The organism is Clostridium sp. CTA-17 (assembly GCF_054767895.1).
In genome coordinates, this window is the sequence record NZ_BAAABF010000002.1 from 115343 (window position 1) to 346028 (window position 230686).

The 230686-nt window shown below is 27.9% G+C and carries 215 protein-coding genes, 2 tRNA genes, 2 pseudogenes and 3 riboswitches (2 of these 222 cut by a window edge); of the genes and pseudogenes, 176 read left to right on the top strand and 43 right to left on the bottom strand.

What is annotated here, in order from left to right:
- Positions 1-291: the beginning of a polysaccharide deacetylase family protein gene (locus ACYUCG_RS04840; RefSeq protein ID WP_460268221.1), read on the bottom strand. 1047 nt of this gene lie to the left of the window's left edge; only the first 291 of its 1338 coding nucleotides appear in the window; the start codon lies at positions 289-291; its stop codon lies beyond the left edge, outside the window.
- Positions 292-557: 266 nt separating this feature from the next.
- On the opposite strand from ACYUCG_RS04840, the gene ACYUCG_RS04845 reads away from it, so the two are divergent.
- Positions 558-2051: a glycosyltransferase family 39 protein gene (locus tag ACYUCG_RS04845; protein ID WP_415341880.1), complete on the top strand. Its 1494-nt coding sequence runs from the start codon at positions 558-560 to the stop codon at positions 2049-2051.
- Positions 2052-2124: 73 nt separating this feature from the next.
- Here ACYUCG_RS04845 and ACYUCG_RS04850 read toward each other — a convergent pair whose 3' ends face one another.
- A complete protein-coding gene (locus ACYUCG_RS04850; protein WP_283677797.1) occupies positions 2125-2460 on the bottom strand; it encodes a YnfA family protein in 336 nt (111 codons plus the stop codon).
- A gap of 170 nt (positions 2461-2630) precedes the next feature.
- On the opposite strand from ACYUCG_RS04850, the gene ACYUCG_RS04855 reads away from it, so the two are divergent.
- The 4 genes from ACYUCG_RS04855 (at position 2631) to ACYUCG_RS04870 (ending at position 8135) form a co-directional block, all read left to right on the top strand.
- Complete coding sequence (locus tag ACYUCG_RS04855) at positions 2631-2990, top strand: hypothetical protein (protein ID WP_139933595.1); 360 nt, start codon at positions 2631-2633, stop codon at positions 2988-2990.
- Positions 2991-3216: 226 nt separating this feature from the next.
- Entirely contained in the window at positions 3217-3975 is a 759-nt protein-coding gene (locus tag ACYUCG_RS04860) for a hypothetical protein (RefSeq protein WP_460268222.1), read from the top strand.
- A gap of 634 nt (positions 3976-4609) precedes the next feature.
- A complete protein-coding gene (locus ACYUCG_RS04865; RefSeq protein ID WP_460268223.1) occupies positions 4610-6331 on the top strand; it encodes an ABC transporter ATP-binding protein in 1722 nt (573 codons plus the stop codon).
- 34 nt (positions 6332-6365) lie between these two features.
- Positions 6366-8135, top strand: coding sequence for an ABC transporter ATP-binding protein (locus ACYUCG_RS04870; protein ID WP_164787687.1), 1770 nt, complete (start codon positions 6366-6368; stop codon positions 8133-8135).
- A gap of 120 nt (positions 8136-8255) precedes the next feature.
- Here ACYUCG_RS04870 and ACYUCG_RS04875 read toward each other — a convergent pair whose 3' ends face one another.
- Positions 8256-9182, bottom strand: coding sequence for a fused DSP-PTPase phosphatase/NAD kinase-like protein (locus ACYUCG_RS04875; protein WP_460268224.1), 927 nt, complete (start codon positions 9180-9182; stop codon positions 8256-8258).
- A 360-nt stretch (positions 9183-9542) separates the two neighbouring features.
- On the opposite strand from ACYUCG_RS04875, the gene ACYUCG_RS04880 reads away from it, so the two are divergent.
- The 3 genes from ACYUCG_RS04880 to ACYUCG_RS04890 all read left to right on the top strand — a co-directional run bounded on the left by ACYUCG_RS04880 (position 9543) and on the right by ACYUCG_RS04890 (position 14082).
- A complete protein-coding gene (locus tag ACYUCG_RS04880) occupies positions 9543-12926 on the top strand; it encodes a beta-N-acetylglucosaminidase domain-containing protein (RefSeq protein ID WP_460268225.1) in 3384 nt (1127 codons plus the stop codon).
- Between the two features lie 174 nt (positions 12927-13100).
- Positions 13101-13646, top strand: a complete 546-nt coding sequence (locus tag ACYUCG_RS04885) for a hypothetical protein (RefSeq protein ID WP_415318828.1) — start codon at positions 13101-13103, stop codon at positions 13644-13646.
- Positions 13647-13668: 22 nt separating this feature from the next.
- Positions 13669-14082, top strand: a complete 414-nt coding sequence (locus ACYUCG_RS04890) for a hypothetical protein (RefSeq protein WP_060796024.1) — start codon at positions 13669-13671, stop codon at positions 14080-14082.
- Positions 14083-14126: 44 nt separating this feature from the next.
- Here ACYUCG_RS04890 and ACYUCG_RS04895 read toward each other — a convergent pair whose 3' ends face one another.
- The gene (locus ACYUCG_RS04895; protein ID WP_415318827.1) at positions 14127-15152 is read right to left on the bottom strand and encodes a branched-chain amino acid aminotransferase; all 1026 of its coding nucleotides are present in this window, start codon (positions 15150-15152) and stop codon (positions 14127-14129) included.
- Positions 15153-15385: 233 nt separating this feature from the next.
- On the opposite strand from ACYUCG_RS04895, the gene ACYUCG_RS04900 reads away from it, so the two are divergent.
- The 14 genes from ACYUCG_RS04900 (at position 15386) to ACYUCG_RS04965 (ending at position 38200) form a co-directional block, all read left to right on the top strand.
- Positions 15386-15880 (top strand): hypothetical protein, encoded by a 495-nt coding sequence (locus tag ACYUCG_RS04900; protein WP_139933587.1) that lies wholly within the window; start codon positions 15386-15388, stop codon positions 15878-15880.
- Between the two features lie 266 nt (positions 15881-16146).
- Positions 16147-17493: an NADP-specific glutamate dehydrogenase gene (gene gdhA / locus ACYUCG_RS04905; RefSeq protein WP_460268226.1), complete on the top strand. Its 1347-nt coding sequence runs from the start codon at positions 16147-16149 to the stop codon at positions 17491-17493.
- 309 nt (positions 17494-17802) lie between these two features.
- Positions 17803-18114, top strand: coding sequence for a hypothetical protein (locus ACYUCG_RS04910; protein WP_460268227.1), 312 nt, complete (start codon positions 17803-17805; stop codon positions 18112-18114).
- Between the two features lie 23 nt (positions 18115-18137).
- Positions 18138-19355 carry a DEAD/DEAH box helicase gene (locus ACYUCG_RS04915; protein ID WP_333961411.1) on the top strand — a complete coding sequence of 406 codons (1218 nt, stop codon included), beginning with the start codon at positions 18138-18140 and terminating at the stop codon, positions 19353-19355.
- 250 nt (positions 19356-19605) lie between these two features.
- Positions 19606-20103 (top strand): DUF4358 domain-containing protein, encoded by a 498-nt coding sequence (locus ACYUCG_RS04920; protein ID WP_060796030.1) that lies wholly within the window; start codon positions 19606-19608, stop codon positions 20101-20103.
- A 335-nt stretch (positions 20104-20438) separates the two neighbouring features.
- Positions 20439-21806 carry an MBOAT family O-acyltransferase gene (locus ACYUCG_RS04925; RefSeq protein WP_460268228.1) on the top strand — a complete coding sequence of 456 codons (1368 nt, stop codon included), beginning with the start codon at positions 20439-20441 and terminating at the stop codon, positions 21804-21806.
- A 14-nt stretch (positions 21807-21820) separates the two neighbouring features.
- Complete coding sequence (locus ACYUCG_RS04930; RefSeq protein ID WP_060796032.1) at positions 21821-22921, top strand: DHHW family protein; 1101 nt, start codon at positions 21821-21823, stop codon at positions 22919-22921.
- An 81-nt stretch (positions 22922-23002) separates the two neighbouring features.
- Positions 23003-26284: a ligand-binding sensor domain-containing protein gene (locus ACYUCG_RS04935; protein ID WP_283682960.1), complete on the top strand. Its 3282-nt coding sequence runs from the start codon at positions 23003-23005 to the stop codon at positions 26282-26284.
- A 208-nt stretch (positions 26285-26492) separates the two neighbouring features.
- Positions 26493-26891 carry a hypothetical protein gene (locus ACYUCG_RS04940; RefSeq protein WP_139933580.1) on the top strand — a complete coding sequence of 133 codons (399 nt, stop codon included), beginning with the start codon at positions 26493-26495 and terminating at the stop codon, positions 26889-26891.
- A 143-nt stretch (positions 26892-27034) separates the two neighbouring features.
- Positions 27035-27502 (top strand): PH domain-containing protein, encoded by a 468-nt coding sequence (locus ACYUCG_RS04945; RefSeq protein WP_060796035.1) that lies wholly within the window; start codon positions 27035-27037, stop codon positions 27500-27502.
- Positions 27503-27511: 9 nt separating this feature from the next.
- Positions 27512-28930, top strand: coding sequence for a PH domain-containing protein (locus ACYUCG_RS04950; protein ID WP_240298444.1), 1419 nt, complete (start codon positions 27512-27514; stop codon positions 28928-28930).
- A 94-nt stretch (positions 28931-29024) separates the two neighbouring features.
- Positions 29025-31211: a DNA topoisomerase III gene (locus ACYUCG_RS04955; protein WP_415318821.1), complete on the top strand. Its 2187-nt coding sequence runs from the start codon at positions 29025-29027 to the stop codon at positions 31209-31211.
- A 246-nt stretch (positions 31212-31457) separates the two neighbouring features.
- Positions 31458-36956, top strand: coding sequence for a glycoside hydrolase domain-containing protein (locus ACYUCG_RS04960; RefSeq protein WP_460268229.1), 5499 nt, complete (start codon positions 31458-31460; stop codon positions 36954-36956).
- 281 nt (positions 36957-37237) lie between these two features.
- Complete coding sequence (locus ACYUCG_RS04965) at positions 37238-38200, top strand: polysaccharide deacetylase family protein (protein ID WP_060796038.1); 963 nt, start codon at positions 37238-37240, stop codon at positions 38198-38200.
- A gap of 50 nt (positions 38201-38250) precedes the next feature.
- Here the strand turns inward: ACYUCG_RS04965 and ACYUCG_RS04970 are convergent, their stop codons facing one another.
- Positions 38251-39834 carry an ABC-F family ATP-binding cassette domain-containing protein gene (locus ACYUCG_RS04970; protein ID WP_283704573.1) on the bottom strand — a complete coding sequence of 528 codons (1584 nt, stop codon included), beginning with the start codon at positions 39832-39834 and terminating at the stop codon, positions 38251-38253.
- A 187-nt stretch (positions 39835-40021) separates the two neighbouring features.
- Between ACYUCG_RS04970 and uraA the strand changes: the two genes are divergently transcribed.
- The 8 genes from uraA (at position 40022) to ACYUCG_RS05010 (ending at position 48557) form a co-directional block, all read left to right on the top strand.
- Positions 40022-41320: a uracil permease gene (gene uraA, locus ACYUCG_RS04975; RefSeq protein WP_415318819.1), complete on the top strand. Its 1299-nt coding sequence runs from the start codon at positions 40022-40024 to the stop codon at positions 41318-41320.
- A 425-nt stretch (positions 41321-41745) separates the two neighbouring features.
- The gene (locus ACYUCG_RS04980; RefSeq protein WP_460268230.1) at positions 41746-42759 is read left to right on the top strand and encodes a 3D domain-containing protein; all 1014 of its coding nucleotides are present in this window, start codon (positions 41746-41748) and stop codon (positions 42757-42759) included.
- Between the two features lie 223 nt (positions 42760-42982).
- The gene (locus ACYUCG_RS04985) at positions 42983-43270 is read left to right on the top strand and encodes a thiamine-binding protein (protein ID WP_003455890.1); all 288 of its coding nucleotides are present in this window, start codon (positions 42983-42985) and stop codon (positions 43268-43270) included.
- A gap of 95 nt (positions 43271-43365) precedes the next feature.
- Positions 43366-44382 carry an N-acetylmuramoyl-L-alanine amidase gene (locus tag ACYUCG_RS04990; RefSeq protein WP_460268231.1) on the top strand — a complete coding sequence of 339 codons (1017 nt, stop codon included), beginning with the start codon at positions 43366-43368 and terminating at the stop codon, positions 44380-44382.
- A gap of 273 nt (positions 44383-44655) precedes the next feature.
- Positions 44656-45366 carry a LytR/AlgR family response regulator transcription factor gene (locus tag ACYUCG_RS04995; protein WP_139933574.1) on the top strand — a complete coding sequence of 237 codons (711 nt, stop codon included), beginning with the start codon at positions 44656-44658 and terminating at the stop codon, positions 45364-45366.
- Positions 45360-46685, top strand: a complete 1326-nt coding sequence (locus ACYUCG_RS05000) for an ATP-binding protein (protein WP_139933573.1) — start codon at positions 45360-45362, stop codon at positions 46683-46685. Before ACYUCG_RS04995 ends, ACYUCG_RS05000 begins: the two co-directional genes overlap by 7 nt.
- Before the next feature lie 169 nt (positions 46686-46854).
- The gene (locus ACYUCG_RS05005; protein WP_460268232.1) at positions 46855-47730 is read left to right on the top strand and encodes a ComEC/Rec2 family competence protein; all 876 of its coding nucleotides are present in this window, start codon (positions 46855-46857) and stop codon (positions 47728-47730) included.
- A 323-nt stretch (positions 47731-48053) separates the two neighbouring features.
- Positions 48054-48557: a QueT transporter family protein gene (locus ACYUCG_RS05010; RefSeq protein ID WP_096516234.1), complete on the top strand. Its 504-nt coding sequence runs from the start codon at positions 48054-48056 to the stop codon at positions 48555-48557.
- A 205-nt stretch (positions 48558-48762) separates the two neighbouring features.
- Here the strand turns inward: ACYUCG_RS05010 and ACYUCG_RS05015 are convergent, their stop codons facing one another.
- Both ACYUCG_RS05015 and ACYUCG_RS05020 read right to left on the bottom strand, forming a co-directional pair.
- Positions 48763-50115: a DUF711 family protein gene (locus ACYUCG_RS05015; protein WP_460268233.1), complete on the bottom strand. Its 1353-nt coding sequence runs from the start codon at positions 50113-50115 to the stop codon at positions 48763-48765.
- A 16-nt stretch (positions 50116-50131) separates the two neighbouring features.
- Positions 50132-50401: an ACT domain-containing protein gene (locus tag ACYUCG_RS05020; protein ID WP_003457144.1), complete on the bottom strand. Its 270-nt coding sequence runs from the start codon at positions 50399-50401 to the stop codon at positions 50132-50134.
- Between the two features lie 198 nt (positions 50402-50599).
- Between ACYUCG_RS05020 and ACYUCG_RS05025 the strand changes: the two are divergent.
- From ACYUCG_RS05025 to ACYUCG_RS05035, 3 genes and pseudogenes are all read left to right on the top strand, one after another.
- Positions 50600-51463: pseudogene (locus tag ACYUCG_RS05025) on the top strand (tRNA 2-thiocytidine biosynthesis TtcA family protein); the annotation flags it as partial.
- A 447-nt stretch (positions 51464-51910) separates the two neighbouring features.
- Positions 51911-52408, top strand: coding sequence for a DedA family protein (locus ACYUCG_RS05030; RefSeq protein WP_168971568.1), 498 nt, complete (start codon positions 51911-51913; stop codon positions 52406-52408).
- Positions 52409-52496: 88 nt separating this feature from the next.
- Complete coding sequence (locus ACYUCG_RS05035) at positions 52497-52997, top strand: DedA family protein (protein ID WP_139934314.1); 501 nt, start codon at positions 52497-52499, stop codon at positions 52995-52997.
- Positions 52998-53200: 203 nt separating this feature from the next.
- Here ACYUCG_RS05035 and ACYUCG_RS05040 read toward each other — a convergent pair whose 3' ends face one another.
- On the bottom strand, positions 53201-53623 hold the full coding sequence (locus tag ACYUCG_RS05040; protein ID WP_060796045.1) for a hypothetical protein: 423 nt from the start codon (positions 53621-53623) through the stop codon (positions 53201-53203).
- 234 nt (positions 53624-53857) lie between these two features.
- Here ACYUCG_RS05040 and ACYUCG_RS05045 point away from each other — a divergent pair, with 234 nt between their 5' ends.
- The 10 genes from ACYUCG_RS05045 (at position 53858) to ACYUCG_RS05090 (ending at position 61689) form a co-directional block, all read left to right on the top strand.
- On the top strand, positions 53858-54634 hold the full coding sequence (locus ACYUCG_RS05045; protein WP_240298436.1) for a sulfite exporter TauE/SafE family protein: 777 nt from the start codon (positions 53858-53860) through the stop codon (positions 54632-54634).
- A gap of 103 nt (positions 54635-54737) precedes the next feature.
- Positions 54738-55595: a hypothetical protein gene (locus ACYUCG_RS05050; RefSeq protein WP_333962539.1), complete on the top strand. Its 858-nt coding sequence runs from the start codon at positions 54738-54740 to the stop codon at positions 55593-55595.
- Between the two features lie 204 nt (positions 55596-55799).
- On the top strand, positions 55800-55985 hold the full coding sequence (locus ACYUCG_RS05055) for a hypothetical protein (protein ID WP_116484810.1): 186 nt from the start codon (positions 55800-55802) through the stop codon (positions 55983-55985).
- Between the two features lie 249 nt (positions 55986-56234).
- Positions 56235-57239: an ABC transporter substrate-binding protein gene (locus ACYUCG_RS05060; protein WP_460268234.1), complete on the top strand. Its 1005-nt coding sequence runs from the start codon at positions 56235-56237 to the stop codon at positions 57237-57239.
- Positions 57214-57969: an ABC transporter permease gene (locus ACYUCG_RS05065; protein WP_283677775.1), complete on the top strand. Its 756-nt coding sequence runs from the start codon at positions 57214-57216 to the stop codon at positions 57967-57969. The genes ACYUCG_RS05060 and ACYUCG_RS05065 overlap by 26 nt, the downstream gene beginning before the upstream one ends.
- Before the next feature lies 1 nt (position 57970).
- The gene (locus ACYUCG_RS05070) at positions 57971-58657 is read left to right on the top strand and encodes an ABC transporter ATP-binding protein (protein ID WP_139933563.1); all 687 of its coding nucleotides are present in this window, start codon (positions 57971-57973) and stop codon (positions 58655-58657) included.
- A 20-nt stretch (positions 58658-58677) separates the two neighbouring features.
- Positions 58678-60006, top strand: a complete 1329-nt coding sequence (locus tag ACYUCG_RS05075) for an MATE family efflux transporter (RefSeq protein ID WP_139933562.1) — start codon at positions 58678-58680, stop codon at positions 60004-60006.
- Positions 60007-60260: 254 nt separating this feature from the next.
- Positions 60261-60455: a DUF4250 domain-containing protein gene (locus ACYUCG_RS05080; RefSeq protein WP_060796047.1), complete on the top strand. Its 195-nt coding sequence runs from the start codon at positions 60261-60263 to the stop codon at positions 60453-60455.
- A gap of 39 nt (positions 60456-60494) precedes the next feature.
- Positions 60495-61460 carry a carbohydrate kinase family protein gene (locus ACYUCG_RS05085; protein WP_060796048.1) on the top strand — a complete coding sequence of 322 codons (966 nt, stop codon included), beginning with the start codon at positions 60495-60497 and terminating at the stop codon, positions 61458-61460.
- Between the two features lie 76 nt (positions 61461-61536).
- A complete protein-coding gene (locus ACYUCG_RS05090; RefSeq protein ID WP_283677773.1) occupies positions 61537-61689 on the top strand; it encodes a hypothetical protein in 153 nt (50 codons plus the stop codon).
- A 40-nt stretch (positions 61690-61729) separates the two neighbouring features.
- On the opposite strand, the gene ACYUCG_RS05095 is transcribed toward ACYUCG_RS05090, so the two are convergent.
- Complete coding sequence (locus tag ACYUCG_RS05095) at positions 61730-63385, bottom strand: SulP family inorganic anion transporter (RefSeq protein WP_060796049.1); 1656 nt, start codon at positions 63383-63385, stop codon at positions 61730-61732.
- Positions 63386-63602: 217 nt separating this feature from the next.
- Between ACYUCG_RS05095 and ACYUCG_RS05100 the strand changes: the two genes are divergently transcribed.
- Both ACYUCG_RS05100 and ACYUCG_RS05105 read left to right on the top strand, forming a co-directional pair.
- A complete protein-coding gene (locus tag ACYUCG_RS05100; protein ID WP_460268235.1) occupies positions 63603-64238 on the top strand; it encodes a hypothetical protein in 636 nt (211 codons plus the stop codon).
- A 117-nt stretch (positions 64239-64355) separates the two neighbouring features.
- Positions 64356-64892, top strand: coding sequence for a hypothetical protein (locus ACYUCG_RS05105; RefSeq protein ID WP_060796051.1), 537 nt, complete (start codon positions 64356-64358; stop codon positions 64890-64892).
- Positions 64893-64908: 16 nt separating this feature from the next.
- Here the strand turns inward: ACYUCG_RS05105 and ACYUCG_RS05110 are convergent, their stop codons facing one another.
- The gene (locus ACYUCG_RS05110; protein ID WP_460268236.1) at positions 64909-65628 is read right to left on the bottom strand and encodes a polysaccharide deacetylase family protein; all 720 of its coding nucleotides are present in this window, start codon (positions 65626-65628) and stop codon (positions 64909-64911) included.
- 176 nt (positions 65629-65804) lie between these two features.
- On the opposite strand from ACYUCG_RS05110, the gene ACYUCG_RS05115 reads away from it, so the two are divergent.
- Together ACYUCG_RS05115 and ACYUCG_RS05120 are read left to right on the top strand one after the other, a co-directional pair.
- Positions 65805-66089: a hypothetical protein gene (locus tag ACYUCG_RS05115; protein WP_060796053.1), complete on the top strand. Its 285-nt coding sequence runs from the start codon at positions 65805-65807 to the stop codon at positions 66087-66089.
- A gap of 11 nt (positions 66090-66100) precedes the next feature.
- A complete protein-coding gene (locus ACYUCG_RS05120) occupies positions 66101-66985 on the top strand; it encodes a LysR family transcriptional regulator (protein ID WP_240298429.1) in 885 nt (294 codons plus the stop codon).
- A gap of 55 nt (positions 66986-67040) precedes the next feature.
- Here the strand turns inward: ACYUCG_RS05120 and trhA are convergent, their stop codons facing one another.
- Entirely contained in the window at positions 67041-67688 is a 648-nt protein-coding gene (gene trhA / locus ACYUCG_RS05125) for a PAQR family membrane homeostasis protein TrhA (protein WP_060796452.1), read from the bottom strand.
- 238 nt (positions 67689-67926) lie between these two features.
- Here trhA and ACYUCG_RS05130 point away from each other — a divergent pair, with 238 nt between their 5' ends.
- The 3 genes from ACYUCG_RS05130 to ACYUCG_RS05140 all read left to right on the top strand — a co-directional run bounded on the left by ACYUCG_RS05130 (position 67927) and on the right by ACYUCG_RS05140 (position 69724).
- A complete protein-coding gene (locus tag ACYUCG_RS05130) occupies positions 67927-68481 on the top strand; it encodes a DUF1836 domain-containing protein (protein ID WP_460268237.1) in 555 nt (184 codons plus the stop codon).
- A gap of 85 nt (positions 68482-68566) precedes the next feature.
- A complete protein-coding gene (locus ACYUCG_RS05135; protein ID WP_060796450.1) occupies positions 68567-69130 on the top strand; it encodes a hypothetical protein in 564 nt (187 codons plus the stop codon).
- Positions 69131-69259: 129 nt separating this feature from the next.
- Entirely contained in the window at positions 69260-69724 is a 465-nt protein-coding gene (locus tag ACYUCG_RS05140; RefSeq protein ID WP_060796449.1) for a dUTP diphosphatase, read from the top strand.
- A gap of 148 nt (positions 69725-69872) precedes the next feature.
- Here ACYUCG_RS05140 and ACYUCG_RS05145 read toward each other — a convergent pair whose 3' ends face one another.
- Entirely contained in the window at positions 69873-71804 is a 1932-nt protein-coding gene (locus ACYUCG_RS05145) for an ABC-F family ATP-binding cassette domain-containing protein (protein WP_283677767.1), read from the bottom strand.
- A 169-nt stretch (positions 71805-71973) separates the two neighbouring features.
- Here ACYUCG_RS05145 and ACYUCG_RS05150 point away from each other — a divergent pair, with 169 nt between their 5' ends.
- Positions 71974-73257 (top strand): aminotransferase class V-fold PLP-dependent enzyme, encoded by a 1284-nt coding sequence (locus ACYUCG_RS05150; RefSeq protein ID WP_460268238.1) that lies wholly within the window; start codon positions 71974-71976, stop codon positions 73255-73257.
- A gap of 256 nt (positions 73258-73513) precedes the next feature.
- Complete coding sequence (locus tag ACYUCG_RS05155) at positions 73514-73879, top strand: C-GCAxxG-C-C family protein (protein ID WP_460268240.1); 366 nt, start codon at positions 73514-73516, stop codon at positions 73877-73879.
- Between the two features lie 58 nt (positions 73880-73937).
- Here the strand turns inward: ACYUCG_RS05155 and ACYUCG_RS05160 are convergent, their stop codons facing one another.
- A complete protein-coding gene (locus ACYUCG_RS05160; protein ID WP_139933553.1) occupies positions 73938-75140 on the bottom strand; it encodes a 6-phosphofructokinase in 1203 nt (400 codons plus the stop codon).
- Between the two features lie 408 nt (positions 75141-75548).
- Here ACYUCG_RS05160 and ACYUCG_RS05165 point away from each other — a divergent pair, with 408 nt between their 5' ends.
- The 7 genes from ACYUCG_RS05165 (at position 75549) to ACYUCG_RS05195 (ending at position 83489) form a co-directional block, all read left to right on the top strand.
- Complete coding sequence (locus ACYUCG_RS05165; protein ID WP_139933552.1) at positions 75549-75968, top strand: PTS sugar transporter subunit IIA; 420 nt, start codon at positions 75549-75551, stop codon at positions 75966-75968.
- Positions 75969-76121: 153 nt separating this feature from the next.
- Positions 76122-76619 carry a PTS system mannose/fructose/N-acetylgalactosamine-transporter subunit IIB gene (locus ACYUCG_RS05170; protein ID WP_060796443.1) on the top strand — a complete coding sequence of 166 codons (498 nt, stop codon included), beginning with the start codon at positions 76122-76124 and terminating at the stop codon, positions 76617-76619.
- A 158-nt stretch (positions 76620-76777) separates the two neighbouring features.
- Positions 76778-77584 carry a PTS mannose/fructose/sorbose/N-acetylgalactosamine transporter subunit IIC gene (locus tag ACYUCG_RS05175; RefSeq protein WP_060796442.1) on the top strand — a complete coding sequence of 269 codons (807 nt, stop codon included), beginning with the start codon at positions 76778-76780 and terminating at the stop codon, positions 77582-77584.
- On the top strand, positions 77584-78411 hold the full coding sequence (locus ACYUCG_RS05180; protein WP_003457176.1) for a PTS system mannose/fructose/sorbose family transporter subunit IID: 828 nt from the start codon (positions 77584-77586) through the stop codon (positions 78409-78411). Before ACYUCG_RS05175 ends, ACYUCG_RS05180 begins: the two co-directional genes overlap by 1 nt.
- 293 nt (positions 78412-78704) lie before the next feature.
- Positions 78705-79115 carry a Fur family transcriptional regulator gene (locus ACYUCG_RS05185; protein WP_060796441.1) on the top strand — a complete coding sequence of 137 codons (411 nt, stop codon included), beginning with the start codon at positions 78705-78707 and terminating at the stop codon, positions 79113-79115.
- A gap of 279 nt (positions 79116-79394) precedes the next feature.
- Positions 79395-81818 carry an FN3 associated domain-containing protein gene (locus tag ACYUCG_RS05190; RefSeq protein ID WP_460268241.1) on the top strand — a complete coding sequence of 808 codons (2424 nt, stop codon included), beginning with the start codon at positions 79395-79397 and terminating at the stop codon, positions 81816-81818.
- Positions 81819-82097: 279 nt separating this feature from the next.
- Complete coding sequence (locus ACYUCG_RS05195) at positions 82098-83489, top strand: MATE family efflux transporter (protein WP_283677765.1); 1392 nt, start codon at positions 82098-82100, stop codon at positions 83487-83489.
- 354 nt (positions 83490-83843) lie between these two features.
- Here ACYUCG_RS05195 and ACYUCG_RS05200 read toward each other — a convergent pair whose 3' ends face one another.
- The 3 genes from ACYUCG_RS05200 to ACYUCG_RS05210 form a co-directional block, all read right to left on the bottom strand.
- On the bottom strand, positions 83844-84653 hold the full coding sequence (locus ACYUCG_RS05200) for a metal ABC transporter permease (protein WP_003454588.1): 810 nt from the start codon (positions 84651-84653) through the stop codon (positions 83844-83846).
- An 18-nt stretch (positions 84654-84671) separates the two neighbouring features.
- Complete coding sequence (locus tag ACYUCG_RS05205) at positions 84672-85340, bottom strand: metal ABC transporter ATP-binding protein (protein ID WP_060796438.1); 669 nt, start codon at positions 85338-85340, stop codon at positions 84672-84674.
- A 73-nt stretch (positions 85341-85413) separates the two neighbouring features.
- Entirely contained in the window at positions 85414-85749 is a 336-nt protein-coding gene (locus ACYUCG_RS05210; RefSeq protein WP_283677764.1) for a hypothetical protein, read from the bottom strand.
- A gap of 169 nt (positions 85750-85918) precedes the next feature.
- Here ACYUCG_RS05210 and ACYUCG_RS05215 point away from each other — a divergent pair, with 169 nt between their 5' ends.
- From ACYUCG_RS05215 to ACYUCG_RS05250, 8 genes are all read left to right on the top strand, one after another.
- A complete protein-coding gene (locus ACYUCG_RS05215) occupies positions 85919-86317 on the top strand; it encodes a DUF6762 family protein (RefSeq protein WP_283677763.1) in 399 nt (132 codons plus the stop codon).
- Between the two features lie 20 nt (positions 86318-86337).
- Complete coding sequence (gene pepF, locus ACYUCG_RS05220) at positions 86338-88137, top strand: oligoendopeptidase F (RefSeq protein WP_421752434.1); 1800 nt, start codon at positions 86338-86340, stop codon at positions 88135-88137.
- 17 nt (positions 88138-88154) lie between these two features.
- Entirely contained in the window at positions 88155-89183 is a 1029-nt protein-coding gene (locus tag ACYUCG_RS05225; protein WP_421752436.1) for a rhomboid family intramembrane serine protease, read from the top strand.
- Positions 89184-89367: 184 nt separating this feature from the next.
- Positions 89368-90339, top strand: coding sequence for a YkvA family protein (locus ACYUCG_RS05230; protein WP_060796433.1), 972 nt, complete (start codon positions 89368-89370; stop codon positions 90337-90339).
- 14 nt (positions 90340-90353) lie between these two features.
- Positions 90354-90983 carry a ribonuclease H1 domain-containing protein gene (locus tag ACYUCG_RS05235; protein ID WP_139933546.1) on the top strand — a complete coding sequence of 210 codons (630 nt, stop codon included), beginning with the start codon at positions 90354-90356 and terminating at the stop codon, positions 90981-90983.
- Between the two features lie 78 nt (positions 90984-91061).
- Positions 91062-91223 (top strand): YtxH domain-containing protein, encoded by a 162-nt coding sequence (locus tag ACYUCG_RS05240; RefSeq protein WP_181159615.1) that lies wholly within the window; start codon positions 91062-91064, stop codon positions 91221-91223.
- 296 nt (positions 91224-91519) lie between these two features.
- Positions 91520-92821, top strand: coding sequence for a helix-turn-helix domain-containing protein (locus ACYUCG_RS05245; RefSeq protein ID WP_139933545.1), 1302 nt, complete (start codon positions 91520-91522; stop codon positions 92819-92821).
- A gap of 16 nt (positions 92822-92837) precedes the next feature.
- Positions 92838-94103, top strand: a complete 1266-nt coding sequence (locus ACYUCG_RS05250) for a helix-turn-helix domain-containing protein (RefSeq protein WP_060796592.1) — start codon at positions 92838-92840, stop codon at positions 94101-94103.
- A 662-nt stretch (positions 94104-94765) separates the two neighbouring features.
- Here ACYUCG_RS05250 and ACYUCG_RS05255 read toward each other — a convergent pair.
- Positions 94766-96826, bottom strand: a complete 2061-nt coding sequence (locus tag ACYUCG_RS05255) for a helix-turn-helix domain-containing protein (protein WP_240298421.1) — start codon at positions 96824-96826, stop codon at positions 94766-94768.
- Between the two features lie 262 nt (positions 96827-97088).
- On the opposite strand from ACYUCG_RS05255, the gene ACYUCG_RS05260 reads away from it, so the two are divergent.
- The 14 genes from ACYUCG_RS05260 to ACYUCG_RS05325 all read left to right on the top strand — a co-directional run bounded on the left by ACYUCG_RS05260 (position 97089) and on the right by ACYUCG_RS05325 (position 111688).
- The gene (locus ACYUCG_RS05260) at positions 97089-97370 is read left to right on the top strand and encodes a GIY-YIG nuclease family protein (RefSeq protein WP_131440117.1); all 282 of its coding nucleotides are present in this window, start codon (positions 97089-97091) and stop codon (positions 97368-97370) included.
- Positions 97348-97968 carry a hypothetical protein gene (locus ACYUCG_RS05265; protein WP_265886224.1) on the top strand — a complete coding sequence of 207 codons (621 nt, stop codon included), beginning with the start codon at positions 97348-97350 and terminating at the stop codon, positions 97966-97968. The genes ACYUCG_RS05260 and ACYUCG_RS05265 overlap by 23 nt, the downstream gene beginning before the upstream one ends.
- Before the next feature lie 207 nt (positions 97969-98175).
- On the top strand, positions 98176-98973 hold the full coding sequence (locus tag ACYUCG_RS05270; protein WP_143831592.1) for a formate/nitrite transporter family protein: 798 nt from the start codon (positions 98176-98178) through the stop codon (positions 98971-98973).
- 217 nt (positions 98974-99190) lie between these two features.
- Positions 99191-99883 carry a Crp/Fnr family transcriptional regulator gene (locus ACYUCG_RS05275; RefSeq protein ID WP_139933541.1) on the top strand — a complete coding sequence of 231 codons (693 nt, stop codon included), beginning with the start codon at positions 99191-99193 and terminating at the stop codon, positions 99881-99883.
- Between the two features lie 240 nt (positions 99884-100123).
- On the top strand, positions 100124-101140 hold the full coding sequence (gene asrA, locus ACYUCG_RS05280; RefSeq protein WP_329743686.1) for an anaerobic sulfite reductase subunit AsrA: 1017 nt from the start codon (positions 100124-100126) through the stop codon (positions 101138-101140).
- Positions 101133-101924, top strand: a complete 792-nt coding sequence (asrB, locus tag ACYUCG_RS05285) for an anaerobic sulfite reductase subunit AsrB (protein ID WP_460268243.1) — start codon at positions 101133-101135, stop codon at positions 101922-101924. The genes asrA and asrB overlap by 8 nt, the downstream gene beginning before the upstream one ends.
- 13 nt (positions 101925-101937) lie before the next feature.
- Entirely contained in the window at positions 101938-102918 is a 981-nt protein-coding gene (gene asrC / locus ACYUCG_RS05290; protein ID WP_003454647.1) for a sulfite reductase subunit C, read from the top strand.
- A 181-nt stretch (positions 102919-103099) separates the two neighbouring features.
- Complete coding sequence (gene hemA, locus ACYUCG_RS05295; protein ID WP_283704552.1) at positions 103100-104302, top strand: glutamyl-tRNA reductase; 1203 nt, start codon at positions 103100-103102, stop codon at positions 104300-104302.
- Complete coding sequence (locus ACYUCG_RS05300) at positions 104266-104922, top strand: NAD(P)-dependent oxidoreductase (RefSeq protein ID WP_283704551.1); 657 nt, start codon at positions 104266-104268, stop codon at positions 104920-104922. Before hemA ends, ACYUCG_RS05300 begins: the two co-directional genes overlap by 37 nt.
- A gap of 215 nt (positions 104923-105137) precedes the next feature.
- The gene (gene hemC / locus ACYUCG_RS05305; RefSeq protein ID WP_240298415.1) at positions 105138-106013 is read left to right on the top strand and encodes a hydroxymethylbilane synthase; all 876 of its coding nucleotides are present in this window, start codon (positions 105138-105140) and stop codon (positions 106011-106013) included.
- Between the two features lie 8 nt (positions 106014-106021).
- The gene (cobA, locus tag ACYUCG_RS05310; protein ID WP_283704550.1) at positions 106022-107500 is read left to right on the top strand and encodes a uroporphyrinogen-III C-methyltransferase; all 1479 of its coding nucleotides are present in this window, start codon (positions 106022-106024) and stop codon (positions 107498-107500) included.
- Between the two features lie 56 nt (positions 107501-107556).
- Positions 107557-108522: a porphobilinogen synthase gene (gene hemB, locus ACYUCG_RS05315; RefSeq protein ID WP_003457183.1), complete on the top strand. Its 966-nt coding sequence runs from the start codon at positions 107557-107559 to the stop codon at positions 108520-108522.
- A gap of 62 nt (positions 108523-108584) precedes the next feature.
- Positions 108585-109862 carry a glutamate-1-semialdehyde 2,1-aminomutase gene (hemL, locus tag ACYUCG_RS05320; RefSeq protein ID WP_096516188.1) on the top strand — a complete coding sequence of 426 codons (1278 nt, stop codon included), beginning with the start codon at positions 108585-108587 and terminating at the stop codon, positions 109860-109862.
- 200 nt (positions 109863-110062) lie between these two features.
- On the top strand, positions 110063-111688 hold the full coding sequence (locus ACYUCG_RS05325; protein WP_460268244.1) for an FAD-binding protein: 1626 nt from the start codon (positions 110063-110065) through the stop codon (positions 111686-111688).
- Between the two features lie 161 nt (positions 111689-111849).
- Here ACYUCG_RS05325 and cls read toward each other — a convergent pair whose 3' ends face one another.
- Together cls and ACYUCG_RS05335 are read right to left on the bottom strand one after the other, a co-directional pair.
- Complete coding sequence (gene cls, locus ACYUCG_RS05330; RefSeq protein WP_460268245.1) at positions 111850-113280, bottom strand: cardiolipin synthase; 1431 nt, start codon at positions 113278-113280, stop codon at positions 111850-111852.
- A 79-nt stretch (positions 113281-113359) separates the two neighbouring features.
- Entirely contained in the window at positions 113360-114901 is a 1542-nt protein-coding gene (locus tag ACYUCG_RS05335; protein WP_460268246.1) for a GTP pyrophosphokinase, read from the bottom strand.
- A 315-nt stretch (positions 114902-115216) separates the two neighbouring features.
- Here ACYUCG_RS05335 and clpB point away from each other — a divergent pair, with 315 nt between their 5' ends.
- The 5 genes from clpB (at position 115217) to ACYUCG_RS05360 (ending at position 120800) form a co-directional block, all read left to right on the top strand.
- Positions 115217-117817: an ATP-dependent chaperone ClpB gene (clpB, locus tag ACYUCG_RS05340; protein ID WP_240298412.1), complete on the top strand. Its 2601-nt coding sequence runs from the start codon at positions 115217-115219 to the stop codon at positions 117815-117817.
- A 243-nt stretch (positions 117818-118060) separates the two neighbouring features.
- A complete protein-coding gene (locus ACYUCG_RS05345) occupies positions 118061-118741 on the top strand; it encodes a DUF969 domain-containing protein (RefSeq protein ID WP_333961313.1) in 681 nt (226 codons plus the stop codon).
- Between the two features lie 12 nt (positions 118742-118753).
- Complete coding sequence (locus tag ACYUCG_RS05350) at positions 118754-119683, top strand: DUF979 domain-containing protein (protein WP_060795832.1); 930 nt, start codon at positions 118754-118756, stop codon at positions 119681-119683.
- A gap of 35 nt (positions 119684-119718) precedes the next feature.
- Positions 119719-120360, top strand: coding sequence for a pyroglutamyl-peptidase I (gene pcp, locus ACYUCG_RS05355; protein ID WP_240298411.1), 642 nt, complete (start codon positions 119719-119721; stop codon positions 120358-120360).
- Positions 120360-120800, top strand: a complete 441-nt coding sequence (locus ACYUCG_RS05360; RefSeq protein ID WP_240298410.1) for a gamma-glutamylcyclotransferase family protein — start codon at positions 120360-120362, stop codon at positions 120798-120800. The genes pcp and ACYUCG_RS05360 overlap by 1 nt, the downstream gene beginning before the upstream one ends.
- Before the next feature lie 48 nt (positions 120801-120848).
- Here the strand turns inward: ACYUCG_RS05360 and ACYUCG_RS05365 are convergent, their stop codons facing one another.
- The 3 genes from ACYUCG_RS05365 to ACYUCG_RS05375 all read right to left on the bottom strand — a co-directional run bounded on the left by ACYUCG_RS05365 (position 120849) and on the right by ACYUCG_RS05375 (position 123201).
- The gene (locus ACYUCG_RS05365) at positions 120849-121028 is read right to left on the bottom strand and encodes an alpha/beta-type small acid-soluble spore protein (protein WP_060795835.1); all 180 of its coding nucleotides are present in this window, start codon (positions 121026-121028) and stop codon (positions 120849-120851) included.
- Between the two features lie 238 nt (positions 121029-121266).
- Positions 121267-122244, bottom strand: a complete 978-nt coding sequence (locus tag ACYUCG_RS05370) for a P1 family peptidase (protein ID WP_460268247.1) — start codon at positions 122242-122244, stop codon at positions 121267-121269.
- 204 nt (positions 122245-122448) lie between these two features.
- Positions 122449-123201 (bottom strand): ECF transporter S component, encoded by a 753-nt coding sequence (locus ACYUCG_RS05375; RefSeq protein WP_060795837.1) that lies wholly within the window; start codon positions 123199-123201, stop codon positions 122449-122451.
- Positions 123202-123523: 322 nt separating this feature from the next.
- Between ACYUCG_RS05375 and ACYUCG_RS05380 the strand changes: the two genes are divergently transcribed.
- On the top strand, positions 123524-124180 hold the full coding sequence (locus ACYUCG_RS05380) for an HDIG domain-containing metalloprotein (RefSeq protein WP_460268248.1): 657 nt from the start codon (positions 123524-123526) through the stop codon (positions 124178-124180).
- 65 nt (positions 124181-124245) lie between these two features.
- Positions 124246-124324, top strand: a riboswitch (glycine riboswitch).
- A 2-nt stretch (positions 124325-124326) separates the two neighbouring features.
- Positions 124327-124408: riboswitch (glycine riboswitch) on the top strand.
- Positions 124409-124484: 76 nt separating this feature from the next.
- Positions 124485-125873, top strand: a complete 1389-nt coding sequence (locus ACYUCG_RS05385) for an alanine/glycine:cation symporter family protein (protein WP_003454676.1) — start codon at positions 124485-124487, stop codon at positions 125871-125873.
- A 42-nt stretch (positions 125874-125915) separates the two neighbouring features.
- Here ACYUCG_RS05385 and ACYUCG_RS05390 read toward each other — a convergent pair whose 3' ends face one another.
- Positions 125916-126644 carry a lysophospholipid acyltransferase family protein gene (locus tag ACYUCG_RS05390; RefSeq protein ID WP_060795840.1) on the bottom strand — a complete coding sequence of 243 codons (729 nt, stop codon included), beginning with the start codon at positions 126642-126644 and terminating at the stop codon, positions 125916-125918.
- 243 nt (positions 126645-126887) lie between these two features.
- On the opposite strand from ACYUCG_RS05390, the gene ACYUCG_RS05395 reads away from it, so the two are divergent.
- From ACYUCG_RS05395 to ACYUCG_RS05425, 7 genes are all read left to right on the top strand, one after another.
- Positions 126888-127727 carry a homocysteine S-methyltransferase family protein gene (locus tag ACYUCG_RS05395; protein WP_460268249.1) on the top strand — a complete coding sequence of 280 codons (840 nt, stop codon included), beginning with the start codon at positions 126888-126890 and terminating at the stop codon, positions 127725-127727.
- Positions 127728-127765: 38 nt separating this feature from the next.
- A complete protein-coding gene (locus ACYUCG_RS05400) occupies positions 127766-128347 on the top strand; it encodes a GNAT family N-acetyltransferase (protein WP_240298406.1) in 582 nt (193 codons plus the stop codon).
- A gap of 108 nt (positions 128348-128455) precedes the next feature.
- Positions 128456-131035 (top strand): alpha-mannosidase, encoded by a 2580-nt coding sequence (locus ACYUCG_RS05405; RefSeq protein ID WP_460268250.1) that lies wholly within the window; start codon positions 128456-128458, stop codon positions 131033-131035.
- 380 nt (positions 131036-131415) lie between these two features.
- Positions 131416-131853 carry an ACT domain-containing protein gene (locus ACYUCG_RS05410; protein ID WP_003454663.1) on the top strand — a complete coding sequence of 146 codons (438 nt, stop codon included), beginning with the start codon at positions 131416-131418 and terminating at the stop codon, positions 131851-131853.
- A 172-nt stretch (positions 131854-132025) separates the two neighbouring features.
- The gene (locus ACYUCG_RS05415) at positions 132026-133171 is read left to right on the top strand and encodes a cysteine desulfurase family protein (protein WP_460268251.1); all 1146 of its coding nucleotides are present in this window, start codon (positions 132026-132028) and stop codon (positions 133169-133171) included.
- Positions 133168-134325, top strand: a complete 1158-nt coding sequence (gene thiI / locus ACYUCG_RS05420) for a tRNA uracil 4-sulfurtransferase ThiI (RefSeq protein ID WP_460268252.1) — start codon at positions 133168-133170, stop codon at positions 134323-134325. Before ACYUCG_RS05415 ends, thiI begins: the two co-directional genes overlap by 4 nt.
- A 127-nt stretch (positions 134326-134452) precedes the next feature.
- Entirely contained in the window at positions 134453-134710 is a 258-nt protein-coding gene (locus ACYUCG_RS05425) for a DUF1653 domain-containing protein (RefSeq protein WP_240298403.1), read from the top strand.
- Between the two features lie 313 nt (positions 134711-135023).
- Here the strand turns inward: ACYUCG_RS05425 and ACYUCG_RS05430 are convergent, their stop codons facing one another.
- A complete protein-coding gene (locus tag ACYUCG_RS05430) occupies positions 135024-135995 on the bottom strand; it encodes an RnfABCDGE type electron transport complex subunit D (protein ID WP_283677749.1) in 972 nt (323 codons plus the stop codon).
- Positions 135996-136008: 13 nt separating this feature from the next.
- Entirely contained in the window at positions 136009-137319 is a 1311-nt protein-coding gene (rsxC, locus tag ACYUCG_RS05435; RefSeq protein WP_283677748.1) for an electron transport complex subunit RsxC, read from the bottom strand.
- 262 nt (positions 137320-137581) lie between these two features.
- Here rsxC and ACYUCG_RS05440 point away from each other — a divergent pair, with 262 nt between their 5' ends.
- The gene (locus tag ACYUCG_RS05440; RefSeq protein WP_283677747.1) at positions 137582-139153 is read left to right on the top strand and encodes a ClC family H(+)/Cl(-) exchange transporter; all 1572 of its coding nucleotides are present in this window, start codon (positions 137582-137584) and stop codon (positions 139151-139153) included.
- Positions 139154-139286: 133 nt separating this feature from the next.
- Here the strand turns inward: ACYUCG_RS05440 and ACYUCG_RS05445 are convergent, their stop codons facing one another.
- The gene (locus tag ACYUCG_RS05445) at positions 139287-139865 is read right to left on the bottom strand and encodes a flavin reductase family protein (protein WP_003481535.1); all 579 of its coding nucleotides are present in this window, start codon (positions 139863-139865) and stop codon (positions 139287-139289) included.
- Between the two features lie 157 nt (positions 139866-140022).
- Here ACYUCG_RS05445 and ACYUCG_RS05450 point away from each other — a divergent pair, with 157 nt between their 5' ends.
- Positions 140023-140748 carry an N-acetylmuramoyl-L-alanine amidase gene (locus ACYUCG_RS05450; RefSeq protein WP_460268254.1) on the top strand — a complete coding sequence of 242 codons (726 nt, stop codon included), beginning with the start codon at positions 140023-140025 and terminating at the stop codon, positions 140746-140748.
- 249 nt (positions 140749-140997) lie between these two features.
- On the opposite strand, the gene ACYUCG_RS05455 is transcribed toward ACYUCG_RS05450, so the two are convergent.
- The gene (locus ACYUCG_RS05455; protein ID WP_460268255.1) at positions 140998-142149 is read right to left on the bottom strand and encodes an amidase domain-containing protein; all 1152 of its coding nucleotides are present in this window, start codon (positions 142147-142149) and stop codon (positions 140998-141000) included.
- Positions 142150-142318: 169 nt separating this feature from the next.
- On the opposite strand from ACYUCG_RS05455, the gene ACYUCG_RS05460 reads away from it, so the two are divergent.
- The 5 genes from ACYUCG_RS05460 (at position 142319) to ACYUCG_RS05480 (ending at position 148792) form a co-directional block, all read left to right on the top strand.
- On the top strand, positions 142319-142588 hold the full coding sequence (locus ACYUCG_RS05460) for a hypothetical protein (protein WP_060795851.1): 270 nt from the start codon (positions 142319-142321) through the stop codon (positions 142586-142588).
- 307 nt (positions 142589-142895) lie between these two features.
- On the top strand, positions 142896-145817 hold the full coding sequence (locus tag ACYUCG_RS05465) for an insulinase family protein (protein WP_460268256.1): 2922 nt from the start codon (positions 142896-142898) through the stop codon (positions 145815-145817).
- Positions 145818-146061: 244 nt separating this feature from the next.
- Positions 146062-146970: an exonuclease domain-containing protein gene (locus ACYUCG_RS05470; protein WP_060795853.1), complete on the top strand. Its 909-nt coding sequence runs from the start codon at positions 146062-146064 to the stop codon at positions 146968-146970.
- 183 nt (positions 146971-147153) lie between these two features.
- The gene (locus ACYUCG_RS05475) at positions 147154-147498 is read left to right on the top strand and encodes a hypothetical protein (protein WP_003481530.1); all 345 of its coding nucleotides are present in this window, start codon (positions 147154-147156) and stop codon (positions 147496-147498) included.
- 10 nt (positions 147499-147508) lie between these two features.
- Positions 147509-148792, top strand: a complete 1284-nt coding sequence (locus ACYUCG_RS05480; protein ID WP_139933513.1) for a zinc ribbon domain-containing protein — start codon at positions 147509-147511, stop codon at positions 148790-148792.
- A gap of 41 nt (positions 148793-148833) precedes the next feature.
- Here the strand turns inward: ACYUCG_RS05480 and deoD are convergent, their stop codons facing one another.
- Positions 148834-149541 (bottom strand): purine-nucleoside phosphorylase, encoded by a 708-nt coding sequence (gene deoD / locus ACYUCG_RS05485; protein ID WP_060795855.1) that lies wholly within the window; start codon positions 149539-149541, stop codon positions 148834-148836.
- A gap of 184 nt (positions 149542-149725) precedes the next feature.
- On the opposite strand from deoD, the gene ACYUCG_RS05490 reads away from it, so the two are divergent.
- Positions 149726-149998 (top strand): hypothetical protein, encoded by a 273-nt coding sequence (locus tag ACYUCG_RS05490; RefSeq protein WP_240298393.1) that lies wholly within the window; start codon positions 149726-149728, stop codon positions 149996-149998.
- Between the two features lie 36 nt (positions 149999-150034).
- Here the strand turns inward: ACYUCG_RS05490 and ACYUCG_RS05495 are convergent, their stop codons facing one another.
- On the bottom strand, positions 150035-151621 hold the full coding sequence (locus tag ACYUCG_RS05495) for a DEAD/DEAH box helicase (RefSeq protein WP_003481525.1): 1587 nt from the start codon (positions 151619-151621) through the stop codon (positions 150035-150037).
- Between the two features lie 204 nt (positions 151622-151825).
- Between ACYUCG_RS05495 and ACYUCG_RS05500 the strand changes: the two genes are divergently transcribed.
- The 11 genes from ACYUCG_RS05500 to ACYUCG_RS05550 all read left to right on the top strand — a co-directional run bounded on the left by ACYUCG_RS05500 (position 151826) and on the right by ACYUCG_RS05550 (position 162904).
- On the top strand, positions 151826-152614 hold the full coding sequence (locus ACYUCG_RS05500; RefSeq protein WP_198630623.1) for a sugar phosphate isomerase/epimerase family protein: 789 nt from the start codon (positions 151826-151828) through the stop codon (positions 152612-152614).
- Between the two features lie 126 nt (positions 152615-152740).
- On the top strand, positions 152741-154027 hold the full coding sequence (gene tig, locus ACYUCG_RS05505) for a trigger factor (protein WP_110028937.1): 1287 nt from the start codon (positions 152741-152743) through the stop codon (positions 154025-154027).
- A 190-nt stretch (positions 154028-154217) separates the two neighbouring features.
- Positions 154218-154802 (top strand): ATP-dependent Clp endopeptidase proteolytic subunit ClpP, encoded by a 585-nt coding sequence (gene clpP, locus ACYUCG_RS05510; protein WP_003448628.1) that lies wholly within the window; start codon positions 154218-154220, stop codon positions 154800-154802.
- Between the two features lie 39 nt (positions 154803-154841).
- The gene (clpX, locus tag ACYUCG_RS05515; protein ID WP_060795859.1) at positions 154842-156149 is read left to right on the top strand and encodes an ATP-dependent Clp protease ATP-binding subunit ClpX; all 1308 of its coding nucleotides are present in this window, start codon (positions 154842-154844) and stop codon (positions 156147-156149) included.
- A gap of 110 nt (positions 156150-156259) precedes the next feature.
- Positions 156260-157972, top strand: coding sequence for an ATP-dependent protease LonB (gene lonB, locus ACYUCG_RS05520; RefSeq protein WP_060795860.1), 1713 nt, complete (start codon positions 156260-156262; stop codon positions 157970-157972).
- A 121-nt stretch (positions 157973-158093) separates the two neighbouring features.
- Positions 158094-160424 carry an endopeptidase La gene (lon, locus tag ACYUCG_RS05525; protein WP_460268257.1) on the top strand — a complete coding sequence of 777 codons (2331 nt, stop codon included), beginning with the start codon at positions 158094-158096 and terminating at the stop codon, positions 160422-160424.
- A complete protein-coding gene (yihA, locus tag ACYUCG_RS05530; RefSeq protein WP_011592354.1) occupies positions 160424-161017 on the top strand; it encodes a ribosome biogenesis GTP-binding protein YihA/YsxC in 594 nt (197 codons plus the stop codon). The genes lon and yihA overlap by 1 nt, the downstream gene beginning before the upstream one ends.
- A 218-nt stretch (positions 161018-161235) precedes the next feature.
- Positions 161236-161718, top strand: a complete 483-nt coding sequence (locus ACYUCG_RS05535; protein ID WP_139933508.1) for a hypothetical protein — start codon at positions 161236-161238, stop codon at positions 161716-161718.
- Positions 161719-161753: 35 nt separating this feature from the next.
- Complete coding sequence (locus ACYUCG_RS05540; RefSeq protein WP_081092167.1) at positions 161754-161975, top strand: hypothetical protein; 222 nt, start codon at positions 161754-161756, stop codon at positions 161973-161975.
- Between the two features lie 21 nt (positions 161976-161996).
- Positions 161997-162248 carry a hypothetical protein gene (locus tag ACYUCG_RS05545; protein WP_081092168.1) on the top strand — a complete coding sequence of 84 codons (252 nt, stop codon included), beginning with the start codon at positions 161997-161999 and terminating at the stop codon, positions 162246-162248.
- Positions 162249-162334: 86 nt separating this feature from the next.
- Positions 162335-162904, top strand: a complete 570-nt coding sequence (locus ACYUCG_RS05550) for a hypothetical protein (RefSeq protein WP_139933507.1) — start codon at positions 162335-162337, stop codon at positions 162902-162904.
- A gap of 131 nt (positions 162905-163035) precedes the next feature.
- Here ACYUCG_RS05550 and ACYUCG_RS05555 read toward each other — a convergent pair whose 3' ends face one another.
- Positions 163036-163959, bottom strand: a complete 924-nt coding sequence (locus tag ACYUCG_RS05555; protein ID WP_460268258.1) for a hypothetical protein — start codon at positions 163957-163959, stop codon at positions 163036-163038.
- Positions 163960-164060: 101 nt separating this feature from the next.
- Here ACYUCG_RS05555 and ACYUCG_RS05560 point away from each other — a divergent pair, with 101 nt between their 5' ends.
- A complete protein-coding gene (locus ACYUCG_RS05560; protein ID WP_283704523.1) occupies positions 164061-164657 on the top strand; it encodes a zinc dependent phospholipase C family protein in 597 nt (198 codons plus the stop codon).
- A 348-nt stretch (positions 164658-165005) separates the two neighbouring features.
- The gene (locus ACYUCG_RS05565; protein WP_003466212.1) at positions 165006-165875 is read left to right on the top strand and encodes a methionyl aminopeptidase; all 870 of its coding nucleotides are present in this window, start codon (positions 165006-165008) and stop codon (positions 165873-165875) included.
- Positions 165876-165913: 38 nt separating this feature from the next.
- On the opposite strand, the gene ACYUCG_RS05570 is transcribed toward ACYUCG_RS05565, so the two are convergent.
- On the bottom strand, positions 165914-166855 hold the full coding sequence (locus ACYUCG_RS05570; protein WP_139933503.1) for a DUF6414 family protein: 942 nt from the start codon (positions 166853-166855) through the stop codon (positions 165914-165916).
- A gap of 193 nt (positions 166856-167048) precedes the next feature.
- On the opposite strand from ACYUCG_RS05570, the gene ACYUCG_RS05575 reads away from it, so the two are divergent.
- From ACYUCG_RS05575 to cax, 8 genes are all read left to right on the top strand, one after another.
- Positions 167049-167135: transfer RNA gene (locus ACYUCG_RS05575), tRNA-Leu, on the top strand.
- A gap of 206 nt (positions 167136-167341) precedes the next feature.
- Complete coding sequence (locus ACYUCG_RS05580) at positions 167342-167668, top strand: hypothetical protein (protein ID WP_240298388.1); 327 nt, start codon at positions 167342-167344, stop codon at positions 167666-167668.
- A gap of 268 nt (positions 167669-167936) precedes the next feature.
- Positions 167937-168728 carry a M15 family metallopeptidase gene (locus ACYUCG_RS05585; RefSeq protein ID WP_460268259.1) on the top strand — a complete coding sequence of 264 codons (792 nt, stop codon included), beginning with the start codon at positions 167937-167939 and terminating at the stop codon, positions 168726-168728.
- Between the two features lie 37 nt (positions 168729-168765).
- The gene (locus ACYUCG_RS05590) at positions 168766-169677 is read left to right on the top strand and encodes a DUF368 domain-containing protein (RefSeq protein ID WP_060795870.1); all 912 of its coding nucleotides are present in this window, start codon (positions 168766-168768) and stop codon (positions 169675-169677) included.
- A gap of 198 nt (positions 169678-169875) precedes the next feature.
- Positions 169876-170289 carry a hypothetical protein gene (locus ACYUCG_RS05595; RefSeq protein ID WP_240298386.1) on the top strand — a complete coding sequence of 138 codons (414 nt, stop codon included), beginning with the start codon at positions 169876-169878 and terminating at the stop codon, positions 170287-170289.
- Positions 170290-170623: 334 nt separating this feature from the next.
- On the top strand, positions 170624-170959 hold the full coding sequence (locus tag ACYUCG_RS05600; RefSeq protein WP_460268260.1) for a hypothetical protein: 336 nt from the start codon (positions 170624-170626) through the stop codon (positions 170957-170959).
- A 68-nt stretch (positions 170960-171027) separates the two neighbouring features.
- Positions 171028-172311, top strand: a complete 1284-nt coding sequence (locus ACYUCG_RS05605; protein WP_460268261.1) for an alkaline phosphatase family protein — start codon at positions 171028-171030, stop codon at positions 172309-172311.
- 440 nt (positions 172312-172751) lie between these two features.
- Complete coding sequence (cax, locus tag ACYUCG_RS05610; RefSeq protein ID WP_003472725.1) at positions 172752-173798, top strand: calcium/proton exchanger; 1047 nt, start codon at positions 172752-172754, stop codon at positions 173796-173798.
- 141 nt (positions 173799-173939) lie between these two features.
- Here cax and ACYUCG_RS05615 read toward each other — a convergent pair whose 3' ends face one another.
- The 4 genes from ACYUCG_RS05615 to ACYUCG_RS05630 all read right to left on the bottom strand — a co-directional run bounded on the left by ACYUCG_RS05615 (position 173940) and on the right by ACYUCG_RS05630 (position 178560).
- A complete protein-coding gene (locus tag ACYUCG_RS05615) occupies positions 173940-175016 on the bottom strand; it encodes a pyridoxal phosphate-dependent aminotransferase (RefSeq protein ID WP_060796582.1) in 1077 nt (358 codons plus the stop codon).
- Between the two features lie 108 nt (positions 175017-175124).
- Positions 175125-175820 (bottom strand): energy-coupled thiamine transporter ThiT, encoded by a 696-nt coding sequence (gene thiT / locus ACYUCG_RS05620; protein WP_460268262.1) that lies wholly within the window; start codon positions 175818-175820, stop codon positions 175125-175127.
- Between the two features lie 91 nt (positions 175821-175911).
- Positions 175912-176015, bottom strand: a riboswitch (TPP riboswitch).
- A 94-nt stretch (positions 176016-176109) separates the two neighbouring features.
- Positions 176110-177423, bottom strand: coding sequence for a sodium-dependent transporter (locus ACYUCG_RS05625; RefSeq protein ID WP_460268263.1), 1314 nt, complete (start codon positions 177421-177423; stop codon positions 176110-176112).
- Between the two features lie 348 nt (positions 177424-177771).
- Entirely contained in the window at positions 177772-178560 is a 789-nt protein-coding gene (locus ACYUCG_RS05630; RefSeq protein ID WP_373575946.1) for a histidinol-phosphatase, read from the bottom strand.
- A 298-nt stretch (positions 178561-178858) separates the two neighbouring features.
- Here ACYUCG_RS05630 and ACYUCG_RS05635 point away from each other — a divergent pair, with 298 nt between their 5' ends.
- The 4 genes from ACYUCG_RS05635 (at position 178859) to ACYUCG_RS05650 (ending at position 186809) form a co-directional block, all read left to right on the top strand.
- Positions 178859-179362, top strand: a complete 504-nt coding sequence (locus ACYUCG_RS05635) for a GNAT family N-acetyltransferase (RefSeq protein ID WP_060796579.1) — start codon at positions 178859-178861, stop codon at positions 179360-179362.
- Positions 179363-179600: 238 nt separating this feature from the next.
- On the top strand, positions 179601-184736 hold the full coding sequence (locus tag ACYUCG_RS05640; protein WP_460268264.1) for a CehA/McbA family metallohydrolase: 5136 nt from the start codon (positions 179601-179603) through the stop codon (positions 184734-184736).
- Positions 184737-184816: 80 nt separating this feature from the next.
- Positions 184817-185965 (top strand): YibE/F family protein, encoded by a 1149-nt coding sequence (locus ACYUCG_RS05645; RefSeq protein ID WP_460268265.1) that lies wholly within the window; start codon positions 184817-184819, stop codon positions 185963-185965.
- 91 nt (positions 185966-186056) lie between these two features.
- The gene (locus tag ACYUCG_RS05650; RefSeq protein ID WP_060794332.1) at positions 186057-186809 is read left to right on the top strand and encodes a hypothetical protein; all 753 of its coding nucleotides are present in this window, start codon (positions 186057-186059) and stop codon (positions 186807-186809) included.
- Positions 186810-186866: 57 nt separating this feature from the next.
- Here ACYUCG_RS05650 and ACYUCG_RS05655 read toward each other — a convergent pair whose 3' ends face one another.
- Positions 186867-187493 carry a TrkA C-terminal domain-containing protein gene (locus tag ACYUCG_RS05655; RefSeq protein ID WP_003449118.1) on the bottom strand — a complete coding sequence of 209 codons (627 nt, stop codon included), beginning with the start codon at positions 187491-187493 and terminating at the stop codon, positions 186867-186869.
- A 213-nt stretch (positions 187494-187706) separates the two neighbouring features.
- Between ACYUCG_RS05655 and ACYUCG_RS05660 the strand changes: the two genes are divergently transcribed.
- The 5 genes and pseudogenes from ACYUCG_RS05660 to ACYUCG_RS05680 form a co-directional block, all read left to right on the top strand.
- The gene (locus ACYUCG_RS05660) at positions 187707-192143 is read left to right on the top strand and encodes a discoidin domain-containing protein (protein WP_460268266.1); all 4437 of its coding nucleotides are present in this window, start codon (positions 187707-187709) and stop codon (positions 192141-192143) included.
- A gap of 112 nt (positions 192144-192255) precedes the next feature.
- A complete protein-coding gene (locus tag ACYUCG_RS05665; protein ID WP_460268267.1) occupies positions 192256-193206 on the top strand; it encodes a ribonuclease Z in 951 nt (316 codons plus the stop codon).
- Between the two features lie 83 nt (positions 193207-193289).
- Positions 193290-193850, top strand: a complete 561-nt coding sequence (locus tag ACYUCG_RS05670; RefSeq protein ID WP_003460069.1) for an AAA family ATPase — start codon at positions 193290-193292, stop codon at positions 193848-193850.
- A gap of 1011 nt (positions 193851-194861) precedes the next feature.
- On the top strand, positions 194862-195239 hold the full coding sequence (locus tag ACYUCG_RS05675) for a hypothetical protein (protein ID WP_283677732.1): 378 nt from the start codon (positions 194862-194864) through the stop codon (positions 195237-195239).
- 401 nt (positions 195240-195640) lie between these two features.
- Positions 195641-195967, top strand: a pseudogene (locus tag ACYUCG_RS05680) (aminoacyl-tRNA deacylase); the annotation flags it as partial.
- 23 nt (positions 195968-195990) lie between these two features.
- On the opposite strand, the gene ACYUCG_RS05685 reads toward ACYUCG_RS05680, so the two are convergent.
- The 4 genes from ACYUCG_RS05685 to ACYUCG_RS05700 form a co-directional block, all read right to left on the bottom strand.
- A complete protein-coding gene (locus ACYUCG_RS05685; RefSeq protein WP_265884811.1) occupies positions 195991-197499 on the bottom strand; it encodes a recombinase family protein in 1509 nt (502 codons plus the stop codon).
- Between the two features lie 147 nt (positions 197500-197646).
- Positions 197647-198369 (bottom strand): hypothetical protein, encoded by a 723-nt coding sequence (locus ACYUCG_RS05690; protein ID WP_460268268.1) that lies wholly within the window; start codon positions 198367-198369, stop codon positions 197647-197649.
- A 91-nt stretch (positions 198370-198460) separates the two neighbouring features.
- Positions 198461-198913, bottom strand: coding sequence for an ImmA/IrrE family metallo-endopeptidase (locus ACYUCG_RS05695; protein ID WP_164799969.1), 453 nt, complete (start codon positions 198911-198913; stop codon positions 198461-198463).
- A 19-nt stretch (positions 198914-198932) separates the two neighbouring features.
- A complete protein-coding gene (locus ACYUCG_RS05700; RefSeq protein WP_243158626.1) occupies positions 198933-199433 on the bottom strand; it encodes a helix-turn-helix domain-containing protein in 501 nt (166 codons plus the stop codon).
- A gap of 143 nt (positions 199434-199576) precedes the next feature.
- Here ACYUCG_RS05700 and ACYUCG_RS05705 point away from each other — a divergent pair, with 143 nt between their 5' ends.
- Genes ACYUCG_RS05705 through ACYUCG_RS05715 form a run of 3 tightly spaced genes read left to right on the top strand, consistent with a single transcriptional unit; the run spans position 199577 to position 200914 of the window.
- On the top strand, positions 199577-199813 hold the full coding sequence (locus tag ACYUCG_RS05705) for an XRE family transcriptional regulator (protein ID WP_206527619.1): 237 nt from the start codon (positions 199577-199579) through the stop codon (positions 199811-199813).
- Positions 199814-199824: 11 nt separating this feature from the next.
- On the top strand, positions 199825-200673 hold the full coding sequence (locus ACYUCG_RS05710) for an ORF6N domain-containing protein (RefSeq protein WP_460268269.1): 849 nt from the start codon (positions 199825-199827) through the stop codon (positions 200671-200673).
- Positions 200674-200722: 49 nt separating this feature from the next.
- The gene (locus tag ACYUCG_RS05715) at positions 200723-200914 is read left to right on the top strand and encodes a hypothetical protein (RefSeq protein ID WP_198614748.1); all 192 of its coding nucleotides are present in this window, start codon (positions 200723-200725) and stop codon (positions 200912-200914) included.
- Here ACYUCG_RS05715 and ACYUCG_RS05720 read toward each other — a convergent pair.
- The gene (locus ACYUCG_RS05720; protein WP_460268270.1) at positions 200911-201150 is read right to left on the bottom strand and encodes a hypothetical protein; all 240 of its coding nucleotides are present in this window, start codon (positions 201148-201150) and stop codon (positions 200911-200913) included. The genes ACYUCG_RS05715 and ACYUCG_RS05720 overlap by 4 nt on opposite strands.
- 185 nt (positions 201151-201335) lie before the next feature.
- On the opposite strand from ACYUCG_RS05720, the gene ACYUCG_RS05725 reads away from it, so the two are divergent.
- Genes ACYUCG_RS05725 through ACYUCG_RS05735 form a run of 3 tightly spaced genes read left to right on the top strand, consistent with a single transcriptional unit; the run spans position 201336 to position 202041 of the window.
- On the top strand, positions 201336-201569 hold the full coding sequence (locus ACYUCG_RS05725; protein WP_003460782.1) for a hypothetical protein: 234 nt from the start codon (positions 201336-201338) through the stop codon (positions 201567-201569).
- Positions 201563-201742, top strand: a complete 180-nt coding sequence (locus ACYUCG_RS05730) for a hypothetical protein (RefSeq protein ID WP_003460779.1) — start codon at positions 201563-201565, stop codon at positions 201740-201742. The genes ACYUCG_RS05725 and ACYUCG_RS05730 overlap by 7 nt, the downstream gene beginning before the upstream one ends.
- 14 nt (positions 201743-201756) lie before the next feature.
- A complete protein-coding gene (locus tag ACYUCG_RS05735; protein WP_070956705.1) occupies positions 201757-202041 on the top strand; it encodes a BC1881 family protein in 285 nt (94 codons plus the stop codon).
- Here ACYUCG_RS05735 and ACYUCG_RS05740 read toward each other — a convergent pair.
- Positions 202038-202247, bottom strand: a complete 210-nt coding sequence (locus tag ACYUCG_RS05740; protein WP_164805337.1) for a KTSC domain-containing protein — start codon at positions 202245-202247, stop codon at positions 202038-202040. The genes ACYUCG_RS05735 and ACYUCG_RS05740 overlap by 4 nt on opposite strands.
- 92 nt (positions 202248-202339) lie before the next feature.
- Between ACYUCG_RS05740 and ACYUCG_RS05745 the strand changes: the two genes are divergently transcribed.
- The 19 genes from ACYUCG_RS05745 to ACYUCG_RS05835 all read left to right on the top strand — a co-directional run bounded on the left by ACYUCG_RS05745 (position 202340) and on the right by ACYUCG_RS05835 (position 214910).
- A complete protein-coding gene (locus ACYUCG_RS05745; RefSeq protein WP_164799973.1) occupies positions 202340-202504 on the top strand; it encodes a hypothetical protein in 165 nt (54 codons plus the stop codon).
- Between the two features lie 119 nt (positions 202505-202623).
- Positions 202624-202863 carry a hypothetical protein gene (locus tag ACYUCG_RS05750; RefSeq protein WP_164805338.1) on the top strand — a complete coding sequence of 80 codons (240 nt, stop codon included), beginning with the start codon at positions 202624-202626 and terminating at the stop codon, positions 202861-202863.
- A gap of 3 nt (positions 202864-202866) precedes the next feature.
- Positions 202867-203052 carry a hypothetical protein gene (locus ACYUCG_RS05755; protein WP_221366665.1) on the top strand — a complete coding sequence of 62 codons (186 nt, stop codon included), beginning with the start codon at positions 202867-202869 and terminating at the stop codon, positions 203050-203052.
- Positions 203052-203963 carry a YqaJ viral recombinase family nuclease gene (locus ACYUCG_RS05760; protein ID WP_124046009.1) on the top strand — a complete coding sequence of 304 codons (912 nt, stop codon included), beginning with the start codon at positions 203052-203054 and terminating at the stop codon, positions 203961-203963. The genes ACYUCG_RS05755 and ACYUCG_RS05760 overlap by 1 nt, the downstream gene beginning before the upstream one ends.
- 1 nt (position 203964) lies before the next feature.
- The gene (locus ACYUCG_RS05765) at positions 203965-204834 is read left to right on the top strand and encodes a recombinase RecT (RefSeq protein ID WP_221366664.1); all 870 of its coding nucleotides are present in this window, start codon (positions 203965-203967) and stop codon (positions 204832-204834) included.
- A gap of 17 nt (positions 204835-204851) precedes the next feature.
- Complete coding sequence (locus tag ACYUCG_RS05770; RefSeq protein ID WP_221366663.1) at positions 204852-205565, top strand: GntR family transcriptional regulator; 714 nt, start codon at positions 204852-204854, stop codon at positions 205563-205565.
- Entirely contained in the window at positions 205566-205784 is a 219-nt protein-coding gene (locus ACYUCG_RS05775) for a hypothetical protein (RefSeq protein WP_460268272.1), read from the top strand. It begins immediately after the preceding gene.
- A complete protein-coding gene (locus tag ACYUCG_RS05780; protein ID WP_460268332.1) occupies positions 205781-205954 on the top strand; it encodes a RusA family crossover junction endodeoxyribonuclease in 174 nt (57 codons plus the stop codon). Before ACYUCG_RS05775 ends, ACYUCG_RS05780 begins: the two co-directional genes overlap by 4 nt.
- 43 nt (positions 205955-205997) lie before the next feature.
- Positions 205998-206840: a restriction endonuclease gene (locus ACYUCG_RS05785; RefSeq protein WP_283692673.1), complete on the top strand. Its 843-nt coding sequence runs from the start codon at positions 205998-206000 to the stop codon at positions 206838-206840.
- A gap of 134 nt (positions 206841-206974) precedes the next feature.
- The gene (locus ACYUCG_RS05790) at positions 206975-207448 is read left to right on the top strand and encodes a DUF722 domain-containing protein (protein ID WP_460268273.1); all 474 of its coding nucleotides are present in this window, start codon (positions 206975-206977) and stop codon (positions 207446-207448) included.
- Positions 207449-207509: 61 nt separating this feature from the next.
- Positions 207510-208319, top strand: a complete 810-nt coding sequence (locus tag ACYUCG_RS05795; RefSeq protein ID WP_460268274.1) for a hypothetical protein — start codon at positions 207510-207512, stop codon at positions 208317-208319.
- Positions 208320-208422: 103 nt separating this feature from the next.
- Positions 208423-208614: a hypothetical protein gene (locus ACYUCG_RS05800; protein ID WP_283692668.1), complete on the top strand. Its 192-nt coding sequence runs from the start codon at positions 208423-208425 to the stop codon at positions 208612-208614.
- 390 nt (positions 208615-209004) lie between these two features.
- Positions 209005-209080, top strand: a tRNA-Asn gene (locus tag ACYUCG_RS05805).
- Positions 209081-209210: 130 nt separating this feature from the next.
- Entirely contained in the window at positions 209211-209882 is a 672-nt protein-coding gene (locus tag ACYUCG_RS05810; protein WP_460268276.1) for a hypothetical protein, read from the top strand.
- A 73-nt stretch (positions 209883-209955) separates the two neighbouring features.
- The gene (locus ACYUCG_RS05815) at positions 209956-210477 is read left to right on the top strand and encodes a terminase small subunit (RefSeq protein WP_460268277.1); all 522 of its coding nucleotides are present in this window, start codon (positions 209956-209958) and stop codon (positions 210475-210477) included.
- Positions 210470-211837, top strand: coding sequence for a terminase large subunit domain-containing protein (locus ACYUCG_RS05820; RefSeq protein ID WP_460268278.1), 1368 nt, complete (start codon positions 210470-210472; stop codon positions 211835-211837). Before ACYUCG_RS05815 ends, ACYUCG_RS05820 begins: the two co-directional genes overlap by 8 nt.
- Positions 211838-211839: 2 nt before the next feature.
- Positions 211840-213360 (top strand): capsid protein, encoded by a 1521-nt coding sequence (locus ACYUCG_RS05825; protein ID WP_460268279.1) that lies wholly within the window; start codon positions 211840-211842, stop codon positions 213358-213360.
- Complete coding sequence (locus ACYUCG_RS05830) at positions 213344-214582, top strand: phage minor capsid protein (RefSeq protein ID WP_460268280.1); 1239 nt, start codon at positions 213344-213346, stop codon at positions 214580-214582. The genes ACYUCG_RS05825 and ACYUCG_RS05830 overlap by 17 nt, the downstream gene beginning before the upstream one ends.
- Before the next feature lie 121 nt (positions 214583-214703).
- Positions 214704-214910 carry a Thoeris anti-defense Tad2 family protein gene (locus ACYUCG_RS05835; RefSeq protein WP_124229159.1) on the top strand — a complete coding sequence of 69 codons (207 nt, stop codon included), beginning with the start codon at positions 214704-214706 and terminating at the stop codon, positions 214908-214910.
- A gap of 94 nt (positions 214911-215004) precedes the next feature.
- On the opposite strand, the gene ACYUCG_RS05840 is transcribed toward ACYUCG_RS05835, so the two are convergent.
- Positions 215005-215478: a DUF2321 domain-containing protein gene (locus tag ACYUCG_RS05840; protein ID WP_124229158.1), complete on the bottom strand. Its 474-nt coding sequence runs from the start codon at positions 215476-215478 to the stop codon at positions 215005-215007.
- Positions 215479-215615: 137 nt separating this feature from the next.
- On the opposite strand from ACYUCG_RS05840, the gene ACYUCG_RS05845 reads away from it, so the two are divergent.
- The 18 genes from ACYUCG_RS05845 to ACYUCG_RS05930 all read left to right on the top strand — a co-directional run.
- Complete coding sequence (locus ACYUCG_RS05845; protein ID WP_272452087.1) at positions 215616-216224, top strand: hypothetical protein; 609 nt, start codon at positions 215616-215618, stop codon at positions 216222-216224.
- Between the two features lie 23 nt (positions 216225-216247).
- The gene (locus tag ACYUCG_RS05850; protein ID WP_460268281.1) at positions 216248-217153 is read left to right on the top strand and encodes a capsid protein; all 906 of its coding nucleotides are present in this window, start codon (positions 216248-216250) and stop codon (positions 217151-217153) included.
- A gap of 16 nt (positions 217154-217169) precedes the next feature.
- Positions 217170-217439, top strand: a complete 270-nt coding sequence (locus ACYUCG_RS05855; RefSeq protein ID WP_265917873.1) for a hypothetical protein — start codon at positions 217170-217172, stop codon at positions 217437-217439.
- A gap of 35 nt (positions 217440-217474) precedes the next feature.
- Positions 217475-217837 carry a head-tail connector protein gene (locus tag ACYUCG_RS05860; RefSeq protein WP_460268282.1) on the top strand — a complete coding sequence of 121 codons (363 nt, stop codon included), beginning with the start codon at positions 217475-217477 and terminating at the stop codon, positions 217835-217837.
- Positions 217838-217839: 2 nt separating this feature from the next.
- Positions 217840-218166 (top strand): hypothetical protein, encoded by a 327-nt coding sequence (locus tag ACYUCG_RS05865; protein WP_460268283.1) that lies wholly within the window; start codon positions 217840-217842, stop codon positions 218164-218166.
- The gene (locus ACYUCG_RS05870) at positions 218166-218549 is read left to right on the top strand and encodes a hypothetical protein (protein ID WP_460268284.1); all 384 of its coding nucleotides are present in this window, start codon (positions 218166-218168) and stop codon (positions 218547-218549) included. The genes ACYUCG_RS05865 and ACYUCG_RS05870 overlap by 1 nt, the downstream gene beginning before the upstream one ends.
- A complete protein-coding gene (locus ACYUCG_RS05875; protein ID WP_460268285.1) occupies positions 218549-218935 on the top strand; it encodes a phage tail terminator protein in 387 nt (128 codons plus the stop codon). The genes ACYUCG_RS05870 and ACYUCG_RS05875 overlap by 1 nt, the downstream gene beginning before the upstream one ends.
- Before the next feature lie 9 nt (positions 218936-218944).
- Positions 218945-219394, top strand: coding sequence for a phage tail tube protein (locus tag ACYUCG_RS05880; protein ID WP_460268286.1), 450 nt, complete (start codon positions 218945-218947; stop codon positions 219392-219394).
- Positions 219395-219409: 15 nt separating this feature from the next.
- The gene (locus tag ACYUCG_RS05885; protein WP_078233608.1) at positions 219410-219778 is read left to right on the top strand and encodes a hypothetical protein; all 369 of its coding nucleotides are present in this window, start codon (positions 219410-219412) and stop codon (positions 219776-219778) included.
- Positions 219768-220100, top strand: coding sequence for a Gp15 family bacteriophage protein (locus tag ACYUCG_RS05890; protein WP_061414490.1), 333 nt, complete (start codon positions 219768-219770; stop codon positions 220098-220100). Before ACYUCG_RS05885 ends, ACYUCG_RS05890 begins: the two co-directional genes overlap by 11 nt.
- A gap of 40 nt (positions 220101-220140) precedes the next feature.
- The gene (locus ACYUCG_RS05895; RefSeq protein WP_460268287.1) at positions 220141-223353 is read left to right on the top strand and encodes a hypothetical protein; all 3213 of its coding nucleotides are present in this window, start codon (positions 220141-220143) and stop codon (positions 223351-223353) included.
- Between the two features lie 3 nt (positions 223354-223356).
- Positions 223357-223710, top strand: coding sequence for a DUF6711 family protein (locus tag ACYUCG_RS05900; RefSeq protein ID WP_460268288.1), 354 nt, complete (start codon positions 223357-223359; stop codon positions 223708-223710).
- A gap of 22 nt (positions 223711-223732) precedes the next feature.
- Positions 223733-223999 carry a hypothetical protein gene (locus ACYUCG_RS05905; protein ID WP_003460286.1) on the top strand — a complete coding sequence of 89 codons (267 nt, stop codon included), beginning with the start codon at positions 223733-223735 and terminating at the stop codon, positions 223997-223999.
- Between the two features lie 66 nt (positions 224000-224065).
- A complete protein-coding gene (locus ACYUCG_RS05910; protein ID WP_460268289.1) occupies positions 224066-224446 on the top strand; it encodes a hypothetical protein in 381 nt (126 codons plus the stop codon).
- Between the two features lie 35 nt (positions 224447-224481).
- Complete coding sequence (locus ACYUCG_RS05915) at positions 224482-229593, top strand: carbohydrate binding domain-containing protein (protein WP_460268290.1); 5112 nt, start codon at positions 224482-224484, stop codon at positions 229591-229593.
- Positions 229594-229613: 20 nt separating this feature from the next.
- Complete coding sequence (locus ACYUCG_RS05920; RefSeq protein ID WP_003460274.1) at positions 229614-230030, top strand: phage holin family protein; 417 nt, start codon at positions 229614-229616, stop codon at positions 230028-230030.
- Positions 230031-230070: 40 nt separating this feature from the next.
- Complete coding sequence (locus tag ACYUCG_RS05925; protein ID WP_283701030.1) at positions 230071-230487, top strand: hypothetical protein; 417 nt, start codon at positions 230071-230073, stop codon at positions 230485-230487.
- Positions 230488-230572: 85 nt separating this feature from the next.
- A protein-coding gene (locus tag ACYUCG_RS05930; protein ID WP_460268291.1) for a GH25 family lysozyme crosses the window boundary here: on the top strand, positions 230573-230686 show its start. Its footprint extends 915 nt past the window's final position; only the first 114 of its 1029 coding nucleotides appear in the window; it begins with the start codon at positions 230573-230575; the stop codon falls past the right edge of the window.

Here is a 230686-nt window from a genome sequence, read left to right on the forward strand (position 1 = left end):
AAATTTAATGTTTAAAGAATCATCCTCTATTTTAAACTCCCCATTGTTATTATTAATTATTTCGCTTATAGGAATTAAATATCTATTTTTATCTAAGTATATTGGTAAACTTAAGTCTTGTACTTTACCATTTAGATTTATTTTAATATTATCTTCAGGTTTATCTAATCCAGAAAACTTTTCTAATCCAAATACAGATAGCCCAAAGTTTTTGCTTTCACCTTTAGATCCACATCCTATTAGAAAAATCATTGAAAGAATTAAGAGGGAAGTTGTAAAAAGTTTTTTCATATAGTGCCTCCTTGTATTAATTTAAATTATAATTAAATAGAATTGTAAACTTAATAAATTATAAAAAAGTGTACATTTATAATAATATTTTACAAATTAAGGTTTAAATTTACAAAAAGGTTAAAAAAGTATTAATAAACAAATTATTATATATTTATTTTACAAAAATACCAATACATAGGTATAATTTGTATATACTAATAAAACAAAGAATAATAGGGAGGTGAATTCTATATAAACTTTATTAAGTTAAATATAGATTAAGCATGATAGATTTAAAAAAAGGATTTGATACTTTCTTGGTTTGGGCATTAAGAATATTAATTTTGTTTATAATTGGAGGAACAATTGTAAAATCATATCTTTTTGACGAAGTAACTAAATTTTCATTAGTTTTAATAGTTCTTAGCATTCTATTCATTTTAGGAATATATATATCTATAAAAAAAGATGTAAACAAAGTAATTTTAATGACCTTTATTTTAATAATAGCTTTAGTAGTTAGATTATTATGGTTTTATAATATAGATAGTATTCCAGTAGGAGATTTCAATAGAATGTTTATATGTGCAGGAGATTTCTTAAGTGGAGCAACTTATATGTTCAAGGGAACGGCTTATATGGGAAGATTTCCTCATATGACAATAACAGTATTATATTTTGCATTAATTAGGAATATATTTTCTAACCCTTTAGTAGCCATTAAACTTATTAATATAATTTTTTCTATGATAAATGTAGTATTACTTTATTTTTTAGGAAAAGAAGTATTTAGAAGCAAGGAAATAGGTATAGGGGTTATGGCTTTTGCAGCTATTTTTCCACCTATGATTATTTACAATAATGTATTTTGTTCAGAGAATATGGCTATACCGCTTTTAATTATAAGTATATTACTGATTTTAAAGGGATATAGATCTAATAATTTGTGGAAAACTTCTTTATTAATTTGTGGAGCAGGCATATTTTTAAGTTTGGCTCAGTTATTTAGACCTGTTGGTTATGTTGTTATTGTTGCGTATATTATGTATATTTTTATATATTTTAAAAAAGGAATAAAGTTGAAGATTTTAGGAGTAATAAATGTAATTTTAAGTTTTATATTACCATGGGCATTAGTTAGTTATTTATTAATAGCTTTAAATATAACAGAATATCCACTGTGGCATGGAACTGAGCCATTAAGTATATCAATGTTAAAAGGAACAAATATAGAATCTCAAGGCAGATGGAATGAAGAGGATTCTGCAATATTTAATAAGTATGATGGAGATTATGAAAAAGTTGATGAAGAGGCTAAGAGCATTATAAAGGATAGATTAACAGAAACACCAAAATTAAAGCTATTAACATTCTACATAACAAAGTTTATGAATGAATGGAATACAGGAGATTTTGCTGGGGCTTATTGGGCAGAAAATGGATTAGATGAGGGGTATAACAGAGAAGAATATTTAGATATGCTGGGAAAAACCGAAGGAAAGATGTTAATAAGAATGAGTACAGAAGGAATTGTATACACGAAATTTTTCTGGATTTTTCTAGTCATAATGACTTATATAGGGCTTTACAGAAATAGACTAGAAAGAAATTATTCAATAGATTTATTTTATATAATTTTTGGGGGCGCATCCTTATTTGGTTTAATAACAGAATTCCAAGATAGATATACATATCCTTATTCTTGGATATTTATAATACTTGCATTTACAGTCTTTAATTTTAATAAGAAAGAAAATAGAGAATCTATATTTTATTAGAATAAATAAAAAAATGGTGGCAGAAACTGCCATCATTTTTTTTGTTTTAAGAATTAATTTTATTTTTTTATAATTAACCTCTTGGAGCGTACATTATGATTAAAACTCCAATTAAGGCAATAAATCCACCAATTAAATCAAATTTATCAGGAATAATATTATCAACTTTCCATCCCCATAAGATTGATAAAACTATAAATATTCCACCATAGGTAGCATAAACTCTTCCAAAATTAGAGTTTTCAGGTTGAAGTGTTGGAATAATTCCATATAATATTAGGGCTAAAGTACCTATAATTCCATATATTAAACTTTTTCCTTCACGAAGCCAAAGCCATATAAAGTAACCACCACCTATTTCAAAAACTCCAGCTAATAAAAAATAAAATATTGATTTTATATTTTCCAAATTAAAATCTCCTCTTCTAGTAATTAATTTAAGTATGCAAATTATATCATTCATATAAAGATTCATCAATTCATTTAATTTTGAATATATTTAGTTGGAAATGTAATAATATGATGATATAATAATTAGTGAAACGATTACAAGATGCTGGAGAATTTAGGGGGGCAAATATGGTATTTGGATTTTTTATAGCTTTAATTTTTATAATAGTTGAAATAGGAATAAGTTCTTATCTTGTATATGATCTTCATTGTAAAAGAGATGAAGATATTAAGAATTTGGAAAAACAAGATGTTAAGACAATAGTTACATTGAGAAAAGTTGTTGTATTAGAGAATTTAGTATCTTTATTATTGTATAGTGTTTTAATAAGCAACAAAGAGATGTTAAAGTTTGGAAGAGGTGAAATACTTACTGTAGCAATATTGTTATCTATGGGTGTAATGATGATTTATCTTTATATGTTTGATAATTTTATTGAAAAGTTTAAGAAGTTTAATAATACTGAAAAAGAAAATATTATAGCTTAAAAGCTATTTTGAATTTATAAAATTCTTAAATTTTTATTTTAAGGAGAAATTAAAGGAAATAGAGAAGAAATTCTATATATTTAATTAATAAGAAAGCACGGTTTTATTCCGTGTTTTTTTATTTTATAAGTTTTATTAACAAAAACAAAATTTAAGAATAATTATATAACGTATAATATTCTTCGGAGTGTGAAAATATTAAGAGGGTAAAATCTTAATAGATGTTATGATTAATCAAAGAGTTTTTTTAAATGTTTTAGATGAAGATCAAAGGCCTATTACAAAGTGTATAGTAAGAATTGAAAATCAAAGAGAAAAATATGAAGGGGAGACAGATTTAGCTGGAATAGTAGAATTTTTAGTTCCATTAGGAATTTACGTATTGACTATAGAACACCCTTCTTTCAAGAAGAAAATTTATAGAATGGTTTTAAGGGATGGATTTAGTTTTACTAGGATAATTCTTCAAAGAAATAAACTAAATTATAAGAGGGAAGAAAAAATTCCTATTATAGAACATACTGATAAAGAATTTATAAATAAGAAGGTTCAAAAAAAGGATATAGAAGAAAAATATGATACCAATAAAAATCAAGATATAAATAAAGATTTGAATTCAGAACAAGATTCTATAGGTAATTTTAGTGAAAAAGAAGATAACTTTAAATATTATTTTGATAATTTAGATTTATTCCAAAACCCAAGTATATTGGGTGCAACTGGTATGTTTAATGAATTAAATGAGAATAGTTTCAATGATATAATTAAGGGAGCAAAAACAATGCTTGAAGAAATATTGAATTTAGCTAATTCCTTTGAAGCTGAAGATTTTAAAAAAGATGAAAATAATATACCTTTTACTTTTGATGCAATAAAGGAAGCCAGTAAAAATATTGCAAATAATATTACTGATGAAGATTATGGTAGTGAGACATATGATGTTTGTGATTATGAAGAAGAGCTTTTTGATGAAAATGAAAGGTGAAACTAAGAGTATAAAAAAATTATAATGATAAATATTGTAAAAAATATAATAAAATGGTTGAAAATTGAGTAATATAAAGTATAATAATTATAAGATTAAATTTATGAAAGGAGGCAGTTTGATGAAAAAATTTGATAATAAATATATGAATAATGTGTATTTGTTATTTTTTACAATAAAATTAGTATTTACTCAGTCAATGGCTCCTTTTATGGAATTTTTCTAATACTTTCCATAAAATTTTATAAAATCTTTTCTAGATTTTAAAGCATGGCTGAGAAGCTATGCTTTTTGTTGAAATAAAATAAAGTCTATAATAAAAATTTCATAAGGCTAAGAAGAGTTTTATATAATAATGTCGTATGTTTTAATAGAATCCTTACTTTTTAATATAAAACATTAGTAGTTTGCCAATTAGAAGTTTTAAAGTCTTCCTATTTAACTTAGTCTAGAAATTTTTGTTATATTCTTTATTTTATAGGACATCTATGTCTTTAAGCATAGTTTTGCTTAAGGAACATAGGTGTTTTTTTATTTTAATTATAAGGAGGGGAATCATGTGAATATAGGTAAGGTGATATAAGGATTGCTAAGTGATATTAGATTAAATTATATAAATAAAGGGGGCATATGTATGGGGATATTTAAGGATTATATATCTAAAAGAATGATATTTTTAATAGTTCCGATATTAGCTATGATAATTGTTTTAGGCATAGATAGTTTTTTCCCATATCTTCAAAAAATATTTGTTGATGATATTTTATTAGGAAGTGACAAAAGCAAATTGGGATTATTTTTTGGAGTTTTTTTAGGATTATCACTTTTACGTGGAATATTAGGATATATTAAAGAGTTTTTATTTGATAAGTTTTCTTTAAATGTAAGCAAAGAAATTAGAATGGACTTATTTAAAAAGATTCAAAGCTTTGAATTTTCATTCTTTGATAGCACCAATACAGGAGAACTTATGTCAAGAATTGGTGAAGATGTAGATATAGTTTGGGAAACAATATCTTATGGACTTAGATTACTTATAGAAGGAATAATATTATTTATTATATCTGTAACCATAATGATGAGTATGAGTCCTTCTCTTACAATAATTTGTTTAGTTATCTTACTTCCTGTAGGGGTTTTGGCTATTTTAGTTAATAAAAAGTTTCATAGAAATTACTCAAAAATAAGTGATAAAGTGGCTGATATAAATCTTATGGCACAACAAGATATAGCAGGAATAAGATTAGTAAAGGCTTTTGCTAGAGAAAAATATGAAACTGAAAAGTTTTTAAAGGTCAATAAGGATTATTATGACCTTAATATAACTCAAGCAAGAATTTTAAGCAATTTCTTGCCTGTAATTGATCTTTTAACAAATTTAACTCCTGTAGCAATGATAATTTATGGAGGATACTTGGTTATCAAAGGAAATATTACTATGGGAACACTTTTAGCTTTCAGTAGTTATATTTTAAATTTATCTTTTTGTGTGAAAAATATAGGTGGTCTTGCAAATATGATGTCTCAAAATAGAGCATCTATGGATAAAATATTTAATATTCTTAAAAGAAAGCCTCAAATAACTTCTATGGAGAATTCTTATAATCCAGATAAGGTTAAAGGTGAAATAGAATTTAAGAACGTATCATTTAGATATAATGAGGAAGAAGTGCTAAAGAAAATAAATCTAAAAATACCAGCAGGAAGTACTGTAGCGATTATGGGAGAAACAGGATGTGGTAAAAGTTCGATTCTTTCTCTAATAGGAAGGCATTATGATGTATCTTCTGGAGAGGTTTTGATTGATGGGGTTAACGTGAAAAAGTGGGATTTAGATAAATTAAGAGAAAATATGGCTGTGGTTTTTCAAGATACCTTTTTATTTTCTGATTCTATAAAAGATAATATAGATTTTGGAGGAAATAAAAGTGAAGATGAAATAATAGAGGCAGCAAAGGATAGTTGTGCTTATGATTTCATAAAAGAAATGCCTGAAGGATTTGAAACAGAAGTTGGAGAAAGAGGTTTAGGTCTTTCAGGTGGTCAAAAACAGAGGTTAGCAATAGCCAGAGCTTTAGTTAGAAAAACACCAATATTAATTTTAGATGATGCTACATCAGCACTTGATATGGAGACAGAATTTAATGTGCTTAAAAATTTATCTAAAAAGCAAGATAAAGCAACTACATTTATAATTGCTCATAGAATATCTGGGGTTAAGGACGCCGATATAATACTTTTCATGAAAGATGGAGAAATAGTTGAAATGGGAGATCATGAAAGTTTATTAAAGAAAAAGGGATATTACTATAGTGTATATTGTCATCAATTTCAAGATTTAGAGTTTATACAATAATATTAAAATTTTAATTAAAAAGGGGGAAGAGATAATGGAAGAAATAAATGAGAAAAAAACTCATAAGTGGAAGACTATAAAGAGACTTCTAAAATATGTTGCTCCATACAAGTGGAAAACTATAGGAATAATATTAATGCTTTTACTTATTATGAGTTGTAATACATTAAATCCATACTTAATGAAGGTTTCTATAGATAAATTTGTTTCTGCTAAGGATGTAAATGGATTACTTGGCATAGGAGCAGTTTTAGTTTTATTAAATATAATAGCAATGATACTTTCAAAAATAAGAACTATGTCTATGAGTAAAATAACAAATCAAATATTAGTAAATATAAGACATGAACTTTATACTCATATACAAACTTTAAGTTTTTCCTTTTTTGATAGTAGACCAGTAGGTAAGATTTTATCAAGGGTAGTTGGTGATGTTAATGCATTAAATAACTTGTTAAATCATAGTATTGTTAATTTAATACCAAACCTTTTTACAATTTTACTAGTAATATTTATGATGTTTTTAATGGATCCAAGTCTTACTTTGGTTTGCTTAACAGTTTTACCATTTCTTTTTGCGGGAATGTTTTTTATAGAAATAAAATCAAATAAAAGGTGGAGAGTTTTTAGGGAAAATAGATCAGCTCTTTTAGGTTATACCCATGAAGCATTTTCAGGAATGAAAGTGGTTCAAGGATTTAATAGAGAGGAGTATTCAAGAGAAAAATTTGAAAATCATCTAGAAGGACATTCAGGCGGTTTTTTACATGCAGTTAGACTTCAAGATTATTTTTGGCCTACAGTGGATATATGCAGAGGTTTTGGAATTGCAATAGTATTATTTGCAGGGTATAAATTAACAAGAGGTGGGAATTTATCATTAGGAACCTTAATGGCCTTCATAATGTATATTGAAATGCTTTGGAGACCTATAATGAATTTATCAGCCTTTTATAACGCTTTTGTTACTAATCTTTCAGCAGCAGAAAGAATTTTTGATATTATGGATACTAAGAATGATATGGTAAATAATAAAGCAGAAGAAAGACTTCCAAAGATAAAAGGAGAAATTCATTTTGAAGATGTTACTTTTTCCTATGATAATGATGGGAATCATGCATTAAAAGATGTAACATTCACCTTAAATCCAGGAGAAAAAATAGCCTTAGTTGGAGAAACTGGAGCTGGAAAAACTACAATAACAAACCTTATAAGTAGATTTTATGAGCCGACTAAAGGTAAAATATTTATAGATGGTATTGATATAAGTACTGTAGATGTGGAAAGCCTTAGAAGTCAAATGGGAATAATGCTTCAAGATTCATTTCTTTTTGCTTCTTCTATTAAGGAGAACATACGTTATGGGAAACTAGATGCTACTGATGAGGAAATAATACAAGCTGCAAAGGCTGTAAATGCTCATAATTTTATAGAAAAACTTGAAGAGGGATATAATACAAATGTTAATGAAAGAGGATCAAGACTTTCATTAGGACAAAGACAGTTAATAGCATTTGCTAGGGCATTAATTTCAGATCCAAGAATACTTATATTAGATGAAGCAACAGCTAATATTGATACTGAAACAGAAAGATTAGTTCAAGAAGGAATAAAGAAACTAATGGAAGGAAGAACTTCTATAGTTATAGCACATAGGCTTTCTACCATAAGAGATTGTGATAAAATATTTGTTCTTTCCCATGGAAAAATTGTTGAAGAGGGAACTCATGAAGAGTTATTAAATAGAAAAGGATATTATTATAATCTGTATTGTGCTCAATATAGCTTTTTAAAGGAAGCTTAGAATAATAAAGGATGTATTAAAATAAACTATAAATAAAACTTATAAATATATTTCATGATATTTATAAGTTTTATATTTAAGTTTTAATACATCATTTTTCTTTAAATAATATTTATATATTTAGCGGATAGTGACTAGAGGAAAATTATTTTTATTAAGCCATTGACTCCAACTAGTCTTAAAATCATTATTTTCTTCTTGAACATATTGATAAAATTTAGTAAAAAAATCCAAACGTTCTTTACTTAAAAAAGAGTTAAAATTTTTTTCAGTGAGACCAAAAAGAACCAATTGTCTATATATTATTTCATCAAGAGTAGCATTATTATAGTTTTTCATTATATCATACATAATCATAAAAGTTGTTGTTCTTCCTATCCCTTCCTTACAATGGAAATGTAGCCAGGAGTCTTTTGGCATTGAATTTATATATTGAACAAAAAAATCTACCATTTCGTAAGTAGGAAGCTTACCATCAGTTACTGGAATTCTAATATAATCCATAGAATTAGCTTTTATTAACTGATTTTCAGAAAGAACTTTCTCAGGAATAACAGTTAGCTTAGGATTATTAAAAAATTGTATTGGAGTTCCTAAGGTAATACTGTTTAAAAGATTTATTTCAGTATCAATAACTTCTTCTCTTGTTAAACCTAAGTTGGCAGCATTCTTTGCTCCTTTCCAACTAACAGGATATTCATTGATAAATCCATGAGATTCTTGTCTTAAATCTACAACTGTTATAGGTAAATTGGTTTTAGTTGAAGTCACTAAAAGTGAAAGGTTATTAGGAGCAAATTGTTGACTGCCTGAAATATTGAGAGTATCTAAACCTTTCGTGTTAATATTAGATAGATTTTTTAATCTTTCTAAATCTGATGTTGTTCTGAAATTATTTGGCAGATTATTAATATTTTTAGTATCTAAAACTAAATGTACATTATTATCTTCTGCTAAAACAATTGAAGTATTATTAATAAAAAAGCTAGTAAAAATACTTAACACTAAAAAAATAATAAGTGCGTTTTTCTTAAAATATTTAAACACAGTAAAATCACCTCAACATATTTTGTAACAAATAATAATTTTAGTATTCCATCAAACAATTTGTTATATGTATTAAAATTTATAGATTTATTGGAAATAGATGTTAAATAGTACATTTTATATGCAATTCAAAATCTTTTATAGCTAAAAAATATATTTTTTCTGAAAGATAAAAAGTTTATTTAAAAACTAATTTAATACATATTATGGTTTAAATAGGAATATATTTATATATTAATGAGTAATTTTTATAGAAAAGTCTATAAATAAATTTTAAACGATTACTTATATTTTTAGTTGTAATTAAGATTAAGCTTATTCACAATTTAAAAATTAAAAATTTTTTATAGGGGGATTTAAATGAATAAGAAAAAGATTAAAAAGCTTATTAAAAGTACCTTGGCTACTACTTGTGCAGTAAGTGTAATAACTACAACTTCAGTTACGGCCTTTGCAAGTAATAGTGGAGAAAATAGTAAAGATGGAGAAAGTAATAAAAGAGTAGAAGCTGAAGTTTATCCAGTACCTCAAAGTTTAGAACATTCTTCTGTAGAAGGAATGACTTTAGAGGGAGAGGTTAACATAGTTTATCATGGTGAACAAGAAGAAGCAACATCTAAAAGACTTGAAAGAGATTTAAATGAAAACAATATATCTTTCAAAGTGTCAGAAAATGTTGAAGAGGGAAAAGCTAATATTATAGTTTCTTCAGAGGGGGATCACTGTGATGTATGCTCTGAAGGAAAAGAAGAAAATAGTGATGTTTTAACTCATAAAGAAGGGTATGTACTAAAAACAAGTAATGATGTTAATGAAAAAGGGAATATATCTATAATAGGTTCTGACAAAGATGGTGCTTACTATGGTGTTTTAACTTTAAGTCAAATTCTAGAGCAGTCTAATGAGGAAAATAAGTTTGCGGAAGTTGTAGTAGCAGATTATCCAGAAATAGAATTTAGAGGATTTATAGAAGGCTTTTATGGAGTACCTTGGAGTCATGAAGATAGAATGAATTTAATGAAGGATACTAGTGAGTATAAGATGAATACTTACATTTATGCTCCTAAGGATGATCCTTATCATAGGTTAAACTGGAAAGACTTATACCCAGAAAAAGAGGCAAAGCAAATTGCAGAACTTGCTAAGGCAGGAGCAGAAAATAATTTTAATTTCTGTTGGACAATTCATCCAGGAGCCACTCTTCAATTTACAGATGAAGATTTCGATGCTCTTATTAATAAATTTGAACAACTTTATGATTTAGGAGTTCGTCAATTTGGAGTTCTTTTTGATGATACAGATGACTGGTCAAGAGGACAAATGCAAGCTGAATGGATAAATAAAATAGACACAGAATTTGTAAAAGCTAAGGGAGATGTAGCTCCCATGATAGTTATATCAGCAAGATATAATTCAGCTTGGGGTCCAAATATGGATAGATATTTTAAACCTTTTATGCAAACATTACATGATGATATTCAAGTAATGTGGACAGGACATGCAACAATGTCAAATGTATCTAAGGAAGTTTTTGAATGGCCTAAGGTTCAAACAGGTGTTGATAAGGATGTAGCTGTTTGGTGGAATTATCCAGTAAATGATTATTGTGATAGTAGAATATTAATGGCTCCACTTCATAATTTAAATCAAGATCTTGATAATGTTAGTGGATTTTTCTCAAATCCAATGAATCAAGCTGAAGCTTCAAAGGTAGCTTTATATAGTATAGCTGATTATACTTGGAATACTGATGCATTTGATTATATGAAAAGTTGGGAGACTTCTATAGAAAAGTTTGTGCCAGAAGTGAAAGAAGAGTTTATGAGATTTGCGTCAAATACATGTTATTTAAAAGATGATGGAGGAGCAAGTGGTCCTTTTGAATACGATGAATCTTGGTATTTATCAGAAAAGATAGATGTCTTAAAAGAGGCTATGAAGAATGGACAATCAGCTGTTAAACCAGCCAAGGATTTGTTAGAAGAATTTAAATTAATAGTATCTGATTATGAAAATATTACTTCAAAAGTTACAAATAAAAATCTATTAGATGAGATAGAACAACATTTAAATGCATATAAAGCTTTAGGAGAAGCGGGCACTGCTGCTATGGAAGCTATAATAGCTTCAGAGGAAGGAAATTTGGAATTATGGATGGATAGTAATTCTATAGCACAAGAAAAACTTGATTTAATGGAAACATTTAAAATTGAAAGCTTAGAAAGTGATGGTCCAAAAGAATATGTTGTTTCAGTAGGAACAAAACTTCTTAAGCTATTAGTAAAAGAAAGTATAGATTATGCTAAAGAAAATATAGGAAAAGTAGTTTTACCAAAGTATGAGCCAGAAATAAACACATCCCTTACTAATCTTAAGGATGTGGAAGTTAATTTTGAAGAAGGAATATACTCTTTAAAAGATTTAGGAGAAGTTACTCTTAAGAATGGAGACTATATAGGAATAAGTCTTCCAAAGGCAACAAAGTTAAGAGAAATAAACTTACTTGCTAATAATTATGATAATATAGAAATTCAATATTCAATAAATGGATTGGAATGGGTTACAGCTAAGAAATCAACAAATGAAAATGTTTTAGAGACTTTAGAGGTGGTTGATGCTACTTTTATAAGAATTATTAATGTTGGAGAAAATTCAAAGAATATTAATTTAGAAAAATTGGAAGTTTTACCAGTATATAAAGCTGAACCAACTATTACTGAAAATATAGGAACTCATGAAAATTATACTATAGATAAAGCTTTAGATGGAAATATGGACACGAAATATTGGTCAAATAAGCCATCAGATTCAGGACATAGTATACAAATTGATTTAGGTAATGTAATGCCATTATATGATATAAACACTTATTTTGGAGCAAATGATTTCATGAGAAATTCTGAATATATGATTTCAGAGGATGGAGTAAATTGGACTTCACTTGGAGAGTTAGCATATAATTCACAAGATGGAAAAATGGTTGCATCTGCAAATGCAGAGGGAAAAATGGCAAGATATATTAAGATACAATCCAATGGACACAATTATGGATGCTGGGTTGAAATTTATGAAATTGAATTTAATAAGACAGCACCAGAATTTGATGAAAGTGTTGTAAATTTAGCAAGTGGTACTCCAGAAGGCAATTTTAATGCTCTTCATGATGAAGATTTGTCAACAGCATATGAAGCTAAATCAGTAAAGAATGGAGATTCCTTAATATATAAAATGAGTAGGGTAACTAATATTTCAGAGTTAGAAATATTACAGGATAAAAACAGAATTTCACAGGCTAAGGTAAGCGTAAAAGATTTAGATGGAAATTGGATAGAGATTGGATGCTTAAATGCTCAAATTAATAAACTAAAAGTAGATAATAATATAACTGAGGTTAAATTTGAATTTGAAGGTTCAAAACCAGCTCCGAAAATATATGAAATTATTGCTAGAGAAGGAAAAGAACAAGAAGAAATAGTAGTAAGTCCTGTAAAAGATTTTAAAGCTACTACAATCAATAAGAAAAATGTAACAGTTTCATGGGAAGCACCAGAGAATACCTTTGGATTAGAAGGTTATATTCTTTATAAGGATGGAAAGAAGGTTGGTGAGATCTCAAGTGATGAAACAAGCTATACATTTAAGGGATTAAATAGACATACTATCTATAACTTTAAAATAGCAGCAAAGTATTCTAATGGAGAAATATCAAAGAAAGAATCATTAACAATAAGAACCTCAAGGTAGTTTTTAGATATTACTAATAATTAAATACTTTAAAATGAATTAATTGAGGCTATGTTTTTAGTAGAAACATAGCCTTTAAAATGTAATTTAAGAGATAAATTTTCAATAATATAGCCAAATAAAATAAGCTTTGTGTATAATAAGCATAATAAGTTAAGCAAAGGAGTGTTGTTTTTGAGCCAAATCTTAAAATCTATAAGTGAAGATGAATTTAAAAATAAAATAAAGGTAAGATTTAATAATATATTAGATGGATTTGATAAATATTCAAACGGGCTTTTAGAATATAATGGGGATAATGAGTCTTTTCAAATAAAAGAAGAATGTTTTATTAATTTCTTTAATGAAGCATTAGAGCTTAATAAGGGAAAAGTAATAGTAGATTTATACATAAAAGATTTAGAAAATGAGAGTTTAGCAAGGCTTTCAGAGGGATTAGATGAAAGAGATAAAAATATTTTGATAGACAATATTAATAAACAGGAAATAAAAAGTGTTTATTTTGAGCTTGACAATAAAGATCTTATGTCATTTATAACTAGATTAAATACTAGGGAATTATTCTTTTGTACTATATATTTTATGGAAAAGCCTATGACTATATGGGGAAATTACAATTTGAGTTTTCCTATGTTTTTTGAAGAAAATAATATGCTAGAAATATATAGAGATTTAGCTAAAAAGCATAATTTAGATGTAAGGGGAATAGTATTAAAGTAAGAAATTAATTTTGAGGGAATATATGAAGCTTCTTAATAAATTAGTTATTACTTTTTTTATGATAATATCAATTATTATTTGTTCATATTTCTTTATGCCTATTAAATTAGAGATAGCATTTAATATGCTAAAAGAAAATCCAGAATTTATAGTTGTTACAGAAAAGAAAAATGATTCAGAATTTAATAATTATAAAATAGAAGATGAAAATTATATAGCAAGTCTATATGAGGATATTAAGGAAATAAAAATAGTTAAACCTTTTAAAAATCCAGTAATTTTAAATGAGTATAATGTATACATGGGAGATGATTATATTAACTTATCATTAAGTGAAGAGTTTATTAAGGTTAATTATGAAACTTTTAGGATAATAGATTCTGGTGATAATTATAAAGAATTACTAAGTAAAATAAAAGAAAGTTTTCTTAATTAAGAGAAAAAGAGAGGAGTTTACTACTCACTCTCTTTTTTTATGTATTATTTAACTTCAAATATCCAGCCTTCAGGAGCTTCTACATCTCCAAATTGCATTCCAGATAAAAGATCATAAAGTTTTTTAGTAGTAGGACCAACTTCAGTTTCGCTATAGAAAACATGAAGTTTATTTTTATATTCTATTCCTCCTATTGGAGTTATTACAGCAGCTGTACCACAAGCACCAGCCTCAGCGAATTCATCTAAGTTATCTATTAAAACATCTCTTTCTGATACAGGCATTTTTAAATAATCTTTAGCTATTTGCATTAAAGAGTATTTTGTTATACTTGGTAAAATTGATTCTGAGTATGGAGTAACAAATTCACCTTTCTTTGTTATTCCAAAGAAGTTTGCAGCTCCAACTTCCTCAATTTTAGTGTGAGTTGCTGGATCTAAGTATATACAATCAGCAAACCCTTTTTTAGCAGCGATTTCATGAGCTTTTAAGCTTGCTGCGTAATTTCCACCAACTTTAGCGGCACCAGTTCCTTTAGGAGCGGCTCTATCATAATCTGCAATCATAAAGTTTACAGGCTTCATTCCACCTTTAAAATAGGCACCAACTGGAAGGCAGAATACTGAAAATATAAATTCAGGAGCAGATTTAACACCTATATTATCACCAACACCTATCATGAAAGGTCTTATATAAAGAGTTGCACCAGTACCGTATGGAGGTACAAATCTTTCATTAGCTTTTACAACTTGCATACAGGCATCTATGAATTTTTCCACTGGTATTTCAGGCATTAAAAGTTTATCACATGATTTATTCATTCTCTTAGCATTTTCATCTACTCTAAAAAGTTGGATCTTTCCATCTTTTGTTCTATAAGCTTTTAAACCTTCAAAACATTGTTGGCCATAGTGAAGGGCAGTTGAAGCTTCACTTATGCTTAATTTGTTGTCTGTAACTAATTTTCCTTCATCCCATTTACCATCTTTATAGTGAGATATGTAACGGTAATCTGTTTTAATATAAGAGAAGCCTAGATTATTCCAATCAATAGCTGTCTTTTTATCCATAGTTTAACACTCCTATCAAAATTTAATACTTTTTAATTTTATCATTTTATTTTAAAAAATGAAAGATTAAAATTCTAAAATTGCAAAATAAATTTATTTTAATGTTAAATTTAAATAATATAAATATTAAAATAATACAAAAAATTAATATTTATTACTAGGTTTAGTATATAAAATTAAAAAGAAATTTATGATATAATGTAAGAAAAAGCAAATGGAAAAGGGAGACGGGTATGGAGAAGTTTTATGAATTAAGTATAAGTGGTGAAGAATCAAAGTTACATAAGATGATAGTGCCAGCTATGATTATTTCCTTATTTTTAGCAGCTGGAATATTTATTTTTACAGGATTGATACCGACTTTGATATTTTTAATAGTAATATGTTTGCCGCTTTTTATAGCTAAAAGGTTAACAATGGTTGAATATGACTATGAATTTACTGATGGAGAACTTGAAATAAGTGCTATTTATGAAAGAGTTAGAAGAAAAGTAAAAGGTAACATAAATCTAAGAGAGGTTGAAATTGTTGCGCCTTTAGGAAATAGTGAATTAAATAAATATTCTAATGCAAAAGTAAAGAAATGTTATAACAATATTCAAGAAGGAAAAAAAGTTTATGTAATCGTAGTTAGATGGGAAACTAAAATGGTTGCATATGAAGTTTTAATAGATCAAAAAATGCTTGATTTATTCTTTTTTTCAAATCCACAAAAAGTTATTAGGTAATAAAAATAAAAGGTAGCTTTAATAAATAAAGTTACCTTTTTTCTGTTTATAATGTTAAAAATATTTATTTATAATATAAATTTAGTTAAATTTATCAATTTATTAAATATTAAAGATTATTATTTGATAACTGGTATTTTGTGCTATAATATAAAATAAGATTTAATTGAGAAAATATTTTCCTAAAGTAATAGCTTAAAACTATAGTTTTTAAATAATATAGATAATTTAAAATCTATAGATAACATAAAAAAGGGGGCATTAAAATGGAAGTGAAAAAATATGTAGATAATTTAATGGAAGATTTAAAGAAAAATAACCCTGGAGAAAGTGAGTTCTTAGCTGCTACAGAAGAAGTATTATACTCTTTAGTACCTGTCTTAGAAAAGAATCCTAAGTATATAGAAGAGGGAATATTAGAAAGAATTGTTGAACCAGAGAGAGTTATAATGTTTAGAGTTCCTTGGATTGACGATGCTGGAAATGTAAGAGTTAATAGAGGATATAGAGTACAATTTAATAGTGCTATAGGACCATATAAGGGAGGATTAAGATTCCATCCTTCAGTTAATTTAAGCATAATAAAATTTTTAGGATTTGAGCAAATATTTAAGAACTCTTTAACTACTCTTCCTATTGGAGGAGGAAAAGGAGGATCTAACTTTGATCCTAAGGGAAAATCAGATAGAGAGATAATGAGATTTTGCCAAAGCTTTATGAGTGAACTTTATAGACATATAGGAACTAATACAGATGTTCCTGCAGGAGATATTGGGGTTGGAGGAAGAGAAATAGGCTATATGTTTGGTCAATATAAAAAACTTAAAAATTCAGTAGATGCCGGAGTTTTAACTGGTAAGGGCTTAACATATGGTGGTAGCTTAGCTAGAAAAGAAGCAACAGGATATGGTTTAGTATATTTTGTAGATGAAATGTTAAGAGATAATGGGCAAACAATAGAAGGGAAAACTGTTGTAATCTCAGGTTCAGGAAATGTTGCAATATATGCCACTGAAAAAGTTCAGGAGCTTGGAGGAAAAGTTGTTGCACTTTCAGATTCATCAGGGTATGTATATGATGAAAATGGAATAGATTTAGCAGTTGTAAAAGAAATCAAAGAAGTAAAAAGAGGAAGAATTTCTGAATATGTAAACTATGTTAAAACTGCTAAATTTACTGAGGGATTCTCAGGAATTTGGAATGTTAAATGTGATATAGCACTTCCTTGTGCTACTCAAAATGAAATAGATGTAAACAGTGCAAAAACTTTAATTGATAATGGAGTAATTGCTGTAGGAGAAGGGGCAAATATGCCTTCAACTTTAGAAGCTCAAAAACTTTTTGTTGATAATAAAATTTTATTTGCTCCAGCAAAAGCTGCTAATGCAGGTGGAGTCGCAACATCAGCTTTAGAAATGAGTCAAAATAGTTTAAGAATGTCTTGGACTTTTGAAGAAGTTGATGCAAAACTTAAGGATATAATGAAAAATATATACTATAATTCTAGAAATGCAGCTTCTGAATATGGTCATGATGGAAATCTAATAGTTGGAGCTAATATTGCAGGGTTTAAAAAGGTTGCAGATGCTATGTTAGATCATGGTATTATATAATAAAGACTTTTAAATCAGGTTATATTTTAAGTATTATATGTTTTATAAAGTTTGATATTTAAATTAAAGCTAAACTTTATAGAATAGTAGAATAGAGAATATTATTGTTTTAAGAAGAAACTATACTGAATCTTTAATAATAAAGCTTATATATTTAACTAGTAATTAGTAAAATATATTAATAAGTTTTATTTAAAGTTGATTTTCATATAGTTTCTTCTGTTTTTTTCTTTTTACTTATGATATATTAAAGGATGTTATGTCAATAATTTATGTTAAATCATAATTTATTTAGAAAGGAAAAGAATTATGGCAAAGATAACTAGTAGAAATAATGATTTCTTAAAAATGCATAGAAATTCAACTTCTCCTAAGGTATATTCTTTATTGATAGAACTTATAAACGATGATAGGGAAGACTTAGCTAATGAAGTAATAAAGATAGATTATTTAGTTGATTATTTTAATACATGTATCAAAAAAAGAGATAAAAGAGAAGGTAAGGCAACTTTAGAAAGAATAAATTTAAGACTTTCTAAGTTAAAGAAGGAAGGCGTAGATACTTCTCATTTTGAAACTCTTTGCGAGAATATATTAAAAAACAATAAGATTAAACTTTAGAGTTAAAGAAGGATGGGATGCTAATGGATAAATTTTTAAAGTTAGGATTAAGTGAAGAGGTTGCAAAATCTTTAGTAGGATTAGGAATAGAGGAGCCAACAGATATTCAGGAAAAAGCTATACCTGAAATTTTAAATGGTAAAAATGTAATAGGAAAAGCTGAAACAGGAACAGGAAAAACTTTAGCATATTTACTTCCTATAATAGAAAAGATTGATGATTCAAAAAATGAGATGCAAGCTATTGTGCTTTCACCAACTCATGAATTAGGAGTTCAGATAAATAATGTTTTAAATGATCTTAAAAGAGGTCTTGGAAAGAAGATAACTTCAACAACTTTAGTTGGAAGCGGAAATATAAAGAGACAAATTGAAAAGCTAAAAAATAAGCCTCATATACTTGTTGGAACTACAGGAAGAATTTTAGAGCTTATAAATAAGAAAAAAATAACCACTAATACCATAAAGACAATAGTTATTGATGAAGGTGATAAACTATTAGATTTTATAAATATAAAAGATGTAAAAAGTGTTGTTAAATCTTGTCCAAGGGATACCCAAAAACTTATATTCTCAGCTACAATGAATGAAAAAGCTTTAGAAACTGCAGATGAATTAATAGGAACAAGTGAGCTTATTCAAGCTAAAGCTGCAAACAAGGTTAATGAAAATATAGAACATGGATATTTTCAAGTAGAATTAAGAGATAAAATAGACTTTTTAAGAAAGCTTATACATGCTATAGGTAATGAGAAAAAAATAATAGTTTTTATAAATAATAGCTATAATGTACATAATGTAATTCAAAAGTTAAAGTATAATAAAATAGAAGCAGTTTCTCTTCATGGAAGTGATAATAAAATGGAGAGAAAGAAGGCACTTCAAGATTTTAGAAGTGGAAAAGCCAAGGTTTTAATAACCTCAGATGTATCAGCTAGAGGATTAGATATTAAAGGAGCTACACATATAGTTAACTTAGATATTCCTATGAATTCTCAAAACTATTTACATAGGGTAGGACGTGTAGGAAGAGCTGGAGAAAAAGGCTTTGCATACTCTTTAGCAGATTATAAAGAAGAAAAAATAATAGTAAAATGTGAAAGACAATTAAAAATAAAAATTCCTAGAGTTTATCTATATGAAGGAAAGATACATGAAACAGAGGTAAAAAAGGTTCCTTCAAATAAAAACAATAGTAAAAAGAAAAGTAATTTACCTAAAAAGGTATATAAAAAAAGATAATTAAATATATATTTTAAGGCATCAAAGAATTCAGTTCTTTTGGTGCTTTTTTATTTAAATAGTAGTTTTTATCTATTATTAATTGGATTTTAATTAAGATAATTTTAGAAGAAAGTTATTTAATTATAAAAAATAAGCTTTAAAAGTTACTAAAGGATTAACAATATTCTAAAATTATTGGAGGGGATTAGGTTATAGGATATAATAGCGTTAGCATAATAAATATGTATGTTAGGGAGTGAATATAGGGATGAAAAAGTTTTTAATAAGTGTTTTAGCAGCAGCTATGATAGGGGCTACATTAACTTCTTGTGGAGCTAAAGATAATAATGGAACAAAGGTTGAACAAAGTGATATAAAAATGTCTATGAGTGCTTCAGATATGACAAATAAACTTGTAGATGCTGGTATGGTTGTAATGCCTATGCCTGTAGATGATCAAATGACTAAGGAACTTTATCATTTAAATTTAGATGATGTAGAGGAGTATGGAATTTCTGAGACTGGAAGATCACCAGGAAATGCTTTAATTATTATTGCAAAGGCTAAGGAAGGAAAAGTAGAATCAGTAAAAGAGTCTTTAGATAAGGTTCTAGAAGATAAGATTGGAAAAGCTTTTTATCCAGAAGAAAAAGAGATTGCAGAGTCTTCAGAGGTTAAGGTTAAGGGGAATTATGTTTCACTATTTATATTACCACAAGATCAATTAGAAGAAGCAAATAAGATTTATGAAGAGGCATTTAAATAAAAGTTAATTTATATTTAATTAAAGAATAATAGCCAAGGTTTTTAAACTTGCTATGTTTAAGTGAAAGTCTAAATTTTAAGCTTGGTGTCTTAGAATTAAACATTTAAATGTAGTAAAAAGATGCTTTATTAATTAAAAGCCTTTTAGGGCTATTATTTTTTTATAAACATAATAAAAGAAAAAGTTCACTATTTAATTCGACTTAATATTACTTTTAAGTTAAGTAAGGTCTGAAGGAAGAATTAAAGGTTAAGATTCATATAAAACGGAGTCAATAAAAAAGAGACTACAAAAGTCTCTTGGAAATATAAAATTGAATTTTGAGGATATTTAAAATGGTATTTAGCAGTATTATGTTTATATTTAGATTTTTACCAATAATGTTTATAATATACTACCTAACTCCAAAAAAATTTAAAAATTTATCTCTATTAATATTAAGTTTAGTATTTTATTCATGGGGAGAACCAAAGTATTTTATTATAATGCTTTTATCCATAGGAGTAGATTATTCAATAAGTATTTTTATTGAAAAATATAGAGGGAAAAAAATAATCACTAAGGTACTTTTATTTTGCTCACTTATATTTAATTTAGGTATGCTCATATTATTTAAATATTTGAATTTCTTTATTGAAAATATAAATTTAGTCTTTGGGACTTCTTTATCACTAATATATTTAACTTTACCTCTAGGTATAAGTTTTTATACTTTTCAGACTATGTCATATACCATTGATGTATATAGAGGAAAGATAAAGGCTGAAAGAAATATAATAAACTTTGGAGCTTATGTATGTCTTTTTCCACAGCTTATAGCAGGTCCCATAGTAAAATATTCAGACATAAAAAATGAACTTAAAAATAGGAAAATTAAAGTTAATCAAGTTGAAGAGGGGATTACTGAATTTATAATAGGAATGGGCAAGAAGGTTTTAATAGCTAATAATATAGGTCTTCTATGGAATGAGATTCAAGAACTTGGAATAAATTACGTATCAACTCCTTTATTATGGCTTGGTGTAATAGCATTTTCTTTTCAGATTTATTTTGATTTTAGTGGATATTCTTCTATGGCCATAGGACTTGGAAAGATGCTTGGGTTTGATTTCCCTGAAAATTTTAATTTCCCATATATATCAAGAAGTATTACTGAGTTTTGGAGAAGGTGGCATATTACCCTTGGAGCTTGGTTTAAGGAATATGTTTATATTCCTATGGGAGGAAATAGATTAGGGGAAAATAGGACAATATTAAATCTTTTTGTTGTATGGTTTTTAACTGGCTTTTGGCATGGAGCAAAATATAATTTTATAATATGGGGATTATATTTTTTCTTTCTTATTGTTATAGAAAAAGTTTTTTTAATGAATTATTTAAATAAATATAAGATCTTTTCTCACATATATGCAATAGTTTGTATAGTTTTTGGGTGGGCACTTTTTTCCTTTGAGGATTTACTTAGCATAAAGTATTTATTTCAAATGGAATTTTCTTGGGATTTTATTTATTATTTAAGAAATTATTTTTTAGTTATGATAATAGCTATTTTAGGATCTACAAAGTTAATAAACAATATTTATGAGAGATTTATAAAGAAAAATAAAGCTTTAGAATGCTTAGTATTAATGATTATGTTTACATTATCCGTAGCATATTTAGTAGATTCCACTTATAATCCATTTCTTTATTTTAGATTTTAGAAAGGAAATATTTTATGAAAAAGCATCCAATTGTTTATATGTTTTTTTCTTTTATAATGATTATAACCTTTTCGGATATTGTAAAGAAAAATAATAGTTTTTCAGAATTGGAAAATAGGAGCCTTGCAAGGAAACCTATATTTTCAATAAGTTCTTTTGTAGAGGGAAAATACAGAGATAAATATGAAGAGTATATAAATGATAATTTTATTTTTAGAAATCAGTGGATAAACTTAAAATCTATAAGTGAGTACACTTTAGGAAAGCTAGAAAATAACAATATAATTTATGGAAAAGAAAATTATATGTTTGAAAAGAATATTTCTTATGATAAGGAGAGGTTTAAAAATAACATAGATTCCATAAATAAATTTATTGATATATATGAGGGCAAGGTTACTACTATGATAGTTCCAAACTCATATACTATTTATGAGGAATATATTCCATGGGGAATAAACCTTTTAAATCAAGAGAATCTTATAAATGAAGTTTATAGGGCAAATTCTAAAGATAGAAATATAGATTTAGTGAGCTTATTTAAGAAAAATAAAGAGGAATATATATATTATAAAACTGATCACCATTGGACAAGTTATGGGGCATATTTAGCATATAAAACTTATATTGAAAATTTAGGAGAAAAACCTATTGAATTAAATAGCTTAAAAAAGAATGAAGTTGTGGGATTTTATGGAACCTATTTTTCAAAGGCTAAACTTTTCAATGCAGAAAGTGATATTTTAACTTATTATGATATAGATAATATTACTCTGAATATACAGGGAGAAATTTTTGAAAGTTTATATGATTATGATAAGTTAAATACTAGGGACAAGTACTCAGTATTTATTAGAGGAAATAATGGACTTAGTATTATAGAAAATAAAAATATAAAAGAGGAAAAAAGATTATTGATATTTAAAGATTCCTTTGCTAATTCTATGATTCCATTTTTAAGTCAAAATTTTCAGGAAATTCATGTGGTTGATTTGAGAAGCTTTTCAGAGAAGATAAGTGAGTATGTTAAAAATACGAATTTTGATGAGATATTAATATTATATAATATGGAAAACTTTTTGAGGGATGTGAATATCACTAGGATAAAATATTAAATTTGATGTGACATTGTTTGACAATATTCTTGTTTTTTGAGAAAATTAAATTGTTATTTTAGTTTTAGAGAGGTAATAAAATTGAATATAAAAAAAATAGTTATAAGATATGCTTTTCTCTCCTTAATACTAATATTAATTCAAGGTAAAAATGTTTTTGCTTTAGGAGAATCAGAAGTAAGATTCAACAATTTAACATTAAAGGACGGACTATCCCAATCCTCTGTAAATAGGATAATTCAAGATAATAAGGGGTATATGTGGTTTGGAACATCAGATGGATTAAATAAATACAATGGACATGAGTTTGTTGTTTTTAGAGAATTAGTAAATGATAAAAAGAGCATTAATTCAAGCTTTATATCAGCTCTAATAGAATATGACAATGATAATATTCTTGTTGGAACTAGTAAAGGTATAAGTAAAATAAATGTAGTAACAAATGAAGTAAGTAGAATGTTTGAGGATGAAGAAGGAAAGAGTAAGCTATCGAATAACAATATATGGGATATATTAAAACATAGTAATGGAACAATTTGGATAGCTACTAGAAAAGGGTTAAACATTTATAATCCTAAAACGGGAAATATGCACCAAATTTTTAAAGATACAGAACCAAAGGGGTTAAAAAGCAATGTAGTTACTTCTTTATGTGAGGATAAATATGGGAATGTATGGGTTGGAACAAGTGAAGGGTTAAGTATAATTAATACAAAGACTAGAGAAATTCAATCAATAAATGATTTATTAGATAATGAGAATTCATCAATTTCTAATATTTATAGAGACAGAGATGATAATATATGGGTAGTAACAAATAATCATATTATGTTAGTATCAAGCAATTATAAAGATATTACTTATTTAGATAAAGAATTAGAGTCTTTTAAAATAGCTCCAGATAGTATAAATTCTATCTATGAAGATACCTATAATAATTTATGGATATCAACTCAAAAGGGATTATTAGAATATAATAAAGAAAACAAAAAAATGCATATTTTTGAAAGTAAATATTATGATGATACAAGTTTAGTTAATGATAATGTATTAACTGCATATGAAGATAGAAGTGGGTTACTTTGGTTTGGTACTTATAATGGAATAAGTTTATTAAATCCTAAACAGCCTTTTAAGCATTATAGAAGAGAGCCTGATAAGGAAAATACAATTAGTGATAATAGCATGAGTGGAATTTATGAAGATTCTGATGGAATCTTATGGCTTGGGACTAACTCAGCAGGGTTGAATAAATTAAATACTACCACTGGTGAAGTTACAAATTTTTATAGCAATAGTAATGATGAAAATACCTTAAGTAGTAATGTAGTTTGGCAAATATGTGAAGCTGACAAAGATAATCTGTGGGTTGCAACTCAAGGTGGAGTTAATAAAATAAATAAAAAAACTGGAAATGTTAAAAGATTAAAGTATCCAGATAATATGAAAGAACGAAATAAAATGGATGCTAGAAATGTTTTTGTGGACAAGGATGGATTATTATGGATAGGAGCAAGAGGTGGATTGCAATCCTATGATGATAAAACAGGAACTTTCACTGATTATTCTAATGTTTTTAAGGCTGTAGGTATAGTTGAGAATGCTGTAACAAGTATTTCAGAAGATGAAGAGGGATTTTTATGGATTACTATCGGTATTGATGGTGGTGTAGTAAAGTTTGATAAGAATAAGGGCGTACTAAAAAGTTATTTAAATAATAGTTTTGATAGTAATAGTCTTATAAACAATGGAGTACGTTGCTTAGCAAAGGACTCAAAGGGGAATATTTGGATTGGGACTGAAGCAGGATTAAGTAAACTTGATCCTAAAACTGATAAATTTACTAACTATACTGTTGTAAATGGATTAGCTAATAATTTTATATATGGAATACTTATAGATGAAGAAGATAACCTTTGGATAAGTACAAATGATGGTCTATCTAGATTTGATCAAAAAGCAAATAAATTTATAAATTATACTGCCATGGATGGATTACAAAGTAATGAATTCAATGGTAGGTCTTATTTTAAAAGCAAAGATGGAGAAATGTTTTTTGGTGGGATAAATGGAGTAACTGCATTTTATCCTAAGGACGTTTTGAAATTATCAGACAATAGAAATAAGAGCAAAGTAGTAATAGATAAAATTAAGGTTAATAATAAAACTTATCCATACTATGGGGGAACTCTTAGTTTAAAATATAATGAAAATAACATATCTATTGATTTCTTTTTGCCAGATTATTTAAACACAACAAAGACTACTTATGAATATAAGTTAGAAGGTGTTGACGAAGAATGGACCTTTGCTAATAAAAGAAATAATGCAAATTATGCAACTTTAGATTCTGGAACATATAAGATTTTAATTAGAGCTAGAGATAATCATGGAGACTTAACTCCAGTGACTACCTTAGACTTGAAGATTGCGCCACCACCATGGCGTACACCAACGGCTTATTTAATATATTTTTCAAGTGCAATAATAGTTATTTTCTTAATGTGGAGTTATGTAACTGCCTTGGAGAGGACTGTTAAAAAAAGAGCTGATCAACTTAAAAAAGAGGCTAAGGAAAAAGAAAAACTTTACATAGAAAAAGAAAAGCTTTATAAAGAAGCAGCAGATCTAAAGGATGAGATGATAAAAAGACAAAAATTCAAAAATGATTATTTTGTAAATCTTTCACATGAGCTTAGAACTCCATTAAATGTTATATTAGCTATTGTACAATTAATAAAATTAAAGAATAAAGAGGAATGCTTAGGAAAATATCAAGTAGAAGATTATACTAATACTCTTAAGAATAATGCTGATCATTTACTTAAGATAATAAATGATATAATAGATTCATCAAAAATAGAATCAGGTGCATATAAGTTGAATATAGAAAAGCAGGACATAGTTTCTTTAGTTGAAGATACAGCTTTAAGTTTAAAATCTTATATTGAAGAAAATAATTTAGATATTATAATAGATCCTGAAATAGAAGAATTAGATGTAGAATGTGATAAAAATGAGATTGAAAGATGCGTTATTAATCTTTTATCTAATGCTATAAAATATACTCATGGACATGGTACAATTGAAGTTTTCATAAGAGAGTGTGAAAATGAAACTGTAGAAATTGCTATAAAGGATACTGGAGTTGGAATATCCAAGGAGCAACAAAAGATTATATTTGATAGATTTGTACAAGCTGATAGCATATCCAAAAAACAATATAGAAGTAGTGGTATAGGTTTAACATTGGTAAAAAGCATAATAGAACTTCACCATGGAACAATAAGAGTAGAAAGTGAACTTAATAAAGGAAGTACTTTTATAATTACCCTACCTATAAGACAAGAGAAAAGCAAATAACTAATTTAAAAAAGAGAGAATATCTAGAGGAAATTTAATAAAACTTACAAACGATGAGAAGATTTAATCTTACTAATAAGTTTGTAAGTTTTATTTATAAGTTATCTTGGTAATTTCTTTTTTTATTTTTGTATTATTTTGAGGATGGAATTTTCAATTGGGATTAATCATAAGCTTTAGATAAGAAATATTATTTAGGGAGAAAAGTATGCTTGATTTAAAAAGATGTGCAATAAGAATGGCTTCAAATATAAAGGTAGTAGATAGTAAAAGGGGAAAAGTTACGTTAAAGAATGATTTAATCTTAAGAGGATTAAGAAATAACAGTGAATATGAAGAGATAATTAAAGAAGCAATAATGACAATGAAGGAGATAAATAGGGTTGAATTTTTTTATGAAAAATTAAATTTAATCATTTCTTATGATTGTACAGTTATCTCTGAAAAGAAAGTGGTAAATTGGATAAAGTCAATAATAGAAATAATTCTTGATAATTATGAAGAAGTAAAAAGTCTTGTGGAAAAGAATAACCAAGAAGAGTTGATAAATTTTATTTTACCTGAACTTAAAAAGGAAATTAATTTAAATAAATATAGGGTAAAGTAACTTTGAAAATATGGGAATATATAATGATTTAAATAAGTATTATAATGTGGTAAAATATTTAATACTAGGGAAAGTTTTAGTATGAGGAGGGTAGCCTATAAGAATGTTTTTCTTATAGGTTTTTTTTGTTAAAGGAGGAGTGAATGAAATATAAATTAAGTAAATTATTTATTATTAAATCTATTATTCTTAGATTTTTAATTTTTTCACTTTTATATTTGGTTTTAATGTTTGGGTTTTATAAATTAAAAATCTTTAGTAGCTTTAATCAATTAAATGAAGTTATAAATAATAATTTATGGATTTTACATTCATCAATTATAGTTATATTCATTATATCAGTAATAATATGCCCAATAATTAAATACTTCAAATGGTCTTATTTTATATTTAGCGATTTTATTGAAATTAGATATGGAGTGTTATTTAAAAGATATATATGTATAAAAAGAGATAATATAAAATACATAAATATATGTGAAAATCCAATAGATATGATTTTAAGGATAAAGAGTATAAATATTTATACTGCAGGAGGGAAAGTTGGGATTCCAGCAATTAATAAGGAGCAGGTAGAATTTTTCAATTATATAGTTCAGGAGAGAGTTTAGGGGTGAAAAATGAGTTTTTATAAAAAAAATCATTGGTGTAAAATTTTTATAACCTTTTTTAAGTTGATGAAAAATACTTGGCCAGTAATAATATTTTTAGCTTTGAAGTTCAATGATTATATTGTGGAAACAACGTCTATTTCTGTAGTGTTAATTTTAACTTTCTCTATAGTGAAATGGTTTAATACTAGTATTTTAATTGAAGAAAATTTTTTAATATATAGGGAAGGGGCTATACTTAAGGAGGAAATGGTAATTCCATTAAGGAGTATATCCCTAATAGAGCTTGAAAGAAATATAATTTATAGAATTTTTAAGATTAGAAGGATAAAGATTGATAGTGTATATCCGTCTTCAAAGAAAAATGCAGAAATAATAATGGTATTAAAAAAGAAAGATTTAGAATCACTTTATGGAAACCTAAGTTATAGGATGAGAAATTTAATACATGATGAAAGAGAAATAAATCAAACCTTAGTTTATAACATATCAGCTATTCATTTGATTTTACTTTCAATGCTTAGAAACAATATATTATTAGGAATAGGGGTTTTATATTCAAGCATACACTTTATGAGCAAGATATACAAGGGATTGAATCAAGAGTTAATCAGTTTTTTCAAGAATGTTATTGAGGAAAATGTAATATCTAGAAATACAATATTAGCAATATTTTTATCAGCACTTTTTTTATTTAGTATTTTATTATTAATAATATTGATATTTTCTGTCTTAGCAATATTATCTAAGTATTATAAGTTTACAATATATAGGAATAATAATTATTTAAAAGTTGAGTATGGCTTAATAACAAGAAGAAGTTATTCAATTCCAATGGAAAGCATACATGCAGTAAAAATAGAGCAAAATATTATAAATCAAATATTTAAGTTTTATACTATAAAATGCTGTGTAGTTGGATATGGAAATAGTATTAAGGAAGATGAACTTATATTTCCTTTATGCAATGAGAAAGGATATAGAGATATATTAAAAAATCTTATTCCAGAGTTTATATTTGATGGTAAAGTGTACAGGCCAGAAAAGAAAGATCTTAGAAGATTTTTTACAATTCCAATACAAGTTGCTTTATATTCTAGCATAGGATTTTTTTTGTTAACTGGTGAGATATGGTTACTTGTAATAAGCGTGCCTGTAGTCATTATTGATAGAACTTTGCTATATAAAAATACTAAAATAGGTTTTGGAAAGGATTTATATTATGTTAGCTATAAATCTCTTAATAGAAGACAAATTTTTATAAAAAGATCTAGCATGGAAGAAATAAGAGTAACATCAAATCCCCTTCAAATAAGAAAAAAGCTTGGTAATTTTAAGCTAAGATTTTATTCCCAAAAGAAACTTGATTGGATTAAACTAAAGAACTTAAAATTAGATATTTATGATGAGCTAAAGAAATGGGCCTAATAAAAATATAGGATTATTTGTTAAGTAAATATATTTAAGGTAGTATATTATTAGAGATATTGCGTATATGTAGTATCATGAAAGGATGATTTTATTGAAGAAATTAGTATTAGCAGAAAAACCTAGTGTAGGTAGAGAAATTGCCAAGGTTTTAAAATGCAATAATAATAAAGGAAGTTATATTGAAGGAAAGGATTATGTAATAACTTGGGCTTTAGGTCATTTAGTAGAATTACAATCTCCAGAAGATTATGATAACAAGCTTAAGACATGGTCTATGGAAACTCTTCCAATGCTTCCTAAGCATATGAAACTTAAGGTCATTAAAAAAGCAACTAAGCAATTTTATGAAGTTAAAAAGCAAATGGAAAGAAAAGATATAGATGAAATAATAATAGCTACAGATGCTGGAAGAGAAGGAGAACTTGTAGCGCGTTGGATAATAGAAAAAGCACATGTTAAAAAGCCTATAAAGAGACTTTGGATATCCTCTCAAACAGATAAAGCTATCTTAGATGGATTTAAAAATCTTAAACCAGGAGAAAATTACAATAACTTATATAAGGCTGCTCAGTGTAGAGCAGAGGCTGACTGGTTAGTTGGTTTAAATGTTACTAGGGCCTTAACATGTAAATATAATGCTCAGCTTTCAGCTGGAAGGGTTCAATCACCTACCTTAGCAATGATAGTTCAAAGAGAAGAGGATATTAAAAACTTTAAACCAAAAGAGTATAGTACTATTTTAATAGAAACAGATAAATGTAATTTCACATGGATAAATAAGGATAATAATTCAAGAATATTTAAAAATGATTTCAAAGAAAAAGTTGTTGCCAATTTAAATGAGAAGAAAATAGGAAAAATAATTAATATAAATGAAAGTAATAAAAAGAAATTTTCTCCTCAACTATATGATTTAACTGAGCTTCAAAGAGATTGTAATAAAATTTTTGGATATTCAGCAAAACAGACCCTTAATATAATGCAAAGGTTATATGAAAACCACAAACTTCTTACATATCCAAGAACAGATTCAAGATATATTTCAAAGGACATAGTTTCTACTATTCCAGATAGATTAAAAGCTGTAGCTACAGGAGAATTTAGAACTATAGCAAATGATTTATTAAAAAATCCTATAAAAGCAAACAAAAGTTTTGTAGATGATAATAAGGTTTCTGATCACCATGCTATAATTCCAACGGAGGAAAAAGGAAATCTAGCTAATTTAAGTTCTGATGAGAGAAGAGTTTATGAGCTTGTAGTTAAGAGATTTCTAAGTGTATTAATGCCTCCATTTGAATATATTCAAACAACTTTAACTGGTGAAGTTAATGGAGAAAAATTGATTGCAAAGGGAAAAGTAGTTAAATCTAAAGGATGGAAGAAGCTTTATGATAGGGAAGTTGATGATGAGGGAGAAGAGGATATAAAGGAACAAGAACTTCCTAAATTAAAAGAGGGAGATGAATTTAAAGTTCTTAAGGTTAATGTTAAAAAAGGAGAAACAAAACCACCAGCAAGATTTAATGAGGGAACTTTATTATCTGCTATGGAAAATCCTCAAAAATTTATATCAGTAGATAAATCTTCAGCAAAGACTTTAGGAGAAACTGGAGGATTAGGTACTGTTGCAACTAGAGCAGATATTATAGAAAAATTATTTAATTCCTTTGTAATAGAAAAGAGAGGAAAGGAAATAATTCCAACTTCTAAGGGAAAACAACTTATAGATTTAGTACCAAAGGATTTAAAGTCACCACTTTTAACAGCTAATTGGGAAGAGATGTTAGAGAGAATAAGTAAAGGAAAAGGTGATTCTAAGAAATTTATAAAAGATATAAGAAACTATACCGTTGCTTTAGTTGAGGATGTTAAGCTTGGAGAAAGTAAATTTCATCATGATAACTTAACAGGGAAAAAATGTCCTCAGTGTGGTAAGTATATGCTTGAGGTAAAAGGCAAAAATGGAACAATGAATGTTTGCCAAGATAGAGAGTGTGGATATAGAGAGAATATATCTAGAATAACTAATGCTAGATGTCCTGAGTGTAAGAAAAAGCTAGAGCTTAGGGGACATGGAGAAGGTAAAATATATGTTTGCCCAGGAGCAAATTGTAACTTTAGAGAAAAAGAATCTCAATTTAAGAAGAGATTTGAGAAAAATAACAAAACAAATAAAAGAGAAGTAAATAGAATAATGCAAAAGATGAAGAAGGAAGCAAATGAAGATGTAAATAATCCTTTTGCTGATCTTTTAAGTGGTCTTAAATTTGACTAATTAAATTTTAAGAACTGTATCAAAATATCTTAATTTTGATACAGCTCTTTTATTTTGTAAAGATTATTTATTTTAAATAATTTGAAATGAAGAATTTATAATAAACTGTTAATTTGTATTTAAAAAATTAACATAAATAAGTCCCATTAAAAGTATACATATAATGGGTAAAAATGATTTGAATTTTTTATATAAAAGGAGGGATATGTTTTATTTATTTTAAATTAGAGTTTTAGGAGGACATAAATGGGATTAAGAAAGAATTTAAAGAAAATAAGCAAGTGCTTGGGTGTTATGATGGCAGTAAACCTATTTTCAACTAGTGTTTTGGCTAGTACTTTTGATAAGGGAAATTTAGAGTATACAGGAAAAAAACATAGTAATTATATATTAAGTTATTCAGTAAAAGAAGATTTTTCTAATGGTTCAAAGGAATATATTGATATAAGTAAGGATATTAATAAAGTTGAAAGTTTAAAAGAAATGACTATTGTTGTAAAATTTAAAACCAATGTAAATAATGGTGCTAAAACTTTATTCAGCATATCAGATTCAAGAGATACTTCTAGTGAATTGGCTTTAACATTAACTGATGGAAAATTAAATGCTCATATAAGGGAAAATGATAAATTTTTATGTAATATAAAATCAACCAATCAATATGGTGATAATTCTTGGCACATAGGAATTATGTCCTTAGGGGATTCTGGAGTAAAGCTATATGTTGATGGTAATGAGGTAGCATCATCAGAGGAGCCTGTTAATGTTAATATGGTTACAGAGCTTAATTCTATGAATATAGGAAGAAATTTAGATAATAAAAGCGAAGGTGAATGGTATTTTGATGGAAACATAGATTATTTAGATATATATGATAAATACTTAAGCTTGGAAGAAGTAAAAGAACTAAGTAAACAAGAAGTGAAAATTGGATATGATATTCCTTTTGTAGATTTATCAAAAGATAATGATAGACAAGTCTTAGTTGACAAGGAAGAAAACGTTTATTTAGGGCATCCATCAACAGTTCTAATGGATGATAAAAAAACAATGTATGCTGTTTATCCAAAGGGACATGGTGTAGGACCGGTAGTTCTTAAGAAAAGCGAGGATGCAGGATTAACTTGGAGTGATAGATTAGAAACACCAGTAAGTTGGAATAATAGTGAGGAAACTCCTGTTATATATAAAATTAAGAAACCCGATGGAACAAGTAGAATTGAAATGATATCTGGAGTTCCAAGAAGCGAAGAGAAAGGTTTTAGAACTGCATATTCAGATGATGAAGGAAAAACATGGAGTGAATTCAAACATCATTTTCCTACAGGGAAATATGCAGGAATAGTTGCACATGCTAGTTTAACTCAACTTAAAGATCAAAATGGAGATATGGATAATAAGTGGATGGGGATTTTCCATGATTTTAGTTATAATAACTGGAAAACTTATTTAAGTTTTGATGAAAATGGAGAAGAAGTTTGGACAGAGCCAGTTAGGCTTTTAGAAGAGCATAACTCAATAGAAAAGGCTGCACAGTTATGTGAAATTGAAGTATTACGTTCTCCAGATGGAAATCAATTAGCTTTAATAGCTAGATCACAAGCTAAGAAAAATAATTCTATGATTGCATTTTCCAATGATGAAGGTGAAACTTGGACAGAGCCAGTAGAATTGCAAGGAGCTTTAATGGGAGAAAGACATCAGGCGACTTATGATCCTATATCAGGAAGACTACTAATAACTTTCAGAGAAATAATAAGAGATCCAAAAGGAACAGGAGATAAAAATGAATGGGTAGCTGGTGACTGGGTTGCTTGGGTAGGAACCTATGATGATTTAGTTCATAATAGGGAAGGACTATATAGAATAAGACTTATGGAAGACTTTACTCCTACTGAAAAATCTGGAGATTGTGGATATGCAGGAAATGAAGTTTTAGATGATGGTACCTTTGTATTAACTTCTTATGGATATTGGGAAGAAGGATATAATAAGCCATATATAAAAAGTTTAAGATTAAATTTAAATGAAATTGATGAAATAGTTGAGAATAGAGTAGGGCCTAAAGCTACAGATATTAAGGCTATAACTAAAGATGGAGTTTATGGCGTTGGTGATTCCATTGAGATTGAAGTTAATTTTGATAAAGAAGTTTATGTAAAAGGTAATCCTAAAATAGCTCTTAATGTGGGAAAAGAATCAGAAGGATTAGCTGAGTATACAAGTGGATCTGGAAGTAACAAACTTATTTTTAAATATATAGTTTCAGTAGGTGATAATAGTAAAGATTTAGATAATGCGTCTAATATAAGATTAAATGGAGGTAGTATTAAAGATAAATATGGAACAGATTGTAATATTACTTTAAGTGAAGGATTATTAGCTAAAACTTCAAATATTATTTTAGATCCTAATAAGATTCAAAGTATTTATGAATTTTCTAAAGGATTCTCAAATGAACAGGGTCAAGGGAATTGGTATTATAAAGAATTCTCTAATGGTGAATATAAAGATATGAATTACAATTCTAATTTAGATGGTGGTATATGGCAAGGAACTCATGAATGGAGTAGAATTTATAAACCTTCATCAATGCATCCAGGAACAAATCAAAATGCAGTTTTAGCTTTTAAAGCACCTAGAGATGGGAATATATTAATAGGTGGAAATGTCAGAAAGCTTTTGACAGGTGGAAATGGAGTAAATATTAGAGTTATGCAAAACAAGGATAAGATTTGGCCAGAATCTGAAGAGTGGAAAAAGTTAAATTTTAACGATACTAGCGGTTATAACTTAGATGTAATAACTACTGTAAAAGAAGGAGATTTTATTTATTTTGAGTTGAATGGAATAGAGAATAATATAGGTCAAGATAATACTCACTGGAATCCAGTTATCACTTATGTTGATTCTAATATAGAAAGTACTTTAAATGGATTTGTTGCAAGTAAGGATAAGCATTATTTCAAAGAAGATTATGAAAATATAATAACAGAATCTTCAAGTAAGGAGTTAAATCTTACTTCTTGGAAGGGAGAAAAGTTAAATTCTCAGTTAGTTTTGTGGACTGAATTTAAAGAAATGAAAGGAGTAAAGTTAGAAGTTTCTGATTTTATAAAGGAAAATGGATATACTATAGATTCTTCTGATTCTAATATTAATTTTATTGAGTATGTGAGAGCTGATAATAAATTAATACCTGATATATTAGATATAAATGAAGAAGAGCTTATTGAGAGAAGAAGTATTCAACCTTTATGGTTTTCATTAGACGTTCCAGAAGAGGCAGAAAGTGGACTTTATATTGGTACAATAAAAGCTAAAGCGGAATCTGGAGAAGAGGTTATTTTTGATGTTAATTTAGAAGTGTTAGATATGTCATTACCTAAACCAGAAGATTGGACATTTCATTTAGATATGTGGCAAAATCCATATTCTGTGGCTAGATATTTTGATGTACCATTATGGTCAGAGGAGCATATAAATTATTTAAAACCGCATTTAACTAGATTGAAGGATGCAGGTCAAAAGGTTATAACTACTACAGTTGTGAAGGACCCTTGGAATGGTCAAACTTATGATCCATATGAATCTATGGTTAAATGGACAAAAAGATCAAATGGAGCTTTTGAATTCAATTTTGATGATTTTGATAAGTACGTAGAACTTTGTATGGAAATAGGAATAGATGACCAAATAAATTGTTATAGCATGGTTCCTTGGGATAATAGAGTATATTACTATGATGAGACACAAGGAAAAGAAGTTTATGAAAAGTTGAATCCAGGAAGTGATACATGGAATGCTTATTGGGGGCAGTTTATAGAGGCTTTTGTTTCTCATCTTAAATCAAAGGGATGGGAGAATATGACGTATATTGCTATGGATGAAAGACCAGCTAATGTCATGAATCCAGTTTTTGAACTTTTAAAGGATACTCCTCTTAAAATATCTGGAGCTATGAACTATGGTAGTGTTAATCAAATATCTGATAAGGTTTCAGATATGTCTGTAGCAGTAAGAGAAGTTCATAATGAAGAAGAGTTTGCTAACTTTGCTAGAGAAAGAAGAGAAAAAGGACAAAATACAACCTTATATTTAGCTACTGGTGATTATCCAAATTTCTTCACATACTCTAATCCAGCAGAAAGTGCTTGGGTTGGATGGTATTCAGCTAAAACTGATATTGATGGATTTTTAAGATGGTCTTTTGACAACTGGGTTGAAAATCCTTTAGAAACAACTGATCATACAAGATTTGAATCAGGAGATTGTTTTATTGTTTATCCTGAAAGAAGTTCAGTAAGATTTGAAAGATTTAGAGAAGGAATTCAAGATAATGAAAAATTAAGAAGTATACTAAAAAATTATCCAGAGTGGAAAGTAGAAGTAGACAAGATTTTAGAGAATTTAGATAGAGGACATAAAATAGGTGATGGTGTAGACTTGGGATATGAGGTAAATGAAGCTAAGAAGTCATTAGAAAGTATTACTAGAAAGATTATAAATGGAGAGAAGCCATCAAAACCTAATACAAAACTAATCTCTAATGTAAATGGAAGTGTAGAAATTGGGGAAGAATTTGTATATGGATTAACTATTGACAAAGCTGTTGATATGAAAAATTTAAATATATTATTAACTTATGATAATGATGTTTTAGATTTAATGGGAGAATTAGTTGGAACAAATGGATTTAAGATAGTATCCTCTGAGGAAAAAGAACCAGGAAAAATAAGTGTAAAGCTTGAATTTTCAGAGGAAAACAAAGGATTTAATGGAAGTGGAAAGATTCTAGAGGGAAAATTCATTCCTAAGAAAAAAATCGAGTCAACTAATATTATAATAGAAAATATAAATATTTTAAGTGGAATACATGGAGAAGATATTCTAGATAATATTTCATCAACTTTAAAAGTTATTCCAAAAAATTTAGCTTTAAATAAACCTTCAACTGCAAGCTCCAATGAACCAAGTAGAGAAGCTAATAAAGGAAATGATGGAGATGAGAGTTCTAGATGGTGTGCATCAAGTGGAAATTCTAATCAATGGTGGCAAGTAGATTTAGGAGATATTTATTATATTGAAGGGATTAGCGTTAAATGGGAAAAAGAAGCTGCCTATGGGTTTTCAATATTAGTATCAGAAGATGGCCAATCATGGAAAGAAGTTTATAATAATTCAGACAATTTAGTTGCCAAACAATTAAGTGAAATTAATTTAGAAGAAAATAATGTAAGATATGTTAAGCTTCAAATTAATACTTTACCATCAAATAATATATGGGCATCCTTCTTCGAATTAAAGATATTTGGAGAAAAATCTGCTTTTGAAAGTGTTAAAAAAGAATTAGATATATTAATTAATGAAGGAAAGAATAAAGTTGAAAATTCTGTTGAAGGATTTGAAATAGGTAATTATCATAAAGGCAGTAAGAAAGTTTTACTAGAAAGTTTAAATGGTGCAGAGGATATTTATAATAACTCAAGTGATTCACAAGAAATTCTTAATTCAATAGATTCTTTAAAAAATGCTTTAGAGTTATTTAATAAGAGGATAATAGATGAATATACAGGAGATATAAACGAAGATAAAAAGTTGGATTTAGGAGATTTAGCAATTGCATCTAAATATTTGGGAACAGTTGATAATAGTAATAACTTAAGTATAAAATCAGACTTAAATTTAGATGGAGAAGTAAATAATTATGATATTGAGTTTATATCATATAAAATATTAAACTAATTATTTAAAAAGATGAAATTTAATTAAAAATAACTCTATTCATTTAATAACTTATTTACATTAAATAAGTAAAAAAGGATAGAGTTACTTTTTTATAAAATAATATAAATTTTTGTTTTGAGTATACTATTTGTATAAAGAAAATATGTTATTTAAAAACTTCATATTAACATTAAATAAAAATTACATAAAATAAAACTATTCTGTAATAAAAAGTTTACCATTTCAAGAGTGAAAAATTTGTATAATTAAATAGAATTAAGTTGTGTTTTGGAGGTATTATGAGTAAGGAGACTTTAAGCAAAAGAAAAAATAAAACTTTAAAGAAAAAATATATACGAAGAAGAATAGGGGTAGTATTACTTGCTATAGTTGCTTTGGTCTTTTTAGGGACAAGAATTGTTTTAAATAGTAAAGTAGAAGTAGCTAAGGGTAATACAGGTAATGAAAGTGAGAATAAAGAATTAGCAATGAAAGAAGCTACAGTTGAACTTCCACAATATAAGTCAACAGATATTGTTCCAGGTAGAAATGTTACTTTTGATGGTAAAAACTATGCTGTTAATGTAAAAGATGTTAGTAAAATGGTAGAGGGGTCTTATGAAGGAAATGAAAAATATGTTTTTCTTACCTTTGATGATGGACCAAGTCCACTTACAGAACAAGTTTTAGATATATTAAAAAATGAAAATGTAAAAGGAACTTTTTTTATGCTAGGTTCTAGATTAGACTCTGGACAAGCGCCTAAGGATAGTTTAAAAAGAGCAATAGAAGAAGGAAATGCTATTGCCAATCATAGTTATAGTCATAATTTTAAAAAGCTTTATCCAGGAAACATAACAGATGTTAATTATTTTATGGATGAATTTAAAAAAACAAATGATATAATGAGGGATGTTCTTGGTGTTGAGTTTGATACAAATGTTTTAAGAATGCCAGGAGGGTATAATAGTAGAGTATATTATAAGGATAGAAATTTAGAAGAGTTAAATAATAATTTAGAAAGTAATAGAATAGTAAGTATAGATTGGAATGCTTTAAATGGTGATGCAGAAGGAAAACCTTATACTTTAAATGAAATGATTGATTATGTAAAAAGAACATCAAAGGGAAAAAATCAAGTGGTTTTGCTTATGCATGATACTTTTGGAAAAGAAAAGACAGTAAAAATATTACCTGAAATAATAAAATACTATAAAGAAGAAGGGTATGAGTTTAAAACTATAAGTGATGCTAATGTATAAAATGAAGAGAGCATGTATTGAAATAAAAATTTCAACACACGCTCTTTTTATTATTTAGTCTCTAAATATTCATCATATGTGCAAGCTTTATCAAATTTAATTCCTTCTGGAGTTAATTCTATGATTCTGTTTGCTATAGTTTCAACAAATTGGTGGTCGTGACAAGCAAATAATAATACGCTCTTATAATCAGCTAAACCATTGTTTACTGCTGTTATTGATTCTAAGTCTAAGTGGTTAGTTGGTTGGTCTAAAGTTAAAACGTTAGCTGAGCTAAGCATTAATTTAGAAAGCATACATCTAACCTTTTCTCCTCCTGATAACACAGAAGCCTGTTTAAGAGCTTCTTCACCTGAGAATAACATTCTTCCTAAGAATCCTCTTAAGTAAGATTCAGATTTTTCATCAGAGAATTGTCTAAGCCAATCAACTAAGTTTAATTCGCAACCATCAAAGAATTCAGTATTATCTTTAGGGAAGTAAGCATTAGTTATAGTTACACCCCACTTATAATCTCCTGAATCTGGTTCCATTTCTCCATTTATTATTTTAAATAAAGTAGTTATTGATCTTTCATTTCCAACAAAGGCAATCTTATCATCTTTGTTAACTCTGAAACTTACATTGTCTAGAAGTTTAACTCCATCAACAGTTTTTGATATTCCATTAACCTCTAAAATGTCGTTTCCAACTTCTCTTTCAGGCTTAAATCCAACGAAAGGATACTTTCTGCTTGAAGGTTGAATATCATCTAAAGTAATCTTATCTAATAACTTCTTACGAGAAGTAGCTTGCTTAGATTTAGAAGCATTAGCACTGAATCTAGCAATGAAGTTTTGAAGTTCTTTAATTTTTTCTTCTTTTTTCTTGTTTTGGTCTTTAGCCATTTGAAGTGCAAGTTGACTTGATTCATACCAGAAATCATAGTTACCAACGTATAATTTGATTTTTCCAAAGTCAACATCACATATTTGTGTACAAACCATGTTTAAGAAATGTCTATCATGGGATACAACTATAACTGTACCTTCAAAGTTTCCTAAGAAGTTTTCAAGCCAAGTGATAGCTTTTATGTCTAAGTGGTTTGTAGGCTCGTCAAGGATAAGTACATCTGGCTTACCAAATAAAGCTTGAGCTAAAAGAACCTTAACTTTCTCATCACCTTTAAGTTCACCAACAGTGCTATAGTGAAGCTCAGTACCTATTCCTAAGCCTTGAAGTAATGAAGAAGCCTCTGATTCTGCTTCCCATCCATCTAAATCTGCAAATTCTGCTTCAAGTTCAGCAGCTTTTATTCCATCTTCATCAGAAAAATCAGGCTTTGCATATAAAGCATCTTTTTCTTCCATTATTTCAAATAATCTTGGATTTCCCATTATAACTGTTTTTAAAACTTCACAATCATCATATTGATAATGATCCTGTTTTAAAACAGAAACTCTAGTTTTAGCAGGAATTGAAACTTCTCCTGTATTAGGTTCTATTTCACCAGCTAATATTTTTAAAAATGTAGATTTACCAGCACCATTTGCGCCAATAACTCCATAGCAATTTCCAGGAGTAAACTTTAAGTTAACATCTTCAAAAAGTTTTCTTCCACCAAATCTTAAGCTTACATTATTTACTGTAATCATTAAGTTCTGTCCTTTCTTCTTTAAATTTTAATAATTTGTTAATGCAAAAAAACTATTTTTGTGCACATGAATACTTATTATAACATAAAATGCGACAAAAAAATATTGAATTATTATGAACGGTGTGCTATATTTTATATAAACTTTTAATTTAGACCTGAGAGTCTAGAAAAGGGAGGATAATAATATGTCAGAATCTGTACAAAATAAAGAGGTAGAACTACTAGAAGTTATAGGAGTAGAGGACAGCTTACCTCTAAAAAAAGCAATTCCTTTAAGTGTCCAACATTTATTTGCAATGTTTGGATCATCAGTCTTAGTACCAATTCTTTTAAATATTGATCCAGCAACGGTCTTATTCTTTAATGGAATAGGAACTTTATTATATGCTTTCATAACAAAAAGAAAAATTCCAGCATATTTAGGATCAAGTTTTGCATTTATATCACCAGTATTACTTTTAATGGGAGAAGGATATTCCTTCACTGAAGTACAAAGTGGATTTGTAGTATCAGGATTATTGTTTGCTACCATAGCAATCATTGTGGGTTTTGTAGGAACAGGATGGATTAGAAAATTATTTCCACCAGCTTCTATGGGAGCTATAGTAACAATAATAGGATTAGAGTTAGCACCAACAGCGGCAGATATGGCTGGTTTCCCAGTAGGCTTATCAAATTCTAAGGTTTTAAATCCAACATGGGTATTAGTTTCAATGATTACAATAATAACTGTAATTTTAGCTTCAGTATTATTAAGAGGATTTTTAAAGGTAATACCTATATTAATAGGTATAGTTACTGGATATTTAGTTAGTTGTTTTTTAGGACTAGTAGATTTTACACAAGTAAAAGAGGCAAGTCTTTTTGTAATACCTCAAATACATATAGCTAAACCAAGTTTAAATGCAATTTTAACAATTTTACCTGCAACCTTTGTAGTAGTTGCAGAGCATGTTGGTCATTTAGTAGTAACAAGTAGCATAGTTGGGAAAGATTTATCTAAAGATCCTGGACTTAATAGATCGCTTTTAGGAGATGGTTTATCAACTATGATATCTGGATTTTTTGGATCAGTGCCTACTACAACTTATGGTGAAAATATTGGAGTAATGGCATTAACAAAGGTTTATAGTTCCTACGTAATTTGTGGAGCTGGAGTTCTTTCTGTAATCTTGGGATTTTCAGGAACTTTATCAGCTTTAATAAGGAGTATACCAACACCAGTAATAGGGGGAGTTAGTTTACTTTTATTTGGTACTATAGCCACCTCAGGATTAAGAACTTTCATAGAAGAGAAAGTTGATTATTCAAAATCAAAAAACTTAATATTAACATCAGTTACAATGATAGTTGGTTTAAGTAATATAGCAGTAAGATTTGGTGCAATAGAAATTAAAGGAATGGGACTTGCTACTATAGTTGCTATGATTTTAAGTATATCATTTATGATATTTGATAAATTAGGTTTAATGAATGAAAAATAAATATTAATTAAAAAGCTAGATTCTATTAAGAGATTTAAATGAAAGATAAAGTATTAAATTTTTATGAAAGTTCCTTTGGATTTTAATAGAATTTAGCTTATTTTTTTCTAAAAAAGTCTTTAAAATCACCCTGTTAAATTGTCTGAATTTTTAATTAATAGCATAAAACTATGCATTATTTGAAGGAAGAAGAAGTATAGTAGAGCATTTATGGACATAAATAAGGTTTTTGCAGCCTATATCTAAGAATTTATAGAAATAGTAAGAATATGAGTAAAATAGCTTGTTTGATTAATAATTACAAATAGGTTACAATAAGTAATGTATTTTACTTAAAAAGTGTAAAATCCCTTCTGACATACAGAAAAGCGTATAACTTTCGCATGGAAGCGTAAAACTTTTACTTGCCAGAAGGAGGAGATAATATGGTAAATATTAAAAAGTTGTTTTCAAAGGAAAATAGAAATAAAACTTTAGCCTTAGGACTGACGGGGTTAGTTCTAGTTGGAGGAATAGTAGTATTTTCAATGAGAAAAACTCTTAACGTAGTAGTTAATGGAGAGAGAACGGAGATTGTTACCTATAAAGGTACAGTACAAGGGGCTTTACACGATAATGGAATAACATTAGCACCTAAAGACAAAGTAACACCTTCATTAGAAAGTAAAATATCAAAAAATGAAACAATCACTATAAACAAGGCCGTTAATGTAAAAGTAAAAACAGAAGATGGCGAAAAAGAGATTGTTAGTGCGGAAGATAATGTAGAGAATATGTTAAAATCAGAAGGAATATCTTTTGATAATGATGATAAGATACTACCAGACAAAAAAGAAAGTTTAAAAGATGGAATGAACGTTGAAGTGGTAAAGGTTGATGTAAAAAAAGTTACAGAAGTTCATCCTATAGAGTTTACAACAGAGGTTAAAAAGGATGAAAGTAAACCACAAACGTATACTGAAGTATTAAATGATGGACAAGATGGAGAGAAAAAAGTAACTCGTGAACTTGTTTATGAAAATGGAAAAGAAGTAAGTAATAACGTTATACAGGAACTAGTTGTAAAAGAGCCTGTTAATAAGGAAGTTGTTAAAGGTACAAAGGAAACTCAAACTTTAAGTAGAGGTGGAGAAAGCATAAACTTTAAGAAAAAACTTAGTGTTAAATCCACAGCTTATAATCATCCATTAGGTTCTGCAGAAGCATATACTGCGTCAGGAATGCATGTTTTAAGAGATCCAAATGGATATAGTACAATAGCAGTTGACCCGAGTGTAATTCCTTTAGGAACAAAATTATATGTTGAAGGATATGGATATGCTATTGCAGCTGATACAGGTGGTGCTATAAAAGGAAACAGGGTAGATCTTTTCTTTAACACAGAGGCAGAAGCATCTAACTGGGGCGTTAGAAACTTAGACGTTTATATATTAAATTAACTACGATGAAAGGACAGGCTTTAGGCCTGTCTTTTTATTTTAAATTTTTATTGAAGTAAGTTTTATATGCATATAAAATTTGAATTAAGATGGATTTAAAATATTAAATTGAATATTTATCTATATATTACTTATGATAAAATGAAATTATAAGCTTTAAAATAATAGTATTTTTATGTTTAAGGAATAAATTATAAATATTTTAAGATTAGGAGTGAAGAAAATGGATACTTGTAATGTTAGTTTACAAATACTTCCCTCAGTAGAGGATTCAAGGCTTTATGAAGTTGTTGATAAGGTTATTGAATATATAGAATCAACAGGAGTAAAGTTTGAGGTTGGTCCTATGGAAACTACCATGGAAGGAAAAATTGATGATTTGCTAGAAATTGTGAAAAAATCTCAAGAAATATGCATAGAAGAAGGTGCTGGAAGAGTTATATCAATAGTTAAAATTGATTATAAAAAAGGCGGAGTAACAATGGATGAAAAGGTTGGAAAGTATAGATAATATAAAGTTAAAAATAAATTTTTGAATAATGTAACTTAAGTTGCCTCTTTAAAATATTTATATAGTGAAAGAAAATATTTTCAGGAGGTATTTTTATGAAAATAGCAGTAAGAGGGGGACATAATTTTCAGGCAACAGGTTCTAGTGCTTTAATAGATGAAACTATTGAAAATAGAAAGGTTTATAAAGCTTTAATAAAATATTTAAGCATAGCAGGTCATAATGTTATAGATGTAACCCCAGGAGATTCTGATGTTAATACTGATTTATATCTAGGAGTTCAAAAGGCTGAAGATAATAATGTTGAATTATTTATATCAATACACTTTGATAAAGCTTATGATAGATATGAAGGGGCTTTAGGTACTGGAACCTGGATTTATGGTGCAGGTGGAAAAGCAGAGATATATGCTAAGAGAATAGTTGATAATGTTTCAAAGGGAACTGGACTTAAGAATAGAGGTGTTAAGACAAACCCTAAACTATATGAATTAAGAAAAACATCAATGCCAGCTGTTTTGGTGGAGGTTTGTTTTTGTGAAGCAACTGAGGATGTTAGGATATATAAGGAAAAGGGACCAGACATTATAGGAAAGTTAATTGCTGAAGCTATAAATGGAGATGAAATAGTAGGAGGAGATACAAGACCCGAAAATCCGGAAGGTTCTTTAAAAGAGAAATTTTTGAAATCAACTAATGCAAAGGCTATAGTTGATTTAGATCCAAGGGACAATCCAAGTAACTTATATAGAGATTTAGGAGAGATATATAAAGGTGAAAGAATAAGAGTTTTACCAGAAGTATGTGACAAAAAAAATTATTTGCCTATAATCTATTGGAAAGATACACCTAATACAGAATCTCAAAAGGTATGGGTTAATGCAAATCAGAATTATTTAAAAATAGATACTAATGCCACTGTTATAAATGTAGTTACAGAATTAGATGCTAGGTATACCAAATCTCAAACATCCAGTAAGATGGGCTATGTGAAAAATGGTGAAAGGCTTTATATTCATAAAATAGAAAATGGATATGCACTAGGAACTTACTTTGCAAGTGATGGCTATAAGACTGCTTGGTTTACAGCAAAATATATAAGTTTAGATTGATTTTTATAAGACCTAGTTTTCTAGGTCTTGTTTAATTCCTTAAGTTTTACATAAAAAGAAGAAAATTATATCTTATTAGTTACTTTATTTTAAAATTGTTTAAATTAGTTTTTTATAAGTAATAATTTATAGTTGTTTTTAGAAAAGTTTAAATTAAAAAAACTGATTATTAATTTTTAAGATTTCAAATTTGTTTTATAAAATTAAGCAATATATAATTAAATATGATAAAATTACATAAGAAAATATAAGGTGAAAAGGAGATTATTAGACATGTTTAGTATTGCATTGTGTGAAGATAATTCCTTACAAAGAGAAGAATTAAAAAATAATTTAAGTAAAGTTTTAGATGAAATAGGAATAGAGTATAAACTTTTAACCTTTGGGACAGGAGAGGATTTATTAAAGGAGTATCCAGAAAAATTGGACATACTTTTTTTAGATATTCAAATGGGTGAGTTAACAGGAATGGAGACCGCTAGAAAGGTTAGAGAATATGATGATAAAGTTGAAATTATATTTATAACTGCTCTATGGGATTATATTCAAAAAGGTTATGAAGTTCGTGCTTTTAGATATTTAATAAAGCCAGTTAAATTTAAGGAACTACAAGAGCAAGTTACAGCTTGTATAGAAAATATTTTACATAAAAGATATACATACATAACAATAAAAGATAAAAATAATGTTTTGAAGATTAGAACAGAAGATATACTTTTTCTTGAGACTTTTGAGAGAAAGGTAATAATACATACTAATTCTCAAGATTATATAGTAAAGATGAGTATGAATAAACTAGAAAAGGAACTTACTAATAAAGGTTTTTTTAGATGTCATACTAGTTATATTGTAAATTTAATAAAGATAGAAGAGATTAAAAAGGATTATCTGTTAATAAATAAATTTACTTTGCCTGTAAGTAAGCATAGAATGAAAAATTTAAAATTAAGGTTAACTAGCCTTTTAGGGGATTTAATATGTTAATGAATCAAATATTTTGGGATTTCATGGAAAATGCTTCCATGATTATAGAATGGATAAGTTTTTATTTAATTATAAGTCAATTTAGCACTAAGAAAAGAAAAAATAAACAAGAAATTTATTCTTTCATTGGAGTAATAATTTTTTCTAGCTTGTTAAAAGTTCTAAATGTATATCCAAATGAAAGAATAGTAATATGTTTTTTTATAGGTTTAGTATATTATAAATTTAATTTTAAAGTAAACAATATAAAATCTATTATGATTTCATTGATATTTTGGTTATTTATGCTTACAGTAGAAGCTCTATCTATTTCTTTTATAGTAAAAATAAATAGTTTAGTTAGTGTATCGGAGCTTTTAGGTAAAAATATCTATAGGATTGAAACTATGATCTTATCAAAGGTTATTTTAATATCATTAATAATGGTAGTTAGATGTTTAAAGTTGCGCGTAGATATTGGAAAGGGAGATTTTATTTATATTCTTACTCCTATAGCTACTAATATAATTATTATTTTAGTTATATTTGGATATGCTTTTAAAGGGGGAAGAGAGGATTTGGGAGAAAATGTATCCATCTTCTTTGTTTCAATATTATTGTTATTATCTAATATGTCCTTAATGTTTATTGTTAGTAAAATAATAAAAAATAACAAATTAAAATTAGAAAATGAATTTATAAAGGACAAGTTAGAAATGGAATATAAATATTATTCTAATTTAAAAGATAATCAAGAAAAAGTAAAGAGACTTTATCATGATATTAAAAATCACATAGCCTGTATTGAAGGAAATAATAAAGAAACAGATATAAGAAAAAAATATATAGATAGTCTTAATTCAGAGATAGACAAGCTGAACTTAGGATTTAATACAGGAAATGAAGTGTTAGATGTAATATTAAATAATAAGAGAGAAAAATGTGTAGAGAATAATATTTCTTTAAAGGTTTTTATAGATTTTTCAAAGGTTAATTTTATTGAATACTTTGATATCTGCACAATTTTCTCTAATTGTATTGATAATGCTATTGAAGCTTGTAAAAAGATTAAAGATAATCATAATAGATACATAAGTTTAAAAGGTAATTGTGTAAATAATTTTTATGTTATTAAAATCGAGAATTCTAAAACAAATAAAATAAAAAAGTTAAATGGAGATTTTTTAACTGATAAAAAAGATAAGTTTTTACATGGTATTGGCCTTAAAAATATAAGACTCGCTTTAGAAAAATATAATGGAGAAATAATTATAGAACCTTTAGATGACAAATTCATATTAAAAATGCTTATTCCTATAAATCAAGAAAAAGAAGCCTAGATAAAAAAATCTATGCTTCTTTTTGTTATTTATATATTTGTTGACTATATTTATAATTATATTATATTTATGTTAAATTTAGAAGGGGTATATTTCTTATAAAAATATTTTAAATTACAAAATAATTAAAAATGTGTTAATATTAAAAAAAAGGATTTTTGGAGGAAAAATGTTTAAAAAAATATTAGCAATAATAAGTACAGTTACAGTTTTAAGCTTTGCAGGATGTGGAGCTCAAAAAAATAATATTAATAAAGGATCTAACAATACTGAATATAGTGGAATGAGTGTTACATATTTAAATGTTGGACAAGGTGATAGTGAGTTAATTCAAGTAAATGGAATTAATATGTTAATTGATGCAGGAACTAATGCAGGAGCTAACGATTTAGTTAAAGATTTAAAAAATAGAGGTATAAAAACTATAGATATAGCCATAGCAACTCATCCTCATGAAGATCATATAGGGGGGATGGATGAAGTTTTAGAAAGTTTTGATGTTAAATCTTTTTATGCTCCTAAAGTAGCACATACAACAAAAACTTATGAAAATATGTTAAAGGCAGTAAAAAATGAAGGATTAAAAATAAAACAGATAAAAGAAGGAACAAAGATTGATTTAGGAAAGGATACACAGGTTGAGGTTTATTCACCAGTTAAATCTGAGTATGAAGAATTAAATAACTATTCACCAGTAATGAAAATATCTTATGGACAAAATTCCTTTATGTTTACTGGAGATGCAGAAACTTTAGTAGAAAAAGAAATTTTAAGTGAAAATAAGAACTTAAAGGCTGATGTACTTAAGTTAGGACATCATGGATCACATTCATCAACTAGTGAAGCCTTTTTAAAAGCTGTTGATCCAAGTATTGCCATAGTTTCTTGTGCTAAAGATAATAAATATGGTCATCCTCATAAAGAAACTATGAATAATCTTAAAAAAGCAGGTGTAACAGTTTATGAAACTTTCAGAGATGGTGATATAACAATAAGTTCTAATGGTAAAAAATTAGATGTAAAGCTACATAGTGAAAATAAATAAAAGTTAAATTATTAAAGCTTACATTGATTTTTAAGAATATATATTATATAATGACTAGGAAAAATAATATGTAGACAGTTCGAAAGCCTCCTGTCTTTAAATAAAACTACGGTGTTTTAAGTATCATTATATAATTTTTTATATAAGATTTATTTTGTGTGCTTTTAACCGTAGAATTTTTCTACGGTTTTTTTATTTGCAACTATTTTTAGCTTTAAATATATTGTTTTAAATTAAGAATAATATATTTAGGGTTTTATTTACCTTTCTTAAAACATCTTAGTTAGGAGTCTTTGAGAATATGTATGTTTTAAGGAGGAAATATGACAGATAAAAATATAAAAAGAATAGTTATATCAGCACTTATTGCGGCTTTATATGCAACCTTAACAATAGCTTTAGCTCCTATAAGTTATTTAGGGGTACAATTTAGAATATCAGAAATCATGGTTCTTTTAGCCTTTTATAAAAAAGATTATATAGTAGGATTGACCCTAGGATGTTTCATAGCAAATATATTAGGACCTAATGGTACTATTGATGTTATTTTAGGAACCTTTGCAACGTTTATAAGTGTTTGGGGAATTTATTTAACTGGTAAATATATAAAAGGAAAGAAATCTATATGGATTGCCTCAATTTGGCCAACAATCTTTAATGGTATTATAATAGGTTGGATGCTTAATTATGTTTATGGACTACCTTTAGTTTTATCAATGGGACAGGTTGCCTTAGGTGAATTTGTTATAATAACAATAATAGGAGTTCCTGTATTTAATTTTATAAATAAAAAATATTTTGGTAAATTAAATATTATAACAAGATAATTTTATTAATATATAAATAATTTATTTTATAAAAACTAATAATAAACCTTACAAATTATATCAAGGAATAACTAGATAAGTTTTAGAATTTAAATTCTTAGTAAAACTTAGTAATTCTTAAAGGAGTTTGTAAGGTTTATTTAAGTTTTATAAGCTTATTTATAAATTTTAATTTATCTATAAATAATTAAGTGAAATATATTTATTAATTTTTTAAAGAGTGAACAGGGGCTGGAATTCTTCCACCTCTAGAGATAAAGTCATCACAATTGCCCGGTGAAACTCTCATAATAGGAGCAGAGCCTAAAAGTCCACCAAACTCAACCATATCTCCAACATCTTTATTAGGTACAGGAATTATTCTAACAGCTGTGGTTTTATTATTTATCATTCCTATGGCTGCTTCATCAGCAATTATTCCTGATATTGTAGATGCTGAAGTTTTACCAGGAATAGCTATCATGTCTAAACCAACAGAACAAACACAAGTCATAGCTTCTAACTTTTCAATAGTTAAAAATCCATTTTTACTTTGTTCTATCATGCATTCATCCTCTGAAACAGGAATAAATGCACCACTTAATCCACCAACATAGGAAGAGGCCATAAGTCCTCCTTTTTTTACTGCGTCATTTAATAGAGCTAGGGCAGCAGTTGTTCCATGAGTTCCACAATTTGAAAGTCCCATTTCCTCTAAGACTCTTCCAACTGAATCACCAACGGCAGGAGTAGGAGCAAGAGAAAGATCAACAATACCAAAAGGAATATCCATAAGTTTAGAAGCTTCCTTAGCTACTAGTTGTCCCATTCTAGTAACCTTAAAAGAAGTTTTCTTTATGGTCTCAGCAACTTCTTCAAAGCTTTTTCCACGAACTTCTTCTAAAGCTTTCTTTACAACACCCGGTCCACTAACACCTACATTTATAACTTTTTCAGCCTCACCAACGCCATGGAAAGCTCCAGCCATAAAAGGATTGTCTTCTACGGCATTACAAAAGACAACAAGCTTTGCACATCCAAATCCATCTGGAGTGATTAAAGAAGTTTCTTTTATAGTTTCTCCCATAAGTTTTACAGCATCCATATTTACACCATATCTAGTAGAGCCAATATTAACAGAGGAACATACTATATCAGTATTAGCTAGGGATTCCGGTAAGGATTTTATAAGTTTTAAATCGCTCTTTGTAAATCCTTTATGTACTAGGGCAGAAAATCCTCCAATAAAATCTACACCAACTTCCTTTGCAGCCTTGTCCATTGCCTTAGCAATATCTAAATAGGAATTACAATTACAAGAAGCAGCTACTATGGATATAGGAGTAACTGAAATTCTTTTATTTATTATAGGAATTCCAAAACGTTTTTCTATGTCTTCACCAGTTTTAACTAGATTTTCAGCAGTTTTTGTTATTTTGTCATATATTTTTTCACTTAAAACTTTAACATCTTCACAAGCACAATCCATTAAAGATAATCCTAAAGTTATAGTTCTTACATCTAAGTTTTGTTCTTTAATCATACTTATAGTTTCTAAAATCTCATTATTCTTTAACATACCATCAAACTCCTAATTAAATTCTATGCATTGAATTAAATATATCTTCATGTTGAACGGATATATCTAGTGAATTTTTTAAAGAAAACTCTTTGAAAATTTCTTTTAGAGAAGAAATATCCTTAGTTGAATTTGATATATCTGTTAGCATTATCATGGTAAAATAACCATCCATAATTGTTTGGCTTATGTTTAGTATATTTACATTATTTTCATTCAATATACCAGATACACCATGGATTATTCCAACCTTATCTTTTCCAACAACGGTAATAACAGCATTCATATAAAAACCTCCCAATATATAAAAATTATTTATAAACAATTATACATCAAATAATACTTGATTTGTTTAATTTTGGATGAGTTCTTAAATAAATTTAGTTAAATAGGAGGAGGATTTAATTAAGTACCATTTTATAAAGACAAAAAGAGATAAAATTGTTATAATAACAAAAGAGTTTTATATAGTGAGGTGATTAGAATGAGTGGTGTAGCAGGAGAAGGATGCGAGATTTTAGTACCATTTAATGAGAGAAGACCTTTAGCTGAGATAGAGAGAAGTTTAGTTAAAACATATAGAAAACAAGTTTGGTCAAAATTTATAAAAGCTATAAAGGATTATAAATTAGTAGAAGAAGGAGATAAGATAGCTATTGCTATTTCTGGAGGAAAAGATTCTTTAATAATGGCAAAGCTTTTTCAAGAGTTAAAAAAACATGGTCAAATAAACTTTGAACTTGTGTTTTTAGCTATGGATCCAGGATATCATCCTCAAATCAGAGAATTACTTGAGGATAATTGCAAATACTTAGATATACCAGTACATATTTATGATTCAGGAATATTCCAAGTTGTAGACAAAATAGCTAAGGATTATCCATGTTATATGTGTGCAAGAATGAGAAGAGGATCATTATATGGTAAGGCAAAGGAACTTGGATGTAATAAGTTAGCCTTAGGACATCACTTTAATGATGTTATAGAAACAACAATGCTTAATGTTTTATATGCAGGTAACTTTAAAACCATGTTACCAAAATTAAAAGCTGCTAATTTTGATGGAATAGAGCTTATAAGACCTCTATATTATATAGAAGAAAAATATATAAAAAGATGGATTCAAAGAGCTGGAATATGGCCATTAAACTGTGCATGTATGGTAGCTGCTAAAAAAATAGGTAATAAGCGTTTTGAAATTAAAGATATGATTGAAGAGTTTAAAGAAAAGTTTGATGGAGTAGATAAATCAATATTTAGAGCAGCACAAAATGTAAGTGTAGATTCTATTTTAGGATGGGATATTGATGGAGAACATTATTCTTATTTAGACTTTTATGATGAAGAATCCTTATTAAATTCAACAGCTGAGTTAAAGCAAAAAGGATTAGTAAATGAAGCTGTTGCCTATGAAAGACAAAACATAGCTAGAAACCTTATAGGACTATTAGATGATGAAGTAATAGCTGAAAAAACAGGATTATCTTTAAAAGAAATAAAAAGTATGCAAATAGATAATTAAAAAATGGGATGTATTAAGACAAAAAGATAAAACTTATAAATGAGTTTTTACAATTATTGAATTTATAATTGTAAAATTATAATAGGTTATATTATAAAGCGACTTTAGATAATATCTTTATAATATTTATAAGTTTTATAGTATATTTTGTCTTTATACACCCTTTTTATTTTGTATTTAGTTAATAGGAATAATAAGGATTAAAAGTGATTATATGTTATAATATTATATATTGACTTGTTAATATTAATTAAGGAAAGAATGGTGGTATTTATGACCATGCAAGATGTTTTATATTATATACATACATATGGTCTAATTATATTATTTTTAATAGTCGTAGGTGAATACTGTATACCAGCAATGCCAACAGGGATAGTAATGCCAGCAGCTGGAATAATTGCAGGACAAGCTCATAAGGGAATAATAAAAGTAATGCTAATATCCTTAATTGCAGGTCTGGTAGGAAGTATAATATTATATTTATTAGGTTATTTTATAGGATCAACACTTTTAGAAAAGCTTAAAATTAAACATCCTAAAATAGAAGATAAGCTTGAAAAAACCGAAAAAATACTAGATAAGCATAGTTTTTTAGGAATATTTATATGTAGATTAATACCTATTATTAGAACTTATGTATCCTTAATATGTGGCACTGTAAAGGTTAATTTTTTTAAGTTTATTATTTTTTCTATACCAGGGATATTTTGCTGGAACTTTACAGGGATTGTAGTAGGCTATTTCTTTGGAGGGAAGATAAAGTTTTAGTTTATAATTTTATGTATTGAATTTTATTAAGATTTTAGGGGAAAATATTAAATTAAAGGAATTATATGAAAGGAGAATGGGGATTTTTATGGACATAGATGCTGTGCTAAATTATTTTGCAAGCTATGGTTTAACCTTGTTATTTGTAATAGTATTTTTAGAATATTTAAATCTACCAGGACTACCAGCTGGAATAATAATGCCTGCTGCTGGAATTTTAGCTTCTAGAAATAATCAAAGTCTAATTCTTGTGGTTTTCATATCTGTTGTGGCTGGAGTTTTAGGAAGTATAGTACTATATTTAATAGGCTATTATGGAGGGGCTATGTTCTTAGATAAATTAGGATTGAAGTTTCCTAAGATTGAGCCAACCATAAGAAAAAGTAGTACTATTTTAAAGGAAAAAGGACTTTTTGGAGTTTTTCTTTGTAGACTATTGCCTGTTTTAAGAACAATAGTTTCTATTATAGCAGGTTCAGTAAGAATGAATTTTTTGAAATTTTTAATATATTCTACTCCAGGGATATTTTTATGGAATTTAGGATTTATATTTACAGGATATTTCTTCGGAGATGTATTTTTAAAATGAAAATTAGTATATAAATAAAAAATGGCTGTATAAAAAGTATAAGTCGAACTAAAATTTATTAAGTAACAATTAGAGAATTAAATAATATATTTAAGTTTTAATTATTATAATACAGCCAATTTAAATTTTATATGAAAAATAATAAGTCTAAAAGGAAAATCCTTTTAAAATAAGAGGAAAATTATTAGTTATTTTCTCATATCTTACATAAGAAAGAAGTTAGCTAAGGTTGAATTAGGATTTTCTTTTAAAATTTCTTTCGCAAGATTAGAACAAATCTCATAAGTTAATAGAGGTTTCTCTAAGGTTCCAAATAATAAAAGCCATTCCATATATTTTGTGGAGTTTTCTAACTGAAAGGCTTTCTTTCCATGATAAAAAGCTAATTCTTCATAATATAAGGGTGTCATTACTATAAATAAATAGTAGGATATAAGATAATTGCAGTAAGCAAGTTCCTTTCTTTTTGTCTTTTCTATAGAAGTAAGTTTATTATAAAGATAAAAATAAAAATTATTTTGAGTGTGAAAATCCTTTGTTTTAAGTAAGATTAAGTGTTCTTCTGTTATGTCAAAAATACTACATTTATTTAAATCTAAATTCAATAAGTCATTTAATGTTTCCATAATATATCTCCTTATAGTGTAATATATAAATATAACATACTACATAAGATTTCTTATGTAAATAATTTAGGGTTTAAGCTTTTTAAAGTACTTTATTGTAATATATAAATATAGAGTTTTTAGATAAGTTTAAGTGATGTTTTTAAATTAAATATGGAAAGGAGGTATTTTAAAATAATATAATAGATGAGAATTTTAAAATAATATAAATAGTTAATTTAAGGAAGTGGTAATATGGTTTTAATATATTTTTTAGTAGCTCTATTATCAACAATTTGTGGGTCAATGGCTGGTCTTGGTGGAGGAGTAATAATAAAGCCAGTTTTAGATTTCTTAGGAGATTATAATATAGAAACTATTGGAGTTTTATCAGCTTTTACTATTTTTTCTATGGCATTAGTTTCAATAATTAAACAATTATCTTATAAAAGCAAGATTGATATAAAAAATACTGGGCTATTAGGTATTGGTTCTGTAATTGGAGGATTATTAGGACAAAAGTTATTAACTTTTATATTAAAAATTGTTGAAGGAAGAATTGTATCTTTAGTACAGAGTGGAATTTTAGCATTGTTATTAATATTTGTTTATATATACATGAATAATAAAGAAAAGTTTAAGAGTTACAAAATTGATAATTTTATTTTAAGTACTATAATTGGGATATTTTTAGGATTAATAGCAGCCTTTTTAGGTATTGGGGGAGGCCCAATAAATGTTGCCTTTTTAACAATATTCTTTTCTATGGAAGCTAAGAACGCTGCTAGAGATTCTGTGCTTATAATATTATTCTCTCAAGCATCTAAACTTTTAACTATTGCTTTTGGAACTGGATTTTATGGGTATGATCTATCCATGCTTCCATATATGATATTTGGAGGTGTTCTAGGAGGGTTTATAGGAGCTAAATTTAATAGAATGTTTAGCAATGAAATAATATTAAGAGTTTTTAATACTATAACAATTTTAATTATAGGATTAAATATATATAATTTCATAACTGCTATTTAATAAAAACTTTTTAATTTAGACCTAGATGAAATATATATGCAAATAAAATGTGATATAATAATTGAAAAGAATATATTCTCAACAAAGTGAGGGTGATAAAAACATGGTAAGAACTAACATAAGTTACGGAGCTAAGGATATTTTATATAAGCTTATGGGACAACTTTATAAAGGAAAACCATTAGAAACTTTAGGAGTTAATGATATTCCTAAAATAATGGACAGGCTACCAAGAAACTTTTTTGAAAATGAAGTTTCAGAGGGAGGTCCTAATGAAATATTTATTTTAGAAGATGGCTCTATTTTACTTTTTGGATATGAGGATGAAAAAAATATAGATGAAAATATGTTTATATACTTAGAGGTGGCTGTTAAGGTTATAAAGAGATATTATAAGCATAGAGGAGCCTTTCCAAAGGTTAGAATGGCTATAATTTATAATTCAAGTGTTAAGGAAGCAAGAAACACTTTAAGTTTTGGAGATATACTTATTTGTTCAGAAAGCATATTTATGAATAAGCTAACTGCGGAGAAAGTTTTAAAAGAGTTAAAGGAGAAGGTTTTAGAAGATAATTTAACTCAAGCTGATAAGATAAAGTTCATCATGTTACCACTTATGAAGAGTGAACATGATGACAGCAATATTTTAAGAGATTGTGTTCAATTAGCAAAATCAATAAAATCTGAAAGAGATGAGGCAATTATATTAAATGGAATAATTGAATCTACAGATAAGTTTATTAGTGAAGAAGAAGCAAGAGAACTTAAGGAGTTGTTAGAAATGACTAAGATTGAGAGATTATACAATGAAGAAAGAGATTTAGCTGTTAAAAATGCAAGAAAAGAAGAGCAATTAAGAATAGCAAAAAGTCTTGCGGGAATATTATCACCTGAGTTAATATCAGAAAAGCTAGGTGTAACAATAGAAGAAATCTATGAGCTTCAAAATGCAGAAGGCTAAATAGCATATTAAGATTTAATTTTAATAAAAAAGCTTTGGATGAGAATAATTTTTGGCAATGAAAATTATTTTCCCCAAAGCTTATTTTTTAGTGTTTTAAATATATATTGAAAATATGAACAGGATAAAGAAGATATTCATAAAAATGAAAAATGTGCTATAATTAAAATCATTATAGATTTTTTAAAGGAGAGAAGTTAAAGAATGGAACTTTTAGTTTATGTTAAAGGAAGAAGAGATCCTTTTACTTATAGTGGTGATAGAATAGATGTTTTAGATTTTGAAATGAATGGGATAAAGTATAAACAAATAAGATATTTTAGAAAAGGCTTTTCAAAATCAGAACTTATAGAAAGTGAATTAATAACTAGAATGAGAGAAAAGAAGTAGATTAATTTTGCCATGAATAAAATAAGCCTTTACTCATAAAATAAAACTGATTTAAGATGAGGAGGTGAGATTTATGGCAAAGAAAGATCAACAATCTTCTTGGAATTCAAAAAGATTTAAAGCACCTAAAAAAAATAATGAAGAACCAGTGCCAGAAATTCAAGGAAAAGAAAAATAGATAGATATTGAAAAAATAATGAATAAGTGGCAAAATAAAACATAGAAAATTTATTATATGGAGGTGCAGGGGTGAAAAAATTAAATAAGTTTTTATCATTAGGTCTTATGGTATTATTCTCATTAACCATATTAATAGGATGCAATACTTCTAAGAAAGAAGAAGCTAAGGCGCCTGAAGAAAAAACATCCATAGAAATAGTAGTACCAGATGGACTTCCAGCTATTAGTATAGTTAAAATGATAAAAGAAAAACCAGAAATAAGCAAAGGCTTAGATATAAATTATTCAATAGTAAAAGGATCAGATGCTTTAGTTTCTAAGGTGTTAAAAGGAGAGGGAGATATCTTTATAGTTCCTTCAAATGTAGCGGCTATTGCATATAACAAGGAAGCTAAATATAAACTTGCAGGAACAGTAGGTTTTGGATCATTATATGTTATAAGCAGTGATGATTCTGTTAATAGCTTAGAAGATCTTAAAGGAAAAGATGTTTACAATGTTGGTCAAGGATTGACTCCAGATTTAATATTTAAAATATTGCTTCAAAATGATGGAATAAATCCTGAAAAAGATTTAACATTAAGTTATGTAAATGCGGCTTCAGAATTAGCTCCTTTATTTATAGAAGGAAAAGCTAAATATGCAGTTGTTCCAGAACCTATGTTAACTCAAATAATGACAAAGAAACCAGAAACGAAAATAGTAGCATCATTAAATGAACAGTGGAAGAAAATGAGTGATTCAAAAATGGGATATCCTCAGTCTAGTGTTATAGTTAAAGAGGATTTAGTAAAAAATAATTCAGAGGCTGTTCAAAAGATCTTAAAGGAAATAGATAATAGTACTAAGTGGGCAAATGAAAATAAAGAAGAAGCAGGTGACTTTGCAGAAGAAGTTGGCATAACAGGCAAAAAAGAAATAATAGCTAAATCTCTAGAAAGAGCAAACTTAAATTATGTAAGTGCTTTGGATAGTGAAAGTGAATATATTAAATATTATGACAAGATTTACAGCTTAGAGCCTAAAGCTATAGGAGGTAAAAAGATAAATGAAGAAATTTTCTTACAAAAATAAGAAATTAATATTTTTATCTTCAGTTATACTTTTTATTTTATGGCAATTAGCTAGTATGATTATAGGGAGTGAGGTAATATTACCTTCTCCCTATTTAACGTTTAAGGGGTTAATTGAAGTAATAAAATCAAATGACTTTTTCAAAATAATAATAAGTACTTTAGGAAGAACTTTCATAAGTTTTACCTTAGCCTTAGTTATAGCTTTATTTTTAGGGGTATTTAGTGCTTTTAATAAATATGTTTATAACTTTATGGTACCTATATTAAATGTAATGAGATCTTTACCAACAATAGGCTTTATAATACTTGCTTTAATTTGGTTAAGCCAAGGTAGTGCTCCTATATTAGTTGGATTTGTAATGAGTTTTCCTATATTTTATGATGCCATAATAGGAGCTATATTAAATATAGACAAAAATATACTAGAGATGGCTAAGGTTTATGAGATTGGTATAGGTAATTTAATAAAGAACATATATTTGCCAAGCATAAGTTTTGCTATATGTAGAATAATAGTTTCAACATTTTCTTTAACTATGAAGTTAGTGGTTGGGGGAGAAGTTATTGGACAACCTAAATATGGTATAGGAACGGCACTTTTTGTGGAAAAGAATTATTTAAATACTAATATGGTATTTGCATGGATAATAGTAGTAATTATTATAGGAATAATTTTTTCTTTAATACAAAAAACTATTGATGGTAGAGTTTTTAGGTGGATGAAATAAAATGAGTATTAAATTAATAAATATAGAAAAGAATTTTGAAAGTAAAAAAATATATGATAAATTTTCTTTGACCTTTGAAGAGGGAAAAATAAACTGTATTTTAGGAAGGTCTGGATGTGGGAAAAGTACTTTATTAAATATAATAGCTAAACTTGAAGAGTTTAAATCAGGTGAAATTATAGGAGTTCCTGAAAAAATAGCCTATGTGTTTCAAGAGGATAGGCTTATTGAATGGAATAGTATATACACTAATATGGAATTACCCTTATTAAAAACTTACACAAAGGATGAAAGAAAAGAAAAAATTAAAAATATCCTAAGAGAAGTTGAACTAGGGGATTGTATGAATGCTTACCCTAAAGAGTTAAGTGGAGGTATGAGGCAAAGAGCAAATATAGCTAGGGCACTTCTTTATAATGGAGAACTCCTTTTAATGGATGAACCTTTTAAATCCTTAGATAAAAGTAGCAAAGAAAATATTATTGAGATATTTAAGAGAAATCATTTAGAAAAAAATAATACAGTTATAATGGTTACCCATGACATAAATGAGGCTTTAGACTTAGGAGATAATATATTTGTTTTAGGTGGTAACCCAGCAATTTTAATTGATAAATTTAAAGATGTACAAAGGTCAAAAGAAAAAAATAATATAGAAGATAAAATTCTACTTATTTTAAAAGAATAAGATTATAAAGGAGGGGTATAATGAGCAAAAAATTAGATTTACTACAGGATAAAGAAAGTATATTATTAAGAAAATATATGATACCTTCAGTTGCAGGAATGCTAGGACTATCAGTATGTATATTATTTGATACCATGTTTATAGGGCATAAAATTGGAGAATTAGGATTAGCAGCATTGAATATAGCTTTGCCAATATACAATTTATATAGTGCCATAGGTCTTACTATTGGAGTTGGAGGGGCAACAGCCCTATCAGTAGCTATGGGCCAAAAAAAATTCCATAGAGTAAATAGAATATTTACTTCAGCAGTATTTGCAACTATCATATTTTGTATAATAATAAGTTTATTAGAAGTTTTCTTTTTAGATAAAATAGTTTATATGCTTGGAGCTTCAGAAGCTACCTTTTTATTAGCTAAAGACTATTTAAAGACAATTTTAATCTTGAATCCAGCTTTTATTTTTGCATCAGCATTTATTGTTTTTGTTAGAAATGATGGAGAGCCTAAATTAGCTATGTATGCAGTAATAGGATCAAATACAACTAACATAGTACTAGATTATGTATTTATATATATATTTAATTTAGGAATGTTTGGAGCAGCATTAGCAACATCTATAGGCCAATTGGTAGCTTTAGGAGTTTTATCAATACATTTTATAAAGAAAAATAACACCATGCATATAGAGCTTGGAGGAATAAATTTAGATAATATAGGAAAAGTCCTTAAAAATGGAGTGCCTAGTTTCTTAAATGAAATATCAGCAGGATTTGTCATATTTATTTTTAATATTGTAATATATAAATTTGAAGGGGATTTAGGAGTTTCGGCTTATGGAATAATTACAAATATAGTTTTAATATTCATGGCAGTTTTTAATGGAGTATCCCAGGGGGTTCAACCTTTAATAAGTGTAAATTTTGGAGCTAAAAAGGAAGAACGTGTCAAAGAATTTTTAAGGTTAACAAGAATAATAGTATTGATTTTAGGTGTAGTTTTTTTAGGTATGGGACTATTATTACCAAATCAAATGATAGGATTGTTTACAAGTGACACAGGACGCTTATTAAGTATAACTAGACAAGGGATATATTTATACTTTATAGCATTCTTATTTAATGGAAGCAACATACTTAACATAGCCTATTTACAAGCAGTTGAAAAATCAAAGGAATCCTCTCTTTTATCAACACTTAGGGGACTAATATTTGTTATTATATTTATAATAGTATTACCAAGAATTATAGGTGTTTATGGAGTATGGCTAACAATTCCAATCACTGAATTAAGTACACTTTTATTATTTTTAATATTTGAAATAAGAAATAAAAGAAAAAGCATATGAAATAATAAAAACCGTTGATAATCAACGGTTTTTATTGTAAATGCAAAGAAGTAAATATAGTATAGTAAGAGTTATAGTGATTTTTAAAACAGGAGGTTAAGTTCTTATAAGTGAGGTATTGTCTTATAATTAACCTAATAACATACTATGCAGACTTATTAAAATGTGATAATAAATTAAATAAAAAATTGTAGAAGTTAAATAAGTTGTATATAATAATATTAAAGCATTTTTTTAAAGGAGAGATTTTTATAATGGACATTGGCAACTATAGAGAGATGGATCCATATATGTTACTTAGTATTATAAATTTAAAATTAAGAGATTATTATAGTAATATAGATAGTATGTGTGATGATTTAGGAATTGAAAAAGAAATTATTGGACAAAGACTTAAAGAATGTGGATACATATATAATAGTGAAAATAATCAGTTTGTTGCTGAATAATTATAATTTATGTTTTTTTAAATAGGGAGGATTAATTAAATGAACTTAAGAAAAGAACCATATTTATTGGTATTTGGAGCTTCTGTAGTGGATGTGTTTGGATTTAGTAAGGCGAGTTATAGACCATATAACTCAACACCAGGTCATGTAAAGATATCTTTTGGGGGAGTTTGTAGAAACATTGCTGAAAATATGGCAAGAGTAGGCGTAAATACTAATTTTATGTCCATATTAGGTAATGATGAGCATGGAAAGAGTATAGTAGAGCACTCAAAGAAAATAGGATATCATATGGATGATTCTATGGTAATAGAAGGTGGAAGTACGCCAACTTACTTAGCTATTTTAGATGAAAATGGTGAAATGGTTTCTGCTATTGCAGATATGAAAAGTATAGGAGCTATGAATACTGATTTCATAGATTCTAAAAGAGAAATCTTTGAGAATGCTGAATATACAGTTTTAGATTCTGATAATCCAGAAATAATGGAATATTTATTAAAAAACTTTAAGGATAAAACTAACTTTATCTTAGATCCAGTATCAGCTGAAAAAGCAAGCTGGGTAAAACATCTTATAAAAGATTTCCATACAATAAAACCTAATAGACATGAAGCAGAAATATTAGCAGGTTTCCCTATAACAGATACAGAGGACTTAATAAAGGCAAGTAATTATTTCTTAGGTTTAGGAATTAAAAAGGTATTTATAAGTTTAGATGCTGATGGTATATTCTATAATGACGGTGTAGCTTGTGGTAAAATAAAAGCAACAGAAGTTGAAGTTAAAAATGTTACAGGAGCAGGGGACTCTTTTGTAGCTGGATTAGGATATGGATATATGAATAAAATGCCTATAGAAGATATTGTTAAATTTGCTATAACTATGTCTAATATAACAATATCACATGAGGAAACAATTCATCCAGACATGGCTTTAGATACTGTTTTAGCTAAGTTAGAGAAAACAACTTGGGAAGAAGAAAAATACGATTTAAATAAATAGAATAAAATATTTTGGATTTTCTTGTAGGCTTAAATTCTAAGCCTACATAAATATATAAATGTGGTGAGGTGAGATTATGAGTAAAAAAATAAAAAAAGGAAAACTTGCTCTATTAGCCCTAGCAGGAAGTGCTTTTGTAGCATCACTGTTATATGATAAAAACCAAAAAAATAAAAAAGATATGGAAAACTTAGAATTAGAGTTACAAAATATAGAACCTGAAGAATAGAAAATGAAAAAGACACTAGTAATTACTAGTGTCTTTTATTCTAAATTAAAGAATTTGCTTTTTCTAAAGCTTCATCAAAATTTGTAGCGAAGTGATCTTCACCTAAATTATCAATGAATCCCATAAGTCTCATAACTTTTTTTGGTTGTTCCTGTAATTCAGATATTATTAAAGTCATATTACGAGACTTACAACTTAATGCTATATTTTTTATTTGTTTATAGCCTGTAACATCTAAGGTTTTAGTATGTCTCATTCTTAAAACAAGAACCTTTGCATCATCATTTATTTCCTTCATTGTATTCATAAATGTATCTACAGCACCAAAGAAAAGATGACCTCTTATATCATAGACTAAGACATTTTCTCCAACCTTAAGATTTTCCATATCAGTATCTATATTAGATTTATCAGAACAGTCATTTTCATTTAATTCATTTACTTCTATAGAAGTAGCAACTCTTCTCATAAATAAGCACATAGAAACTAGCATTCCTATTCCTATAGCAATTACTAAATCAAATAATACTGTTAAGAAAAATGTTGTTAATAATATAGCTATATCACTTTTAGGAGCCTTAAGTATTGCTTTAAAAGTTCTCCATTCACTCATGTTATATGAAACAATTATTAATATTGCTGATAAAGTAGTTAATGGAATGAATTTAGCAAGAGGCATAAATATAAGCATTATAAGTAATAAAGTTATTGAATGAACTATACCAGAAATAGGAGTTCTTCCACCATTTTTAACGTTAGCAGCAGTTCTAGCAATTGCTCCAGTAGCAGGGATTCCTCCAAATAGAGAAGAACCCATATTAGCAACCCCTTGAGCTATAAGTTCTGCATTTGAATTATGCTTGTCTCCAATCATACCATCTGAAACAACAGCAGATAATAATGATTCGATTCCACCTAAAAGAGCTATTGTAAAAGCAGGTCCTATTAATGCTTTTAATGTATTAAGATTTAGGTTAGGAATATGAGGTATTGGAATATTTGAACTTATTTTACCAAATTGACTTCCTATTGTCGCAACTGGTAGATTAAATATAAATACTACTAAAGTTGTTACTATTAAGGCTATTAAAGATCCAGGAATCTTTTTATTTATTTTTGGCCAAAAAATTAAAATAACAAGTGCTAGCACTCCTATAGCTAATGTATAAAAGTTTGTAGTATTCATATGAGATATGTAAGCTTCCCACTTAGGTATGAACTCAGAAGGTGTTTTAGTCATTGTAAGTCCTAAAAAATCCTTAACTTGTGTTGAGAAAAGAGTTACAGCTATACCAGAAGTAAATCCTACTGTTATTGGATAAGGTATGTATTTTATTAAGCTACCAAATCTTAATAAACCAAATAAAACAAGAATAATACCAGCCATAAATGTGGCAATTATTAATCCATCAACTCCATGATTTTGTATAATACCAAATACTATAACAACAAAGGCACCAGTAGGTCCACCAATTTGAACTCTACTTCCCCCTAATAATGAAATTATGAATCCAGCTATGATTGCAGTTATTAATCCTTTTTCAGGAGATACCCCTGAAGAAATACCTAATGCAATAGATAGTGGTAAGGCGATAATAGCAACTATTATCCCAGCGATTAAATCTTTAAAAAATTGTTCTTTTGAAAATCCGTTCTCTTTATCATCTAAAAGAGAAATTAACTTTGGTTTGTACATTGAAATATATCAGCTCCTTATAAAACAGTCGATTTCTATTATATTACTTAAATGGTATATTTACAATTTCGTGGAACGATTTGAAACGTTATTAATTAAGAAATATATATTGTTTACGAAAAGTTTACAAATTATCTCTTTAAGGTAACCTATGTTACGGAATAATAGGTAAAGATAAAATATAATTGGTTTATAAATTATATTAAGAGGTGAAAGTATGAGCTTATTTTTAGGAAAAATCCATTTTTGGTTATTTGATAAAATAAAGTGGTTTGAAAATTTAGAGGAAGAGGTTTTAGAATTATCAAAAGAAAGAAATATGCCAGTAGAGGATTGGGTTTCTTATGCAAACTTAAATTTTGGAGAAAAAACTCCAGACAAACCTTTAGATGAAATAATAGATGAGAGTAATATACATGGCTGGTTAGAAGCAAGAATAAATTCAGCTGAGGGTAGATGTGCATATTATATAACTAATATGTTAAATGAAGATGCGGGAATAAAGAAAGAGCTTATAAAGCTTTATGAAAGCCATGGAAAAATAAATGCAGATGAGTGTAAAGGACAAATAGATGGGGAAAATATTTTAGAAGTGTATAATTCTTTAAATGATTATATATTAGATGGTATGCCTTGTGATAGAATTAATGAAGTTTTAGAAAATTCTCCTGAAAAAATAGTATGGCATATGAGTAGAGACATACATGAAAGATTTTGGAGCAATGTAGGAGGAGATGTAACTGAATTTCATGATTTAAGAAATTCATGGATAAAAGCTTTTGTTAAAGAAATTAATCCACAATTAGAATTAGTTGTTTATGAAAATGGAGATAAGGCTATAGTAAGAAAATAGTTTAGCGTATTAATTTTTACATATTATAAATAAAACATAGTGAAATAAGTAAGATAATGGCACTTTTACAATGAAACACATATTATGAATTATAACCTTTTAACATAGGAGGATAATATGTATTTAGCTCAAGGTGCCATTATAAGTTTGGACTTAGGGAAAGGGCATATTATAGATAAGGATACATCAGATGATTTAAAAGAAAAAATTGAACAAACTATAGTTGATTTTTTTAAGAAGGAAGTAGTTCAAAATAATTTAAGGTTTATTGATTGTACTCCATATAATGAATTTTTTATTTCAAATGGAGAAGAGTTAAAAAGCATAGTGAAAAGAGTAAATAGAAGTGAATCAGATTTGCATATTACTTTAAATATTGATTTTTCAAAGTCAAATGAAATTTTTTGTTTTGTAGAAGAATTTGATTCAAAGGGTAGAAAGTTTGCAGAGAATATATGCTCATTTTTTGAATTAAGCAATTATAAGAATAAGGGTGTTAAGAACGCAGAAGTTTATAATCTTTTATATGTAAATAAACCAAGTATAATAATAGATTTAAATTTAAATATTAAGGATGAATCCGAAGTGGTTGAAAAGGGAGAATGCATAGCTAAAACCTTAGTTGAATCTATTTTAACTTTAGGAACAAAATAAATGTTGAGAGAAATTCTCAACATTTATTTTTTAATCTATAAATTTCAGGAGTATTTTCATCTATTATTTCAAAACTATATCCTGCTGATTTAAAATGTTTTATGATTGATGGCAATGCTTTAGCAGAATTATTATTAGAATATCCACAATGCATTAAAAGCACAATATAATCAGAATTAGAAATTGACTTTTGGATTATAGAACTTGGGCTTAAATTTGGATTAATGGCATCAGTGCTGTCTACTGTCCAATCATATATTCTAAAGCCTTGTTCATGTAAGGAATCTACTAAAGATTTTTTTAAGGTATATGTGCTATTGTTAGAACCGAATGGAAACCTAAGAGAAAATACTTTCTTTCCAATAACATTTTCTATAGATTTTTGAGCCTTTAAGTTCTCTTCTAAGAATGAGGCGTCATTTCTGTAAATTTTATTTCTTTCATGTGTAAATGTGTGTACACCTATGGAGTGACCCTCATCATTCATTCTTTTCACCAAATCAGGATGTTGCTCCACAAGCTCTCCTATTAAAAAAAATGTAGCTTTTACATCATTTTCTTTAAGAGTGTTTAAAATTTCTTCTGTAACCTTACCACCAGGACCATCATCAAAGGTTAAAAATATTTTTTTTGTATTTTCTTCTTCTAAGTCAGCTGCTTTAATATATTTTGGAGAAGTAGCTAAGGCTGAAAAAGAAAATATAAATGCAAATAGTAGAAAAGCAAATTTTTTCATTTTATCACTTCCTTAAATATTATCTTTATATTTAAAACATCTTAATTAGTATTTTCAAAAAAAGCATTAAATATAAGTATATTAGGTTAAAAATTATAGAGGAAGAATTGTTTTTTATTTCTTTCACTTTATGTTATAATTAATAAAATAAAAAATATAAAAGAGAGTGATAATATATGGAGAAGTATTTAAGAATAGTATTAGGAATAATTGTTACAGTACTTATATTAAGTTTTGCAATTTGGATACTACCTTATGTTTTAATAGGATCTGTGATACTTATCCTTATAGGATGGGTGTACTTTAAATTTATAAGAAAATATGTTAATAAAAATAAAAAAGAAAAAACAGAATCTTATACTTACACATTTACAAGAGAAGAACACAAGTCAGAGCCTGATATTGAAGATGATGGCCCTGTTATTGATGTAGATTTTGAAGAAGTAAAAGAAGATAAATAAGGATTGATTGCATGAATTTTAGAAAGTTAAAAATATTTTTTGAAACAGCTAAATGTCTAAATATGACTAAAGTAGCTAAATCTATGTATATAAGCCAGCCATCTATAAGTCAGGCTATAGCTGAACTAGAAAGTGATCTTGATGTTAAACTTTTTGATAGAATAGGTAAAAGACTTTATCTTACTCATGAGGGTGAAGTATATTTTGAATATAGTAGAAGAATTTTAAACCTTTATGAAGAGGCTAATAGTACTATTATAAGTAGTAAAGAAGGTCAAAAAGGAAAAATAGTTATAGGAGCAAGTACAACAATAGGTATATATATACTTCCAGAGTTAATAAAGGAATTCAATGAGTTACATAAAAATATAGAAATCTCTTTAATAATAGAAAATACACAGTTAATAGAAGAGCTTATTATAGAAAATAAGGTTGATATTGCTTTAGTAGAAGGATATGTAAAATCAGATGAATTAGAAATATTAGATGTAGGAAAGGATGAATTAATATTTATAGCAAATCCTAATAATCCTATATTTTTAAAGGAAAAAATAACTTTAAAAGACTTAGAAGATGAAAAGTTTATTATGAGAGAGCCTGGAAGTGGTACAAGAGAAATTGTAGAAAATTATCTTATAAATAAAGGTTGTAATTACAATGTATATATGGAACTTGGAAATACAGAAGCCATTGTAAGAATTGTAGAGACAGGACTAGGCATAGCATGTGTTTCTTGTAAGTCAATTGATGAAAGAATTAAAAAAGGATTAATTAGAGAAATAAAAATAGAGGATGTTAAGATAAGTAGAGATTTATATCTTATATATCATAAGGATAAGTTTATTTCCAAAAACTTAGAGATATTTATAGATAAAATTAAAAATTCAGATATATAAAAAGGATAGTAATACTTATTCATAAGTATTACTATCCTTTTTCTTTTATACTGATTTATAGTAGATAAAAGAAAATAGATATAAAGTGACATAGGCTCCCTAATAATATAAAGATATGGAATATTTCATGGAATCCTAAGTGATTAAATTCAAGAAATTTTGGTTTTAGTGCATAAATTATTCCACCAACTGTATATATAACTCCTCCTATTGCTAACCAAATTAATGCTAAAGCAGGTATGTTTTTGAAAAATGGAATAGCACCTAAAGAAATCCAACCCATTCCTATATACATAAGAGTAGAAAGAATTCTAGGACAATTAAACCAAACCATTTTAAATAAGATACCTAAAATTGTAAGAATTACTATTAAAGAAGTTATAAAAATTTGAGCTTTACCTTCAAGACCAATAAGACAATAAGGCATATAACTTCCACAGATAAGTATAAATATCATAGAATGGTCTAAACGTCTTAAAAATGCTATGGTTTTTTCCTTTGCATTAACTAAATGGTATATAGCAGAGGCACTATAAAGCAACACTAATGAAAAACCAAATAGAATAACTGATAAAAGTGGTAATCCAATCCCGTATATATAAGTAGCTTTAGCTGTTAGTGCCACTAAAGCAAATATTGATAAAATAGCACCAAATAAATGAGTAAAACCATTTATTGGTTCTCTAAAAAACGTATTTTTCATAACATACCTCCAAGGAAAAAGTTTTCAAGTAGTTTTCAAAACTACTTACTATCATATTACAATTATCCTTTAAATATAGGAATATATCAACCTTTAAATTAAGGAGAATTTTAATGATATGTAGATAATATTGCCAAATAGCTTGAATTTATTTTGATTTCCTTATAATATAATATATATAGGATGAAATGTAGTTTTAGAAACTATGTGATAAATTAAATCGAATGGAAGTGATTTTATGAATTTAAATAATTTATTAGAAAGTTTAAATTTAGATAATAATATTAATTTAGAAGATATACCAGAATTAGATTTATATATGGATCAAGTAATACAATTGTTTGAAAATAAGTTAGGTGGAAATAAGAGATTTGAAGAAGATAAGATTTTAACTAAAACTATGATTAATAATTATGCTAAGGGAAAATTGTTAATGGATATAAAAAATAAAAAGTATAGTAAGGAACATATTATACTTATGTGCTTTATATATAATATGAAGGGAATATTAGCACTTAGTGATATAAAACTAGCTTTAGGAGATATTGTTGAAAGATATAACAAGGATGAATTAAATTCAGAGGATATAAGAGCGCTTTATAGAATATATTTAAAAGGACAAGAAAGGAATACAGAAGATATAAAGAAGGAGATTAATATAGACTTAAACAATTTGGGGAAAGAATTTAATTCACTAGAAAGTAGTGAAAAGAAATTACTTCTTTCTGCAATGCTTGTGGATAAAGCAAATACATATAAAAAGCTAGCTGAGAAAATACTAGATAGTGAGTAGGGATTAAAACACATAAAATGTAACATTTTGTAATTGGTAGTCATAATATATATTAATCATATGATAAAACCTAGGAGGGTAAATTATGGATTATAAAGATTACCAATGTGATTCTCAAGGAATAGAATTAAATGAATTAGAAGAATTATTTGAAGATGTAAGATATAATAATTATCATCATAATAACTGTGATAACCACAATCATTGTGATCATCATGATCATAATCATGGATGCTGTGATGATGGAAGAGATTGTTGTAAGAGACCTCAACCAAAACCAATTCCTAAAAAGGGAACTATTGAAGTACAATCTTTATTAGGATGTTCTGATGGTGAACCAATAAGTGGAATGCCAATAGAATTATATAAAGTAGATTGTAATACTGGTTTTGAACTTGTAGATTGTAAATACACAGATCGTTGTGGAAAAGTTTGTTTTAAATGTTTAGAAGATGGCTTATATGCTGTTAAACAACCTGTAGATCGTTGCTATTTTGAAGCACCAGAATATTATCCATGTTATGAAGTATGTATTTCTCCAAGAAATAAATGTGCTAAAGTAGTAATAATCAACAGATTAAGAGAGAGAGAAGACTGTGATAGACCACCTATACGTTGTAGATGTAATAATGGAGCAGGTTGTCAATAATTAGAATAAGATTATTTAGAAGCTCACAGAATATTCTGTGGGCTTTAATTTTTAGAAATAAAATTATATAATAGCTATAGTTTAATTTCTAAAAATTTATATAAATTAAACAAAAGAAAGGAATTTGATATGATAATTAGAATTAAATATTTTGATAAAGCAACTAAATTAAAAAAAATAACAAAGGGTAATTGGATAGATGTATATGCTAATAAGGATGTATTTGTTAAATGTGGAGATAGAGCAATGATACCTTTAGGCTTCGCTTTAGAACTTCCAGAAGGGTGGGAAGGGCATTTAGCGCCTAGAAGTTCAACTTTTAAAACTTGGGGAATTATACAAACTAATAGTGTTGGCGTTGTAGATGATACATATATAGGAGATAATGATCAGTGGCATATGCCAGTTTATTGCTTACAGGGAAAAGACATTGAAAGTGAGAATGGGAAAGAAGTTAAAGGAACTTGGATAAGAAAAGGGGATAAAATAGGTCAATTTAGAATTATGGAAGTTATGCCAGAAATCCAGTTTGAAGAGGTTGAATCCTTTGGAAATAAAGATCGTGGTGGATTTGGTACTACAGGAACAAAATAGATAAATAAAGGGAGAATGTATTATAATTAGCTTTAAAAATTTTATTTTAATACATTCTTTTTATTTAAGTTTAATTTAAAAGAAACTGTATGGAAAATTTTTATAAATAAGTTTCCATACAGTTTCTTTTTTGAGTGTTAGAATAGAATTAGTCTTCTAGAGATTCAGAAAGTTCTTCCCAAGTAGCATAAAGGGAATCTATTTCTTCTTGAACAGAATTAATTTCTTTATTTACTCTTACACTTTCTTCTGGATTTGAATAAACCTCTTCATTACAAAGCATTTCTTGAAGTTTTTCAAGTTCTTCTTCTTTTTGAGGAATTAATTTTTCAACATCTCTAAGTTGAGCTCTTAAAGCTCTAGCTGATTTTTCAGCTGATTTTTTCTTTTTTCTTTCTTCTTTTATTTGTGTTTTTGTTTTACCTTGGTTTATTTCCTCATCAATATCTTCATATCTATTAGGATTAGCTTTCTTATCCATATAATAATTGTAATTTCCTAAGTATGTTTTAAGACCATTTTCTTGAAGTTCAACAATTTTGTTGATTACTTTATTTAGGAAGTATCTATCATGGGAAATTACTATTAAAGTTCCATCATAACTTAAAATTGCATCTTCTAAAGCTTCTCTAGACATAATATCTAAATGATTTGTAGGCTCATCTAAAAGAAGAAGATTGGCCTTTGAAAGCATAAGTTTTAAAAGGTTTATCTTACACTTTTCACCACCACTTAATAAAGAAATTTCTTTAAATACATCATCACCAGTAAATAGGAAAGAAGCAAGATAATTTCTAACCTCAGTAGTAGTAAGATTAGGGAAGTCATCCCAAACTTCATCTATTATAGTTTTATCAAGATTTAAATTAGATTGTTCTTGATCATAATATCCTGTAAATACATTTTTACCAAGGGATACAGAACCAGAATCCTGTTTTAACATTCCCATTATTATTTTAAATAGAGTAGTCTTACCTCTACCATTTTCACCTATTAGGGCAACCTTTTCTCCACGTTTTAAATCTAAATTTACATTTTCAAATAAGAGACTATCGTAGCTCTTTTTTAGGTTTTCAATATGTAAAACATCATTTCCGCTTTTAACTAAGGTTTCAAAGCTTATTTTAGAGGCTTCTTTTATAACCTCTGGTGCCTCTAGACGATCCATTTTATCTAAAGCTTTTTGTCTACTTTCAGCAGCTCTAACACTTTTTTCTCTATTAAATGAACGGAACTTTTCTATAATTTCCTCTTGTCTTTTTATTTCTGCTTGTTGCAAGTTATAAGCTTTTAATCTAGCTTCAATATCTTTTTTTCTAAGTTCAAGGAATTTAGTGTAGCTTGCATTATAACAATGTATCTTTCCACCAATAAGTTCAAAAGTTGTATTTGTTACAGAGTCTAAGAAAAATCTATCATGGGAAATAACAAAGACTGTTCCCTTATAACCGTTAAGATATTCTTCAAGCCATTCTATAGCTTCTAAATCTAAGTGGTTTGTAGGCTCATCTAAAAGAAGTAAGTCTGGTTTTCTTAAAAGTAGCTTACAAAGTGCTAATCTAGTTTTTTGACCTCCACTAAGGTTTATAATTTGATTATTAAAATCTTCTTCTAGAAAACCTAATCCTTTAAGAACTCTAGAAATTTCTCCCCTAAAAGTATAACCACCTCTATTTTCATAAAGTTCTTGAGAAAGGGTATAATCTTTTATAAGTTTATTATGATATTCTTCATTTGAAGCATCATAAGGTTCATTAAGTTTTTCTTCTAAGGTTTTAATTTTATCTTCAAGTTCCGTTAAAGATGAGAATACAGAAAGCATCTCATCATAAATAGTATTTTCACTATCTAAAGATAAATTCTGAGAGAGATATCCTAGTGTTTTGTTTTTATCTAAAAATAATTCACCGCTATCATAATCTAGTTGCTTGGTAAGAATTTTAAATAAGGTTGATTTACCTTCTCCATTTGGTCCTATTAAACCAACCTTGTCACCTTCATTTATATTAAATGTTACATCTCTTAAAATCTCATCAATACCAAAACTTTTAGTTAAGTGTCTACAGCTTAAAATAATCATTTTAAAACTCCTATCATCGAATTTATAGTATTAATCAAATACAATTATACTAATAATGGAGAATTTCATCAAATTAAATGTTTACTTAGAAAGGATTTAATAAAATGCCTATGTTTTAAGAACCTAATTCAAACTTTTAGAATACTATATATCAATGGAGTGATGTGTTATGAATAATTTTAGAGATTTATTTATAGGTATTGATGAAGAAATAACTATTTATAATGGAAAAAAGATAGTACCAATTAATCTTGACAATGCAGCTACTACACCTGCTTTAAAAGAAGGATTAAATTGTGTTAGTGACATGTTGCATGTATATAGTTCTATTGGGAGAGGAAAAGGGTACAAAGCAAAATTTTGTAATGAATTTTATGAAAACTCAAGAAAAAAGATTTTAGAGTTTTTTAATGTTAAGAATACAGATGACTATACTGTAATATATGTTAAAAATGCCACTGAAGGTTTGAATCTTTTAGCACATTCCTTAGGAAATAAAAAAGATTATGTCCTAAGCACTAGAATGGAGCATCATGCAAATGACTTGCCTTGGAGGGAGAATAGCAATATTTTATATGTTGAAGTTGATGAACTAGGACTATTAAGAAAAGAAAAGATAGAGGAAGCAATTAAAAAACACAAAGGAAAAGTAAAATATCTAACAATAACAGGTGCCTCTAATGTAACAGGATACTTAAATCAAATAAATGAAATAGCAAAAATAGCCCATAATAATGGAATTAAAATAATAGTAGATGCCGCTCAGTTAGTTGCTCATAAACCAATAAATATAGGGGGAACAGGAAATAATGATCACATAGATTTTCTAGTTTTTTCAGCTCATAAAATGTATGCTCCCTTTGGAACAGGTGTAATTATTGCATTAAAAGAGCTTATAAAAGATAAAGATCCATTATTAAAAGGTGGAGGAGCAGTGGACCTAGTTTCAGATAATAAGGTGTTTTTAGATAGTGAACCAGAGCGTTTTGAAGCAGGAACACCTAATATAATAGGAGTTTGTTCACTTTTATCATCTATTAAAGTAATAAAATCTATAGGTTTTGATAAAATAGAATTACTAGAGGAAAACCTGAAAAAAACTTTGTTAGATGGATTAGAACGTATGCCAGATATAATAACATATGGAGATTCTAATTATAAAAATAGAATAGGAGTAGTGGTATTTAATGTTAAGGATATTCACCATGATGTAATATCAGAGGGATTATCTAATCTTAGGGGAATATCTATTAGAAATGGTACTTTTTGTGCTCATCCTTATGTTAGGAGACTTTTAAACCTTAAGGATGAAGAATTTTCAAAATATGCTTATAGCAATAAGCCTAGACCAGGAATGTTAAGAGCAAGTTTAGGATTATATAATACTAAAGAAGAAATAGAGGAATTTTTAAATACATTAGAAATAGTAAAACGAAAAGATTTTAGATTGTGAATCTCATTCTAAATAAATTCTTAATTTTTAATATATAAGAATTTATTTAGAATTTTTTTATTTAAAATCACAGAAATAAAAAGAAATTTTTGATATTATAAATTATGTAATTAATGTTATATTAAATTAAAAAATAAAAGTTAAATATTCTATTTAGAAGTTCTTTTACTAGTTTAATTTAATAGGTTGCAAAACATTATAAATACTTATCTTTTGTGAAATATGCAGGAGATATTTTAGAAAGAAGGAGAAAAATATGAAAAATCCATCAGAATATCATAAGGAAGGATATACTTGTGCAGAGGCTATTATAAAATCTTATAATGAAGAATTTAATAAGGACATACCAGTAGCCTTAGGAAGTGGTATGGGAACAGGCATGGCTGTTGGAAGTTTATGTGGAGCTGTAAATGGAGCTGTTCTAGCTATTGGTTTCATAAAAGGAAGAGAGAGTAATGAGGAGAAGAATGAAGCTAGAGCTTATTCAAAAGAACTTTTAAATAGAATAAGAGCAGAGTTTAATTCAGAAATTTGTTTAGATTTAAAGAAAAGTAAGGTAAGTTGTGCAGAAATAATAGATTTTGCATATAATACCCTAAAAGATGTTCTTAAAGAAGAATAAAAGACATGCATTTTATGCATGTCTTTTATTAAATGTGGGTAATTGAGTAAAATAATATCTATAAAACAAAACTATGATAAAGAGGAAGAGAATCTCTATCCTCGAAATCGCTAATTAATGGTTTAAGGTATGCTAAACCTTCTTCAGTTATATTGTTACCTTCTTCATTTATCCATTCACTTGGGAAATATTTTATATTATTAGCTATTTTATCAGCTTCAATTAAAAAAGTAGAACTCTTATATGGAAATGAAGATTCTCTTCTTATAGCAACCATATAGCCACCTTCTGAATTAACAGAAGCTTCTAAGGCAGCTTGTCCTACCATAACAGCTTCATTTACATCTATTTTAGATGAAGCATGCATAGAACATCTTTGTAGAGTATTAAGTTCTAGAGATTTAACTCTATTTGTTATACTAGCTTGGATTATTAGGTTCTTTAAGTAAGCACCTACACCACCTAATTGAGCATGTCCAAATGAATCATCATTTGATGCAGTTTCAGTAAGAAACTTTCCATTTTCATCTTTTAATCCTTCAGAAGCTACTATATATACATGTTTTTTTTCTTTAAATATTCTAGCGACATCAGTTAAAAAGCTTTGTACTGAAAATGCTCTTTCAGGTAAATATACTAAATCAGCACACTTAGTTCCATTTATAGTTGCTAAAGCTCCAGCAGCAGCTAACCAACCTGTATCTCTTCCCATAGTTTCAACTATGAAAATTCCATTATTGGTATAAACTTTTGAGTCTAAATAAGTTTCTAAAACTGCTGTAGATATGAATTTGGCAGCACTACCAAAGCCAGGAGTATGATCTGTGTGCATTAAATCATTATCTATTGTTTTAGGGATTCCAAAGAATTTTATATCTATATTTTTAGCTTTCGCAAAAGCATTTAATTTAGCAGTAGTATCCATTGAGTCATTTCCACCTACATAAAAGAAAGCTTTTACATTAAGGGAATTTAAAATATCTAAAAGTTTTAAATATTCATCTTCACTTTCGCTAAGAGGTTTTAATTTATATCTACAAGAACCTAAACCAGAAGCAGGTGAATTTTTAAATCTTTCTAATTGAAGATCATCAAGTTCTGAAAGGTTTATTATAGTTTTATTTAATATACCTTCTATTCCATTTAATCCACCATAAACATTCTCATATAAATTAAGTTTTTTATTTGCTTTAACTAGACCATAAACACTAGCATTTATTACTGAAGTAGGTCCACCAGATTGAGCTATAATACAATTCATTTGAAAAATCTCTCCTTTTATTATGCACATTTATATATAAAAGGATAAATGTGCTATACTATTAAACTTAATAACGTACTCTATTTCATAATATACACTACTTTAATATTTCTTGTCAAATAGGAAAAATAAAATTTTAATTTAGATTAAATCTGAAAATGATTCGTATTTATTTGAAAAATTTTAAAAATATAAGGAATTATTAAATTTTTTAAATAAATAATTTATATTTTAATTAAAAAAAATAAATGGAGTTTTATTTAAAAATTGAGTAACTTATTAAAAATATTATCAAAAAACTATTAAGAAAAATTAAGAGTGATTCAAAAAATATTTCTATTTTATTCATTTTTTGGTTGATTTTTGTTCAAGTGGTGATATAATTAGTAAACGAGAGGTGAAATTTTTATGAACAAAAAAATCTTAATAGCAAGCCATGGTAAGTTGGCAGGGGGAATTCAAAGTTCCTTAAATATACTTGCAGATAAAGGTGATGATGTAGAAGTTATAAATGCATATATCACTGATGAAGATTACACTCCACAAATTATAAATTTTATAGAGAGCATTGGGGAGAATGAGCAAGGTATAATATTTACTGATTTATTCGGTGGTAGTGTTAATCAAAAAGCAGTAACACAAGTTGCAACTGCTAAAAAAGAAAATATTTTTATAATTTCTAATGCTAATTTAGCAATAGTATTATCAATATTATTTTCAGTTGAAGATGAGTTAACAGAGGAGTCTATAAAAAATGCTATAGATGAAGCTCAAGTAACTCTTGTTTCAACAAAGTTATCTAATGATGATGAGGATGACTTTTTTTAGATATTAAGAAATTAAAAACCAATATCTAATAATACTCTTTAAGAAAACGATTAATTATATTTATATGAAACAACAAAAATTTTTAGACTAATAGTAATCGTTTTAAAAAGAAAAAATAAAAATATTATGTTTAAATTTTAGGAGGAAAAAATTATGATAACTCAAATACGTGTAGATGACCGTTTAATACATGGACAAGTAGCAGTAGTATGGACAAAGGAGCTAAATGCACCACTTTTAGTAGTAGCAAATGATGAGGCAGCAAAAAATGAAGTTATGCAAATGACTTTAAAAATGGCTGTACCAAATGGAATGAAACTTCTTATTCGTTCAGTTGATGATGCTATAAAAGTTTTCAATGATCCTCGTGGTAAGGATAAAAGAATGTTTGTTATAGTAAACAGTGTATCAGATGCTACAAAAATTGCTAAAGAAGTTAGTGATATAGAATCTGTAAACGTTGCTAATGCAGGGCGTTTTGACAAATCTAATCCAAAAGACAAAGTAATGGTATTTTCAAGTGTTCAATTAAATCCAGATGAATTAAAAGCTGCTAAGGAATTATCAGAGCTAACTAATGTTAAATCTTATAATCAAGTATTACCATCAAATCCACAGCTTGATTTAAAGAAAGCTTTAGCACAATTTTAATATAATATTTGATTAGATAAACTAGATTTAGTTTAAATTAAAATTTTAGAATAGCTTATAAATCGATTTACATTGAATTTTTTAGAGAAAATAAAGTTAAATAAAGAGTTTTTAGAATTAAATATTAAAAAACTAAATATTTTTAGGGGGTAAAAAATATGTTAATGCATGCTTTAATGGCAGCACTAAGTGTATTTATCTGTTTTGCTGGTAACTACTTAACAGGACAAAGTATGATGGAACGTCCTTTAGTAGTAGGTCTTGTAACTGGTATATTAATGGGAGATATGAAAACAGGTATTTTAATGGGAGCAGCTCTAGAAGCCGTATTCCTAGGAAATGTTAATATAGGTGGGGTTATAGCAGCAGAACCAGTTACTGCAACTACCTTAGCAACAACTTTTGCAATTATTTCTCATGTTGAAACAAAAGCAGCGATTACACTAGCTATACCTATTGGTATGTTAGCAGCTTTTGTTGTTATGTTCTTAAAAAACGTTTTAATGAATGTTTTTGCACCTGCTTTAGATGATGCTGCTAGAGAAAACAATCAAAAGAAAATAGTAGCACTTCATTATGGTACATGGGTATTATATTATCTTATAATATCAGCTATATCTTTCTTAGGAGTATTACTTGGAAGTGGTCCTGTAAATGCACTAGTAGAAAATATACCTGCTAAACTAATGAATGGATTAAGTGCCGCTGGTGGACTTTTACCAGCAGTTGGTTTTGCAATGTTAATGAAATTACTTTGGGATAATAAATTAGCAGTATTTTATTTACTTGGATTTATTCTTACAGCTTACTTAAAACTGCCAGCTGTTGCTGTAGCAGTAATAGGAGTTGTAATATGTGTTGTAACTTCACAGAGAGATTTACAGATTTCAAATCTTGTACTTGCAGGTCCAAAAGGATCTGGACAGATGACCAAAGAAGATGAAGAGGAGGAATTTTTTGCGTAATGAAAATGAAAGAAAACTTATCAATTGAAGATAAAAAAATGTTACGTTCAGTATTCTGGCGTTCTTGGACTATGAATGCTAGCCGTACTGGTGCTACACAATATCATGCAGTAGGGGTTATATATACTCTTTTACCTGTAATAAATAGATTTTATAAAACTAAAGAGGAAAGATCAGAAGCTTTAGTTCGTCATACTACTTGGTTTAATGCTACTATGCATTTAAACAATTTCATTATGGGACTTGTATCTGCTATGGAACGTCAAAATAGTGAAGATGAAAACTTTGATTCAAGTTCAATTACTGCTGTAAAGGCCTCATTAATGGGACCGCTTTCAGGAATAGGAGATTCCTTTTTCTGGGGTATTTTAAGAGTTGTTGCAGCAGGTATAGGTATATCATTAGCTAGTACAGGTTCACCTTTAGGGGCAATAGTATTTTTATTATTATATAATATTCCAGCATTTTTAATACATTATTATGCACTTTATAGTGGATATTCAGTGGGTGCAAACTTTATACAAAAATTGTATGAAAGTGGCGGTATGAAAATATTAACTAAAGCTTCAAGTATACTTGGTCTTATTATGATGGGTTCTATGACTGCATCAAATGTTAAGTTCAAAACTATACTTCAAGTTGCTGTAGAAGGAAGCGATAAGCCTATTATGATTCAAGAATATTTGAATCAGTTATTCATTGGTATAGTTCCATTATGTGTAACTTTACTTGCATTCTATCTTTTACGTAAAAAAGTTAACATAAACATGGTAATGTTTGGTGTTATGTTTTTAGGTATAATATTAGGTTTATTAGGAATATGTTAAAATGTACTTATAAAAAGTCAGTTTTTTAGATACAATTACTTTTTATCTTGGCTTTGTGTTAGATAATATGTATGAACAATTTTTATTGAAAAATTAAATTGTAAAAAGGATATATTATAGTTGCAACTATGCAATTTCAATATATCCTTTTGTATTTTAATTTATAATTAATTTTTATATTATAACTAAGAGTAAATAAGTTTAATATTGCAATTTAGAAATATATTTTATACAAGTTTTTTTATGTGATATAATTTATATTAATGATTTAAATATTTGTTTAGGAGATTGTTATGGAAGTAAAAGAAATATTTAAAGCTAATGGTGTGAAAGTTACCAAAGCTAGGTTATTAATATATGATTTATTAAAGGAAAGTGATAGAAGTATTACTGCCGATTATATATATAGTAAATGTAAAGAGATAAATTTATCTACTGTTTATAGAACTCTAGAAGTATTTTTAGAGAAGGATTTAGTGGATAAGTTTGAATTAGGAGATGGAAAAAGTTCTTATAAATTAAAGAATAGAAATATTCATAAACATATTTTAGAATGTGATTTATGTCATAAAGAAATAGAAGTTCCATGTCCTATGCAACAGATTGAGGAGCTTTTAAGAAATCAAACAGGATTTAAGGTTAAAGAACATAATCTTACTTTAAAGGGTATATGTGAAGAGTGTATAAATAATAAGAAAAAATAATTTTAAAATAGAATATTTACTTCAAAATTATAAGTATATCAATATTTATAATTTTGATATTTTATGTATTATTATATTTATAATTAATACTAGATTAATTAATAAAACTATAAGCTATGAAGTAGTGAATAAAAATATTCATTATTTTATAGCTTTTTTATTAAATTGTATAAATTCACAAAAAAGAAAATATAAAGAAAATCTTAATAAAAACTGAAATTTATTCATTGTTTAAAGTATTTATATTACTTAAAATGGGGTTAAAAAGGAGGGGATTATATGATAAAGTTTGAGAAAAAAAAGAAAAATAATATTACTATAGTAAATATATATAATTTTATAAGAAAAACAGTATATCCAAGTGGAGAATTTGTTGAAGATGATTTTCAGACAGTAGTTCAAGAAATTGAGTTGATAAAACAATATGGGTTTCCTGCAACCTATGCACTTAAACATGATGCTTTAATGGATGAAAGATTTGTAAACATTATAAAAGAATCCATAGATGAATATGACGAGGTTGGAGCTTGGTGGGAAATAACTGAGGAATTATCAAAGAAGGCAGGAGTTAAATGGAAGGGTGAAACTCCTATTGATGATCATGTTGATAAGGGATATTCACTGGGATACAGTCCTGAGGATAGATTTAAAATGGCTGATGTTTACATGGATGATTTTAAGGAGATATTTGGATACTATCCTAAGACTGTTGGTTCTTGGGTTATAGATATAAGAACTCTAACTTATTTAAAGGAGAAGTATGGAGTAATAGGAGGGGCTATTTGTAGAGATCAGATTGGAACTGATGGATTTACTCTTTGGGGAGGATATTTTAATCAAGCCTATTATCCAAGTAAGTTAAATGAATATATTCCAGCCCAAAGGGAAGAAATGCAATTGGATTTACCTTTATTTAGGCTTTTAGGACCAGATCCAATTTATAACTTTGAAGAGGGATTACGTCCAGAATTAAAAGGAGTCCATACTTTAGAGCCAGCATGGATAATTGGACAAAATAAGGAATGGGTTCATTGGTTTTTTGAGTGTTTAAATGAAGAGGAAACCTTAGGATTTTCTTACGCTCAGGTAGGACAGGAAAATACATTTTTATGGAATACCATGTATAAGGGATATGAAGTTCAAATAGAACATATATTCAATTTGGAAAAGGAGAAGAAGCTTAGAGTTGAAACTTTAGCTGAAAGTGCACTTTGGTATAAGAAGAAATATAGATTAACTCCACCTACTACCTTTGGTGCTAAAAAAGATTGGAACACTTATAATATGAAAACTTTATGGTATAACAGTAGGTTTTATAGAAGTAGTTTTTTATTTGAAAATAATATTTTAAGTATAAGAGATATTCATTTATTTAATGAAAATTATAAATCAAGATATTATGATAATTATTTAAATAGCAATGAAAGTGTATTTGATGCATTGCCTTTAATGAGACCTCATTACTGGAAAAATGAAATAGATGAAAGACCAGAAATAAGCTTTGTTAAATTAAAAAGACTTGGTGTATATGAAAAAATTAAAGGAGATACCATAGACTTTAAAGGGATTAATGAGGATAAATGCGAAATAACATGGAATTTAAATCATGAGGAAAGCATAAAAATACTTTGCTATGAAGATAAGATAAGTATTAAATTTAATGTGAAAGATTCTAAAGAATGTATGCTTTGTATAAATACCTTACCTGTTCTTCAGGAATTAAATTTAAATACGATTTTATGTAAACACAATGATTTTAAATATAAAATCTCCTTAATTAAGGGAGAATTTTCAGTAGATGAGGAATCTAAGATATTAATAATCCCAGATGAGAGAGAAATAGTTTTAGATTTAAATACTATTTGTCAAAGGCCTAAGGAAAAAGAGTTCTTTACTTATGAATATTTAAAAAATAAAGAAGAGATAGATGGATATGTACCAGAATATAAAAGGTATAAGAAAAGTAGTAAGGTTAAACTTAGAGCCTTTAGACCAATTATAAATATAGATACTTTACTTATGAATAAACCATTTTCTCAAGAAATTCTTTTAGGAAAAAGAGATAAAAAGGGAGAGATTAGATATACATTAGATGGAAGTGAGCCAAATGAGAAATCCTTGTTATATAAAGAGCCCATAGTTGTTAATGATAGAGCTTTTATAAAAGCTAAGGTTTTTAAAGAAGGATACAAGCCTAGTAATACTGTGGAAAGTAGAATATATGTAACTTTGCCAATAGCTCATATTAAAGGGTTAACTAAGCCTACAGACCACTATATGTACAATAAAAGAGGAGTTTATGATTTAATAGATGGTGAAAAGGGAAGTTTACATTATACTGATGGGAAATGGCTTGGGTATACAGAAGATATGGAAGTAATAGTTGACTTAGGGAAAGTAAAAGAAATAAAAGAAATAATGGTTGGATTTTTACAAGATACAAGGGCTTGGATTTACTATCCTAAGTTTGTAGAGTTTTATTCTTCGATAGATGGAGAAGAGTTTACCTTATTAACAAGGGAAGAAAAGGATAAGAATGAAAAAAGAGAAGAAGTAGGAAAAAAGGATATTACATCACAAAGAGAAATTAAGACTAGGTATATTAAAATATTTGCAAAGAACGAAGAAGTATGTCCAGCTTGGAGTATAATGCCTGGAGAAGGGCCTACCTTTATGTTTGTTGATCAAGTTACAGTAATATAAAGAGATTAATAGCAATAAAATTTAAAGATTTTAAAGCTATTTAAAAGGAAAATTTTGTTCCTTTATAAATATATAGATGTAATATATTATTTAAAATACAAATGTATATTTAGGTTTTAGATATGTTATCATATCTAAAACTTAAATTAATTTACAATAAATTAAGGTTAAAAATATAAATTTAAATTATTATATATAAAATAATTTTATATATTTAGCTTATATAAAATATGAATTATAATGTGTGAGAATAATTTTTTAAGATACACAGGGGGAAAAATGGACAAGAGAATTGATTTAACCGAAGGAAAAATAACAAGCAACCTTATAAAACTTTCCATACCTATTATGGCTACCTCTTTTATACAAATGGCTTATAACATGGCAGATATGATATGGGTTGGTAGAATAGGAAGTAATGCAGTGGCAGCTGTTGGAACAGCAGGATTCTTTCCTTGGCTTGGTATGGCCTTTGTAATGATTTCTAAGGTGGGAGCTGAGATAAAAGTAGCACAGAGCCTAGGAAGAAATGATATAGATAGTACAAAGGATTATATAAAAAGTGCTTTTCAAATAAATATTATACTAGCTATTATTTATTCAATAATATTACTTTTATTTAATAGTCAGTTAATAGGATTTTTTGACTTAGGTAATGCTGAAGTTATAAAAATGGCTGAGACATATTTAATTGCAGTTGCTTTAGGAATGATATTTAACTTTTTAAATCCAGTGTTTACAGCGGTATTTACTGGTTCAGGAGATAGTAGAACGCCTTTTATAGCTAATACTATAGGATTAATTTTTAACATAGTTTTTGATCCAATATTAATATTTGGTATAGGAATATTCCCAGAGATGGGTGTACTAGGAGCTGCCTTGGCTACAGTTTTAGCTCAGGTTATAGTTACAGTTACATTTTTATATATAATGATAAAAAGTAAGGCTGAATACTTAAAAGTAAATATTTTTAGTGGAATTAAAATAAATTGTATGAAAACTTTATTCCATATTGGATTACCTGCAGCACTTCAGAGTGGATTATTTACTGTTTTTTCAATGTTTATAGGGAAAATAGTTGCAGTATTTGGCCCTGTTCCTATAGCTGTTCAAAAGGTAGGTTCACAGGTTGAAGCCATTGCATGGATGACAGCAGGTGGAATATCTACTGCCTTAAGTACATTTGTAGGACAAAATTATGGAGCAGGAAAGCTAAAGAGAATAGTAAAGGGATTTAATATAACTATGATAATTTCTCTTATAGTAGGAGTATTTGCTTCATTAGTATTAATTATATTTGGAGAAGAGATATTTAGGATATTTATACCAGAGGCACAAGCTATAGAGCAAGGAACAGTTTATTTAAGAATACTTGGCTATTGTCAGATTCTTGTTTGTGTAGAAATAACCACAACAGGAGCATTTAATGGATTAGGAAGAACTTATATACCATCAATAATAAGTATATTATTAACAGGAGCAAGAATACCAATGGCTTATATTATGTGTAAACCTGAGTTTTTAGGATTAGAAGGTATTTGGTGGGCCATAAGTATAACAGGAGCTTTAAAAGGGATAGTAGTATATGCAATATATAGATACTTATATAAGAAAAATAAACTTTTTAAAGTATATAGGGATGAAAATGAAAAGGAATGTATAAGTATATAAATTCAAGTTATATATTTACGACTCTGTTTTAAAAATAATATGGTTTATAAAAAATTAATAAAACGTACAAACATATTTCGAGAATTACTACACTTTGCTAAGAATTTATAATTATTACTCCAAAGATATTACTAAGCTATAAAACTTAAGTGAAAGTCCAAATTTTTAATTTGGATTCTTGAACTTATGTAATCGAACTTTGTGAGATTGTATTCCTAAGAAGTTAACAGTTTCAGCTTCTTAACGTAATATCTTCTCCGTAATAATTAAATTCTAAAGCTCATCTAGATATTCTCTCCATATTGTTTGTACGTTTTATTATTAATTTCTTTATACGAAGAATCTATATTGGTATTATAATTTTTTTCTATTTAAAATTAATGATAATATAAGTACTATTACTGAAGTTAAAGCTATAGTTCCTCCTGGAGCTAAATCAAATAGAGAAGCTAGAAGTAAACCGCTTAAGACATCTATAACTCCTATTATCATTGAAATAATAAGGGATTTAGTAAATCCTTTTTTAAACTGCATGGCAGTAGCTGCTGGTATAACAATTATTGATGAAATAACCAGTATTCCCATAACTCTAATTGAAACAGAAATAGTAGCTCCTACTATGATTGTAAAAATATAATTTATAAGTTTTGTATTTATTCCAGAAACCTTAGCACCTTCTTCATCAAAGGTAGTATAAACTAATTTATCATATAATGAGAATATACCTATAAAACAAAGTAGAGAAACTAAAGCTATTATGGTTAAATCAGTTTTTGAAACTGTTAATATACTTCCGAATAAAAAAGAATTAACTGTTGTACTAGACTTACCACTACTAACTAATATTAGTGCTAATCCTAAACTAAAGGTAAGTATAATAGACATAGATAATTCTGCATATTTTTTATAATAATTTCTTAATAATTCTATAAGTAATGCACAAATAGTAGTAAATAAAAATGCTGTTAAAAGAGGATTGAATCCAAATACTAGCCCAATTGCAACGCCTGCAAAGGAAGAGTGGGAAAGTGTATCCCCTATCATTGAATATCTCTTTAACACAAGAAAAAGTCCTATACAGGGACATAAAAGAGATATTATAAAACCGGCCATAAACGCATTACGCATAAATTCAAATTGAAACATATTTTGTATAATAGACATTTTTAAAAAGAGCCCTTTCTATATAAATTCATTATTTATTTCATCTAGTTTTTTTAAGTATTCATTATTTTTAAATAAGGTAGCTTTAGAATCTTTTAATTCAAGAATATATGATGAATACTTAAGAGATTTTCTTATATTGTGTTCAACACATATAATAGTCATTTCCTTCTCTTTATTTAACTTATAAATAAGTTCATATATATCTTTTTGAGTCTTTTCATCTATTCCTGTAGAAGGTTCATCTAATATTAATATATTAGGGTGTCCTATTAAAGCCCTTGCAATAAAAACTCTTTGTTGCTGACCACCAGAAAGAGAACCTATTAATCTATCCTTAAATTCTAACATATTAACAGCTGAAAGAACCCTGTCTATTTCGCCTTTATCCTTTATTTTTAATGTTTTTAAATGTACTTTTAATACTTCATAAACTGTAATGGAAAATTGGGAGTTAAAGTTATCAACTTTTTGAGGAACATACCCAACGCTATTTAAATTTATCTCGATGCTTCCCTTAATAGGTTTTAAGTATCCTAAAAGAAGTTTTAAAAGAGTAGTTTTAGAACTTCCATTTTCTCCTACTATTGATATAAATTCATTTTCAGGTAAAGTTAAATTTATATCATTTAATTGATAGGGTTTTTTACCACTGTAGGAAAAGGAAAGATTATTTATCTTTATCAAATCGTATCACTCCTAGTATAATTCTAAAATAAATTATACATGGATTTTAAATCAAGTGCAAATAATTTGCATTTTAAGTTAGCTTTTCTATTTCTTTTAAGTCCCAAACTGAATTTTCCTTTTTTTCAAAATAAGCTTTGCAAGAAATAGATTGGTGAGGCTTATCATAACTAATTCCATTAATTTCTACAATAGCAATATCCTTATCTAAAAATGATAATTCAAAATTTTTAATGGTTAAAAGGCTATTTTCTAAATCTCCTCTTGTTGTTAAATATTCAGTTGCAAAGTATAAATCTTTACATTTTTGCTTAATATAAATTTTATTAATAATAAAAGCACTTGAAAATATAATAATAAAAAATAGGGATACTCCTAAAATAAGTCTTCTTAGCATAAATTTATTCATGAAAAATCACCTCTAGTATATTAATGTTACATAAAATATATTACCATAATTTTACATTTGAATAAAGGTAAAGAGGAAGACTTTATTTATATATGTTATATGCACTTGCAAATATAAATATAAATTTTATAATTAGTATATATAGTAAAAGAGGAAAGGATGATATAAGATGGATTTTTCTTCATTAGTTATAATGGAAAAAGATAAAGAAAATGGAGTTATAAAGGGTGAGTTAGGAAGTTATTCAGTTTTAGAAGGAACTAATTTTGTTAAAAAGTTATATTGCGTAGATGGAGATGTAAGTCTTTTTTTTGATACAGACAAGGATGTTTTAGAATGGGAATTTTCAGCAATATATGATTTGTTCAATGTGGAGGCCCTTACTTCATTAGGATATATAGTAGAAGAGTCTGATGAAGAATATAATCCAACTTGGGTAGTCAAATTTAAATTTGATGATGAGCATGAAGAAATGAGAGCAGTTTTAAATGAAGTTTGCTCTATTATAGATAAGCAAATGAAAAAGGTTTTTGAGGATATAAAGGGTAAAGAAGAAGATTATAAATAATATTTGAAAGGAGAATTAAAATGAGTGAGGTTAAAAAGCTTAGAAGAAGAGATGAAATTCCAGAAAGTGATAAGTGGAGAATTGATAAGATTTATGAAACTCCAGCTAAATGGAATGAGGAATTAAATAAGTTAAAAGAGGAAGCTCCAAAATTAAAAGATTTTGAGGGCAAGTTAGGAAATAAGGAAGAGTTAAAAGCCTTTCTTGCATTAAATGAAAAATTAAGTAGAAAACTTGGTAAACTATATGTTTATGCTCATATGAGAAGTCATGAGGATACATCTAATCCTGAAATGCAATCTTTAGTAAATAAAATAGATCCATATTCAGCAGAGTTTTCAAGCTATACTGCATACTTTGTTCCAGAGATATTAAGCTTAAAAGAAGGAACAATAGAAAATTTCATAAATGAGGATAAGGATTTAAAACAATATAAAATATATTTTGAAATGATATTAAATGAAAAGCCTCATATATTATCAAAGGAAGTTGAATCTGTTTTAGCTTCTGTATCAGATTGTTTAGGAGCTCCAGAGAGCATATATTCAATGCTTACTAATTCAGATATGACTTTTGGAGAGATAGTAGATGAAAATGGTTCAAAAGTAGAATTAACTGAAGGAAACTATAGTTCTTTTATAAAGAGCAAAGATAGAAAGGTAAGAGAAGCTGCCTTTAAACTTTTATTTGGAACATACAAAAAGTATGAAAATACTTTAGCAACAAGCTTATCAAGTTCTATTAAAAACTTTGTTTTTGAAAGTAAAACAAGAAAATATAATAGTTCTTTAGAGGCTTCTTTAAAACCTAATAATATTCCAGTAGAAGTTTACTATAATGCTTTAAAAACTGTAGATGAAAATATGGAGGCTCTTCATAGATATGTTAGAATTAAGAAAAAACTTCTTAACTTAGATGAAATTCATATGTATGATTTATATGTTCCAGTTATAGAAAGTAAAAAAGAACATTTAGAATATAAGGATGCCATAAGTTTAGTTGAAGAAGGATTAAAACCTTTAGGAAAAGAATATTTAGACATATTCAATGAAGGAATAAATGAAGGTTGGATAGATGTATATGAAAATAAAGGAAAGAGAAGTGGAGCTTATTCATGGGGATCCTATGATACTATGCCATATGTATTATTAAACTATAATTATGAGTTAAATGATGCATCAACTTTAGCTCATGAAATGGGTCATTCAATACATTCTTATTATACTAGAAAGACTCAACCTTATATTTATGGAGATTATAGTCTTTTCTGTGCAGAGGTTGCTTCAACAACAAATGAAATTTTACTTATACATCATTTAATAGATAAAGAAACTGATAAAAATAAAAAATTATATCTAATAAACCAAGAGCTAGAGCAAATAAGAACAACTGTCTTTAGACAATTAATGTTTGCAGAATTTGAGATAAAAACTCATGAAGCTATTGAAAATGGAGAATCTCTTACATCAGAAGTTTTATGTAAGATGTGGAAAGATATAAATATTAAATATTTTGGTGAAGATATGAAGGTAGATGAAGAAATATCTATAGAATGGGCTAGAATACCTCATTTTTATTCTGATTTCTATGTATATCAATATGCTACAGGATATGCAGCTGCATCTTCCTTTGCAAATTCAATTCTTGCAAAAGGAGAAGAAGCTGTTGAAAAATATAAAGGCTTCTTAAAGGCTGGAGGATCAATGTATCCTATAGATACATTAAAAATGGCTGGAGTAGATATGACAACATCTAAGCCTCTTAAAGATACCTTAGATAGATTTAATGAGCTTTTAGATATGTTGGAAGAAATTATTTAGAAGATTGAGGAGAGGCAATGAGTAAATTTGAGCAAGATTATTTCAACTTACTTATAAATAATTATGGTTTTTATGTAGAAGACCTAAAAGGAGAACAAGGTAAAGAATTATGGATAGCTTTAAAGACAGTTAAAGATGACGGAAAATATGCAGTTATAATATCCAAGTCTTATGAAGAGGAAGAAAATTTAAAAATTGCCGAAGATTATTTAAAAAGTTTAGGTAAGTCATATTCTCTTCATAATATAATTCTTTATAAAAGCTATGATAGTACTGAAAAAAGTGATGAAGACTTTTCTATAGATGAGAATTGTCATAGAATAATTGTTGATGTTCAGAAAAGAGAAGTTTTAAGCAATGATAGGAGCTCTGAGCCTCTAGCAAAAATATTAGAATTTTTATTAAAAAAGAAAGAAGAACCAAAGGTTCCTTGGTATAAAAGATTAAGATGTGGAAAAGTTACAGGAGTATTGATTGGTTTAAATATTTTAGCTTTTCTAGTTTGTCTTATTGTAGCTACTGCTTTAGGTGCTGGATTCTTCAGAAATATAATAGAGATAAATCCACAAATTCTATATTGGATGGGTGCTAAGCATAATAATGCAATAATATTCCATGGAGAATATTATAGATTAGTAACATCTATGTTTTTGCATGGTGGAATAGTCCATCTTTTATTTAATATGTATGCCTTATATATATTAGGGGATTTCATAGAAAGAGTTTATGGAGCAAAAAAATATTTAGCTATCTATTTTGTTTCTGGAATAGTAGCAAGTATATTTAGCTTATACTTTTCACCAGTTATGGGAGTTGGAGCTTCAGGAGCTATATTTGGGCTTTTAGGAGCAGCTTTAGTTTTTGCTTATAATGAAAAGGATAGGATTGGTAAAGGTTTAGTAACTAATATAATAGTTATTATATTGTTAAATGTATTTATCGGTCTATCAATGTCTAATATAGATATATCTGCTCATTTTGGCGGATTCATAGCAGGAGCTATTTTAGGCCTTTTCTTCCATAATTATAAAATAATAAGAAAATAAAAAAATAAAAACTCCTCTGTTTTAATAAGTTCAGAGGAGTTTTTTTATCTTGTTTAAAGAGAATTTTAATTTATATTATTTATTTCATAATAAAAACTTCATTATATAATTTACCTTCAAAATTAAGAATAAATACTATATACTAAAAGATGGATAATTATTAAATAATAAGGGGAGAAGTATTTTGCAAATTTCAAATGTAGATATAAAATTAAATTCAGATGACTTAATGAGCTTTATTAATGATTTTGTAAAAATTAAAGGTTTAGAAATAAAAAGCTTAAAAATAAACAATGGTATAGAAGTGGAAGGAGTATTCAAAAAGGTTCTTGCTCTAGGATTTAAGGCAACTTTGGATATTTTAGGAGTAGAAGGAGATAATCTTGTTGTAGGGGTTTCAAAAGCTAAACTTATGAGTGTTGGAATTTTAAAGCCTTTTAGAAAAATAGGTTTGAAAATAGCTTTAAAAGGTTTTAAAAATCAGGGAATATTAGTTAAAGAGGATAAAATACTTGTAGGTTATAAAACAATATTGGGTAATATACCTTTCTTAAATTTAAATTTTAAGGAATTGAAAATTCAAGGAGAGGTTTTAAATATTGGCTTAGAAAAAATAGATGTAGAGCTTTCAAAGATTAAAGAACCTGTTTTAGAAATAGAAGTAAGAGATGATATTGAAGAAGAGGAAAAGACAGATGATTACATAATGAGCATTGATGTACAAAAAGTTGAGGACATGTACACAAGTAGCAGAGAGTATGTAGTTAATCATATTCCAGAGAAAGCTAAAGATTATAAGGATTATATTATGTTCTTACCAGATATAGTAGCTTTAATATTTAGACTTTTAAAAGATAATAGAGTTCCTATGAAGACTAAGGCTGTAGTAGGTGCCTCTTTAGGATATGTAGTTTGTCCATTTGATATATTACCAGATAAAATACCTTTTGTAGGTGCTTTAGATGATTTAAGTGTAATTTTCTTTGCCTTAAATAGAATAATAAATGATGTAGACATAAATGTTATATTAGAAAATTGGCAAGGAGAAAATGAATTTGTAGTTATTTTAAGAAAGACTGTAGAATTCTTTAGTGGATTTACAGGTGCTAATAATTTAGATAATATATATGAAGTCATAGATGTAATAACTAATTAAAAAGGAGTGAAATAATGGCTAAAAAATATTATGCTATAGCAAAAGGAAAATCAGGGATTCCTAAGATTGTTGAAACTTGGCCAGAATGTCAAAAAGAAGTAATAGGTTGTAAAGGCGCTAAGTACAAAAGTTTCACTTCAAAGGAAGAAGCAGAAAAGTTTATTGCTATTCATGAAAATGGAGGAAGCTTTGAGGAAGTTAAAGGAAATGAAGAGGTTAAGGATGATTTAATTTATATTTACGTAGATGGTAGCTTTATGGTTCATAAAGAAAATTATTCTTATGGCTTTTTAGTAGTAAAAAATGATGAGATTTTATATGAAGACAATGGTGTTGGATATGATAAAGAAGCAATAGCTTTAAGAAATGTATCAGGAGAAGTTGAAGGAGCCATGAAGGCAATTGAATATGCCATAGAAAATGGATATAAGGATATAGTTCTTTGTTATGATTATCAGGGAATTGAGAGCTGGGCTTTAGGAACTTGGAAAAGAAATAATAGAATAACTCAAAATTATCATGAGTTTATGCAAGAAAAATTTAAAGTTATAAAGGTTAGATTTAAAAAAATAAAAGGACATAGCGGAAATAAGTTCAATGATAGGGCAGATATACTTGCCAAAAAAGCATTAGAAAGTCTTTAATGCTATGAATTACCTCTAATAAAAATGTTTTAATGAGACAAACTAAATATGAAATCATTATTAAAAGAGGTGATTATTATGGCAAATAAATTAATGACTACTTTAGCCATAGGTGCTATTGGAGCAGCTGTTGGTATGATGGTAACTCCGAATTTAGACAGAAAAACTCAAAGAGCTATTAAAAAGGCTTCAAGAAGAATGATTGATGCAGCCGGCGAAAGTATGGGATGGATGGAATAACTTATAAAAAAGCAGCTTAAGGCTGCTTTTTTGTATATATATAGAAATTTTTTTATTATGTAGAGAAATTTTCGATTATAATATATAATAATTTTAAAGAATAAGTACATATATTAAAAAAATAAAGATATAAGTTATTAAAATTAAAGTATGTAATTAAAAAATGTTAAAAAATGCACAAACATATAGATTTTTTTACAAAAATACTGAATAATTGACATTAAAACCTAAATTTATGATATAATTTAATTGGTTATGGATGTTAAAATAATAACAGTAAGAGGATGATTTAAGCTATGGAAATATTATCATTGGGAGAAAAAATAAAAAGAAGAAGAAAAGAATTAAATATGACTCTTAAAGAATTAGCGGGGGAGAGAATAACACCAGGACAAATAAGTTTAGTAGAGTCAGGAAGATCAAATCCTTCGATGGACCTTTTAGAGTATATTGCAATCACATTAAATACTTCTGTTGAATATTTAATGGAAACGGAAAAAACACAAGCTGAGAAGATATGTTTATATTACGAGCAAATAGCAGAAAGTGCTATTTTAAATGATGATATAAAAAAGGGTGAGAAATTTATAGAATATGCAATATATTATGCTGATAAGTATGACTTAATATATAGGAAAGCTAAAAACTTAGCATTAAAAGCTGAGATGTATTTAAAAAGTGAAGAATACGTTTTAGCTCAACAATATTTCTTATCTGCAAATATGTTGTTTTTACAAATAAACAGTAATATAGATATGGTAAAAACATACTTGAATATAGCAAAAATAAGCTTACATTCAAAAGCATATTATTCAGCTAATTCATATTTAAAAGAAGCTGAAAAGATATACATAAATAATAAATTAACTGAAGATTTACTTTTAGGAGAAATATATTATTTAATATCAAAAACATACTTCTTTATTGAAAATTTACCAAAGGCAATAAATTTTGCATTTTTAGCAAAAAGCGAATTTGAAAAAGTTTACAATAAGAAAGCTTATGCTAAGAGTTTGGAATTACTAGCAGAAGAGCATGCTAAAGTTGGTGATTTAGAAAGTGCAATAGCATACTCAAAGCAAAGTCTTAACGTTTATAAAGAGTTAGAACAATTAGATAAAATAAGTTCAATAGAAGATTCTCTAGGAAAATTATTCTTTGAATTTGACAATATAGAAGAGTCCTTTGAACATTATAATAGGGCTATGAAAATAAGAGAAGAAAACACTGATTCTAAACTTTTAGATACTTTATTTAATTTATGTGAAAATCATATTAAAACAAAAAATATAAGTAAATGCATAGAAATTCTTAATGAAATAAAAAATAAATTAAATGTAAGTGATGTTAATAGATTAATAGAATATAAGATTCTGACTTTTAGAATAGAAGTTTTACAAAACAATATAAAAGAAGCAGAAAATATTTTATTAGATACACTTGAAATTGCTAAGAGAAATGATATGAAAAAGAAAGAAGCAGATATTTCTATAAGACTAGGTAAATTTTACTTAGAGCTTAAGAGAGATTATGAAGCGGCTAAATACTTAGACAAGGGTATAAATAACTTGAAAAATTTAGGTGTAATTAAAAGTTAAGGTATAGGTGAGAGTGATGGATTTTTTATCTACTGGGGAGAAAATAAAAAGAGCTAGAATATATAAAGGTTTAACATTAAAGCAACTTTGTAAAGATGATATATCTATATCTAGAATGAGCTGTATAGAGAATGGAAAAGTAAAAGCAGACAAATGGGTGCTAGAATTAGTTGCGAAAAGATTAGATTTAGATTTAGAGTATCTTTTATGTGATGATATAACACAACTAAATAATTCTATTGATAAATATATTGAAAAAAAAGTCTTAACTGAAAGTGAAGCTGATGAGATAAAAGAGTACTTAGAATATTCTTTAGGTAAAGAATACGAAGAAATTTCTGCAAAACTTATGCATATTTTATTTATAAACTATACTAATATTAGAGAGTTTAAAAAAGCAAAAGATTTATTAAATGAGTACTCAAACATATATGAAAGCAATAGAGATAGTAAAAGAATATATTATGAAGATTTAGCGTTATACTTTACAGTAAGAAAGAATTTTGCAGATGCAATAACATATTATAACATGCTTTTAGATTTCCTATTAAAAGATGGAATAGAAAAAAATAATGAGCTTTATATAAAAAATGCTACAGCTTTAGCAATATGTAATTACAGAGTTGGTAATATAGAGAAAAGTAGAGAAATAATAAAAGATATTTTCTCTATTGAAGGAATTAATCTTAATAGTAAGTGCTTAGGGGAAGCCCAAGGGATTTTAGCTATTTTAGCATTACTAGAAGGAAATAATGAAGAGTTTGAAAGAAATTATGCTTATTATAAAGAAAAGATAGATTGCAATTCTTACAACTGGAAAAGAATAAATAGTCTTATTATTGATGCTTTCTTAAAATGCGGAAAATATGAAGAAGCCCAAAAGCTTACTGAAGAATCTATAGAAAAGGTTAATAAGGAAGATAAAATAGGGTACATAGAACTTTTATTATTCATAATAAATGTGTACAATGCCAATGGATGTATAGAAAGTGTTAAGGAATATTGTGAATTATCACTAGAGTTAGCAATAAATAAAAATAATATGTTCTTTATAGAGAGAAGTTATTATTTTAAAGCAGAATTAAGTAAAAATGAGAGAAATGATATGCAATGGGAAATGTATATGAATTTAGCAACAGATCTTTTACTTAAATTTGGTACATATGAAGAGAAAAGAGAAAGATATTTAGAAATGGCTGATCTTTATCACTATTTAGATGATACTAATGAAGCTTTAAAATATTTAAGTTTTGCTATAAAAGAAGTGGATAATTTATATTAATATAGAATTAAGGAGTTACATCAAAATTAGTAATACACTTTACAAACATATTCCGAGAATTACTAGATTTCGCTAAGAATTTATAATCATTATTACGAAGATATTACTAAAGCTTCGAAACTTAAGTGAAAGTCCAAATTTTTAATTTGGATTCTTGAACTTATGCAATCGAACTTTGTGAGATTGTATTCCTAAGAAATTAAAAGTCTCAGCTTTTTAACGTAATATCTTCTCCATAATAATTTAAATTCTAAAGCTTATCTAGATATTCTCTTCATAATGTTTGTAAAGTGTATAAAAAATTAATTTGATAGAACTCCTTAATTTTATTTTAAAATGAAAGAAGAGCTAGAATGTTAAATTCTAGCTCTTTTCATATATATTTAATCTCTATAAAATAAGTCCATTGTTTGTTGTAAAAAACTTAATTTGCAATTAAAACAATTTAAATTAATCGGTCTAAAAAACTTTTTTAGCCTTGCCATAAAAAATACCTTCTTTCATATCTTCTCTTTTCTTCTATATTTATATTATATACCTATTTCCTTGATAAAATAATTTGCATGTATGTTTAAAAAAATGTACAAATGTAAGGAAAGTTTTTAAGGAAAATATTTGAAAAAGGCAAAAAAGTACTCTTTTTTCATGGTTATTATACAATATTAAACTTTTTTTAGTATAAATAGTTCTGCACAATATCCTTGAAGAGTTGTTTGTATATTTAAAATAGTATTTTTTTTGGCGTACTTAAATTCTATTTTGGGATATGAAGCTTGGAATAATATATCCTTTTCTGCTTTTCTTAATCTCTTAGGTTTTCCCATAGAAAGCCAGTAATTAAATGAAGAGCCAAAGTTCTCCCCTATGGTGTATTTAGTTATTCTAACATCGCTATCTAAATCAAGTAAGTTTAAGGAAAGTTTTTTATCTACCAAGTCTTTAACCCCTCTTAACTTAGTAAAGTTTTTAAAATCTATAAGGGAATCAATTTCATCATTATAGGTATATACAAGAAGTTGATATTCATCCTCTGACTTAGTTAGTATATATCCATCTCCCTTATAAAGAAGGGTGTCTCCTAGTTTGCTTAAAAAATAGTAAGCATAATAAGAGGGTTTTTTAATTCCTTTATCATTTACCATTGCTGGATAGCCAAAGAAAACTTCATTTGTAATGTCAATTTGTCTGTCTAAGGCATCAAAGGCTTTTATAAAGTTTAATTTGTTTCCTGAGTTTACAGTATTATGAATTATAAATGGAAGCATATAAGCAGTGTCATATATTAAATCTATTTTATTGTTTGGAGTATAAAGTTCATTTACTAAAGTTAAATCCTTAGATTCAAATAATTCAATTAAAGAATTTTTTAGTTCCTCATTAAATGTAGAGGTAAATTGGAATTTTAAATCTGTTAATTCAAAACTTTCTACTTCGTTAAAAAAGTCTATGAAGGATTTTATAACATCTAAGAAATTATCATTAGAATATCCAGAATCATCTAGGACTATTAAAGGGATTAAATCTAATGAAGATATATATTCAAAAATATCAAAGGTTCTAGTCCAGTTAAAGAATTTTGAACCAGGGAATATGCCCATATCTGATGAAAATACATGTAGAAGTCTTATATAGTTATACCCTATATGATCTTGAAGATCTTCAACAATATCTTGGTTATCTTCTAATAATAAATCAAAGGCATCTCCTACATTAAGAACTTCTTTAAAGTACTTATTAAATTCAGTGCCTTCAGTATTCATATTAAAAGTAAGCTTATGAATCTTATCTTCATAATTAAATCTTGGATAATCATCTAAGTAATAAGAAAGTTCTTCAAGACTATCAGCTAAGGGATAGTATGTTATTTCTTTTTGTTTATTATATTCCTCTTCACTTATTTTATGTTTTTTTCTAAATTGAAGAGGAGTGCAATTGTAATAGGCCTTAAAATGTTTATTAAAATAGCGAGTATGAGAAAAGCCTATTTCATAGGATATTTCAGATAAAGACTTATCAGTATCTAAAAGAAGTTTTACTGATTCTTCAACTCTAGTTAAGTTTAGAAGGTCTGTAAAGCTTAGTCCAGTTGCATATTTTATTTCATGGGAAAGATAGTGTGTACTAAGAAACTCAGTATTAGCAATATCTTTTAAGGTTATATTCTTATTGTAGTTATTATATATATACTTAGAAATTCTATGGTATCTTTCTAGTAGCATATTATTCTCATGAATTTCATCATTATCATATAAAAGATAGTGGAAATTATTTAAAAGGTGGAATAAAAGCTCTACTAGGGATTTTTCTATATATTTATCATAATCATCTACTTTTTGAGCCTCTTCACATAATATAATGGATAAAAATACTCTAAGTTTATCGTAAGATTCATCACTTTGAGCACCTTCATCAGAGGTGTTAGTATAGAAAAACATATTTTCTATGTCGCTATAATATTTTTCAAAAAAGTGTGGATCTATTTTAAATATTAAAACTCTGTTATCATTATTAGAATAAATTCTATGAGTTTGTTCTGTGTTTACTATTTCAATTTCATCTTCTTGTATTTCATAACTGTCAGTATCTATATCTACTTTTATACTACCTTTAAGAACATAAAGTATTTCTATTGCATCGTGCCAATGCAAGGGGTAGTTTTTTATGTTTACATAAGATATGGTTACAGGTATGTCTGAAGGGAAATTAACATATTCTTTTCTCACTTAAAAAACTCCTTTATATAATAGGATTAAACTAAATTCTAAATAATATTTGTTATATAAAATTTAGTTGAATTTATTTAATAAAATTAATTCTTAAAAAGATTTTCATATTAATAAGCTATTAATTACTGTAATTTTAAATAAATTCGCTTTTATTAATATTATATCCTAATAAATTTTAAAAATAAAATTTGTTAAATAATGTTATAGGGTCAGTTGATAAAAATAATAGGATGATTTAATATTAAAAGTGGTGATTACTTTGAATTATGTTTATATTTTAAAATGTAAAGATGAATCTTTATATACTGGATGGACTAATAATTTAGAAAAAAGAATAAAAGCACATAATAATGGATGTGGAGCTAAATATACTAGAGGAAGAGGGCCAGTAAAACTTGTTTATTTTGAATCTTTTGAGAATAAAAGAGAAGCTCAAAGTAGAGAGTATTATATAAAGAAACTTACAAGAAATCAGAAGTTACAACTAATAAGTAGTAAAAGTATTGAGGAGGAAATTTATGAAAAAGAAATTAACCTATGATATTTATTTTGAGATTATTTTTTATATTTTACTTGCAGGATATTTAATCTATGGAATACTAAATAAAGATTTGATTTTATTATATTCAACAGGGTTAACCTTTATAACTTTAATTTTACCTAGACTTATATGTAAAGTTGCAAAAATAAAATTATCTCCATTTTTAAATTTTATAATTGTAGGCTTTATATTTATTTCAATGTTTTTAGCTAAGGTAAATAACTTTTATGCAATACCACACTGGGACACTTTTTTACATACAGTATCCGGAATATTAACCTTTATACTTGGGTACATGTTATTTTTATATCTTAATAATTACAAAACTGATAATGTAAATTCTTTAGTTATAGCTGTATTTGCCATGATATTTGGAATTGCTTGCACAGCAGTATGGGAAATGTGGGAGTTCTTTACTGATCAAACCTTTGGATTAACTGCTCAAATAAGTTTATTTGACACTATGAAAGATATAATAACAGGAAGTATATTCCCTATAATTTTAGCTCCATCTTTAAATAAGTTTTTAAAGGGGAAAAAGAATAGATTATTTCAAGATTTAACAGATTTTATGAGTGACAATAATAAAAGAAAATAGAGTTAATAAGAGTATGATGTATCAAAAGAACTAAGTTACAAGTCTTAGTTTTGGTACATCATATTTTTTATACTAAAAAATATTGATTTATTATTAATTAAGTGTGGATAAAAGGTTAAAAATAAATTTTTTCTTCTTTTATTATAGTGATTAAGTCTTTTTTATTTTAGAATCTAAGGGAAGACTTTTAAGTGGGGAGGCTTTAACATGTTTAGGGAAGAATTTAGTAATGTTATTAGTGCAGGCAGAGGAAAGATTAATCTGCTAAATAATAGTAAGGGCCGTTATTTAGTATATGCTATGCTTGCTGGACTTTACGTAAGTTTTGGTATAATGCTAGCATTTACCATAGGAGGAATATTAGATAGTGCTAATTCTCCAAGCACTAAAATAATAATGGGAGCATCTTTTGGTGTAGCCTTGAGTTTAGTGGTTTTTGCAGGATCAGAACTTTTTACAGGAAATAATTTTGTAATGACTATAGGAATGCTAAACAAAGAGGTAACATTTAAAGAATGCGGAAAAGTATGGGGACTAGCTTATGCTGGTAATTTTTTAGGATCTATAATAGCTGCTTTAGGTTTTATAGGGGCAGGATTAACTACAGGCAGTGTAAGTGATTTTATGATTAAAACTGCTGAAATAAAAATAAGCTTGCCACCAGAGCAATTATTTATAAGAGGAATATTCTGTAACATATTAGTATGCTTAGCTGTATGGTGTACCTTTAGATTAAAAACAGAAACATCAAAGTTAATAATGATATTCTGGTGTCTTTTTGCCTTTGTAACATCTGGTTTTGAACACAGCATTGCAAATATGAGCTTATTAGTAATAGGAGTTATATTAACAAAGGGAGCTATTATAACAGTAGCAGGATGTTTATATAATCTATTTTTTGTTACACTAGGAAATATACTAGGTGGGGTTCTTTTAGGGGTAACCTACTATTATATATCTAATAAAAAAGTAGAAAATAAAAAACTAGTTCATATTCAAAAATAGCTTTTTATAAAACTTACAAAGATTATGAAGAGGATTCTATTAATTCTCAGAATAAGTTTGTAAGTTTTTTTATTATATTTTCATAAAATCCTATTTTATATTTTTCTTTTAAATGTTAAAAATATAATTATACAAGTTCTATTATTTAATGAAATTTTGTGTTAAATTAGATTATATTGTGTTTGAATAATAAGATTTTTATAGAGTAGGAGAGATTATGAAAGCATTAAGTAGTGATAAATTAAAAGGTATAAGTTTCTTTTCGGGACTTAATGATGAAACCTTAAAATATATAGAGAAAAATTCTAAAGTTTTAAAAAAGAAAAAGGGAGAGCATATTTTTAGAGATAAAGATAAGGTTCAGGATATTTTTATTGTTTTAAAAGGAAAAGTAACCCTATATAAGATGAATGAATATGGGCAAAAGAGAATAGTTTACATACTTGGAGAGGAAAGCTTTTTAAATGAAGTAATAGTTGATGATTTGCCTGCCTCAATAAATGGAGAAGCTTTTGAAAACTCAATAATACTGAGTATAGACAAAAATAAATTATTAAATATAATGAGCCAAGATTTTGAGCTTACAAAGATTGTTTTAAATGAAATGAGTAAAAAGGTAAGAAGATTATATAGACAAATGAAAAATGTAACTCCAATAAAATTAGAAAAAAGAGTAGCAGCAAAGCTTTGGAAATTAAGCAAGGATTATGGGAAAGAAGTGCCAGAGGGGACACTTATTGATTTAGATATAAGCATAACTTACTTAGCAGATATGTTTGGTTCTCCAAGGGAAAGTGTATCTAGAGCTATTAAAACTTTAAGAGATGAAAATTTAATAATAAAAGAAAATAAAAAGATAATAGTACCTGATAGAGAAAGAATTGCTGCATATTTTAAATCATTAATATAATGAAGCTTTAGAAAATTAAATATTGTGAGCTTTTACTTGTTTTTTTGTTTTGTAATTTAAGAATTTTTACAGTGTAACAAAAATCACATACTCAATAAAACTTTATTCTTATAATAGACTTTGTTAAATTCTTAATTATTAAAATGTTATAAACAAATGAAAGAAAAAAACTTTCATCATTATAATCTATTAGAATTTATTTAATTTCAAAATAAAGTTAAATTTAAGAGGTGTTTTATTATGGGTTTAAGGCTTACAAAAGACAATTTTGATAAGATAATAGACTGTTTAAAAAAAGAATATAAGATATACGCTCCTAAAGTTATGGAAGGTAAAGGAAGATTTTCAGATACTGACATGACAAGATATGGAGAAATAGATTCTATAAATGATATTGAGTTTTCAAAGAAGTCAGATTTTTCATATAAAGAAGTTTTACTTCCAATAACTCAAACTTTATTCTTCTTTACTGAAGATAAATTTAGTGAAGCAAGTGTAGAGGAAAAGAATATATTAATTTTCTTAAGAAGCTGTGATATGCATTCCTTAAGAAGAATTGATGATATATACTTAAGAAATGGTTTTGAAGATCCTTATTACAAAAAACTAAGAGAAAAAGCTAAGTTTATAGTAATGGGATGTGAAAATAGCTTTGATAATTGTTTCTGTGTAAGCATGGGAACTAATAAAACAGATGAATATTCAGCATATATAGGATTAGATAATGATGAAGTTTTATTAGATATAAAAGATGAAGAGTTATCAAAAATCTTTGAAGCAGTAGAAAGTAATAAAGAAGAAGTTTCACCAAAGTTTGTAGAAGAAAATGAAACTAAAGTTGAAGTTCCAAAAGGAATTGATTTAAACATAATCAAATCAACTGTATGGAATGAATACTCAGAGAGATGTATAGCTTGTGGAAGATGTAACTTTGTATGTCCAACATGTACTTGTTTCACAATGCAAGATGTATTCTACAAAGATAATGAAAATGCAGGTGAAAGAAGAAGAGTTTGGGCTTCATGTCAAGTAGATGGATATACAGATATGGCTGGTGGACATAGCTTTAGAAAAGATAAAGGGCAAAGAATGAGATTTAAAGTTATGCACAAAGTATATGACTACAAAAAGAGATGGGGATACCATATGTGTGTTGGATGTGGTAGATGTGATGATATCTGTCCAGAGTACATATCTTTTTCAGAATGTGTAAATAAACTTAAAGATGCTGTAGAAGAGGTGAAAGATAATGCATAATGAATATACTCCTTTTATATCAAAAATATTAAACGTAAAAAAACATACTGACATAGAATATACTTTTAGAATGGAATTTAAAGGTGATGTTAAGCCAGGACAATTCTTTGAAGTTTCTCTTCCAAAGTTTGGAGAGGCTCCAATATCAGTAAGTGGTATAGGAGAAGACTCTGTGGAACTTACAATAAGAAGAGTTGGAGTAGTAACAAATGAAATATTTGAAAAATACGAAGGAGATAAACTTTTCTTAAGAGGACCTTATGGTAATGGCTTTGATGTTAATAACTATAAAGGAAAAGAAGTTATAGTTGTTGCTGGAGGAACTGGACTTTCACCAGTTAAAGGAATAGTAGATTATTTCTCACAAAATCCACAAGAGGCAGAAAGTTTTACTCTTATAAGTGGATTTAAAGGACCAAAGGATATTCTTTTCAAAGATGACATGAAAGAATGGGAAAAGAATATGAATATGATCATAACTGTTGACTCTGCTGAAGAAGGTTATGAAGGAAATACAGGACTTGTAACTAAGTACATTCCTGAATTAGAAATAAAAGATATGGATAATGTTCAAGTTATAGTTGTTGGTCCTCCAATGATGATGAAGTTTACAGTTTTAGAATTCTTAAAAAGAGGAATTAAAGAAGAAAATATTTGGATATCTCAAGAAAGAAAAATGTGTTGTGGATTAGGTAAATGCGGACACTGTAAAATCGATGATACATACATATGCTTAGATGGACCAGTATTCAACTACACTAAGGGTAAACTTTTAATAGATTAGGAGGAAAAGGACTATGTCTTTAGATATAAATACTAAAAAACTTAAGAAGAACGCTTTTAGGGTAACTAAAAGAAGAGGATATACAGCATCAAGAATAAGAGTTCCAGGTGGACACTTAGATGCTAAGTTATTACTTAACATTCAAGAAATAGCTGATACTTATGGAGATGGTACAGTTCATATCACAACTAGACAAGGTTTTGAAATACCAGGAATAGATATGAAAGATATACCAGAGGTAAATAAAAAGCTTCAACCTATTATAGAAGCTTTAGAAATAAATCAAGAAAATCCAGGAGATGGATACAATGCAGCAGGAACAAGAAACGTTTCAGCATGTATAGGAAATAATGTTTGTCCATTTGCTAATTACAATACAACAAATTTTGCTAAGAAAATAGAAAAAGCAATATTCCCAAATGATTTACACTTCAAAATAGCTTTAACTGGCTGTCCAAATGATTGTATTAAGGCTAGAATGCATGACTTTGGTATTATAGGTATGACAGAGCCACAATATGAAAGAAATAGATGTGTATCTTGTGGAGCCTGTGTTAGAGCTTGTAAAAAGAAAGCTACAGGAGCTTTAAGTTTTGAAAACTTCAAAGTAGTTAGAGATGGAAGCAAATGTATTGGTTGTGGAGAATGTGTTATGAATTGCCCAACAAATGCATGGACAAGAAGTAAAGAAAAATACTACAGATTAGCTATAATGGGTAGAACAGGAAAGAAAAATCCAAGATTAGCAGAAGATTTTATACTTTGGGTAGATGAGGATAGCATCATAAAAATAATCTTAAATACTTATAAATATGTTACAGAATATATTGCTAAAGACGCTCCAGGTGGAAAAGAGCACATTGGATATATAATAGACAGAACTGGATTTATGGAATTCAAAAAGTGGGCTTTAGAAGGAGTAACTTTATCTGAAAAAGCATTAATGAAAAATAATGTTTATTGGAGCGGAATACATTATACAAACGGATTTTAATAAAAAAGCACTCTATTTATAGAGTGCTTTTATTTATATAGGTTATTAATTATAATAAATATGTATTTTTAATATAACTAATACAATTATTTCATTGGGCATATATAATTTTTATGATATTATAAAATAGAGTGTTTTAATAAAATTTTAACAGATGATATAAAAACTTAGGAGGCAGTTCATGATAGGAGTTATAGGGGTTAAAAGGAATGTAGATATAGCAATAAGAGAAAAATTAGCCTTATATCCTAAAAAACATAAGAAATACGTAGGAGAATTATTAAATTCATTTAAAGAAGTTGTAATATTAAATACTTGCAATAGAACAGAGATTTATTTTAATTGCACTGAAGATATTTCAGAGGATGAAATTTTTGAAAAAATTTTTAATGTGTTCAATTGGAATGATGATTTGAAAAAATATATGTTTTTATCAAAGGAAAAGAGAGCAGTAACCCATCTTATGGAGGTTATTTGTGGTTTTCATTCAAGAATTTTAGGTGAAGATCAAATCCTAGGACAAATTAAAGATGCTTATAAAACAGCTATTTCAGATAATAGTATTTCATCAGAATTACAAAAGATGTTTGAAATAGCTATTGCTTGTGGTAAAAAATTTAAAACAGAGTGTAAAATGTTTGAAGTTCCAGTTTCGTCAGTATCAATATCAATAAATAGTGCCTTATTAAAAGGATGTAGAAAATTTATGGTATTAGGATATGGAGAAATTGGGAAGTTAGCAATTAAGCACCTTTTAAGCCATAAAGTAGAGTGTATTTATTTAATAGTAAGGGATAAGAGTAAGGCAAGTGATTTAGAAGGTGAAATTGTAGAAGTTTTAGATTTTAATGAGAAAAATCAAGTTATAAATGAGATTGATTGTATAGTTTCTTGTACAGCAGCCCCTCATACAGTAGTTAGAAATGAAGATATAAAAACTGAAGGGGAGACAATACATATATATGATTTAGCTGTTCCAAGAGATGTTGACAAGGAATTATCAGAAAAAGAGAGAGTAATCCTTAAGGATATAGATGAAATAAGTAAGATTGATGATAAGAATAAAAAAATAAGAAAAGAACGAATGGAAGAGTATAAGCATATAGTTGAAGAGAGCATAGAGGAATTTTTAAACTGGCTTAAAATAAGAGAAGTTTCAAGTAAAATAAGAAACATAAAAATAAGAGAAAATGAAATTTGTAGTGAAAGAATAAAGACTTTTTCTAATAAGGGAAATGGAGAAAATGCTAAATTAGCAGAAAGAATGATAAAAAGTACAGCTGATGCTTATGTTAATAGGGCAATAGAACTTTTAAAAAGTGAAGCCTTAAAGGGAAGTGATAGTTCTTGTGCAGAAATAATAGAGAAGATATTTTTAACTTAGTACCAATAAACATTATAAGTAGTAAATTTCACGTTAAGGTCATAGGTGGAGGAAAAGCAGCCACCATAAAGGTTAAAGGATTATTAGAAAAAGGTTGTTATGTACATATTTTATCTAAAGAGTTTTCAAAGGAAATCTTAGATATTGAAAATAAAAATTTAAAACTTGAAAAGGGAAACTATTATAAAGAGTTTATAAAAGATGCGCATCTTATAATAATAGCTGTGGATGAAAGTTCTCTAGTACATAAGATAAGCAAGGATTGTGAGAAAGAGTATAAACTATATTTAAATGCAGCTAATTATAAAGAAGGTATTGTAGCTATTCCTTACAGCAGATGTTATGAAAATCTAGGCTTTAGTATAAGTAGTAAATTAGGATCGCCTAGAATAACTAGAGCTATAGGAGAAGAAGTATCAAATATTATTAAGGAAAATGACATATACTCAATTAAGGTGGCAAAGATTAGAGAAAAAGCTAAAAAAGAAGAGTTAAAGGATAATATAATAGAGGTTATTTCAAGTAAAGAATTTAAAAATGCCCTTTTAGAAAAAAGAGAATATGAATACTTAAGAAATGTTTTAGGAGAAGAATTAGCTAATTCATTAACTGAGGATTAAAGTAAATATAAGAGGATACTGTATGGAAATATGGTGATAAAACTTACAATCATATTCCGAGAATTACTAGATTTCTCTTCATAATGTTTATAAGTTTTATAAGCAGTTATTTTGATACAGGACTTTAGATTTATTAAGGTAAGAAATTGTTTTAAATGCTTTAAAAAGAGTATTAAATTTATTATAAAAATAATCAAAATGTGAGGTTTGGATTAATGGAATTAATAATAGCGACTAGAAAAAGTAAGTTAGCACAAGTGCAAACTGAAAAAGTTATGGAACTTTTAAAGGAAAAAGAAAATGTAGATAGTAAGAAACTTTTAGTTATGACAGAAGGCGATAGAAGACTAGATGTTTCATTAAATAAAATAGGTGGAAAGGGTCTATTTGTAAAGGAGATAGAACTAGCTCTTTTAAATAAAGAAGCTCATGGAGCAGTTCATAGTATGAAAGATGTTCCTTTTGAACTTCCTAGCGAATTTGATCTTGTTGCAATGCCTGAAAGAGAAGACATAAGAGATGCCTTTGTATCTTTAAATGGATCAACTTTATCTAATTTAAGAAAAGGAGCTAGAATCGGAACTAGCAGTATAAGACGTGCAGAACAATTAAAGTTATTTAGAGATGACTTAGAGATTGTTCCAATTAGAGGTAATGTTCAAACTAGAATAAAAAAAATAACTGAAGAAAATTTAGATGGAATAATTTTAGCGGCAGCAGGATTAAAAAGACTTGGTATGGAAGATGTAATAAGTGATTATTTTGATCCAAAGGTATTTTTACCTGCTATTGGTCAAGGAGCTTTAGGAATAGAGTGCTTAAAAGGTGGAGAATTTAATGACTATTTTAAAGCTTTAGATAGCAAAGAGGTTAGAACTACTGTTGAAGCTGAAAGAAGCTTTATGAAGGTATTAAACGGAGGATGTCATAGTCTTATAGGTGCTTATTCAGAAGTTAAAGATAATGACTTATATATGATAGGTACATTTACTGTAAATAATAGAATAGTTAAAAAAGATATATTAGGAAATAAAGAAGATAATATATTATTAGGAAAAAAACTTGCAGAAAAAATATTAGGAGAGGTCTAGGAGGAACTATGAGTAAAAAAGCATATATAATAGGGGCAGGTCCTGGAGATGAAGAGTTATTAACACTTAAAGCAATAAATGCATTACAAAAATGCACAGCTGTCTTATATGATAGATTAGTTGGAAACAATATACTTAATTACTTAAATGATGACTGTGAGATTTACTATTGTGGAAAAGAGCCAGGATGCCATTATAAAACACAGGAAGAGATAAATGAAAGTATAGTTGAACTTGCTAAAAAAGGTCATGTTGTTGGTAGAGTAAAAGGTGGAGATCCATATGTTTTTGGAAGAGGTGGAGAAGAAGTATTAGCCTTAGTAGAAGAAAACATACCTTTTGAAGTTATTCCAGGGGTTACTTCACCTATTTCTGTTTTAAATTATGCTGGTATACCAATAACACATAGAGGGTTAGCACAGAGTTTTCATATTGTAACAGGAATGTCAGCAAGAACCTTAAATGTAAATTGGGAAGCTCTAGCAAAAGAAAATGGAACCTTAGTATTTATGATGGGACTTTCAAATTTAGAGACAATTGTTGAGAAGCTTTTAGAAAATGGTAAAGCTATAGAAACTCCTTGTGGAGTAGTAATGAGAGGAACAACTTCAAAGCAAAGAAAGGTTATTGGAACATTAGAAAATATATGTAAAAAGGTTAGAGAAGCTAAGTTAGAATCACCTTGTATAATAGTTGTTGGGGATGTTGTTTCATTAAATGAAAAACTTTCATGGTATGAAAAATTACCTCTATTTGGAGCTAATATTTGTTTAACAAGATCTAAGGAACAATCTAAAGAGATTAAGTGGAAATTAAAAGAGTTAGGTGCAGAAGTAACAGAAATAAACTCTATAAAAATAAAAGAAACTGCAGAAAATTTAGATGAATATATTAATACTTTAGAAAAATATGATCATATAGTATTTACTTCAGTAAATGCTGTTAATGTATTCTTTGATTATTTAGTAAAAAATCAAGTTGATATAAGAAAAATAAAAGCAGATTTTGCTGTACTAGGAAAAGCAACTAAAAAAGCTTTAATATCTAGAGGTATTGTGCCAAGCATAATGGCTCATTCATTTACAGCGGAAGGTTTATTTGAAGTTTTAAAAGATAATATTAAAGAAGGAGAAGAAGTATTAGTTCCATGTTCTTCTTTAAGTAGAGAATATTTGTTTGATAATTTAGCTGCTTTAGGAGCAAAATGTCATAGAGTTAATATTTATGATACTGTATGCGGAGATGTCAAAAATCCAAGAGCTTTCAAGGAAGTTGATATGGTATTATACACAAGTCCTTCAACGGTTAAAAACATGATTGATATGATTGGACTTGAAGCTCTTAAAGAGAAAGTAAGCATAGCTATAGGACCTATAACCTTAAAAGCTTTAAATGAAAGTGGAATTGAAGGAAAAATGTGCAAAACACATTGTGGAGATGGATTTTTAAGTGAAATTGAGGGTATATGGCAAGAGGTTAAAAAATAAATTTGTGGTAAAATTAATTTTATAGGCAAATTACAAACAAATTAGGAGGAAAGATTATGATAAAGAGAGGAAGAAGACTTAGAATAAATAAGGAAATGAGAGACCTTGTTAGAGAAAATATTTTAACAGCAAATGACTTTATATTTCCTATATTTGTAGTTGAAGGAAACAACATAAAAAAGGAGATAAGTTCTCTGCCAGGAAACTATCATGTATCTTTAGATAGATTAAATGAAATAGTTGATGAAGTGGTAGCTTTAAATATAAAAGGTGTAATCATATTTGGTCTTCCAGAACATAAAGATGCTTGTGGATCAGAGGCATATTCTGATAATGGAATTGTTCAAAAGGCTATTAGAAAATTAAGAGAAGATTATGAGAACTTATTAGTAATAACTGATGTTTGTATGTGTGAATATACTAGTCATGGTCATTGTGGAATAATAGAAGGAAAAGATGTAGATAATGACAAGACTTTAAGTTTCTTAGATAAAATAGCAGTTTCACACGCTAAGGCTGGTGCTCATATGGTAGCTCCTTCAGATATGATGGATGGAAGAATATTATCTATGAGAAATGCTTTAGATGAAGCTGGATTTGTTAATGTTGGAATAATGAGTTATTCTGCAAAATATTGCTCAGCTTTCTATGGTCCTTTCAGAGAAGCTGCTAATTCAGCACCACAATTTGGAGATAGAAAAACTTATCAAATGGATCCTGCAAACTCAAGAGAAGCCATAAAAGAAGTAGAGCAAGACATAGAAGAGGGTGCAGATATAGTTATGGTTAAACCTGCCTTATCATATTTAGATATTGTTAAGGAAGTAAGAAATAAAGTAGATGTACCAGTTTGTGTTTATAATGTAAGTGGCGAATTTGCTATGGTTAAGGCAGCAGCTAAACTTGGACTTATAAACGAAAAACAAGTAGCTTTAGAAATGCTTTTATCAATGAAAAGAGCAGGAGCAGATATGATAATAACTTATTATGCTATAGAAGCTGCTAAATGGTTACAAGAATAGTTTAAGACTATAATATAATCAAAATATATTTGGTTAACAATCTTATAGTTAGGAGAATGAATATGGACAGAAATAAAGAAATATTTGAAGAATCAAAAAAATATATGCCAGGTGGAGTTAATAGTCCTGTAAGATCTTTTGGAAGTGTTGGAATAAATCCTCCAGTAATAAAAAGTGGTAAAGGAGCTATGATAAAGGACGAGAATGGAAATGAATATATTGACTTTGTTTTAGCTTGGGGACCAATGATATTAGGTCATTGTGATGAAGATGTAGTAGAAGCAATAAAGAAAACTTCAGAGGAAAGTATAGCCTTTGGTGCTTCAACAAAATTAGAATTAGACTTAGCTAAGCTTTTATGTGAAACATTAGACAATGTCGACATGATAAGAATGGTAAACTCAGGTACAGAGGCTACTATGAGTGCTGTAAAGTTAGCAAGAGGATACACAAAGAAAGATAAAATAATTAAGTTTGCAGGATGCTATCATGGACACTTTGATGGATTCTTAATAGAAGCTGGATCAGGAGTATTAACAGAAGGAATTCCAGGATGCTTAGGTGTTCCAGAGGAAAGTATAAAGAATACTTTAATAGGAATATACAATGATGAGAAGCAAGTTGAAGAATTATTTGAAAAGTACGGAAATGATATTGCTGGAATAATAATAGAGCCAGTTGCTGGAAATATGGGTGTTGTTAAATGTGATCCTAAGTTTATGAGAAAACTTAGAGAATTATGTGATAAATATGGAGCACTTCTTATATTTGATGAAGTTATGTGTGGATTTAGAGTAGCATATAAAGGAGCACAAACTTTATTTGATGTTAAGCCAGATTTAGTTACTTATGCTAAAATAATGGGTGGTGGACTACCTTGTGGAGCATATGGTGGAAGAAGAGAGATAATGGAAAACTTATCACCATTAGGTGGAGTTTATCAAGCTGGAACAATGTCAGGAAACCCAATAGTAATGAGTGCAGGACTTGCAACAGTTAAAAAACTTTATGAAAATCCATCATACTATGATCATATTGAAAAAATAGGATCAAAACTTGAAAAGGGAGTTCTTGAAATAGCAAAGAAAAAAGGTATTGGTCTTGTTGTTAATAGACAAGGTGGAATGATGACTTTATTCTTTACTGATTTAAAAGAAGTTAAATGTTATGATGATGTAAAAACTTGTGATGGAGAAAGATTTAAGAGATACTTCTTACATATGTTAAACAAAGGATTTAATATACCACCATCACAATTTGAAGCAATGTTCTTAAGTGTAAAACATACAGAAGAACATATAGATAAATTCTTAGAAGCTTTTGAAAGTTTTGAAGGATAATAAAATTTAAAAAGTTTTAAATGAATGCTGATTTTTAGGTATATATTTAAGAAAAGACTTAATTTAATAGGAAGCTTTATTACAAATTTAATATACTTATATGTTTTTGTATTAGAAATTTTCTTCTTAATTAAGATATTTATATACCTATAAATCAGCTTTAATTTTATAATTAGAAATTTTAATTAAGTGGGGTATTTATGAGAGAAAAAGTGAAGTTAAAAAAAGATAAAGTATGTGATGTTTTTGTAATGGGAGCTGGAATTGCAGGAATTATGGCAGCAATTGAAGCCTCTAATAATGGTCAAAAGGTAATAATCTCAAGTAGTTCAAATATCTTTTCAGGGTCAAGCTTTTATCCTGGTACATGGGGCTTAGGTTTAATAGGGCCAGAGGATAGAAATGATGAAGAAGATTTAGCTAAGACAATTAAAGAAGTTGGGTGCAATGTTGTTGATGAGGAATTAGTAGAAACCTTTGTTAAAAATATTAATCCAAGTATAGATTTATTAAAAGAAATGGGTGTTAAGCTTAAAGAAGCTAATAATTCAGGAGAAAAAGAATTTATTCCATGTTTTGATCATAAAAATAGAAATTGGAATGGTATTTTATTTGAAAGTGCAAAAAAAGTTTTAGACAATAAGTTAAAGAGCAATGAAGTTTTGGAATATCCTTTTTCAGAGGTAATTGAAATAGTAAAGGAAGATAATAAGATTATAGGTGTAATACTTATTAACAGTTTAAATAAGCTTGAGTTTATAAAATGTAAAGCACTTGTAATTGCCTCAGGAGGTATAGGTGGTTTATTTAAATATAGGTTAAATACTACAGATATAACAGGTATGGGACAAGCTTTAGCTTTAAAGGTTGGGTGTAACTTAACAAATATAGAATTTATGCAAATGATGCCAGGATATATAAAGCCCTGTCCAAAAACTATATTTAATGAGAAAACCTTTAAATATATAGAAGCTAGAAATGAAGAGGGAGAAGATGTATTTAAAGATATAGAAAACCTAAGAGAAAAGCTTGAAAAAAGATCGACTTATGGACCTTTTACTTCAAGATTAGACTCTAAGGATATTGACTATGTTATATTTAAAGAGTTTATGAAAAATAAAAATGGAGTTACTGTTAGATATAAAGATAGTCTAAAGAATAATATGCCAGAATTTATTGAAGTTTATTTTAAATGGTTAAAGGAAAATAAACATCTTACTCCAGATGATGAAATAAATATTGGAATATTTTTTCATGCAGCTAATGGAGGAATTAGCATAAATAAATGGTCAGAAACAAAGGTAGAGGGATTATTTGCAGCTGGAGAATGTACAGGTGGTATGCATGGTGCAGACAGAATAGGGGGATTATCTACAGCAAATGGTCTTGTTTTTGGTAAAATAGCTGGAAAAAGTGCTAGTAGATATGCTTCTAGTAAAGGTTTAAGTGAAAAAGAAGAAGTAGAATTTGAAGTTTATGAAATAGAAGGAGCAGAGGATCTTATTTTAGAAGTTCAAGAAATTATGTTTAAAAATGCAATGATAGAAAAAAGTGAAGTAGGTGTTAAAAATTCACTTTTAAAATTAGAGGAAATATCTAAGGGGTTTGTATATAAGAAAGAAGTAAATATGGAGAGTTTAAGAAACTCATATAGATTAGAAAATAATATATTATTATGCAAGGCTATATTAAAAGCAATTGACCTTAGAAAAGAAAGTAGAGGTTCTCATTATAGATATGATTATCCAAAGGCAAATAAAAACATGGATAAGATGATAATGGTAGAGTTAGGTGATGATATTAAAGCTTATTTTAAAGAAAATTAGAATTACTATAAATAATAAAATTCTAATAGATTATTAAGATAGCCTTTTATATCTAGAAATCAATATTATTTTAAAATCGTGGTTAATTAATATAATTTAAAGTTTTGTAACTTATTATTAATAAAAAATACAGTGTATGGCAAAACATACACTGTATTTTTCTACATTAAAGGAGATACTAATCTTATTATGGATTCTCCAATTCGTGATATAATAGATCGTTTTTCAAAACTTTCAAGGGTTACTTTAGTACACACCTTTAGGTCTTTAAAGAATTGTTCTTCCATAGATTTTGAAATAGCTTCATTATATATAAATATATTGCTTTCAAAGTTTAAAGAAAAGCTTCTTATATCCATGTTAGCTGTTCCTACACTACATATAGAAGAGTCTGCCACTATGGTTTTAGCGTGAAGAAAGCCCTTTTCATATAAGTAGATCTTTGCACCAGCATTTAATAAGGATTCAAAATAAGAGTTTGCTATCCATCCCATAAATTTATGATCAGGATTACCAGGTAGCATTATTTTTACATCAACTCCAGATAAGGCAGCAAGTCTTAAAGCTTCAAGCATAGGTTCATCAAGGACAAAATAAGGAGTTTGTATGAATAAATTTTTCTTAGCTGAATTTATAATTTTAAAATATCCATTTTTTATTTGTTGTTCAGTATGGTCAGGACCAGAAGAAACTATTTGAGATCCAATAATCTTCTTTGGCAAATCAGTTGAATGAGGATTTATAAAATATTTTTTTAAATCTATGTCTAAATCTGATTCATTAGCATAACTCCAATCTAAAAGGAATCTTCCTTCTAGATCATTAATAGCAAGGCCTTTTATTTTAGTATGAGTATCACGCCAATAACCAATATTTTTATCCTTTCCAAGATACTCATCACCTATATTAAAGCCACCTAAAAAAGCTACTTTGCTATCTATAATAAGTATTTTTCTATGATTTCTATAGTTAATTCTCAAGTTTATATATTTGCAAAAGCCAGGAAAAAATATTTTAAAATCTCCACCAGCTGCCTTTAATTTATCTATATCTTTTTTGTGTATAGAGTTACCAATAGAATCTACTAGTAATTTTACTTCAACACCTTCTTTAGCTTTCTTAGTTAGGGCTTGTAAGATTTTTTTGCCTATTTCGTCGCTTTTAAAAATATAAAATTCCATATGAATAAATTTTTCGGCTTTATTTATTTCATCAATCATTTCTTCAAAAAGACTATTAGCATCAAAATATAAATCTATATCATTACGTTGAGTGTAGGTTGAGTTGTCATTATTGAAGTTCATCATTATTAAGTCTTTATATTTTAAAGAAATATCATCTAGTTTGTAGTTAGACTTAAATGAATTTAAATATTTTTGTTTTGTTTTGTCATCTAGAATTTTTCTCTTAAAGTTTTTTTCACGTGTAATATTTTGACCAAATAAAATGTAGATTATAAATCCTAATATGGGTAGAAAGGTTAATATTAAAATCCAAGCCCAAGTAGTTTGTGGATTTCTCCTTTCAATAAAGATTATGGAAATAATAAATACAATATTTATTAAGAATATTATATTTAAAAATAAGTGCATAAGAATTCCTCCTTTGTATTTAAAAAAGTTTATCAGTCTAAATTTTTTTAATATATATTAGACTGATAAACTAAAAATGTTACCTTATATATATTTGTTCTAAAAGTTCATTTATGTTGACAGTACAATTTTCAGGGGTAGATGCTAAAAGCTTTATTCCCTTATAGCTTATTCTAAGTTTACATTTGCTATTTTTGAGTTCACTAGCAAATTCTAATATAGAATTCTTATCTAAGTCCATATTAAAAGAACTTAATATAGTAAGATAAAGATATTCTGTGTAAAGATATTTGTGACTTGCATAATTTTCGTAAGAATCTATGCCTTCACATAGGAATTTAACATAATCATCTATGTGATTGAATATTTCAGAAAGTTTATCCCTATAAATAAATTTTATAGAGTCAATTTCTAAGAATGCCTTATTTAAAGAAAATAAAATATCTTCCTTTATTACTGATACTTCTTCCGCTGAAAAAGTTAAATAAAGATTTAGATAAGAATCTCTATTAGAAAAAATAGTCTTTAAGTATCTTATAAATGAATAAAAATCTTCTCTATTGTTACCAGGTTCTATTTGAAATAGTATTTTAAAGAATAAATTCCAATGAAAATCATAATTCATAGCATGGGCAAGTTTATTACCAATTGAATTAGAAAATTCTGAGTCAAAACATAGAGGCTCAGCACCTATGGATAATTTGTTTTTAAAAGATATGGAATCCTTAAAAACTTCGTTTAATCTTACTGAGGTATTTACAAAAGTATTATAATATTCTTGAGAAGTATTACAATTGTTTTTAGTAAATATATAATCTATTATTATGTCACAGGCATTTCTAAAATCAACAGATATACCTAAATCATGTTTTACTTTAGAAGAGTATATATCATATATCATTTTAGAAAGTAAAATTTCAATACCTTCTTTTTTTAATCCAACACCATTAGAATTATCCATGTGAGAATTAACATGGTTGAATATAGTTAGAAGTTGATTATCGATTAAACATAAATTGTTTTTAATAGAATTAAGTATATTCTTATAAAATTTATCCCCTAAAATCATATTATAGTTTTTATATATGATTTTATGTTCAATTTCACCCCAAAAATTATTTACCATAGATTTTATTTGAAGTTCAAAATTAAACTTTTCTTCTTCATTTAGAATAAATCCATCTATTCTATATAATTCAAAACCATTTTTTTGTTTTAAAGGTTGATGTTCTCTAAGGTCTAAAAATATATTTGGATTTTGCGATGAGTAAGAAAATCCATCCTCATTAGTGCAATTAAATATTGTTCTTATAAATTTAAATATATGTTCCTCATCTTCTATAAATCTACATTCTATTCTGACACCTATTAAATCAGATAGGTTTCTAAATAAATCCGTAGGGGAATCATATTTTATGTAATAATTATGTCTTATTATTTTCTCTTTTAAACTAGAAGCAGATTTTACTCTAGTTGATATATTAAAAAATCCTTCACAAGAGTTCTCTAGTAAGGAGTAGAAAAAATCATCAAGCAAATTTGCGCTATAGGCCAAATCTTTTTTCATATCCTTAAGTAATTCTAAAGTACCTTTTGTAAATTCAAAAACTTTTAATTCCAAATTTAAAACACCGTCCTTGTTAGTTTATAAGTAAAGTCAGTATAGTTTAATAATACCAACATATAGTAAGTATAACAATAGAGTAATTTTAAATAATATTATATATAAGTGCTTTTAGAAAAATGAATAATTTGTTAATAAAACCTCCTTATAATTAAATATTAATTATATAAATGATTTATTAATAATAAATTATAAGAAAAAAACAGTACTAATTAATAAATTCTGAAAGTGAAAAATAGACTTTGACTTTCTTTGACTTTTATAGTATTATAATTACATAAGATACAAAAAAGAGAATATTGAGGTGATAAAATGAATGCAGATAAAATGACATTAAGAGTACAACAAAGCTTAAACGATGCTTATGAAATAGCAGTTAAATATAATAATCAACAATTAGATATAATTCACTTATTTTCAGCATTAGTAAATCAAAAAGATGGTTTAATTCCTAATATATTTGAAAAAATGGGTGTTAACATAGAGTCATTAAAAAGAGACATTCATGTTCAAATAGATAGAATGCCTAAGGTTTTAGGAGAAGCAGCACAATCATCAGGGGTTACTGCTACAAGAAGAATAAATGAAGTATTAATAAAGGCAGAAGAAATTTCAAAACAATTTCAAGATTCATATATAAGTGTTGAGCATGTAATGCTTGCAATGATTGATATAGATAAAAATGGAGCTGTAGGAGAAATCTTAAGAAAAAATAACATAACTAAAGATGGATTCCTAAAAGTTTTAAATGAAGTTAGAGGAAGTCAAAGAGTGGATTCACAAGATCCAGAAGGAACTTATGAAGCTTTAGATAAATATGGTACTAATTTAATAGAACTTGTAAAACAACATAAATTAGATCCTGTTATAGGAAGAGATGAAGAAATAAGAAGAGCTGTTAGAATCCTTTCAAGAAAAACTAAGAATAATCCAATACTAATAGGGGAACCTGGAGTTGGTAAAACTGCTATAGTTGAAGGATTAGCAGAAAGAATTGTAAGAGGAGATGTGCCAGAAGGACTAAAGGATAAGATAATTATTTCATTAGATATGGGTGCATTAATAGCTGGTGCTAAATATAGAGGAGAATTTGAAGAAAGATTAAAAGCTGTTTTAAAAGAAGTTCAAAGTTCAGAAGGAAAAATACTTTTATTCATAGATGAAATTCATACAATTGTAGGCGCTGGTAAAACAGATGGTGCAATGGATGCAGGAAACTTAATTAAACCAATGCTTGCAAGAGGTGAGTTACACTGTATAGGAGCTACAACTTTTGACGAATATAGACAATATATAGAAAAGGATAAAGCTCTAGAAAGAAGATTCCAACCTGTAATAGTTGAAGAACCAACAGTTGAAGAAACTGTATCTATTTTAAGAGGATTAAAAGAAAGATTTGAAATTCACCATGGAATTAGAATACATGATTCAGCAATAGTAGCTGCTGCAAAACTTTCTCATAGATATATTCAAGATAGATATTTACCAGATAAGGCTATAGATTTAATAGATGAAGCTGGTGCTATGATAAGAAGTGAAATAGATTCTCTTCCAACTGAATTAGACATTATAAGAAGAAAGATTTTAATGCTTGAAACTGAAAAGGAAGCTTTATCAAAAGAAAATGATGATGCATCTAAGGAAAGATTAGTTTCTTTAGAAAAAGAGCTTGCTGAACTTCAAGATAAAAATGATGAGATGACAATTAAATATGAAAAAGAGAAATCTCATATTTCAGCAGTTAGGGACTTAAAGGCTGAGTTAGATGAAGCAAGAGGATTAGCTGAAAAATATGAAAGAGAATATGATTTAAATAAAGTTGCAGAACTTAAATATGGAAAAATTCCAGAACTTGAGCGTAAAATAAAAGAACAAGAAGCAAGTATGGAAAAAGACAATGAAAATGCTTTATTAAAAGAAGAAGTTACTGAAAATGAAATTTCAGAAATAATCTCAAAATGGACTGGAATTCCTGTTACAAAACTAGTTGAAAGTGAAAGAGAAAAACTTTTAAGACTAGAAGAAGAATTAAGAGAAAGAGTAATAGGTCAAGATGAGGCTACAACTGCAGTGGCTAATGCTGTAATAAGAGCTAGAGCAGGTCTTAAAGATGAAAGAAAACCAATAGGATCATTTATATTCTTAGGACCTACTGGAGTTGGTAAAACAGAGCTTGCAAAAACTTTAGCTAGAAATTTATTTGATAGTGAAGACAATATAGTAAGAATAGATATGTCTGAATATATGGAAAAACATGCAGTATCTAGATTAATAGGACCTCCTCCAGGATATGTAGGATATGAAGAAGGGGGACAATTAACAGAAGCTGTTAGAAGAAACCCATATTCAGTAATATTATTTGATGAAATAGAAAAAGCACATGATGATGTATTTAACTTATTCCTTCAAATATTAGATGATGGTAGATTAACAGATAATAAAGGTAAAACTGTTGATTTTAAAAATACTATAATAATCATGACTTCTAATATAGGTAGTGGATACTTATTAGAAAATAAATCTAATGAAGGTATAGAAGATGATATTAGAGAAAATGTTATGAATGAAATGAAGTTAAGATTCAAACCAGAATTCTTAAACAGAGTAGATGATATCATAATGTTTAGACCTTTAAGCAGTGAAGGAATCAAGAAAATAATAGATATCTTCTTAAGAGACGTTGAAAATAGATTAAGAGAAAGAAATATAACTCTTGAAGTTACTGACAAAGCTAAGGAAATATTAGCTGAAGAAGGATATGACCCAGTATATGGAGCTAGACCATTAAAGAGATATATAAGTAATGTCTTAGAAACTGAAATAGCTAAGAAGATAATTGCAGGAGAAATTTATGATGGATCTGTTGCTTTAATAGATGGAGTAGATGGAAAAATTATAGTTTCTAGAAAATAAAATATAGTAAATTTATAAGGAACATAGGTTTAACAAATCTATGTTCCTTATTTTTGTGTAATTTTAAATATATTTTAAATAAAATGATAATAAAAAACAAATTAACAATGAAAACATTTTAAATTTATAAAATATTAATAAAAAACTGTAGAAAATTGAAAATTTTATGGTTATAATATTTTTAAAATACGAAAATAAAAAAATAATAAATATAAAATTATAATTTAAAAAGGAGAGATAAGAGTGGAACTGATAGGAATAGTAATAGTAATAATAGGATTCGCACTTAAATTTGATACTATAGCAGTTGTATTAGTAGCAGGGTTATCAACTGGCTTAGTAGCACATATGAGTTTGTATGAAATATTGGAAAAACTAGGCTCAACTTTTGTAAGTCAAAGACACATGACATTATTTATACTAACTTTACCTGTAATAGGTATGTGTGAAAGATTTGGTTTAAAAGAAAGAGCTATAACCTTAATAAAAAATATGAAAAATATGTCAACTGGAAAACTTTTAAGTTGCTATTTATTTATTAGAGAAGTTGGGTCTGCAGTTTCACTAAGATTAAGTGGACAAGCACAATTTATAAGACCACTTATAAATCCAATGGCTCAAGGAGCAGCTGTCAGTAAATATGGAGAATTAGATGATAAAAATAAAGATTTAATAAAAGGAACAGCGGCTGCAATGGACAACTATGGAAACTTCTTTGGACAAAATGTATTCTTAGCTAGTTCAGGAGTTCTTTTAATAGCAGGAACATTAGAAGAACTAGGATATGGAGTTAATGCTTTAGAGATAGCAAAAGCTTCAGTTCCAATAGCTATAATAGCTTTAATATTAGGAGTATTACAAAATAGATTGTTAGATAAAAGGCTAAGTAGAAACCTATCAAAGAACAAAGAAGAGATAAAATAGGGGTGATAATTAATGAATATGCAAATGATTTCTAATATATTGCTTGAAATCTTTTATATAATAGTAGGACTTTTAATGTTAAATACTGCAATTGATACATTAAAAGACAAGGAACATAAAACTAGAATAGGAACAGCAATCTTTTGGACCATATTAGCAATTATATTTATAGCTGGGGCAGCTATTCCACCTGTAGTAGTAGGGGCTTTACTTTTAGTTATAGGAGTATTAACTGCAAGTAAACAAGTAAATATAGGAAACCTAAAGATGCCTAATGTAGATTTTGCAGAAATGCAAGCTAAAAAACTAAAGAATAAGATTTTTTTACCTTCAATTGTAATAGCAGTTGGATCTTTAGTTATTGCACAGTTTACAAGTTTGTCAGGAACCGTTGCCATAGGGATAGCTTCTGTTGCAGCTGTAATAACAACTTTCTTAGTATTAAAGGCTAAACCAAAGCATTTAGTAGAGGATAGTAATAGGATGGTTCAATCAGTTGGATCTACAAGTATATTACCTCAGCTTTTAGCGGCTTTAGGAACAGTATTTACTGCAGCAGGAGTAGGAGATGTTATATCATCAGGTATATCTAATTTTATTCCAGAAGGAAATATATTAGCAGGCGTAATAGCTTACTGTGTAGGTATGGCTGTATTTACTATGATAATGGGAAATGCATTTGCAGCATTCTCAGTTATAACTGTTGGAATAGGATTACCATTTGTATTTGCTCAAGGAGCTAATGTAGCCATAGCAGGAGCTTTAGCATTAACTGCAGGATATTGTGGAACATTATTAACGCCAATGGCAGCAAACTTTAATATTATGCCAGCAGCCTTATTAGAGACAAAAGATAAGAATGTGGTTATGAAATGTCAAAGTTTATTTGCTATAATTTTATTAGTTATACATATAGCTTTAATGTATTTCTTAGCATTTTAATTAACTAGGTATTAGAAAGTAAGGAGTGTATGAGAATGAAAGTATTAATTACAGGATTTGATCCCTTTGGAGGAGAAAGTATAAACCCAGCTTTAGAAGCTGTTAAAATGATACCAGAAAATATAGAGGAAGCTGAGGTTATTAAATTAGAAATACCTACAGTTTTTGGAAAATCTATTAAAAAAATAGAAGAAAAAATAGAAGAAATTAAACCAGATGTAGTTATTTCTGTAGGACAGGCTGGAGGAAGATTTGGTGTAACTCCAGAAAGAGTAGCTATAAATATGGATGATGCGAGAATAGAGGATAATGAAGGAAATCAACCAATAGATATTACTATATATGAAGATGGAGAAAGTGCATACTTTAGTAATTTACCTATAAAAGCAATGGTTAAGGAAATGGTTGATAATGGAATACCTGCATCAGTTTCTAATACAGCTGGAACTTTTGTTTGTAACCATGTTATGTATGGAGTTTTATACTTAGTAAATAAAAAGTATAAAAATATAAGAGCTGGATTTATACATGTACCTTATATTCCAGCACAAGTTGTAAATAAACCTAATACACCTTCTATGTCTATTAATGATATAGCAAAAGGATTAGAGCTTAGTATAAAGGCTATAGTTTTAAATAATAATGATATTAAAACTGTAGGAGGAGCTGTTTGCTAATGTTAGAGCCAAGGATAAAAAGAAAAATCTTCGTTTATGGAAGTTTAAGAACAGGATTTTTTAATTATGAAAAATACTTAAAAGGGAAAGTTATAAAAAGTGAATTAGGAAGAGTAAAAGGAACTTTATATCATATGCCTAAAAAGGGATATCCTGCTTTAATTGAAGGGAATGGGTTTGTATATGGAGAAGTCATGACTATTCTTGATTACGAAAATGTTATAAATGCTATGGATCTTATGGAAGGATACTTAGGAGTCAATAATAAAAGCAATGAATATAATAGGATTGAGATGGATGTTGAAATTTTAGGAAAGAAATCTTCTGAAAAGTGTTATGTTTATTATTATGCAATGAATGATAAAGAGAACTTTGAAAATAACAGTATATTAATAAAGGATGGAAATTGGAGAATCTTTATGCTTGAAAAAGTTTCTTAATACTAAAAAATAAGAGGTAAGAATTTTCTTACCTCTTATTTTTTAGTATTATTTCATTGATTGTTCGTATTTTTCTACCATTCTTTTAACCATTTCTCCACCAACGCTTCCGCATTGTTTTGAGCTAAGGTCTCCGTTGTAATCTGAGAATGGTACTCCCATTTCATTTGCTACCTCATTTTTGAATTTTGCTAATCCGTTTTTTGCTTCTGGAACTAATTGTGCCATTTTGAATTCCTCCTTTAAGTTTAATTAGATTTTTTGAAAGGTTAAGTGTTCTTTTCCTTTCATTATTATGATGTGCAGAATTGAATTTAATAATCTATAAACTTATATCCATAATAGGTTTAAAAAACATATTATGGTACAAAATTCTAAATATAATTAATTTGGTTTATAAAAACAAAACTTAATATAATTTTGAAAAAAGCTCAAACAGAATTAGTATCTGCTTGAGCTTTTTAATTTATACATTAAATTTTAAGTCTTTATGTGATAAGAATCCATATGAAGAATCAGCTTCTTTAACGGCTTTAATAATTGCTTTTTCCATAACTTGAGCAGCTAAAAGACCAACTACATTTATATCTGCATTAACTTTGTTTGAGGAAAGAGTAAATATTGTATCACCATCAAACATAGTATGAGCAGGGCGTATAGTTCTTCCAAAACCATTTTGAGCCATAGATGCAATTTTATTAGCTTGAGCTTTATTAAAAGATCCATTAGTTACTATACACCCAATGGTTGTATTTCCTTTAAAAATATTCCTAGGGTTTGAATAACTGCATAGTAAACTTTCTTCTATGTTTACAAATGAATTCATATCTTGACTTAATCCACCAGCTATTATTTTATTGTTATTATTAGGATCAACAATATCACCTAGGCTATTAACTCCTACAATAGCACCAACTTTCAAATCCCCAACTTGCACGGCATAGCTTCCAAAACCACCTTTCATGGCAAGTTTTTGATTTAACGCTTTACCTACTGTGGCACCTGTTCCACAACCTATATTACCATTTTTTGAGTCAAGATAGTTTTCGGAATTTTTACAGGCTTCAAACCCCATTTCTTTATTAGGTCTTACTTTAGGATTTCCACAGGCTAAGTCAAATAAAACAGCACCACATACTATAGGAACTTTAGCCACTCCTACATCAAATCCAACATTTTTATTTTCTAGATATTCCATAACCCCTGAGCAGGCGTCAAGTCCAAAGGCAGATCCACCGGATAATACTACAGCATGAACTTTATCAACCATTTCCATAGGGTTTAATAAATCAGTTTCTCTAGTTCCAGGAGCTCCACCACGAACATCAACTCCTCCAGAAGCTCCTTCTTCACATAATAAAACTGTACATCCTGTAGCTCCTTCAAAATCTTGAGCATGTCCTAGTTTAAAACCTTCAATATCAGTAATTTTTATTTCAAACATTATAATATACACCTCGATTAACTTATTTTTATGATTTAAATGTTATATTATTAAGAATAAGACTTTATTTTACATAAGTGATAATTTACAGAGTTTAAAATTATATGAAGTTTAATAAAATTTAAACCTTTACTAATAACTGTATAAAGTTTTAGCGTATAACTTTAAGTAAGTTATACGCTAAAATATATTTATAATCTTAATTTATCTTAAAATTTTTCTAACTCCTAATATAACAGGAATTGATATTAAGGCTGATATAAATGCCTCAGGAATTCCATTTGTAACTCCTATTCCTGCTAAAGTTAATTTTGCAGCATGTTCAGATATTCCTAGAGCAGAAGCATATCTTTCTAAATAAAAAACATATGTTAAGCCAAGTACACCTATAGTGTTTACTAGGGTTCCAAGTACGGAAGCTGTACCTATAGATAAAGCTTCTTCTTTATTTTTATGTTTAAATTTAAACATGATAATCATACTTGCTAAAAAGAATAAAACACCGATTATAGCTGATATAGTTAAAGAATTTGTTAAAGCTTCAGAACTTACAAATAGAAGAACTCCAAGAATAAGAGAACTTATAATTGATGTAGCTTTTAAATTCTTTTTAGATCCTTTAATCATAGATGCATATACGTAGTAACTTACTACACCTATAAGAATTCTAGGAACTAAAGCTATAATAGGATTCCAGAACATAAAGCTAGTTGGCATTGGCGCCGTAAAAGCTTGATACATAGAAAATAATCCAAAAACTAGTCCTATTAATCCTCCTACAATAGGACCCTCAATAATAGCTCCTATTATAACAGGAATATGCATAATAGTAGCCTTAACAGGTGGAATATTTATAAATCCTAATCCTGTTAATCCTAGAAATATTGATATACCAGATAGCATACCAATAACTACTAGTTTTCTTGTTTTTTGTCTAGTTTGATAGACTGCATTCATTGACTCTCCTCCGTTCTTATTCCCAATGGGATATAATTCGGTTGTTAAATTTTTAACCGTACAAAATAGTTCAGCTTCTAATATAGAATACCGACAGTGATATTTTAACATTAACTTTTTAAGGAATTCAATATAAAAAGGAAATTTTGTGCAAATTTATAAATGCCATAAAAGGTAGAATGGCTTACTTACAGGGATTAAAAACATAAAGTAGTAATTTTCTGACAATTAATAAAAGAATGAATTTAAATTATTGGTGGTAAAATATAATTAAGTTAAATTAAAAATAAATTTTAATTATTAAAAGTTTAGGAGTTTATATATGAATGATAAAGAATTATTTGAAATTTTAGAAAAGCATATTTTAGAAGATAAGAATCCATCAGAATTTTTAAATTATTTAAAAGAAAAGAAACTTTTAGAAGGATCTTTTTTAGAAATACTAAGGGATTTAGAAGAGGTTAAGCAGGAGAAAAAACACCATCCAGAAGGAAATGTATGGATTCATACAATGCAAGTTTTAGATGAAGCAGCCAGTTTAAGATATCTTGCTAATAATAAAAGAGAATTTATGTGGGCAGCTTTACTTCATGATATTGGAAAGAGAGATACTACTAAAATGAGAAAGGGAAGATGGACTGCTTACAATCATGATAGGATAGGAGCGAAACTTTCAAAAGAAATATTAGAAGAGATTACAGATGAAGAGGAATTTATAAGTGAAGTAAGTAATTTAGTTAGATATCATATGTCTTATCTTTACATAGATAAAAATTTACCCTTTGTAAAACCAGAAGATATGGTTAAAAAGTCAGATCTTCATGATATAGCCTTATTGACTTATTGTGATAGAGTTGGAAGAGGGAAAAAGACTTTAGAAGATAAGAAAAAAATCTTAGATTCAATAAATGATTTTATAATTAAAATTAATGATAAAACTAATAAAAATTATGAAAAATTATATGTTTTGGGAAAATAAGTATTTGATTTTTATAATAATTACTTATATAATGTCTATTATAAATTAAAATTCAATATGTTCGGATGAAGGTAATGGGAGAGTGATATTTTAAATATCCACCGAAGAGGGAAATCTTTCAGGTATTAGGACCGTTACTGGACGAGCCTCTGGAGAGACTCTTGAAAAAGAGCACCGAAGGAGCAAGGTCAAATTTTTGACTGAAACTCTCAGGTAAAAGGACAGAGGATAAGGTTAGTTACTTAAATTTTTTAAGTATCCTTATTCTCCTCCGCAAATTTAAATTTAAGGAGGATTTTTTTTTATGGAAAACTTATTAAATCAAATCGACAATTTAGTATGGGGAGTGCCACTTCTTATGCTGCTTGTAGGAACAGGAATATACCTGACTATAAGACTAAAATTATTACAAATTTTAAAATTACCATTAGCCTTAAAGTATGTATTTAAAAAAGATGAGGAATCTTCTTGTGAGGATGCAGAAGGAGATGTTTCAAGTTTTGGAGCCTTATGTACAGCTCTTTCAGCTACTATAGGTACTGGAAACATAGTTGGGGTTGCCACTGCTATAAAGGCAGGGGGACCAGGAGCATTATTTTGGATGTGGGTAGCTGCTTTCTTTGGAATGGCAACTAAATATGCAGAAGGTGTACTTGCTATAAAGTATAGGGTTGTAGATGAAAATGGTCAAATGGCTGGTGGACCAATGTACTATATAAAAAATGGACTTGGTTTAAATTGGCTAGCTAATATTTTTGCTTTCTTTGGAATTGGTGTAGCCTTATTAGGAATAGGAACTTTTGGACAAGTTAAGTCCATAACTGATGCAGCAAGTATTACATTTAATGTTCCTACAATTGTTACAGCAGGAGTAGTAACTTTATTAGTGGCTTTAGTAATTTTAGGTGGAATAAAAAGAATATCTAGCGTATCAGAAAAGGTAGTTCCTTTAATGGCAGGACTTTATATATTAGGAGTTTTAATTGTTATAGCTTTTAATCTAGATAAGGTTCCACATGCAGTATCAATAATTATTGAAAGTGCCTTTAATCCTAAGGCTGCTTTAGGCGGAGCTGTAGGAGTTAGCATAATAACTGTAATGAAAAGTGGAATAGCTAGAGGGGTTTTTTCTAATGAAGCTGGTCTTGGAAGTGCTCCAATAGCAGCAGCGGCAGCTAAGACTAAGTCTCCAGTTAAGCAAGGACTTATTTCAATGACAGGTACATTCTTTGATACAATTCTTATTTGTACAATGACAGGTATAGTAATAATTCTTACTGGTGCTTATAGTGGAAGTTTAGAAGGAGCAGCACTTACAACACAGGCCTTTGAAATAGGACTTCCTATAAGTAATATAGGAACATATATAGTTAATATAGGACTTATGTTCTTTGCGTTTACTACAATATTAGGATGGAACTATTATGGAGAAAGATGCATTGAGTATTTATTTGGAATAAAAGCTATAAAACCATATAGAATTTTATATATAATTTTAGTTGCTATAGGATCATTCTTACCATTAACATTAATATTCATAATTGCAGATATTGTTAATGGATTAATGGCAATTCCAAACCTTGTAGGTATTATTGGATTAAGAAAAGTAGTAATAGAAGAAACAGAGGAATTCTTTAGAGAAAAAGCTTTAAGTGAAGAGAGTGCAGAATTAGAAGGAACTGTTTTAAATTAATATAAATAAAAATCCATGAGTAAATTTTACTCATGGATTTTTTTATCTTCCGTTATTAGGAAGTTTACTTCTAACTATATTTTCAACTTTTTCAGGAAGCTCTGTAATTTCTTCCTTTGTAAGTTTATCAGTATAAACTGGTGGATGAATATAAAGATTTACTTTACCAGGTTTTATGAAATAATGATTTCCTTCCATTATTTTATATGTTCCATCAATTGTAAGTGGAACTATAGGAACCTTTGGTTTAGTAGCTAATTTAAAACTACCAGCTTTGAATTCTCCCATTTTACTACATTGACTTCTTGTTCCCTCTGGGAAAACAACCATTGAATATCCTTCTTTTAATTGTTTAATTCCTTGTAGAATACCTGCCATAGCTTTTTTAGGATGTTCTCTGTCAATAAATATGGCCTTTGAAAGTATTATCCAATCTTTTAATATAGGCATTTTTTCAAGTTCTTTTTTTGCTATAAATCCCTTTGGTCTATCAATAGAGTACATAATTACAGGAATATCCATATTACTTTGATGGTTACAAACGAAAAGAACAGGTCCATCAGGAATATTCTCTAAACCTTCAACATTAACTTCTATTCCAGCATCCTTAAGAAAAGTATGAGCTATTCTTCTACTGCATTGATATATGTATTCATCTCTTTCCTCAAGCTTACCTTCCTCTTCCATTTTATTTATTTTTTTTATATCAGATAAGGATTTTATTAATGTCCAGGCATATCCTTTTCCATACCAATATATAGATCTAAACATATATTTCGCCCCTTTAATATTACTAGTACTAAGTAATATTATAACAGTTTTTAAAAAATATCAAATATGGAATTTATTTTGTAGATAGTAATAATAAAAAAGTGTTGATATTTACTATTTCTTTTTTATAGAATATAATTTACAAAAATAGAGGAATGTTTTGTTTTAGATAATTTAAATAAAAAATAAAGCATAATAACTTATTTTAGAATATAAATTACTTTGATTGGAGAATACATTAAGATGAAAAAGTTAGATTTGAAGAATGGAGTAATAATAGCAGATGGAGCTATGGGAACTAGAATAATGGAATTAGGAGTAAATTTAAAAGATACTCCATCAGAACTTTTAAATATTAAAAAGCCTGAATTAATAGAAAAAATTCATAGAGAGTATATAGATGCTGGAGCTAACTTAATACTTTCAAATACATTTATGTGTAATATTATAAATGCAAAAAGGAATAATTATAATTTAGAGGAAGTTGTGGGGGCAGGAATTCATATTGCTAAAAAAGCATGTGGAGATGGAGGTTTAGTTGCTTTAGATATAGGACCTCTTTCATATTATATAGAAGAAAATGATTCTTCTTTTAAAGAAATTGTTTATGAAAATACTGAAAGAATAATTAATGCTTCAAAAGATAAATTTGATTTAGTTATTTTTGAAACCTTAGGAAGTTTAAAGGAAGGTGAATTTGCAGTTAAAAAAGCAAAAACTTTAACAGATAAGCCGGTTATATGTTCATTTACTTTAGCTGGGAAAAAGGATATTCCTAATTTTATAAAAAATATTGTTTCAACTTTAGAGACTTTAGGAGTAGATTCTTTAGGAATAAATTGTACAGGGTACGAAGAAATACTAATGGCCTTAGATATACTTAAAAAAAATACAAATCTTCCTATAATGATAAAGGCTAATTTAGGAATACCAAAAAAAGAAGGGGAAGAACTTATATATGAGCAGACTCCAGAAGAATTTAAAAATTTATCTAAAAGAGCCCTTGAAAAGGGAGTTAATATAATAGGAGGATGCTGTGGAACAACTCCAGAATATATAAGAGCTATTTGTAATTTGAAATAGAGTATAAAAGAATAATAGTATAATAAGGGGATATAATTATGGGTGAAAATAAGAGAGAAAAAGTTTTTTTAGAATTTCCTATTATTGAGACTGAAAGATTTATACTTAAAGAAATAGAAGAAAAGCATAAGAATCATTTCATTAGTTTATTTTCGGATGAGGATATAATGAAATTTTCAGGAACAGAAGTTTATGATCCTGAAAAACAAGTTGAATTTTATTTAAAAAAGATTAAGTTAATGTACAAGGAGAAAAAGGGAATAAGGTGGGCTATAATAAATAAAGAAAGTAAAGCATTTATTGGAGATATAGGTCTTTATAATATAGATTTTTATTCTAATAATACTGAGATTGGTTACACAATAGAAAAGAATTTTTGGAGAAAGGGAGTTGCTTCAGAGTGTATTAAGGCTATAGAAAACTTTGCATTTAAAATTTTAAATATGAATAGAATTATAGCCATGATTGATAGCAATAATATTTCATCAGTTAAACTATCAGAGAAGTTAGGATTTAATAGGGATGGAATTTTAAGAGAGCATTATTATAACAAGAGTAAAGGTGAATATATTAATATATGTGTTTATTCACTAATAAAAAGTGATATTAAAATTAAATAATCTATAAAAAGTCCACTAAACATATAAGATTGAAAATTGAATGAATGCTTTGTAAACGTATATAATCTAGGTATAGGTTAATGAACTTTAGATAAGGAGAGGTTAGGTATGAAAAAAGTACATGTAGTTTCCCACAGTCATTGGGATAGAGAATGGTATATACCATTTCAAAAACATAGAGTTAAATTAGTAGATTTTATGGATTCATTAATAGATACCTTAGAGAATAATGAGCATTTTAAATATTTCCATTTAGATGGACAAACTATAGCTCTAGATGATTATTTAGAAATAAAGCCATATATGTTTGATAGATTAAAGAAACTTATAGAAGAGGGAAGACTTCATGTAGGACCATGGTATGTTCTTCAAGATGAATATTTAATAAGTGCAGAAGCAAATGTAAGAAATATGCTTTTAGGAATGAGATTTGCAAAAAGATTTGGAAACCCAGTAAAAATAGGTTATTTCCCAGATTCTTTTGGTAATATATCTCAAGCACCTCAAATACTAAGAGGATTTGGAATAGATAATGCAGTATTCGGTAGAGGAATAACTCCAATAGCTTTTGATAACCAAAAGGTTGAAGAAGCAGGAGAAAATGAATATCACTCAGAGGTATTATGGAAATCACCAGATGGATCAGAAGTTTTAGGAATACTTATGGCTAACTGGTATAGCAATGGTAATGAAATTCCAGCAGGTAAAAAAGAAGCTATTGAATTTTTAAATGATAGAGTTAATAAAGCAGATATGTATGCTACAACAAATCAGATATTATTAATGAATGGATGTGATCATCAACCAGTTCAAACAAATGTTGGTGACATAATAGATAATGTAAAAGAAGATGTTGATTTTGAATTAGTTCATAGTAATTTAGTTGATTATATAGAAGATGTTAAGAAAGAAGTTAAAGATTTAAAAGAAGTTACAGGAGAATTAAATGGTCAATATACAGATGGCTGGTGGACTCTATGTAACACAGCTTCATCAAGACTTTACTTAAAGCAAATGAATAATAAGTCTCAAGTTCTTTTAGAAAGATATGTTGAACCTTTAGGAGTTATGGCTTCACTAGAAGGAAAGAAATATGAAAGTGATTTCATACTTCAATCATGGAAATATTTAATTCAAAACCATCCTCATGATTCAATTTGTGGATGTAGTATTGATGAAGTTCATCAAGATATGGTAACAAGATTTAAATCTAGTATGCAAATATCAGAAGAAATGATAGATAGAAGTACTGAGCATATGTTAAATCTAGTAAATGGAACTACTACTGATAGAGAAAGCATTGTTGTATTTAATACATTAGGATGGGATAGAAGTGAAGTAGTAGAGGCCACAGTTGATGTAAATAAAGAATCAGGCATAGAAAACTTCAAGGTTGTTACAGAAAATGGAGAGGAAGTTCCATTAGTAGTTGAAGCCTTAGGCGAAACATTTAAATATACTCTTCCAAATAATAGATTTAGACAACCTGAGTATGTAAATAGATTTAAGGTTAAATTCTTAGCTAATAATATAAAAGCTTTAGGATTAAAATCATTTAAAATAGTTCCATGTGAAAAGATAGAAGAAAAAGAAGTTTCTCAAGATTTAACTTTTGAAAATAAATTCTTCTCATTAAAGTTCAATGAAAATGGTACATTTGATTTAATTCATAAAGGAACAAATAAAGAGTATAAGAATTTAAATGTCTTTGAAGATTGTGGAGATATAGGAGATGAATACATCTTTAGAGCTCCAGAGAAAGATTTAGTAGTAAATACTTTAGGAAATAAGGCTTGTATTAATGTATTAAAAGATAATGAAGTAGAAAAAGTAATAGAAGTTAAGAATACTTTAGAAGTACCAGTAAAAGCTATTAAGAAAGAAAGCAGAAGAGTAGAAGAAATGACTGAAATTAAGTTAGTTTCTACTATAGTATTAAGTGAAGTTTCTAAGAGAATTGATATTAAAGTTGAAATAGAAAATACTGCAAAGGATCATAGAGTAAGAGCATTATTCCCAACTGGAATAGAAGCAAGCACTCATTTTGCAGAGGGACATTTTGATGTTATAGAAAGAGAAACAACTCCATGGGAAGGATGGCAAAATCCATCTAACTGTCAAAAACAAACAAACTTTGTTGATGTAAATGACGGAAAAGTTGGACTTATGATTGCTAACATGGGATTACCTGAATATGAGGTATTAAGAGATGGTGAAAATACTATAGCTTTAACAATATTAAGATCTGTTGGAGAGTTAGGAGATTGGGGAGTATTCCCAACACCAGAGGCCCAATGTTTAGGAAAGAATGTTGCTGAATATTCAATAATAGTTCATGAAGGAGATTATACTGGAGAAAGAGCTTACGAAGAAGCATATAACTTAAATACTCCAATGTTAGCACTTCAAGGAGATTTCAAAGCAGAGGATTCTTTAGTTTCAATTAAGGGAGAAAATGTAGTTTTATCAGCCTTTAAGAAAGCTGAAGAGGGTGATTCTATAATAGTAAGAATATTTAATATTTCTGATAAGGAAGAAAACTTCCAAATAAAAGTTAATAGAGATGTTAAAGAAATAAATGAAGTTAACTTAAATGAAGAACTTATAGAAAAACTAGAAGTAAAAGAAAATGCTATTAATGGAATTATTTCAAAGAAACAAATAAAAACTTTTGAAATAGTGCTTTAATAAGGAATTAATAAGAGGATATATCTTTTGATATATCCTCTTTATTAATTTGATGTGTCTTTTATTAGAGAACAGTTGTATTTTGAAAAACATGATGATATACTTGAGGTGTGTATATGATTAAAGCTTAAAACCTTGATTTTATCATATATAGAGTATTTAAAAATTATATGTAATTATATTAAAATAAATACAATTAAAATATTTTAATTAATACTTTTATTTTAGTGTTAAAGTATTTTTAAATTTAATCTATAAATGATGTTTTTTATTGAAAATATTAATTATAGGTGGTATTTTAATAAGTGGCAAATAAAAGAGGGCTGTTATTTTACTTGGATTTTGGATATTTTATAGATGTAAAGAGGTGAATAGTTCCAATGGAAGGAAATTTATTAGTTATAGATAAAAGAGTGTTACCAGAAGTTTTTGAAAAGGTAATAAATGCTAAAAGACTTTTAAAAGAAGGAAAAGTTAAAGAGATAACAGAAGCTGCAAAGCAAGCTGGTATTAGTAGAAGTGTTTATTATAAGTATAAAGACTATATATTTGAATTTGCAGAAACCCTTCAAGGTAGAAAAGTTATATTTAATATGGTTGTTACTCATGAAAAGGGAGTTTTATCATCCGTTTTAAATATATTATCAGATGTTGGGGGAAATATACTTACAATAGATCAAGGGCTGCCTATACATGGTTTAGCTCATGTAAGTTTCACAATAGACATATCAACTATGAAGTGTGATATAAAGGAAATGTTAAATGAAATAGAATTAGTTCATGGTGTTGAAAAAGTAGAATTTGTTGCCATGGAATAGAAAAATTCCTAACTTAGAATAATCTAAGTTAGGAATTTTTTTTGAAATTTATTTATTTGGTAGAAAATGTTTTTGATAAGGATAATTATTATGGTTTAATAATTAATATGATATAAGAAATGTGTATATATAATGATTTAATAGAAATTATATAAGTATAAGGAGGGTGAATATGGAAGTTTATTTTGATAATAGTGCTACTACTAAGCCTTTAAAGGAAGTTAGAGATGAAGTTTATTATGCTATGGATGAATTTTGGGGTAATCCATCATCTTTACATAAATTAGGGGTAAAGATGCAAAGAAAGATTGAAGAGCTTCAAGAAAGTATTGCAAAAAAAATAAATGCTTCTAAGGAAGAAATAATATTTACTTCAGGAGGAAGTGAAAGCAATAATATGATTATTAAAGGATTAGTTGGAGAAAATAATCATATTATAACTACAACCTTTGAACATTCTAGTGTTTTAAATACTTATAGGGAATTAGAAAAGCAAGGTGTAAGTGTAACGTATTTGAAGGTTAATAATAAAGGATTTATAGATTTAAAAGAATTAGAAGAAGCAATAAATAAAAATACGGTTTTAGTATCTATAATGCAGGTTAACAATGAAGTAGGAAGCATACAAAGGATTAAGAAAATAGGAAGATTAATTAAAGAAAAAAGTAAAAGAGCAAAATTTCATGTAGATGGAGTACAGGGTTTTGGAAAATTTGAAATTGATGTTAAGGCATGTAACATAGATTTTTATTCTGTTTCAGCTCATAAGTTTCATGGACCAAAGGGTGTTGGATTCATGTATATGAGAAAGGGATTAAATTTAAAATCCTTAATAACTGGTGGAGAACAACAAAGAGGATTAAGGGCAGGAACAGAAAATACTCCTTCGTATATGGGCATGGTAAAAGCTATGGATATTGCCTATGATTACTTAGAAGATTCTTATAATCATGTAAAAAATCTTAAGGAGTATTTTATAGAAAGACTTTCTAAAATAGAAAATGTAGTAATAAATACCCCTAGTAGTGAAGAATATAGTCCTTACATATTAAATGTTTCTTTTTTAGGAACTAGATCAGAGGTTTTACTTCACATGTTAGAGGAGGATAATATATTTGTTTCAACAGGTTCAGCCTGTTCTTCAAAAACGGCCGTAGCCAAGGGAAGTTATGTATTAAATGCCATGGGATTAGAACCAAAGTGCATTCAAGGAGCTATAAGATTTAGCTTTTCTAGATATAACACTTTAGAAGAAGTTGATTACACAATAGCTTCATTAGAAAAAGCTTTAAAATTTTTAAGGAGAATAAAAATATGAATAATTTAATTTTGGTAAAATATGCCTCAGAAATATTTTTAAAGGGGCTTAATAAAAATAAGTTTGAGAGAAAATTAAAAGAAAATATAAGAAAAAAGTTAAAAGATATAGATCATGAATTTATAACAGATCAAAATAGATGGTTCATAAAATCAGAAGATTTAGATGGAGTTATTGAAAGGGTAAAAAAGGTTTTTGGAGTTAAAGAACTTTGCTTAGTTACTCAGGTTGAAGGGGACTTTGATTCAATAAAAGAAGAGGGATTAAAGAAAATTAAGGAAAGTAATGCTAAGAGTTTTAAGGTAGAGACAAACAGAGCTAATAAAAAATTCCCGATGAATTCTATGGAGGTTTCAAGAGCTGTTGGAGGATATATCCTTTCAGAACTTGGGGATGAAATAGAAGTTGATATACATAATCCAGAGTGTAAGCTTTATGTAGAAATAAGAGGAAATGCTTATGTATTTACTGATAAAGATAAAATAAAAGCTGTAGGAGGCTTACCATATGGAATGAACGGAAGTACTATGGTTATGTTATCAGGAGGAATTGATTCACCAGTAGCAGCTTATTTAATGGCTAGAAGAGGAGTTGAAACTCATTGTGTATATTATCATTCTCATCCATACACTTCAGAAAGAGCCAAGGATAAGGTTAAGGAATTAGCAAAAATAGTAGGAAGATACACAGAAAAAATAACTCTTTATGTGGTTCCTTTTACAGAAATACAAATGGATATCATAGAGAAGTGTAGGGAAGATGAATTAACAATAATAATGAGAAGATTCATGATGAGAGTGGCTTGTGAACTTGCTGAAAGAAAGAAAATACAGTCAATAACTACTGGAGAAAGTATAGGGCAAGTGGCATCTCAGACTATGGAAGGACTTATAGTAAGTAATGATGTTTCTGATAGACCTGTATTTAGACCTCTAATAGCTATGGATAAAGAAGATATAATGGATATTGCAAGAGATATAGATACTTATGAGACATCAATACTCCCATATGAAGATTGTTGTACAATATTTGTACCAAAACATCCAAAGACTAAGCCTAGAGTTAAGGACATGATAATAGCAGAAAGAAAGCTTGATATAGAAGCTTTAGTAAATAAGGCTATTGATGAAATGGAAACTTTCATATTTGAATAATTAGTTTTATATAAGCTTATTTATTGTATTTTAAAGAAACTAAATATAAAATAAAAGGGAATGTTTCAAAATAAGTTTTATTACTAAATTTTGATACAAACCCTTTTGTTTTTTAGGAGGAGTTATTATGGATAGAAATATTGAAAAAAGTATAGGGAAAATATTTAGACACTTTAAAGGTGATCTTTACTTAGTAGAGGGAGTAGTTACTCATTCAGAAAGTGGAGAAAAAATGGTATTATATAGAGCTCTATATGGAGATTGTGGCCAATTTGTAAGACCTTATGATATGTTTTTAGAGGAAGTTCCAGAGAAAAAAGAAAATCCTACAGGACAGAAATATAGATTTCAAGAATTTGAAGTTGAAAGCTTAAATAGAAAATAATAATTTTAGGATTTATTAATAGCTCTTAAAGTTATATGTAAAGTTAATATAAAATAAACGTAATAGCTCAGAAAGTATTCTAGAATAATTCTGAGCTATCTTAATGAATAAGAGGTTATAGCAGATTAGCCATAACGAAAAATGAGTTTAGAGAAATTTAAAACCCTAAAATAATAACGCGTACATTTTAGAATTTAGTTTTAAATCAACCCTCTAAAGTAGAGAAATATTATATAGGAACAGCTGTATAGATTAAATAACCCTACAGCTAATATTATTGTCAAATATATTAAGTTATATACAAAATTAAAAATTATTTTTCATTACCAAAAGCTTTAGGCTTAATATAATAATCAATAACAGGTACAAGTAAATTCATAAGAAGAATTGAGTATGACACCCCTTCAGGATAACCACCAAATATCCTTATTAAAGTAGTTATAAGTCCACAGCCAAAAGCAAATAAAATTTGCCCTTTCTTTGTCATTGGAGAAGTTACATAATCAGTTGCCATGAAAAATGCTCCTAAAAATAACCCACCTGTAAAGATTTCATAAATTCCATTTCCACTTAAGAAACCATTTCTACCTATAATAGTGGTTAATATTAAAACTGTACTAATATAAACAACAGGAATATGCCATGTTATTACTTTTCTATAAAGTAAGTATAAAGCACCAATTAATATAGCTAGGGCAGAAACCTCTCCTATACATCCTGCAATGTTTCCAAGAAAAGCATTGCTTAAAGGAGGAAGATTTCCTTGTCCACTTTTTAGTAAAGCTAAAGGGGTAGCTGTAGTAACTCCATCTAATGTGAAGATACTTATACTTTCAGGCCAAGCTGCTAATAGAAAAGCTCTAGCTGCTAAGGCTGGATTCATAAAATTACATCCTATACCACCAAAAATTTGTTTTACTAATACTATGGCAATAATTGATCCAATACATGCCACCCAAAGGGGAGTATTAATAGGTAAATTTAAAGCAAGTAAAACTCCTGTAACAATAGCACTTAAATCTTTTATGGTGATTTCTTTTTTTGTTATTCTTTGAAAAGCATATTCAGAAATTACAGCTGAAATAGCACAGGTTGCAATTATAAAAATTGCTCTTAATCCAAAAACTAATACTCCAACTAAGGAAGTTGGAATGAGAGCTATTAAAACATCTCTCATTATGCTCTGTGTTGATGATTTATCTTTTATGTGAGGAGATGAATCAACCAAAAGATTGTTGTCGCTTAATATTAAGGATTCCATAGATTCTTGTTTTGTATCAACCATTCTTTTCACCTCTTTACTTTTTAGATTTATTTCTAAGAGATTTTTTAGCATTTCTAATGTTATTGACTATAGAAATTTTTGCAGGACAGGAAAATGTACAGCAACCACATTCTATACAATCCATTCCACCAAAGTATTGAAATTCATCTAATTTATTTTTTAAAGCCAGCTCATTTAATTTTTGAGGAATTAAATTCATTGGACATGAATTTAAACATTTCCCACATCTTATGCAATGACTTTTAGGAGAAGTATCAACTTTAGATAAGCATAGAATACCAGAGGTACCTTTTGTAATAGGTATATCTAAAGAATTTATAGCAACTCCCATCATTGGTCCACCTAATATTATTTTACTTGGCTTATTTATAAATCCACCACAAAATCCAATTATATCCTTTATCGGTGTTCCAATTTTAACTCTTACGTTTTTAGGGGATCTTATAGCATCACCAGTTACTGTTACAACTCTTTCTGTTAAAGGTAATCCATTTATTAAACTATTATATAATTGATATATGGTAGATACATTATGAACAATACATCCCACATCTAAAGGAAGTTTTCCAGAGGGAACTTGAAGTTCAGTTAAAGCATAAATTAAGTGCTTTTCAGAGCCTTGAGGATATTTAGTTTTTAATGGCATTACCTTAATTCTAGCTTCTTCTCCTAAAATACTTTTAAACTTATCTATGGCGTTTGATTTATTGTCTTCTATACCTATGTAGATTAATGCCTTAGGAAAAAGCTCTAAAAGGATTTTTAAGCCACCAACTATTTCTTTCGTATATTCTAGCATAACTCTATGATCACAGGTTAAATAAGGTTCACATTCAGCTGCATTTATAATTATATATTCAACCTCTTTATACTCTGGAACATTAAGTTTTACATGACAAGGAAAGGTAGCTCCACCAAGACCAACTATGCCATAGTCCTTTACTAGATTAACCACATCTTTTAGAGAAAGTTCACTAGAATACTTAGGATTTTCCCTTGGAGATTTTTCATATTTAGAATCATTTTCTATGATTATTGCCTTTACATTAGATACATTCATAGATTGAATTTCTCTAATATCTTTTACAGTTCCAGATACACTAGAGTGAATAGGAGAAGAAACAAAGGCTGAAGAATCAGCTATTTTTTCATTTACCAAAACTTTTTGGCCAATTTTTACTATAGGTTCACAGGGTGCTCCTATATGTTGAGAAAGTGGGAAAATTAATTCTTTTTTAGGTTCGAAAACTTCTATACTTTTATCCTTAGTAAGTTCTTTATTATAAGGTAAATGAAGTCCTTTTTTAAAGGTAAAAAGACTCATGTATACACACCCTTTCATATAATCTTCATATTTTAATACTATGTATAAAATTTTTAATAAATTACATATTTTTGATTAATAAGATTTTATATTAAAGGAATAAAATTATGTAAAACTATTGCTATAAGGAGAGGATAATGTTTACAAGGAGATTTTTTTTAAAAATAATTTAAAATTGAAGTTTAATTAAATTTGAATCTGTAAAAACATAAGGGTATAATAAATATGTTAATAAAATGTTAAGTGTGAGGAGGGGAAATCTTTGAGTAATGAGAGTACGAAAAAAGTACTGTCACATAGAAAGGATTTAAGATTTAAATTAGTTCTAGAAGGCGCTGCCATAGGACTTTTATGTTCTTTAGTTTTGGTGCTAAATAGAATTATTGTTAATTACTTATTTCCACTTTTTAAAAAGCTTTATGCATGGGCAGCATTAAGTATAACTAATATGCTTATAGTTTTAGTTATATTAGCTATTTTAGGAGCACTTGTTGGATTTATGGTTAGAAGAGAGCCTATGATTTCAGGAAGTGGTATTCCTCAAGTTGAAGGAGAATTAATTGGTAAACTTAAAATGAACTGGCTAAAGATTTTAATTTATAAGTTCTTAGGAGGAGTAATTTCCTTAGGAGCTGGATTATCTTTAGGTAGAGAAGGCCCATCAGTACAAATGGGAGCCGCTGTAGGAGAAGGATTTAGTAATGGTTTAAAAAGAATAAATATAGAGAAAAAATATTTAATAACCTCAGGTGCTTCAGCTGGTTTAGCAGCAGCATTTAATGCACCTTTATCAGGGGTAATATTTGCCTTAGAAGAGGTACATAAGAGTTTCTCACCTTTAGTTTTAGTTTCTGCAATGGCAGCATCCTTAGTATCTGATTTTGTTTCAAAACAATTTTTAGGAATGAATCCTAGCTTAGGAATGGAGAATGTACCTGTATTACCTTTGAAATATTACTGGGTATTAATAATATTAGGAGTACTTTTAGGTATAGGTGGTGCAATATTCTCAAAGGGAATTTTAAAAGTACAAAGTTTATATGGAAAGTTTAAAAAGGTTCCTGTAGAAGTTAAGGTAATGATTCCTTTCTTATTAACAGGTATATTAGGTATTTTCGCACCAATAATACTAGGTGGTGGACATGAACTTATAATGGATTTAGCAACTAAGAACTTTCCAATAAAGCTTCTTTTAGCTGTGCTTTTGATTAAATTCTTATTAACTATTATAAGTTTTGGTGCAGGTACACCTGGTGGTATATTCTTCCCACTATTACTTTTAGGTGCAGTAGTAGGTAATATAGTTGGAATAGTAAGTTGTAATGCATTTGGAGTTCCAAATCAATATATAATAGATTTTATAATATTAGCCATGGCAGGTAACTTTGCTTCAATAGTAAAGGCACCTATTACAGGTATAATACTTATTACAGAGATGACTGGTTCTTTTGAACATATGCTAGCTTTATCTGTAGTTGTAATAATTTCATATGTAACATCTGACTTACTAAAAAGTGAACCAATATATGAATCTTTATTAGAAAGGTGGATAGAAAAGGCTGGTTCAGAAGTAGAAGAACCTTCTAATAATAAAACTCTACTAGAGGTTGGTGTAGAACTTGGTAGTGAAGCAGAAGGAAAAGAAATAAAAGATGTTAATTGGCCAGAAACAGCACTTTTAGTTGCAATAAAAAGGGGAAATAAGGAAATAATCCCTAAAGGTTCTATTGAAATACAAAGTGGAGATTATTTAGTGGTTATGGTTGATGAGAGCAGAGCAAGCTCTGTTTTAGAAGAAATTCAATTCTTAACATCTGCTAAAGAAGAAATTTAATTATACATATGAAAAGATAATACTAAATTTAAAAAAGAGAATGAAGAAACTTATATAAGAATTTTAGAAAGACACTAGGAAAATTTATTTGCACAAATTCTCCTAGTGTCTTTTTGAATATTAGTTAGGAATACTATCTTGATTTTTTCTTTTTCTTAATTGAATAACCAAAAGAACCTAGTGGTTTAGAATTAAGACCAAAATATTCTCCATGACTATATGCTAATAAATTAGCCTTATTAAAATGAATCTTTCCCTTTTCATCTATAAGACTTTCATCAACTTTTACATTAAGAACCTCAAATAAAAACATGTCATGTGTACCTAAAGGTGTTATAGATTTAAGCTTACATTCTAAAGCTACAGGTGCTTTTTCAATAGAAGGAGTACTTACAGCTATTCCTTTATCAAGGGCATATCCAAAGTGTTTAATTTTATCAACTTTTCTTCCAGATTTAACACCGCAAAAATCAACAAATTTAACCATATCTCTACATGGTAAGTTTATAACACATTCTTCACTTTCTTTTATATATTCATGGGATAATCTTTCCGGTCTTATTCCCATGGCAATCATTGGAGGTTTAGTGCAAACTGTGCTAACCCAACCAACAGTAAAAGCATTTACTTTATCTTCTTTATTTTTAGAAGTAACAAGAACTACTGGAGTAGGATTTAACATTACACTTCCCTTAAAATTAACTTTTTTCATATGTATCTCCTTTAATTTATATTAAATTCTTTATTAGACATAATTTAAGACTTTAAAATTATAACATGAAAAATTTATATGTAAAACTAGTGAATAATATTTTTTAGTATTTAGAGAAATACTATTTATTATTTAAATACTAGAAAGGATTTTTATTATGAAAAAGAGATTTATATTTTTATTAGGAATTTTTCTTTTAGTAAATTTAGTTAGTACTACTTTACTGGGAGAGAAAGTTTTAGGAAAAGAAAAAGAAGAGGTTACTATATGTATTGATGCAGGGCATCAAGAAAAAGGAGATAGCAAGCTTGAACCTATAGCACCTTGGTCTAATCAAAAAAAGCCTAGAGTATCTTCAGGAACAGCTGGAGTTGGTACAAAAAATAAGGAATATGAAATAAACTTAGAAGTAGCTATGATCTTAAAAGAGCTTTTAAATAGAGAAGGCTATAAAGTAGTTATGACAAGAGAAAAAAATCAGGTTACCTTAAGCAATAGAGAAAGGGCAGAAATAGGAAATACATCAAAGGCAGATATTTCAATAAAACTTCACTGTGATGGGTCAAATAATTCAGGAAAAAGAGGAGCCTCAATTTTAATTCCTTCTTCTGAAACAAAGGAGTTAAAAGGTATATATGAAGAAAGTAAGAAATATGGAGAAATTTTATGTGAAACACTGAAAGAGGGGGGAGTAAAAGTTAATGGAGTTTTTGAAAGAAAAGATATGACTGGATTTAATTGGTCACAAATACCTGTAATAATTTTAGAGATGGGATTTATGAGCAATTGGGAAGATGATGCCTTATTAGGAGATAAGTTATATCAACAGAAAATAGCTGATTTAATAGTTAAGTCCTTAGAAAAATATACATTAGAACTATAGTTAAGAAATGATATATATAAAACTTATAAATATATTCTGAGAATTACTGAATTACGCTAAGAATTTATAGCTATTACTTCAAATGATTTACTAAAGCTCAGAACTCTCGCTGGTCAAACAGCTTCGCTTCTTAAGGTGAATTATTCTACGTAATAGCTTAAATTCTAAAGCTTATTCAGATATTCTCTTCATAATATTTATAAGTTTTATTTCTTAGTTATTTTAATACACATCATTTTTATATCTAAATTAATAATAAACATCTACTAGGTGAAAGCGTATATTGTCATTGCTCCAACCTAAATCAAAAGGAACAAGAAGCCTATCTGTGTTATGGCAAGTTACTAGTGGATAACCTTTACTATCTAATCCTGTAACTGTTGAAATATGAGTTATTCGTCCATTTTTTTCATAAGCAACAAAATCACCAGGTCTTAAGTTATAGGCAGCTTTATATATTTCTGAATATTTACCCTTAGCAATATAGGATGCACGTCCACTATTAACCATGTAATTTTTAAATGCTTGAGCATTTACCCAAGCCTTAGAACCTTCACCATCAGAATAGTTCCATGTTGAATTTTTCTTAAATCCACCACCTTCAAAAAGGATTTGAGAGGCGAAGTTTGCACAGTCTCCTCCTTGAGGGTTAAAGTCTGTGTATTTTTTATTATAGTTAAAACCAAGTTCATCATCTGCGGCTGCTCCACAATAGGTGTGTGCATAATCTATAGATTTCTGAGTTCTTTCATCAGGTGAATAAGATGGACTAGAACTATTTAAAATATAGGATTTAATTTCATCAGATTTTATATTATTTAAATCTAGAGAATCAGCAAAAGGATCAGTGTACCATTCTTTAGTGATAATATATCTATCTCCCTCATCTTTTAAATTTAAATAGTGATAAGTACCTAATCTAAAGGTATTAGTTTTAAGCGGATCATTAAGATAATAATATGTAAATTCACTTGAAACAACACATATTATTCCGTATAAGTCCTTTTCTCTTTCTCTAGCCTTTCTTATTTCAGTTTTTGATTTTATTTCATTAAATACAACTCCTTGTTTTTGAGACCAGTTATTCAAATACTTAACTTTTTTACTTTCACTTTCATATGCCCAAAGACTAGGCTTTTTTTGTAAATCATAAAATTTTTTTAATTCTTCTAAATCATTATTTAATATAGCTATATTTCTATTTTTAAATAAGTCTTGAAGTACTTCTTCAAATTTCCCCTTTAATTCATCATCTTCCTTTTGATCAGGTTCTTTTAATAAATTTATGGCTTCTGAAAATGCTGAAGTTTTCTTTTTATTTAAGGATACATATATGGATAAGGCTAATAATACTATTAGGGATAAAGAAGTCACTAATAATATTTTTTGTTTTCTTTTCATTAAGTTCCTCCTATTTTTAATACATAATTCAATAATGTATATGATGAATAACTAAAAAAAATAATAAATAAAAGTAAATATTAACTTAATAATAGATATATGCTTTTAAATTTTTAAAAATGTTGATAAAATTAATATGTAATAAGAGAGTAAAGGAGAATTACATAAGATGAAATTAGTAAAAGGAAAAATTCCATTTATAAGAAGTATTTTTGGATGTTTTATTTTCCCACTTGTAATCGGATACTTTTATACATACCTTAATCCGGAATGGTTTACAACAAATCAATGGGTTGGTGTAGCAGCTGGAGGTTTGCTTATAGCTAGAGGAATATTTGAAAAAGTTATGGCTAATAACCAAAGAAATGCAAAGGTTAGCTTTTTAGGTGGTGGAGCAATAATTTTATATGTTATTGCTAGATATTTTGGAATACTATAAAAATTATATATATAATTTTTAGTTCAATATTTTAAAAAGGAATATTAGTAAACTTAATATAATTTAATTAACCATAAAGAATAATCTTAAGCTAAAAGAGAAATGATATAGATTTAGTTATATCATTTCTTTTTTTATTTAGAAATTAACATTCTCTTAAACAAAATATAAGAATAAATTTAAATAAATTGAAAGCTATTTGGAAATAAATAAATCTATACTGGCAAACTTTTTAATATAGGGTAATTATGGTACAATTATTAAAATAAACATATTAACAAAATACCTTTCCATAGGAGTGTGAAAAATGAATTTTAAAGAGAACAATATTTATAGTGGATTTAAACTTTTAAACATAGAAAATTTAAATGAAATAGGTGGAGTAGGTTTAAGGTTTGAGCATGAAAAAACTAAGGCTAAACTTATAAAAATCCTAAGTGAAGATGATAATAAGTGCTTTGCAATAGGTTTTAGAACTCCTCCAACTAATGGTACAGGAGTTCCTCATATTTTAGAGCATTCAGTTTTATGTGGTTCTAGAAAATTTAATACTAAGGAACCCTTTGTAGAGCTTTTAAAAGGGTCTTTAAATACATTCTTAAATGCTATGACATATTCAGATAAAACAATATATCCAGTAGCATCAAGAAATGAAAAAGACTTTATGAATCTTATGGATGTTTACTTAGATGCTGTATTATATCCCAATATATATAAGCATAAGGAAATATTCATGCAAGAGGGATGGCATTATTATATAGAAAATAAGGAAGATGAATTAAAGTATAATGGTGTTGTTTATAATGAGATGAAAGGGGCATACTCATCTCCAGATTCTATACTTTATAGAAAGATTCCTCAAACAATATATCCAGACACTTGTTATGCCTTATCTTCAGGTGGGGATCCTGATGAAATACCAAATTTAACTTATGAAGAGTTTGTAGAATTTCATAAGAAATATTATCATCCATCAAACTCATATATTTTCTTATATGGTAATGGAGATACTGAAAAAGAGTTAGACTTTATAAATGAAGAATATTTAAAGAATTTTGAATATAAAGAGATAGATTCAGAAATAAAAGAACAAAAATCCTTTGAAAGTATGAAAGAAGAAAGTTTTACTTATGGAATAGCTGAAAGTGAAGATTTAAATCATAAAAGTTATTATAGTTTAAACTTTGTAATTGGAGATGCCACAGATGGAGAAAAAGGCTTAGCTTTTGATGTTTTAGCATATCTTCTAACAAGAAGTACAGCAGCCCCATTAAAGAAAGCATTAATAGATGCAGGTATAGGGAAAGCTGTATCAGGAGACTTTGATAACTCAACTAAACAATCAGCCTTTACTGTTTTAGTTAAGAATGCAGAGCTAAACAAAGAAGAAGAATTTAAAAAAGTAGTAATGGATACTTTAAAGGATTTAGTTGAAAATGGAATAGATAAAGAACTTATAGAAGCTTCCATAAATAGAGTTGAATTTGAATTAAGAGAAGGAGATTATGGTTCTTATCCTAATGGATTAATTTATTATTTAAAAGTTATGGATAGTTGGCTTTATGATGGGGATCCATATGTTCATTTAGAATATGAAAAAAATCTTGAAAAAATAAAATCTGCTTTAACAAGCAATTACTTTGAAGATTTAATTGAAAGATATATGATAAATAATACTCACTCTTCACTTGTTTCTCTTCATCCTGAAAAAGGAATAAATGAAAAAAAATCTGCTGAATTAAAGAAAAAGTTAGAAGAGATTAAAAATGGTTTTGATGAAAAGACTCTAAATGAAATAATTGATAATTGTAAAAAGTTAAAAGAAAGACAAAGTACACCTGATAAAAAAGAAGATTTAGAAAGTATTCCTATGCTATCTTTAGAGGATATAGACAAAGAAGCAACTAAAATTCCTACAGAAGAGAAAGAGATAGATGGAATTACAACATTACACCATGATTTCCATAGTAATAAAATAGACTATGTTAATTTCTTCTTTAATACAAATAGTGTTCCTCAAGATTTAATACCTTATGTTGGATTGCTATGTGATATATTAGGTAAGTGTGGAACAGAAAATTATGATTATTCTAAGTTATCAAACGCTATAAATATAAGTACAGGTGGAATAAGCTTTGGGGCTATAACTTTTGCTAATCTAAAGAAAAATAATGAGTTTAGACCATATTTAGAAATTTCATATAAAGCATTAAGCAGCAAGACTAATAAAGCTATAGAATTAGTTGATGAGATTGTAAATCATACTGACTTAGATGATATGGACAGAATTATGCAAATAATTAGAGAAAAGAGAGCTAGATTAGAAGGTGCTATATTTGATAGTGGTCATAGAATAGCTATGAAAAAAGTTTTATCATATTGCACAAATAGAGGAGCTTATGATGAAAAAATAAGTGGATTAGATTATTATGATTTTCTAGTAAATATAGAGAAGGAAAATAAAAAATCCATCATATCAGATAGCTTAAAAAAGGTAAGAGACTTAATCTTTAATAAGAGAAATATGCTTATAAGTTATTCAGGAAAAGAAGAGGAATATGACAACTTTAAGGAAAAAGTAAAATATTTAATAAGTAAAATAAATAATAATGATTTTAAAAAAGAAGAATATACTTTTGAGTTAGGAAAGAAAAATGAAGGACTTTTAACTCAAGGAAATGTACAATATGTAGCTAAGGGTGGAAATTATAAAGCTCATGGATATAAGTATTCTGGTGCCCTATCTTTATTAGAAAGTATTCTAGGCTTTGACTACTTATGGAATGCCGTAAGGGTTAAAGGTGGAGCTTATGGAGTATTCTCTAACTTTAGAAGAGATGGCGGAGCATATATAGTTTCATATAGAGACCCTAATATAGTAAGTACTTTAGAAGCTTATGATAATATACCTAATTATTTAAATGATTTTGAAGCTGATGAAAGAGAAATGACTAAATACATTATAGGTACAATAAGAAAATATGATCAGCCTATAAGCAATGGAATAAAAGGTGACATAGCAGTTTCATATTACTTAAGCAACTTTACTTATGAAGATCTTCAAAAGGAAAGAGAAGAAATTATAAATGCAGATGTAGAAAAAATTAAGAGTTTTGCACCTATGATTAAAGACTTAATGAAGGAAGACTACATCTGTGTACTAGGTAATGAAGAAAAGATAAAAGAAAATAAAGAGCTATTTAATAATATTAAAAGTGTAATTAAATAGATTTTAAATCTTTATTAAGAAGTAATTTTATTTTTAGAACTTTAATTGTAAATATTAATTTTAATCTATAAATATAACTTAAAAAATAGTCTTAAAGAATAATTTTAGACCTTATTGTATTTGAAATATTTTATTTCTACAGTAAGGTCTTTTTATTTTGAATTACATTTAAATAAATTAAAATAATAAAATAAAATGTGATATAATATTGTTTATTGTTACATAGAAAGGGAGAAAGACATAAATGGATTTTGTTGCAATAGACTTTGAAACTGCTAATGAGAAAAGAAATAGTGCTTGTTCTATTGGATTGACTGTTGTTAAGAATAATAAAATTGTTGAAGAAAAATATTTTTTAATAAAGCCTTGTGAAATGAGATTTCAGCCCATGAATATATGGATACATGGAATTAGACCAGAGGATGTTGAAAATGAGAGAACTTTTAATGAAATATGGGAAGAAATAAAAGATTACATAGATGGAAATTTAGTAATAGCTCATAATGCAGCTTTTGATATTAGTGTTCTTAGAAAAACTTTGGATTTTTATGATATACCTTATCCAGACTTTGAGTATGCCTGTACAGTAGTTATGGCAAAGAATTATTATAAATCATTACCAAATCATAAATTAGGAACTGTAAGTGAAGCTTTAGGCTTTGAATTTTCTCATCACCATGCAGGGGAAGATGCGAGGGCTTGTGCTAATATATTACTTAATATATGCAAAGATTTAGATATAGAATCAGTTGAAGAGCTTTCGGATAAGCTTGCCATAAGAATAGGTGCTGTTTATGAAAATGGATATAAATCTTCGGGAAGAAAGGGTGAATGTAAATATTCAAGCAATTTAAGACTTAAAGAAAAGAAGAAAGAGGGAGAAATATCTTTAAAATGCAAAAATGTAGTTTTTACAGGACCTTTAAGTTCTATGTCTAGAGGGGAAGCCATAGGAAATGTAATAAGATGTGGTGGTTTTGTCTCAAGTTCTGTAAGTAAAAAGACAAATTACTTAATTACAGGAATTAAGGATTTAAATAAATTAAAAGAAAATGAAAAGAGTATTAAATTAAAAAAAGCAGAAAATTTAATAAAAGAAAATTTTGATATTAAGATAATAAATGAAGAGGAATTTTTATCTATAATAGAATAAATAAACTTTAATTTTAGATCTAAATATTAATAAATAGCTCATTTAGGGGCTATTTTTGCTATTGTTAACAATAAGTTATTTACAATAATATTTATTATGCTAAAATAAGTTAGTAAAATTAATTAATTTATGTAATACTAGAATTAGTTAGCAAATTTTAATTAGGAAATTAGAGGTGATTAAATGGATAAATTATTTACTATAAGTGGAGTAGATTTTTTAGCAGGGGATTTTCAAGATGATATAAGTGAATTTCAAGATATAATACCTATATTACAAGATTTTCAAGAAGAATTAAAATTAGAGAAAATAAAGTGTACAGATGAGAATGATTGCTGTTTTAAAACTAAAGAAAATTATATATGCGAATTAGTCGGGGCTTTAACTGAAGATGATGAATTTTATTCATTAAAAGAATTAAGAAGTGATTATAATAGATTTAAAGATGAAATGCTATATCCTTTTGGAATACAAGTTTATAAATGTACATCATGTAATAAATGGATTATAAATTTACTAGAGGAGTAAGTTTTAACATATGGATAAATTGAGAGAGAGTATTACAGGGGTAGGTCATAACATTTGTAGCTTTTATAAAAGAGTAAAGGATAAAATTATAAAAGAAAAGGATCCTAAGGTAATAATAATTTGTGTTATTGCTTTAGCTTTAATTATAGTATTTCTATATGGTAATGTTAGTAGTAAAAAGAGAGATGTAATTGAACAATTATCTAATTCCTTAAGCAAAGGAAATGAAAGAGCCTTAATGAACTTAATAGAAGATGGAAATAAAAATTCAGGAATAACAAAAGAGGAGTTAATACCATATATTGATTTTTTTAAAGCGGATAAAAGTAGAATTAATAAGTTAGTATCTTCTTTAGAAAATGGGGATGAGATATACTCTACAAAATTAGAATCTAAAAAAAGTTTTTGGGGAGAAAAATGGTATGTAGTAATACAAAAAAAGAAACTTATTGTGGCATCTAATTTCCCAGAAGCTAGTGTGTATTTAAATGATAATTTTATAGGTACAACTAATACTAGTAGAAGTTTAGAAATACCTAATTTAATACCAGGAGTCTATGATGTTAAGATTGAAAAGAAAGCATATAATTCTAATTTAGTAGAAGAAAAAAATGTTATTTTCATGGATAACAATAAGATAGACATACCTTTAAATGGAACCTTAGTCACAGTTAAGAGTAGTTTTGATGATAGTAATGTATATATAAATGGAGAGGATTCAGGTATAAAAGTAAAAGATTTTAAGGATGTTGGTCCTTTTCCAAAGGATGGTTCAACATATTTAACTATAAAATGTAACACTCCTTGGGGAGAAATAGATAGCCAAAAGGTTTATGTAGAAGACCATCCAGAAATAAATATAGAATTAGATTTAAAAGATACAATTATCAAAGATGATGTTGAAAAAGTTGTAAAAGAATTTTATAGCAGCGTATTTCAGGCTTTAAATTCAGAGGATAAAAATGATATAAGAAATGCTAAAGATGAAGTTAAGAATAATATATATAATACATTAAGTCAAAAATATTTTCTTTTAAAGAATGACTATGACATAAGCGATCTTAAAATTAAGATGGAAAATAGTTCAATAGAACGAAATCATGGTGTTTATGAAGCTAGGATTGTAGTTAATGTTTCTTATAAGATAAAAAAGAAAATATTGGGAATAGATGTTAAAAGTGAATCAATGGAAAAAAACTTTTTCACAAATATGAAGTATGAAAATGGAAAATGGATAGTTTATAATGTACAAGACTTTTCATTACCAGGATTAGAAGAAGAGAAGGATAATTAATAAATAAAAAACAGATTGAATAATCAATCTGTTTTTTTATTTTATAAAGTTATTGCAGCATCAAGAGCAACTTCCATCATCTTTGTAAAGGTAGTTTGACGTTCCTCAGCAGTAGTTTCCTCAGCAGTAATTAAATGATCACTTATAGTAAGTATTGTTAAGGCATTAACACCATACTTAGCTGCTAAGGTATATAAAGCTGCAGTTTCCATTTCGACAGCTAAAGTACCAAATTTAGCCCATTGTTTCCATGCTTCAGGATTATCATTATAGAAGCTATCAGCTGTGAATACGCTACCAACCTTAGGAGAATATCCTTTTTCAACAGCAGTATCGTAAGCTGCCTTTAAAAGTTTAAATGATGCTGTTGGAGCAAAATCTAAACCATTAAATCTAACTTTATTTATTGCAGAATCAGTATGAGATGACATTGCTAAAACTAAATCTCTAACTTTTATATCTTCTTGCATACCGCCAGCAGTACCTACTCTTATTAAATTTTTAACTCCATAATCTCTTATAAGTTCATTAACATAAATAGAAATTGAAGGAACCCCCATACCAGTACCTTGAACTGATATTCTTTTTCCTTTATATGTTCCTGTATATCCTAACATTCCTCTAACTTCATTATAACAAACTGGATTTTCTAAAAATGTTTCAGCTATAAATTTAGCTCTTAAAGGATCTCCAGGTAATAAAATTGTTTCAGCTATTTGACCTTCTTTTGCACCTATATGAATACTCATAATGTACCTCCTCATAATGTAAATGTTTTATAAATAAATTTTATCATAAATAATGAAAAAATGCTAAAAATTATAAAAAATTAAAATTTTAATTTAAGTAGTTAAAGCTTATTTAGTATGTTATATTAATAGGTAATAATACAAAATAATAATTTATTAACTTTGTATTTATAAAAACAATGAGGTGATAATTTTGTTAAATATAGATAGAAATGAAATTAAGGATACTCCAGAATATGAAAGCTTTGGTGAAAATGAATTTCCATTGAAATACTTAAGTGAAGAAGAGTTAGAAGAGTTAGGCTTCAAAAAAAGTTGCTGTGGAAGTAGAGGAGGGTGTCCTAAAAAAACAAATGGAACTTGTGGAGGATGTTCTTCAAAGGGTGGATGCCAAGGAGGGTGTTCTAAAAATGGATGTGGATGTTCAACAGGATCTGGTTGTTGTAAGAATAAATAAAAAATACATACTCATATGAGTATGTATTTTTTTATATTATTTTCTTTTTTTAGCAACTTCTATATTAACAGTTCTTTTGTTAAGTTTTTTACCCATTGATTTTTTCATTATATTATTTACTGCATCAGCATCAACGTTAGCAAAGCAGAAGTTTTCTTTTATGTCTATATCTCCAACTTGCTTAGGACTTATTCTAGCAGTCTCTTTTAAGAAGTTAACAAGAGATTTAGGAGTTATACCATCTCTTCTTCCAACAGACATAAATAATCTAGTTTCGTCCATTACAGGAGCTTCTATAGAATTTGAAGTGTAATCAAAAGAAGATTCTTTATCAAATACTATTTTTAAAAGAGCAGCTGCAACATCTACTAAGCTATAATCTTCATCTAATTGAGTAGCTATTGGAATAAACTTTTGGAAATCTTCTGAAGCTTCTTCTATAGTAGATTTTACATTATTTATTATGTTATTATGTTTATTTTGGAATATTTCATCAACTGTAGGTACAGCTTTTCTTATTATTTTACTCTTAGTATGCTTTTGTATTTGCTTAAGCATCATATATTCTTTTGGAGTAACTAAAGAATAAGCAACTCCTTCTCTGTTAGCTCTACCTGTTCTTCCGATTCTATGTACATAACTTTCATTGTCTTGTGGTAGATCGTAGTTTATAACGTGAGTTACGCTTTCAACGTCTATTCCTCTAGCTGCAACATCAGTAGCAACTAAGAAGTCTAAGCTTCCTTCTTTGAATTTTCTTAAAGTTTGAAGTCTATGGTTTTGGCTCATATCCCCGTGCATACCTTCAACCATATATCCTCTAGCTTGCATTTTTTCTACAACTTCGTCAACACCTTTTTTTGTTTTGCAGAAAATTATTGCAGCATTTGGTTCATCAAAATCTAAAACTCTACAAAGTGTTTCAAATCTATCTCTATGTTTTATTTCAAAATAAAATTGTTCTATTTTTGAAACTGTTAAAGAACTTTTCTTTATTGCGATGTGCTTAGTATCTTCTTTCATGTAATTTCTAGCTAATTTCTTTATTTGAGGAGGCATAGTAGCAGAGAATAAAAGCGTTTGTCTATCAGTTTTTAATGATTTAACAATTTCTTCTAAATCATCAATGAATCCCATGTTTAACATTTCGTCAGCTTCATCTAACACTAGGAATCCTATATCGTTAAGAGGTAAACTCTTTCTTCTTATTAAATCTAATACTCTACCAGGTGTTCCAACAACTATATCAACACCATTTTTTAAAGCTCTAATTTGTCTATCTATTGGTTGACCACCGTATATTGGTAAAACAGAAAGTTTTTCATGTTTTCCAAGTCTTACAAGTTCTTCATTAACTTGTATAGCAAGCTCTCTAGTTGGTGCTAAAATAAGTGCTTTTGGAGATTTCTTCTTTCCTGAAAAATCAGCATTATTTATTATAGCGCATCCAAAAGCAGCTGTTTTACCAGTACCAGTTTGAGCTTGACCGATTATATCGTGTCCTTCTAGGGCTACAGGAATACTTTCAGCTTGTATTTGAGATGGTTCTTCAAATCCCATATCTTTTATAGCTTTAAGTAAGCTTTCCTTAAGACCTAAGTCATCAAATTTTATATTGTTCATTCTTTATCCTCTTTCTTCTTGTATATTTTTAGTTTTTAAAATTTATTTTATTTTTAAAATTCTCACAATCAAACAAAGCTTATCATAACATAGTATCTCCATATAAGCAAATGATATTATTTAAAATAAAAATTAAAAAAGTTTATTTAAATGTTTACTATAAGTTATAATAATAGAGATTAAAAAGGAAGGAGAGAAATTAATTTGGAAGTTGGAATTTCTTCAGCATGTTTTTATCCAGATTTTGAATTGGAAAAATCAATTAAAATAATGAAAGAATTGGATTTTAATACAGGAGAATTATTTTTAAATACTTATTATGAGTATAGTGATGATTTTGTAAAGAAATTAATTGAGGAAAAAGAGAAAAATAACTTTAATATAAAATCAGTACATTTTTTTTCATCTATGTATGAACCTTATTTATTTGATCAATATGAGAGAAGAAGAAAAGATTCTTTAGAAGTTTTTAAAAGTATATGTAAAGCTACTAATAAATTAGGAGCTTCATCATACACCTTTCATGGTATGAGAAAACAAGAGTTTAATACTATTAATAAGAAGGAAATTTTAAATATATATAATGAATTAGCTTATATAGCAAGAGAAAATAATATATATTTATCTCAAGAAAATGTTTCTTGGTGTATGTCTTCAGATATAGAATTTTTAAAGTATTTAAAAAATAACATAAAATATGATATTAAATTTACCTGTGATATAAAACAAGCATATAAAAGCAAGGAAAATCCTCTTGATTATATTGATATAATGGGGAAGGATTTAATTAATTTTCATATAAACGATAGAGATGAAAAAAGTATTTGTTTACTTCCTAGTAAGGGGAAAGTAAATTATAAACCTATAATTGAAAAACTAAAAAGTTTAGATTATAAAGGACCCTTAATAATAGAAGTTTATAGGGATAATTTTAAAACTTACGAAGAATTAAAAGATGTTAAAGATTTTATAGAAAAAAAACTACTAGTATGATAAAATGTATAAATGTAAGAATAAAATAAAAGAAATATTTGATAAAAAAAGAAATTATATGTTATAATTGCCTAGGTTAATTCATAAAACATGAATTTAAAAGGCTATTTACAGGAGGAATATACAATGGAAGCTAAAATGAACAAAATAGACACAAATGTTGTAGAATTAGAAATTAAAGTTGATGCTAAGGACTTTAACGAGGCGTTAAAAAAGTCTTATAATAAAAACTCAAAGAAGTTTAACATACCAGGATTCAGAAAAGGAAAAGTTCCAATGAACATGGTTAAAAAATTCTACGGAGTTGAAGTTTTATTTGATGATGCAATAAACGCTTGTATAGATAAAACTTACGGAGTTGCTTTAGAAGAAAATAACGTAAGACCAGTTGATTATCCACAAATCGAAGTAGTAGAAGTTGGAGAAGGAAAAGACTTAGTTTACAAAGCTAAAGTTACTACTTATCCAGAAGTTACTTTAGGAGATTACAAAGGATTAGAAGTTGAAGAAGTATCTTACGAAGTAAAAGACGAAGATATAGAAAAACAATTAGCTGATATGCAAGCAAGAAATGCTAGAGTTGAAACTAAAGAAGAAGGAACAGTTGAAAATGGAAACATAGCTGTTATAGACTTCAAAGGATTCATAGATGACGTAGCATTTGAAGGTGGAGAAGGAAAAGACTATCCATTAGAAATAGGTTCAGGAAGCTTCATAGATAACTTTGAAGAGCAATTAGTTGGATTAAAAGTTGGAGAAAGCAAAGATGTTAACGTAACATTCCCAGAAGCTTATGGAAAAGAAGACTTAAACGGAAAACCAGCTAAATTCGAAGTAACTGTAAAAGAAATAAAAGTTAAAGAATTACCAGCTTTAGATGATGAGTTTGCTAAAGAAGTTTCAGAATTTGATACTTTAGAAGAATTAAAAGCGGACTTAAAAGAAAAAGCTGTAAAAGCTAACGAATTAAGAGCTAAAAGAGAAATGGAAGAAAAAGTTATAAACGCTGTAGTTGATAACGCAAAAGTAGAAATTCCAGAAGCAATGATCAACAGAGAAGTTGAAAACATGGTAAGAGACTTAGAAATGAGATTAGGACAACAAGGACTAAGCTTAGAGCAATACTATGAGTTCACTGGAAGCACTGAAGATAAGATGAAATCTTACATGAAAGAAAATGCTGAAAGAAAAGTAAAAACTGATTTAGTTATGAGTGCTGTAACTGAAGCAGAAGCTATAGAAGCTACTGAAGAAGAATTAAAAGCAAAAGCAGAAGAAGTTGCTAAAATGTACTCAAACGGAGCAGAAACTGAGAAAATGGTTGATCTATTATTAAATGCTCAAAGAGCTGCTTTAGAGTTAGATGTTAAGAGAGAAAAAACTTTAAAAATGTTATTTGAATCTTTAAAATAATAAATAAATAAACTTTCAGATAATTGCCAGGAAGTATTTCTTGGCAATTATTTTAAAATTAAAAGTTTGTTTAGAAAAAGACTAATTAACAAATGTCTATTTTTTTTATATAATAATTATGATAATGTATGTTTTTATGATATATATGGCAATATTATAATTAGAGTTTTTTTTAAAAGGAGGGAATTTAATGAGCAATTTAGTACCTATGGTAGTTGAACAAACAAGCAAAGGCGAAAGAAGTTACGATATATTCTCAAGATTATTAAAAGATAGAATAATAATGTTAAGTGGAGAGGTTAATGATGTAACGGCTAACCTTGTTGTTGCACAGTTATTATTCTTAGAAAGTGAAGATCCAGATAAAGATATACATCTTTACATAAATTCCCCAGGAGGTTCTATAACTTCTGGAATGGCAATTTATGATACTATGCAATATATAAAGCCTGACGTATCTACAATCTGTATAGGTATGGCTGCTTCTATGGGAGCATTCTTATTATCTTCAGGAGCAAAAGGAAAGAGATTCGCATTACCAAATGCTGAAATAATGATACACCAACCTTTAGGTGGTTTCCAAGGGCAAGCAACTGATATAGATATTCATGCTAAGAGAATATTAAAGATAAAAGATAAATTAAACCAAATCTTAAGTGAAAATACAAATCAACCTCTTGAAAAGATAAAAGTAGATGTTGAAAGAGACTATTTCATGGAAGCATCAGAAGCAGTAGAATACGGATTAATAGATAAAGTTATAGAAAGAAAATAATCTACAACTTAAATCTTATTGAAAGTTGAGGTGGATAAGATGGGAAAATTTGAAGATAAAAAGCAATTAAGATGTTCTTTTTGTGGTAAAAATCAGGAGCAGGTTAAAAGATTAATCGCAGGTCCTGGTGTATATATATGTGATGAATGTATAGAGCTTTGTTCAGAAATCATAGAAGATGAATTTGAAGGAAATACAGAATCATCACCATTAGAAGCTAGCAATCTTCCAAAGCCACAGGAAATCAAAGATTATTTAGATCAATATGTTGTTGGTCAAGATAAAGCTAAGAAATCTTTAGCAGTAGCTGTTTATAATCATTACAAGAGAATAAATGCTAATAAAGCAGAGGATGATGTTGAATTACAAAAAAGTAACATACTTTTATTAGGACCTACAGGTTCAGGTAAAACATTACTTGCACAAACTCTTGCTAAAATGTTAAATGTTCCATTTGCTATAGCAGATGCTACAACATTAACAGAGGCAGGATATGTTGGTGAAGATGTTGAAAATATACTTTTAAAGCTAATTCAAAATGCAGATTATGATGTTGAAAGAGCTGAAAAAGGTATAATATATATAGATGAGATAGATAAGATTGCTAGAAAATCAGAAAATCCATCTATTACAAGAGATGTTTCTGGAGAGGGTGTTCAACAAGCTTTATTAAAAATATTAGAGGGAACAACAGCTTCAGTACCACCACAAGGTGGAAGAAAGCATCCACATCAAGAGTTTATACAAATTAACACTTCAAATATTTTATTTATTTGTGGTGGGGCTTTTGATGGAATAGATAAAATAATAGAAAAAAGAGGAACTAAGAGTTCTATAGGTTTTGGAGCTGAGGTTAAAGGAAAAAGCGAAAAGAACGTTGGAGAACTTCTAAAGGATATAATGCCTGGAGATTTATTAAAATTCGGTTTAATACCAGAATTTGTTGGTAGATTACCAGTCTTAGTAACTTTAGAAGCTTTAGATAATGAAGCTTTAGTAAGTATTTTAACTAAGCCAAAGAATGCTCTAGTTAAGCAATACAAAAAATTATTTGAGCTTGATAATGTAAAATTAGATTTTACAGAAGAAGCTTTAAAAGCTATTGCAGATGAAGCTATAAATAGAAAAACTGGTGCTAGAGGATTAAGAGCTATAGTAGAAGAAACTATGATGGATATAATGTTTGATATACCATCAGAAGAAAATATTGTAAAAGCTACTATAACTGAAGAGACAATAAAAGATAGAAAAGAGCCAGAGCTTGAAAAGCTTCCAGAAGGAGAAGTTAGACCGACTTTAAGAACTGAGAAGAAAAATAAAGCTAGGAAAGATATAGAAACTGCTTAATAGAAAAAGATGCATAGTATTTATGCATCTTTTTTATTTTTTATGGAGTTTTTGGAATATCATCACAAAAATAGGTAAATACTAACCGTATAGAACGGGAGGTATTAGAGATGAATACTTATACATTTATAATGTTTCTACAATTACTTATGTCAATTTTATTCTATATATATATGAGCAAGTCCTTTGCCAATAAGAAGAAAGATAATAATGTCTTAGAAAAAGAAAATGAAAAAGAAATGGAAAAATTAAATAAACTAAGAATGATAAAACTGACAGAACCTTTAACTGAAAAAAGTAGACCGAGTAATTTAGAAGAAGTAATAGGACAGGAAAAGGGAATAAAAGCACTTAAAGCAGCACTTTGTGGGCCAAATCCGCAACATGTAATAATATATGGGCCACCAGGGGTAGGAAAAACTGCAGCTGCTAGAATAATTTTAGAAGAGGCTAAGAAAATGGCAGCATCTCCTTTTAATAAGGACTCTAAATTTGTTGAAATAGATGCTACAACTTTAAGATTTGATGAGAGGGGTATAGCGGATCCATTAATAGGTTCTGTTCATGATCCAATATATCAAGGAGCAGGATCCTTGGGAGTTGCAGGAGTGCCTCAACCTAAGCCAGGAGCTGTAACAAAGGCTCATGGAGGAATACTTTTTATAGATGAAATAGGAGAATTACATCCTATTGAATTAAATAAACTTCTTAAAGTGTTAGAGGATAGAAAAGTTTTTTTAGACTCAGCGTATTATAGTTCAGAAGATCCAAATACTCCTAGATATATAAAAGAAATATTTGATAATGGATTACCAGCGGATTTTAGATTGATTGGTGCAACTACAAGAAGTCCAGAGGAAATAGTGCCAGCTATAAGGTCAAGGTGCGTAGAAATATTTTTTAGAGGACTAACTGTTGAAGAGATTAGAAAAATTGCTTTAAATGCTACAAATAAGGTTGGATATAGAATAAGTGATGCGGGGTTAGACATAGTATCTAGATATTGTACTAATGGAAGAGAAGTTATAAACTTAGTGCAATTATGTTCTGGCCTTGCAATAAATGAAAATAGAGATTACATAAAAGAGAGCGATATCTATTGGGTTATTGAAAATGGTCAATACAATCCTAGAATGGAAAGGATGATAAATGATAAGCCTGAAATTGGATATGTAAATGGGTTAGCTGTATATGGAGCTAACAATGGTGCTTTAATGGAAATAGAAGCTACTGCAAAGTTATCAAGTAATAATATAGGTAGTATAAAAATTACTGGAATAGTTGATGATGAGGAACTAGGTGGTGGAGAGAAGAAAATAAAGAGAAAAAGTACAGCGTATTGCTCTGTACAAAATGTATTAACAGTATTAGATAATATATTTAATTTAAATTCAAAGGCCTATGATATACATGTGAATTTCCCAGGCGGAATACCAGTAGACGGTCCATCGGCTGGAATAAGTATAGCTACAGCTATATATAGTGCCATAAAAGGAGTGCCTGTAAATAATAGAGTGGCTATGACTGGCGAGATATCAATAAAGGGAAAAGTAAAACCAATAGGTGGAGTAAATGCCAAGATATTAGCAGCAAAGAGAGCTGGAGTAGAATTAGTAATTGTTCCAAAGGAAAATTTAAGTAGTATAACTAGGGATATTGATGGAATAAAGATAGTTGGAGTAAAAGGAGTTGAAGAGGTATTAAATCTTGCACTTTATGAAGAAGAATGTATAGAAAAAGATAGTTTAATACTGAAAGATAATACGGCATTTTTTGGTACTGGTGCTTTAAATGCAGAATCTTTAAAGAAAGCTAACACTTAAAGTGTTAGTTTTCTTTTATAGAATTAAATAAGCTTGAAAAAAACTTGTAATATGTGTATACTTGTTAAAGACTATATATTTATATAATATGTAGTTATTAATTTTTTTGGAGGGGATATTTATGAAAGAAGATAAATTAATTCTTCCTTTAATTCCTCTAAGAGGTTTAACTGTATTTCCTAATATGGTTATATACTTTGACGTTGGTAGGGAAAAGTCAATAGAAGCTGTTGAAAAGGCTATGGCAGGAGATCAAAAGATATTTTTAGCGGCTCAAAAAGATATAGAGATTGACAATCCGAGTGAAGATGACATCTTTAATATAGGTACAATCTGTGAAATAAAGCAAATTGTAAAAATGCCAAAAAACACTATAAGAGTTTTAGTAGAAGGTATTGAAAGAGCAAAGATGGATGAATTCTTTGATAAAGAGGAATTACTTGAAGCATCAATAGAAAAAATAGAGATTGATAATGAAATTGACCATGAATTTGAAGCTTTATCAAGAAAGTTAAAGGATGACTTTTTTGAGTTTTTAGATATTACAGCAAGTAGTGGAATAAATGGTGTTGATTTATTTGACAATCTAGAAGAAGAAAAAGATTTAAATAAGGTTACGGATTTAATTTCTTCCTATGCTCTTATAAAACAAGAGGACAAGCAGGATATTCTTCAAACTTTAGATTTAAAGAAAAGAATAGAAAAATTAATATTTTACGTGAAACAAGAGATTGAAGTAGCTAAAATAGAAAAGAGAATTGGAACTAAGGTTAAGAAGAAATTAGATAAAGGCCAAAGAGAATATTATTTAAGAGAGCAAATGAAGGTAATCCAAGAAGAGCTTGGAGAAGATGATGATAATAAGAAAGCTATAATTGAGTTTGAAAAAGTTATAAATGAGAAAAAATTACCAAATCAGGTTAAAGAAAAAGCTCAATATGAAATTTCAAAACTTAAGGTATCATCTCCATATTCTCAAGATGGTGGAGTTACAAGAACTTACTTAGAAAATTTATTAGACATGCCTTGGGGAGAGTTTACTAAGGATACTTTAAATATAAAAGATGCTAGAAAAGTATTAGATAAAGATCATTATGGATTAAGGGACGTAAAGGATAGAATTCTTGAATATTTAGCTGTAAAGCAAATAAGTAATTCATTAAGAGGACCTATTCTTTGTTTGGTTGGACCTCCAGGGGTAGGTAAAACTTCTATAGCTAAAAGTGTTGCAACTTCATTAAATAGACAGTTTGTAAGAATGTCTTTAGGTGGAGTTAGGGATGAAGCTGATATAAGAGGACATAGAAGAACTTACGTTGGAGCAATTCCAGGAAGAATAGTTACTGGATTAAAGGAAGCTAAAAGTATGAATCCAGTATTTTTACTAGATGAAATTGATAAATTAGGAATGGATTTTAAAGGGAATCCAGCTGATGCATTACTAGAAGTTTTTGATAATGAACAAAATAAAACTTTTAGGGATCATTATCTAGAGGTGGATGTTGATTTATCAGAGGTTATGTTTATAACAACAGCAAACTCTTTAGATGGAATTCCAAGACCTCTCTTAGATAGAATGGAATTAATAGAGGTATCAGGATATACTTATGAAGAAAAATTCAGAATAGCTAAGAAATATTTAGTACCAAAGGTATTAAAAGAACATGGTGTTGATAATAAAATAATAACTATATCTGATTCTGCTTTAAAATTTATTATAGATAGTTATACAAGAGAATCTGGAGTAAGAAATCTTCAAAGACAAATAGCTAATGTTATAAGAAAAGGAATAAAGGATATAATAGAAAAAGATAAGAAAAATTTAAATATATCTACTAAGTTAGTTGAAAAATACTTAGGGCCAAAAATCTTTAGTTATGAAGAAATTGATAAGGAAGATAAGGTTGGAGTAGTTACAGGAATGGCTTGGACTGCTTATGGCGGAGATACTTTACCAGTAGAAGTAATGGTTATGGATGGTAAGGGAAGATTAGAGCTTACTGGACAACTTGGAGATGTAATGAAGGAATCTGCAAGAGCTGCATACTCTTATGTGAGAGCTCATATGAAAGAATTAGGAATAAAGGATGAATTTTATTCTAAGAAAGATATTCATATACATGCTCCAGAAGGTGCGGTTCCAAAGGATGGTCCTTCTGCAGGGGTTACTATGACTACTGCCTTAGTATCAGCATTAACTGGTAAAAAAGTTAAACATAATGTTGCTATGACTGGAGAAATAACTTTAACTGGAAAAGTTTTAGCTATTGGTGGTTTAAAAGAAAAATGCTTAGCAGCAAGAAGAGTAGGAATTGATACGGTTATAGTTCCTAAGGAAAATGAAAAGGACGTAATTAAACTTCCTAAAATAGTTAAGGATAGTTTAAATATAATACTTGCAGATAAAATTGATGATGTATTAAAAAATGCATTGGTTGGAGTTGAAAAATAATGAAAATAAAAAGTTCGGAATTTATAATATCAGCGGTTAAGAGAGAACAGTACCCTGATGATAATCTACCAGAAATAGCTTTTGTTGGTAGATCAAATGTTGGTAAATCTTCTATAATTAATTCATTAACTAATAGAAGAGGGTTAGCAAAGGTAAGTCAAACTCCAGGAAAAACTAGATTAATAAATTTCTTCTTATTAAATAAGGATTTTTATTTAGTGGATTTACCTGGTTATGGATATGCAAAAGTATCTAAAAAAGAGAAGGCATCTTGGGGTGCTACAATAGAAAGATATTTATTAAATAGAGGACCTTTAAAGAAGGTTGTTTTATTAGTAGATTGTAGACATAAACCTACTGCTGATGATGTTCAAATGTATGAATGGATAAAGCATTATGGATATGAGGTTGTAGTTATCGCAACAAAGAGTGATAAGATATCTAATAACCAAATAGGAAAAAGCGAAAAGCTTATAAAAGAAACTTTAGGATTACCTAAAGATTACAAACTTAAGTTCTTCTCTTCATTAAATAAAAAAGGAAAAGATGAACTTGTAGATTATCTTTTTGATGATTTAGTTGAAGAAATTTAATTTCATAAATTAAAATGTAAAATTAACTTTTTAGATGTTTCTAGAATATATTATTAAATAAGCTGTGAAGATTTTATCTTCGCAGCTTATTTTTTTTGAAGTATATGCCCTTTTGCCAATAATTATTACAAAAAGTAGAAAATATTCCATAAATATGTGTCAAAACTTTGTAAAGAGAATACTATATAGTATAAAGAAAATATATGGAGGTAACATTTATGGACTTAAATGAAATCTTAGAAGGAATGTCAAATGACAATTGTGGTAACTCAGGATGCTGTAATACTTCAGGATGTGGAAGTTCTTTTGATAATTGTGGACAATCTATAGGAGGAGTTAATAACTTTAATGGATTCGGAAATAATTCTTGTGGTGGATTTGGAAACAATTGTGGTGGATTTGGAAATAACTGTGGAGGATTCGGAAATAACTGTGGTTTTGGCTTCGGTGGCGGAATATGGACATTAATTTGGTTATTCTTACTATGTGGCGGCGGATTCGGCGGAAATGGCGGATTTGGCGGCTGTGGTAATAGATGTTGTTGCTGTTGCGAAGATGAATGCTGCTGTAGAGGCGGAAATGGCGGATTTGGATGTAACGCTATAATCTGGATAATTATTTTAGTAACTTTATGTGGTGGATTCGGAAATAATTGCGGAAACAATAATTGTAATGGATTATTAGGAAATTGTGGATGCTAACAAATGTTTAGAAAATAGAAAAGGAGTAAAGAGAAATGAGTAGAAAAAGGAAATGTTGCTGTAATAGTCATGACCACTGTAGTAGACATGATAGACATGGCGGATGTACAGGAATGGATGCTTGCACAGTACTACCAACTCTTTTAGTTTTACAATGCTCAGGTTTATTATGTAACGATAGGGCATATATCTTAATTTTATTATCACTACTATGTGGTGGATTTAATGCTTGTGGATGCAACAATAGATGTTGCTAATAGAAAAAGGAGTGAATTTTTATGAGTAGAAAGAAATGCTGCAAATGCAGATGTAAATGCGAATGCAAATGCAAACGTAAAAAACATGATTGTTGCTGCAGTCAGAGTAGAAACACTGGTTGTTCAGGATTTAATGCTTGTACAACATTACCAACATTGCTAATACTTTGTCAATCAGGCTTATTATGCAATGATAGAGCATATATCTTATTCTTATTATTCTGGCTATGTGGTGGTGTAAACGCAAATAGCTGCGGCTATGATTGTTGTTAGAATAATTTTTGGAGGGTTTTTTAACCCTCCTAAAAAAATAAAAAATTACAGTACATATACATAAAATTTATTAAGGAGGATAGGAGATGTCAAAGCGTAGGCGTAAAAATAAAGTTAGTGAAAATTCAAATCAAGGAAATTTTATGGGGGGATTAAACCCTCAGATGTTAGATATGTTAGGACTTGGAAATGTTGATGTAAACAAAGTATCAGAAGTTCTATCTTCTATGGGAAATGATGGATTCGATATGAATTCTATAAATTCTATTTTAAATAATAAGGATGGAGGAAAAAATAATTCTTCTAAAAATAAAAGTAACGATAAAGGAAATATGAATAATAATAATCCATTATCAGCTATGATGGGAGATGGAAATCCTATGGGGGATTTAAGTTCACTTATGGGATTACTAGGTGGAGGAGCTCCAGGAATGAATTCTATGGGAAATATGGGGGGCTTAGGAGCACTTGCTAACATGATGGGAGGAAATATGGCCAATGGAAATTTAGGAGCAACAAATAATGTTAGTAGTGATGTAAGTATGGATCCAATAGTTACTATGATACTTTCACTCAGGAATTTTGTCGATCCTCAAAGAGCTAGATTTTTAGATAAAGTTTTAAAGATGTATAAAGAAGGAAAAATAACTTATTAGATTATATATTTAATTAAAAAGGAGATTTATCAAAACTTGTATATAAAACTTATAAAATATTTTGAGAATTTCTAAACTTCTAAAGTTTGCTCAAGTTTTATTTATAAGTTATTTTGATAAATCTCTTTTTATTATTTAGTAATATTTAAATTTATGGAGCTTATTAAAAATATATCATTAATCTTTTCTAATTCAATTATGAAGTTAATTTGTGATTTATTGCTAGAGTCTTCCTTATGTACTTTATTAAAGTTTAAGGTCCAAGAGCAAGCAGTAGCTTCTCCAGAATTGTTCCATGCTGTATCCCTAAAAAAAGCATCTTGGAAGTCATAGTAATAAGAATCTTTTTCTAATCTCCATATTTGAGATAGATCTTCTTTAGGAATATAAGTTGCAAATATATTTGGAAGTTCAGATATTTCATAGTTTAGAGATATTATGTCTATGAAAGAAATTATAGAATATAGTCCAGTTGGTTCAACAGTATCATAGGATATGTTTTTAAATTTTTTATTTAAAAGCATATATTTTTGAATAGTTTCTTTACTATCACCTAAGGAAAAAGAAAGTATTTTAGGGGTTTTCCCATTATTTGAATCTACAATCCCTAATATGTTGTTTGTAGAGTAAAATATATCTTCAAAACAATTTCCAGTCCACTTAAATAAATGTTGTATAGAATTATTTTCTTCAGAAGATTGAACAATTATCTCTTTAATATTATTTCTGTCTAAATCTAATAAGTTTAAAGTTATAGGTCGATTAGGCGAAAAGTTACCTAGAGAATTAATTGTTTTGTTTGGAGTTAATTCATAACTTTTTTCATTAATAGTTGCATTTATTATATAATTATTTTCACTTCCTAATTCTATATATAAACAATCTTCTTTCCCATCACCATTTAAATCTGATTTTATAGTTTCTTTAATAGTATTTTCATTAATAACAGATTTAGTAGAATTATTTTTAAAGGTAAATATTAAAATAAAAGAAATTAAAATAATAGTAATAAAACTAAGTTGTTTTACTAGATTATTTTTGTTTTTTAAAGTCATAAAATCACCTCAAATAGATTATATGCATATAGTCTATTTTTTATTATTATTGTAATTTTTTTTTGTACTTTGAACAAAATATACTAAGGGTGGTGATTAATATGCTTTATAAAACTCATCTTGAAATAGGAGAAAATACATTTAATACTATTGAAGGAAGAGGAAGAAATTTAATTGATAAAAAAAGTTTTTTAAAAGGAAATGTTCTTCCAGATATATCACCTAAATATAGGTTGAAAAAACATGGCAGAAAACAGTTTGAAGAAATTATTGAAGAAAAAATAGTAAATTTAAGTAGATTAAGTAGTGATGAAATAATAAACAATTTAGGAAAAGAAAAATTTAGTATAGAGTTAGGAGTAATATGCCATTTTCTATGTGACTTTTTTTCTTTACCTCATGATGAAGAATGGGGATTTAAGGAGAGTGTAACTTTAAAACATGTGTTATATGAAAAAAAGTTACATAAGGTTTTTACTAGAGATATGATAATAAAAGATAGTTACAAGATATTGGGTAACTCAAATTATAATTTATTCTTTAAAAATGCTTTAAGGAAATATAGAGATTTATATGGACATCAAAATGATTTGTTTTTTGCTATGTATCTTAATAATTCAGTTGTTAGATATATTTTAGAATCTATAGAAGAAAATGATAAAATAAATATTTCAAAAGAAAAGCACATTGCTTTTTAATAATTGAAGCAAATATTACATATTATTATAAAAAGGATAAATGGGAGGAACTTAATATGATAATATTTGCAAAGAGGATTAATATAAAGGGAGTTATATATAATTTGATGAATTATAATGATTATAATAAGAGAAAGTATAGCTCTTTTTATAGGTAAAAGTGGATAAAGATTAGAGTGTTTTTTAGTATTATAGATATGGGATAGTATAGAGTACATTAATCCTATATCTTTTTTTATAATCTTATTAATAAGGTGTAAACTTGAAAAAAGTATAACTTAGTATATACTTAAAAGTATAGATATATACTTTAAGGTGTATTTAAAGTTTTTATAAGGAGACAGGAAAATGAGAATAAATAGAAATGATTTATGCTGGTGTAACAGTGGTAAGAAATATAAAAAATGTCATATGGAATTTGATGAGAGAATAGAAAATTTAGCTAGAGAAGGATTTGAAGTTCCTACTAGAGATATAATAAAAAATGAAGAACAAATAGAAGGTATAAGAAAAAGTGCAGAAATAAACAATGCTGTTTTAGATTTAGTTGCAGAGAAAATAAAAGCAGGTATGAGCACTGAAGATATAAATAAAATAGTACACGATTATACTGTAAGTAGAGGAGCTATTCCAGCACCACTTAACTATGGTGGATTCCCTAAAAGTGTGTGTACTTCTATAAATGATGAGGTTTGTCATGGAATTCCTGATGAAAATATAATCCTTAAAGAAGGAGATATAATAAACGTTGATGTATCTACTATATATAATGGATATTATTCAGATGCCTCAAGAATGTTTATTATTGGGGAAGCTAGTGAAAATGCAAAAAGATTAGTTAAAGTAGCTAAAGAATGCTTAGAAAAAGGTATTGAAGCAGTTAAACCTTGGGGATTCTTAGGAGATATAGGAGCAGCAATTCAAGAGCATGCAGAAAAGAATGGATATTCAGTTGTAAGAGATTTTGGAGGTCATGGAGTAGGATTAAAATTCCATGAGGATCCATTTGTATATCACTATGGAGATGCTGGAGAGGGTATGGTATTAGTACCAGGTATGATCTTTACAATAGAACCTATGATAAATGAAGGGAAATATGATGTCTTTGTAGATGCAGAGAATGATTGGACTGCCTTAACCATGGATGGATCACTTTCAGCTCAATGGGAGCATACAATATTAGTGACAGAGGATGGAATTGAAATAATAGCTAAATAATAAAAGTTTTAAAGCCTTCTAATTAATTTTAGAAGGCTTTAAAAATACATACTTATTGGTGCTATTAGTACGGCTGGTGATTTAACTTTAGGTTCTGGACATTTAGGAATTGGTATATTGAGATTTTTTAATAAATCTAAATAAGGTTCAATTGATTTTAATAAATCAATATAATAATTTTCCTGTGTAAGCTTTCTTAATAAATTTATACAATCATTATTATTTGTACAGACTTTAATAACTTTTCCTAAAACATTGCAATTACAATTGCATTTATCAAAGACATAACAATCTCCATTTAAAAAATATTTTGAATTAGTATTAAGTATTGCAGTATAGTTAGGACAATTCATGATTATATCTTCAGTTGAATTTAAAGAAAGTTTATCTTTAATTGTTTTTAGTAAATTTAATATTATAGAAAAGTTTAATTTACCTAAGTTTTTATCTTTTAAAAGGGAGTCTAATATTTCTAAGGGAAAACATTCTATTAAACTTATTATTGAATCTAAGTAAGAAGAGAGTGAAGTTTCAGTTATGCATCCCTTTGTTCTTATAAAATCTCCTTCAGAAATATGAGAATCAACTAATGGTGAATTTTCAAGATCCTTAACAACTTTTGATGTAGTCATTCTTTTAAGCATAGTATTGTGTATTTCAAAAGAAGTGTAAATTCTTTTTATTTCTTCTTCAGTTCTTCCGAATAGTCTATTTTCTATGCTTCTATCATTTCCATAACAATTGGTTTCATTAAAGTCATTTGATCTATTATTAGTTTTAAATCCCTTATTATATATTCGACTTTTTCCATCACTACAGAAGGTTTTATTATTTTCATCTAAGTGAATTCTTCCAGCTAAGGTGTTGTCACAAATTCTTTTAGAAGTGCGTATATCTATGTATCCATTCAGATATACAGAAGATAGACTTTTTATTAAGTATTCATCTATGTATATAAATAGATTTAAAAGATCATTCATTATTATTCTCCTAAATTAACATGATCATATTATAATTTATATTACAAATATTTCTATGCTATGAATATTAAAATAAAAATATAATAAACTTAATGAATTTAAAAGCATTTTTATTATGAAAATTTACAAGATTGTATATGGAAGAATATGTATTGACAGAAATGAACAATTAATATATAATAAAAATGTTCAAGCCGAAGTGGCGGAATTGGCAGACGCAGCGGACTCAAAATCCGCCGGGCTAATACTCGTACGGGTTCGAGTCCCGTTTTCGGCACCAAACACCTGAGAATTATCAGGTGTTTTTTTTATTAATAATTAAAATATACATTTTTAGTAGAGAATTATTTGCATGAAAAAACCTTAATACAAATTAGAAGTTTTATAGAGTAAAATTTAAAAAATCTTTAATAAAGTTAAGTGAAAACTGAGAAATATATATGTAAAATTATGGTATAATATAATAAAAGGACCTTAGGAGGATATATGGTTATTGCTATTTTATTATTATTACTAAGTATTTTTAACATATTTATAGGAAAAAAAGTAAAGGATAAAAATCTGGCTCATCTTTTATCTGGTTTTGATAAGGAAAAGGATGATTTGGAGTATGTAAGCTGTATATTAGGAAATACATTTAAATGGATTGGAAATTTAGGTATTATAATTACAGCTATTTATCTAATACTAATTAATAGTATTTCAGTAGGATTATACTTAATTTGTTATGCAGGAGTTATAATAATATTTACAGTTAATCTTACCTTTAAAACAGATAGACACAGAAGAAGTAGATTAAAAGCGGCGAAATAAATCAAAAGTACTAAAAGTTAAAATCTTTTAGTACTTTTTTAAATAAGTTTAAACTTTACTAATTTTTAATCAAAATATATGATTTTAATTTATAATATTGAATATGTAATAAAGTTTATAATATAATAAACTTTGTATTAATTCCCAATAGAAAACTTCAATTATTATTTTACAGTTTAACTTTTTGAAATATTACGTTTATATAATATTAATTTGGTAATAATTTAAAAGATTAGTCTGTTTAATAAATAATTGGAGGTATGTTTAAGTGAAACTTAAAAGTTACATATTAACAGGAGTTATTATTACATTAGCAATAACTAGTTTTTTTATAGGAAGAAGCTATGAGTCTTACAAATTGAAAGCTTTAGAGGTGAGTAACATAAGTTCTAATAAAGAGATAGATAATGAAATTAAAGAATTAAATAAAGAAGAGCTTAGTGAAGAGCAGCTTCGTATTAAAGAAATAATTTTAAATGATAAGGATGGATTGTTTAAAGTTGTAAATAAGGAAAACTCAATAGATAAAAGTTATAAGCCAAAGGACTTAATTATTCCAAATGTTAATTTTGTAGGATTAGAAAATGAACCTAGAAACAGAGTTAGCAATGTATTAAAAAAAGATTTAGAAAAGCTTTTTAGTGATGCAAAAAAAGACGGGTTAGATTTATATCTATCTTGTGCCTATAGATCCTATGAGGAACAGGAATATTTATATGGTAGGGCTTTAGAAAAAGAGAAGAGTGATTCAAGCAATCTTGTAGCTTTACCAGGAACAAGTGAGCACCAATTAGGATTAGCTGTAGACTTTACTACTAGGTCTATAGGATTTCAATTAGAAGAATCTTTTGAGGATACAAAAGAAGGACAGTGGCTTTTAGAAAACTCTTATAAATACGGTTTTGTTCTAAGATATTTAAAAGGAAAGGAAGATATAACAGGGTATAGTTATGAACCTTGGCATTATAGATATATTGGAGATTTAGAAGTAAGTAAATATTGTTATGATAATAATATTACATTAGAGGAATTATATGATGAATTGGATATAGCAAAATAATAATATATTAAATATAAGATTTTAAAGGAGATAGGCTATGTATGTGATTAACTTTATAAGAGGGTTTTTAATGGCTTTAGCAGATAGTGTTCCAGGGGTTTCTGGTGGTACTATAGCTTTTATAATGGGATTTTATAATAAGTTCATAAGCTCGCTAAATGCTTTAACATCTGCAAAAAAAACTGATGTAAGCAAAAAAGATGCTATAATATTCCTATTAAAACTAGGAATAGGTTGGATAACTGGTATGATTTTATCAATATTATTTATAGCATCAATATTTGATAAAGAAATATATAAAATCAGTTCTTTATTTACTGGATTTATAATATTTTCTATACCAATAATAATTAGTGAAGACAAAGAATCATTAAAGAAAAACTATGGATACATAATATATGCTATTTTAGGAATGGCTATTGTTGCTGCAATAACATATTTTAATCCAGCTACAGGAAGTGCAAAAGGAACAAGTTTAGTATTAAATGAGTTTTCATTACCACTTGCACTATATGTTTTCTTTGCTGGAATGATTGCTATATCAGCAATGGTTTTACCAGGAATATCAGGATCAACATTACTTTTAATATTTGGTCTTTATGCACCAGTGGTAAATGGGGTTAAAGAAGTTTTAACATTTAATTTTAGTTATTTACCTATGCTTATAGTTTTTGGTTTAGGAGTAATTGTAGGAATAATAACTACAATAAGATTAATAAAATTCTTGCTTTCAAATTATAGATCTCAAATGATTTATTTTATAATAGGATTAATGATTGGATCTATATATGCAGTTTTTATGGGGCCTACTACATTAGAGATTCCAAAGGCTGCTATGAATTTAAGTAGTTTTAATTTCCTATTCTTTATTATAGGAGGAGCTTTAATTTTAGGGCTACAACAGTTAAAAGGATACCTTGAGAAGAAAGAAAAAGTTTCTAATATATAAAAGTATATAGTAGCTGTTATTACTTCTACGTAATGACAGCTTTTTCTTTAATATTGTAGATTTTTAGAATATAATAAGGTAAATAGAGAATTGTAGTCATTTCTTAATTAAAAATTAACTTTAAAGACTTTGTTATACTAAATTTTTTATAGTATTATTAATAATAAGCTAAAAATTATTTATACGGAGGGATAAGCAATGTTTTTAAAAGAGTTAAATAAAGAACAAGGATTAGCATTTATAAATTTAGTAACTGAATTTGCTTTAGCTGATGAGAATATCAAAAAAGAAGAAGAAGATTTAATTCGTACATATATGAAGGAATTAGGTTTAGAAGAAGAGGAATTGGGAAATCTTTCATATGAAGAATCAGTAGAAATTATAAAAAATTCATCAGAAAAGGTTAAAAATATTGTTTATTTTGAACTTGTTAGAATAGGACTTGTTGATGAGGATTGTGATATAGAAGAAATTGATTACTTAGAAAAAATAAGTACAGATTTAAATATATCAAGAGCTAAAAAAATACAAGTAGCTAATTGTTTCTATAACTTCTCAGAAAAGGATGGAGAAGCAAAATTAGAGGAAATGGCAAGAGAAATAATAGGATAATAAAAAATAGATTTGGCTGTATCAAAATATAAGAATAAAACTTACAAACATATTCCGAGAACTACTAGATTTCACTAAGAATTTATAATTATTACTTCAAAGATATTACTAAAGCTTCGAAACTTGCTACGCTTCGAACAATCTCAGCTTTTTAACGTAATACCTTTTCCGTAATAATTTAAATTCTAAAGCTCATCTAGATGTTCTCTTTATAGTGTTTGTAAGTTTTATAAAAAATTATTTTGGTATAAGCCTTTTTTTATTTAATTATATGGAAAAATATGTATGATAGGATTATAATTGAATTGTTAAGTTATTAATAGGGGGAGAATATATGGGAAGTAAAGTTTTTGAGAGAAAAAATAGAGTTTATGATTTAAAATATAGTGATGACGTAGGTAAAATTTGCAAACCTTATAAAATAGCTTCAAATATAGCTTGGATTGTAGTTGTAATTGCATTAATAGAGCCTAGAGTTTTATTGCCTACTTTTTTATTAAGCTTATTAATGTTTTTAAGTAAGAAAATGAAAGTATCATGGAGGGTAAGTACTTTTTTAGAAAAGGTGAGAAATGGAAGGATTGATGAGGGCAAAAAGATTTTAAGCAAATTACAAGGTGATATAGATATGTCTCTTTATAAAGAACTTAAAGAGTTATTAAAAATATAAAAATTATCATTGACATAGAGGATAAAAGAATTAAAATAATTTAATAGGAACAGGAGATGATAATTAGAATGAATAATAAATACATGGTGGTAATTTCTTTAGATGCAGTATCTTCAAAAGATATTGAAATAATGAAGGAATTACCTAATATATCTAAGCTAATGAAAGAAGGAGCTCTTATAAAGAATGTAGAAACAATATATCCTTCTTTGACATATCCAGCTCATGTATCCATTATTACTGGAAAATATCCAGCTAATCATGGAATAACAAATAATATAGTATTAAATTTTAAGGATGAAAATCCAAATTGGAACTGGTACGGAAATAAAATAAAGGGAGAAACTCTTTTGGGACTAGCTAAGAAAAATGGTCTTAAAACAGCTTCAGTGGTTTGGCCAGTTACGGGAAAAATGAAAATAGATTATAATATGCCAGAAATATTTGAGACAAAACCTTGGCATAATCAAATAATCATGTCTGCTTTAGCTGGAAGTAAAGTTTATCAATTTAGTATGAATAAAAAGTTTGGGTCTCTTAGAAAAGGTACAAAGGAGCCTTATTTAGATAACTTTGTTACAGCATGTGCTAAGGAGACAATAAAAAAATACAAGCCTAATTTAACTATGGTTCATCTAATAGATGTAGATTCTCATAGACATGATTATGGATATGAAAGTTTAGAAGCCTTAGAAGCTTTAAAAAGACACGATATTAGAGTAGGAGAGATAATACAGTGTTTAAAAGAGGCAGGGATATATGAAAACACAACATTGATTTTACTAGGAGATCATAGTGCAATAGATACTCATAAGGTAATAAGGCTTAATAGTATCTTTAGGGAAGAAGGATTAATAGAATTAAAGGATGGAAAGCTTAAAAGCTTTAAAGCAATAGCTAGGGAATGTGGAGGCTCATGTTATATTTATTTAGATAATAAAAATAAAGAAGATGAGAAGAAATGTTTAGAGAGCTTGGAAAAGCTTAAGGAAGAAGGCGCTTTAGAATACATATTAAATAAGGAAGAGGCCATAAAAGCTGGAGCTAATGATCAATGTGATTTTATGGTAGAAGCTACTAGAGGATATTATTTTTCAAATGAATATGAAGGAAAAGTTATTGAGGAAACTAAAGATATAAGAAAAAAACATACTTATAAAGCAGTTCATGGATATTCCCCTAGAAAAAATGATTATGGAACATTCTTTTTAGCTTTTGGAAGAGGAATAAAATCAGGTGTTGTTTTAGAGGAAGGTAAGCTTATAAATCATGGACCAACCTTAGGAAGAATATTAGGTTTTAATTTTCAAAATGCAGATGGAATAGTTGAAGAGAGAATATTAAAATTGTAATAATTTTCTAGAATTTTGAATAAAATAATTAATTGAATAAAATTGTTGAAATTGTCGCAAAATTATGATATTTTAAAATAGTAGAAAAAATATTGCCAAAAATTATTTCATAATGTAGATATGTAATTAATTAAAAGAACGCTTAAAATAGCGTTTTTTTTGCTTTTAAGAATAACTTTAGAAAAAAGCTCTATAATAAAAGTTGATTTTGATCATACTAAATATATAATTCAAGTTTTATAAAAAGATAACTATTATCTTTTTATAAATATAGCTAAGATATATTTAGTTTTTTATATATTGATAAAATAAAAATTAGTTTAAAATATAGATTAATGTTAATATTTTAAATAGGTAAATTAAGAATAATTTGTTAAAATAGTTAACAAAAGTGATATAATTATCTTTAGTAAAATTATTTTATATATGGAGGACTAAAGATGAAAATACTAAAATGGCTTTTAATATTTATTCCTATAAGTATTATAGGTGAATTTATGCATTTTTCTCCAACTCTTATGTTTGTATTATCTGCTTTGGCAATAGTTCCTTTAGCAGGTCTTATGGGAGAGGCAACAGAGGAAATATCATTTTATACTGGGCCAAAATTAGGTGGTTTTTTAAATGCTACCTTTGGGAATGCTACAGAACTTATAATTTCATTTTTTGCATTAAAAGATGGTTTGTTTGATGTGGTTAAAGCTTCTATTGCAGGTTCTGTAATAGGAAACATATTATTAGTACTAGGTGCTAGTATGCTAGCAGGAGGATTAAAATATAAAACACAAAGTTTCAATAAAAAAGTAATGGAAACTAGTTCAAGTATGTTATTATTTGCTGTTATTGGATTAACAATTCCTGCTATATTTATGCATACAATAAAACCAGAATTTTTAAACACAAAATATGAAAGTTTAAGTGTAATAGTTGCTGTAGTAATGTTTGCTATATACATATTAAGTTTAATATTCTCATTTTTCACTCATAAGGATATATATGCAGTGGAACAAGATGAGGAAGATGGAGAAGCTAAATGGTCATTGAAAAAGGCCATAACAGTGCTTGTTGTAGCTACAGTAATAATTGCCATAGAAAGTGAGTTCTTAGTTGGGGCAGTAGAACCAATGACAGAGACTCTTGGGTTAAGTAAGCTTTTTGTAGGTATAATATTAATTCCTATAATAGGTAATGCTGCAGAGCACAGCACAGCAATAATAATGGCAATGAAAAATAAAATGGATGTTTCAGTAGAAATAGCTATAGGATCAAGTTTGCAAGTTATTTTATTTGTGGCTCCAGTATTAATATTTTTAAGTCTTATATTTAAGCCTATGAGCATAATATTTAATGCCTTTGAATTAGTAGCTTTAATAGTTTCTGTACTTATAGCTAATAGAATTGTTAATGATGGAGAATCAAATTGGCTTGAAGGAGTACAACTTTTAGCTGTTTACATAATAATAGCAGCTATGTTTATGATCGTTTAAATTAAAAGATTAATTAAATAAAACAGGTAAATTTTAAAAAGTACTAATAATATTAAATAAGATATAATTTCAAAAATTAAGAGGTTGCATATATAATTAATAATAAAAATTATGTATATGCAACCTCTTATTTATATTAAATTATAAAAATAAATTTTTAAGATTTTCTATAAGAAGTTTATTATCTTCAGGTTTTAAGACACAAACCCTAAAGAAATATTCATTTAAACCTTCAAAAGAAGAGCAGTTTCTTATTATTAATCCTTTTTCTAAAAGTTTATTATAAAGTTCAGTAGCAGTGAACTTTTTAGATGTAATTTTACAAAGTATAAAGTTACTGTAACTTTCATATACCTTTAAGTCCTTTATTGAACTTAATTCTCTAAATAGATAATCTCTTTCTTCTTTTAATTTAGAGGTATTTGATAGAATATACTCTTTATCCTTAAACATAATTTCTCCCATTGTTGTAGCAAAGATATTTATGTTCCACAAATCAAGTTTTTCAACCATTGACTTTTTAATTTCTTTATTAGAAATAAGTCCATAACCTAATCTTATACCTGGAGTTGAGAAAAATTTAGAAGTTCCTCTAATTACAAATAGATTATCAAATATATCAACCAGTGGAGTAGAGGAGTAAATTTCAGGCTCTGTAAACTCAACATAAGTTTCATCAACCATGAATATTGATGAAGTATTTTTTAATAATAGAGAAATTTCATCCTTTGAAAAAGCAAATCCAGTAGGATTATTAGGATTACAAATTATAACTAAATCAAACTTTGAAGATTTTATGCTATCTATTAATTTATTAACATCTATTTTAAAATTATCTTCTTCCTTTGAAAAAAACTTAGTTATTTCACAATTTATCTTTTCAAGTTCACTTTCATATTCTGAATAAGATGGAGAAAGTAATAAAGCTTTTTTAGGGTTAATAACACTTATAAAAGAGGATATTAGTTCCGTAGCTCCACTACCAACTATAATATTTTCTTTTTTGCAATGACAATATTGAGAGATTGACTCCTTTAAATCTGTATATTTAGGATCTGGGTATATAGAAACCATATCAATATTATTTAAAAGTGCATCTTTAGCTTTTTTAGATGCTCCAAATGGATTTATATTTGAACTAAAATCTTTAATATCTGTTTTATTTAGACCTAATTCATTTGATAAATCAAATAAATTAGCACCATGATTAATATTCATAAGTACCTCCTAAGTTTATGTAACTTTTTATCTCTTAACTATAGTATAATTCTTTAATTAAAAAATAAAAAGGTCTAGATTTTAATGAAATCTAGACCTTACTTTATTTTAAGATGCGTATTTGCTTGTTACGCTTTTAGAATTTATGGCTTTAATAAGTCTATTAACAGGTAAAATACCTAAAAGAACTACACATATTAAACCATCAGCTCCTATTAAAGAACCATTTACTAAAAATGAATATAGAATTGGAGACATTCCTTCAGGAGCAAAGGCTCCAAAGAAAACAACTCCTGAAATAAAGTGAGCTAAAAATTTTAAAAATATTGCTACTATAGCTCCTGAAATTCTATGGTTTTTAAAGAATCCTGCTACTCCTAATGCCATATATGGTATAGGATAATCAAATAATACTTGAACAGGATGAAGTATGTATGGATCTATAAATAAAGAAATTATACCGAATAAAAATCCAGTAAGCATTCCAACTAATGGACCATAAGCATAAGCAATAAGTATTATAGGAATCATACTACCTAAAGTTATTCCTCCACCTTGAGGAAATTTATATATCTTTAGCATGTTTAATACAGCAGTAAGTGCTAAAGCAATTCCTATTGTTGTAAGCATTTTTGCATCAAATTTGATGTCTTTAGCCTTTATAAGTAAAACTAATATTATTAGGACTCCTATTAAAGTAAGAATTGTTAGTGGATTAGTTACAATCTCCTTAAAATTTCCTCCTAAATTAATTGATGAAAAACTTTGAATAAAATCATTTATTATTTGTGAAAATGACATCATAGTTTTTACCCCCTCCTTAAACTTTAAGTGTGCTTAGAGAGTCTAAAGAATGTAAATAAAAAAACCGAATCTAAATATAGATCCGGTTTAAATACAGCCCTAAACGCTTCCCTACGCTGGAATTAACCAGATCAGGTGTTGAGGGTTAATGATAAATAATCATCTCTCAGCCTAAAGGCACCCCTAGCACATGAAATAATTCTAAGTTTATTTTATATGCAAATTGCAATTAGGTCAAGTGATATTAATTATTAAATAAAAATTTTTATTTAAATTTTGATATTTAAATTTAACCTATACCACCATATATTATTCCAAGAATTATTACTAGTATAGTAACTAAGATAAAAATGTATTTCCCTAAAGGAATAAACCATTTTCCAAGTTTTTTATGAGCTCCCTTATTTACTTCTATTAATACATTTTCGCCACCAATAATATAGTAGAATACAACAGCTACCAGTAAAGCACAAAGTGGAGAAATTATTATTGTAATAAGATTTGAGAAGTTATCAAAGATTCCCATATTTAATGATAAAGGTATTCCACATAAAAAACAAAGGACTGATATTGCAATTGAAGTTTTTATTCTATTTGACTTAAAGTGAGCCATGAATGCTTCAACAGGACCCTCTAACATATTTACAGAGGATGAAATAGCAGCAAATATTACACTAAGAAAAAATAATGTACTTAGTAAGGCACCAAAATTCATACCTTGAAATATTTTTGGTAAAGTTATAAATAATAAAGATGGCCCTGATGAAGGATTTAATCCGTAAGCAAAAACTGCTGGCATAATCATAAGAGATGCTAAAAGAGCAGCCAAAGTATCAAATATGGCAGTTTGTATTGCAGATGATGGAATATCAAATTTATCATTTATATAACTACCATAAACAACCATGCCGCATCCATTTAGGGAAACTGTGAAAAAGGCTTGACCAAGAGCCATTACCCAAGTATCTATTTTAAATAAGTTTTCCCATCTTGGAACCAATAGATATTTGACTCCTTCAAAAGAACCAGGTAAAGTTAGAGATCTTATGATTAAAATTATAAAAATTAAAAGAAGGAGTGGCATTATTATTTTATTTAATTTTTCTATACCACGGCCTATTCCTAAACAAACTATTATTAAAGTTAATATTATTGCTAGGGCAAACCAAAAGATTGTATTAGGTGTACCAGCAAAATTACTAAAGTAAGTAGTAGTATCAATAGTATTAATAGATCCAGTTAAACTTAAGAAAAAATATTTAAGAATCCAACCTATTACTATAGAGTAGAATATAAAAACTCCTGTTAATCCTATAGGAGGGAGCATACCAAAGAATTTTCCTCCCTTTAATGATTTGCTTTTAAAAGATTCAACTATACCAGTATATGAACCTGCTTTAAACTTTCTACCAAAGGAAAATTCAGTTATAAGACCTGTAGTTCCAAGTATAAAAACAAATAAAAAGTATGGTATTAAGAATGCAGCACCTCCATATTGACCAAGTCTGTAGGAAAATAACCATATGTTACCAAGTCCTAAAGCAGCGCCAACACAGGATATTACAAATCCAAACTTTCCAGTAAAATTTTCTCGTTCTTTCATTTAAAATACCTCCTAGATTTTTATATAAATATAAAAAAATAGGTCATATAGTTAAACTATACGACCTAGGGTATTAAAACTCTTTATTAAGGCCATATAGTATTACCTATGTGACCTATCTTTATAACGAAAATTAAGCCATCATAGATACAATCCAAAATTCCTTTGGAGTTTGTATCTATGACTGCATATATTCAATCATAAATACAAACTATCTATAATAGCAATAATAAGAATTATTAAGTTTTGCTTTTATTAAGTTTGTACTATTTATCATAAAAAATTCTCCTAAAAACAAATTTATATTGATTATATACCTAAAAATATTAAAATGCAAGGATTTAATTTTTAAATATTATCAATAATATTTAAATTAAGATTGTTAGCAAGGGTATAGGAATAATCCATAGTATTATCCCAAAGATCATAAGGAGTGTGACAATCAGAGTTAATTATGGTTTTAACCTTTGCTAAAGAAACCTTATTCCAAAACTTTTCATAGGGATAAGGGAATCTTTCTCCATCAGAATATTTTTTCTTTCCTCTTCTAATACCGTTTGCATTAAATTCTAATATGAAATCATATTTTTTTGCTGTATCAATAATTAAATTACAGGCTTTATCACAATTTTCATCCCAAGGAAAATCATTTATAAAGATTAAATCAGGGTGAGCTACAAAGTCAAAGTATCCACTTTTTATGCCAAGACAAATACTTTCAGCGTATTCTATATAGTCTTTAGTACTTTCTAAGGAATATGTATTTTTTAATTCACCATTTTTAGTTAAAAATAAATGCTGACCTAGAGCTAAGTAATCAAATTTCAACTCATTTTTAAGATAATTATAATAAAAATCATCTGAAGGTAAATATTCTATTTCTAAACCAATTTTAATATGAATAAAATCTTTAAATTTTATTTTAAGCTTTTCTAAAGTAGACTTATATTCCTCAAGTTCATTAAAGTTCATTCTAAGACCAAATCTATTATCTGGATAAGGTCCATGATCACTAAATCCTAAAATATCTAAATTATTTTGTATAGCTGCATCAATATAATCTTTGTCTTCTCCTTTAGCATGTTTGCATCTTTTAGTATGGGTATGAAAATTAATTTTTTTTAACATAAATTCCACTTCCTCTCCTCAAATAGAGTATATCAAAAAAGCAAATAAAAGATAAATATTAATAATTTTTAAACAAAAAAATGTTAACAGAAAATTCTTTGACTTTTTCTTTTGAATAAAATAAAATTATTCCACGATAAGTAATGAACCATATTTAAAGCAGATAGTTTACAAAGGAAACTTTATCTAATTAAAGTTATTTTATTATTAATATTTAAAGGAGATATGAACATGGGGTAAAATTTTGATTTGATTTTTTAATAAAACATTATTTTAAATTAATTTATTAGAAGAGGTAAAAAGAGGAATGAAAATAAGATTAATAGAAGAACATGAATTAAACAAGGTTAAAAGTATTTATGATAATGTTGTAAAAGAAATGAATTTAAGAGGACTTTATAATTGGAACGAAAGTTATCCCAATACTGAAATAATTTTTAAGGATATCTCTAATAAACATCTTTATGGAATAGAAGCTTCTGGAGAAATAGTAGCTGTTGCTACTATTAATGATTATGCTTATGATGTTTATAATGATATTGCATGGCAAATTGATGGACCATTTTTATCATTTCATAGAATAGCTGTTTCACCATCTCACAGAGGAAAAGGCTATGGAAGAAAAATGATAGATTTTGTAGAAGAAATGGCAAAGGAAAAAAAGTGCAATTCCATAAGAATTAGTGCTTATCATAAAAATGAAAACGCAGTTAATTTATATAAAAACTTAGGATATGTACATGTAGGAGAAATGATGTCTATGAGAGATATAGTAGAACCTTTCTTATGTCTTGAAAAATCAATAATGTGATCATGATATGAACCAATTTATAGTTTTAAATAGACTATGAATTGGTTTTTTTTTATTGTTAAATTTGCATTAAGGTTATGTAAAGTTAGAATAAAGAGTTTTTCTTATGAATAAACATATAATGAATGCTATGAAAAAAATAGGGGAATAGATTAAAAAATGTATTTATTACTCTATATATGTTGAAAAGAGGGGAGGGAAAATTAGCATTTAAAAATTTGTTTCAAGGGGGATTCATATGAAAAAGGATTATAAGATTTTAATAACTAAAGCCTTATCCTTAAGCATGATAGGAAGTTTATTTACATCTTATCCTACTTTTGCTAAGGAAATTAAGACACAAGAGGGAGACTTAATAATATCAGAATATTTACATGGACCATCTAATTCAAAAGCTATTGAAATCTTTAATGGAACAGGGGAAGGAATAAATCTTTCTAATTATGATTTAGCTGTATATTCAAATGGAAAATATGAGGGAAGTCCAGTTTCTCAAAGTTTAGAAGATAAGATTATAGAAAGTGGAGAGACTTATGTAATTTATAATAACCAAGGAAAAGATGAGAAGTTTACTGCGGTTATAAATGATTTAGAAAATAAATTAGGGGTAGGAAGCCAAACAGTAGGATTTAATGGTGATGATGTTATATTACTTAGAAAAAATACTGGAAGTGGATATGAGATAATAGACTCATTTGGAGCTAAGACAGAAAAAGATAAAAAGTTTTATGATAGTAAATTCATAAGTGCTAGAAGAAAAGCTGAAATAAAAAATGGTGAAAATAATATAGATAAAATACCTTTTGATATTTCTGTTCAATGGGATGTAGATACAGGAAATTTATATGATGATTTAGGAAAGCATGATATTTCATGGAGTGAAGGAGAAAATCCTTCAGAAAAAGTTCTTAAGGTAAAGGAAGCAAGAAATAAAAATTTAGGAGAGGAAGTTACTACAAGAGGTATTGTAACTTTTAATGATAGAAATAAAACTCTTCATATACAGGATGAAACAGGAGCTATTGCAGTTTCAAACTTCAAATCAGGTGTGGATTTTGGAGCAATAACTAAGGGTAATAAGATTGAAATAAGTGGTACATTAGATAATTTTAATGGATTACTTCAAGTACAATCTACTGATATAAAAGTTTTAGGGGATTTAGGAATGCCTGATCCTAAGTTAGTTACTATTAAGGAATTAAAAGAGTCAAATTTTGATTCTCACTATATTGAGTTAAAAAATGCATTGGTTGATTTAGAAGCTAAAACATTAACACAAGGAGAGGATGTTTTAGATATTTACTTTATACCTTCAGGTTTAGAGGTTAAAACAGGAGATTTAGTAGATGTAAAAGGCGTTGTTGGAAGATTCAATGATAAAGTTCAACTTTATGGTTCTTCAGCAGAGTTTACAAAAATAGTTGAAGATAATGAAAGTCCTGTAATAACTCATAAAAAAATTGAAAAGGCTAATATAAATGAAGATTTAAACATTGAAGCTAAAGTAAGTGATAACAATAAATTAGAAGAGGTATCTATTAGCTTTAAGGGAAAAGAGGATACTGAATTTAAAAAAGTAGCATTAAAAGAGGACGATGGAATATTTAAAACTTTAATACCTAAGGAAGATTTAAAAGCTTCTGGAATGGAATATTATATTGAAGCTAGTGATGGTAAAAATATTTCAAGAGTACCAGAAAGTGGAGTATATGCTTTTGAGGTAGTAGATGAAGACTTAAGTGGACCAGAGGTTAAGAATGTTTTACCTAAGGAAAACTCAAGTGTAGGAGAAAACAGAAGACCTATTATAAGTGGAGAATTTATAGATAATTCTGGAGTAAATGTAGAAAGTGTAAAAATTAAATTAGATAATGAAGACATAACTAAAGTAGCTGAAATAACAGAAACTGGTTTTTCATATGAGATTAAAGAAGACTTAGAGGATGGAGAACATAGAGTAGAAGTTAGTGTAAGTGATTCTTTAGGAAATAATAGGGTGAAAGAATGGAAGTTTAGAGTAGGAAAGATAAATCATTATTATGGACAACTACATTCACATACTAATATTTCAGATGGAACTGGAAGCTTAGAGGATGCTTATAAATGGGCAAGAGATGAAGGAAAGGCTGATTATTTTGCTGTAACAGATCACTCAAATTGGTTTGATAATGACACTGAAGCTAATATAAATGATGGATCAATGAGTAAAGCTTGGAGTAATGCTCAAAATATATCTAATAAATATAATGATGATGGTAACTTTGTTGCTATGTATGGTTATGAAATGACTTGGTCAGGATCTACTGGAGGATGGGGACATATAAATACATTTAATACTCCAGGATTTGAAACAAGAAAAAATAGTGATATGAATTTAAAAAATTATTATAATACTATTTCTCAATTGCCAGAGTCAGTTTCTCAATTAAATCATCCAGGAAAGACTTTTGGTGATTTTGCAGACTTTGGTTTTTATAGCGAAGGAGCAGATAAGGTAGTTAATTTAATAGAGGTTGGAAATGGAGAGGGACCTGTAAGAGGTAGTGGATATTTCCCAAGCTATGAATATTATACAAGAGCCTTAGATAAGGGATGGCATGTTGCTCCCACTAATAACCAAGATAATCATAAGGGAAAATGGCTTACAGCAAATGATGCTAGAACAATAATATTATCAGAAGAAAATTCAAGGGATGCTTTATATAAAGCTATGAACAAAAAGCAAGTGTATTCTTCAGAGGATAAGAATATGACTATTGATTATACTGTTAATAATCAAATAATGGGAAGCAATTTAGGTGAAGTAGAGGATTTAGATTTTAATATAGAAATAAATGATGAGGATAAAGAGGATACTATAAAGAAAGTTTCAATAATAGCTAATGGGGGAGTAGAGGTTATTTCAAAGGAATTTAATAGCAATAAAGTTTCTTGGGATTTCAAACTTAAACCTGAATATAGCTACTATTATGTGAAAGTAGTACAAGGAGATCAAGATATTGCAGTGACAGCTCCAGTATGGATTGGGGAAAATGTAAATGTAGGATTAAATGAATTAAAAACTGATAAAGATATGCTTTTAGTTGGTGACGAGGCTAAATTCTCAATAGAAGTTTATAATAATAGTTCTGAAAGATTAAACAATATAAAGGTTGAATTCTTCAATGGAGAAATTTCAGATGAGAAGAAAATTGGAGAAGAAATTATAGAAAGCTTAGAAGAAAATAGCTTAAAGGAAAGTTCTATAACATGGAAGCCTGAAAGAGCAGGAGAATTTACTATTTATGCAAGAGCTACAATTTCAATAAATGGAACAGACAAGACATTTACTAAGAGTTCTAAGATAGAAGTTGTAAATGAAGGTGATGTTTATAAGGTAATGATAGATGGAGCTCATGCTAATCAATATGTAACAGGAAACTATGCAGGAAAAATAGATGCTTTTGAAAAGTTATTAACAGAAAATGATTGTATTCCTATAATAAACAAAGAAGAAATAACAGAAAAATCTTTAGAAAATGTTGACCTATTAGTTATAACTGACCCTCAAGGAACTGATGAGCCTAAGTATGAAGTTTACAAAAGTAATTTTACGACTTCAGAAATTGACGCAATAGGAAAATACATGGCTAATGGTGGAAATATAATCATTACATCAAGGGCAGATTATAAAGATGGAGTTGGAGAGTATAGTAATGGTGCTCAATTAAATCCTATTTTAGAGAAAATAAATTCAGAATTAAGAGTAAATGATGACCAAGTTGCAGATTATGAAGTTAATGAGGGACAACAATTTAGACTTATGTTAAATAAGTATTCTTCTCCTAACTTTAATCTTGTTGAAGGACTAGGTGAAGAGGATAAATTTAGTTTCTATAGTGGATCATCAATAGTATTAAAGGATGGGGCTAAGGGAGAAAATGTCGATTTCTTAGTAAGTGGTCATGAAACTACAGGAACAGATGATTCAGATAAACAAGAGGATAATGTTCCAGTAGAAAAAGGACAAGTTAATGTTTTAGCAGTAGAAGAATTATCTAATGGAGGAAAGGTAGCCGTAGCTGGAAGTACTTTCTTCTCAAACTTTGAAATAGATGGAACTAATGCTGAAAGTAAAAGTAATAGTAAGGTAACAAAAAATATAATAAATTGGATGTTGCCTGAAAAAGAATTAGAAAAGCTTACTATTAAAGAATTTAGAGAAGATAAAAATAATAATGGAGAACCAGATAGATTAGGAGAAGAGTATGTTTTAGAGGGAATAGTAACAGCTCAATCAGAGGCTGTAGAACCTAAGAATGCTTTCTTTGAAGTTATATACATTCAAGATGAAACTGGTGGAATAAATGTTTTTGGTGTTTCTAATACTCCTGTAAAAGTTGGACAAAAAGTAAGAGTTAAGGGAAGAGTAGAGGCATACCAAGGTGAATTTGAAATACAAATAAGTGATGAAAGTGCAGATTTAGAGATAATTGATGAAAATATAAATGAAGTGAGTCCTAAAGAAATGAGCACTGGAGATAGTATGCTTCATGAGAATGAAGGATGGTTAACAAAGGTAACAGGCAAAGTTGTTAACATGGATGATAGCAATCTTTACTTAGATGATGGTTCAGGAGTTTCAAGAATATATGTTGAAGGATATATATGGGATGGAATAAATGAAAATATGAAAGGTAAATGGGATCCAAGAATAAAAGTTGGTGATACTGTTTCAGCAATAGGACTTAGCTCAGAAGACCCAGAGGGCAATAGATTAAGAGTAAGAAATACTGGAGAAATTGTTCTTCAGGAAGAAGAAAATCTTGGAGCTATAAACACTGAAATTACAAGTGATAAAAATGAAATAAAAGAAAATGAAAAAATAAGCTTATTAGCTAAAGTAGAAAATAGCACTAAGGAAGTTTTAGAAAATGTAACTTTAAAAATCTTTGCTAACAATGGTGAAAATGAAGTTTTATTAAAAGAAGAAAAAATAGATTCTTTAGAGGTGAATGAATCTAAGAAATTAATTTTTGAACATTCTTTTGAATCAGAGGGTAGATATAGTATAGGAATAAAGCTTTTTGATTCTGAAGGAAATGAAATAAAAAGTAACAATAAAGAGTTTTCATTAGTTGTTTTAAAAGAAATTAATGATGGAGATTCTGATAATAATGATGGGGATTCAAATAATGGTGGAGATTCAAATAATGGATCAGGAAATGATTCAGGTGAAGAAAATAAACCAGGTATAGATGAACCTAATACAGAGAAACCAGAAGAATTACCTAACACTGGTAATAGAATGAATGCTAATATTCTTATGGGCTTTGGGGCTTTATACTTAGCTTTAGGATTTTATATGGTTTCTAAAAGAAAAAAAGTAAGATAAATAATTTATTAAGTTTTTAGGGCTGGCCTTCTTTAGGTCAGCCTCAATAATCAATAAGTTAGGGTAGTGGGAGAAATATTATGAAAAATAGTAAAAAGAGTATTATTTTTATTATAAGTACAGTTTTAATATCTTTTTTAATTATAGGGTTTTCAGGATTTATATTTGATAATGGCTTTATGAAGGATAGGCTAAATAAAAATGTGCAATATTATGAAGGAAAAGTAAAGAGAATAACTAAAGAGATGTTAGAAGGAGATAAATACATAGAGGGTATAGAGCTAGGATATCAAAATATAGTCATAGAAATTTTAGAGGGACCAGAAAAGGGTAAGGAATATGAAATCGTAAATAATATTAGCAGAATATACAATATGCCAGTTGAGGAAGATACTAAAGTAATTCTAGGTTTCTTTTATGAGAAGAATGAAATAAAAGATATAGCTGTTTATAGTTATAAAAGAAGTAACATAATATTTTTGCTAGTACTATTATTTGTAATAGTCATAATAGGAGTAGGTGGAATAAAGGGAATAAAATCATTAGTTTCATTGTTTTTTACTTGTGTTTGTATAATATTTTTAATGATTCCACTAATGTTAAGAGGGGTAAATCCAATATTAGCAGCAATTTTTTCAGCGCTTATAAGTATTATTGTTACATTGGTTTTAGTTTCTGGAATAAATAAAAAAACTTTTACTGCTATTTTAGGAACTTTAAGTGGAATAATTATATCAGGGGTAATAGCAATAGGTTTTGGAAAACTTGCAAATTTATCAGGTATTAGTATGGAAGAAGCTGAAAGTATGATGTATATAGCTGAAAATACTTCATTAAATATTCATGGAATAATGTTTGCAGCTATATTAATAGCATCCTTAGGGGCAGTTATGGATGTTGCTATGTCTATTTCTTCATCAATTTTCGAAATAAATGATATTAATGATACTTTAAATAAAAGAGGATTATTTAAAAGTGGAATGAATATAGGAAAAGATATAATAGGAACAATGGCTAATACATTAATATTAGCTTTTGCTGGAGGGTCCTTAAATACAATAATAATGTTATATGCTTCTAATATGAGTAAAAATCAAATATTAAATTTAGATGTGCTTTGTATAGAAGTTGTGCAAGGGCTTGCAGGCAGTATAGGAATTATACTTACAGTGCCAATAACAGCTTTTGTAGCAAGTTATTTTTGTAAGTTGAATTTAAAAAAAGTGTAAAAAGCCTTTCAAATCAGGGATATAATATGATAGTATAAAACTCTAGACATTATTAATTGAGAATATTTAAGACTAAATGAGGAGGACAATAATGAGTAAACAAAAGAAAGAGTTTCTTATGATTGGAATTGGATTAATAGGATTATCACTAATTTTACATTACGTGCATTATCTTATATTTCAAGATTTACATCATACACTAATATTTCTTTTTGCAGATATAGCCTTTATACCTATGGAAGTATTCTTTACTACTTTAGTAATTGATAAATTACTTGAAAAAAGGGAGAAAGAGCATTTAAGGGATAAGCTAAGTATGCTTATAGGAGTGTTTTTTAGTGAATTAGGAACAGATATTTTAAATACATTTGTTTATGCAGATGATAATACAGAAATAATTGCTAAAGAAGCCTTAGTAACTAAGGAATGGAACAAAAATGAATTTAAAAATTTAGAAAAATTAGTAGATGGATATGAGTATGATATAGATATTAAAAAGGTGGATTTAATAGCTTTGGAAAAGAAGTTAAATGCTCAAAAGGATTTAGTTATAAACTTAATAACTAATCCAATGTTAATAGAGCATGAAGAGTTCTCAGATATGCTTATGTCAATACTACATCTAAGAGAAGAACTAAGTAGTAGATGTTCTCATGAATTAGAAGATTATGAAATTCAACATTTAGCAAAAGATATAAATATTGCTTATAAATATTTAACCTTTGAATGGATTCAGTATATGAAACAATTAAAATCTAATTATCCACAATTATTCTTAAAAGCATTAATTACAAATCCTTTTGATAAGAGATCATTAAAAGAAAAAGAATGTAGTTATTTATAAAAAAAGAAGTATGATATGCCCTCTCAAGGTCATAGCATACTTTTTTTATTGAAAAAATTATTCATTATTTGATATATAGTTTTTTACATTTTTTAAAACTTCATCTTCACCAACATACATTATTATATCATCAGCCATTATTTTGAAATAAGGTCCTGGAGAAAGGAACATTTCTCCTTTTCTTTTAACTCCTATTATAGTTGCCTTTGTATTTTGCCAAAAGTCTAGATCCCCAATACTTTTTCCAACAGCAAAGCTTTCACTTTCAACAATGCTTTCAAAGGGTATAACAGTCCCTACATTCCTAAGTTGCGTAGCAAATTCAATTATATTTTCTATGTTTTTTTCAAGTTGCTTGTCCAATTCATTCTTAGCTTTTAATATTTTATAAGTATCATTGCTTAGGGTTGTAAAGTCAGATTGAGCTTTAAATTTGCTTAAAAAGTCCTTGGCATTTTCTTTACTATTTATGATTATTCCACTTTTTTCATTAACAGATACTACGTTCATATCCTTAAGTAAGGCCACTGAGCGTCTTATAGTTTCAGGTGAAACTTTATATATGCTAACTAGGGTTGTACGACCTGTAATTTTACTTCCTTCTTTAAAATCATTATTTAAAACTCTATTAGCTATATCAATAGCTATTTTTATGTAGTTTGGCGTTTTTGTACGTTTAGCCATTATAATATCACGCTCCATAGGATTAATATATTGCACTAAATTGATTTTATCACTTAGATAATAGATTTGTAAATTATAAAGAATATTTTAGTTGAAAATAAGAATGAAAAATAAAAATTTAATTAACATATCTTTGTGAAATTATTTATATATATTTAATGTACTGAACAAATATAGTACTTAGAATTAGTGTGGAAATTTGGGGGTGGAATTTTGTTAAAGAATAGAGAAAGGATGAAAAGGTTAATAGCTTGTGGAATAGCAGCAAGCATAGTTTCAGCTAATGGGCTATCTGTTTTTGCTTCAGAGTTAAATAAGTCAGATAAAGTCAATTTAGCGTTAAACAAAAGGACTGTGGCTTCTTCAAGAGAAGTTAATGATAAATGGGGCGCAGAATTAATAACAGATGGTATTAAGGATAAACCAAGTGATTCAAATGCTAAGCCTGGGAATTCCAGATGGGCTAGTTCAAGAAGTGTACCACAATGGATATACATTGATTTTGAAGAAGCAACTACTTTTGATCAAGTTGATATACTTTGGGATGGTGCATATTCAAGAAATTATAAATTAGAGGTTTCTAATGATGGAGAAGCTTGGGAAGAAGTTTATGCAACAAGTGAGGGTAAGGGAAATCAAGAGTCCATAGATCTTGGAGAAGATATAACTGCTAATTATTTAAGAGTTAGCTGTGAAGATACAGCTCATGAATGGAGAAATGTATCAATATATGAAGTAGAAGTGTATGATAACGAAAATCAAGATAATGTAACTCCTCCAGAAACGGAGACAGGAGTTAATATTGCTTTAAATAAAAGTGCTACGGCATCAGCATCAGAAACTAATACACTTACTCCAGATAAAGTTGTAGATGGAGATACATCTTCAAGAAATTCAAGATGGTCAAGTGGAGGATTTTCTAATGGTGCTAAACAGTGGATAACTATTGACCTAGAAAAGGAAAGCACTTTTGACAAGGTTAGATTATTCTGGGAAGCTGCCAATGCTAAGGTCTATGAAATTCAAACTTCTAATGATAATGAAAATTGGAAAACAGTTCATAGAAACGAAGCTGGAAAAGGTGGCACTGAGGTTATAGAATTAAGTGAAAAAGAAAATGCAAGGTATGTAAGGGTTTACTGTGAAGAAAATAATCCAGATGTATGGAATGCAGTATCCTTATATGAAGTAGAGATATATAATGGAGAGATTCCTTCATCTGGTGATTTAGATGAAGTTTTAAACTCATTAGAAGTTCCTACTATAAATAAGGGAGATGCTAAACTTCAAATGCCAGAGGTTCCAAAAGGTTTTGAGATAAAATTTATTGGAGCAGACTATAATCAAATAATAAATGATGATATGACCATAAATGAGCCTTTAGTTGATACAAAGGTAGTTGTGGATTTTGAAATAAAAAAAGGCAGTCTAAAAAGAGAAACTACTGGTATTGAAATAACTGTACCTGGTAAGTATTCTGGTTCTTTAGGAAGCAATACTAGGCCAGAAGTAGTTCCAAGTTTAAGAGAATGGGTTGGAAAAGATGGAAACTTTACTATAAGAGATTCTTCAAGAATAGTTATTGATCCTACTTATAAAAATGAATTAAGTAAAACTGCAAGTGAATTTAAATCTGATTATGAGGAGATAGTTGGTAAACCAATTGAAATAGTTTACTCAAGTTCACCTGTAGAAGGAGATTTTTATTTTACTTTAAATTGTGAAGATAAGAGTATTGGAGAAGAAGGATATTACATGTATGTAGATGAGTACGTGAAAGTTGAAGCTACTCACAATACAGGAGCTTTCTACTCAACTAGATCAATACTTCAAATATTAAAGCAAAATGGAGAAACTATTCAAAAAGGAATAGTTAGAGACTTCCCAAGATATGAAAATAGAGGATTTATGCTTGATGTTGGAAGAAAATTCTTTACAATGAATTATTTAGAGCAGTTTATGGAAGCTATGTCTTGGTACAAATTAAATAACTTCCAAGTTCACTTAAGTGATAACTATATTTGGACTAATAATGAGAATTGGGAAACTGCTTATGCTGCTTTTAGATTAGAATCTGACACATATCCAGGTTTAACGGCAACAGATGGAAGTTATACTAAAGAAGAATTTAGAGAATTTATAGAAAAGTCTGAGGATCATGGAGTAGAAATTATTCCAGAAATAGATGTTCCTGCTCACTCATTAGCATTTACTCGTTATGATCAATCTTTAGCATTAGGTACAGGAGGAGATGCAACTTATTTAGATGTAGGTAATCCAAAGGTTTATGAGTTTGTAGATGGATTATTTGATGAATATTTAGGTGGAGAAAATCCAGTCTTTGGAGATCAAGATTTCCATATTGGAACAGATGAGTATAAGGGAGCACCTGAGAAAAAAGAAGAATTTAGAGCATTTACAGATAGATATCTTAAAAAAGTAAGAGATGACTATGGTAGAAATCCAAGACTATGGGGAAGTTTAGATGTTTTCCCAGGACAAACTCCTGTAACTAGCGATGGAGTCCTTATGAATATATGGTATAGGGGATATGCTGATGCTAGAAATATGATAAATCAAGGCTATGATATTTTAAATACCCAGGATGCAGATCTTTATATAGTTCCAGAAGCAGGTTACTATAATAACTATCTTAATACAAGATTTTTGTATAATGAGTGGGAACCAAGAAGATTTGCTTCAGATTACAAACTTCCAGCAGGACATCCTCAATTAAAGGGAGGAATGTTTGCTGTATGGAATGATATGATAGATGAAAAAGCCAATGGAATATCTGAAAGAGATATTTATGATAGATCATTCCAGGCAGCTCAAGTTTTATCAGAAAAAATGTGGGCGGCACCTGATAGTGAAACGAGTTTCGAAGAATTTAAAGAAAGAGTTGACAAAGTAAGTGATGTTCCAGATTCTAACTTAACTTATGATGTGGAATCTAAAAATGAAACTGTAATTGATTATGATTTTGAAGAAGAGTCTACAGAAAATATTAAAGATAATTCTGGAAATGAATATAATGCTACAGGAGTAAATGTAGAATCTGTAGAAGGTAAAGAAGGAAAAGGAATTAAATTAAATGGAGGAGAAAGTTATATTGATACTCCAATTGATAACAAAGGTTTAGACTATACAGTTTCTATGTGGGTGAAGAAAGATGCAAATGGAGATTATAGTGAGCAAATATTATCAGAATCTAACACAGGAGTATTAAAGGCTTGTCAAAAAGAAACTGGTAATGTTGGTTTCTCAAGAGAAGGATATGACTATTCATTTAATTATAAATTACCAGAAGATGAATGGGTTGAGTTAACATTCATTGGAGAATTAAATAAAACAAGTCTTTATGTAAATGGAGAATTTATAGAAACTATAAGTAAGAGTAATGGTGGCAAGGTAGGAACATTTATTTTACCTTTAGATAAAATAGGAAGTTCAACTAATTCCTTTAAGGGTAGCATAGATGAAATTACTATTAAGGATGGTGCTCATAAAATTGTAGATCCTACAGTTATACCTCAAGAACAAATGAGTGCAACTGCTAGTAGTGAACATCCTAATATAGGATCAGAGGGAATAGCTGATTTTGCTATAGATGGAGATGAAAGTACTATATGGCATACTAAATGGAGTCCTGTAGAAGCATTACCTCAACACATTACTTTAGACTTAGGAGGAAGTTATAATATCAATAAATTTACTTACATGCCAAGACAAGATGCCTTAAATGGTAGCATAAGTAAATATGAATTCCAAGTTAGTACTGATGGAGAAAACTTTACAAAGGTTTTAGAGGGCGATTGGGCTGCTGACCATAGTACTAAGGTATTAAAATTTGATCCAGTAGAAGCAACTCATGTAAGATTAGTGGCTAAAGCTGGTCATGGTGGATTTGCCTCAGCTGCTGAATTGAATGTTCATAAAGTTTTAGAGGTTCCAGAAGAAAATGTTGGACAAAGTTTCTTAACTTTACCAGAAAGTGTTAAAGTAAATGAGAATTTTGATATTTTCTTAGGTGCTAATGAAATAAAAGAAGATTTATCAGCTTATGCAGCAGAATTTACTTTAAAATATAATCAAGAAGTATTTGATTTAGTTGAAGTTACAAATGGAATAGATGGAGTTTTGGTAAATTATAAAGAAGTAGAACCAGGCGTAGTAAAAATATTAGCTGCTAGTTTAGGAAATCCTATAGAAAATGCTGCAAACTTAGTAAAGGCAACACTTACTCCTAAGAGTGAATCAGAAAGAGAAATTTTTGAAGTAATTTCAGCAAACTTAGGTGATGGAGAAAATGGAAAGGTTTATGAATTAGGATTAACAAGTGGAGAGGTATTAGTAGGCAAAGGTAGTGCAGAGATAATTGTTAACCCAGTAGAAAACTTTGAGGCTTCAGAGGTTAGTAGAAAATATGTAAATGTAACTTGGGAAGCTCCAAAGACAACTGAAGGTTTAGAAGGATATATTCTATATAAAGATGGTAAAAAGGTTGGAGAAGTTGGTGCTGATGAGACAACTTATAAATTCAAAGGCTTAAATAGACACACAATTTACAACTTTAAAATAGCTGCTAAGTATTCAAATGGAGAAATTTCTAGTAAGAAGTCAATAACTTTAAGAACAAGCAGAAATTAGAGAAATAAAAAAATAAGAAAAAGACCAGAATCTTTGATTTTGGTCTTTTTTTATAATAAAGGTTATTTTGCTATATAATATAATTAGTTATAGAAAGAGAGGATTGATTAACATGTTAAATGTAACCTTGTTAGGAACAGGGGGAGGCATGCCTATGCCAAATAGATTTTTATCATCAGTTGTTATGAATTTCAAGGGGAGAAAAATTCTTTTAGACTGTGGAGAGGGCACGCAGGTTTCTATGAGGGTAAATGGAACTGGATTTAAAAGTATAGATATTATTTGTATAAGTCATCTTCATGGAGATCATATATATGGATTACCAGGATTACTTTCTACAATTGGGAATAGTGGAAGAGTAGAGGATATATATATAATAGGACCTAAGAGAATAAAAGAGGTTATAGAGGGATTTTTAATAACTCTCCCATATCTTCCATATAAACTTAACGTACTAGAAGATGCAAGTAATTTAGAATTCATGGTTAAAAAAGAAAAAATGGAATTAGTTGAATTGAATGAAAAAATAAGTTCAGATTTAAGTATAAAAACTCTAGAATTAGACCATTCATCTCCTTGTTTAGGATACTCTTTTAATATAAGGAGAGGAAGAAAATTTAATGTGGAAAAAGCTTTAATGAATAAAGTTCCAAAGGAAGTGTGGTCTAAACTTCAAAGAAATGAGGAAGTTAGTTTAAATGGAGTTAAATATTATAGTTACATGGTCTTAGGAGATGAAAGAAAGGGAATAAAACTAAGTTACACAACAGATACAAGACCTACAGAGGATATACCAGGTTTTATAAAGGAAAGTGATTTATACATATGTGAAGGGACTTATGGAAGTGAAGAGGATATGCATAAGGCCATAAAAAATAAACATATGACTTTTAAGGAGGCAGCTAATTTAGCTAAAAGGGGTCAGGTAAAGGAATTATTATTAACTCATTTTAGTCCATCTATTAATGATCAAAAGGAATTTATACATAATGCAAGAGAGGTATTTGAAAATTCCCATGCTGGAAGTGATGGAGAGGAAAAAACTTTAAATTTTAAAGAATAATTAAAATAAAATAAGATGTTTAAAAATTCCAATAAATGTTATAATTGTTATGTAATCTTATAACTAAGAAAGGGATTGATAATATGAAGGGGTTAATAGTTTTTGGAGAAAAAGGTTCAGGAAAAGATACTGTAGCTAAGCTTATAAATGAATATTCAGAAAAAAGTGTTAGTTTCTTTAATATAGGAGACCTAGTTAGGGATATGTCATGTATATTTTTAGCAACAGATAAGTGGGAAAATAAAAAAAGAGAATTTTATGTAGATACGGCTATAAAACTTAAGGAAATAGATGAAGACTTTTTAAGTTACTATGTATTAGGAAAAATACTAGATAAGTTTAAAAAGAAATCTATGAAAGATATAGATAATGAGCAACTTATAATAGTAACTGGTGGAAGAACATATGAGGATTTTGAATTCTGGAAAAAGAGCGGTTTCAAAACATTAGGGGTTAAATGTGATGAGAAAGTAAGAATAGAAAGATTAAAAAGTAGAGATGGTTATGAACAAAATTCACAAGATGACCTTGAAAAGAATACAAGAAAAATAATTGACTTATGTGATTTTACAGTGGATAATAGCGGATCTTTTAAGGACTTAACAAAGGAAGTAACAGATTTTGTGGTTGAAAATGGACTATAAAATTTTATGGAGATAAATTATTTATTATTATAAGATTATATTTAAATAAAGAGTTAAACAGTAATATATAGCTTAAAAGGATAACTAAGAATTAGTTATAACGATAATGCTAGGTAGGGAACCCTATCTAGCTTTTTTTATAAATAAAAAGTTAAGAATCCAATTTATAATTTAATTTAGTTAGAACAAAGTTTTTAAAAATGTTTATTTTTAATATTTGATTAGTTGAAAGTTTGATTTTTGACCAGTTTTGCATGAAAAATGACCTGTTATGCAGAGAGTATTGAAGTTATTTTATGTGTTAATATAATAAAATTGTAAAACATATGAAATAGGCGAAGAACTATGAAGAAAAATTTAATATCAAGATTAATTGATTTGTAACTAATGTGATAATGCTTTTACTTCCAATTTAATAATAGAGGGTGGATAATTTGAAACGATTTTTGTGGTTTAATTTAGAAAAAATTAAGACTGATCCTGATTATTTTTTAATAAATTTCTTATTCTTAATATTGGTACAATGTGTATTTTATTTTCCAACTGGAAGAGCAAGAAGTGTAAATATTCCCTCGGGAATTCTTACATCAATATTTTTCATATACATTATTTTATGCAAAAAAGATTTTAGTTATAAAGATGTATGGAATTGCTTTTGGAATTGGTAAAGTAATGAAAAATACTTGATAATATTTAATATTTTCAAGTATTTTTTTTATTTTTATCGATTTTTCTTGCCTTAAAAACACTTTCTTTAATTATTTTTATATAATTATAAATCTAAATTCAATATATATGGATAGTATTTTTCAGTAATTATAATAAGAATATAATTATTAAATGTAATTTATATTAAAATTTAGATATAAATTATTTTATATTATGGGAGGAGTATATGCTATTAATTACTAATTTGCTTAATACAATATAGAAATATTTTAATTATATTAAAAATAATGGTATTATTAATATGATTAAAATATTTTTAAAATTACTTTTTAGGAGGAACAAATGAAAAAATTCTCTTTAATATTTATAGCTTTAAGTTTCGTTCTTTTATTTCTAGGTTGTGGAAATAATAACGAAGCACATAGATACTCTTCTACAGGAGATAGAGATACTATTGAATCCTTTGGTGTAGATGGACAGTTTGCCATCTATAAATGTGTTGATAAAAATTTCAATAAAAAATTAGATTTGTTTGATACTAAAAATCAGCACCGTATTGATCTGGTATCAAATTATAAAGAAATAGAACCATATGTTTATACTATAGGCGAAAACGGTTATACTAAATTAAACTATGCCAATGGGAATCTTATACAATCGAATGATTTAAACGAATTTTCAAATAATGATAAAGCTATATTTGAAAAATTAAACAAATAAAAAAATGCTTTTATAATAAATTTATTATAAAAGCATTTTTTTATTATATGTTTATCAAAGGGATGATATAAATGGCCACCTGGAAGTAAATAAATAGAATAAATCTAGATAATAATGTAGCTTAAGTAATTTAGCTTTGGTTAGATGAGTTTGTGTTTTAGCTTCTAAATTATTTGTATATGATCTTTATAATCTTACTAGATTTAAGAGTTTATATTTGATGTATTTTACCATTAATCTAGAATTTTGATTCAATAAGATTTGATATTATATACTGAAAATATTGACACAAAATATCTTAATTTATATTAACTTCATCTGAGATAATATTAAGTTAAGCTTAGTTTTTAAAGAATTTTATTGTATAATTATAAATGATTTAAGTTTAAGAGGTGAAAATTATGGCAAAAGATAAGAAGCTTAAGACAAATGCTATGAGAATATTGGATTCTAAAAAGGTTCATTATGAAATGTTAAGCTATGAAAGTGAAGATGGAAAAATAGATGGAATTTCTGTAGCTCATAAAATTGGAGTAGATGAGAAGAATGTATTTAAAACATTGGTAGCTCAAGGAACAAGCAAAGAATTATATGTTTTTGTTATACCAGTGGCAGAAGAATTAGATTTAAAGAATGCTGCTAAAATAGCTGGAGAAAAGAAGGTTGAAATGATAGCAGTTAAGGATATATTAAAATACACTGGCTACATTCGTGGTGGATGTTCACCACAGTTTATTTAGACAAAAAGATGTCACATAAAGGTAACATCTAAATCATTTGTTTCAGGATCATAAACAATCTTTTTAAATATACTCATAGTAATTTTTCTTTTGTCATCAACACTTAAATTATTATTAAAAGCTTTTATATTATTATATATAAGAGCTTTATCTGTTTTTATCTTTGAATTTAATTCTTGTAACTCTAATTCTACAATATTACTCTTGATAGATGACTTTTCTTTTATTAAATTTTCAATTTTATCTATAAATATTAATGAAGCATCATTACTTAGTAATGCTATTTTATCAGTAAGATTAGAAATTGTTTTATCAATTTCAATTACTTTTTTATTTAAGCTAGCTATTTTAAAAGAGTTATCAACTTTATTTATAGAGTATGATGAATTAAATATTTTTTCATCTTTTAAAGAATATATTAAAGCTGAAACTTTAGCTTCTAATACATCTTGTTTAATCCTTTTAGTATTATTACAAGTTTTTAGCTTACCACGAACAGCATCTCTACAAGAGTAATAACTATAGGTTGATACATATATTTTTTCTTCACCTTTTTTATTATAGTACTTAGTTTTAGTGGTTTTGGTTTGTCCGCAATATGTTTGTCCACAGCATTTACACCTAATAGTTTTAGTAAGCCAAAACTTTTCACTAAATCTATTACCTTCTCTTGAAATATTTTTATCCATATCTTTATTTACAGAAATCCAAATAGAAGGTTCTACTAATCCAACTATATTACTAACAATAGCATATTTAGTGTCCTTATCTGTATATGTTAAATATGAATGTATATTATCTTCAGTACCTTGAACTATATATCCTTTAGACTTTAAATAAAGGGATACTGAAGAGGAGCTCTTAACATAAATAGGTTTTCTTAAAGTTGTTGCTAATGTACCTCCTAAAAATTTATGGTTGTACTTATGTTGTATAAACTGAATAAGGTCAGTATTTTTACTTTTTTCATATTTCATATTGAATACATCTAAGATCATATCTTTATTATCCCATTCAATACCACCATTTGGATTGTTTTTAAATCCTGTAGGAGGAGAGCCACCCGTCCATTTACCTTTTTTAGCTATAGATAGTAAATTATCTTTTACTCTTTGTTGAATATTACTTCTTTCCATTTCAGCAAAACTTGCTAGTAGTGTAAGCATTACTTTACCCATTTGAGTATTGGGGTCAAAACCTTCTGTTATAGATATAAGCTCAACATTATTTTCTTTAAACATTTCTAGTATATTTAGAAAGTCTAGTGTATTTCTTGCTATTCTATCTATTTTATAGCAAACAACTATATCTATTTGTTTTAATTCAGCTAATCTAAGCATTTTTTGAAAGGCTGGTCTATTAGTATTACCACCGCTAAAACCTTCATCTTCAAATATTTTAAATTCACAATCTTTAAATTTTTTTAACATATACTCCTTACACATATTAATTTGAGTTTCTATTGATATAGAACCTTCTATATATACAGATTTTCTACTGTAAATTGCTATTCTTTTCATATAAGCACCTCCTTCTAAAGATATATTTTCAAAAGATAGATAATTAGTTATTCTTATGAGATTATTAAGTGTATTTTATTATTATGTATAAATTATGTTACGGTTCATTTCAAACTTTCCTTCGTATAATTTTTGAGAGTTTAACTTTTAAGAAATTTCATAATCTTTAGGTTTATATTTATTTTTATCCCCTTTTGTATATGCTTTTATAAATATTTTTTTCCCACTTTTTAATGTTCTATAGTGGCCTCTTACTCCCCAAGAATTTGTATGCTTATTATATTTCTTTTTAAATATATCTAATGAATTTTGATTTTTAGTATTTATTGTTATCTCAATATCTTCAAATTTTATAATACTTCGATACTGCGTCATTTTTGCTTTACTTTGTATATTTTTATTATTACCTGATTGTGAGCGAGCAATAGTTTCTAATGTAATTATTTTTTTATTTTTCTGAATCAAGTAAAAGTATCCAACAATACCAGCATATCGACATGATACATAATTTATATAATATTCTATTTGGTGTTTAGGGAGTTTAATAATACTAAATCCTTTTCTAATATTAGTTATTCTATCAGATAAAGTAGAACCATTTATTCTAAAATCCAAATCGAAAGAACAGATGAATATTAACTTTCCTTTTTCATAATTGTAACTTTCTATATGAACAATATTTTCATTAATTTGATTATAATACACATATTGTCTACTAATTCCTTCTTTAAAAAGAATAACACATTCATTGAAAATACCCATAAACGGAATATATTCATTTACATTTAACTTTTCTCTTATTTTTTTGATATTATCGTCAGTTATGATAATATTATCAAATTTATCAAAATCACATATGTTTTTAAACATGAAATATTCCTCCATTAAAATAATAAAAAAAATATTTTGATTTATCGTTTATATATAACTAATAAATAGCCTAGCATAATAAAAGTTATAATTAAAAATTAACTATATATAGTGGGTCTAAATTCAATAAGTAATTTTTACCTACATAATAAATTCCGTATTTTTTACGATAATAGCTAATTGCTTCTAGAAAAAAATCTTTAGTTATATTGAAATATTCTGTTATTTCTTCTGCAGAGTTTACTCCTTTTATTAATGCTTCTATCAAAGCTTCGGGAGAGATTAATCTTTCATATGCCCAAGCACGAGCCTTATTTTCTTGATGAATATTTTCTATTTTTGAAAGATTGGTTACATTCCCATAATTAGTGAAATAATGTCCGATTTCCTCAGCTAATATACAGTATTTTGTTTTTTCTGTTGAAGTTTCATTTATAAAAATAATATCATTACAGCAATATCCACAATCTTGACCTAATCTCATCTCAACCACTTTTACACCATAAGAGCCAATTTCTTCCGTAAGTTCCTCGTATTTCGTCATTTTTAACCCCTAATATAGGTTATTTACCTTTAATTTCTAAATACATCTTTTTAATTTTTTCTATATTAGCTTTATTAGTTTCTTCATCAAGTCCATCACTATGAGCAGCAAGTAAATATGGTTCAAAATCATCTAAAGAAGTTGATGAAATTTCATCTTCACTTTGCTTTTGAACAGGCTCATTTATAAATTTAGGATTATCCATTAAATCTTTAGTATAAGTAATGACTTTGTTTTTACCTATATCATTTAATTTTCTCAGATCTTCTATATGTTGCTGTTCTTCCGCTGAGTATTTTTCAAGAGAGTTACTAGTAATTTCTTTATCTCCATTAAGTTCTTCAAGAGAAACATTTAGACCTTGAGATAATTTAAAAGCGACTTCTAGTGAAATATTTTTTGTTTTTCTAGAAATTATGCTTCTAAGTGTTGAATCTGATAACCCAGTAGCCCTAGCGATATCAGGAATTGATAAATTTCTATTTTTCATTAAATTTTCTAAAACCTTGTAAAATTCCAATGAATTCACATCCTTTCGATATTATTATACTACTTTTTTCACGCATTGCAATGTTTTTATATAAAAAAAGTGTTGACAATTAACGCTATGCGCGATAATATTAAAGCATAAACAACGCAATGCGTTAATAGGGGGTGAAAAAAATGAGAACTTCTAATATAATGTTTTCTAATTTAAGAGCAGAGATGGCAAGAAAACAAATCACTATTAAGAAGATAGCCGAACTTTTAGAAATTAATAGAGATACAGCAGGAAGAAAATTAGCAGGCAAAGCACCATTATATTTAAGTGAAGCTTTGCTTATTAACAAAGAATTATTTCCAAATAAAAACGTAACTTATCTATTTAAAGAAATAGTTCCAAGTAAAAAAGTAAGTTAGGAGTAATTAAAATGAATGATTTAGTAAAAATCAATAATTCTGATTTATCAGTAAAAGAATTTAATGGACAAAGGGTTGTAACGTTTAAAGATATTGATAGATTGCATGAAAGAGTAGAAGGAACAGCAAAAAGAAATTTTAGTGATAATAAAAAACATTTTGTTGAAGGTATTGATTATTTTTTAATAAATAAATCAGAGGTCGGTACGGATTTCGTACTAAGCTTTGAATTTGATAAATTTGCAGCTACAGGAACGTTAATTACTGAAAGTGGCTACTTAATGTTAGTAAAAAGTTTATCAGATGATTTAGCGTGGACAGTTCAAAGAGAATTGGTTAATAAATATTTCAGAGTTAAGAATGAAGAAAATACTTTTGATATGTCAGAGCTAAGTCCAGAGCTTCAAATGTTTAATAAAATGCTTCAAGCTGTAGCAAAGAGTGAATTAGAGCAAAAGAAAATAAAGCAACAGCTTAATGAGGTTAATGATAAGGCTTTAGAAGCTAAAGAAGAAGCCGTCAAGAGCAGAGAAGAAGTACAAGCTATAAGAGAAGTTGTAGCTATTAATACTAGCAATTGGAGAGAAGATTCTAGAAAGATGATAGTTAAAATGGCTCATTACTTAGGTGGTAATAGTTATATACATGCTGTTCAAACAGAAGTGTATTCACTTATGAGAACTAGGTTAAGATGCAAACTAGATGTACAGCTTACCAATATGCGTAGAAGAATGGCAGAAGAAGGAGTTTGTAAATCTAAAAGAGACAAACTTAATTATTTAGATGTTATTGAGAGAGATAACAGATTGAAAGAGGGATATTTAGCTATAGTAAAAGAATTAGCTATTAAATACAGTTAAACATTTAGACCATATTAGTAAGGTCAACAAAATGGAAGGAGGGATTTAAATGAGTAAGAAAGTTTTTAAGAATCTTACAGAAGAAAAAATAGAAGCTATTAAATCACAAATAGTAGGTTTAGATAAATCTGAATGGATATATATAAAAGAAGGAATAGATATGTATTTTAATAGAAAAGCCGCCAATATAAAAATTGACGACTTAACTCAAATAGATGTTTATCTAAAAAGAAAATACTAACAATCTACTATTTGGATAAACATTGGGTGAATACGGTAGTCCTTACCTAAGTAATTAATATAGATGTAATCTTGTTGGTACATTGTATGTTCATCTTCTTTTTTAAAAGGACTCCAAATCTCAGCTTTTTCCTCCCACCAAATTTGAGGAGAAGCATGGTTAGGTCCCATTTTACAATTAGGGTCATCGCATAAATTTACCCAATTACCTATTAAACAAGCATAGATGTTTTTCATAAAATCACCACTTTTCATAATTTATTTCAGCTTGGCAGAGCTGATACTTAAATTATAAAGCTTGGAAATATATAGGACAAGTATCAGTAAATAGCATATCCCCCTGATACTAAAAAAATGAATAGGACAAGATTTATTAATATTATTTTAGAGATAAAGAAAAATATTTAAAGGAGGATATTAGGATGGCTAAAAGAAAAAAAGAAAATCCAAATGATTGGGATGAAAGTTTATTCCCAAAGTTAATTATAAAGGATGGTAAACCATTTGTTACAGATGGTTATATAGGATCATCTAAAGTCACTATTGTAAGACAACCATCAATGGAAACAGTAGAAAGGTTTAATAAATTTCTAGCTAAAAAAGAAATTGAGGCTAGAACTGAATTACAGAAATTAAGGAGTGTAGAAGAATGTTAACTCCAAAAGGAAGAATCATCTTAGGAATAATATCAACAGTTACAGCTTTATATCTAAGTGTATATTTTATGATTAAAAGCCTAGATGAAAAAGAGCCAAGGCAAAGTTTTAAATACTTAATACTAAGTACATGCAATATGTTAGCTTTAATATTTTCAACAAATGTAATTTAAGGAGGAATTTTATAATGGAAAATAATAAATATGTATTCGTAAAGGATTTTGATACAGCTTTAGTTCAATTAGGAGAGATTCTTGATAACTTTAACGACAATAGAAATTTTGAGGTTACAGATGATGATATAAGAGCTTTAGAATTAATTATTAAAGCGCATAAAAACGGATTAAGTACTAAAGATTTAGTTAGTCTATTATCACAAAGAGAAGGGGTAGAATTAATAAATGTAAATCCACATACTGAAAAAAATATAACAATATGTGGACCCGCAATAGTTTTAAATATAATTGATTAGTGAACCTTACTGTATCTATAAGAATTCTTTATAAAAGCATGATGATATTTGCCTTTAGATGAAGCGTTTAAAAGCCCTTCAAATATATTCTGTGGAACATTGTAGTAATCATAAACTCCAGAATGAAAGGCAATTCTTAAGGTAGCAGTACTTGAATCATAACCAACCGCAACTAAGTTACTTGATGATACAGGTATCATATTCATAAAAAACACCTCCTCTCAATATAAGTGTACAACCTTTAAATTAAAAAGTTTGTAGAAATGTGTTGAATGGAGAAGAGGAAAGGAGAAAAATAATGAAACAATTAAAAAGATTAACTCAAAAACAAAAGAAATTACTTAAAGAATTATATGGAGTGAAGGAACCTTCCAAGAGATTTGGAGTTCATAGAGTTACTAAGGATGGCATTATATTTTGGGATAAGCTCGAAAATAAAGCTATGGATCCAATAAGAATTTAGTTAGGAGTAGTAGAAATGAGAAAAGTTAATACAGGTTGCTTAGTAATTTTAATTGTACTAATTGTAATTTGGAGCATTATCTATTATGTAGTTTATAAAATATTAGGTTGGTTAGTCTTATGTTAGAACTAGCTAAGAAGATTACAAAAAATGTACAAGAAAGACTAAGCAAACTAACAATAGATGAAACTATAAACGTTTTAATAGAGAAAGAAATAAAAACAGAGTACCAAGGCACCGACCAAAGTAGCCAAGGCACTCAAGAAATAAATCTCAAGGATATATTACCACTAGGAATGGATTTAGACAATGGTGAAATTTATGATATTGAAACTGGAGAAACAGTAAAGGAGCTGTAACTTATGGGTAATTTACCAGATTGTTGTTATGAGTATAGATTCAATAGAGAAGAGCCAAGAGCTGTAGAAACTTGTACTGAATGTGGTTGCAACATATATGCAGGAGAAAGTTATTACGCTATTGGAGATAACTTAATATGTTGTGAATGCATTGAAACCTTTAGAAAAGAAGCAGAGGAGGGATTCTAATGGAAGAGAGATTAGAATGGCTTAGAGAAAGACAGAAAGGAATAGGTGGCTCCGATATAGGAGCTATCCTAGGATTAAATAAATATAAAACAGCTTTTGAAGTTTATTTAGAAAAAACAGAACCTATTTTAGAAGTAGGAGAGCAATCAGAATCAGCCTATTGGGGAGATCAATTTGAAGAAGTAGTTGCTAAAGAATTTGAAAAGAGAACTGGTAAGAAAGTAAGAAGAGATAGAAGGCACTTTCAAAATAAAGATTATCCATTTATGGTTGCTAACATAGATAGAAGAATTGTAGGAGAAAATTCAATTTTAGAATGTAAAACAGCTAATCAGTATTTATCTAAGGAATGGGAAGAGGAAGAAGTACCTGCTAGTTATTTAGTACAAGTTCAACATTACTTAGCAGTTACAGGAGCAACTAAAGGATATATAGCAGTTTTGATTGGTGGACAAAAGTTTATTTGGAAAGAAGTTGAGCGTGATGATGAACTTATAAAATACATTATTGAAGCTGAAAAAGATTTTTGGAAAATGGTCAAAGATAAAACACCACCTGCATTAGATGGTTCAAGCGCTGCTGAGAAGTGGGTTAATGAAAGATATAAAAAAGTTAATGAAGGTGAAGTTATAAAACTAGATTCATCATGGAAAGAGTTACTTAATAAAAGAAAAGAACTCAAAGAATATAAAGATAATGTAGAGCAAGAAATTAAAGAGATAGAGAACCAATTAAAGCAAAATATAGGACATGCAGAGTATGCTAATGCTCCTGGATATAGTATTAGTTTAAAACAATCCGTAAGAAAAAATTTAGATAGTTTAAAAATTAAAGAATTACTTAAGGATGATTATGAAAAATATTTAAAAGAAAGTATAAGCAGAAGATTAGTAATTAAGGAGGAAAAATAATATGGCAACAGCATCAAGTTTAAAAAATCAATTAGCAAAGAAGGGAACTGGTAATAGTTTATCAGTTGGAAATACAGTTAAAGGATTAATGGATAGTCCAACTATAAAGAAAAGGTTTGAAGAGGTATTAAATGAAAAGGCACCTCAATATATGAGTTCAATAGTTAACTTAGTTAATTCAGATACTAACTTACAAAAATGTGAAGGAATGAGTGTAATAGCTAGTTGTATGGTAGCAGCTACAATGGATTTACCTGTAGACAAGAATTTAGGATATGCATGGGTAGTTCCATATGGGAATAGAGCACAATTTCAAATGGGATATAAAGGGTATATTCAATTAGCATTAAGAACAGGTCAATATAAGTCTATAAATGTAGTTGAAATAAGAGAAGGCGAATTAGTTTCATGGAATCCATTAACAGAAGAAATTGAGGTTGACTTTAGCAAACGTGAGAGCGAGGCAGTAATTGGATATGCAGGATATTTTAAATTAATAAATGGATTTGAAAAGACAGTATTCTGGACCAAAGAAGAAGTAAATAATCATGCAAATAAATTTTCAAAGACAGTTAATTCAAAAAATTCTGTTTGGAAAAGCAATTTTGATGCAATGGCTAAGAAAACAGTTCTAAGAAACCTATTATCTAAATGGGGAATTTTAAGTATAGAAATGCAAAAGGCATATACAGCAGATGAAAACTTAATTAATAAAGGTCTAATGGATGATATAGAAAATGTACAAGCTAATATTGATGATATTCAAGAAAATAATGAGAATGAGGGTGTTATTGAAGCTGATTATACAGTTGATAGTAACAATGAAGTTCTTGAAGGACAAGAAAATATGTTTGAAGGAACACCATTATAAGATAGGAGGGGTTAGTTATGGCAGAAGGATGGATAAAGCTTTATAGAAATATCCAAGAGCATTGGATATGGCAAGATCCACAAAAGTTAAAATGGTGGCTAGATATCATCCTTCTAGCTAACCATAAAGAAAATAAATTCTTATTAGGCAATGAATTAATAGAGGTAGAAAGAGGGGAACATCATACTTCTGAGTTGAAATTAGCTAAGCGATGGGGTGTATCAAAAACAACTGTAAGAAAGTTCTTAAAGTTACTTGAAAGTGAACAAATGATTGAATTAAAAAAATCGAAAAAGGGTACCACCTTGAAAGTTAGTAAGTACAACGATTATCAAGATTTTTCAGAGGGTGAAAAAACCGTAAAAAAACCACAAAAAAACCATAGCGTATACCACAAAGAAACCATAGAAGAACCATATGCTATACCACAAAAAAACCATGAGGTATACACAAACAATAATGAAAAGAATGAGAAGAATGAAAAAAATGAGAAAGAAGGAAAAGAAGTAGTAAAATCAACCTCACCTCGTTCCTATCCTTCTCCTAGCCATAAATTATTAGCTAATTACTTAACAGATGTATGTTATAGAACTTTCTTTAACAATGCAGATATTGTTGAAGAAAATGAAGTTATAAAAATTAAACCAGATAACAAATTTTCTAAAGGAGCTATTAAAAAGTATATTCCAACATTAGAGATTGAAACTCATAAAAAAATAGAGGTGATTTAAGTGAAAGTTAATTTACTAGAAGTTTATTCAGTACATGAACTAGCATTAAAGACCTATAGAGATTTAGCTAAAAGAAAAATAGAAAGAAATAGAGAAGTAGCTGCTTATTTAAAAGTTAGAGAAATAAGTGGAAGATACCTAGAAGGATCTATAAAAGCTTTAATTATTGCTTACTATAAATACCTAAGTCATATAGCAAAAAGCGTGTACAAGCCATAAGGGATGAATTAGAAAAGCCAACGAAGAAACCAGATGTAGATAATATAGCAAAAATTATATTAGATAGCTTAAATGGTGTTGCTTATAAAGATGATAGTCAAATTGTAGATCTTAGGATTATTAAAAGCTATACGGAAGAGACTGAGAGAGTTGAGTTTGAATTAAGATAAATAATGATGTTCTTTTAAAATTTAATAATATGGTATTATATAGATGTTAATTTATAACATTTTAGGAGGATTAAATATGAATAGATTTGAAAAGTTTTTTAAGAATATGACTGATGAAGAATGGGAAAAATTCTCAGCCGTAGTATTAGAAAAAGCAGGGTATAGGAGTCTAACGTTACCTGCTTACGGAACAGATGGAGGAAAGGATTTTTTTGTAGAGAAAGATGATATCAAATATTTAGTTAGTTGTAAGCATTATATAAATTCGGGTAGACATGTTGGAGTAGATGATGAGATAAATATTGTAGATAGATTATTGCAGCATGATTCAAAAGGTTTTATAGGATTTTATTCAACTGGAATTACTACAGGATTACAAAATAGATTAGACGGAATATGTAAAAATAAACAATACCATTATAAAATTTTTGATCCATCTATAATTACAACTATAATGCAATCAATGGATACTAAAATTTTACAAAGCTTCGGTTTATATCCGCATAAATATTATATGAACGTATCAGAAGATGAATATAAGCCTTTGAAATGTGTTATATGCGGAAAAGATATTTTGACTGATAAAAATATACCTAAATCTATTGCTGGCTTAACAAAAGATTCTAACGATAAATATTTATTTATATACGGATGCAAGTCGTGCTTAAACAATATCGAACTATACTTAAATGCATTTTTAGAGATAGAACAGGCATTACATTTGAGAATTATGCAAGAATGGGATGAATTTATTGATAGTTCAATTGAAGAAGATAAGTTGGAATTAAGCGAAGATTTTTATGAGATGCGTCATAAATTTATGAAGGGTGTACGTCAAAGACAATTGCCTCAAACAGATGGGAATTGGTATGGATTAGAAATATAAAATTAAATAATTATTAAGAAAATGCCGTATTATTTAAAGGTTAAATATACGGTATTTTTTATTTTAATTTAGAGGTTAAAAGAAAGGATAATTAATATTTTAAAAATAAATAATTACTAACATAGGAGGTTTATATGGATAAAGAATTATTAAAAAAAACAGAGAACTTGCTTAAGAATTACAATAAATTATCCACTGAAATTAAATTAATTAAAGCAGAGATTGAAGATATAAAAGAATCTTATACTGGTTGTGTAGCTATTGGATATAGTGAGAAAAGTGGAGCAACAAATAAATTTAGTAGTATGGTTGAGGATGAAGTGATAAGAAAAGAGAAAGAACTATTCTATCTTAATAGAGATTTAGAATATAAGATTAAGTTAAAAAGGAGAATTGATTTAGCTATACAAACGCTTAGAACTAAAGAAGAAAAGGATTTAGTTAAGTTAAAGTACATCAATCAGCCTAATGTTAGTTGGGGAAACGTGGCTTATATTTTAAGATATAATAAGGATTACTGTAGAAAGGAATTAAGAACTAAGATAATAAAGCAGATTGCAGATTTTATTTTCTACAATCCAGGAGTTCAAGAAAAATTTATAATATAAGCTATATATTTAAAAATATGGTATAATTAATGATGTTATCTAAATTTTAGGAGGGGGATCTTTGAATAAAATAAAAAAAATGAATTTAAAGCATTGGATAGTTATTTTATTAATGTTAGTAATTTCATTACTACTTTTGTTTTTTAGTGAAAATTTGAATAGTGCAATATCTAAAAATATGATTTCTAATATAGCTTCAGCTATATTAATTTCTGGTATAATAGGGGTTTTTGATAAGGTATTTATGGCTCAGAGTTTTATTGAATCAATTTGTCAAAGAGTGGATTTGAAAAATGATATTGATAAACTGAAAATTATAAATATAACTACTGATGCTAATAACAAAATAAATTATAAAGAATACATAAATAAATCAAAGAAAAGTATAGATATCATTCATATTAGAGGAGAACATTGGACTAATGATAATATAGAATATATTTTAGATAATATATCAAAAAAAGCAACTACTGTAAGGATATTATTATTAGATCCAGAAGCACATTTAGCACAAGTACTAGCTTTACAATATGAAAGTAGCATAGGAGATATTAAACAAAAAACAAATCAAGTAGTTGAATTTTGGAAAAAGAAATATAATGAAAGAAAGAAAAGGTGTTGCAGTAATAATTTTGAAGGAAAGCTAGAATTATACTTTACTAAAGGGAATATAAATACTGCGTTTTACAGGTTGGATGACTTTTTAATTTCTGTGCATATAAACTCTAATTCTTCAACTAAATCGAATGTAATACCAGCTATTATTATGAAGAATAATTATGACGAGGAATCTTTATATTCAGTATATTTAAATGAGATAAATGAATTATTTGAAGGAGCTAGGTTAGAATGGAGTTCAGAATCAAATTAACATTATATTACATAAATTAATAAGCACATGTTTGAAAAAATTAACTTGTATAGTATAATTAAATAATAATTATACATTTTGAAATAATTTTGGAGGAATTAAGGTGAAGAGATTTAAAGTAGATACTAGAAATTATAAAATAATGCCTAAATTTACAAATGAATTAAATAGAGAAGGGGTAAACTTTAAGACTATTGGAAGTGGTGGATTGACTATAGAAGTGAACGAATCAGATTTAGAAAAGTTTATATTATTATGTAGACAAAATAATATAACTATTTATCCATTAAAATAAAATATTAAATAACTTTAAGTACATTTTATAATTAAAAATTAATTGGTGAAATTTTAGAATAAATATTTATAAAAGAGAAGAAGAATCCCCCTTTATTAGTCCTTTTTAATCCCACCATACTCACGTTTTATTATGTTACTATGTAATTGTGCTGATGAACCTTTTGGATAGGTTTCATTTAAAACCTCCTTTGATATGTGAATTAAAATTTAACTATGAGCAAACGGAAAGCAAGGCTGAAATGCCTTGCATCGTGGAAAGAAGAGTATTTTAAAGGTGCAACTCCTTTACCTTCCCCTTTTATAAATTTTTAATCACAATTGCTAATTTAAAAGTTCTTATTTAAAAATCTTATTTCCATTACATTGCAGCATTAAGTTCCTGCTTTATGGGAATATAGCTCAGTTGGTAGAGCAGTAGACTGTTAATATATTGGTCGAGAGTTCAATTCTCTCTATCTCCGCCATTAAAAATATGATAAAATTAGAACATTCTCTGGAAGGGGTTATGGAAGATGATGTGTTTAAAGAATCTAGCATAAACTAGATTCTTTTATTATGCAATATTTTGTCTTATAATGGTTATGGGGTGGTTAAATGGAATTGTCAAATCAAATAACAATTAGTGATATTGTTAACATAATTTTAGCTTTAATATCATTATCGGCAATAATATTATCATACAGAACATTAAAAGAAATGGAAGTTCAAAGAAAGTTAAGTGTAAAACCACATTTAGTTATTTTAAATCAAAATAATTCTGTTAGGATTGATAATATTAATGATGAACATAGTAGAACTAAGTTTGAATTAACTAATATAGGTTCTGGATTAGCTAAGGACATAAAAATAAAAATTTTGCTAGATTTTAATGATATTTCTAAACTGGGAGATAAGATAAAAATTGATGGTGGCCTTATAAATGTAGATAATACATTTTTTATTTTAGAGAATATTAAAAGATGGAGTAATATTAATATTAATGCTATAGGTTCACAAAATAAGATTGAATTTTATGTAGATGGAGTAATTGATTTTATAATTAAATCTCTTATAACTACAATTTCTTTTGAGGATAAAAGTTTTGATAAAAATATTACTGTTAAAGTTAATTTGAGGTATAAAGATGTAATTAATAATGAGTATGAAAGTGATTATGAAATGATACTAGAATTTGGAACGTTAACTTTTAATGAAAATCATGATTTAAAGGAATCTTACGTTGAAATTAAATTAAATTTAGAAAAAGATAATAGACTTATAAATTAATTGAATTTTAATAAAAATAGAGCCTTAAGATTTAAGGTTCTATTTTTATTTTATAAAGAAAGGTGGTGGTATTGTGGCAAAATTAACTGAAAAACAACAAAGATTCGTAGAAGAATATTTAATAGACCTTAATGCCACACAGGCGGCAATTAGAGCAGGTTATAGTACAAATAGTGCAAGAGATATTGGATGTGAAAACTTAGCAAAACCCAACATTCGTGCGTGTATAGACCAAGCAATGGCAGAAAGGTCAAAAAGGACTGGAATAAATGCTGATAGAGTTCTTCAAGAGTTAGCAAGAATAGGATTTGTTAATCCTAAAAATGTTATTGATTTTAATAAAGCTTCAATACAAGAAGATGCTAGTGTAGATGATTTAGCAGCTATTCAATCAGTTAAGGTTAAAAGCATGCAATCAGAAAATGGAGATATGCTTGAAAGAGAAGTTAGACTTAATGATAAGTTAAAAGCTTTAGAACTTATTGGTAAACATCTAGGTATGTTTAAGGAAAATGTAAATATAAAGGCTAACATTAATAATACTAAAAAGCTAGATTCGATATTAAGCCAATTAAAGGGTGATGATAATGAGTGATGAATACAAGTTATCAGATAAGTATTTAGCTTTTTTAAAGCATAGGGCACCAGTAGAAGCATTGGAGGGAACAACAGCAGCAGGAAAAACTACAGTAGGAATACTAAAGTTTATGCTAATGGTTGCAGAATCTCCTAAGAAAATGCATGTTATTGCTGCCAAAACAACTGGAGTTGCTGAAAAGAACTTAATACAAAAGGAATATGGGATTACTGATGTATTTGGTGATTTAGTTAAGTATAACGGTAATGGTGATAAAGATAATAAAATACCTCATATAAGATATATAACGCCTAATGGTGAGAAAATAATATATATATTAGGTTATGATAACGTAGATAAGTGGAAAATGGCCTTAGGTTCTCAATTTGGTTGTGTACTTATAGATGAGGTTAACACAGCTAGTATTGAGTTTGTAAGAGAAATATGTACTAGAAATGATTATCTTATGATGACGCTTAATCCAGATGATCCTAATCTACCTATATATTCAGAGTTTATTAATTACTGTAGACCATTAGAAAAATATAAGAAAGATGTACCAGTAGAAATATTAGGGCAACTCAATTCAGAAGAGAAACCTAATTGGACCTACTGGTTTTTTACTTTCTATGATAATGCATCTTTAGATGAAGAGGCTATTGAAAAGAAAAAGACTAGTGCTCCTAAAGGAACTAAGCTATATAAGAATAAGATACTAGGTTTAAGAGGTAGAGCAACAGGTTTAATATTCAGTAACTTTGAAAGAAAGAATAATGTATTATCTAAAGATTATATTATTAAGCAAATAAAAGAAAAGAAATTAAAGTTTGTTCAATTTACAGCAGGATTAGATACAGCATATTCTCAAAATAGTCCAGATACCTTTGCATTTACTTTCTTAGGTATTACAGATAAGAAAGAGTTATTTGTATTAGATGAAGAGATATATAACAATAAAGACTTAGAAATTCCATTAGCTCCTAGTGATATAGCTCCTAAATATTTTAAGTTTTTAGAGAAGAATAGAAAAAATTGGGGATTTGCTAGAGATGTGTTTATAGATTGTGCTGATCAAGCAACAATAACAGAGCTTAAGAAGTTTAAAAGAACTAATCCATGTATGTATAACTTTATTAACTCTTATAAGAAAGTAACTATACTAGACAGAATACATTTAGCTTTAGGTTGGATTAATACCAATGGTAAAGTATTTTATTATGTTTTAGATAGTTGTAAGGAGCATTTAAGAGAGTTAGAGTGCTATTCATGGAAAGAGGATAAATATGAGCCAGAAGATGCAAACGATCATACGATTAACTCTAGTCAGTATGCATGGATACCTTTTAGAAAATTGATAGGAGATTATAAGGAGGAATAGAAATGGGGTGGTTTAAGAGTATGTTAACTAAAGCAGCAATTAAATATTTAAATGTTCAACCAGCATTAACTAATCCTATTACTATACAAGAGGCTTATACCTATGAAACTAATGTAATTAGAAATAAGCTTTGGTATAGGGGAGAGCCATATGAACTGGACCAATTCTTTAAGAATATATCAAGTGATCCAGTAAATAAAGCTAGGTTTTGGAGTGCTGTACCATCAGAAGACTTAAGTATAAGAAAAATACATAGCGGATTACCTGCAATGATAGCCGATAAATTAAGTGATATAGTTGTAGCTGACTTGGATAGTATAGAAGTTACTGGAGAGGCTGATAATACATTATGGGAAAAAATAAGAAAAGATAATAAGTTTGATGATATGTTAGGTGATATAATTGCTACTACATTAGTTAGTGGTGATGGAGCTTTTAAACTATCTATAGATACAGAGATAAGCAAATATCCAATAATAGAGTTTTTCGATGGTGATAAAGTTGAATATATAACTCAAAGAGGAAGATTAAAAGAAATAAAGTTCTATACTTTTTATACTAAAAATAATAGACAATATAAATTAAGTGAAACTTATGGAAAAGGATATATTAATTATAATTTATATAATAGTAATGGAAATGAAGTTTCTTTAAATACACTTTATGAAACTAGAGAACTTGCAGATGTAACATATAAAGATGATTTTATAATGGCAGTACCATTAATGTTTTTTAAATCTCCTAAGTTTGAGGGAAGAGGTAAAAGTATATTTGATAATAAATCAGATGCCTTTGATGCATTAGATGAAGTTATAAGCCAATGGATAGATGCCATAAGAGATGGAAGAGTTCAAAAGTATATACCAGAGGATTTAGTTCCTAAGGATATTAACGGTAACTTAATGAAGCCTAATCCATTTGATAATAGATTCTTAAAAGTAGGCTCTAGCCTTTCAGAAGATGCAAAGAATGAGATAGATATGAAACAAGCTAATATAAACTATGAAGCTTATGTTGAGAGTTATTCAAATGCTATTGATATGTGTTTACAAGGTATAATAAGTCCTAGCACTTTAGGAATAGACCTTAAGAAAACAGATAATGCAGAAGCTCAAAGGGAGAAAGAAAAGACTACTTTATATACTAGAGGAAAAATGGTTGATATATTAACAGAGGTTATACCAGAGTTGGTTGATATAATCTTAAAGACTAATGATGTATTAAACAAAAAGAATACTGGAGAATATGAAGTAAGTATTGTATTTGGAGAATATGCAAGCCCATCATTTGATTCAGTAGTAGAAACTGTAGGGAAAGCTAAAACATATGGAGTAATGTCTATAGAGCAATGCATTGAGGAAATGTATGGAGATACATGGACAGAGGAAGAAAAGGAAGAAGAGATAAAAAGAATAAAGGAACAGAATGGCTATATTGTAGCTGAAGAACCTAAGACAGTAGATGATTCTGATATGTCATATACTGATGATAATGAGGTTGAAACAGATGGACAAGAGGGATAAGGATATACAATTATTAGCTGATATACTTAGAGGAATTACTGAAAATAAAATAAAAGAAAATGCTAAAAAGGAAAGAGATAAGTCTTATGATATTAGAAATATATTCGAGCAAATAGAGCTTGATTTAATTTCTAGTATGCATAGGGCTTTTTATTTTCATCAAGCAGAGCAGAGTAAAGAAGGATTCAAATGGGAGCAATGGCAAAAAACTAAGCTTAGAGAAATTGAAAAGTATAGAAAGAGAAATAAGAATATAGTTGAGGAATATAACAAGCCTATCCAAGAAGCTATAAACAGAGAGATTCAAGGGAAGTTTACTAAAGGTCAAGAAAATACAGAAAAGTTAATAGATGAAGTAAAGATAAAGTTTCCAGAGAATATAAAAGAACCTCAAACAGTTAGAGAGTATATTGCTAAAGAACTAGGGAAAAAGGCTACTCCACAAGTTGAAGAAAACTTCTTTGGTATTAACGAAAAGAAACTTAATACATTACAAGAAACTGTTACAAATGATTTAAAAAAGGCTCAAATGTCAGTTTTAAGAAAGATGGATGATGTATATAGGCAAATAATATTTAAAACTCATGTATATTTGCAAAGTGGTACTAAGACTATTAATCAAGCTATAGATATGGCTACTAAGGATTTTCTTGAGAAAGGTATAAATAGTATAACTTATAAAGATGGTAAACAAGTTAATATTGCTAGTTATGCAGAGATGTGTTTAAGAACAGCAAGTCAAAGAGCTACATTCTTAGGTGAAGGTAAGAAAAGAGATGAATATGGAATACATTTAGTGGTTGTTACAGCTCACGCAAATACTTGTAAAATGTGTGAACCATGGCAAGGAAAAGTATTGATTGATGATATATTTTCTCATGGCACTAAAGAGGATGGAGATTATCCATTATTAAGTGAGGCTGTAGAGAAAGGATTTTTACATCCTAACTGTAGGCATACATTAGCAACGTACTTCCCAGGTATAATAAGACTTCCGGTAGTTCCTAATGAGGAAGATGCTATTAAACTTTATGAGGTTGAACAGAAACAGAGATATTATGAAAGACAATTAAGAAAGTGGAAGAGATTCAAGGCTGGTACTTGTGATGAAGAGAATAAAGAAATAGCAAGTAAAAAGGTTAAAGAATTAGAAAAAGCTTTAAAGGATCATTTAGAAAGCAATAAAGAGCTTAGGAGAAATCATTATAGAGAAAGAATCTAATGGAGGTATTTCATATGTCTACAATAACTCAAGTTACACTTATAATTTGTGTTACAATAATTTTATTGATGATTATAAATGAAATAGGGGAGTATTTTAAGAGAAATAAGGAGGAATAAATATGAAATTTGGATTGGCTTTAAAAGCTATGAAAGAGGGAAAAAAAGTAAAACTTCCAGAGTGGAAAGGATATTGGGTTTGGGACAATGAAAAAGAATCTATTTTCATGCATTGCAAAGATGGAAAAGTATTAGATATTAGAGAAACTCAAGATGTTTATTTTACATTCTCTAATGTTGCTAGAGAGGATTGGAATATTATTGATTAAAATAATTGATAAAGGTTTAGTGATTACCTAATATTATAAGTTAGAAATATAAATTATCTAAATAAGCACTTACTAAAATAGTAAGCGCTTATTTTTATTCAGGGAAAATTATTTTTTTTGCTGTTTCTGAAGCAATATCTACTAATATGTCTCTTAAAGCAGAACCAACAACAGAACTTGTCTTATTAATAGCTAATTTAAGTTTTGTAGCTACTAACTTTGTTTTAGGTGTATCAACTAAAACTGAATTTAAATTTTGTTTGAAATAATCAAGTTCTTCTTGAGATAATGCACTTTCTAAAGATAAGAGTTCATTTGTGCTATCTAATTTCTCTTTTGTCCAAGGGTAGGGTTCACCGCAATGAGGACAAAATGCTGGAGTGGTTTTAATTTCTGAATAAAAGCTATGATGATCACCTTGAATATAATTATTGCATTTTGGACAACGGATAATTGTTTTTTCACCACATTTAGGACAGTATTCTTTTGAATATTCCGGAAATTCATTATAGCTACCATTAATGATATGACCACTTAAACATATTTGTCCTATATCATAATATCCCATATTGTTCAACTCCTTTCAATCAATTTAATTATATAACATTTACATATTTATTACATTATATAATTTGTCCAAAACTTGCTTAAGACCTTAAACTGTGCATGGAATTAACAGCCGACAGGCTATAAATGGAGGTATTTATGTCTATATTAAATTTTAATTTAAGAAAAAGATTAGGTATGAAATTAGCTCAAGATGATGGAGTGGGTAATGGAGGAGCAGGTTCAGAAACTAATTCAACTGATAATTCAGATGGAGAAGGTGATGGAACAGAGGAAACTAATCCAAAAGAAGAAAAAACTTTTACTCAAGAGGAAGTAAATAAGATGATTAAGGATAGGGTGGCAAGAGAAAAGAAAGGACAACCATCTAAAGAAGAACTTAAAGCTTATCAAGATTGGAAAGAAAGCCAAAAGACAGAGACTCAAAAGCAAAGTGAAGCTTTAACTAATGCAGAAGCTAAGGCCAAAGCAGAAGCAGAGAGAGCTAATACATTAGAGGCTAAAGTAACTTGCTTATCTAAAGGTGTTTTAGCTGATAACGTTGATGATGTTGTTATATTAGCTAAAGCTATGATAAGTGATGATGTTAATATGGATCAAGCAGTAGATAAAGTTTTAGAAAAATATCCAAGCTTTAAAGGAGTGCAGCAACAAGAGGAAAACAAGGGATTTAAAATTGGTGCTGGTTCTGAAGGGCAAAAAGAAAATGTCAATGATGCTTTATCAAGAGCATTTGGAAATAAATAATAAAAAGATTAGGAGTGATATAAATGGCAGTATATAGTTATGCTGAACAATTTGAAAGAGAATTACAACAAAAGTATGCGAGAGAATTAACTTCTTATGATTTAGAGCAATCTAATCCACAAGTTAAATTCATTAATGCACAAACCATTAAATTACCTAATATAACAGTAAGTGGATATAAGGACCACAATAGAGGGAATATGGGTTTCAATACAGGAACAATATCTAATGAATGGGAACCAAAAAAATTAGCTCATGACAGAGATATAGAATTTGCTTTAGATCCTATGGATATAGATGAAACTAATTTAACTTTAGAAGTAGCAAATGTTCAGAATGTATTTGAAACAGAACAAGCTATTCCAGAGAGAGATTCTTATAGATACTCTAAGCTTTACGCAGAGGCTAAAACATATAAATCAAATGGAGCTGTTATAGACAATACAACTTTAATTACAGAAAATGTATTAGATTGGTTTGATGAAAAGATGGAGAAAATGGATGATGAGGGGGTACCATCAGAAGGAAGAATTCTTTATGTTACTCCAGCTATGAACAAAATAATTAAGAATGCACAAAATATCCAAAGAAGTTTAGATGTTAATAGCAATAATGGAAAGATAGATAGAAGAGTATATTCTTTAGATGATGTTACAATCAAAAAAGTACCATCATCAAGAATGAAAACAAAGTATGATTTCACTAATGGATGTGTTCCAGCAGGTGATGCAAAACAAATCAATATGATACTTATACATCCATCTTGCCAAGTAACTAGAAGTAAATATGCTTATATGAAGTTGTTTACTCCTGGTACTGATTCAAGAACAGCGGATAAATATGTGTATCAGACTAGGGAGTATGGAGATACTTTCTTAATAAAAAATAAAGCATGTGGTATAGCTATTAATGCAGAGGTAGAGGGCTAGAAAGGAGTAATAATATATGAAGGCTATTAAAGAAAATAAAGTTTATACAATAACTGAATCTGAACAGAACTTTTATAAACAACAAGGATATGACATAGTTAATGATGACGGGGAAGTTATAGAACGTGGAGCAGGGAAATCTATTTCTTATGAGGAATATATAAAGTTAAAAGATGAATTAGATCTATTAAAAGATGAAAACTATACTTTAAAGCAAGAAAATGAGAAATTAAAAGAAGAAAATAAAAAGCTTAAAGCAGAAAATAAAGAGTTAAAGAAGTCTTAGTTAAGGCTTCTTTTTCTTTATAAGGATGTGAGAATATGTCTTATGTAGATATTTCATATTATAAAGATAATTTCAAAGGTAATATCATTAATGATGATACTTTAGAAAATAGATTAGAAAGAGCATCAGATCAAATTGATAAATTAACCTATAACAGAATAATAGGAATAGAATTTGAAAATTTATCTCCATTTCAACAAGATAAAATTAAAAAAGCAGTTTGTTTACAGGCTGAATTTATAGAGCAATATGGTGAGTTTATAAATATGCCCTTGAGTGGTTTTTCGGCTGGTAGCACTTCAGTATCTTTTAATGGAAGTATTATAAATGGAATAACTACAACACAGGAAGTTATTAATTATATATCTCAAACTGGTTTAAATAGTAGGAGGATATAACTATGGGAATTAAATTACCATTTCCTAAATGGCTTTTAAAAACACCAGTAGATGTTTACCATACTTATATGAATGAGGATGGTGAACCAGTAGAAGAGTTAATTTATAAAGGATTAAGTATATATAATGAAAAGGGAAAGAATATTCTCGATGCAGAGAGTAGACTTGTAACTTTAAGTGGTACCGTAACAATTGAAGGTGATATTTATCCTAATAAATTAATTGAAGGATATATAAAGGTTGGAGATTTTAAAAAAGATATTTATAAGTCATCAAGGCCACGTAATCCAGATGGAAGTGTATTTTCTACTGAATTGGAGCTTATCTAATGAAGGCTAAAGTAACAATAAAATTAGATAGAACTAAGATAAACACTTTAATAAATGCTAGAAATAAAGCTTTAGAGGAAACTACAGAGGCCATATTAAGTGATATTAAGACAAGTGCTGTAGTTCCTAAGGATAGTGGAGAACTTGAAAGAAGTGGTTTTGTTGATTTATCGAAGGTGGATGATGGAATAGCATCTATAATTTTTGATACACCATATGCTAGAAGATTATATTGGCATCCAGAATATAATTTTAGACAAGATAAAAATATAAATGCACAAGGTAAATGGATGCAATCTTATATTAATGGAGATAATAAAGAATTTGTAACAGATACATATAAACACTTTTTTAAAATGTTTAGTAAAGGAGTGATAAAGTAATGTTACTAAGTGAAATAAGAGAATATTTAAAAACTAAAATAGAATTTCCTCAATGGTATATAGGAAAGATAGATGCAACTAAAGAGCAATGTATAGGTATCTATAGTATAAGAGGACCAAGAAATCATATAGCCTTAGGTGGTTTAGAAAATACAAGCTATTCCACTAAGGCTATTTCTATATTAGTTCATTGGGGAAAGAATGCTAATATAGCAGAACAAAAAGCTCAAGAAGTATTTAACGCTTTATTTGGTCAAGAAGCTGTTATAGGTGGGAAAAGAGTTATAGATTTTGATATGAGAACTAGCGAACCTATAGGAGTTGGAACAGATAAAAATAACATATATGAATATGTAATAGAAGTAAATATAATACATGAAAGGTAGTGAATAATTATGGCATTTACAGGAGTTTTTCCAGTATATAATCTTAAATTTAAGATAGGAACAAAAGGAAAAGCAAGTCAATCTCAAGATATGCAGACTATAGCTGATATGGAGAACTTTGGTATTAAAATAGATGGTAAGGTAGAAGATTGGACACCAATGGATACAGCAGGTTGGGCAAGAAGTTTAATGACAGGAAAGAGTTTCTCGATATCTTTAAAAGGTAAAAGGCATGTTGGCGATGCTGGAAATGATTATGTTGCAGCAACAGCATGGAAAGATGGATTGGATTGTAGTACCAAAGGAGAAATGGAGTTCCCTGATGGTTCAAAAATAACATTTGATTGTGTAATTGATGTTAAAAATATTGGTGGAGATGATAGTACAAAGGTTGCACCATTAGAATTTGAACTTAAAGGCGATGGGAAACCAACATACACACCAGGAGCAGGAGAATAATAGGAGGTATAAATAATGGCAAAAGTATATAACATAATGAATAAAATGGTTAATGTAAAACCAACAGTAAAAATAGATGAAGAGCATGAGTATAAAATTAATAATACTAAGAATAATGCTATATATATTCAATCGTTAGCTAGAGGAAATGATAAAAAAGGCGACAAAAATTATGATGAAATGGAGTTTATGAATAAAATAATAAAGGCTTCTCTAGGTCAAGAAGCTTTTGAGTATATAGATAGTAAAGGCGAAGAGTGGAGTATGGCACAATATGAAGCAATACTTAATGTAATAATGGCTGCGGTATCTAATGTTGAACTTGAAGAGATTGAAGAATTAAGCAAGAAAGAGGCTAAGCGATTTCAAGAAAGTGAAAAATAATCAATGGTATGATTTATTTGAAGATTGGGAGCTTATAGAGGCTTCTTTTACAGCTCAATACGGAATAAGGCTTAGGAATGAGCCAGATATGAGTTGGGATGAATTTTGTACTTTGCTTAGTGGAATAATGCCTAAAACTCCATTAGGTCAAATTGTTTCCATAAGAAGTGAAGAAGATGAAAATATGCTTAAGAACTTTTCAGAGGAACAACATAAAATTCGTGATGAATGGAGAAGTAGACAAGTAGAGCAAATGACAGATGAAGAAAAAGAGGAGCAAATAAAAGAAATACAAGAAATTCTTAAACAGGCGTTTAGTTAATACTAAATGCCTTTTTGATTCTAAGAAAGGTGGTGAGATAATGGCAGATGCAGATTCAGTAGGAAAAATTGGTCTTGACTTAGAGATACAAGATGGTGATATAGGAAAACAAATAGAGAAAATGGCTAGTTCTATAGGTAGTCAGATAAGTAAGTCGCTAGAAGGAATAACAGGAAAATTTGATTTTAATTCAATAACGAAAGGAATTTCTGAATCTTTAAATAAAGGAATGAATAATATTGATGAAACTATAAAATCTAGTGTTGAGAAAAGTAAAGCTAATATTCTTAAGACAATAGAAGAAATAAAATCAAAAGCTTTAGATGCTATAAGAAGTATAATAGCTAAATCTAAAGAAATAAAAATTCCTATTCGGTTTTCTCCAGTTAGTAATATTGCAATGCCTAGTAGCAAGGTACCAACGCAACCAATAAGTAGAAGAGGACCACCAAAAAGTAATGTTGGAGATTTAGAATCTATAAAATCTAAGATTGAAAATCTTTCTAATAGTTTAGAGATAACTAATAGATCAATAGAGCAGCAACAAGAAAAATTATCAGGATTGAAGGCTGCTTATAATTCTACGTTTAATCAAGCTAGAAAAAACAAATTACAAGAGCAAATATTAAAAACAGAAGCTGTTATAAATAAACTTATAGCTAAATCTGATGCAACAGGGTTTAAATTAGCTGATTTAGATAGGCAGTTTGAGAAATTAGGTAATTCAGCTAAGAATTCTACTTTAGGATTAAATGAAGCAAGTAATAGTATGAAGAGGCTTGAAAATAATACAAGTAGAACAAATAGAAATTTAAGAAATGCTAATAACTCTACTAGACGATATAGAGAAAATATGAATGGTGCTAGAAGTGCAACGGGGATGTTTATTGATAGTATGTTTAGGTGGGGAATAGTATTCCCTTTAGTAATGAAGGGGATAACCACTGTTGCTAGTTATATAGGAAGTGCTTTAATGACTAATGCACAATTTGCAAATAGTTTAGCACAAATTAGAACTAATCTTATGGTTGCATTTATGCCTATTTATCAAGCGGTTTTACCTGCATTAAATACTTTAATGAGTGCATTAGCAACAGTAACAGCATATATTGCAGCTTTTATAAGTGCTATATTTGGTAAAACATATCAAGCTAGTTTTGGTGCTGCTAAAAGTATGAATGCTTCTATAGCTTCAATGAAGAATATGGAAAAGCAAGGTAAAAAAACATCTGGAGCAGTAGATAAAATAGGAGATTCGGCAGAAAAGACAAAAAAGAAAATACAAAGGTCCTTAGCTGGATTTGATGAAATAAATAAATTAAGTATTCCAGATGATTCTGATAAAGCTCCAAAGGCTCCAAAAGGAGGAGGCGGTGGTGGAGGAATAGATCCGATACCAATGGTTGCTCCAGATATAGATTTAAGTCCAACAAGTGTAGCAATGCAAAAAATAAATGCTATGGTAGAAAAGCTAAAAGACATTATATCTAAAATATTTCAACCTTTTAAAAATGCATGGGCAAGAGAAGGAGCTGCAACAATTGCAAGTATTAAATATGCATTACATGGAGTTTGGGAGCTTATAAAAGCTATAGGTATTAGTTTTTTAGAAGTATGGACTAATGGAACGGGAGAAAAAATACTTGTAGTTATTCTACAAATTTTACAAAACATATTTAATATAGTTGGAGATATAGCAATTACATTTGCAGATGCTTGGAATGCTGGAGGAATAGGAACAGCTATAGTTCAATCTTTAGCAAATGCTCTTTTAAATGCACTTACATTAATTAAGCATATGGGAGATTCTTTAAGGCAAGTTTGGGGAGAAATTGGTCCTGGATTAGCAACTACATTCATGCAAATATTAAATGCAACATCAGGAGTATTAGAAAATTTAACTCAAAAATTAATTTATGTTTGGGATAATGGAGGTAGTCATTTATTCCAGGGATTTATAAGGCTAGGTGCAAAAATATTTGAATTAGCTGGGTATATTTATACTAATTTTGTTGCTCCTATGGTTAATTGGTTTGTAAACATGATAGCTCCAGTTCTAGCTAAATTAGCAGATATATTAGGAATTGTTTTAGATGCGTTTAGCAACTTAATAAATTGGTTAATGGGTAGTGGAAAGCCAGTATTAGATACAATTATTATTGTTTTAGGAAGTCTTGGTGCTTCTATACTAATAGTTAAAGGAGCATTAACTTTATGGACAATAGCTCAAACAATTTGGACAACTGTAGCAAAAACAAGTACTATAGCAACAACATTACTAGGTGGAGCAATAGCATTTTTAACAAGTCCAATAGGAATTGCAATAGTTGCTATAACAGCAATAATAGCTAGTGGAGTAGCTTTATATAAAAATTGGGACTTTGTAAAAGCTAAAGCTATAGAAATATGGGGAAAAATAAAAGACATATTTAATAGCTTTAAAGAATGGTTAAGGAATGTTTTCCAAACAGATTGGTCAAATTGTTTTGGAGTATTAGGGAATCTATTAAATCTTTTCTTAAAAAATGTAGATAATGTTTTTCAATCTATCAAAAAAATATTTGGTGGAATAATAGACTTTGTAACCGGAGTATTTACTGGAAACTGGAGCAGAGCTTGGCATGGCGTTGTAGATATTTTCAAAGGTATAATGAGTGGATTAGGTTCTGTAATTAAAGCGCCTCTAAACTCCGTTATTGGGCTAATTAATATGGCTATAGATGGTTTAAACAAAATTAGTTTTACTACTCCAGATTGGATTCCTGGTATTGGTGGTAAGCACTTTGGAGTTAACATAGCTAAAATGCCTTATTTGGCTAAAGGCGGTATAGTAGATAAACCAACACAAGCCGTAATAGGAGAGGCTGGAACAGAGGCAGTAGTACCACTAGAAAATAATACTGGTGGATTAAATTTACTTGCTATTAAACTTTCAGAAAGAATTAATAATATGTTATTACTTTCTAATAATGCATTAAAACAACCTGATTTAACAATGTTAGGTCAAAATATTAATAGTAATGAAAAGAAGAGTATTAATGATCCAGAGTTCATAGAAAAAATAAAAGAAGTTATAATAGAAGCTATTTTAGAAGCGATGAAGAATAAAAAAGATAATAGCTATAATAATTCAGGACCTCAAGAGAGTGGTGATTTAATATTAAGAATAAAAGATACTGATTTAGGTAGAATTGCAATAGAAGCTATAAATAAAGTGAATAGACAAGCTGGAGAGCAATTATTAAATCTTTAGGAGGTGGCAACTATAAGAATTAGTATAAATGGAGTAGCAGTTGCTTCTCCAAAGAGTTTTAAGGTTAACATAATGGATTTAGATGGAGAAAATACAGGAAGAAATTTATTAGGTGTAATGCTTAGAGATAGGATAAGAGTTACTAGAAAACTTGAGTGTGAATGGGGGCCTTTAACATCTAATGAGATTAAAACAATATTACAATCAGTAAGTGGAACAGAGTTTCCAGTTACTTATCCTGATCCAATGGAAGGAGTTACAACTAAAAATTTTTATGTAGGAGATAGAAGTACACCAGCTGTTGATTTTAATAAGAATGTATGGCAAGGTCTGTCTATGAATTTAATAGAAATATAAATAAAAGAAAGAAGGAATTGAAATGTCAGAAGAAAATATAAAAGTAACAAGCACAATAACAGAATCTACCAACTTAAATGGAACAGTAAATATAGAAAAGGATGGAATGAAGCAAACAGTATTAACAATGAGTTGTAGTTTAACTCAAAATACTATCGCAAATATTCAAACATATCCTACTAATATGGAGTTGTTCTTAGCAAATTCTCAATTAGTTCAAGCTGAGGTTCAAAAATTTAGAACAAAGGCTACGGAAGTTGGCAAAAGCTTAAATTGTTTTATACTCTAGTTTATTAGAGCTTACAAAATGTAGGTTCTTTTTTAATGAAATTTTTAAAAGAAAGAGGTATTCAAAATGGTTAAAATGACAAATAAAGAAATATTAGAAAAAGTTAATGTATTAGGAGAAATAAGTTTAAGAAAGTTACCAGTTAAAGTTTCTTATGCTATAGGCAAGAATATATCTAAAGTTGAAAGAGAATTAAAACACTATAATAAAGAAAGGCAAAAATTAATAGAAGAATATTGTTTAAAAGAAGGTGATGGAACTCTAAAAATAACAGAGGGAAATTATGATATTGATCCAGAAAGATTAGAGTATTTTAATAAAGAAATTAATGAATTACAAGAAATTGAAGTTGAAATGGATATACATAAATTTAATATTGAATTATTAAATGGTTATGAAATGAGTCCAGGAGAGTTAATGTGTATTGACTTTATGATAGAGGAATAATATAAATATTAATCTTTAGGAAAGGGGGTTAGTATTTGTTTAAAGTATCAGAAGCATTTAATAAAGAAATAAATAAGTTACAAGGAAGAAAATTTAATGCTAAGGTTATTATAAGAGATAAAGAATATAGTGGAAATCAAATATATGAAATGAATTTAGAGGAATCAGTTAATCCTAGTGATAGTTTTTCTATAGGATCAATTTGTTCTAACAGTTTCGATATAAAACTAATTAATACAGGAGATATATTTGATAATGCTATTGTAAAACCATATGTAGGATTGTATATAGGAGATGATATAGAATATATACCTTTAGGTGTATTTACTGTAATTAAGACTAGTGTAAAAGGAAAATTTATAAATCTTGAGTGTGTAGATAATATGCTAGGGTTAGAAAAAGTATATTTTTCAGATTTATCTTATCCAGCAGATATAAACGATATTGCTAAAGAAATATGTAAAAAGGCAGGCGTTAATTTAGCCAGTAAATTACCTAATTATAGAGTTAATAAAATAGAGGGATATTCATTAAGGGAAGCTATAGGATTTATAGCTTCCCTTTGTGGTTCATTTGCTAGATTTAATAGGATAGGTGACTTAGAAGTTAGAGATTATGAGGTAGTAAAGCAGGAAATGACACCTCATAATTTATTTAAATTAGATATTGAAGCTAATGAGTGTATTATAAAAAAAGTAATAGCAAAAAAAGGTGAAGAAGAATTAAGTACTGGTACAGATGATGGAAATAAAATTGTATTTAATAATCCAATAATAACTAAAGAAATTTTAAGTGATATATATACTAAATATAATGGGTTTAAATATATACCATATACAGCTAAGTGGAAAGGTAACCCAACTATAATGGCTGGAGATATATTAAATTTAACTGATTTAAATGGGAATAAATATAATGCTTTAATAATGGAGCAAAAGTTTACCTATAAGAATGGTATTTCATCAGAAGTAAAGGCTAAAGGAAAAACTAGACAAGATTCTAGCTTTGATAATAAAGGATCAGTTACTCAATCAATGGAGAGATATTCTATTGAACAAGCAAATATAAAAAAGGCTTTAATAGATAAGGCTAGTATAAATGATTTAACAGCTGTTGATGCTAAAATACAGAGGTTATATACAGATGATTTAACAGCGATAAGAGCTGATATAGTTACTTTAAATTCTCAAAAAGCTAATATTGTAGAATTAAACTCGATAAAAGCAGATTTACAACAAGCTATAATTGGTAAAGCTAATATAACAGATTTAAACGCAGCAGTTGGAAAAATAAATGTATTAGAATCTAAAACAGCTAGTATAGAAAATGCACTTAATAAAAATCTTACAGCAGAAAATATAGCGACAGGAGCAATAACAGCTGGTTCGGGAATAATAGCAGAGGGAGCTATAGGAGATGCAGAAATAAGTTCTTTATCTGTAAATAAGTTAAAAGTTGGAGATATAACAACTAGCAAACATAGAATTGTTAGTGCAGATGGAACCATAGAAATTGTAGGAAATCAAATTCTTATTAATAGAAATAATGTTAATAGAGTTATATTAGGAGAGTATAGGAAAACAGATAGTACTACAGATTATGGACTACTTATCAGAGGTAAAGATGGTAAAACCATAATGCTTGATTCAGACGGAGTTCATAATGCAGGGATAGCTAATGGAGCTATAGATAATAATAAAGTAGCTGACAACGCTAATATAAGTGGTAATAAGCTAGATATAAATAGTGTTATTAGAGAAGTAAATAATAATGGTACTGAAACTATTAAGGGTACTAAGGTTACTGTAGGTGATAGAACTTTAGATGTAGAATTATCTACACAAAATAATACTATTACAGAGCATAGCAAAGAACTATCTAGTCAAAAAGCTTCCTTAACCGCTTTAGATAATGCATTAAAGTTTAAAGTAGATTCACAAACTTTTACTCAGAGTACAACTACTATAAATAATAATATTAATAGAGCTAAGGAAGAAGCTATAAATAGTTCTAATTCTCACGCTGATAGTAAAGCTAATGAAGCTCTTAATAATGCTAAAGCTTTTGTTAATTCAGAAATTACTAATGTTAATACTCATTTGAATAAAAATACTAGCGAGATAAATATTTTAAAAGGTCAGATAGAAAGTAAAGTTTCTCAATCAGATATAGATAAATCTATTCAAAATATAAAATTTAATGATGTAAATATGATTTTAAATTCTGGAGAGTTTAAAGACACAGATCATTGGAGCTGTACAAATGGTTCAAATAATTTAACCATAGAAAATAGAATATTAAAATTTAAGTTTACTAATTATGCTTCTTGGGGATGTTATATTTCTAATAATAGTTTGCTTAATAAACCTTTAGACATTTCTAAAAAATATACAGTTGTATGTAAGTTAAAGGCTTCAAAAAATCAAATTTTAACATTTAATATTTGTGATGGTAATAGCTATAATTATGTGTTTGGTAAAGAATTAAGCTTAACTACAGAATGGCAAATATTTAAATTTACATTTAATCCAACTCAAGTAGGAAATGAAAGACAGTTTAGATTTATTACTAGCAACTTAGGATATGACTTTGATTTGTACATTGAATTTGTAAAAATGGTTGAAGGATCAACTTCTTCAGATAGTTGGAGCATGGCACCAGATTATGTTTTAGATAATATTAAAACAGTAACAGATAAAATAAGTATAGTAGAAAGTAAACTTACACAAGAAAATAATAGTATAAAAGCTAGTGTTCAAGATTTAAATTCTACAACTCAAAGTATTACAACTAATGTAAGTAATATAAATAGAGATTTAACAAGTAAAATAAATTCTAATTTAGATGCAGCTAAAAACTTTGCTACAGATATAGCTACTAATAAAGCTAATACAGCTAAACAGGAAGCTATAAGTAGTGCTAATAGCCATGCTGATAATATTGCAGCTAGTAAAGCTACAGAAGCTATAAATAATGCTAAAGCTTATACTAACGCAGAGATAACTACAGTTAATAATAAAGTGCATAATGTAGAAAGTAATTTAAACATACTTTCAAATGAAATAAAAAGTAAAGTATCTCAATCAGATATAGATAAAAGTATTTCCGAGATTAAATTAGGTGGTAGAAATTTATTATCTAATACTTATAAATTCAAAAATTTAAATAACTGGAGTTTATCAAAAGGACCTAATCAAAATGGAACACTAGAATTAATAGAGGATTCTATATATGGCAATGTGTTGCATACAACTAAACCTAATTCAGTTTCATGGTGGGTTTTAGCTAATTATCCAATTAGATTACCTGAAGGAAAATTTACAGTAGGGAAAGAATATACTATATCATTTTATGCAAAAGCTAAAGAGCCAGTTTCAATAGATATTTCATTTATTGATGCTAATGGATTAAATTCAGTATCTTCAAGCCTTCACTTTAATTTAACAACAGAGTGGAAGTATTATTATGGAACTATAAGAGCTAAGGCTACTGGAAATAAACCAGAGCTATATATAACTTCTAATAATATAGGAGAGCACTGGTGGACAATGTTTAAGTTGGAGGAAGGTAATAAGCAAAGTGATTGGAGTCCTGCACCAGAGGATACTACTAGTCTTGTAGAAGATAGTATAAGAGTAATAGATACTAAAATAACTGATGTATCTTCTTCAGTAACACAGCTTAGAGATAGTGTAACAACTCAAATTAACTCTATTAATTCAAAAACACATTCTATAGAAACTACATTGAATGGGAAAGCATCTAAACAAGAAGTTACAGAAGTTAATAATAGAGTTGCAACTATAAAAGCTAGTTTAGATTCAATAACTCAAAGAGTAAGCTCTACAGAAAGTAAAACACAAACTTTAGAAATTAACATTAATGGTAAGGCTAGTAAGGAAGAAATAGTCAGTATTAACAGTAAAGTAGCAAGTATAGAAACAAGTTTAAGTGGTATAACTAATCGAGTTTCTTCTACTGAAAGTAAGACAAGTTCTTTAGAAGTTAGTATTAACAGTACAAATTCAGAACTTAACATTTTAAAAAATAGTATAAGTACTAAATTAGAAAAAATAGATAGTCATATTAAGTATGGTAGTACAAATTTATTAATTAATACAGAATTCTTAAATAACTTTTACAACTGGAATAAGAATCAATATGTTGGACTTGATAAGTACCAGGAGAAAGATTATGTAGGAGTTATGATTCAAAATAATAGAATTGGTACAGAAGGAACTCTTTGGCAAAGAGCCACATTAAAAACAGAAGTAACATATACATTAAGTTTTGAAGAATATACAGATGATATAAGTCGTTGGTGGGTAGGAATTTACTATAAACTAAATGGAGCAACTAAATATATAACTTTATTTGATTCTTCAGTAAATAAACATAGCTGGCAAAAAAGAGTATTTCAATTTAAACTACCTTCAGGAGCTACAGAAACAGATGTAAGTTTTTATAATTATGGTGGTTCAGTAGGAAGAGTTTGGGTTTGTAATCTACAATTAGAAGAAGGGGAATTTGCAACACCTTATAAATCTAATCCTTTAGATTTTTCTAAATTTAGCTCAGCAATAACTCAAACAGTAGAAGGAATAAATACAGAAGTTTCTAAAAAGGTTAATGGAAGAGATATAATATCAACTATTAATCAAAGTGCCGAATCTGTGAAAATCAATGCTAGTAGAATAAATTTACAAGGTTATGTTACAGTTGGAGATTTAGGAAGTACTAATGTTACTACTATAAATAATGCACACATAACTTCAGGAACAATAGAAGGTAGAACTATGATAGCTCTTAATGGAACTGGTAAGCAAAATGGTGTTCTTACAGTAAACAATGGAGAATCATACTTAGAATATTTTAGGTGTAGAGAAGCGTGGATGATGTCGCCATATGCTAATGGGTGGAGAGTTCCTTTAGTACACTCAAAGTATGGGATTAAAGACAATGAATCTTCTTCTGATATGATAGATGAAATTGCATTTTATAGAGGAACTGATGGAAGAAATTATCTACAAATAACAAATACAAAAACAGGTCGTGTAGAGTATATAGAATTGTATCGAAGTGCTTTTGATACAGTAACTATACTTAATAGACTAGATAGAATAGATGCGAAATTAGCAGGGTTATAGAGGACAGAAAGGACAAAAGAATGGAAAATATATTTGATTATTTAAAGATAGGTATTGTAGCAATAGGAACTTTATTTACATGGCTATTAGGAGCATGGGACACCCCTTTAGTTATACTTATAGTCTTAATGGCTTTAGATTATATTACTGGCATTACTAAAGGCTATGTTAATAAAGATTTAAGCAGCAATATAGGACTTAAAGGAATAGCAAGAAAGGGAGTTATTTTCACTATTCTTATAGTAGCTGTAATGTTAGACAGACTTTTAAATACAGGAAATTGGATATTTAGAACTTTAGTATGCTATTTTTACATAGCTAATGAAGGCATAAGCATTATAGAAAATGCAAGTGAATTAGGTGTACCAGTACCAAGTAAATTAAAAAATGCATTAATACAACTTAAAGAAGATAAAGAGGATCATAAGAAATTATGATTCTTTTTTTATAAATAAAATTAAGAAAGAAGGAATTAAAATGTTAAAAACAATTTTAAAATTAGTAATTAAAGTATTAGAAAGTAAATTACAAAAAAGTGGGTTAGAAGAAAAGATAATAAAAAATAAACAGTATATAGATATAGCAAAGCAAGTGTGGAATGTAGTTGAAGAAAACTTCCGTATCACAGAATCAGTAGAAAAGAAATTAAGTTCTAAATCTTATGAATTTGACAAAATGATGATGGATAAGTTTCCAGAGTTATCACCAACAGATGTAAAAGAATTAAGACAAAGTATTGCTGGAGAAGTTAATAAAGGAAAAGAGGCTGTTTTAGAAAATTCAGAGATATTAAAGAAGTTACAAGAAGAAAACCAAGAGCTTAAGTCTAAGAATATTGATTTAGAAAGTAAACTAGCTGCAATATCAAACTATGTGCCAGTGGAAAACAAATAGTTTATTAAGGTAATAGATAGGACTAGAGATAGTCTTTTTTTATTGGATTTAATTATAGAAATTTAAAAGAAAGAAGGAATTAATAATGCAAAGTAGAAACAATAATAATTTAAAAGGAATTGATGTATCAAACTGGAAAGGAAATATAAATTTTAAAAGTGTAAAAAATGATGGTGTAGAAGTAGTTTATATTAAAGCT

Bases quoted from the DNA above. Each gene is read 5' to 3' on its own strand.
- ACYUCG_RS04845 (WP_415341880.1), top strand. From the start codon at position 558: ATGATAGATTTAAAAAAAGGATTTGATACTTTCTTGGTTTGGGCATTA.
- ACYUCG_RS04855 (WP_139933595.1), top strand. From the start codon at position 2,631: ATGGTATTTGGATTTTTTATAGCTTTAATTTTTATAATAGTTGAAATA.
- ACYUCG_RS04860 (WP_460268222.1), top strand. From the start codon at position 3,217: ATGATTAATCAAAGAGTTTTTTTAAATGTTTTAGATGAAGATCAAAGG.
- ACYUCG_RS04865 (WP_460268223.1), top strand. From the start codon at position 4,610: ATGGGGATATTTAAGGATTATATATCTAAAAGAATGATATTTTTAATA.
- ACYUCG_RS04870 (WP_164787687.1), top strand. From the start codon at position 6,366: ATGGAAGAAATAAATGAGAAAAAAACTCATAAGTGGAAGACTATAAAG.
- ACYUCG_RS04880 (WP_460268225.1), top strand. From the start codon at position 9,543: ATGAATAAGAAAAAGATTAAAAAGCTTATTAAAAGTACCTTGGCTACT.
- ACYUCG_RS04890 (WP_060796024.1), top strand. From the start codon at position 13,669: ATGAAGCTTCTTAATAAATTAGTTATTACTTTTTTTATGATAATATCA.
- ACYUCG_RS04895 (WP_415318827.1), bottom strand. From the start codon at position 15,152: ATGGATAAAAAGACAGCTATTGATTGGAATAATCTAGGCTTCTCTTAT.
- ACYUCG_RS04900 (WP_139933587.1), top strand. From the start codon at position 15,386: ATGGAGAAGTTTTATGAATTAAGTATAAGTGGTGAAGAATCAAAGTTA.
- gdhA (WP_460268226.1), top strand. From the start codon at position 16,147: ATGGAAGTGAAAAAATATGTAGATAATTTAATGGAAGATTTAAAGAAA.
- ACYUCG_RS04910 (WP_460268227.1), top strand. From the start codon at position 17,803: ATGGCAAAGATAACTAGTAGAAATAATGATTTCTTAAAAATGCATAGA.
- ACYUCG_RS04915 (WP_333961411.1), top strand. From the start codon at position 18,138: ATGGATAAATTTTTAAAGTTAGGATTAAGTGAAGAGGTTGCAAAATCT.
- ACYUCG_RS04920 (WP_060796030.1), top strand. From the start codon at position 19,606: ATGAAAAAGTTTTTAATAAGTGTTTTAGCAGCAGCTATGATAGGGGCT.
- ACYUCG_RS04925 (WP_460268228.1), top strand. From the start codon at position 20,439: ATGGTATTTAGCAGTATTATGTTTATATTTAGATTTTTACCAATAATG.
- ACYUCG_RS04930 (WP_060796032.1), top strand. From the start codon at position 21,821: ATGAAAAAGCATCCAATTGTTTATATGTTTTTTTCTTTTATAATGATT.
- ACYUCG_RS04940 (WP_139933580.1), top strand. From the start codon at position 26,493: ATGCTTGATTTAAAAAGATGTGCAATAAGAATGGCTTCAAATATAAAG.
- ACYUCG_RS04945 (WP_060796035.1), top strand. From the start codon at position 27,035: ATGAAATATAAATTAAGTAAATTATTTATTATTAAATCTATTATTCTT.
- ACYUCG_RS04950 (WP_240298444.1), top strand. From the start codon at position 27,512: ATGAGTTTTTATAAAAAAAATCATTGGTGTAAAATTTTTATAACCTTT.
- ACYUCG_RS04960 (WP_460268229.1), top strand. From the start codon at position 31,458: ATGGGATTAAGAAAGAATTTAAAGAAAATAAGCAAGTGCTTGGGTGTT.
- ACYUCG_RS04965 (WP_060796038.1), top strand. From the start codon at position 37,238: ATGAGTAAGGAGACTTTAAGCAAAAGAAAAAATAAAACTTTAAAGAAA.
- ACYUCG_RS04970 (WP_283704573.1), bottom strand. From the start codon at position 39,834: ATGATTACAGTAAATAATGTAAGCTTAAGATTTGGTGGAAGAAAACTT.
- uraA (WP_415318819.1), top strand. From the start codon at position 40,022: ATGTCAGAATCTGTACAAAATAAAGAGGTAGAACTACTAGAAGTTATA.
- ACYUCG_RS04980 (WP_460268230.1), top strand. From the start codon at position 41,746: ATGGTAAATATTAAAAAGTTGTTTTCAAAGGAAAATAGAAATAAAACT.
- ACYUCG_RS04985 (WP_003455890.1), top strand. From the start codon at position 42,983: ATGGATACTTGTAATGTTAGTTTACAAATACTTCCCTCAGTAGAGGAT.
- ACYUCG_RS04990 (WP_460268231.1), top strand. From the start codon at position 43,366: ATGAAAATAGCAGTAAGAGGGGGACATAATTTTCAGGCAACAGGTTCT.
- ACYUCG_RS04995 (WP_139933574.1), top strand. From the start codon at position 44,656: ATGTTTAGTATTGCATTGTGTGAAGATAATTCCTTACAAAGAGAAGAA.
- ACYUCG_RS05000 (WP_139933573.1), top strand. From the start codon at position 45,360: ATGTTAATGAATCAAATATTTTGGGATTTCATGGAAAATGCTTCCATG.
- ACYUCG_RS05005 (WP_460268232.1), top strand. From the start codon at position 46,855: ATGTTTAAAAAAATATTAGCAATAATAAGTACAGTTACAGTTTTAAGC.
- ACYUCG_RS05010 (WP_096516234.1), top strand. From the start codon at position 48,054: ATGACAGATAAAAATATAAAAAGAATAGTTATATCAGCACTTATTGCG.
- ACYUCG_RS05015 (WP_460268233.1), bottom strand. From the start codon at position 50,115: ATGTTAAAGAATAATGAGATTTTAGAAACTATAAGTATGATTAAAGAA.
- ACYUCG_RS05020 (WP_003457144.1), bottom strand. From the start codon at position 50,401: ATGAATGCTGTTATTACCGTTGTTGGAAAAGATAAGGTTGGAATAATC.
- ACYUCG_RS05030 (WP_168971568.1), top strand. From the start codon at position 51,911: ATGACCATGCAAGATGTTTTATATTATATACATACATATGGTCTAATT.
- ACYUCG_RS05035 (WP_139934314.1), top strand. From the start codon at position 52,497: ATGGACATAGATGCTGTGCTAAATTATTTTGCAAGCTATGGTTTAACC.
- ACYUCG_RS05040 (WP_060796045.1), bottom strand. From the start codon at position 53,623: ATGGAAACATTAAATGACTTATTGAATTTAGATTTAAATAAATGTAGT.
- ACYUCG_RS05045 (WP_240298436.1), top strand. From the start codon at position 53,858: ATGGTTTTAATATATTTTTTAGTAGCTCTATTATCAACAATTTGTGGG.
- ACYUCG_RS05050 (WP_333962539.1), top strand. From the start codon at position 54,738: ATGGTAAGAACTAACATAAGTTACGGAGCTAAGGATATTTTATATAAG.
- ACYUCG_RS05055 (WP_116484810.1), top strand. From the start codon at position 55,800: ATGGAACTTTTAGTTTATGTTAAAGGAAGAAGAGATCCTTTTACTTAT.
- ACYUCG_RS05065 (WP_283677775.1), top strand. From the start codon at position 57,214: ATGAAGAAATTTTCTTACAAAAATAAGAAATTAATATTTTTATCTTCA.
- ACYUCG_RS05070 (WP_139933563.1), top strand. From the start codon at position 57,971: ATGAGTATTAAATTAATAAATATAGAAAAGAATTTTGAAAGTAAAAAA.
- ACYUCG_RS05075 (WP_139933562.1), top strand. From the start codon at position 58,678: ATGAGCAAAAAATTAGATTTACTACAGGATAAAGAAAGTATATTATTA.
- ACYUCG_RS05080 (WP_060796047.1), top strand. From the start codon at position 60,261: ATGGACATTGGCAACTATAGAGAGATGGATCCATATATGTTACTTAGT.
- ACYUCG_RS05085 (WP_060796048.1), top strand. From the start codon at position 60,495: ATGAACTTAAGAAAAGAACCATATTTATTGGTATTTGGAGCTTCTGTA.
- ACYUCG_RS05090 (WP_283677773.1), top strand. From the start codon at position 61,537: ATGAGTAAAAAAATAAAAAAAGGAAAACTTGCTCTATTAGCCCTAGCA.
- ACYUCG_RS05095 (WP_060796049.1), bottom strand. From the start codon at position 63,385: ATGTACAAACCAAAGTTAATTTCTCTTTTAGATGATAAAGAGAACGGA.
- ACYUCG_RS05100 (WP_460268235.1), top strand. From the start codon at position 63,603: ATGAGCTTATTTTTAGGAAAAATCCATTTTTGGTTATTTGATAAAATA.
- ACYUCG_RS05105 (WP_060796051.1), top strand. From the start codon at position 64,356: ATGTATTTAGCTCAAGGTGCCATTATAAGTTTGGACTTAGGGAAAGGG.
- ACYUCG_RS05110 (WP_460268236.1), bottom strand. From the start codon at position 65,628: ATGAAAAAATTTGCTTTTCTACTATTTGCATTTATATTTTCTTTTTCA.
- ACYUCG_RS05115 (WP_060796053.1), top strand. From the start codon at position 65,805: ATGGAGAAGTATTTAAGAATAGTATTAGGAATAATTGTTACAGTACTT.
- ACYUCG_RS05120 (WP_240298429.1), top strand. From the start codon at position 66,101: ATGAATTTTAGAAAGTTAAAAATATTTTTTGAAACAGCTAAATGTCTA.
- trhA (WP_060796452.1), bottom strand. From the start codon at position 67,688: ATGAAAAATACGTTTTTTAGAGAACCAATAAATGGTTTTACTCATTTA.
- ACYUCG_RS05130 (WP_460268237.1), top strand. From the start codon at position 67,927: ATGAATTTAAATAATTTATTAGAAAGTTTAAATTTAGATAATAATATT.
- ACYUCG_RS05135 (WP_060796450.1), top strand. From the start codon at position 68,567: ATGGATTATAAAGATTACCAATGTGATTCTCAAGGAATAGAATTAAAT.
- ACYUCG_RS05140 (WP_060796449.1), top strand. From the start codon at position 69,260: ATGATAATTAGAATTAAATATTTTGATAAAGCAACTAAATTAAAAAAA.
- ACYUCG_RS05145 (WP_283677767.1), bottom strand. From the start codon at position 71,804: ATGATTATTTTAAGCTGTAGACACTTAACTAAAAGTTTTGGTATTGAT.
- ACYUCG_RS05150 (WP_460268238.1), top strand. From the start codon at position 71,974: ATGAATAATTTTAGAGATTTATTTATAGGTATTGATGAAGAAATAACT.
- ACYUCG_RS05155 (WP_460268240.1), top strand. From the start codon at position 73,514: ATGAAAAATCCATCAGAATATCATAAGGAAGGATATACTTGTGCAGAG.
- ACYUCG_RS05160 (WP_139933553.1), bottom strand. From the start codon at position 75,140: ATGAATTGTATTATAGCTCAATCTGGTGGACCTACTTCAGTAATAAAT.
- ACYUCG_RS05165 (WP_139933552.1), top strand. From the start codon at position 75,549: ATGAACAAAAAAATCTTAATAGCAAGCCATGGTAAGTTGGCAGGGGGA.
- ACYUCG_RS05170 (WP_060796443.1), top strand. From the start codon at position 76,122: ATGATAACTCAAATACGTGTAGATGACCGTTTAATACATGGACAAGTA.
- ACYUCG_RS05175 (WP_060796442.1), top strand. From the start codon at position 76,778: ATGTTAATGCATGCTTTAATGGCAGCACTAAGTGTATTTATCTGTTTT.
- ACYUCG_RS05180 (WP_003457176.1), top strand. From the start codon at position 77,584: ATGAAAATGAAAGAAAACTTATCAATTGAAGATAAAAAAATGTTACGT.
- ACYUCG_RS05185 (WP_060796441.1), top strand. From the start codon at position 78,705: ATGGAAGTAAAAGAAATATTTAAAGCTAATGGTGTGAAAGTTACCAAA.
- ACYUCG_RS05190 (WP_460268241.1), top strand. From the start codon at position 79,395: ATGATAAAGTTTGAGAAAAAAAAGAAAAATAATATTACTATAGTAAAT.
- ACYUCG_RS05195 (WP_283677765.1), top strand. From the start codon at position 82,098: ATGGACAAGAGAATTGATTTAACCGAAGGAAAAATAACAAGCAACCTT.
- ACYUCG_RS05200 (WP_003454588.1), bottom strand. From the start codon at position 84,653: ATGTCTATTATACAAAATATGTTTCAATTTGAATTTATGCGTAATGCG.
- ACYUCG_RS05210 (WP_283677764.1), bottom strand. From the start codon at position 85,749: ATGAATAAATTTATGCTAAGAAGACTTATTTTAGGAGTATCCCTATTT.
- ACYUCG_RS05215 (WP_283677763.1), top strand. From the start codon at position 85,919: ATGGATTTTTCTTCATTAGTTATAATGGAAAAAGATAAAGAAAATGGA.
- pepF (WP_421752434.1), top strand. From the start codon at position 86,338: ATGAGTGAGGTTAAAAAGCTTAGAAGAAGAGATGAAATTCCAGAAAGT.
- ACYUCG_RS05225 (WP_421752436.1), top strand. From the start codon at position 88,155: ATGAGTAAATTTGAGCAAGATTATTTCAACTTACTTATAAATAATTAT.
- ACYUCG_RS05235 (WP_139933546.1), top strand. From the start codon at position 90,354: ATGGCTAAAAAATATTATGCTATAGCAAAAGGAAAATCAGGGATTCCT.
- ACYUCG_RS05240 (WP_181159615.1), top strand. From the start codon at position 91,062: ATGGCAAATAAATTAATGACTACTTTAGCCATAGGTGCTATTGGAGCA.
- ACYUCG_RS05245 (WP_139933545.1), top strand. From the start codon at position 91,520: ATGGAAATATTATCATTGGGAGAAAAAATAAAAAGAAGAAGAAAAGAA.
- ACYUCG_RS05250 (WP_060796592.1), top strand. From the start codon at position 92,838: ATGGATTTTTTATCTACTGGGGAGAAAATAAAAAGAGCTAGAATATAT.
- ACYUCG_RS05265 (WP_265886224.1), top strand. From the start codon at position 97,348: ATGAAAAAGAAATTAACCTATGATATTTATTTTGAGATTATTTTTTAT.
- ACYUCG_RS05270 (WP_143831592.1), top strand. From the start codon at position 98,176: ATGTTTAGGGAAGAATTTAGTAATGTTATTAGTGCAGGCAGAGGAAAG.
- ACYUCG_RS05275 (WP_139933541.1), top strand. From the start codon at position 99,191: ATGAAAGCATTAAGTAGTGATAAATTAAAAGGTATAAGTTTCTTTTCG.
- asrA (WP_329743686.1), top strand. From the start codon at position 100,124: ATGGGTTTAAGGCTTACAAAAGACAATTTTGATAAGATAATAGACTGT.
- asrB (WP_460268243.1), top strand. From the start codon at position 101,133: ATGCATAATGAATATACTCCTTTTATATCAAAAATATTAAACGTAAAA.
- asrC (WP_003454647.1), top strand. From the start codon at position 101,938: ATGTCTTTAGATATAAATACTAAAAAACTTAAGAAGAACGCTTTTAGG.
- hemA (WP_283704552.1), top strand. From the start codon at position 103,100: ATGATAGGAGTTATAGGGGTTAAAAGGAATGTAGATATAGCAATAAGA.
- hemC (WP_240298415.1), top strand. From the start codon at position 105,138: ATGGAATTAATAATAGCGACTAGAAAAAGTAAGTTAGCACAAGTGCAA.
- cobA (WP_283704550.1), top strand. From the start codon at position 106,022: ATGAGTAAAAAAGCATATATAATAGGGGCAGGTCCTGGAGATGAAGAG.
- hemB (WP_003457183.1), top strand. From the start codon at position 107,557: ATGATAAAGAGAGGAAGAAGACTTAGAATAAATAAGGAAATGAGAGAC.
- hemL (WP_096516188.1), top strand. From the start codon at position 108,585: ATGGACAGAAATAAAGAAATATTTGAAGAATCAAAAAAATATATGCCA.
- ACYUCG_RS05325 (WP_460268244.1), top strand. From the start codon at position 110,063: ATGAGAGAAAAAGTGAAGTTAAAAAAAGATAAAGTATGTGATGTTTTT.
- cls (WP_460268245.1), bottom strand. From the start codon at position 113,280: ATGCACTTATTTTTAAATATAATATTCTTAATAAATATTGTATTTATT.
- clpB (WP_240298412.1), top strand. From the start codon at position 115,217: ATGAATGCAGATAAAATGACATTAAGAGTACAACAAAGCTTAAACGAT.
- ACYUCG_RS05350 (WP_060795832.1), top strand. From the start codon at position 118,754: ATGAATATGCAAATGATTTCTAATATATTGCTTGAAATCTTTTATATA.
- pcp (WP_240298411.1), top strand. From the start codon at position 119,719: ATGAAAGTATTAATTACAGGATTTGATCCCTTTGGAGGAGAAAGTATA.
- ACYUCG_RS05360 (WP_240298410.1), top strand. From the start codon at position 120,360: ATGTTAGAGCCAAGGATAAAAAGAAAAATCTTCGTTTATGGAAGTTTA.
- ACYUCG_RS05365 (WP_060795835.1), bottom strand. From the start codon at position 121,028: ATGGCACAATTAGTTCCAGAAGCAAAAAACGGATTAGCAAAATTCAAA.
- ACYUCG_RS05370 (WP_460268247.1), bottom strand. From the start codon at position 122,244: ATGTTTGAAATAAAAATTACTGATATTGAAGGTTTTAAACTAGGACAT.
- ACYUCG_RS05375 (WP_060795837.1), bottom strand. From the start codon at position 123,201: ATGAATGCAGTCTATCAAACTAGACAAAAAACAAGAAAACTAGTAGTT.
- ACYUCG_RS05380 (WP_460268248.1), top strand. From the start codon at position 123,524: ATGAATGATAAAGAATTATTTGAAATTTTAGAAAAGCATATTTTAGAA.
- ACYUCG_RS05385 (WP_003454676.1), top strand. From the start codon at position 124,485: ATGGAAAACTTATTAAATCAAATCGACAATTTAGTATGGGGAGTGCCA.
- ACYUCG_RS05390 (WP_060795840.1), bottom strand. From the start codon at position 126,644: ATGTTTAGATCTATATATTGGTATGGAAAAGGATATGCCTGGACATTA.
- ACYUCG_RS05395 (WP_460268249.1), top strand. From the start codon at position 126,888: ATGAAAAAGTTAGATTTGAAGAATGGAGTAATAATAGCAGATGGAGCT.
- ACYUCG_RS05400 (WP_240298406.1), top strand. From the start codon at position 127,766: ATGGGTGAAAATAAGAGAGAAAAAGTTTTTTTAGAATTTCCTATTATT.
- ACYUCG_RS05405 (WP_460268250.1), top strand. From the start codon at position 128,456: ATGAAAAAAGTACATGTAGTTTCCCACAGTCATTGGGATAGAGAATGG.
- ACYUCG_RS05410 (WP_003454663.1), top strand. From the start codon at position 131,416: ATGGAAGGAAATTTATTAGTTATAGATAAAAGAGTGTTACCAGAAGTT.
- ACYUCG_RS05415 (WP_460268251.1), top strand. From the start codon at position 132,026: ATGGAAGTTTATTTTGATAATAGTGCTACTACTAAGCCTTTAAAGGAA.
- thiI (WP_460268252.1), top strand. From the start codon at position 133,168: ATGAATAATTTAATTTTGGTAAAATATGCCTCAGAAATATTTTTAAAG.
- ACYUCG_RS05425 (WP_240298403.1), top strand. From the start codon at position 134,453: ATGGATAGAAATATTGAAAAAAGTATAGGGAAAATATTTAGACACTTT.
- ACYUCG_RS05430 (WP_283677749.1), bottom strand. From the start codon at position 135,995: ATGGTTGATACAAAACAAGAATCTATGGAATCCTTAATATTAAGCGAC.
- rsxC (WP_283677748.1), bottom strand. From the start codon at position 137,319: ATGAGTCTTTTTACCTTTAAAAAAGGACTTCATTTACCTTATAATAAA.
- ACYUCG_RS05445 (WP_003481535.1), bottom strand. From the start codon at position 139,865: ATGAAAAAAGTTAATTTTAAGGGAAGTGTAATGTTAAATCCTACTCCA.
- ACYUCG_RS05450 (WP_460268254.1), top strand. From the start codon at position 140,023: ATGAAAAAGAGATTTATATTTTTATTAGGAATTTTTCTTTTAGTAAAT.
- ACYUCG_RS05455 (WP_460268255.1), bottom strand. From the start codon at position 142,149: ATGAAAAGAAAACAAAAAATATTATTAGTGACTTCTTTATCCCTAATA.
- ACYUCG_RS05460 (WP_060795851.1), top strand. From the start codon at position 142,319: ATGAAATTAGTAAAAGGAAAAATTCCATTTATAAGAAGTATTTTTGGA.
- ACYUCG_RS05465 (WP_460268256.1), top strand. From the start codon at position 142,896: ATGAATTTTAAAGAGAACAATATTTATAGTGGATTTAAACTTTTAAAC.
- ACYUCG_RS05470 (WP_060795853.1), top strand. From the start codon at position 146,062: ATGGATTTTGTTGCAATAGACTTTGAAACTGCTAATGAGAAAAGAAAT.
- ACYUCG_RS05475 (WP_003481530.1), top strand. From the start codon at position 147,154: ATGGATAAATTATTTACTATAAGTGGAGTAGATTTTTTAGCAGGGGAT.
- ACYUCG_RS05480 (WP_139933513.1), top strand. From the start codon at position 147,509: ATGGATAAATTGAGAGAGAGTATTACAGGGGTAGGTCATAACATTTGT.
- deoD (WP_060795855.1), bottom strand. From the start codon at position 149,541: ATGAGTATTCATATAGGTGCAAAAGAAGGTCAAATAGCTGAAACAATT.
- ACYUCG_RS05495 (WP_003481525.1), bottom strand. From the start codon at position 151,621: ATGAACAATATAAAATTTGATGACTTAGGTCTTAAGGAAAGCTTACTT.
- tig (WP_110028937.1), top strand. From the start codon at position 152,741: ATGGAAGCTAAAATGAACAAAATAGACACAAATGTTGTAGAATTAGAA.
- clpP (WP_003448628.1), top strand. From the start codon at position 154,218: ATGAGCAATTTAGTACCTATGGTAGTTGAACAAACAAGCAAAGGCGAA.
- clpX (WP_060795859.1), top strand. From the start codon at position 154,842: ATGGGAAAATTTGAAGATAAAAAGCAATTAAGATGTTCTTTTTGTGGT.
- lonB (WP_060795860.1), top strand. From the start codon at position 156,260: ATGAATACTTATACATTTATAATGTTTCTACAATTACTTATGTCAATT.
- lon (WP_460268257.1), top strand. From the start codon at position 158,094: ATGAAAGAAGATAAATTAATTCTTCCTTTAATTCCTCTAAGAGGTTTA.
- yihA (WP_011592354.1), top strand. From the start codon at position 160,424: ATGAAAATAAAAAGTTCGGAATTTATAATATCAGCGGTTAAGAGAGAA.
- ACYUCG_RS05535 (WP_139933508.1), top strand. From the start codon at position 161,236: ATGGACTTAAATGAAATCTTAGAAGGAATGTCAAATGACAATTGTGGT.
- ACYUCG_RS05540 (WP_081092167.1), top strand. From the start codon at position 161,754: ATGAGTAGAAAAAGGAAATGTTGCTGTAATAGTCATGACCACTGTAGT.
- ACYUCG_RS05545 (WP_081092168.1), top strand. From the start codon at position 161,997: ATGAGTAGAAAGAAATGCTGCAAATGCAGATGTAAATGCGAATGCAAA.
- ACYUCG_RS05550 (WP_139933507.1), top strand. From the start codon at position 162,335: ATGTCAAAGCGTAGGCGTAAAAATAAAGTTAGTGAAAATTCAAATCAA.
- ACYUCG_RS05555 (WP_460268258.1), bottom strand. From the start codon at position 163,959: ATGACTTTAAAAAACAAAAATAATCTAGTAAAACAACTTAGTTTTATT.
- ACYUCG_RS05560 (WP_283704523.1), top strand. From the start codon at position 164,061: ATGCTTTATAAAACTCATCTTGAAATAGGAGAAAATACATTTAATACT.
- ACYUCG_RS05565 (WP_003466212.1), top strand. From the start codon at position 165,006: ATGAGAATAAATAGAAATGATTTATGCTGGTGTAACAGTGGTAAGAAA.
- ACYUCG_RS05570 (WP_139933503.1), bottom strand. From the start codon at position 166,855: ATGAATGATCTTTTAAATCTATTTATATACATAGATGAATACTTAATA.
- ACYUCG_RS05580 (WP_240298388.1), top strand. From the start codon at position 167,342: ATGGTTATTGCTATTTTATTATTATTACTAAGTATTTTTAACATATTT.
- ACYUCG_RS05590 (WP_060795870.1), top strand. From the start codon at position 168,766: ATGTATGTGATTAACTTTATAAGAGGGTTTTTAATGGCTTTAGCAGAT.
- ACYUCG_RS05595 (WP_240298386.1), top strand. From the start codon at position 169,876: ATGTTTTTAAAAGAGTTAAATAAAGAACAAGGATTAGCATTTATAAAT.
- ACYUCG_RS05600 (WP_460268260.1), top strand. From the start codon at position 170,624: ATGGGAAGTAAAGTTTTTGAGAGAAAAAATAGAGTTTATGATTTAAAA.
- ACYUCG_RS05605 (WP_460268261.1), top strand. From the start codon at position 171,028: ATGAATAATAAATACATGGTGGTAATTTCTTTAGATGCAGTATCTTCA.
- cax (WP_003472725.1), top strand. From the start codon at position 172,752: ATGAAAATACTAAAATGGCTTTTAATATTTATTCCTATAAGTATTATA.
- ACYUCG_RS05615 (WP_060796582.1), bottom strand. From the start codon at position 175,016: ATGAATATTAATCATGGTGCTAATTTATTTGATTTATCAAATGAATTA.
- thiT (WP_460268262.1), bottom strand. From the start codon at position 175,820: ATGATGTCATTTTCACAAATAATAAATGATTTTATTCAAAGTTTTTCA.
- ACYUCG_RS05625 (WP_460268263.1), bottom strand. From the start codon at position 177,423: ATGAAAGAACGAGAAAATTTTACTGGAAAGTTTGGATTTGTAATATCC.
- ACYUCG_RS05635 (WP_060796579.1), top strand. From the start codon at position 178,859: ATGAAAATAAGATTAATAGAAGAACATGAATTAAACAAGGTTAAAAGT.
- ACYUCG_RS05640 (WP_460268264.1), top strand. From the start codon at position 179,601: ATGAAAAAGGATTATAAGATTTTAATAACTAAAGCCTTATCCTTAAGC.
- ACYUCG_RS05645 (WP_460268265.1), top strand. From the start codon at position 184,817: ATGAAAAATAGTAAAAAGAGTATTATTTTTATTATAAGTACAGTTTTA.
- ACYUCG_RS05650 (WP_060794332.1), top strand. From the start codon at position 186,057: ATGAGTAAACAAAAGAAAGAGTTTCTTATGATTGGAATTGGATTAATA.
- ACYUCG_RS05655 (WP_003449118.1), bottom strand. From the start codon at position 187,493: ATGGCTAAACGTACAAAAACGCCAAACTACATAAAAATAGCTATTGAT.
- ACYUCG_RS05665 (WP_460268267.1), top strand. From the start codon at position 192,256: ATGTTAAATGTAACCTTGTTAGGAACAGGGGGAGGCATGCCTATGCCA.
- ACYUCG_RS05670 (WP_003460069.1), top strand. From the start codon at position 193,290: ATGAAGGGGTTAATAGTTTTTGGAGAAAAAGGTTCAGGAAAAGATACT.
- ACYUCG_RS05675 (WP_283677732.1), top strand. From the start codon at position 194,862: ATGAAAAAATTCTCTTTAATATTTATAGCTTTAAGTTTCGTTCTTTTA.
- ACYUCG_RS05685 (WP_265884811.1), bottom strand. From the start codon at position 197,499: ATGAAAAGAATAGCAATTTACAGTAGAAAATCTGTATATATAGAAGGT.
- ACYUCG_RS05690 (WP_460268268.1), bottom strand. From the start codon at position 198,369: ATGTTTAAAAACATATGTGATTTTGATAAATTTGATAATATTATCATA.
- ACYUCG_RS05695 (WP_164799969.1), bottom strand. From the start codon at position 198,913: ATGACGAAATACGAGGAACTTACGGAAGAAATTGGCTCTTATGGTGTA.
- ACYUCG_RS05705 (WP_206527619.1), top strand. From the start codon at position 199,577: ATGAGAACTTCTAATATAATGTTTTCTAATTTAAGAGCAGAGATGGCA.
- ACYUCG_RS05710 (WP_460268269.1), top strand. From the start codon at position 199,825: ATGAATGATTTAGTAAAAATCAATAATTCTGATTTATCAGTAAAAGAA.
- ACYUCG_RS05715 (WP_198614748.1), top strand. From the start codon at position 200,723: ATGAGTAAGAAAGTTTTTAAGAATCTTACAGAAGAAAAAATAGAAGCT.
- ACYUCG_RS05720 (WP_460268270.1), bottom strand. From the start codon at position 201,150: ATGAAAAACATCTATGCTTGTTTAATAGGTAATTGGGTAAATTTATGC.
- ACYUCG_RS05725 (WP_003460782.1), top strand. From the start codon at position 201,336: ATGGCTAAAAGAAAAAAAGAAAATCCAAATGATTGGGATGAAAGTTTA.
- ACYUCG_RS05730 (WP_003460779.1), top strand. From the start codon at position 201,563: ATGTTAACTCCAAAAGGAAGAATCATCTTAGGAATAATATCAACAGTT.
- ACYUCG_RS05735 (WP_070956705.1), top strand. From the start codon at position 201,757: ATGGAAAATAATAAATATGTATTCGTAAAGGATTTTGATACAGCTTTA.
- ACYUCG_RS05740 (WP_164805337.1), bottom strand. From the start codon at position 202,247: ATGAATATGATACCTGTATCATCAAGTAACTTAGTTGCGGTTGGTTAT.
- ACYUCG_RS05745 (WP_164799973.1), top strand. From the start codon at position 202,340: ATGAAACAATTAAAAAGATTAACTCAAAAACAAAAGAAATTACTTAAA.
- ACYUCG_RS05750 (WP_164805338.1), top strand. From the start codon at position 202,624: ATGTTAGAACTAGCTAAGAAGATTACAAAAAATGTACAAGAAAGACTA.
- ACYUCG_RS05755 (WP_221366665.1), top strand. From the start codon at position 202,867: ATGGGTAATTTACCAGATTGTTGTTATGAGTATAGATTCAATAGAGAA.
- ACYUCG_RS05760 (WP_124046009.1), top strand. From the start codon at position 203,052: ATGGAAGAGAGATTAGAATGGCTTAGAGAAAGACAGAAAGGAATAGGT.
- ACYUCG_RS05765 (WP_221366664.1), top strand. From the start codon at position 203,965: ATGGCAACAGCATCAAGTTTAAAAAATCAATTAGCAAAGAAGGGAACT.
- ACYUCG_RS05770 (WP_221366663.1), top strand. From the start codon at position 204,852: ATGGCAGAAGGATGGATAAAGCTTTATAGAAATATCCAAGAGCATTGG.
- ACYUCG_RS05785 (WP_283692673.1), top strand. From the start codon at position 205,998: ATGTTAATTTATAACATTTTAGGAGGATTAAATATGAATAGATTTGAA.
- ACYUCG_RS05790 (WP_460268273.1), top strand. From the start codon at position 206,975: ATGGATAAAGAATTATTAAAAAAAACAGAGAACTTGCTTAAGAATTAC.
- ACYUCG_RS05810 (WP_460268276.1), top strand. From the start codon at position 209,211: ATGGAATTGTCAAATCAAATAACAATTAGTGATATTGTTAACATAATT.
- ACYUCG_RS05820 (WP_460268278.1), top strand. From the start codon at position 210,470: ATGAGTGATGAATACAAGTTATCAGATAAGTATTTAGCTTTTTTAAAG.
- ACYUCG_RS05825 (WP_460268279.1), top strand. From the start codon at position 211,840: ATGGGGTGGTTTAAGAGTATGTTAACTAAAGCAGCAATTAAATATTTA.
- ACYUCG_RS05830 (WP_460268280.1), top strand. From the start codon at position 213,344: ATGGACAAGAGGGATAAGGATATACAATTATTAGCTGATATACTTAGA.
- ACYUCG_RS05835 (WP_124229159.1), top strand. From the start codon at position 214,704: ATGAAATTTGGATTGGCTTTAAAAGCTATGAAAGAGGGAAAAAAAGTA.
- ACYUCG_RS05840 (WP_124229158.1), bottom strand. From the start codon at position 215,478: ATGGGATATTATGATATAGGACAAATATGTTTAAGTGGTCATATCATT.
- ACYUCG_RS05845 (WP_272452087.1), top strand. From the start codon at position 215,616: ATGTCTATATTAAATTTTAATTTAAGAAAAAGATTAGGTATGAAATTA.
- ACYUCG_RS05850 (WP_460268281.1), top strand. From the start codon at position 216,248: ATGGCAGTATATAGTTATGCTGAACAATTTGAAAGAGAATTACAACAA.
- ACYUCG_RS05855 (WP_265917873.1), top strand. From the start codon at position 217,170: ATGAAGGCTATTAAAGAAAATAAAGTTTATACAATAACTGAATCTGAA.
- ACYUCG_RS05860 (WP_460268282.1), top strand. From the start codon at position 217,475: ATGTCTTATGTAGATATTTCATATTATAAAGATAATTTCAAAGGTAAT.
- ACYUCG_RS05865 (WP_460268283.1), top strand. From the start codon at position 217,840: ATGGGAATTAAATTACCATTTCCTAAATGGCTTTTAAAAACACCAGTA.
- ACYUCG_RS05870 (WP_460268284.1), top strand. From the start codon at position 218,166: ATGAAGGCTAAAGTAACAATAAAATTAGATAGAACTAAGATAAACACT.
- ACYUCG_RS05875 (WP_460268285.1), top strand. From the start codon at position 218,549: ATGTTACTAAGTGAAATAAGAGAATATTTAAAAACTAAAATAGAATTT.
- ACYUCG_RS05880 (WP_460268286.1), top strand. From the start codon at position 218,945: ATGGCATTTACAGGAGTTTTTCCAGTATATAATCTTAAATTTAAGATA.
- ACYUCG_RS05885 (WP_078233608.1), top strand. From the start codon at position 219,410: ATGGCAAAAGTATATAACATAATGAATAAAATGGTTAATGTAAAACCA.
- ACYUCG_RS05895 (WP_460268287.1), top strand. From the start codon at position 220,141: ATGGCAGATGCAGATTCAGTAGGAAAAATTGGTCTTGACTTAGAGATA.
- ACYUCG_RS05905 (WP_003460286.1), top strand. From the start codon at position 223,733: ATGTCAGAAGAAAATATAAAAGTAACAAGCACAATAACAGAATCTACC.
- ACYUCG_RS05910 (WP_460268289.1), top strand. From the start codon at position 224,066: ATGGTTAAAATGACAAATAAAGAAATATTAGAAAAAGTTAATGTATTA.
- ACYUCG_RS05920 (WP_003460274.1), top strand. From the start codon at position 229,614: ATGGAAAATATATTTGATTATTTAAAGATAGGTATTGTAGCAATAGGA.
- ACYUCG_RS05925 (WP_283701030.1), top strand. From the start codon at position 230,071: ATGTTAAAAACAATTTTAAAATTAGTAATTAAAGTATTAGAAAGTAAA.